138 protein-coding genes, 1 tRNA gene and 1 pseudogene are annotated in these 162,703 nt (G+C 71.3%); 73 read left to right on the forward strand and 67 right to left on the reverse strand.

Translation table 11 applies throughout. From position 1 onward, the window contains the following. Positions 1–76: 76 nt before the first annotated feature. The 8 genes from GA0115234_RS21095 to ligD all read right to left on the reverse strand — a co-directional run bounded on the left by GA0115234_RS21095 (position 77) and on the right by ligD (position 10,122). Positions 77–1,144, reverse strand: coding sequence for an amidase family protein (locus GA0115234_RS21095; protein ID WP_093543936.1), 1,068 nt, complete (start codon positions 1,142–1,144; stop codon positions 77–79). A 4-nt stretch (positions 1,145–1,148) separates the two neighbouring features. Further along, entirely contained in the window at positions 1,149–2,606 is a 1,458-nt protein-coding gene (locus GA0115234_RS21100; protein WP_093543938.1) for a penicillin-binding transpeptidase domain-containing protein, read from the reverse strand. After that, positions 2,603–3,982 (reverse strand): FtsW/RodA/SpoVE family cell cycle protein, encoded by a 1,380-nt coding sequence (locus tag GA0115234_RS21105; protein ID WP_093543940.1) that lies wholly within the window; start codon positions 3,980–3,982, stop codon positions 2,603–2,605. The genes GA0115234_RS21100 and GA0115234_RS21105 overlap by 4 nt, the downstream gene beginning before the upstream one ends. 154 nt (positions 3,983–4,136) lie before the next feature. Next, positions 4,137–5,444 carry an ATP-binding protein gene (locus tag GA0115234_RS21110; RefSeq protein WP_370804538.1) on the reverse strand — a complete coding sequence of 436 codons (1,308 nt, stop codon included), beginning with the start codon at positions 5,442–5,444 and terminating at the stop codon, positions 4,137–4,139. 44 nt (positions 5,445–5,488) lie between these two features. Next, complete coding sequence (locus tag GA0115234_RS21115) at positions 5,489–6,271, reverse strand: hypothetical protein (RefSeq protein ID WP_093543943.1); 783 nt, start codon at positions 6,269–6,271, stop codon at positions 5,489–5,491. Positions 6,272–6,505: 234 nt separating this feature from the next. After that, positions 6,506–6,829 carry a zinc-ribbon domain-containing protein gene (locus GA0115234_RS21125; RefSeq protein WP_093543947.1) on the reverse strand — a complete coding sequence of 108 codons (324 nt, stop codon included), beginning with the start codon at positions 6,827–6,829 and terminating at the stop codon, positions 6,506–6,508. Further along, a complete protein-coding gene (locus GA0115234_RS21130) occupies positions 6,826–9,000 on the reverse strand; it encodes a HEAT repeat domain-containing protein (RefSeq protein WP_093543949.1) in 2,175 nt (724 codons plus the stop codon). The genes GA0115234_RS21125 and GA0115234_RS21130 overlap by 4 nt, the downstream gene beginning before the upstream one ends. A gap of 225 nt (positions 9,001–9,225) precedes the next feature. Further along, positions 9,226–10,122 (reverse strand): non-homologous end-joining DNA ligase, encoded by an 897-nt coding sequence (gene ligD / locus GA0115234_RS21135; RefSeq protein ID WP_093543951.1) that lies wholly within the window; start codon positions 10,120–10,122, stop codon positions 9,226–9,228. 61 nt (positions 10,123–10,183) lie between these two features. Between ligD and GA0115234_RS21140 the strand changes: the two genes are divergently transcribed. Further along, positions 10,184–11,284, forward strand: coding sequence for a non-homologous end joining protein Ku (locus tag GA0115234_RS21140; RefSeq protein ID WP_093543953.1), 1,101 nt, complete (start codon positions 10,184–10,186; stop codon positions 11,282–11,284). 177 nt (positions 11,285–11,461) lie between these two features. Here GA0115234_RS21140 and GA0115234_RS21145 read toward each other — a convergent pair whose 3' ends face one another. Together GA0115234_RS21145 and GA0115234_RS21150 are read right to left on the reverse strand one after the other, a co-directional pair. Continuing rightward, on the reverse strand, positions 11,462–13,423 hold the full coding sequence (locus tag GA0115234_RS21145; RefSeq protein ID WP_093543955.1) for a S53 family peptidase: 1,962 nt from the start codon (positions 13,421–13,423) through the stop codon (positions 11,462–11,464). Between the two features lie 212 nt (positions 13,424–13,635). Then, positions 13,636–15,129 (reverse strand): hypothetical protein, encoded by a 1,494-nt coding sequence (locus GA0115234_RS21150; protein WP_202554007.1) that lies wholly within the window; start codon positions 15,127–15,129, stop codon positions 13,636–13,638. A 409-nt stretch (positions 15,130–15,538) separates the two neighbouring features. Here GA0115234_RS21150 and GA0115234_RS21155 point away from each other — a divergent pair, with 409 nt between their 5' ends. After that, positions 15,539–15,916, forward strand: a complete 378-nt coding sequence (locus GA0115234_RS21155) for a hypothetical protein (RefSeq protein WP_176729231.1) — start codon at positions 15,539–15,541, stop codon at positions 15,914–15,916. 91 nt (positions 15,917–16,007) lie between these two features. Here GA0115234_RS21155 and GA0115234_RS21160 read toward each other — a convergent pair whose 3' ends face one another. The 4 genes from GA0115234_RS21160 to GA0115234_RS21175 all read right to left on the reverse strand — a co-directional run bounded on the left by GA0115234_RS21160 (position 16,008) and on the right by GA0115234_RS21175 (position 19,736). Next, positions 16,008–17,408 carry an MFS transporter gene (locus GA0115234_RS21160; RefSeq protein ID WP_093543961.1) on the reverse strand — a complete coding sequence of 467 codons (1,401 nt, stop codon included), beginning with the start codon at positions 17,406–17,408 and terminating at the stop codon, positions 16,008–16,010. Positions 17,409–17,411: 3 nt separating this feature from the next. Further along, the gene (locus tag GA0115234_RS21165) at positions 17,412–18,215 is read right to left on the reverse strand and encodes an ABC transporter ATP-binding protein (RefSeq protein ID WP_256088758.1); all 804 of its coding nucleotides are present in this window, start codon (positions 18,213–18,215) and stop codon (positions 17,412–17,414) included. Between the two features lie 172 nt (positions 18,216–18,387). Then, positions 18,388–19,428, reverse strand: coding sequence for a helix-turn-helix domain-containing protein (locus tag GA0115234_RS21170; RefSeq protein WP_093543965.1), 1,041 nt, complete (start codon positions 19,426–19,428; stop codon positions 18,388–18,390). A 236-nt stretch (positions 19,429–19,664) separates the two neighbouring features. Further along, positions 19,665–19,736, reverse strand: a tRNA-Arg gene (locus GA0115234_RS21175). 239 nt (positions 19,737–19,975) lie between these two features. On the opposite strand from GA0115234_RS21175, the gene GA0115234_RS21180 reads away from it, so the two are divergent. The 25 genes from GA0115234_RS21180 (at position 19,976) to GA0115234_RS21300 (ending at position 45,854) form a co-directional block, all read left to right on the forward strand. Then, entirely contained in the window at positions 19,976–20,389 is a 414-nt protein-coding gene (locus tag GA0115234_RS21180; protein WP_093543967.1) for a response regulator, read from the forward strand. Between the two features lie 55 nt (positions 20,390–20,444). Then, a complete protein-coding gene (gene nrtL / locus GA0115234_RS21185; protein WP_093543969.1) occupies positions 20,445–21,443 on the forward strand; it encodes an ArgS-related anticodon-binding protein NrtL in 999 nt (332 codons plus the stop codon). Positions 21,444–21,469: 26 nt separating this feature from the next. Further along, the gene (lysA, locus tag GA0115234_RS21190; RefSeq protein WP_093543971.1) at positions 21,470–22,861 is read left to right on the forward strand and encodes a diaminopimelate decarboxylase; all 1,392 of its coding nucleotides are present in this window, start codon (positions 21,470–21,472) and stop codon (positions 22,859–22,861) included. A gap of 98 nt (positions 22,862–22,959) precedes the next feature. Continuing rightward, the gene (locus tag GA0115234_RS21195; RefSeq protein WP_093544184.1) at positions 22,960–24,249 is read left to right on the forward strand and encodes a homoserine dehydrogenase; all 1,290 of its coding nucleotides are present in this window, start codon (positions 22,960–22,962) and stop codon (positions 24,247–24,249) included. Positions 24,250–24,255: 6 nt separating this feature from the next. Then, entirely contained in the window at positions 24,256–25,326 is a 1,071-nt protein-coding gene (gene thrC, locus GA0115234_RS21200) for a threonine synthase (protein WP_093543973.1), read from the forward strand. 348 nt (positions 25,327–25,674) lie between these two features. Continuing rightward, a complete protein-coding gene (gene thrB / locus GA0115234_RS21205) occupies positions 25,675–26,592 on the forward strand; it encodes a homoserine kinase (protein WP_093543975.1) in 918 nt (305 codons plus the stop codon). Between the two features lie 385 nt (positions 26,593–26,977). Next, positions 26,978–29,008: a transcription termination factor Rho gene (gene rho / locus GA0115234_RS21210; protein WP_093544186.1), complete on the forward strand. Its 2,031-nt coding sequence runs from the start codon at positions 26,978–26,980 to the stop codon at positions 29,006–29,008. Positions 29,009–29,361: 353 nt separating this feature from the next. After that, positions 29,362–30,465: an LCP family protein gene (locus tag GA0115234_RS21215; RefSeq protein ID WP_093543977.1), complete on the forward strand. Its 1,104-nt coding sequence runs from the start codon at positions 29,362–29,364 to the stop codon at positions 30,463–30,465. A gap of 142 nt (positions 30,466–30,607) precedes the next feature. Then, the gene (gene rpmE / locus GA0115234_RS21220; protein WP_019764351.1) at positions 30,608–30,832 is read left to right on the forward strand and encodes a 50S ribosomal protein L31; all 225 of its coding nucleotides are present in this window, start codon (positions 30,608–30,610) and stop codon (positions 30,830–30,832) included. A gap of 156 nt (positions 30,833–30,988) precedes the next feature. Further along, positions 30,989–32,065 carry a peptide chain release factor 1 gene (gene prfA, locus GA0115234_RS21225; RefSeq protein WP_093543979.1) on the forward strand — a complete coding sequence of 359 codons (1,077 nt, stop codon included), beginning with the start codon at positions 30,989–30,991 and terminating at the stop codon, positions 32,063–32,065. A 40-nt stretch (positions 32,066–32,105) separates the two neighbouring features. Continuing rightward, the gene (gene prmC, locus GA0115234_RS21230; RefSeq protein ID WP_093543981.1) at positions 32,106–32,951 is read left to right on the forward strand and encodes a peptide chain release factor N(5)-glutamine methyltransferase; all 846 of its coding nucleotides are present in this window, start codon (positions 32,106–32,108) and stop codon (positions 32,949–32,951) included. 64 nt (positions 32,952–33,015) lie between these two features. Beyond that, a complete protein-coding gene (locus GA0115234_RS21235; protein ID WP_093543983.1) occupies positions 33,016–33,663 on the forward strand; it encodes an L-threonylcarbamoyladenylate synthase in 648 nt (215 codons plus the stop codon). Then, a complete protein-coding gene (locus GA0115234_RS21240; protein WP_093543985.1) occupies positions 33,660–34,301 on the forward strand; it encodes an arsenate reductase/protein-tyrosine-phosphatase family protein in 642 nt (213 codons plus the stop codon). Before GA0115234_RS21235 ends, GA0115234_RS21240 begins: the two co-directional genes overlap by 4 nt. Before the next feature lie 157 nt (positions 34,302–34,458). Beyond that, the gene (glyA, locus tag GA0115234_RS21245; protein WP_093543987.1) at positions 34,459–35,739 is read left to right on the forward strand and encodes a serine hydroxymethyltransferase; all 1,281 of its coding nucleotides are present in this window, start codon (positions 34,459–34,461) and stop codon (positions 35,737–35,739) included. Positions 35,740–35,879: 140 nt separating this feature from the next. Further along, positions 35,880–37,265 (forward strand): MraY family glycosyltransferase, encoded by a 1,386-nt coding sequence (locus GA0115234_RS21250; protein ID WP_093543989.1) that lies wholly within the window; start codon positions 35,880–35,882, stop codon positions 37,263–37,265. Positions 37,266–37,527: 262 nt separating this feature from the next. Continuing rightward, the gene (locus GA0115234_RS21255; protein ID WP_093543991.1) at positions 37,528–37,965 is read left to right on the forward strand and encodes a hypothetical protein; all 438 of its coding nucleotides are present in this window, start codon (positions 37,528–37,530) and stop codon (positions 37,963–37,965) included. A 210-nt stretch (positions 37,966–38,175) separates the two neighbouring features. After that, entirely contained in the window at positions 38,176–39,012 is an 837-nt protein-coding gene (gene atpB, locus GA0115234_RS21260) for a F0F1 ATP synthase subunit A (protein WP_161275629.1), read from the forward strand. 72 nt (positions 39,013–39,084) lie between these two features. After that, the gene (gene atpE, locus GA0115234_RS21265) at positions 39,085–39,312 is read left to right on the forward strand and encodes an ATP synthase F0 subunit C (protein WP_030386954.1); all 228 of its coding nucleotides are present in this window, start codon (positions 39,085–39,087) and stop codon (positions 39,310–39,312) included. Between the two features lie 38 nt (positions 39,313–39,350). Continuing rightward, the gene (locus GA0115234_RS21270; protein WP_093543995.1) at positions 39,351–39,899 is read left to right on the forward strand and encodes a F0F1 ATP synthase subunit B; all 549 of its coding nucleotides are present in this window, start codon (positions 39,351–39,353) and stop codon (positions 39,897–39,899) included. Further along, positions 39,896–40,711, forward strand: coding sequence for a F0F1 ATP synthase subunit delta (locus tag GA0115234_RS21275; protein ID WP_093543997.1), 816 nt, complete (start codon positions 39,896–39,898; stop codon positions 40,709–40,711). Before GA0115234_RS21270 ends, GA0115234_RS21275 begins: the two co-directional genes overlap by 4 nt. A 138-nt stretch (positions 40,712–40,849) precedes the next feature. Beyond that, entirely contained in the window at positions 40,850–42,421 is a 1,572-nt protein-coding gene (atpA, locus tag GA0115234_RS21280) for a F0F1 ATP synthase subunit alpha (protein WP_093543999.1), read from the forward strand. Between the two features lie 3 nt (positions 42,422–42,424). Next, positions 42,425–43,339, forward strand: a complete 915-nt coding sequence (locus GA0115234_RS21285; protein WP_093544001.1) for a F0F1 ATP synthase subunit gamma — start codon at positions 42,425–42,427, stop codon at positions 43,337–43,339. Then, positions 43,339–44,781 (forward strand): F0F1 ATP synthase subunit beta, encoded by a 1,443-nt coding sequence (atpD, locus tag GA0115234_RS21290; RefSeq protein ID WP_093544003.1) that lies wholly within the window; start codon positions 43,339–43,341, stop codon positions 44,779–44,781. Before GA0115234_RS21285 ends, atpD begins: the two co-directional genes overlap by 1 nt. A gap of 110 nt (positions 44,782–44,891) precedes the next feature. Further along, on the forward strand, positions 44,892–45,266 hold the full coding sequence (locus tag GA0115234_RS21295) for a F0F1 ATP synthase subunit epsilon (protein ID WP_093544005.1): 375 nt from the start codon (positions 44,892–44,894) through the stop codon (positions 45,264–45,266). Positions 45,267–45,407: 141 nt separating this feature from the next. Then, the gene (locus GA0115234_RS21300) at positions 45,408–45,854 is read left to right on the forward strand and encodes a DUF2550 domain-containing protein (RefSeq protein ID WP_093544006.1); all 447 of its coding nucleotides are present in this window, start codon (positions 45,408–45,410) and stop codon (positions 45,852–45,854) included. Positions 45,855–46,018: 164 nt separating this feature from the next. Here the strand turns inward: GA0115234_RS21300 and GA0115234_RS21305 are convergent, their stop codons facing one another. The 3 genes from GA0115234_RS21305 to GA0115234_RS21315 form a co-directional block, all read right to left on the reverse strand. Beyond that, positions 46,019–47,896, reverse strand: a complete 1,878-nt coding sequence (locus tag GA0115234_RS21305; protein ID WP_093544008.1) for a glycoside hydrolase family 18 chitinase — start codon at positions 47,894–47,896, stop codon at positions 46,019–46,021. A 169-nt stretch (positions 47,897–48,065) separates the two neighbouring features. Then, positions 48,066–48,716: a response regulator gene (locus tag GA0115234_RS21310; protein ID WP_093544010.1), complete on the reverse strand. Its 651-nt coding sequence runs from the start codon at positions 48,714–48,716 to the stop codon at positions 48,066–48,068. Beyond that, entirely contained in the window at positions 48,713–49,870 is a 1,158-nt protein-coding gene (locus tag GA0115234_RS21315; protein ID WP_237541588.1) for a sensor histidine kinase, read from the reverse strand. The genes GA0115234_RS21310 and GA0115234_RS21315 overlap by 4 nt, the downstream gene beginning before the upstream one ends. 199 nt (positions 49,871–50,069) lie before the next feature. On the opposite strand from GA0115234_RS21315, the gene GA0115234_RS21320 reads away from it, so the two are divergent. Next, the gene (locus tag GA0115234_RS21320; protein WP_093544014.1) at positions 50,070–50,612 is read left to right on the forward strand and encodes a hypothetical protein; all 543 of its coding nucleotides are present in this window, start codon (positions 50,070–50,072) and stop codon (positions 50,610–50,612) included. A gap of 45 nt (positions 50,613–50,657) precedes the next feature. Here GA0115234_RS21320 and GA0115234_RS21325 read toward each other — a convergent pair whose 3' ends face one another. From GA0115234_RS21325 to GA0115234_RS21335, 3 genes are read right to left on the reverse strand one after another with little or no spacing between them, the layout of a single operon-like run. After that, positions 50,658–51,230: a cob(I)yrinic acid a,c-diamide adenosyltransferase gene (locus tag GA0115234_RS21325; RefSeq protein WP_093544016.1), complete on the reverse strand. Its 573-nt coding sequence runs from the start codon at positions 51,228–51,230 to the stop codon at positions 50,658–50,660. Between the two features lie 49 nt (positions 51,231–51,279). Continuing rightward, on the reverse strand, positions 51,280–52,029 hold the full coding sequence (locus GA0115234_RS21330; RefSeq protein WP_093544018.1) for an ABC transporter permease: 750 nt from the start codon (positions 52,027–52,029) through the stop codon (positions 51,280–51,282). Next, positions 52,029–52,820: an ABC transporter ATP-binding protein gene (locus GA0115234_RS21335; protein ID WP_093544020.1), complete on the reverse strand. Its 792-nt coding sequence runs from the start codon at positions 52,818–52,820 to the stop codon at positions 52,029–52,031. Before GA0115234_RS21335 ends, GA0115234_RS21330 begins: the two co-directional genes overlap by 1 nt. A gap of 83 nt (positions 52,821–52,903) precedes the next feature. Between GA0115234_RS21335 and GA0115234_RS21340 the strand changes: the two genes are divergently transcribed. The 4 genes from GA0115234_RS21340 to GA0115234_RS21355 all read left to right on the forward strand — a co-directional run bounded on the left by GA0115234_RS21340 (position 52,904) and on the right by GA0115234_RS21355 (position 57,840). Then, on the forward strand, positions 52,904–53,545 hold the full coding sequence (locus GA0115234_RS21340) for a TetR/AcrR family transcriptional regulator (protein WP_093544022.1): 642 nt from the start codon (positions 52,904–52,906) through the stop codon (positions 53,543–53,545). 166 nt (positions 53,546–53,711) lie between these two features. Beyond that, positions 53,712–54,560, forward strand: coding sequence for a 3-hydroxyacyl-CoA dehydrogenase family protein (locus tag GA0115234_RS21345; RefSeq protein WP_093544024.1), 849 nt, complete (start codon positions 53,712–53,714; stop codon positions 54,558–54,560). Between the two features lie 235 nt (positions 54,561–54,795). Next, positions 54,796–55,119, forward strand: coding sequence for an STAS domain-containing protein (locus GA0115234_RS21350; RefSeq protein ID WP_093544026.1), 324 nt, complete (start codon positions 54,796–54,798; stop codon positions 55,117–55,119). Positions 55,120–55,356: 237 nt separating this feature from the next. Continuing rightward, positions 55,357–57,840, forward strand: coding sequence for an ATP-binding protein (locus tag GA0115234_RS21355; protein WP_093544028.1), 2,484 nt, complete (start codon positions 55,357–55,359; stop codon positions 57,838–57,840). 71 nt (positions 57,841–57,911) lie between these two features. Here the strand turns inward: GA0115234_RS21355 and nucS are convergent, their stop codons facing one another. Then, positions 57,912–58,583: an endonuclease NucS gene (nucS, locus tag GA0115234_RS21360; RefSeq protein ID WP_093544030.1), complete on the reverse strand. Its 672-nt coding sequence runs from the start codon at positions 58,581–58,583 to the stop codon at positions 57,912–57,914. A gap of 269 nt (positions 58,584–58,852) precedes the next feature. Between nucS and GA0115234_RS21365 the strand changes: the two genes are divergently transcribed. Further along, positions 58,853–59,245 carry an SCO5389 family protein gene (locus tag GA0115234_RS21365; RefSeq protein ID WP_072486734.1) on the forward strand — a complete coding sequence of 131 codons (393 nt, stop codon included), beginning with the start codon at positions 58,853–58,855 and terminating at the stop codon, positions 59,243–59,245. A gap of 113 nt (positions 59,246–59,358) precedes the next feature. Here GA0115234_RS21365 and GA0115234_RS21370 read toward each other — a convergent pair whose 3' ends face one another. Continuing rightward, positions 59,359–60,402 (reverse strand): LLM class flavin-dependent oxidoreductase, encoded by a 1,044-nt coding sequence (locus GA0115234_RS21370; RefSeq protein WP_093544032.1) that lies wholly within the window; start codon positions 60,400–60,402, stop codon positions 59,359–59,361. 211 nt (positions 60,403–60,613) lie between these two features. On the opposite strand from GA0115234_RS21370, the gene GA0115234_RS21375 reads away from it, so the two are divergent. Then, positions 60,614–60,943: an ATP/GTP-binding protein gene (locus GA0115234_RS21375; protein ID WP_093544034.1), complete on the forward strand. Its 330-nt coding sequence runs from the start codon at positions 60,614–60,616 to the stop codon at positions 60,941–60,943. Positions 60,944–60,964: 21 nt separating this feature from the next. Here the strand turns inward: GA0115234_RS21375 and GA0115234_RS21380 are convergent, their stop codons facing one another. The 7 genes from GA0115234_RS21380 to mce all read right to left on the reverse strand — a co-directional run bounded on the left by GA0115234_RS21380 (position 60,965) and on the right by mce (position 70,652). Next, positions 60,965–61,837 (reverse strand): ABC transporter permease subunit, encoded by an 873-nt coding sequence (locus GA0115234_RS21380; RefSeq protein ID WP_093544036.1) that lies wholly within the window; start codon positions 61,835–61,837, stop codon positions 60,965–60,967. After that, entirely contained in the window at positions 61,834–62,961 is a 1,128-nt protein-coding gene (locus GA0115234_RS21385; RefSeq protein ID WP_093544038.1) for an ABC transporter ATP-binding protein, read from the reverse strand. Before GA0115234_RS21385 ends, GA0115234_RS21380 begins: the two co-directional genes overlap by 4 nt. 202 nt (positions 62,962–63,163) lie before the next feature. After that, a complete protein-coding gene (locus GA0115234_RS21390; RefSeq protein ID WP_093544188.1) occupies positions 63,164–63,943 on the reverse strand; it encodes an ABC transporter permease in 780 nt (259 codons plus the stop codon). A gap of 5 nt (positions 63,944–63,948) precedes the next feature. Then, entirely contained in the window at positions 63,949–64,950 is a 1,002-nt protein-coding gene (locus tag GA0115234_RS21395) for an ABC transporter ATP-binding protein (RefSeq protein WP_093544040.1), read from the reverse strand. Positions 64,951–65,035: 85 nt separating this feature from the next. Next, positions 65,036–65,974: a cellulose-binding protein gene (locus GA0115234_RS21400; RefSeq protein WP_093544042.1), complete on the reverse strand. Its 939-nt coding sequence runs from the start codon at positions 65,972–65,974 to the stop codon at positions 65,036–65,038. 184 nt (positions 65,975–66,158) lie between these two features. After that, complete coding sequence (gene scy / locus GA0115234_RS21405; RefSeq protein WP_093544044.1) at positions 66,159–70,019, reverse strand: polarized growth protein Scy; 3,861 nt, start codon at positions 70,017–70,019, stop codon at positions 66,159–66,161. Positions 70,020–70,223: 204 nt separating this feature from the next. Then, positions 70,224–70,652 carry a methylmalonyl-CoA epimerase gene (mce, locus tag GA0115234_RS21410; RefSeq protein ID WP_093544046.1) on the reverse strand — a complete coding sequence of 143 codons (429 nt, stop codon included), beginning with the start codon at positions 70,650–70,652 and terminating at the stop codon, positions 70,224–70,226. 134 nt (positions 70,653–70,786) lie between these two features. Between mce and GA0115234_RS21415 the strand changes: the two genes are divergently transcribed. Next, positions 70,787–71,989: an acetyl-CoA C-acetyltransferase gene (locus GA0115234_RS21415; protein WP_093544048.1), complete on the forward strand. Its 1,203-nt coding sequence runs from the start codon at positions 70,787–70,789 to the stop codon at positions 71,987–71,989. A gap of 57 nt (positions 71,990–72,046) precedes the next feature. After that, the gene (meaB, locus tag GA0115234_RS21420; RefSeq protein WP_093544050.1) at positions 72,047–73,006 is read left to right on the forward strand and encodes a methylmalonyl Co-A mutase-associated GTPase MeaB; all 960 of its coding nucleotides are present in this window, start codon (positions 72,047–72,049) and stop codon (positions 73,004–73,006) included. Positions 73,007–73,150: 144 nt separating this feature from the next. On the opposite strand, the gene GA0115234_RS21425 is transcribed toward meaB, so the two are convergent. Beyond that, positions 73,151–73,756 carry a PepSY domain-containing protein gene (locus tag GA0115234_RS21425; protein ID WP_093544052.1) on the reverse strand — a complete coding sequence of 202 codons (606 nt, stop codon included), beginning with the start codon at positions 73,754–73,756 and terminating at the stop codon, positions 73,151–73,153. A 119-nt stretch (positions 73,757–73,875) separates the two neighbouring features. Here GA0115234_RS21425 and GA0115234_RS21430 point away from each other — a divergent pair, with 119 nt between their 5' ends. Together GA0115234_RS21430 and GA0115234_RS21435 are read left to right on the forward strand one after the other, a co-directional pair. After that, positions 73,876–74,538, forward strand: coding sequence for a response regulator transcription factor (locus GA0115234_RS21430; protein ID WP_093544054.1), 663 nt, complete (start codon positions 73,876–73,878; stop codon positions 74,536–74,538). Then, the gene (locus GA0115234_RS21435) at positions 74,535–76,004 is read left to right on the forward strand and encodes a sensor histidine kinase (protein WP_093544056.1); all 1,470 of its coding nucleotides are present in this window, start codon (positions 74,535–74,537) and stop codon (positions 76,002–76,004) included. Before GA0115234_RS21430 ends, GA0115234_RS21435 begins: the two co-directional genes overlap by 4 nt. A gap of 110 nt (positions 76,005–76,114) precedes the next feature. Here GA0115234_RS21435 and GA0115234_RS21440 read toward each other — a convergent pair whose 3' ends face one another. The 4 genes from GA0115234_RS21440 to GA0115234_RS21455 all read right to left on the reverse strand — a co-directional run bounded on the left by GA0115234_RS21440 (position 76,115) and on the right by GA0115234_RS21455 (position 78,760). Further along, positions 76,115–76,591, reverse strand: a complete 477-nt coding sequence (locus GA0115234_RS21440) for a MarR family winged helix-turn-helix transcriptional regulator (protein WP_093544058.1) — start codon at positions 76,589–76,591, stop codon at positions 76,115–76,117. A gap of 125 nt (positions 76,592–76,716) precedes the next feature. Beyond that, the gene (locus tag GA0115234_RS21445) at positions 76,717–77,481 is read right to left on the reverse strand and encodes an AIM24 family protein (protein ID WP_093544060.1); all 765 of its coding nucleotides are present in this window, start codon (positions 77,479–77,481) and stop codon (positions 76,717–76,719) included. Next, complete coding sequence (locus GA0115234_RS21450; RefSeq protein WP_093544062.1) at positions 77,478–78,128, reverse strand: AIM24 family protein; 651 nt, start codon at positions 78,126–78,128, stop codon at positions 77,478–77,480. Before GA0115234_RS21450 ends, GA0115234_RS21445 begins: the two co-directional genes overlap by 4 nt. Further along, positions 78,128–78,760 (reverse strand): AIM24 family protein, encoded by a 633-nt coding sequence (locus GA0115234_RS21455; RefSeq protein WP_093544064.1) that lies wholly within the window; start codon positions 78,758–78,760, stop codon positions 78,128–78,130. Before GA0115234_RS21455 ends, GA0115234_RS21450 begins: the two co-directional genes overlap by 1 nt. A gap of 246 nt (positions 78,761–79,006) precedes the next feature. Between GA0115234_RS21455 and GA0115234_RS21460 the strand changes: the two genes are divergently transcribed. Together GA0115234_RS21460 and GA0115234_RS21465 are read left to right on the forward strand one after the other, a co-directional pair. Further along, positions 79,007–79,357 (forward strand): DUF3817 domain-containing protein, encoded by a 351-nt coding sequence (locus GA0115234_RS21460; protein WP_093544066.1) that lies wholly within the window; start codon positions 79,007–79,009, stop codon positions 79,355–79,357. Then, positions 79,354–79,647 carry an MTH1187 family thiamine-binding protein gene (locus tag GA0115234_RS21465; protein WP_030916057.1) on the forward strand — a complete coding sequence of 98 codons (294 nt, stop codon included), beginning with the start codon at positions 79,354–79,356 and terminating at the stop codon, positions 79,645–79,647. The genes GA0115234_RS21460 and GA0115234_RS21465 overlap by 4 nt, the downstream gene beginning before the upstream one ends. 58 nt (positions 79,648–79,705) lie before the next feature. Here GA0115234_RS21465 and GA0115234_RS21470 read toward each other — a convergent pair whose 3' ends face one another. After that, positions 79,706–80,704 carry an ArsR/SmtB family transcription factor gene (locus tag GA0115234_RS21470; protein ID WP_093544068.1) on the reverse strand — a complete coding sequence of 333 codons (999 nt, stop codon included), beginning with the start codon at positions 80,702–80,704 and terminating at the stop codon, positions 79,706–79,708. A gap of 77 nt (positions 80,705–80,781) precedes the next feature. Between GA0115234_RS21470 and GA0115234_RS21475 the strand changes: the two genes are divergently transcribed. The 4 genes from GA0115234_RS21475 to GA0115234_RS21490 all read left to right on the forward strand — a co-directional run bounded on the left by GA0115234_RS21475 (position 80,782) and on the right by GA0115234_RS21490 (position 84,889). Further along, a complete protein-coding gene (locus tag GA0115234_RS21475) occupies positions 80,782–82,146 on the forward strand; it encodes an MFS transporter (RefSeq protein WP_093544070.1) in 1,365 nt (454 codons plus the stop codon). Between the two features lie 10 nt (positions 82,147–82,156). Beyond that, positions 82,157–82,666: a MarR family winged helix-turn-helix transcriptional regulator gene (locus GA0115234_RS21480; protein ID WP_093544190.1), complete on the forward strand. Its 510-nt coding sequence runs from the start codon at positions 82,157–82,159 to the stop codon at positions 82,664–82,666. 85 nt (positions 82,667–82,751) lie between these two features. Beyond that, the gene (locus GA0115234_RS21485) at positions 82,752–83,084 is read left to right on the forward strand and encodes a DUF3817 domain-containing protein (protein ID WP_093544072.1); all 333 of its coding nucleotides are present in this window, start codon (positions 82,752–82,754) and stop codon (positions 83,082–83,084) included. A 104-nt stretch (positions 83,085–83,188) separates the two neighbouring features. Then, a complete protein-coding gene (locus GA0115234_RS21490) occupies positions 83,189–84,889 on the forward strand; it encodes an acyl-CoA mutase large subunit family protein (protein WP_093544074.1) in 1,701 nt (566 codons plus the stop codon). 9 nt (positions 84,890–84,898) lie between these two features. Here GA0115234_RS21490 and GA0115234_RS21495 read toward each other — a convergent pair whose 3' ends face one another. Further along, positions 84,899–85,528 carry a TetR/AcrR family transcriptional regulator gene (locus GA0115234_RS21495; RefSeq protein ID WP_093544076.1) on the reverse strand — a complete coding sequence of 210 codons (630 nt, stop codon included), beginning with the start codon at positions 85,526–85,528 and terminating at the stop codon, positions 84,899–84,901. 317 nt (positions 85,529–85,845) lie between these two features. Between GA0115234_RS21495 and GA0115234_RS21500 the strand changes: the two genes are divergently transcribed. The 4 genes from GA0115234_RS21500 to GA0115234_RS21520 all read left to right on the forward strand — a co-directional run bounded on the left by GA0115234_RS21500 (position 85,846) and on the right by GA0115234_RS21520 (position 90,018). Then, on the forward strand, positions 85,846–86,814 hold the full coding sequence (locus GA0115234_RS21500; RefSeq protein WP_176729232.1) for a tetratricopeptide repeat protein: 969 nt from the start codon (positions 85,846–85,848) through the stop codon (positions 86,812–86,814). Positions 86,815–87,411: 597 nt separating this feature from the next. Next, positions 87,412–88,065: a DUF6230 family protein gene (locus GA0115234_RS21510; protein ID WP_093544082.1), complete on the forward strand. Its 654-nt coding sequence runs from the start codon at positions 87,412–87,414 to the stop codon at positions 88,063–88,065. A gap of 92 nt (positions 88,066–88,157) precedes the next feature. Further along, positions 88,158–88,724, forward strand: a complete 567-nt coding sequence (locus tag GA0115234_RS21515; RefSeq protein WP_093544084.1) for a DUF6114 domain-containing protein — start codon at positions 88,158–88,160, stop codon at positions 88,722–88,724. Continuing rightward, a complete protein-coding gene (locus GA0115234_RS21520) occupies positions 88,714–90,018 on the forward strand; it encodes a hypothetical protein (protein ID WP_093544086.1) in 1,305 nt (434 codons plus the stop codon). Before GA0115234_RS21515 ends, GA0115234_RS21520 begins: the two co-directional genes overlap by 11 nt. Before the next feature lie 85 nt (positions 90,019–90,103). On the opposite strand, the gene pyk is transcribed toward GA0115234_RS21520, so the two are convergent. The 3 genes from pyk to pta form a co-directional block, all read right to left on the reverse strand. Beyond that, positions 90,104–91,534, reverse strand: coding sequence for a pyruvate kinase (gene pyk, locus GA0115234_RS21525; RefSeq protein ID WP_093544088.1), 1,431 nt, complete (start codon positions 91,532–91,534; stop codon positions 90,104–90,106). A 74-nt stretch (positions 91,535–91,608) separates the two neighbouring features. Then, complete coding sequence (locus GA0115234_RS21530) at positions 91,609–92,880, reverse strand: acetate kinase (RefSeq protein WP_093544090.1); 1,272 nt, start codon at positions 92,878–92,880, stop codon at positions 91,609–91,611. A 4-nt stretch (positions 92,881–92,884) separates the two neighbouring features. Continuing rightward, on the reverse strand, positions 92,885–94,957 hold the full coding sequence (pta, locus tag GA0115234_RS21535; RefSeq protein WP_093544092.1) for a phosphate acetyltransferase: 2,073 nt from the start codon (positions 94,955–94,957) through the stop codon (positions 92,885–92,887). A gap of 298 nt (positions 94,958–95,255) precedes the next feature. On the opposite strand from pta, the gene GA0115234_RS21540 reads away from it, so the two are divergent. Beyond that, a complete protein-coding gene (locus GA0115234_RS21540; protein ID WP_093544094.1) occupies positions 95,256–96,281 on the forward strand; it encodes an ATP-dependent 6-phosphofructokinase in 1,026 nt (341 codons plus the stop codon). Between the two features lie 61 nt (positions 96,282–96,342). Here GA0115234_RS21540 and GA0115234_RS21545 read toward each other — a convergent pair whose 3' ends face one another. From GA0115234_RS21545 to GA0115234_RS21555, 3 genes are all read right to left on the reverse strand, one after another. Further along, entirely contained in the window at positions 96,343–96,981 is a 639-nt protein-coding gene (locus GA0115234_RS21545; protein WP_093544192.1) for a transcriptional regulator, read from the reverse strand. 225 nt (positions 96,982–97,206) lie between these two features. After that, complete coding sequence (locus tag GA0115234_RS21550; protein WP_093544096.1) at positions 97,207–97,881, reverse strand: response regulator; 675 nt, start codon at positions 97,879–97,881, stop codon at positions 97,207–97,209. After that, positions 97,878–99,569, reverse strand: a complete 1,692-nt coding sequence (locus GA0115234_RS21555; protein WP_093544098.1) for a sensor histidine kinase — start codon at positions 99,567–99,569, stop codon at positions 97,878–97,880. The genes GA0115234_RS21550 and GA0115234_RS21555 overlap by 4 nt, the downstream gene beginning before the upstream one ends. 178 nt (positions 99,570–99,747) lie before the next feature. On the opposite strand from GA0115234_RS21555, the gene GA0115234_RS21560 reads away from it, so the two are divergent. From GA0115234_RS21560 to GA0115234_RS21585, 6 genes are all read left to right on the forward strand, one after another. Beyond that, positions 99,748–101,100: a cation:dicarboxylate symporter family transporter gene (locus tag GA0115234_RS21560; protein WP_370804540.1), complete on the forward strand. Its 1,353-nt coding sequence runs from the start codon at positions 99,748–99,750 to the stop codon at positions 101,098–101,100. Positions 101,101–101,192: 92 nt separating this feature from the next. After that, the gene (locus tag GA0115234_RS21565; protein ID WP_093544102.1) at positions 101,193–101,597 is read left to right on the forward strand and encodes a MerR family transcriptional regulator; all 405 of its coding nucleotides are present in this window, start codon (positions 101,193–101,195) and stop codon (positions 101,595–101,597) included. Between the two features lie 3 nt (positions 101,598–101,600). Further along, the gene (trxA, locus tag GA0115234_RS21570) at positions 101,601–101,942 is read left to right on the forward strand and encodes a thioredoxin (RefSeq protein WP_093544104.1); all 342 of its coding nucleotides are present in this window, start codon (positions 101,601–101,603) and stop codon (positions 101,940–101,942) included. A 138-nt stretch (positions 101,943–102,080) separates the two neighbouring features. Further along, positions 102,081–103,328, forward strand: a complete 1,248-nt coding sequence (locus GA0115234_RS21575; protein ID WP_093544106.1) for a Clp protease N-terminal domain-containing protein — start codon at positions 102,081–102,083, stop codon at positions 103,326–103,328. 76 nt (positions 103,329–103,404) lie between these two features. Next, a complete protein-coding gene (locus GA0115234_RS21580; protein WP_093544108.1) occupies positions 103,405–104,910 on the forward strand; it encodes a sensor histidine kinase in 1,506 nt (501 codons plus the stop codon). A 51-nt stretch (positions 104,911–104,961) separates the two neighbouring features. Next, positions 104,962–105,615: a response regulator gene (locus tag GA0115234_RS21585; protein WP_093544110.1), complete on the forward strand. Its 654-nt coding sequence runs from the start codon at positions 104,962–104,964 to the stop codon at positions 105,613–105,615. A 27-nt stretch (positions 105,616–105,642) separates the two neighbouring features. Here GA0115234_RS21585 and glgB read toward each other — a convergent pair whose 3' ends face one another. The 4 genes from glgB to GA0115234_RS21605 all read right to left on the reverse strand — a co-directional run bounded on the left by glgB (position 105,643) and on the right by GA0115234_RS21605 (position 113,496). Then, positions 105,643–108,069 (reverse strand): 1,4-alpha-glucan branching enzyme, encoded by a 2,427-nt coding sequence (glgB, locus tag GA0115234_RS21590; protein ID WP_093544112.1) that lies wholly within the window; start codon positions 108,067–108,069, stop codon positions 105,643–105,645. 73 nt (positions 108,070–108,142) lie between these two features. Next, positions 108,143–109,543, reverse strand: coding sequence for a maltokinase N-terminal cap-like domain-containing protein (locus GA0115234_RS21595; protein WP_093544114.1), 1,401 nt, complete (start codon positions 109,541–109,543; stop codon positions 108,143–108,145). 228 nt (positions 109,544–109,771) lie between these two features. Then, positions 109,772–111,478 (reverse strand): maltose alpha-D-glucosyltransferase, encoded by a 1,707-nt coding sequence (gene treS, locus GA0115234_RS21600; RefSeq protein ID WP_093544116.1) that lies wholly within the window; start codon positions 111,476–111,478, stop codon positions 109,772–109,774. After that, positions 111,475–113,496 carry an alpha-1,4-glucan--maltose-1-phosphate maltosyltransferase gene (locus GA0115234_RS21605; RefSeq protein WP_093544118.1) on the reverse strand — a complete coding sequence of 674 codons (2,022 nt, stop codon included), beginning with the start codon at positions 113,494–113,496 and terminating at the stop codon, positions 111,475–111,477. Before GA0115234_RS21605 ends, treS begins: the two co-directional genes overlap by 4 nt. A 634-nt stretch (positions 113,497–114,130) precedes the next feature. Between GA0115234_RS21605 and glgP the strand changes: the two genes are divergently transcribed. Beyond that, positions 114,131–116,734, forward strand: coding sequence for an alpha-glucan family phosphorylase (glgP, locus tag GA0115234_RS21610; protein WP_176729233.1), 2,604 nt, complete (start codon positions 114,131–114,133; stop codon positions 116,732–116,734). Between the two features lie 92 nt (positions 116,735–116,826). On the opposite strand, the gene GA0115234_RS21615 is transcribed toward glgP, so the two are convergent. The 4 genes from GA0115234_RS21615 to GA0115234_RS21630 form a co-directional block, all read right to left on the reverse strand. Further along, on the reverse strand, positions 116,827–118,860 hold the full coding sequence (locus GA0115234_RS21615) for a M4 family metallopeptidase (protein WP_093544120.1): 2,034 nt from the start codon (positions 118,858–118,860) through the stop codon (positions 116,827–116,829). Positions 118,861–119,416: 556 nt separating this feature from the next. After that, the gene (locus tag GA0115234_RS21620) at positions 119,417–120,448 is read right to left on the reverse strand and encodes an alcohol dehydrogenase (protein ID WP_093544122.1); all 1,032 of its coding nucleotides are present in this window, start codon (positions 120,446–120,448) and stop codon (positions 119,417–119,419) included. A 107-nt stretch (positions 120,449–120,555) separates the two neighbouring features. Then, the gene (locus tag GA0115234_RS21625; RefSeq protein WP_093544124.1) at positions 120,556–120,915 is read right to left on the reverse strand and encodes a hypothetical protein; all 360 of its coding nucleotides are present in this window, start codon (positions 120,913–120,915) and stop codon (positions 120,556–120,558) included. Further along, entirely contained in the window at positions 120,912–121,172 is a 261-nt protein-coding gene (locus tag GA0115234_RS21630) for a hypothetical protein (protein ID WP_093544126.1), read from the reverse strand. The genes GA0115234_RS21625 and GA0115234_RS21630 overlap by 4 nt, the downstream gene beginning before the upstream one ends. Positions 121,173–121,279: 107 nt before the next feature. Between GA0115234_RS21630 and GA0115234_RS21635 the strand changes: the two genes are divergently transcribed. The 3 genes from GA0115234_RS21635 (at position 121,280) to GA0115234_RS21645 (ending at position 122,712) form a co-directional block, all read left to right on the forward strand. Next, positions 121,280–122,107 (forward strand): helix-turn-helix domain-containing protein, encoded by an 828-nt coding sequence (locus GA0115234_RS21635; protein ID WP_093544128.1) that lies wholly within the window; start codon positions 121,280–121,282, stop codon positions 122,105–122,107. Beyond that, positions 122,104–122,313 (forward strand): DUF397 domain-containing protein, encoded by a 210-nt coding sequence (locus GA0115234_RS21640; RefSeq protein WP_093544130.1) that lies wholly within the window; start codon positions 122,104–122,106, stop codon positions 122,311–122,313. Before GA0115234_RS21635 ends, GA0115234_RS21640 begins: the two co-directional genes overlap by 4 nt. A gap of 189 nt (positions 122,314–122,502) precedes the next feature. Continuing rightward, the gene (locus GA0115234_RS21645; RefSeq protein WP_093544132.1) at positions 122,503–122,712 is read left to right on the forward strand and encodes a DUF397 domain-containing protein; all 210 of its coding nucleotides are present in this window, start codon (positions 122,503–122,505) and stop codon (positions 122,710–122,712) included. Between the two features lie 107 nt (positions 122,713–122,819). On the opposite strand, the gene GA0115234_RS21650 is transcribed toward GA0115234_RS21645, so the two are convergent. Then, on the reverse strand, positions 122,820–123,161 hold the full coding sequence (locus GA0115234_RS21650) for a hypothetical protein (RefSeq protein ID WP_093544134.1): 342 nt from the start codon (positions 123,159–123,161) through the stop codon (positions 122,820–122,822). A gap of 221 nt (positions 123,162–123,382) precedes the next feature. Further along, on the reverse strand, positions 123,383–124,057 hold the full coding sequence (locus tag GA0115234_RS21655) for a GbsR/MarR family transcriptional regulator (RefSeq protein WP_176729234.1): 675 nt from the start codon (positions 124,055–124,057) through the stop codon (positions 123,383–123,385). Positions 124,058–124,241: 184 nt separating this feature from the next. On the opposite strand from GA0115234_RS21655, the gene GA0115234_RS21660 reads away from it, so the two are divergent. The 3 genes from GA0115234_RS21660 (at position 124,242) to GA0115234_RS21670 (ending at position 127,478) form a co-directional block, all read left to right on the forward strand. Continuing rightward, on the forward strand, positions 124,242–125,447 hold the full coding sequence (locus GA0115234_RS21660; protein ID WP_093544196.1) for a cytochrome P450: 1,206 nt from the start codon (positions 124,242–124,244) through the stop codon (positions 125,445–125,447). Positions 125,448–125,750: 303 nt separating this feature from the next. After that, a complete protein-coding gene (locus tag GA0115234_RS21665) occupies positions 125,751–126,557 on the forward strand; it encodes an SDR family oxidoreductase (RefSeq protein WP_093544138.1) in 807 nt (268 codons plus the stop codon). A 36-nt stretch (positions 126,558–126,593) separates the two neighbouring features. After that, positions 126,594–127,478, forward strand: coding sequence for a helix-turn-helix transcriptional regulator (locus GA0115234_RS21670; protein ID WP_202554013.1), 885 nt, complete (start codon positions 126,594–126,596; stop codon positions 127,476–127,478). Between the two features lie 124 nt (positions 127,479–127,602). Here the strand turns inward: GA0115234_RS21670 and GA0115234_RS21675 are convergent, their stop codons facing one another. Together GA0115234_RS21675 and GA0115234_RS21680 are read right to left on the reverse strand one after the other, a co-directional pair. Further along, positions 127,603–129,486, reverse strand: coding sequence for an ABC transporter ATP-binding protein (locus GA0115234_RS21675; protein ID WP_093544142.1), 1,884 nt, complete (start codon positions 129,484–129,486; stop codon positions 127,603–127,605). Then, the gene (locus tag GA0115234_RS21680) at positions 129,483–131,396 is read right to left on the reverse strand and encodes an ABC transporter ATP-binding protein (RefSeq protein WP_093544144.1); all 1,914 of its coding nucleotides are present in this window, start codon (positions 131,394–131,396) and stop codon (positions 129,483–129,485) included. Before GA0115234_RS21680 ends, GA0115234_RS21675 begins: the two co-directional genes overlap by 4 nt. 173 nt (positions 131,397–131,569) lie before the next feature. Between GA0115234_RS21680 and GA0115234_RS21685 the strand changes: the two genes are divergently transcribed. The 4 genes from GA0115234_RS21685 to GA0115234_RS21700 are packed head-to-tail and all read left to right on the forward strand — an operon-like array spanning position 131,570 to position 135,257. Next, positions 131,570–132,472, forward strand: coding sequence for an ABC transporter ATP-binding protein (locus GA0115234_RS21685; protein ID WP_093544198.1), 903 nt, complete (start codon positions 131,570–131,572; stop codon positions 132,470–132,472). Position 132,473: 1 nt separating this feature from the next. Next, positions 132,474–133,265: an ABC transporter permease gene (locus GA0115234_RS21690; RefSeq protein WP_093544146.1), complete on the forward strand. Its 792-nt coding sequence runs from the start codon at positions 132,474–132,476 to the stop codon at positions 133,263–133,265. A gap of 32 nt (positions 133,266–133,297) precedes the next feature. Next, on the forward strand, positions 133,298–134,587 hold the full coding sequence (locus tag GA0115234_RS21695) for a sensor histidine kinase (RefSeq protein WP_093544148.1): 1,290 nt from the start codon (positions 133,298–133,300) through the stop codon (positions 134,585–134,587). Positions 134,588–134,606: 19 nt separating this feature from the next. Next, positions 134,607–135,257 carry a response regulator gene (locus GA0115234_RS21700; RefSeq protein ID WP_093544150.1) on the forward strand — a complete coding sequence of 217 codons (651 nt, stop codon included), beginning with the start codon at positions 134,607–134,609 and terminating at the stop codon, positions 135,255–135,257. A 44-nt stretch (positions 135,258–135,301) separates the two neighbouring features. Here GA0115234_RS21700 and glgX read toward each other — a convergent pair whose 3' ends face one another. Further along, positions 135,302–137,533, reverse strand: a complete 2,232-nt coding sequence (gene glgX, locus GA0115234_RS21705; protein WP_161275628.1) for a glycogen debranching protein GlgX — start codon at positions 137,531–137,533, stop codon at positions 135,302–135,304. 389 nt (positions 137,534–137,922) lie between these two features. Between glgX and GA0115234_RS21710 the strand changes: the two genes are divergently transcribed. The 5 genes from GA0115234_RS21710 to GA0115234_RS21730 all read left to right on the forward strand — a co-directional run bounded on the left by GA0115234_RS21710 (position 137,923) and on the right by GA0115234_RS21730 (position 143,151). Continuing rightward, positions 137,923–139,164, forward strand: coding sequence for a L,D-transpeptidase (locus GA0115234_RS21710; protein ID WP_093544154.1), 1,242 nt, complete (start codon positions 137,923–137,925; stop codon positions 139,162–139,164). Positions 139,165–139,252: 88 nt separating this feature from the next. Then, positions 139,253–140,020 carry an enoyl-CoA hydratase/isomerase family protein gene (locus tag GA0115234_RS21715; RefSeq protein ID WP_093544156.1) on the forward strand — a complete coding sequence of 256 codons (768 nt, stop codon included), beginning with the start codon at positions 139,253–139,255 and terminating at the stop codon, positions 140,018–140,020. A 251-nt stretch (positions 140,021–140,271) separates the two neighbouring features. After that, entirely contained in the window at positions 140,272–140,787 is a 516-nt protein-coding gene (locus GA0115234_RS21720) for an ATP-binding protein (RefSeq protein ID WP_093544158.1), read from the forward strand. A 355-nt stretch (positions 140,788–141,142) separates the two neighbouring features. Then, positions 141,143–141,961: a polysaccharide deacetylase family protein gene (locus GA0115234_RS21725; protein WP_093544160.1), complete on the forward strand. Its 819-nt coding sequence runs from the start codon at positions 141,143–141,145 to the stop codon at positions 141,959–141,961. Beyond that, positions 141,961–143,151: a YncE family protein gene (locus GA0115234_RS21730; RefSeq protein WP_093544162.1), complete on the forward strand. Its 1,191-nt coding sequence runs from the start codon at positions 141,961–141,963 to the stop codon at positions 143,149–143,151. Before GA0115234_RS21725 ends, GA0115234_RS21730 begins: the two co-directional genes overlap by 1 nt. Before the next feature lie 37 nt (positions 143,152–143,188). On the opposite strand, the gene GA0115234_RS21735 is transcribed toward GA0115234_RS21730, so the two are convergent. After that, a complete protein-coding gene (locus GA0115234_RS21735; RefSeq protein ID WP_093544164.1) occupies positions 143,189–143,827 on the reverse strand; it encodes a GNAT family N-acetyltransferase in 639 nt (212 codons plus the stop codon). Positions 143,828–143,989: 162 nt separating this feature from the next. Here GA0115234_RS21735 and GA0115234_RS21740 point away from each other — a divergent pair, with 162 nt between their 5' ends. Beyond that, a complete protein-coding gene (locus GA0115234_RS21740; protein WP_093544166.1) occupies positions 143,990–144,205 on the forward strand; it encodes an EF-hand domain-containing protein in 216 nt (71 codons plus the stop codon). Positions 144,206–144,258: 53 nt separating this feature from the next. Here the strand turns inward: GA0115234_RS21740 and GA0115234_RS21745 are convergent, their stop codons facing one another. Next, positions 144,259–145,746, reverse strand: a complete 1,488-nt coding sequence (locus tag GA0115234_RS21745; protein ID WP_093544200.1) for a carboxylesterase/lipase family protein — start codon at positions 145,744–145,746, stop codon at positions 144,259–144,261. 190 nt (positions 145,747–145,936) lie between these two features. After that, complete coding sequence (locus tag GA0115234_RS21750) at positions 145,937–147,448, reverse strand: long-chain-fatty-acid--CoA ligase (protein WP_093544168.1); 1,512 nt, start codon at positions 147,446–147,448, stop codon at positions 145,937–145,939. Between the two features lie 223 nt (positions 147,449–147,671). Between GA0115234_RS21750 and GA0115234_RS21755 the strand changes: the two genes are divergently transcribed. Continuing rightward, positions 147,672–148,973 carry a PucR family transcriptional regulator gene (locus GA0115234_RS21755; RefSeq protein WP_093544170.1) on the forward strand — a complete coding sequence of 434 codons (1,302 nt, stop codon included), beginning with the start codon at positions 147,672–147,674 and terminating at the stop codon, positions 148,971–148,973. A gap of 72 nt (positions 148,974–149,045) precedes the next feature. On the opposite strand, the gene GA0115234_RS21760 is transcribed toward GA0115234_RS21755, so the two are convergent. The 9 genes and pseudogenes from GA0115234_RS21760 to GA0115234_RS21800 form a co-directional block, all read right to left on the reverse strand. Next, on the reverse strand, positions 149,046–150,023 hold the full coding sequence (locus GA0115234_RS21760) for a terpene synthase family protein (RefSeq protein ID WP_093544172.1): 978 nt from the start codon (positions 150,021–150,023) through the stop codon (positions 149,046–149,048). Positions 150,024–150,551: 528 nt separating this feature from the next. Then, a complete protein-coding gene (locus GA0115234_RS21765; RefSeq protein WP_093544174.1) occupies positions 150,552–151,970 on the reverse strand; it encodes a DUF6177 family protein in 1,419 nt (472 codons plus the stop codon). Between the two features lie 81 nt (positions 151,971–152,051). Next, a complete protein-coding gene (gene eccCa, locus GA0115234_RS21770) occupies positions 152,052–156,023 on the reverse strand; it encodes a type VII secretion protein EccCa (RefSeq protein ID WP_093544176.1) in 3,972 nt (1,323 codons plus the stop codon). Positions 156,024–156,072: 49 nt separating this feature from the next. Further along, the gene (locus tag GA0115234_RS43475) at positions 156,073–157,572 is read right to left on the reverse strand and encodes a MinD/ParA family ATP-binding protein (RefSeq protein ID WP_202554014.1); all 1,500 of its coding nucleotides are present in this window, start codon (positions 157,570–157,572) and stop codon (positions 156,073–156,075) included. Between the two features lie 53 nt (positions 157,573–157,625). Continuing rightward, a pseudogene (gene eccD / locus GA0115234_RS21780) lies at positions 157,626–159,000 on the reverse strand (type VII secretion integral membrane protein EccD). A gap of 103 nt (positions 159,001–159,103) precedes the next feature. Next, positions 159,104–159,415 (reverse strand): hypothetical protein, encoded by a 312-nt coding sequence (locus GA0115234_RS21785; protein ID WP_093544178.1) that lies wholly within the window; start codon positions 159,413–159,415, stop codon positions 159,104–159,106. A gap of 265 nt (positions 159,416–159,680) precedes the next feature. Next, positions 159,681–160,475, reverse strand: coding sequence for a DUF6508 domain-containing protein (locus GA0115234_RS21790; protein WP_093544179.1), 795 nt, complete (start codon positions 160,473–160,475; stop codon positions 159,681–159,683). A gap of 2 nt (positions 160,476–160,477) precedes the next feature. Further along, on the reverse strand, positions 160,478–160,879 hold the full coding sequence (locus GA0115234_RS21795; protein WP_093544180.1) for a hypothetical protein: 402 nt from the start codon (positions 160,877–160,879) through the stop codon (positions 160,478–160,480). Continuing rightward, positions 160,876–162,703: ADP-ribosyltransferase (locus tag GA0115234_RS21800; RefSeq protein WP_093544182.1), on the reverse strand; the 1,828-nt coding region annotated here is incomplete at its 5' end. The genes GA0115234_RS21800 and GA0115234_RS21795, both read right to left, overlap by 4 nt.

The raw sequence follows: 162,703 nt of genomic DNA on the forward strand, positions 1-162,703 counted from the left end.
GGGGCAGCCCCGCACCCGGCCCCAGCCGGCCCCGCGCCCGGCGCCGGTAGGCCCCCGCGCCCCGCACCGGCCGGGGTCACAGCCGCTCAGCGGGCAGCACGTCCTCCACCGCGCGGGCCATGGCGAGCAGCGGCGCATCGGCCCCGCGCTCCGCGACCAGCTGGAGCCCGACCGGGCAGCCGTCCGCCGTGAATCCGGCGGGCACACTGGCGGCGGGATGCCCGCTCAGGTTGAACGCCCAGGTCAGCGCGGTCGAGAACAGCTCGCCCGGACCGTCGTGGCCGTGCGGGCGGTTGGGGGTGGTCGGGGTGAGCAGCAGGGGGACACGGGCGAACAGCGCGTCGAGTGCGGTGTCGTTCGCGCGCCGGATCTCCTCGGCGCCCGGCGACGGCGATCCGCCCCGGACCGCCTGCCACGCCTCGCGCGGGTCGAGCAGCTCGCACATACGGTCCACGAGCCGCACCACCCCGGCCGCCACCAGCCGCCCCACCGCACACCGGACAACCGCCGCGACCTCCGGGTCGACCTCGGCGTACCCCAGATCGGGGGAGTAGACGGCCGACAGGGGAAGGGCGGGCGGCACCGGCTCGTACGCGTCCAGGACGGAGCGCAGATACGTTTCGGCGCCCGCGGCCGACCGGGTCAGCACCCCGGCGGACGCCAGCCCCGTGCGGTCGGGGGAGGGCAGCAGGCCGTTCGTCGTCTTCAGTCCGAACACCCCGCACCACGCCGCCGGAATCCGTACCGACCCCGCCCCGTCGCTGCCGGTCGCCAGCCCCACGAGATCCGCCGCGACGGCAGCCGCCGAGCCCGCGGAGGAGCCGCCCGGGGTGCGGTCGCGGCGCCACGGGTTGACCGTGGGGCCGTGCGCGCCCAGCCCCCAGGTCTGCCAGTACGTACCGGGGCCGGGCACCGAGGTCGCGCCGACCGGGACCCCGCCGGCCGCGATCAGCCGCCGGGCCGCGTAGGAACGGATTCCGGTGCGTCCCTTGACCGCGAACGGCATCCCGGCCAGCGGGAGTCCACCGGCCCGCCCGGCGTCGGCGAGCGCCCGCTCGGGCCACACCTCGACGAAGGCGCTCAGGCGGGGATCCTCCCGTCCGATGCGTTCCACTGCCCGGCCCACCCCGTCCGCTTCCGCCATCCGGTCAGCCTTTCAGAGCCGCCGCCATGACGGAACGGGCGATCGGGGCCGCGCTGCCGCCGCCGCTGATGTCCGCCCGGTTCGCCGCCGCGTCCTCGACGACCACGGCGACCGCGACGGCCGGCTCCGCCGAGCGGGGCGGCTGGGCCCAGGAGATGAACCAGGCGTACGGCCTGCCCGAGTTGTCGATGCCGTGCTGTGCGGTGCCGGTCTTGCCGCCGACCGTGACCCCGTCGATCGCGGCGTTGGAACCGGTGCCGTTCTCCACCACGTCGACCATCATCTTCCGCAGCTGCATCGCGGTGCGCGGGTTCATCGCCAGGTGGTAGCCGTGCGAGCCGTTCCGGCGGACGGTCGAGCCGCTGTGCGTGGTCGTACGGTCCACCAGGTACGGGTACTTGAGGTCACCGCCGTTGGCCACGGCGGACGCCACCATCGCCATCTGGAGCGGGGTCGCGGTCGTGTCGAACTGCCCGATCGACGACAGCGCCAGCTGGTCCTTGGTCATCGAGGTGTCGAAGTTGCTCTCCGCCACCCCCGAGGGGATCCTCAGCCCGGTGTCGTTGAAGCCGAACTTCCGCACCGCGTCCACCATGCCGTCGAGCCCGACCCGCACCCCCAGATCCGCCATCACGGTGTTGCAGGAGACCCGGATCGCCTCGGCGAGCGAGGCGTTCTCGCAGCCCTGTGCCTCATTGGGCAGCGTGGTCGTCGTGCCCGGCAGCACGTACGGGGACGGGGTGCCGGTGTCCTCGTCAGGATCGGTGACCACGTTCGCGTCGAGCGCCGCCGCCGCCGTCACGATCTTGAAGGTGGAGCCCGGCGGATAGGTCTGCCGGATCGCCCGGTTGAGCATCGGCTGGCTCTTCGACGCGTTCAGCCGCGCCCAGGCGTCGGTGACGGACGAACCGGTGCCCGAGAGCTGCCCGGGGTCGTACGAGGGGGCCGAGACCAGCGCCAGGATCTTCCCGGTGGACGGTTCGACGGCGGCGACCGCGCCGCGCCGGCCGCCGAGACCTTCATAGGCGGCGCGCTGCACCGAGTCCTTGACGGTCGTCACGACGTTGCCGCCGGGCTGCTGGCTGCGGGTGATCTCGTTCCACAGCGGGAACGGGGCGAGCATCGGGTCGGTGCCGGAGAGGACCCCGTCCTCGGCGTTCTCGATCAGGGTCGTGCCGTACGTCTGCGAGGCGTAGCCCGTCACCGGCGCGTACAGCGGTCCGTCGGTGTACGTCCGCTCGTACGCGAGCTGCTCGCCGGTGTCCTTGGAACCGGTCACGGAGGTGCCGCCGACCAGGATGTTGCCGCGCGGCTGGTCGTAACGGGCGATCGTGAGGCGGCGGTTGGCGGGATTGTTGTCCAGGCTGTCGGCCTCGAAGACCTGGACGCGGGCGGCGTTCAGCAGCAGCGCCACCAGCAGCACCAGACAGAGCGCGGCGGCCCTGCGGATGTAGCGGATCACCGTTCGTCCTCCACCATCGGCGCGATGATCCCGGTCTCCACCTGACCGGGCTGCGGTCTGCGGGCCTGGTCGCTGACCCGGATCAGCAGCGCCACGATGATCCAGTTGGTGACGACGGACGAGCCGCCCTGGGCCAGGAACGGCATCGCCATGCCGGTCAGCGGGATCAGCCCCATCACCCCTCCCGCGATCACGAAGACCTGGAGCGCCAGGATCGAGGCGAGGCCGATCGAGAGCAGCCGCCCGAAGGGGTCGCGCAGGGCGAGACCGGCCCGGTAGCCGCGGGCCACCAGCAGCGCGTACAGCAGGAAGATCGCGGTCAGCCCGGCCAGCCCGAGCTCCTCGCCGGCCGTCGCCAGGATGAAGTCCGACTTGGCGGCGAAGCCGATGAGGATGGAGTGGCCGAGGCCGAGCCCCGCGCCGAGCATCCCGCCCGCGGCGAACGCGAACAGCGACTGGGCCAGCTGGCCGGGGCCCTGACCGGCGTCGATGGAGGCGAACGGATCGAGCCAGTCCTGGACCCGGCTGTGCACATGCGGTTCGAAGGAGCCGACGACGAACGCGCCGACCGCGGCCAGCAGCAGACCGACCGCGATCCACCCGGTCCGGCCGGTCGCCACGTACAGCATGATCACGAAGAGTCCGAAGAAGAGCAGCGAGGTGCCCAGATCGCGCTCCAGTACCAGTACGCCGACGCTGAGCAGCCAGATCGCCACGATCGGACCGAGAACCCGGCCGGTGGGCAGCTGGAGCTTCCAGAACCGGCGGCCGGTGTAGGCGAGCGCGTTGCGGTTCGCGGCGAGATACGCGGCGAAGAACACGGCGAGCAGGATCTTGGCGAACTCGCCGGGCTGGAAGGAGAATCCGCCGACCCGGATCCAGATCTTGGCGCCGTTCACCGCCGGGAAGAAGATCGGCACGATCATCAGGACCAGCGCGGTGGCGACCGAGAGATAGGCGTACCGCTGGAGCACCCGGTGGTCGCGCAGCAGGATGACCACCGCGATGAACAGCGCGACGCCGAGCGTGGACCAGACCAGCTGGGTGGGGGCGGCCTGGTCCTTCGGCGTCTCCAGGTCGAGCCGGTAGATCAGCACCAGACCGAGCCCGTTGAGCAGGACGGCGATGGGCAGCAGCAGTGGATCGGCGTACGGGGCGCGGAAGCGGACCGCGAGATGGGCGAGGAGGGCGAGCAGCCCCAGGCCGGCCCCGTAGCCGGCCACATCGGGCGGGACCGCGTCGTTCTTGGCCAGGCCGACGGCGGCGTAGCCGTAGACGGAGATGAGGACGGCCCCGATGAGGAGCAGCAGCTCGACTCCGCGCCGCTTGGGCAGACGTAGATCGGGCGGGGGTGCGTCCGCCGTCGTTGCGGTCATGCCAGGCAACGTAGCAAGAGCTGGTGTGTATTTCCCTTATGTCGTAGCAGGTATGTCCGGGATGACGATGGTGGACGACCGGCCGGTGCCCACCCGGTATCCACCCGGTGTTCTCCCGCGCGCGGCGCCGGAGGGCGAGCGGATCGATGCTCCGTCACCCCTCGTGGCGGGGGCCGGATCCCGGGTCGGTCCGGGTGTCCGGCTCCTCGTCGTCCGGCTCCGGGTACTCGGGCAGCGTCACCCGGGCCACCGCCCCGCCGTCCGGGGCGTTGCGGAAGTCCAGGCCCGCGCCGATCACCGCGGCCTGCCCGGCGGCGATGGTCAGCCCGAGGCCGTGCCCCTTGCCGCTGCCCTCGGTGCGGAACCGCTGCGGGCCGTCGTCCAGCAGATAGTCGGGGAACCCCGGGCCGTGGTCGCGTACGGTCACCACCGGTCCGTCGACCGTCAGCACCACCGGGGGGCGGCCGTGTCTGTGCGCATTGGCGATCAGATTGCCCAGAACCCGCTCCAGGCGCCGCCGGTCGGTCTCGACGCGTACGCCCGCGGAACGCTCCGGCGGCCCGGTCCGGACCGTGGTCGGCGTCCCGGACATGAGCGCCACCCGCTCGACGAGCGGCACCAGTTCGTACACATCGAGATCGACCGTCTCGGTACGGGCGTCGAGCCGGGAGATCTCCAGCAGGTCCTCCGTCAGCGCCCGCATCGTCCGGACCCGGTCACGCACCAGCTCGGACGGACGCCCCGGCGGCAGCAGTTCGGCGGCGGCGGAGAGGCCGGTCAGCGGGGTGCGGAGCTCATGTGCCACATCGGCGGTGAACCGCTGCTCGGTCTGGAGTTTGCGCTGGAGCGTGGAGGCCATCGTGTCCAGCGCTCCGGCGACGATCGCGACCTCGTCCTGCGGGCGCGAGGGATCCGCCGTGCGCGGGTCGCGGACCCGGGCGTCGAGGTCACCGGCGCTGATCCGGCGGGCCACCCGGGCCGTCTGGTGCAGCCGCCGGGTGACCCGGGTGACCGCGAAGGCGCCGACCAGCAGGGTGGCGCTGCCGGCCAGCAGGGAGGAGCCGATGATCGCCCCGTCCAGGCTGTCGATGGTGCGGGCGCTCTGGCTGTAGTCCACCTGGGTGGCCAGTGCGTGGCCGTCCGCCGGGGCCGCCGCCCACATGGCCGGACGCCCGAAGTGGTCGGCGACGAGCGTGCCGCGCTCGCCGCTCGTGGCCAGGGTGCGCAGGGCGTCGGGCAGCCCCGGCGGGTCGATCCCGGAACCGGGCGGCAGCGCCTCGCCGGTCTCGTACGCGGCGGTGACGTCCGCCAGCCTGGCGAGGGCCTTCTCGCGGGCCTGGCCGACGGTCTGGCGGGTCACCTCGGTGTGGACCAGTACGCCCAGCAGCGCGGCGAGCGCGCAGCACATCACGGTGATGAAGACGGCCGACTTCCAGGTGAGCGTCGCGGCCCAGGCGGGCATCCGCGGCCACCGCCCCGTCCTGCTCCCGCGCCTGCCGGGCCGGCTCATCGGCGCTCCGCGGAGACGCCGGCGGACGGGGTCGCGGTGGGGCCGGTGGGCGCGGCGGTGGGCGTGGTGGTCGGCCGGACGGCCGGAGGCAGGGCGTACGGCGACCGGGACGGCGGAATCCGCTGGATCTCGTCCTGCGTCGGCAGCATCGCGCGCTGCCGGGCGTCCCAGCTCCAGGCGGTGCGGTACTCGTACCCCGTGATCGCCGACGGCACCCGCATGATCAGGTCCCGGCCGGCCAGCTCGACGCTGATCACGGCGTCCGAGGTGGACAGGATCCGGGTCAGCCCGCCCGCCTCCGGCATGTAGACCCGCACCGAGAGCTGGTGGTCGGCCAGCCGGATGCCAAGTACCAGATCGTCCCTGCCGTCGCCCGTCAGATCGCGGAAGTACGGGCGGAGCACGGGACAGGCGGCCGGCGCGCTCCGGCAGGCGTTGATCTTCCGTACGGTGTCGGCGGGGAGGTCGGCAGTGCCGCTGGACCGGTTGGGCCGGGCCCGCAGGCCCGCCCGCACCACCGCCACCGGATCCAGCCGGTGCACATCGCCGTCCGGCACCTCGATGCCCGGGATGCGCGCGGTCTCGCCCTCGCCGTAGTCGTACGGCGCGGCGGAGGCGGGCGGCAGCTCGGGCCAGAGCCGGGCGGGCCCGACGGCGACCGGGGTCGGTCCGGCGCTCCGCAGCCCGCCGCCGTTGCCGCAGCCGGTGAGCAGCACCGCGCCGACGACGGCCCCGAGGGCCGCCGCCGCGCGGCACCGCACCCGGCGAAGCGGACGCATGAATCCCTCCCTTCCGGAGGTCCAGGTCCCACGACCCTATTCGGAAGGAAGTCTGTTATGCCTATTTAGTGCTTATAGGGATGCTCATTTCGGTCGTCCGGGCTTCGGTCGTCCGGGCTTCGGTCGTCCGGGCTTCGGTCGTCCGGGCTTCGCCCGTCCGGGCTTCGCCCGTCCGGGCTTCGCCCGTCCGGGCTTCGCCCGTTCCGGCCTGGACGGGCCCGGTGCGGACGCCGCTCAGCTCTGGTAGGGGTTCTGTCCCTGTCCGTTCGGCGCGTACCCCGCCTGTCCCTGCGGCTCCCCGTACGGATTGCCGTGCTGCGCGGCCGCGTGCTGGGCCAGCAGCTGTTCGGCCTGCTCCTTCGGGATCTGCTGTTCCCCGCCGCAGAACGTGCACTGGGTCGCGAACTTCGTCGAGAACGGGAAGAGCGGCACGAAGAACAGCGTGAACTTCGTGACCCTCTTGCGCAGCGTGTGCGCGGCCGGGTTGCCGCACCAGCCGCAGACCAGCGTCAATATGGCCAGCTGGTACAGATAGCCCCGCGTACCGAAAATGATCATGTTCTGGGTCCCTTCCCCGTATTCCCCGGAAGCGCTCGCCGGCAGAGCGCCAGCAGCTTTTCGTCCTCGTAGGTGTCGTGGCTGCCGAACACGCCGTCCATCGCGTTGTGACGGCGTACGGAGGTGAGTTCGGCGCGCAGCACATGTGCCGCGTCCGACCCTGCACCAGCGGCACCCATCCGCGCCAGGCCTTCCGCCACCCGGACGCGCACATGGCGGCTCATCTCCCACTCCGCCAGGAGCGCCGGGACGGACTCGTCGGCCCGCCCGGACACCTCCCACAGCGCGATCGCGGCGTCCACCCGCAGCCACTGTTCCCCGTGCCCCAGCAGCGCGCGCAGCCGCGGCGCGACCACCGCCGCCCCCGCCCCGAGCCCGCCCAGCGCGTTCACCGCGGACCGCAGCTCATGGACGCGCTCCGCCCGCAGGCCCTCGATCAGCACCGGCAGCACGGCACCGGCGTCCCCCTCGACCGCCCACAGGGCCTTCGCGGCCTCGATCGCCGACGTGGCCCCGGGGCTCCGCAGCAGCGCCCGCAGCTCCGGTACCGCACCATGGGCCGCGGGCCCGAAGGAGCCGAGCGCCCGCAGCGCCGCGGTACGCACCCACTCGCCCCGGTACTCCGGCACGCCGCGCAGCACCCGCAGCACCTCCGGCAGCGCCTCGTCCGCCCGCAGCGCGGCCACCGAGGCGAGCAGCGGCCCCGCCCGGTCGTGCGCCCGCGCGTCGAGCGGCACCTCGCCGAGCCTGCGGCGCAGCACCCCGGCCAGCGGGGCCGCCGCCGCCCCCAGGAAGTCGATGGCGAAGCCCACGTCGTGCGGCACCTCGGGCCCCTCCAGCGCGGCGGCCAGCGCGGGCAGGACACGGACGTCGCCCAGCCTGGCCAGTGCCTTCACCGCACCGCCGAGCGCGGGCGGCCCGCTCGGCCAGCCCTGCACCCAGGCCCCCGGATCCGCCGTCACCCGCGCCGCCAGCGCGTCGGCGGCGGGCGCGGCGAGCCCGAACAGATCGTCCAGCACGTGCGAGGCGGCCTCGGCCAGCCCCGGATCGGGGGTGGCGAGCTGCTCGCCGACCAGCCGGACCAGCTCCTCGTACGAGCCCCGCCAGACCCGGATCAGCGCGCTGCTCATCCGGAGCGCGTCGATCCGCTGCCGGCGGTCCGGGCTGCGCAGCTGATCCGTCAGCAGCGCGGTCCGCTCGGCGACCCGGTCGTCGAGGCCCACGTGCAGCGTGCGCAGCAGGTCCGCCGTCCAGGGGGCGGTGGTCCCCGCGTCCCCCTCCTCGGACAGCGCCCGCAACTGGCCCAGCCGCGCCACCGGCGCGACCCGCTCCTCGACGGGCGGCTCACCGGCCGCCTCCGGGTACCCGTCGACGGCGGCGACCGCCTCGGCGGCACCGGTCTGGGCGTCGAGCGCCGGGGCGGCCCCGGACCGGCGGGCGGGCGCCGGGCGCAGCTGCCGCAGCAGCCCCGTCACCACCCGCACCACATCGCCGGGCAGCGCGTCCGGAGCGCACCGCGCCAGCTGGGCCAGCGCGGCCAGCCGCAGCCCCGGCGGGAACCCCTCGCCGGCCAGCCGGGTCAGCCACGCCGCCGCCTCCCCGGCCAGCAGCCGGTGGCGCAGGGCGACCCGCCCCGCGGCCTCGACCAGGGCGAGCCGCACCTCCTCGTCCGGCTCGACCGGCAGCCGTTCGCGCAGCAGCGCGAGCACCCGGTCCGGATGGTCGTGGAGCGCGGCGAGCGCCAGCGGCGCGCAGAGCCGTACCCCCGGGTCCTCGTCGGTCATCAGCTCGAAGAAGACCCCGGCGCCCGCGGTGACGGCGGTCGCCGCCATCGCGTAGTTGGCCGCGCCCTCGATCTCGTCCGCGTCGAACTCTTCCTCGTCGTCCTCGTCCAGATCGATACCGCCGATGCTGGTGAGCAGTTCGACGATGCTGCCCCGGTCCTGGATGCCCGGATCCACGACCAGCTCGAAGAGAAAAGGAATGCTGGCCAGCGTGCAGGCGTACACATCACCCTGGTGGTGAACCGCACCGTACATCCCGTCCAGCGCCGCCTCGCGCTCCGCCGCATCGGCGGACGCGAGACCCCGCAGCATCGCAGGCACATCACCGGCCGGCCCGTAGGCGTGCTCCATCGAGGCCCAGTCGACCTCGTCGATCCCTGCGAACACCCCATCGCCTCCCCACGCATTTCAACGAAGCAGTGTCTGCGAGGAGTCTGCACCACGGGTCGGACGATCCGCCCTCCACATGCGGTCTTTTCCTGGCGGGCATGACAAAAGTCCCTGTCATGCGCTATCGGTAGTCCCCGTCATGCGCTGCCGGTGGATCGACGTGAAACGGTCCGTCACGGGGACGGAGCGCCAACAGGGCTGCCGCGCGGACCTGTTGGCGGCCTATCGCCCGTCCGGCAGGCGTCCCGCCCGGTCGGGATCGGCCAGCGGCCCGAGCAGATCCCCGTACCGCTCCAGCCGCGCCCCCATCCCGCCCGCCAGGAAGACCAGCTCCCCGGGGGTCCGGCACTCCTCGATCTCCGCCCAGGTCACGGGTGCGGAGACGGTCGGTTCGGGCCGGGCGCGCAGGGTGTAGGGGGTGGCGGTGGTCTTCGCCGCCGCGTTCTGGCTGAAATCGACGAACACCTTCCCCGGCCGCAGCGCCCGCTTCATCCGGTGCACGACCAGGTCCGGAAGGTCCTGCTCCGCCTGGACGGCCAGCCCCTTCGCGTACGCGGACACCCGATCGGCCGGGGTCGGCTCCAGCGGCACGAGCAGATGCAGCCCCTTCGAGCCGGACGTCTTCCCATGGGCGCGCAGCCCGTCCGCCGCCAGCCGCTCGCGCAGCCACAGCGCCACCGCGCAGCACTCCACCACGGTCGCGGGCGCGCCCGGGTCCAGGTCGAACACCATCCGGTCGGCGATCCCGGGCGTACCGGCCCGCCACTGCGGGGTGTGGAACTCCACCACCAGATTGGCCGCCCACATCAGCGAGGCCAGATCCTGCACGACCACCTGCCTGGCCTTCTTGTCCTCCTGGTGCGGCACCGGGGTGGTCCGTACCCAGGACGGCGTACCCGGCGGCGGATTCTTGGTGAAGAAGCGCTGGCCGTCCGGACCGTCCGGGTAGCGCAGGAAGGACACCGGCCGGTCGTGCAGATGGGTGAGCAGTGGCCCCGCGACCGTGGCCGCGTAGTAGTGCAGCACCTCGCCCTTGGTGGTCCCGGTGGCCGGATACAGCACCTTGTCGAGATTGCTGAGCGCCAGCCGCCGCCCCTCCACCTCTGTGATCGGCGTCATACGATAAGAATCACATGAAGTGCGGATCTATAGGTGTATACACGGACACAAGGGGTGAACGGTGAGGTCCATATGGAACGGCGCCATCTCCTTCGGGCTGGTCAGCATCCCCATCAAGCTGGTCAACGCCACCGAGAACCACTCGATCTCCTTCCGTCAGATCCACCTCGCGGACGGTGGCCGGATCCGCTACCGCAAGGTCTGCGAGCTCGACGGCGAGGAGGTCACCGCCGCCGAGATCGGGAAGGCGTACGAGGAGGCCGACGGCTCGATGATCCCCATCACCGACGAGGACCTCGGCTCGCTCCCGCTGCCCACGGCCAAGACGATCGAGATCGTGGCCTTCGTGCCGGCCGCGTCGATCGACCCGCTCCAGATGGACGCGGCGTACTACCTCTCCGCCGACGGGGTCACCGCGGCCAAGCCGTACACCCTGCTCCGTGAGGCGCTGAAGCGGAGCCGGAAGGTCGCCGTGGCGAAGTACGCGCTGCGCGGCCGCGAGCGGCTCGGCATGCTGCGGGTGGTCGACGATGTGATCGCCATGCACGGCCTGCTGTGGCCGGACGAGATCCGCAGCCCCGAGGGCGTCGCCCCGGAGGCCGAGGTCACGGTACGCGACGCCGAACTCGACCTGGCCGACGCGCTGATGGACACCCTCGGCGAGGTCGACATGGATTCGCTCCACGACGACTACCGCGAGGCGGTCGAGGAACTCATCGCCGCGAAGGCGGAGGGCCGGACGCCGGAGCCGTCCCGGGCGGACGAATCCGGCGGCAAGGTCATCGATCTGATCGCGGCCCTGGAGAGCAGCGTCCGGGCGGCGAAGGAGGCCCGCGGCGAAGAGCCGGAGACCGGGGAGGAGCAGGCGGACCGGCCGGTGGCCAAGGTCACCTCCCTCGCCGGCCGCAAGAAGTCCGGCGGCACGGGGGCGAAGAAGAAGGCCACGGCGGCCGCCAAGAAGTCGGCCGCGGCCACCAAGAAGTCCGCGTCGGGCCGGGCGCCCGCCAAGAAGACCGCCGCGCGGTCGACGAAGGCGAAGAAGACGGCCGCTGGGACGGCCGCCGGGACCGGCGCCGGGACGACGGCGAAGAAGACCGCCGCGAAGGCGGATTCCAAGCAGCCGGCGAAGAAGACGGCCTCCCGCAAGCGGGCCTCGGCCTGAGGCGGGACGCCTTTTCCGCAGGCGCCCGCCCGGAAGGCGCGCACACGGCCGACGGGGCGATCGCGACGCGGGCCCCTGGCCGCGTCGGGTCCCCGGCGGTCGCGCGCACGGCCGACGGCCGCCCCGGGGGCAGGGCCCCGGGACGGCCGTCGGCAGCGGAGCGGTGGAACCGGTGGCTCAGTGCCTGCGGAACGGGAAGCGGTACGAGTCCACGTAACCGTTCGCCGGAGTCCCGACACCCGTCACGTCGTCGTACCCCTTGACCGCCTTGAGCGAGGCGTCCTTGCCGATGCTCCGCAGCGAGGTCAGCAGGCCGTCCGCCGCGTCCACGCCATTGGCGTAGTCGACCCGGACCACCGCGAGGTCGCGGTTCGGCCCCAGCGGGTGGTCGGTGACGTCGTGGTACGCCTTCGAGCCGTACCGGGAGTAGATCGCCGGGTTGGCGAATCCGATCGGCAGCCCGTGCCGGGCCTGCTGCGCGAGCGCCTGGACACCGGCGATGACCGGCGCGGCCAGCGACGTACCGCCGATGCGGTACTCGTCGTAACCGAGCGAACCGTCGGGCAGCGTCTGGGTCTGGCCGACCAGGAAGCCGGTGTTCGGGTCGGCGACGGCCGCGATGTCCGGGGCGGTGCGCATCCGCTGCTTGCCGTTGGCCCGCGCGAGCGAGTCGGGCACGATGCCGCGCTGGTAGAACGGCTGCTTCACGGACGAGCTGGTGCCGCCGCCCGCGCCGGAGGTGTACGCGCCCGGCAGGCCGTCCCAGCTCTTCCCGTCCTCGGAGAGGCTCGACTTGAGCGTGCCCCAGCCGGTCTCCCACTGGTACGTGTCGTGCTTGCCGACCGCCAGCGCGGTGCCGCCGACGGAGGTCACCCAGGCGGAGTTGGACGGAACGTCGATCTGCTTCGTGCCCGTCGACGCGACGTTGTCGCCGTCGTCGCCGGAGGAGAAGTAGAAGCCGATGCCCTCGATCGCACCCATCTTGAAGATCTGGTCGTACGCGGCCGCGATGTCCGGCGTCTCATTGGCCTCGACGTCGCCCCACGAGTTGGAGACGATGTCGGCGAGCCGGTGGTCGACGACCTTGTTCAGCGAGTCCAGCAGATCGGCGTCGTAGCAGGACGCGCCGCCCACGTACACGATGTCCGCGGCGGGGGCGACCGCGTGCACGGCCTCGACGTCGAGGGTCTCCTCGCCGTACCAGCCGGAGGCCCCGCACTCCTCGGTCCGCGTGTAGTCGTCCGGCAGCACCTGGCTGAGCTGCCCACGACGGTAGGGGGCGTCGCCGTTGCGCTTGGCGTACTCGGCGGCGTCCTTCGCGATGGTCGGCGAGGCGTACGCGTCGGTGATCGCGACGGTGACGCCCTTCCCGGTCCAGCGGCCCGCACCGTAGGCGGCGCGCAGCTGCTTGCCGGTGTACCCCTTGACGGCGTACGGCGCCTTCGCCCCGAAGGCGCTCGGCAGCGTCGAGGCGGTCTTCGACCCGTAGTACGAGGAGAAGGGGCCGGAGTTGCGGAACACCGCGTCCGGCGGCGGCAGCGTCTCGTCGTGGCTGGACTTGTGCGGCGCGTTGTCCAGGCCGGAGACGGCGAGGACGGCGTCGCTCAGCGCGGCGGGCACCGAGGCGGTGGTGGCGGGGGCGCGATAGGTACGGCTGCCCTTGCGGTAGTTGCGCAGCTGGGTGCCGAACGTCTTCTCGGCGGCGGCGACATCACCGGTGGCCGAGACGTAGTGCTGGTTGGTGCCGGTGACGGTCAGCCCGCTCGACTCCAGCCAGTGCGTGACCTGGTCGATCTGCTGCCGGGTCGCCCCGAACCGGGCCTGCGCCTGCGCGGCGCTCAGATACTTCCCGTACGAGGCGGACTGCGGGTCGGACACGGCGGCGGCGTAGGCGGCCAGCCCCTTCGCGTCCCGTCCGGCCAGATGGACCCGGACGCTGACCCTGCCGCTGTCGGACGTGGCCCCCCGGTCCGCCCCGGCGGTCGCCCAGGCGGGCTTGGTGCCCTGTAGCGCGTTCCGTCCGCTCGGCGCGGAGTCGGCGCTGGCGTTCGGTGTCCCGAGGGCGAGCGCCCCGGCCAGCAGTGGCAGCGTCGCCGCCATGCTCAGCGCGGCACGGCTTCTCGCGCGGCTGATTCTCATACAACCCCCTGCGATGTGGGTCTACGCGTGTGGACTACATGCACTGGATGATGTGCACATGTAATGCGCCACTCTGGCGAGGAACACCTCATGTAAGGGGCATGCACTGACCAAGAATCGACCAAGTGCGCGAGCCGACAGGGAGGTTCACGCCCTTTCCGTACGATTCCCCCTGCCGCCCCGCACTATTCCAGCAGTCTCCTGCCGAACCGTCAGGTGTGCGTGAGCGAGTCCGACGGCCCGACACCGAACGACGGTGAGCTGGTCACATACGTACAGCCGGTGTACCGGTACCCGGGCTGGATCCTCGACCCGTCCGCATAGCTGCTGACCACCATGCTGGACGAGCCGCCCCGGTGCTTGTACAGGAAGTGGTATTCGCCCGCGGGCAGCCACAGCGTCACGTGCGGATAGCTCTTCCCCGTGGCCTTGCAGGCGGACAGGGAGGCGGTCGGTCCGGAACGCGTCTCACAGCTGCCGCACCCCTTGATGGCGGTCTTGCCGGTGACCGGACCGGTGTAGAGGATCTCGACCCCGTCCGGGGCGTCGTTGCTGATGACGAGTTCCATCCGGACCCCGCCGGGGCCGACCGAGGGCGGCAGGTGCTTGCCGGCCGCCGCCCGGATGCCGGCGATCTCGGCGGCGATGGCGATGTCCCGGGCCCGCGCCCGGCGCCTGTCCTTCTTGTACGACGCGGCGAACTCCGCCAGCGTCAGCCGTGCCTGGTCGAACCTCTTGGCCTTGAACTGGGCGATCCCGCAGGCGTATCCGCCGTCCTGGATACCGCCGTCGGCCTTCGGGGCCAGCGCCGAGACGGACTTGTCCGGCAGCGCGAGGGCGGCCGTACGCAGCCGGCGCAGCGTGTCCCTGGCGGCGCAGGGGTCGCTTCCGCGCACGGCCCGGTTCTGCTCCGAGATCTTCCGGGAGACCGCGGGCCCCACCTTCCCGGCCTCCGCCGAGCCGGGGAACGTACGCAGCAACTCGGCGAGTTCGTCGCTCTCCCCGCCGTCCTTCGGCACGGCACCCAGCTTCGACACCCCGCACGCGTACAGCGAGGCGGCGAGCGGCCCGTCGGGATAGCCGGCCAGATCGCCCAGCAGCTTCCGGTCGATCGACCGGGGCACGGTCCGCAGATAGGTCAGCGGCTCGATGGCCTCGCAGAGCTCCTTGCGCCGGTACGGCGCCGAGACCGCCTCGTAGTACGCGTCGAGCCGCTTCGGCACCAGCTTCCCGGCGCGCGACCCGGCGTGCTCCTCCCCGAGGTCCCGGTAGACGGCGAGCGCCGCCTGATAGTCGCCCCGCGCCTCGGCGAAGGACTTGCCGGAGGCGGCCTCGACGCTCCGGTCGCCCCGGTCCAGCCGGTCGAGCAGCATCTGTTCCACGGCCTCGTCCCGCGCGGAGCCGTAGGCCACCACACCTCCCGCGGGCACCGCCAGCAGCACCAGCCCCGCCCCCGCCGCCACCACCGGCCGCCACGACCCGCCGACCGCCCGCCGCCGCGCGACCCGCGCCCCGTCCACGGCCGCCAGGACCAGCGCGACGAGATACGCGACGACCACCCCACCGGCGGCCCCCTCGGGCTCCGCAGGCAGCACGGCCCACAGCAGCGCACCGGTCGCGACCCAGCACAACGCCACCCGCACCCAGCTCCGCATCAGCGCATAGCCGAGCCCGAACCCGCTCAGATTGAGCAACGCCACGGCCACGGCCCGCAGCCCGCCACCGGGCGGTGGCGGCCCGACCACGGGCGGCTGCGCGGGTGGCGGCGGCGGAACGAAGCCGGGCGGCGGCGAAGCGGACCCGGGCGGTGGCTGCGAAGCGGACCCCGGCGGCGGTGAGGCGGAACCGGCCCCGCCATCAAAACTCTGATCGTCCCAACTCACGTCGGCCCCCCAACGATTGAGCAAACCGGGCCTCGGATCGAACCCGGCCGGAACACCATCCACGACACCCCGAACAGTGTCAATCCGGGCGCACTCCCGGGGCGCGGCGCCCCGCGCCCGAGACCGCGCGTGCTCCCCGGGCTCCCCCTCACGAACACCTGCCGGCACCTGCCGGGCGCCCCGAAACGCCGATTGATCACCGCCCGCACCGCTCCGCGCCTATGCTCGCCGGATGGAGCAGAGCGAAGTGGTGAAGCGCGTGGTGGGCATCCTCACGGAGGCGGGCGAGATCCGTCGGCTGCTCGAAGAGAATGTCGACCGCGAGGACCTGGAGACCGACCCCAGTGTGGTGACCGTACTCCTCAACGAGACGATGCCCCGGATCTCCGTCCCCGAGGACGCCTCGATCGAAGAGGTCGCGACGCTCGTCGGCCGGGAGGTCGGCGGTGCGGTGGAGCAGCTCGTCGGCGCGTTCACCCTGGCCTTCGCGATGCTGGCCCAGGTGCACGACTCCGGGCAGACGGATGTGACCTCCGCCGATGTGCTCCAGGACCTGGCACTGCGGGCCGAACAGATCGGCTCCGACGGGCCGGACGACGCGGGGGAGTAGTCCGTACGGAACGAGCCTCCCCGGGCCGGTGGCCGCCACGGGCCTCCCGCGCCGGTGGCCGCCCAGCGCTCCCCGGCCGGTGGCCACCGGCCTACGGCTCGGTGACACCCGGGCGGGAACCGGGGCCCGGCGCCCCCTTGTCCGCCCGCCGCAGCAGGACGACCGCCGCCACCGCCGCGGCGAGCGCGACCAGTGCCGCGACGGCGCCGACCTCGCCGACCGCTGTCGTGTACTCCCGGCGCCCGGGGGCGGAGAGGCCGATGAGCAGCCCGCCGCACACCGCGGTGCCCAGCGCGAGACCCACCTGGCGGGCGGTGTTGGCCACGGCCGCGGCCGTGCCCGCGCGGGGCGGGTCGGCGTCCCGCATGGCCGCGGACGGAAGCACCGGCGACACCATGCCCGCACCGATCCCGGTCAGCAGCAGTGACGGTACGAGCGCCGCCGGCCCGTAGGAGACGCCCAGCAGCGCGAAGCCCGCACACCCCGCGGCGCAGAGCGCGGTGCCGACGCCCAGCGGTATCCACAGCCGTACGCGCTGGAGCACCGCCCCGCACGTGGCGGAGACGACGAAGAAGACCGCGGGCTGGAGGGCCAGCAGCAGCGAGGTGTCTACCGCGTCCAGGCCCGCACCGTCCTGGAACCACGACGACATCACCGTCAGCGGCCCGAACGCGGCGAAGTAGTAGCCGAACGCCACCGCGACCACGGCCAGGAACCTGGGGTGGCGGAAGAGCGCCGGATCGATGACGGGCTCCGGCGTACGGCGCTCGTACGCGACGAAGGCGAGCACCGCCACGGCCGCCACGAGGGCGGCGAGTCCCGGGCCCGCCCCCGCCCCGTGCTCGCCGAAGAGGAGCGAGCCGACGACCAGGGCGGCGATGGCCGCACTCAGCAGGACCGACCCCGCCACGTCCATCCGTCCGGCCCCGCGCTTCGGATCACGGGGCAGGAACACGAAGGCGAGCACCAGCCCGGCCGCCCCCACCGGCACGGCGAGCAGGAAGATCCAGCGCCAGCCCAGCGCCTCGGCGAGCAGTCCGCCGCAGACATTGCCGACGGCGGCGGCCAGCCCGGCCACGGCGCCCCAGACGGCGAAGGCCCGGTGCTGTTCCCGGCCGTGGTACGACGCCCTGATGAGCGGCAGCGTGGTCGCGAACATGGCGGCCCCGCCGACCCCCTGCGCACCCCGGAACGCGATGAGCTCCCGCACCCCGGGCGCCAGCCCGCAGGCCAGCGAGGCCAGCGTGAAGAGCCCGAATCCGGCCAGGAAGACCTTGCGCCGGCCGAGCGCGTCGCCCACCGCGCCGCAGACGATGAGGAGCGCCGCGAGCGCGAGCGTGTAGAGGTCCACGACCCACTGCAACGCCGCGAAATCGGTGTGCAGATCAGTGGCGATCGCCGGGATGGCCACGGTCACGACCGTGGCGTACGCGAGCAGCAGAAAGGTGGCCGTGCAGGCGACGACCAGGGGAGCGAAGTGACGCGGTCTCACGGTTCAGTTCCTCCGGGTCGGCCGGTCGTACGCGGCCAGGCAGCGGTTGTGCTGATCGAGGTAGGCGATGGCGAGCCGGCCCGTCACCGGGTTCCCGTAGGTCTCGCACTCGACCTCGTACACCTCGTGGATGAGCTCTCGCGTGAGCACTTCGTCCGGTGGCCCGTGAGTCACCACGGCGCCTTCCTTGAGCACGTACAACTCGTCGCAGTAGCTCGCCGCCATCGGCAGATCGTGCAGCGCGGCGAGCACGCCGATGCCGAGCTCCTTGACGATCGAGAAGATCTCCAACTGGTGCTTGATGTCCAGGTGGTTGGTGGGTTCGTCGAGGATGAGGAAGGCCGGTTCCTGGGCGAGTGCCCGCGCGAGCACCACCCGCTGGCGCTCGCCGCCGGACAGGGTCCGGAAGGTCCGCCCCGCGTACTCGGCCATGTGCACCCGGCGCAGCGCCCGCCGGACGATCTCCCGGTCCCGTTCGCCGGTCGTCTCCAGCAGCCGCTTGTGCGGGGTGCGTCCCATCGCGACCATCTCCGCCACCGTGAAGTCGAAGCTCTGGTCGTTGAACTGGGCGACCACCGCGAGCCGGGTGAAGACCGCACCGGGGCGGCTCGCGAGCAGGTCCAGCCCGCCGAGCACCGCGGTCCCGGAGTCGGGGGCGACGACCTTGTAGATGCTCTTGAGGAACGCGGATTCGCCGCGCACGGCAGCGGGTTGCGCGGTGTTCGCACAGCCGGCGAGCAGGAGGGGCGAACCGGCGGCGAGGGCCGCGCGGACGCGTATCGGGATCCGGAGCGGGGAGGCGTTCACGATGTCCTTTCGGGGATGGCGTGGCATCGGCCACCCGGCCATCCTCGGAAGGAACGCGGCGGAACGTGTACGGAGAGCGGGACCGGGAAATGTGGAGCGGGCGCCCCTCCCGAAGAGTGCGGGCGCCCCTCCCGAGGAGGACGCCCGCCCCACACTCCGTTGCCCCGCGGAATCAGGAAACGGCCTCCCGGACACCGGCCACTGCCCGTCCCGCACGGTACTGCCGGGGCGTCCGCCCGTAGCGCTTCTTGAACGCGTGGCAGAAGTTGCTGGGACTGGAGTAACCGCTCCTGAGCGCGACGGCGGCGATGCTGAGATCGGTCTCGACGAGCAGCAGTGAGGCCCGGCGCAGACAGGCGTTGCGGTGGTGGTGGAAGACCGTGTCGCCGTAGAGCTGCTTGAACCCTTCGTTCAGCCGCTTGGGAGTCATCCCCAGCACCCGCGCGAGCGACTCCCCGGTGTGCTGCTCGTGGAGGTTCTCCATCAGCAGCTCCGGAACCTTCCGGATCCGCTCGATCTCGTACTCCGCCATGGGCGGCCGGACCGGGCCGCGCGGGGACTCGGTGCCCGCGACGATCCGGGCGAGGATCTCCATGACCTTCGACTCCAGATACAGCGCGCGGAACCGGGCCGGCAGCGCACAGGTGTACAAGTCGGCGAACGAGGCCGCGAGTTCGGGCGGTGCCTGACGGCCGAGGTAGTGCGCGTCGCGCAGCTCGGCCGGCATCCCCTCGACGCTCTCCTCCCAGGCCGCCGTCCCCAGGCTCCCGAAGAAGACACCGGTCGCCTCCCGGCGGGCCGCGATCGACACGCCCCGGTAGCGCTGCCCGGCCGGCCGGACGAGACGCCCCGCCGAGGCCCGCGAGTGCGATATCGACAGCCCGTTCGCCCCGAAGACCGTCGCTCCGGTCGCCCGCTCCTCCAGATGCATCAGCCCGTCGACGCAGTACTCCAGCTCGAAGTAGTCGCCGGCGAGCTTGAAGTCGAGGATCAGCTCGTCGTGGAACGTCAGGTCGTACAACGTGAGCGTGACCCCGTGGAGCAGCTCATGGACGGTGACGCTCCCGACCCCGGTCCCCGGCCGCAGGTCGTACACCCGGGCCCCCTCCACGCCACCACCGCGACAGGTCCCGATCGCCGCGTAGAACTCCCGGTACTGCCGCCCGAGATCCGCGTACCCGCGCGCGGACGTGAGAGAGAAGCGCCTGGTCACACCGCCTCCAGAGAAGTGGACATCGACTCCGGTACCCTTGCTTAGGGTAGCCTAAGTTCTTTTGTGGGGGCTGAGGCGAGGTCCGGAGTGCGCTGGGCGAAGTCGCCCGCGGTGGAGGGGAGGTGCGCGACGGGGCATGTCCATGCGTCCCGAGCGGTGCGCGACCGCACATGAAGAAGGCCCTCCGATCTGGCGTGAAGCCTGATCGAAGGGCCTGTTCGGCACCTTGTGCAAGGTGCCCTCGGCAGGATTCGAACCTGCGCACACGGCTCCGGAGGCCGATGCTCTATCCCCTGAGCTACGAGGGCGTATCGCTGTGTTGCTCGGCGACGGGTGAAACACTACCAGCTTCCGCGGGGTGTCCGTGAACAGGTATTTCCGGGTCGGCGGAGCCGCGGCGCGGGCCAGGTCACAGGGGGCGTGCGGTGCGTTCCGGATGCTTCCGGCCACCCCTCGCGCCACCCGTCCGGGGGCGGAAGTGGGTAAAACCCGGACGCAGCCACGGAGCCGGCCCTACTCTCGAAGGGTGTCAGGGGCGTGTGGCCGCGTGCTTGTTGTCGACGACAACAAGGTCATCCGGCATTTGATCAGGGTCAACCTCGAGCTTGAGGGCTTCGAGGTCGTGACCGCGGCCGATGGTGTCGAGTGTCTGGATCTGGTGCATCGGGTCCGTCCCGATGTGATCACGCTCGATGTCGTCATGCCCGGACTGGACGGTGTGCAGACCGCCGCCAGACTGCGTTCCGATCCACGGACCAGACATCTGCCCGTGGCGATCATCAGCGCCTGCACGCCGTACGAGGTGGACAGCGGGGTCGCCGCCGGGGTCGACGCGTTCCTCGCGAAGCCCTTCGAGCCGACCGAGCTGGTACGGCTCGTGCGGCAGCTGATGGAGCGGGGGAAGCCGCCGTCGCTCGACGGCAGACGGGGCGCCGGGACCGCGGAGCGCGCCGCGGGGTGACCGCATGGCGAAACCGGGTCGCGGGGTGCCCCCCTTCCTCCCATACGCTTGTCCTGTGACCCCCGCCGATCTCTCCAGGGCCGTGCTGCACGCCGTGCGCCGCGCGGTCGCCGAGGACGCCCTGCGCGCGCCCGTGCCCGCGCGCGTGCGAGTGGAGCGGACCAGGCCCGGCGGGCGCGGGGAGTACGCCTGTGCCGTCGCCCTCCAGCTGGCGGGGCCCGCCGCGCTGCCGGCCAGGGACGTGGCCGCGATCCTCCGGGAACGGGTGCTTCACGCGCCGGGGATCGGGGATGTCGAGATCACCGGGCCCGGATTCCTGAACTTCACGCTGCGCGCCGGTGCGCACGGCCTCGACACCCTGGTGCGGACCGTCGGCGCGCACGGCACGGCGTACGGGCAGGGGGACGCCCTCGCCGGTACGAAGGTCTCGTTCGTGCCCGTCGAGGAGCTTCGCGCCCGGGTCGTCACCGAGGCCGTCGAGCGCCTGCTCCGGTCCCAGGGGGCCACGGTCGGGGAGCGCGCGGCGGGCGGGGAGACGCTGCACGTGGTGCCGGTGCCGGCCGCCGACCGCGACCTCTTCGACCGTCTCGGGAACGACGCCGCGCGCTGGGCGCTGCTGCGGGCCGCACCGCACGACCGGCCCCGGGACACGGGGGACGGCGCGCTCCTCGTGCAGCAGGAGAGCAATCCGCTGTTCCGGGTGCGGTACGCACACGCCCGGATCCGCGCCCTGGGCCGCAACGCCCGACAGCTCGGGTTCGGCGCGGCGTACGAGGAGAGCGTGGACGCGCCCGCGCTCGCCGCGCTGCTCGCCGACCACCCCGGAGTGCTCGCCGCCGCCGCCCGGCACCGCGAGCCCGACCGGGTCGCCCGGCAGCTGGAAGCCCTCGCGCAGGCCTTCTTCGACTTCCACGACAGCGCTTCGCCGCTCCCCGTCGGTGACGAGAAACCCTCGGCCGCCCACCGTTCCCGGCTCGCTCTTGCCGAAGCCGCCGGGACGGTGCTGGCAGGCGGCCTGTCCCTGCTCGGCATCAGCGCACCCGAAGTCCTCTGAGAGATCCGAGAGAGCAGAGCAACACGATGAGCCGATCCGCACACCCCGCCGGGCCCCGTCACGCCGACGTGATGACGGAGGGGCACTACACCGCCCCGCCCGCCGACCTCAACGCCCTGGACGGGAAGGTCTGGGCCCGTACCGTCACCCGCGACGAGGACGGCACGGTCACCGTCGGCGGGATCGAAGTGACGCGGCTGGCCGAGGAGTTCGGCACCCCCGCCTACTTCCTCGACGAGAGCGACTTCCGGGCCCGCTGCCGCGCCTGGGCCGACGCCTTCGGACGCGACGCCGACGTCTTCTACGCGGGCAAGGCCTTCCTGTCGCGCGCCGTCGTGCGCTGGCTCCAGGAGGAGGGGCTCAACCTCGACGTCTGCTCCGGCGGCGAGCTGACCACCGCACTGGACGCCGGGATGCCCGCCGAGCGCATCGCCTTCCACGGCAACAACAAGACCGTCGCGGAGATCGAGCGCGCGGTCACCGTCGGCGTCGGGCGGATCGTGCTCGACTCCTTCCAGGAGATCGCCCGGGTCGCGCACATCGCGCAGCGGCTCGGCAAGCGACAGCGCGTACAGATCCGGGTGACCGTCGGCGTCGAGGCGCACACCCACGAGTTCATCGCCACCGCGCACGAGGACCAGAAGTTCGGGATCGCGCTGGCCGGAGGACAGGCCGCCGAGGCCGTGCGCCGGGCGCTCACCCTCGACGGCCTCGAACTCACCGGCATCCACTCGCACATCGGCTCGCAGATCTTCGACATGGCCGGCTTCGAGGTGTCCGCCCGGCGCGTGGTGCAGCTGCTCGCCGAGGTGCGCGACGAGCACGGGGTGGAGCTGCCCGAGATCGACCTGGGCGGCGGCCTCGGCATCGCGTACACCTCCGAGGACGACCCGCGCGAGCCGCACGAGATCGCCAAGGCGCTCGGCGACATCGTGACCCGCGAGTGCGAGGCCGCCGGGCTCGCCACCCCGCGGATCTCCGTCGAGCCGGGGCGCGCCATCGTCGGCCCGACCGCCTTCACGCTGTACGAGGTCGGCACCATCAAGCCCCTGGAGGGGCTGCGTACGTACGTCAGCGTCGACGGCGGCATGTCGGACAACATCCGCACCGCGCTGTACGACGCCGAGTACACCGTCGCGCTCGTCTCGCGCACCTCCGACGCCGAGCCGATGCTCGTCCGGGTCGTCGGCAAGCACTGCGAGAGCGGCGACATCGTGGTCAAGGACGCGTTCCTGCCGTCCGACCTCGCCCCCGGCGACCTGATCGCCGTGCCCGCCACCGGCGCGTACTGCCGCTCCATGGCGAGCAACTACAACCACGCCCTGCGCCCGCCGGTCGTCGCCGTGCGGGACGGTGGGGCGCGTGTCATCGTCAGGCGCGAGACGGAGGAAGATCTCCTGCGTCTCGATGTCGGCTGATGAAATACATATCTCAGGATCCGGACGAGTGGCAGAATCCCCCGTCCGGTGAGTGAGACTGGTCCACACATCAGATGTAAAGGAAACGAGGTCGGATGATGCGTACGCGTCCGCTGAAGGTGGCGCTGCTGGGCTGTGGAGTGGTCGGCTCAGAGGTGGCGCGCATCATGACGACGCACGCCGACGACCTCGCCGCGCGCATCGGCGCGCCGGTCGAGCTCGCCGGTGTCGCCGTGCGCCGGCCCTCCAAGGTGCGCGAGGGCATCGACCCCGCGCTGATCACCACCGATGCGACGGCCCTGGTCAAACGGGGCGACATCGACGTCGTCATCGAGGTCATCGGGGGCATCGAGCCCGCCCGCACGCTCATCACCACCGCCTTCGAGCACGGCGCGAGCGTCGTCTCCGCCAACAAGGCGCTGCTCGCCGAGGACGGCGCGGCACTGCACGCCGCCGCCGAGCAGCACGGCCGGGACCTCTACTACGAGGCCGCCGTGGCCGGTGCCATCCCGCTGGTACGGCCGCTGCGCGAGTCCCTCGCCGGTGACAAGGTCAACCGGGTCCTCGGCATCGTGAACGGCACGACCAACTTCATCCTCGACAAGATGGACACCAGCGGAGCCGGGTACTCCGAGGCGCTCGACGAGGCCACCGCCCTCGGGTACGCCGAGGCCGACCCGACCGCCGACGTCGAGGGCTTCGACGCCGCGGCCAAGGCCGCCATCCTCGCCGGCATCGCCTTCCACACCCGGGTGCGGATCGGCGATGTGCACCGTGAGGGCATCACCGAGGTCACCGCCGCCGACATCGCGTCCGCCCGCCGCATGGGCTGCACCGTCAAGCTCCTCGCCATCTGCGAGCGCGCCGCCGACGGGCGGTCGGTCACCGCCCGGGTGCACCCGGCGATGATCCCGCTGAGCCACCCGCTGGCCTCCGTCCGCGAGGCGTACAACGCGGTCTTCGTCGAGGCCGAGGCGGCCGGACAGCTCATGTTCTACGGCCCCGGCGCCGGTGGCTCGCCGACCGCGTCCGCGGTCCTCGGCGACCTGGTCGCGGTCTGCCGCAACAAACTCAACGGGGCCACCGGTCCCGGCGAGTCCGCGTACACGCGTCTGCCGGTCAGCCCCATGGGCGACGTGGTCACGCGGTACCACATCAGTCTCGACGTGGCCGACAAGCCTGGCGTACTCGCCCAGGTCGCGACGGTCTTCGCCGAGAAGGGCGTATCGATCGATACCGTCCGCCAGCAGGGCAAGGACGGCGAGGCATCGCTCGTCGTCGTCACCCACCGCGCGTCCGACGCCGCCCTCTCGGCGACCGTCGAGGCGCTGCGCAAGCTCGACACCGTGCGCGGTGTCGCCAGCATCATGCGTGTTGAAGGGGAGTAAGGACCCATGACCAGCAAGGGCACCCACCAGTGGCGCGGCATCATCGAGGAGTACCGGGACCGCCTTCCGGTCACGAGCACGACGCCGGTCGTCACGCTTCGTGAGGGCGGTACGCCGCTCGTCCCCGCTCAGGTCCTCTCCGAGCGCACGGGCTGCGAGGTGCACCTCAAGGTCGAGGGCGCCAACCCGACCGGTTCCTTCAAGGACCGCGGCATGACGATGGCCATCACCCGGGCCAAGGAGGAGGGTGCGAAGGCCGTCATCTGCGCCTCCACCGGCAACACCTCCGCCTCCGCCGCCGCGTACGCGGTGCGGGCCGGCATGGTCTGCGCCGTCCTCGTGCCGCAGGGCAAGATCGCGCTCGGCAAGATGGGCCAGGCGCTGGTGCACGGCGCCAAGATCCTCCAGGTCGACGGCAACTTCGACGACTGCCTGACGCTGGCCCGCTCGCTCTCGGACAACTACCCGGTGGCGCTGGTCAATTCGGTCAACCCGGCGCGTATCGAGGGCCAGAAGACCGCCGCGTTCGAGATCGTCGACGCGCTCGGCGACGCCCCGGACATCCATGTCCTCCCGGTCGGCAACGCGGGCAACATCACCGCGTACTGGAAGGGGTACAAGGAGTACGCGGGGGACAGCATGTCCACGCACACCCCGCGCATGTGGGGCTTCCAGGCCTCCGGCTCCGCGCCCATCGTGCGCGGCGAGATCGTCAAGGACCCGTCGACCATCGCCACCGCCATCCGGATCGGCAACCCGGCCTCCTGGCAGTACGCGCTGGACGCCCGGGACGAATCGGGCGGTTTCATCGATGAGGTGACGGACCGGCAGATCCTGTCCGCCTACCGGCTGTTGGCCTCCCAGGAGGGCGTCTTCGTCGAGCCCGCCTCGGCCGCCTCCGTCGCGGGCCTGCTGAAGGCCGCCGAGGAGGGCAAGGTCGACCCCGGCCAGAAGATCGTCTGTACGGTCACCGGCAATGGGCTCAAGGACCCCGACTGGGCCGTCGCGGGCGCACCGCAGCCGGTCACGGTCCCGGTCGACGCGGCCACCGCCGCGCAGAAGCTGGGCCTGGTCTGAGGCCCGTCCGGCGGATCGGCGCCGGACAGGCAGTGGTGCCTTCCCCGATCGACCGGACCGGTCCGGTCGATCGGGGAAGAACCCAGCTCAACCGCCCCATTCCGGGGCGGAGAGCGCATCGGCGGTGTGCGACACGCATCGTGCGCCTCCCGTGCGCCCTATGTCGCCACAGAACCTTCCTTCGATAAGCTGTACCCAACCCGCCCCGCCGCATCTGCCGCGGTGCATGGGCCGTTGTGGCCGTCGGGTTCCCCGGAATTCCACTCCCCGTCACCACGACCTCCCGCCACCACGGAGAAACCGCTTCACCACCCCCCCCGCTGCCACACAAGGAGAGTCGTCCAACCGATGGCCGGTCCCGCCTTCCGAGCCGCCGCCGTCCGGGTGCGCGTCCCTGCGACCAGCGCCAACCTGGGCCCGGGTTTCGACGCCTTCGGCCTGTCGCTGGGGCTGTACGACGACGTCGTCGTCCGCGTCGCCGACTCCGGACTGCACATCGACATCGCGGGTGAGGGCGCCGACACGCTGCCCCGCGACGAGAGCCACCTCCTCGTACGTTCCCTGCGCACGGCCTTCGACCTGCTCGGCGGACAGCCCCGGGGTCTGGAGATCGTCTGCGCCAACCGCATCCCGCACGGACGCGGCCTCGGCTCGTCCTCCGCCGCCATCTGTGCCGGCATCGTCGCCGCCCGCGCCGTGACGACCGGCGGTGACGCCCGGCTCGACGAGGCGGCGCTGCTGGAGCTGGCCACCGAGATCGAGGGCCACCCCGACAATGTCGCGGCCTGTCTGCTCGGCGGCTTCACTCTGGCGTGGATGGACGGCGGTTCCGCGCGCGCGATCAGGATGGACCCCGCACAGTCCATCGTTCCGGTGGTTTTCGTACCCGGCAAGCCGGTCCTCACCGAGACCGCGCGGGGACTGCTCCCGCGGTCGGTTCCGCATGTCGACGCCGCCTTCAACGCCGGCCGTGCCGCACTGCTCGTCGAGGCCCTGACCAGGCGTCCCGAGCTGCTGCTCACCGCCACCGAGGACCGGCTGCACCAGGAGTACCGCGGACCGGCGATGCCCGAGAGCGTGGAACTCGTCAACCGACTGCGCGCGGACGGCGTCCCCGCGGTCATCTCCGGTGCCGGGCCGACCGTGCTCGCACTGGCCGAGGACGGTGCGGCCGACAAGGTCGCACAGCTGGCGGGCGAGGGGTGGGCGGCCAATCGCCTCGCCCTCGACGCCCCGGGCGCGAGTGTGCTGCCGCTCGTCCCGTAGCCGAGAAGTGATTGCCGGTGAGTGAGAGGGGGAATGTTTGTTGGAGCCGGTAGTGTTAACCTCAAGTCTGCAACCGACGTCTATGTGGCGCGTTGCTTCGTGTCCCTTTCCGGGACCACCAATTCTTCCGGGAGCCTCCCCAACTGCCTGAGCAGCCTGCCTGAGCAGTTTCGTGCACGCTCCGGAACCGGCACGACACCCCTCGCTTGTCCAGGAGTGGGCCGAGCAGGGGGATGCTCGCGCCGGGCCCTTGCACACCTTCATCTCTCCGCCGTACCCGGCGGACCACCGCCCCGGCACGGTCCGCAAGAAAAAGACCGCAGTCGGACAGCACAACCGGTCGCCGAGCCAGAAGGCCGACGTCCGCTCCAGGGAAGGACCCTTCGTGAGCGACACCACCGATCTGATGGGCGTGACTGCCGACAAGAACGTCGACAGCGCCGCGCCCGCCGAAGGTGCTGCCACTGGCACCACCGCACGGCGCCGCCGCTCCGGCACCGGCCTTGACGGCATGGTCCTGGCCGAGCTGCAGCAGGTCGCGTCCGGCCTCGGCATCAAGGGCACTGCGCGGATGCGCAAGGGCCAGCTGATCGAGGTCATCAAGGAGGCGCAGGCCGGTAGCTCCGCCGCGCCCAAGGCCGCAGCGCCCGCCGCCACGGCCGAGACCAAGCCGAAGCGCCGCGCCACCTCCAAGGCCCGCACCGGGGACGAGACCGCGGCCGCCGCACCCGCCGAGAAGGCCGCGGCCCAGCAGCAGATCGACATTCCCGGCCAGCCGGCCAGCGACGACCAGCCCGCGGGCGAGCGCCGTCGGCGCCGTGCCACCGCGCAGGCGGGCAGCCCGGAGAGCAAGGCGGAGACCAAGCCCGCCGAGGCCAGGACGGAGACGCAGGCCGAGCCCAAGGGCGACGACCGCGCCGACGCCAAGGCCGAGGCCGCCGCCGATACGGCCGAGGGCCGCCGCGGCGACCGCCAGGACCGCGGTCAGCGCGGCGAGCGGGGCGACCGCCAGGAGCGCGGGGAGCGCCGCGACCGTCAGCGCGACCGCCGGGGCAAGGGCGACGAGCAGGGCGGTGGCCAGCGCCAGCAGCGCCAGGGCCAGGGTCAGGGCCAGGGTCAGGGGCAGAGCCAGGGCCAGCAGGGCGGCGGCCCGCAGGACGACGGGTACGACGACGAGGCGGGCGGCCGTCGCGGCCGTCGTGGCCGCTACCGCGACCGCCGTGGCCGCCGTGGCCGCGAGGACTTCGCCAGCGAGGTCCCGGTCTCCGACGACGACGTCCTGATCCCCGTCGCGGGCATCCTGGACATCCTCGACAACTACGCGTTCATCCGGACCTCCGGCTACCTGCCGGGCCCGAACGACGTGTACGTCTCGCTCGCCCAGGTCCGCAAGAACGGCCTGCGCAAGGGTGACCACGTCACCGGTGCGGTGCGCCAGCCCAAGGACGGCGAGCGCCGGGAGAAGTTCAACGCCCTGGTCCGCCTCGACTCGGTGAACGGCATGGCGCCCGAAACCGGCCGCGGCCGCCCGGAGTTCCAGAAGCTGACCCCGCTCTACCCCCAGGACCGGCTCCGCCTGGAGACCGACTCCAACGTCCTGACGACGCGGATCATCGACCTGGTCGCTCCCATCGGCAAGGGCCAGCGAGGCCTGATCGTGGCCCCGCCGAAGACCGGTAAGACCATGATCCTCCAGGCGATCGCCAACGCGATCACGGTCAACAGCCCCGAGTGCCACCTGATGGTCGTCCTGGTCGACGAGCGTCCGGAAGAGGTCACCGACATGCAGCGGTCGGTGAAGGGCGAGGTCATCTCCTCGACCTTCGACCGTCCCGCCGAGGACCACACCACCGTCGCCGAGCTGGCCATCGAGCGCGCCAAGCGTCTCGTCGAGCTGGGTCACGACGTGGTCGTCCTGCTGGACTCCATCACCCGCCTCGGCCGTGCGTACAACCTCGCGGCCCCCGCCTCCGGCCGCATCCTGTCCGGTGGTGTCGACTCGACCGCGCTGTACCCGCCGAAGCGCTTCTTCGGTGCCGCGCGCAACATCGAGGACGGCGGTTCGCTGACCATCCTGGCCACCGCGCTCGTCGAGACCGGCTCGCGCATGGACGAGGTGATCTTCGAGGAGTTCAAGGGCACCGGCAACATGGAGCTCAAGCTCGACCGGAAGCTCTCGGACAAGCGCATCTTCCCGGCGGTGGACGTCGACGCGTCCAGCACCCGCAAGGAGGAAATCCTCCTGGGCAGCGACGAGTTGGCGATCGTCTGGAAGCTGCGCCGAGTGCTGCACGCGCTCGACCAGCAGCAGGCGATCGAGCTCCTCCTGGACCGGATGAAGAAGACCCAGTCCAACGCGGAGTTCCTGCTCCAGATCCAGAAGACGACGCCGGCCCCGGGCAACGGCAACGACTGACGTCGCACCCGACCGGCTGGATCACAGGGCCGCCCCCGTCACTTCGGTGACGGGGGCGGCCCTGTGCGTGCACCCGGCGCGTACGGCGCGGCCGAACCGAGACCTTTGCCACATGCCGGACGTGCCGCCGATGGCCCGGTGATGCCTGTAACGGTCAAGAAACCGCAGGTGAGCGCCGGATCACCGGCTGTTCATCCGAGCTCGATGTCCGTTTCGTCCTCACGCGGAAACAACAGGTGGCTGTGCAACCCTTCTTGATGCCACGGCGTCGTACGCAGTACCGACAAGTCGACGTTCCAGTGCCCGAACACCGCTGGGGGTAGCCGGGGAAAGCCGACGACCGAAGGAGACCCATGACCGAGCAGAACGGGAGCGGCGGCCGAATACGCCCCACCGGCAAGCGCCGGAAGAAGCCCTCCCGTCGTCGCAGGGCGACGGTGATCGCGGCCTGGACCCTGGCCGGGGCCGTGGTCGTCGGCGGTGCCGGACTGGGATACGCCTACGTCAAGCTCAACGGCAATCTCAAGGCCGTCGACATCAACGCCGCGCTCGGCAAGAACCGCCCCGACAACGTCGACAACGGCTCCCAGGACATCCTCGTGCTCGGCTCGGACTCCCGGTCCGGCGCGAACTCCGCGTACGGCACCGACGACGGCGCGGCCCGCTCCGACACCGCGATGGTCCTGCACATCAACAAGGGCCACCGGACGGCCTCCGTCGTCTCCATCCCGCGCGACACCCTGGTCACCCGCCCCGAGTGCACCAGCGACACCACGGGGAAGCCCGTCGCCGCCGAGCAGCGCGCGATGTTCAACACGGCGTACGAGGTCGGCGGACCGGCCTGTGCGGTCAAGACCGTCGAGGCCATGTCGGGCATCCGCATGGACCACTACCTCGAAGTCGACTTCACCGGCTTCAAGAAGCTCATCGACGAGCTGGGCGGCGTGAAGATCACCACCACCCAGGCGATCGACGACCCCAAGAGCCATCTGAAGCTCGAACCCGGCACCCACACCCTCGACGGAGAGCAGTCGCTGGGCCTCGTCCGTACCCGCAAGAGCGTCGGCGACGGCAGTGACCTCGGCCGCATCCAGCTCCAGCAGGCGTTCATCAAGGCGCTGATGGAACAGGTCAAGCACGTCGGGGTGTTCTCGAACCCGAAGAAGCTGTACGACCTCGCGGACACGGCCACCAAGGCCGTCACCACCGACTCCGACCTCGGCTCGGTCACCGAACTCACCTCCTTCGCCAACGGCCTCAAGGGGCTCGGCTCGAAGAACGTCCACATGGTCACGCTCCCCGTGGAGTACGACCCCGCCGACCCGAACCGCGTCGTACCGCTGGAATCCGCAGCCCAGCAGGTGTGGAGCGCGCTCAAGCAGGACAAGGCGATCCCCGCCTCCGCCACCGAGAAGTCGGCGGGCGACAAGGGCGCCGCGGGCGGCGTCGTACGGTGACCGGACGGGCCGGGAATAGTTGCGGCCCGCCCCCGGTTTTGGGAGATACGGCCGGTCCTGGCAGACTGGTACGTCGGCCCCGGTTCACGGACGCGCAATCCGTGCGTACGACCCGGCGCCCTCCCGAACCTAGGAGAAACCCTTGAAGCGCGACATCCACCCCGAGTACGTCGAGACGCAGGTCAGCTGCACCTGTGGCGCGTCGTTCACGACCCGGAGCACCATCGACGGCGGCACCATCCGCGCCGACGTCTGCTCCGAGTGCCACCCGTTCTACACGGGCAAGCAGAAGATCCTCGACACCGGTGGCCGTGTGGCCCGCTTCGAGGCCCGCTTCGGCAAGGCTGCCGGCTCCGCCAGCAAGTAGCGAGCCACTGCGCCGGTTCCTGGCGCCCTCTTCCGGGGGCGTCGGGACCGGCGTTTTTTCCGGCCGGGGGTGCGCGGCCCCGTTTCCGTACCCCCGCCGGGCCGGCATCACGCCGTCCAGCAGGCACGCCCGAGTGAAGAAATCAGGAGCCCGAAGATGTTCGAGGCGGTCGAGGAACTGATCGGCGAACAGGCCGATCTGGAGAAGAAGCTCGCGGACCCGGCGGTCCACGCCGACCAGGCCAACGCGCGCAAGCTCAACAAGCGCTACGCCGAGCTGACCCCGATCGTCGCGACGTACCGCTCCTGGAAGCAGGCCGGGGACGACATCGGGACGGCCCGCGAGTTCGCCGCCGACGACCCCGACTTCGCCGCCGAGGTCAAGGAGCTGGAGAAGCAGCGCGAGGAGCTCACCGAGAAGCTCCGCCTGCTCCTGGTCCCGCGCGACCCCAGCGACGACAAGGACGTGCTCCTGGAGATCAAGGCGGGCGCGGGCGGCGACGAGTCGGCCCTGTTCGCCGGCGATCTGCTGCGCATGTACCTGCGCTACGCCGAGCGCGTCGGCTGGAAGACCGAGATCATCGACTCCACCGAGTCCGAGCTCGGCGGCTACAAGGACGTCCAGGTCGCCGTGAAGACCAAGGGCGGCAACGGCGCCACCGAGCCCGGCCAGGGCGTGTGGGCCCGGCTGAAGTACGAGGGCGGCGTGCACCGCGTGCAGCGGGTGCCGTCCACCGAGTCGCAGGGCCGCATCCACACCTCCGCCGCCGGTGTGCTCGTCACGCCCGAGGCCGAGGAGGTCGATGTCGAGATCCACGCCAACGACCTGCGCATCGACGTCTACCGCTCCTCGGGCCCCGGCGGCCAGTCCGTCAACACCACGGACTCGGCGGTCCGCATCACCCACCTGCCGACCGGCGTCGTCGCCTCCTGCCAGAACGAGAAGAGCCAGCTCCAGAACAAGGAACAGGCCATGCGCATCCTGCGTTCGCGGCTGCTCGCCGCCGCCCAGGAGGCCGCCGAGCAGGAGGCGTCGGACGTACGGCGCAGCCAGGTGCGCACCGTCGACCGTTCCGAGAAGATCCGTACCTACAACTTCCCGGAAAACCGCATCTCGGACCACCGCGTCGGCTTCAAGGCGTACAACTTGGACCAGGTGCTCGACGGCGACCTGGATTCCGTGATCCAGGCGTGCGTCGACGCCGACTCCGCCGCCAAGCTCGCCAACGCGTGAGCCAAGCCCGCCCCGCCCGTAAACCGTACGGAGAACCGCGATGAACCTGCTGCTCGCCGAGGTGGCCCAGGCCACCCAGCGGCTGGCCGACGCCGGTGTGCCCTCGCCGCGATTCGACGCGGAGGAACTCGCCGCGTTCGTGCACGGCGTCAAGCGGGGCGAGCTGCACCGGGTGCCGGACGCGGAGTTCGACGCCCGCTACTGGGAGGCCATCGCCCGCCGCGAGGCCCGCGAACCGCTCCAGCACATCACCGGCCGCGCCTTCTTCCGCTACCTGGAGCTCCAGGTCGGACCCGGTGTCTTCGTCCCCCGCCCGGAGACCGAGTCGGTCGTCGGCTGGGCGATAGACGCGGTGCGCGCGATGGACGTGGTCGAGCCGGTCGTCGTCGACCTGTGCAGCGGATCGGGCGCCATCGCGCTGGCCATGGCCCAGGAGGTGCCCCGCTCGCGGGTGCACGCCGTCGAGCTCTCCGACGACGCCATCGAGTGGACCCGGAAGAACGCCGACGGATCCAGGGTCACCGTCCACCAGGGAGACGCGCTGACCGCCCTCCCCGAGCTGGACGGCCAGGTCGACCTGGTCATCTCCAACCCCCCGTACATCCCGCTCACCGAGTGGGAGTACGTGGCACCCGAGGCCCGCGACCACGACCCGGAGATGGCCCTCTTCTCCGGCGAGGACGGCCTCGACACCATCCGCGGCATCGAACGCACCGCACACCGCCTGCTGCGCCCCGGTGGCCTCGTCGTCATCGAGCACGCCGACACCCAGGGCGGCCAGGTGCCGTGGATCTTCACCGAGGAGCGCGGCTGGGCGGACGCGGCCGACCACCCCGACCTGAACAACCGGCCGCGGTTCGCCACGGCCCGCAAGGCCATGCCGTGACCGGCGGCCACCACCCGCACGACCCGTACCCGCCATACCCGTACACGCTTGAGGAGGCCGGCTGATGGCACGGCGATACGACTGCAACGACGCGACCGACCGTACGACGGGTCTGCGTGAGGCCGCGTCGGCCGTCCGCCGCGGCGAACTGGTCGTGCTGCCCACCGACACCGTGTACGGCATCGGCGCGGACGCCTTCAGTTCCGAGGGCGTCGCCGATCTGCTGGCCGCCAAGGGCCGCGGCCGCAACATGCCGACGCCCGTGCTGATCGGCTCCCCGAACACCCTGCACGGCCTGGTCACCGACTTCTCCGAGCAGGCCTGGGAGCTCGTCGACGCCTTCTGGCCCGGCGCCCTCACGCTCGTCGCCAAGCACCAGCCGTCGCTCCAGTGGGACCTCGGGGACACTCGCGGCACCGTCGCCATCCGGATGCCGCTGCACCCGGTCGCCATCGAGCTGCTCACGGAGGTCGGCCCGATGGGCGTCTCCAGCGCCAACCTCACCGGGCACCCGGCCCCCGAGGACTGCGACGCGGCCCAGGAGATGCTCGGCGACTCCGTCTCCGTCTACCTGGACGGCGGCCCGACGCCCGGCATCGTGCCCTCGTCGATCGTCGACGTGACCGGCAAGGTCCCCGTGCTGCTGCGGGCCGGCGCGCTCTCCGCCGAGGAGCTCCGCAAGGTGGTACCCGACCTCGAGGTGGCCAATTGACCGCCCCTGAGGGGCGTGGCATAACGGGGCGGTCCGACTCCTTCCGCATCCTCCACGTCAGCACCGGCAATGTCTGCCGCTCGCCGATCACCGAGCGGCTGACCCGCCATGCCCTGGTGGACCGCCTCGGCGATCCGCTCAGCGGCGGGCTGATCGTGGAGAGCGCGGGCACCTGGGGCCACGAGGGCGCCCCCATGGAGGCCAACGCCGAGACCGTCCTCGCCGACTTCGGCGCCGACACCACCGGCTTCGTCGGCCGGGAGCTGCTCGACGAGCACGTGATCCGCGCCGACCTGGTGCTCACCGCCACCCGCGACCACCGCGCGCAGGTGATCTCGATGGGGCACTCGGCCGGTCTGCGGACGTTCACCCTCAAGGAGTTCACCCGGCTGGTCCGGGCGATAGACCCCGCCACGCTGCCCGACCCGCTCGACGAGGGCGTCGTCGAGCGCGCCCGCGCGCTGGTCCGGGCCGCGGCCGCGCTGCGCGGCTGGTTGCTGGCCCCCACCGCCGAGGCGGACGAGGTGTTCGACCCGTACGGCGCCCCGATCACGTTCTTCCGCTCCATCGGCGACGAGATCAACCAGGCCCTCGACCCGGTCGTCACGGCCCTGACGGGCGTGCCCGCGCCGCACTGACGCGCACGCCGCCCGCGCCACTCCGACGGGCGTACGCACCGCCTGGGCAGAGGGGCCCAACGGGTGCATGACGGCGCCGTACAGCGGGCAGGAGGCCCCTTGCGGGCCTACATTGGAGCTGACGCCAGCGCCCCCTTCCCAGGCCCGGAGCCCATCGATGCCGGTCACCACGCCAGCCGCGCCGTTCTCCGCCCCCGGGACCGCCCTGCCGCAGGACTTCGACGCCCTGCTCCGGGAGGACCCGGAGATCGCCGCCGTGCTGCTGGGGGAGCTGCACCGCCAGTCCAGCACCCTTCAGCTGACCGCCGCCGAGAACTTCACCTCGCCCGCGGTCCTCGCCGCCCTCGGCTCACCCCTCGCCAACAAGTACGCCGAGGGCTATCCCGGAGCCCGCCACCACGGCGGCTGCGAGCAGGCGGATGCCGCCGAACGCATCGCCTGCCGTCGCGCCACCGCGCTCTTCGGCGCCGAGCACGCCAACGTCCAGGCCCACTCCGGCTCCTCCGCGGTCCTCGCCGCGTACGCCGCCCTGCTCCGCCCCGGTGACACGGTGCTGGCGATGGGACTCCCGTACGGGGGACACCTCACGCATGGTTCGCCCGCCAACTTCTCCGGCCGCTGGTTCGAGTTCATCGGCTACGGGGTGGACTCCGAGAGCGGCCTGATCGACTACGAGCAGGTGCGCGCACTGGCCCGCGCCCACCGCCCCAAGGCGATCGTGAGCGGCTCCATCTCGTACCCCCGCCACCCCGATCACGAGCTGTTCCGGGAGATCGCCGACGAGGTGGGCGCGTATCTCATCGCCGACTCCGCGCACCCGATGGGGCTGATCGCCGGGGGAGCGGCGCCGAATCCGGTGCCGTACGCCGATGTGGTCTGCGCGACCACGCACAAGGTGCTGCGCGGTCCGCGCGGCGGGATGATCCTGTGCGGCGCGGAGCTGGCGGAGCGGATCGACCGGGCGGTCTTCCCGTTCACCCAGGGCGGTGCGCAGATGCACACCGTCGCCGCGAAGGCGGTCGCGTTCGGCGAGGCGGCCACCCCGGCGTTCGCGGCGTACGCGCACCGGGTGGTCACCCATGCCCGGGTGCTGGCGGCCGGTCTGGAGGCGGAGGGCTTCGAGGTCACCACGGGCGGCACGGACACCCATCTGATCGTCGCGGACCCGGCCCCGCTGGGCGTCGACGGGCCCACCGCCCGCGCCCGGCTGGCGGCGGCGGGCCTGGTGCTGGACACCTGCGCGCTGCCGTACGGGGAGGCCCGGGGCATCAGGCTCGGTACCGCGGCCGTCACCACCCAGGGCATGGACGACGCCGACATGGCACGGCTGGCCGTGCTCTTCGGAACGGCCGTGCGGGAGGAGGACGACATCCGCGCGGAGGTGCGGGAGCTGGCAGAACGGCATCCGCCGTATCCGGCACAGGCGGGCCCGGCCTGATCCGGACGGAAGACCCTGGACGTCCGGTGTGGAACCGTTCGGTCCGTTCGCTGTGTCCTCGGTCATGAGGCCCATGCAGCGCGGCCGTCGCGGATGGCCGGACGGTTTAGGGTGTGGGCTGAGATGGCCGGCGAAAATCTATGGGGCAGCCCGTGCGTGATTACCTGCTGACGCTCTGTGTCACGGCCGCGGTGACCTATCTGCTGACCGGTCCGGTGCGTAAGTTCGCCATCGCGATCGGGGCGATGCCCGCGATCCGTGCGCGTGACGTCCACCGAGAACCCACACCGAGGCTCGGCGGCATCGCCATGTTCGGCGGGCTGTGCGCGGGGCTGATCGTCGCGGCCCACCTCCACAACCTCGACTGGGTCTTCCAGCTCTCCACCGAGCCGCGGGCCCTGCTCTCCGGCGCCGCGCTGATCTGGCTGATCGGTGTCCTGGACGACAAGTTCGAGATCGACGCCCTGATCAAGCTCGGCGGGCAGATGATCGCCGCCGCGGTCATGGTCATCCAGGGTCTGACGATCCTGTGGCTGCCGATCCCGGGCATCGGCACCGTCGCGCTCACCCAGTGGCAGGGCACGCTGCTCACGGTCGCCCTGGTCGTCATCACCATCAACGCGGTCAACTTCGTCGACGGTCTGGACGGTCTGGCGGCGGGCATGGTGTGCATCGCCGCCGCCGCGTTCTTCCTCTACACCTACCGGCTCTGGTACGGGCACATGATCGAGGCGGCGGCCCCGGCGACGCTCTTCATGGCGATCCTGATGGGCATGTGCCTGGGCTTCCTGCCGCACAACATGCATCCCGCGCGGATCTTCATGGGCGACTCGGGCTCGATGCTGATCGGCCTGGTGCTGGCGGCCGGGGCGATCTCGGTGACCGGCCGGGTCGACCCGGACACGATGAAGCTCTTCGCCGGGAGCGAGCGCGAGGTCACCCACGCGATGCTGCCGGTCTTCATCCCGCTGCTGCTGCCGCTGACGATCATCGCGGTCCCGGCCGCGGACCTGGTGCTGGCGATCGTGCGGCGGACGTGGAACGGGCAGTCGCCGTTCGCGGCGGACCGCGGACATCTGCACCACCGCCTGCTGGAGATCGGCCACTCGCACAGCAGGTCCGTGCTGATCATGTACTTCTGGTCGGCCCTGATCGCCTTCGGGGCGGTCGGCTACTCCGTGCACTCGACGTCCCTGTGGATCGTGATGGTGATCGTGGGGATGAGCACGCTGGGTCTCGTACTGCTGCTGATGCCCCGCTTCACCCCACGGGCGCCGCACTGGGCGGAACGCTTCGTACCGCCCCGCTACCGCCGCGGGCGGGACGGGGGAGGGGCTCCCGGGACGGCGGATGCGTCGGAGCCCGAGGCCCAACAGGGCCCGCCCGGAAGCCCGATGGGGCGGACGGGGCCCGAGTCGCAGGAGCGCACCCCGGTCGTCGTGGGCGTCTCCGGCGTCAACGGGGCGACTGCCATCGGCCCTCGTTCGCGTTTTTCGGACAGAGATCCGGCTGAATCCGCACGTTGAGAATTCGGGCACCAAGGGGCAATACCAGACAACATATTGAGTTGTCTTGCTCACATGCGCGAATTCACTCTCACGTGTGACTGTAAGCACACTTTCTTGGTAAAGACCTCATCAAATAGTTTGTGATACCGTTCACGAAGCCCGGTGACGGAGTTGAAGGACCTGAGTAGCACGGTCCATCGGCCCGAGGCATCGACTCGGACCGGGCCTACGCTCGTCCATGACGACACACTGCCCACCCCCTGCAAGCGGAGCTGCCGCCATGCCGTCCAACGACGTCCGGACTCTCCTTCAAGCCGCCGTACCCACCGCTGTCGCCGGCGCCGTAGCCGTCGCCGTCAGCGCTGGAGTCGCGGGCGGCAAGGGAGCCCTCGGCGCGGGCGTTGCGACGATCGTGGTGATTCTCTTCATGGGGATCGGACTGCTGGTCCTGCAACGGACCGCGCGGTCCCTGCCCCACCTGTTCCAGGCGATGGGGCTGATGCTTTATACGGCTCAGCTTCTCCTTCTGTTCATCTTTGTCGCCGCGTTCAAGAACACGACGATGTTCAACCCGAAGGCCTTCGCGATCACGCTGGTCGCGATGACCCTCGTGTGGATCGGCGCACAGACGCGTGCGCACATGAAGGCCAAGATCCTTTACGTCGAGCCCGAGTCCGACAAGGCGGAAAAGCCCAGGAACACGGGATCGAAGTCGTGAAGGGTAGGGGCGGGATAAGTGCAGGTTCAAGACCCTGCTATCGTCCGGTTCCAACTGCGGCACTGCGGGCGCGGGCATGTGAGCTGACGCCTGCTCGATCGCGAGGCTCAATGCCTGACTGCCGCTCACACATCCGTAACACCAGTCCAGTGCCGAACCGCGGCTGCGCGCCGCGCCGACACAACGAGGTTGCCGTACCTATGCGCCACGCTGAAGGAGCCCGCGGTGAGTGCTGACCCGACACAGGTGCTCGCCTTCGAGACCGATTGCCACATCTTCTCCGGTTGTGGTTTCCCGGGTCCTGGCTTGCACTCTTTCCTGTTCGAGCCGATCTTCGGTGACGCGGACAGCAACATCTACTTCAACAAGACGATGCTGCTGGCGCTCCTCGGTACGGTCATCATCGTCGGCTTCTTCTGGGCCGCCTTCCGTAAGCCGAAGGTCGTTCCGGGCAAGCTGCAGATGGTCGCCGAGGCCGGATACGACTTCGTCCGCCGCGGGATCGTCTACGAGACGCTCGGCAAGCGCGAGGGCGAGAAGTACGTCCCGCTGATGGTCTCGATCTTCTTCTTCGTGTGGATGATGAACCTCTGGTCGATCATCCCGCTCGCCCAGTTCCCGGTGACGTCGATCATCGCGTACCCGGCCGCTCTGGCGCTGATCGTCTACGTCCTCTGGATGAGCATCACGTTCAAGCGCCACGGCTTCGTCGGCGGCTTCAAGAACCTGACGGGCTACGACAAGTCGCTCGGCCCGGTGCTCCCGATGGTCATGGTCATCGAGTTCTTCTCGAACGTGATCGTCCGCCCGTTCACGCACGCGGTCCGACTCTTCGCGAACATGTTCGCCGGTCACACGCTGCTGCTGCTCTTCACCATCGCCAGCTGGTACCTGCTCAACGGCATCGGTATCGCCTACGCGGGCGTCTCGTTCGTGATGGTCATCGTGATGACGGCCTTCGAGCTCTTCATCCAGGCTGTTCAGGCGTACGTCTTCGTGCTCCTGGCGTGCAGCTTCATCCAGGGCGCTGTCGCCGAGCACCACTGATCGCGCCTCCCATACCCCCAGTCGTCCGGTGGCCAACCCCCACCGGTCCGTGAAAGAGAAGGAAGAACTGGCATGTCCCAGACCCTTGCCGCCGTCACCGGTTCCCTCAGCTCCGTCGGATACGGCCTGGCTGCCATCGGCCCCGGCGTCGGCGTCGGCATCATCTTCGGTAACGGCACGCAGGCCCTCGCCCGTCAGCCCGAGGCTGCCGGTCTGATCCGCGCCAACCAGATTCTCGGCTTCGCCTTCTGTGAGGCGCTCGCCCTCATCGGTCTGGTCATGCCGTTCGTCTACAGCTGACGAACCGCGACTAGTCCGTTCCGACGAAAGGCACTGATGTGAACCCCCTGGTTCAGCTCGCGGCCGAAGCCGAGGTGGAAAACCCCCTCATTCCGCCGATCCCTGAGCTCGTCATCGGTCTGATCGCCTTCGTCATCGTCTTCGGCTTCCTCGCCAAGAAGCTCCTCCCGAACATCAACAAGGTTCTGGAAGAGCGCCGCGAGGCCATCGAAGGCGGTATCGAAAAGGCCGATGCGGCCCAGACCGAGGCCCAGAGCGTTCTTGAGCAGTACAAGGCTCAGCTCGCCGAGGCCCGTCACGAGGCCGCGCGCCTGCGCCAGGAGGCGCAGGAGCAGGGCGTTGTGATCCTGCAGGAGATGCGGGCGGAAGGCCAGAGGCAGCGCGAGGAGATCATCGCTGCCGGTCACGCCCAGATCGAGGCCGACCGCAAGGCCGCGGCCTCCGCGCTGCGTCAGGACGTGGGCAAGCTCGCCACCGACCTGGCCGGCAAGCTCGTCGGCGAGTCCCTGGAGGACCACGCCCGGCAGAGCGGCACCGTCGACCGTTTCCTCGACGAGCTCGAGGCGAAGGCCGAGGCTGTCCGATGAACGGCGCGAGCCGCGAGGCACTGGCTGCCGCACGTGAGTCCCTCGACGCGCTGACCGACAACACGTCGGTCGACGCGGCGAAGCTCGCCGAGGAGCTGGCCGCCGTCACGGCGCTGCTCCAGCGCGAGGTCTCACTGCGGCGGGTCCTGACCGACCCGTCGCAGCCCGGCGAGGCCAGGGCGGAACTGGCCGGACGACTGCTGCGCGGTCAGGTGGGCGGCGAGGCCGTCGACCTGATCTCCGGCATGGTCCGCTCCCGCTGGTCGCAGTCGCGCGACCTGGTCGACTCGGTCGAGGAACTGGCGAACACCGCGGACCTCACCGCCGCCCAGCACGGCGGAGACCTCGACGACGTCGAGGACGAGCTGTTCCGGTTCGGCCGGATCGTGGCTTCCGACCCGGAGCTGCGCGCCGCGCTCACCGACCGGTCCGCGTCCGCGTCCGCCAAGGCACAGCTGCTGAGCAGCCTGCTCGGCGGCAAGGCACGGCCCGCCACCGAGCGCCTCGTCACGCGGCTTGTCACCCAGCCCCGTGGACGTAGCCTGGAAGAGGGACTGGAGTCCCTCTCCAAGCTGGCCGCGGACCGCCGGGAGCGCATGGTCGCCGTGGTCACCTCGGCGGTTCCGCTGAGCGACCGGCAGAAGCAGCGCCTCGGCGCCGCACTGGCGAAGATCTACGGCCGCCCGATGCACCTGAACCTCGACGTGGACCCCACGGTCCTCGGCGGGATCGCGGTGCGGGTCGGCGACGAGGTCATCGACGGCACCATCTCGGAGCGCCTCGAAGAGGCGACCCGGCGCATGGCCGGCTGACCGGCGCAACGCAGCAACAGAACAGAGCAAGACCAGCGGCCCGGTTGGGCCGTGCAGAAATTGCAGAAGATTCCTGGGGGTCGGCCCCCAGACCCCCTTAAGAAACTTCGGGCCCAACAAGGAGAGCAGGGAACCCAGATGGCGGAGCTCACGATCCGGCCGGAGGAGATCCGGGACGCGCTGGAGAACTTTGTCCAGTCGTACAAGCCGGACGCGGCCTCGCGCGAGGAGGTCGGTACGGTCAGCGTTGCCGGCGACGGCATCGCGAAGGTCGAGGGTCTTCCCTCGGCCATGGCGAACGAGCTGCTGAAGTTCGAGGACGGCACCCTCGGTCTCGCCCTCAACCTCGAGGAGCGCGAGATCGGTGCGATCGTCCTCGGCGAGTTCAGCGGCATCGAAGAGGGCCAGCCGGTGCAGCGCACCGGTGAGGTGCTCTCCGTCGGCGTCGGCGAGGGTTACCTCGGCCGCGTCGTCGACCCGCTCGGCAACCCGATCGACGGTCTCGGCGAGATCGCGACCGACAGCCGCCGCGCCCTCGAGCTGCAGGCCCCTGGCGTCATGGTCCGTAAGTCGGTGCACGAGCCGATGCAGACCGGCTACAAGGCCGTCGACGCCATGGTGCCGATCGGCCGCGGCCAGCGTCAGCTGATCATTGGTGACCGTCAGACGGGTAAGACCGCTCTGGCCGTCGACACGATCATCAACCAGCGCGACAACTGGCGCTCGGGCGACGTGAACAAGCAGGTGCGCTGCATCTACGTCGCCATCGGTCAGAAGGGCTCCACCATCGCCTCCGTGCGCGGTGCCCTCGAAGAGGCCGGCGCGCTGGAGTACACGACCATCGTCGCCGCCCCGGCGTCCGACCCGGCCGGCTTCAAGTACCTGGCGCCGTACACCGGTTCGGCCATCGGCCAGCACTGGATGTACCAGGGCAAGCACGTCCTGATCATCTTCGACGACCTCTCGAAGCAGGCCGACGCCTACCGCGCCGTGTCGCTTCTGCTGCGCCGTCCGCCGGGCCGCGAGGCCTACCCGGGCGACGTCTTCTACCTCCACTCGCGTCTGCTGGAGCGCTGCGCCAAGCTCTCCGACGACATGGGTGCCGGTTCGATGACGGGCCTCCCGATCGTCGAGACCAAGGCGAACGACGTGTCGGCGTTCATCCCGACCAACGTCATCTCCATCACCGACGGCCAGTGCTTCCTGGAGTCCGACCTGTTCAACGCCGGCCAGCGCCCGGCCCTGAACGTCGGTATCTCGGTCTCCCGTGTCGGTGGCTCCGCCCAGCACAAGGCGATGCGCCAGGTCTCCGGCCGTCTCCGTGTCGACCTCGCCCAGTACCGCGAGCTGGAGGCGTTCGCCGCCTTCGGTTCCGACCTGGACGCGGCCTCGAAGGCGTCGCTGGAGCGCGGTAAGCGCATGGTCGAGCTCCTGAAGCAGCCGCAGTACTCCCCGTACCCGGTCGAGGAGCAGGTCGTCTCCATCTGGGCCGGCACCACCGGCAAGATGGACGACGTCCCGGTCGAGGACATCCGTCGCTTCGAGAGCGAGCTGCTGGAGTACCTGCGCCGTGAGCGCAAGGACCTCCTGACCAGCATCGCCGAGGGCGCCAAGATGTCCGACGACACGCTGCAGTCGGTCGCCGACGCGGTCGCCGCCTTCAAGCAGCAGTTCGAGACCTCGGACGGCAAGCTCCTGGGCGAGGGCTGATCGATGGGCGCTCAGCTTCGCGTTTACAAGCGCCGCATTCGCTCCGTCACCGCCACGAAGAAGATCACCAAGGCGATGGAGATGATCGCCGCCTCGCGCATCGTCAAGGCGCAGCGCCAGGTGGCGGCGTCGACGCCGTACGCGACCGAGCTCACCCGTGCGGTGACCGCGGTGGCGACCGGCTCCACCACCAAGCACCCGCTGACCACCGAGGCCGAGGCCCCGGCACGGGCCGCGATCCTGCTCATCACGAGCGACCGCGGTCTGGCCGGCGGTTACTCCTCCAACGCCATCAAGGCCGCGGAGAAGCTGACCGAGCGGCTCCGGGGCGAGGGCAAGGAGGTCGTCACCTATGTGATCGGCCGCAAGGGTGTCGCCTACTACGGCTTCCGTGAGCGCAAGCTCGCGGATTCGTGGACGGGCTTCACCGACAGCCCGACGTACGCGGATGCGAAGCGGGCTGCGGCCCCGCTGATCGAAGCGGTCACCCAGGAGACCGCCGAGGGCGGCGTGGACGAGCTGCACATCGTCTTCACGGAGTTCGTGTCGATGATGACGCAGAACCCGGTCGACGACCGGATGCTGCCGCTCAGTCTCGATGCCACGAAGGACGAGGACGGCAAGGGCGAGATCCTGCCGCTGTTCGACTTCGAGCCGTCGGCGGAGGACGTCCTCGACGCCCTGCTTCCGCGGTACGTCGAGAGCCGGATCTACAACGCGCTGCTGCAGGCCGCTGCTTCCGAGCACGCCGCCCGCCGCCGCGCGATGAAGTCGGCCACCGACAACGCCGGTGAGCTCATCAAGACGCTCTCCCGGCTTGCCAACGCGGCCCGCCAGGCCGAAATCACCCAGGAAATCAGCGAGATCGTCGGTGGAGCCAGTGCGCTGGCCGACGCGACCGCGGGGAGTGACAAGTAATGACGACCACAGTTGAGACGGCCGTTGCCACGGGCCGCGTCGCCCGGGTCATCGGCCCGGTCGTCGACGTGGAGTTCCCCGTCGACGCGATGCCGGAGATCTACAACGCGCTGACTGTCCAGGTGGCCGACCCGGCCGAGGACGGCAAGCTCAAGATGCTGACCCTCGAAGTCGCCCAGCACCTCGGCGACGGCGTGGTCCGCGCGATCTCGATGCAGCCCACCGACGGTCTGGTCCGCCAGGCCGCGGTGACCGACACGGGCACCGGCATCACGGTCCCCGTCGGTGACATCACCAAGGGCAAGGTGTTCAACACCCTCGGCGAGATCCTGAACAAGCCCGAGGCGAACGCCGAGGTCACCGAGCGCTGGCCGATCCACCGCAAGGCGCCCAACTTCGACCAGCTCGAGTCGAAGACCGAGATGTTCGAGACCGGCGTCAAGGTCATCGACCTTCTCACCCCGTACGTCAAGGGTGGAAAGATCGGTCTGTTCGGTGGTGCCGGTGTCGGCAAGACCGTTCTGATCCAGGAAATGATCTACCGCGTGGCCAACAACCACGACGGTGTGTCGGTGTTCGCCGGTGTCGGTGAGCGCACCCGTGAGGGCAACGACCTCATCGAGGAAATGGCCGACTCGGGCGTCATCGACAAGACGGCGCTCGTCTTCGGTCAGATGGACGAGCCGCCGGGCACGCGTCTCCGCGTCGCGCTGGCCGGTCTGACCATGGCGGAGTACTTCCGCGATGTGCAGAAGCAGGACGTCCTCTTCTTCATCGACAACATCTTCCGGTACACCCAGGCCGGCTCCGAGGTGTCCACCCTGCTCGGCCGTATGCCGTCCGCGGTGGGTTACCAGCCGAACCTGGCCGACGAGATGGGTCTGCTGCAGGAGCGCATCACGTCGACCCGCGGTCACTCGATCACCTCGATGCAGGCGATCTACGTCCCCGCGGACGACCTGACCGACCCGGCCCCGGCCACCACGTTCGCCCACCTCGACGCGACGACGGTTCTCTCCCGTCCGATCTCCGAGAAGGGCATCTACCCGGCCGTGGACCCGCTGGACTCCACGTCCCGCATCCTGGACCCCCGTTACATCGCGGAGGACCACTACGCGGCCGCCATGCGTGTCAAGGGGATCCTCCAGAAGTACAAGGACCTCCAGGACATCATCGCGATCCTCGGTATCGACGAGCTGGGCGAGGAGGACAAGCTCGTTGTCCACCGTGCCCGTCGTGTCGAGCGCTTCCTGTCGCAGAACACCCACGTCGCCAAGCAGTTCACCGGCGTGGACGGTTCGGACGTTCCGCTCGACGAGTCGATCGCCGCGTTCAACTCGATCTGCGACGGTGAGTACGACCACTTCCCGGAGCAGGCGTTCTTCATGTGCGGTGGCATCGAGGACCTCAAGGCCAACGCCAAGGAGCTCGGCGTCTCCTGAGCCCATGGCTCACCGAGGGGGGCGGGTGTGTCCCGTCCCCCTCACCACGCCCCGTAGAATTGACCCAACACCCGGCTCGAACGGCCGGGTGGTGACCCGAGGAGCCACCCTTGGCTGCTGAGCTGCACGTCGAGCTGGTCGCCGCGGACCGCAGTGTCTGGTCCGGCGAGGCCACCCTGGTCGTCGCGCGCACCACGTCCGGCGACATCGGCGTCATGCCCGGTCACCAGCCGCTTCTGGGTGTGCTGGAATCGGGCCCGGTGACGATCCGTACGAGCGACGGCGCGACCGTGGTCGCCGCTGTGCACGGCGGTTTCATCTCGTTCGCGGACGACAAGCTCTCGCTGCTCGCGGAGATCGCGGAGCTGGCGGACGAGATCGATGTCCAGCGCGCCGAGCGTGCGTTGGAGCGTGCGAAGTCGGACACGGACGCCGCCTCCGAGCGGCGCGCCGATGTGCGACTGCGTGCGGTGGCGGTGCGCTAGCGCCCCGCGACCACGTAGCTTTACCCTCAGCCGCGGCCCGAGCTGGAGACCTCTCCAGACCGTGTCGCGGCTGAGGCGATGCAGGTGCGGTTGTAGTTCTGGCGGTATCCGTTACTCGACGACGCGAGGAGGTCGGTGGAGATGTTCCTCGCGCTGTGGGTGGGCGGGCTGGTCGTCGCACTGATTCTGGTGGGACTCTTCGTCTTCGGTCTGCGCCGGCGGCTGATTCAGCGCTCCGGGGGGACCTTCGACTGCAGTCTGCGCTGGGACGTTCCCGAGGAGCCCGATCTCTCGGGCAAGGGCTGGGTGTACGGGGTGGCCCGGTACAACGAGGACCAGATCGACTGGTTCCGGGTCTTCTCCTACGCTCCTCGGCCCCGCAGGGTCCTGGAGCGTTCCGCGATCGAGGTGGTCGCCCGGCGGCTGCCCGAGGGCGAGGAGGAGCTGGCGCTCCTGTCCGACGCCGTGGTGCTCGGCTGTCTCCACCGGGAGACCCGCCTGGAGCTTGCCATGAGCGAGGACGCGTTGACCGGTTTCCTCGCGTGGCTGGAGGCGGCGCCGCCCGGCCAGCGGGTCAACGTGGCGTAGCGGGCGCGGCCCGGCGAGCGTGGCTTGGCGGCCGCGTCGTAGCAAGGCAAGGAAAAACCGGGGAGACGGGGGGCGGACCCGTCTCCCCGGTTGCTTTCCGGGGTGGAGCGCGGTGCTGGTGGGGGGTTGGCTTCAGACCGCGGTGCCGTTTCGGACCGCGGGGGTTACTTCAGCCCGTTGTTGATGGCGCCGACGAGTTCGCCGTTGGCGGTGTCGCCGCTGAACTCCCAGAAGAACGCGCCTCCCAGGCCCTGGCTCTTGGCCCAGGTCATCTTGGACCCGATGGTGGCGGGGGTGTCGTAGCTCCACCAGTTGGTGCCGCAGTGGGCGTAGGCGGTGCCCGCGACGGTGCCGGTGGCCGGGCAGCTGTTCTTGAGGACCTTGTAGTCCTCGATGCCGGTCTCGTAGGTGCCGGGGGCGGCTCCGGTGGCGGTGCCGCCGGGTGCGTCCTGGGTGACGCCGGTCCAGCCGCGGCCGTAGAAGCCGATGCCGAGGAGCAGCTTCGAGGCGGGGACGCCCTGGGCCTTGAGCTTGGCGATGGCGTCGGCGGAGTTGAAGCCGGCCTTCGGGATGCCGTTGTACGAGTTCAGCGGGGAGTGCGGGGCGGTCGGGCCCTTGGCGTCCCAGGCGCCGAAGAAGTCGTACGTCATCACGTTGTACCAGTCCAGGGACTGGGCGGCGCCCGCGTAGTCGGCGGCGTCGATCTTGCCGCCGTCGGAGGCGTCGGCGGTGATGGCGGCGGTCACCAGGTTGTTGCTGCCGAACTTGGCGCGGAGGGCCGAGGTGATGGCCTTCAGCGCGTTCGGGCCGCTGGTGTCACAGGTCAGACCGCAGGCGTTGGGGTACTCCCAGTCGACGTCGATGCCGTCGAAGACATCGGCCCAGCGCGGGTCCTCCACCAGCTTGTAGCAGGAGTCGGCGAACGCGGCCGGGTTCTTCGCGGCCTCACCGAAGCCGCCGGACCAGGTCCAGCCGCCGAACGACCACAGGACCTTGATGTGCGGGTACTTCGCCTTGAGCTTGCGCAGCTGGTTGAAGCTGCCGCGCAGCGGCTGGTCCCAGGTGTCGGCGACGCCGTCGACGGACTTGTCGGCGGTGTACGCCATGTCGTAGTCGGCGTAGGAGTCACCGATCGCGCACTTGCCGCCGGTGACGTTGCCGAAGGCGTAGTTGATGTGCGTGATCTTCGCGGCGGAACCCGAGGTGTCCAGGTTCTTGACGTGGTAGTTCCGGCCGTAGACGCCCCAGTCGGTGAAGTAACCGAGGTTGACCTTGCCGCCGGTGCCGGGGTCGGGGTTGCCGCCACCGCCGGTGGTGCGGACCTTGACCGCGCCGCTGACCGGACCGGTCTGGCCGGCGGTGTCACGGGCCTGCACGGTGTACGAGTAGTCGGTGCCGGCCTTGAGACCGGAGTCGGTGTACGTCGTACCGGTGACGGTCGAGACGACCGTGCCGTCCCGCAGCACGTCGTAGTTCTTGATGCCGTTGTCGTCGGTCGCGGCGGTCCAGCTCAGCTTGGCCGAGGTGTCGGTGACGGCGCTCGCGGTGGGGGTGCCCGGTGCCGAGGGGGCGTTGTCGCCGGGGACGCTGCCGCCGTCGCAGGAGGCGCCGTTCAGCTTGCAGCCGGCGGGGGCGCCGGGGCCGGTCCCGTTGAAGCCGAAGCTGACGGAGGCGCCGGGGGCGACCGAGCCGTTCCAGCCGAGGTTCTTGGCGGTCCAGTGGGTGCCGGAGCTGGTGACGGTGGCGTCCCAGGCGGAGCCGACCGCGGTGCCGGAGGGGAAGTCCCACTCGATGGTCCAGGAGGACAGGGCGGTGGCGCCGGTGTTCTTGACCGTCCACTGGCCCTCGAAGCCGCTGCCCCAGTCGGACTTCTTGACGAAGGAGGCGGTCGCCGAGGTGGCGGCCTCGGCGGGGGAGGCCAGGCCGACCATCGCGGCGAGGGGAAGCAGCAGCGCCGTGAGTCCGGCGACCGCTCTGGATCTGGTGGCTCTTCCGGACCCGAGTCTGAATCGGGTCCGGCGTAGGGGGGTTTCAGTGCTCAACGGTGCTCCTCGGGTGAGGTCCGGACAAACGGGGGTGGTCCGTGGACTGCAAACCCTGCGCCGCCCTGAGCACCCCTTGTCATGGCGTGCTCACCGCAGTGTGCTCGGTGAGATTAGGAAGGTCTGGACCAATCGTCAAGAGGTCTGGACCAAAGTTCGTGGCTAAACCTCAGATGCCCAACTCCTGTGCCAGTACGGCCGCCTGGACCCGGGAGCGCAGCCCCAGCTTGCCCAGCAGCCTGCTCACATGCGTCTTCACCGTCGCCTCGGCCATCGAGAGCCGGACCGCGGTCTCGGCGTTCGACAGCCCCTCGCCGAGACAGCCCAGAACCTCCCGCTCCCGCCGGGTGAGGGCGTCGAGCACCGAGGGGTCGGGTGCGTTCGACGGTCGCACGGGCGCGGCCCCGGCGAACTCGGCGATCAGCCGGCGCGTCACGGCCGGGGCGATCAGCCCCTCGCCGCGTGCCACCGTGCGGACGGCTTCGAGCAGATCGCGCGCCTCGGTGTTCTTCAGCAGGAAGCCCGAGGCCCCCGCCCGCAGCGCACCGAAGACGTACTCGTCGAGGTCGAACGTGGTCAGCACCAGTACGTCCGCGAGCCGCTCGGCCACCACCTGCCCGGTCGCCGACACCCCGTCCAGCCGCGGCATCTGCACATCCATCAGCACCAGATCCGGCCGTAGTTCACGGGCCAGGCGCACCGCCTCCTCGCCGTCCCCGGCCTCGCCCACGACCTCGATGTCGGGAGCGCTGCGCAGGATGAGCACCAGCCCCGCCCGGACGGCCGCCTGGTCCTCGGCGACCACAACCCGGATCGTCATGTCTTCGATACCCCTTCCTCCACGGGCAGTTCGGCCCGTACCCGCCAGATCTTCGTACCCGCTCCGGCGACCGAGGGACCGGCCTCGATCGTGCCGCCCAGCAGCTCCACCCGCTCCCGCATCCCCACCAGACCGGCCCCCGAGCCGGGTGCGCGCGGTCCGGGGCGGTCCCCGAACACACTGCTGACCTCCACCGTGAGCAGCTGCCCGGACCGCCCGAGCCGCACCCCGACCGGGCCGGGGGCGGCATGCTTGAGCGCATTGGTCAGGGACTCCTGGACGATCCGGTACGCGGCCAGCTCGACCGGCGCGGCCAGCGGGCCCCGTTCCTCCCGGGTGTCCTCGAAGGCGCAGGTCAGGCCGCTCGACGCGGCGTTGGTACGGGTCTGCTCGACCAGCGCGTCCAGTGAGGCGAGGGTGGGGGAGGCGGCCGGTTCCCGGTCCTTGCCGCCGGTGCGCAGCAGCCCGATCAGCCGGCGCATCTCGGCGAGACCGTCGACGCTGTTCTCCCGGATCACGCCGAGTGCCTGGCGCGAGGTGTCCGGCTCGTCGATGGAGAGCGCGGCGGTGGAGTGGATGGCGATCGCCGAGAGGTGGTTGGCGACCATGTCGTGCAGTTCGCGGGCCATCCGGGTGCGCTCGGCGGTCACCGCCTGGACCCGGTCCATCTCGGCGAGCAGCGCGGTCTGGTCGGCGCGCAGCCGGGCGGCCTCGGCGGCGTCCCGGTGGTTGCGGACGCTGACCCCGGTGATGGCGGGCAGGAACGAGACCATGCCGGTGACGACACCGATGAGCAGGGCCTGGGGGTTGCGGAACCAGGCCAGGAACCCGATGGTGATCCCGACCGTGATCAGGAACGTGGTGACCGGGATGCGGCGGGCGGCGGACGGTGTCCCGTACAGCACGGCCGCGTACATCAGGTCCGTGAACATCAGGACCGTCGCGAGGTTCCCGACCGTGAACTGGTCCGCGATCAGCGCGAGGGTGCCGATGACCAGGGCCGGCTGCGGGGCGGTCCTGCGGACCAGTTCGAGCACCGAGACGACGGCGAGCGGCAGCAGGGAGACCCAGGGGGCGAAGAAGGTCCGGTCGCCCTGTATCCGCAGGCCGAGCGCCCACAGGACGAGGCCGCCGAGGAGTCCGATGGCGGCCATGAGCACGTCGTGGCGGTGCGGCCGGGAGAGCCGGGGGAGGGAGAACACCCTTCCATCCAACACGGCGCTCCGCGCCCGGTCCTCCGTACCGGGGGTGAGGGGCGAGTACATCGAAGGATGCAGTCGCGGTTCGTCACCGCCGACGACGTTTCCGGGCGGCGCGGCCGGGAGGCTGGGGGCAACGGGAAGGGGAAGTGCCGTGATCGTCACGCTGATCGTGCTCTGCGAGGTCGCCTTCTGGGTGCTGCTGGCGGCGGGGCTCGCGCTGCGGTACCTGGCGAAGAAGCCGGGAATGGGTGCGGCCGTGCTGCTGTGCGAGCCGCTGCTGGAGGTCGTGCTGCTGGTGGTGACGGCCGTGGATCTGAAGAACGGGGCGCAGCCGGACTGGAAGCACGGGCTCGCCGCCGTCTACATCGGCTTCACGGTGGGGCTCGGCCACTCCACGATCCGCTGGGTCGACGCCCGGGTCGCCCACCGCTTCGCGGGCGGACCGCCGCCGGTGAAGCCGCCGAAGTACGGCCGGGCGCGCGCGGTGCACGAGTGGAAGGTCGCGGCGCGCTGGACGGTCGCGGCGGTGACCGCGCTGGCGCTGCTCCAGGCGGCCGTCTGGTACGTGGGCGGGGACGGCGACGTGTCGTCGCTCCGGTCGTGGCAGCAGACGATGCTGTTCGTCCTCGGGCTCAACCTGGTGATCGCGCTCAGCTACACGCTCTTCCCGAAGCGGGAGCCGGCCGGGGGCTGAGCGGCCGGCCGGACCCGGCCCGTCCGGCGCTCCCGGTACGCGTGGCTACCGCTCGCCGCCCGGCACCCACAGCACGTCGCCGACCTCCTTGTTCGCCGTCCTCGCGAGGATGAACAGCAGGTCGGAGAGGCGGTTGAGATACGTCGCGGTCAGTGCGTTCATCACCTCACCGTGCACCTCCAGCGCCGCCCAGGTGGACCGCTCCGCGCGCCGGACCACCGTGCACGCCTGGTGCAGCAGCGCGGCCCCGGGCGTACCGCCCGGCAGGATGAAGCTGCGCAGCTTCTCCAACTGCTCCAGGAAGTGGTCGCAGTCCGCCTCCAGCTTGTCGATGTAGCTCTGCTCCACCCGCAGCGGCGGATACTTCGGGTCCTCGACGACCGGGGTCGACAGATCGGCGCCCACGTCGAACAGGTCGTTCTGCACACGGACGAGGACCTTCACGACGTCCTCGGAGAGCTGCCCGAGCGCGATCGCGGTCCCGATGACGGCGTTGGCCTCATTGGCGTCGGCGTACGCGGAGATCCGCAGATCGGTCTTGGCGGTACGGCTCATGTCGCCGAGGGCGGTGGTGCCCTGATCACCGGTGCGCGTGTAGATACGTGTCAGATTGACCATGCCGCCAGGCTAGCGCCTCACCCGGCGGCGCCCGCCGGGTGAGGCACCGTCACGCTCCGGCCCGGTGGAAGACCCGGGAGCCCACCGCCACGGCCACGACGGCGAAGACGACCGCCACCAGCGTTCCGTACAGCATGTGCGCGGTGGCGTACGAGCCCACGTAGGCGTCCCGCACCGCGTCCACGAGGTAGCGCAGCGGTGTGAGGCGCGAGACGACGTCCAGCCACCCCGGGCCCAGGGTCATCGGCAGCATCAGGCCGGAGAGCAGCATCGCGGGCATGGTCACCGCGTTGATGACGGGGCCGAACTCCTGCGGTGTCGCGACCTTCACGGCCAGTGCGTAGGACAGCGAGGCCAGCGCGACCGTGAGCAGACCGACGAACACGAAGCCGATCAGTATTCCGGGCAGGGGCGCGCGCAGGCCCATGACCAGGGCGGCCAGCACCAGCAGCACCGCCTGGAACATGAAGAGCAGGGCGTCCCGCAGGACCCGGCCCAGCAGCAGCGCCAGTCTGCTGACCGGTGTCACCCGCATCCGCTCCATCACCCCGGTGGATTTCTCGACGATGACCGAGAATCCGGCGAACGAGGCTCCGAACAGGGCGAGTTGGAGCAGCAGGCCGGGGATCAGGACCTGCCAGGAGTCCCCGGCCGAGCCGAGTGGCAGATCGTCGAGGAGCGGGCCGAAGAAGAGCAGGTACAGCAGTGGCATCAGCGTGCCGAAGAGCATCTGGAAGCGGGAGCGCAGGGTCTGGCGGGCGTAGCGCCCGAAGATGAGCGCGATGTCGTGAAGCAGCATCAGAGCCCCTGTACGGAGAGGGGTGCGGCATCGGCGGGCGCGGCGGCGCGGCCGGTGATCGCGAGGAAGGTGTCCTGGAGCGAGGCGGCGGGGGAGCCCGCGTACTCGGCGCGCAGCGCGGCCGGGGTGCCCTCGGCCACGACCACGCCCCGGTCGATCACGATCAGCCGGTCGGCGAGCGCGTCCGCCTCGTCGAGGTAGTGGGTGGTGAGGACGACCGTCGTGCCGTGGTCGTCGCGCAGCCCGCGCACCAGGTCCCACAGGTCGGTGCGGCTGCCGGGGTCGAGGCCGGTCGTGGGCTCGTCGAGGAAGAGGACGAGTGGGTGGTGGACGAGGCCCATCGCGATGTCCAGGCGTCGGCGTTGCCCTCCCGAGAGGGTGACCGCCTTCCGGTCGAGCAGCTCGCCGAGGCCGAGGTCGCGGGCCAGCCGCGCGGCCCGCGCGGTCGCGTCCGCCCTGCTCAGCCGGTACAGCCGTCCCTGGGTGACCAGCTCCTCGCGCACGGTGAGGTACGGGTCGACCCCGCCGGACTGGGCGACGTATCCGCAGGCCGCGCGCACCCCGGCCGGATCGCCGGCCAGATCGTGCCCGGCGACGGTGGCGGCGCCGCCGGTGGGGGTGAGCAGCGTGGTCAGCATCCGCAGGGCGGTGGTCTTGCCTGCCCCGTTGGGGCCGAGCAGGCCGACGATCTCGCCCGCGGCGATCGTCAGGTCGACGGACCGCACGGCGTGCACCGGCCCGTTCCTGCTGTCGAAGGTCCGGGCGAGCCCGGACGTGCTGATGATTGACATAGGGACCACAAAAACAGAGTCACTTAAAAAATGCAATGGCCCCAATTTTTCACCGGTTCAGGCACCGGGCCTACGATGGGGGCATGGCCGAGGGACTCAGGGAACGCAAGAAGCGCCAAGTCAGGCAGCACATCTCGGACCTCGCGACCGGGCTGTTCCTGGAGCGCGGTTTCGTCGCGGTGACCGTCGCCGAGATCGCCGAGCTGGCGGACGTCTCCGTGAACACCGTCTACAACTACTTCCCGGCCAAGGAGGACCTCTTCCTCGACCGGATGACGGGCGTCACCCAGCGGGTGGCCCGCTTCGTCCGCGGCCGTGACAAGGGCGAGTCGGCGGCCGAGGCGGTCCTGCGGGAGCTGAGGTCCCTGGCCGTCTCGGTGTCGCCGGAGCTCGGACTGATGGACGGCTTCGCCGACTTCATGCGGGTCATCGAGGAGGCGCCCACGCTCCAGGCCCGTCTCGGCCGCCTTCAGCGGGAGCTCCTGGACGCCGTCGTCACGACCCTCCGCGAGGAGACGGGCGCACCGGCGGACGATCCGCTGCCGGACCTGGTGGGCGGTCAGCTCGCCTGGATCGAGGGCGCACTCGTCGGCCACATCAGTCAGGAGATGCTCGCCGGACGCAAGGCCGTGGAGGTCTCCCGCGACGCGCTGGTCCTGCTCGACGAGATCGAGGAACTCCTCGGCGAGAAGGTCCTCAACTACGCCCGGCGCGCCGCCGAATGACGGGTGCCGGTGTGATGTCCGTCATGTGAGACGTGACGCGCATCTCTTCACGGCCCCAGCGCCCCTCACGGGTACTAATCTCCGCCGGAGAGCATGTGAACAACCGTGGAGACCGGCCGTGCAGGGACCAGCTGCAGAGGCGAACACAGACCAAAGGGGTGCACACGTGGCCAGGAAGCTCGCCGTCATCGGAGCCGGACTCATGGGGTCCGGCATCGCGCAGGTCTCCGCCCAGGCGGGCTGGGACGTGGTGCTGCGCGACGTCACCGACGAGGCCCTGACCCGTGGGCGCGACGGCATCAAGGCCTCGTACGACAAGTTCGTCTCCAAGGGCAAGCTGGACGCGGCCGACGCCGAGGCCGCGCTCGCCCGCATCACGACCACCACCGACCTCGACGCGGTCGCCGACGCGGATGTCGTCGTCGAGGCCGTCTTCGAGAAGCTGGAGGTCAAGCACGAGATCTTCCGGGCCCTCGACAAGATCGTCCGGGACGACACCGTCCTCGCCTCCAACACCTCCGCCATCCCGATCACCAAGATCGCGGCCGTCACGGAGCGCCCCGAGCGCGTCGTCGGTGTGCACTTCTTCTCGCCGGTCCCGATGATGCAGCTCTGCGAACTCGTCCGCGGCTACAAGACCAGCGACGAAACCCTCGCCACCGCGCGGGAGTTCGCCGAGTCCGTCGGCAAGACCTGCATCGTCGTCAACCGCGACGTGGCCGGCTTCGTCACCACCCGGCTGATCTCGGCGCTCGTCGTCGAGGCCGCCAAGCTGTACGAGTCGGGCGTCGCCTCCGCCGAGGACATCGACACCGCCTGCAAGCTGGGCTTCGGCCACGCCATGGGCCCGCTGGCCACGGCGGACCTGACCGGCGTCGACATCCTGCTGCACGCCACGGGCAACATCTACACCGAGTCGCAGGACGAGAAGTTCGCCGCACCGGAGCTGATGCGCCGGATGGTGGATGCAGGTGACATCGGCCGCAAGAGCGGGCAGGGCTTCTACACGTACTGATCGTTTTCGGTCCTCCGGTCGCCCGATCCGCCGTCGGTCGGGCCCGGAGGTCCGGGGGGAGTCTCCCGGAAGCAGTGGATCCGAGCGGGCCCTCGCCGCACCTCGGTCACTCCACGGGGTGAATTCGGTATCGGTTCGCTTACAGACGGAAACTTCCCTGTCTCCGCCGGAGTCAGTTGTGGCAGAGACAGAACAGACAGACGAACCTTGCTACGGGCATTCCAGGGGAGCGCATATGCACATCAGGGGCGACCACGCCGAGCTGGTCGTCGGGGGCCGCCTCGACGTCCGAAGCGCGGCGGACGCCCGTACGGCCCTGCACTCGGCCCTCGACGACGGAGTCGGCGACCTGGTGCTCGACCTGACCGAGCTGGATTCCTGGGACGCCACCGGACTCGGCGTCATCATGGGCGCACACCGCCGGGCCGGACGGGGCGGGCGACGGCTGGTGCTCCGCGGCGTGCCGCCGCAGATGCAGCGCCTGCTGATCGCGACCCGGCTGCATCGCATTCTGGCCATCGAGGGCGGAATCGCCGCGGACTCGCTGCCGCGGGTGTGAGCCCGCCCGGCGGACGGCCACCGGCCCGCGGCACGGCCGAAAGACCACAATCCGCACGAGAACGTGCGCTTCGGACGGCGCGACCCCCCGGCTGTGCGGGGACACCGTGCGACGGTCTAGGGTTCGGGCCGTCCGCCGATTGACGAACCCACCAGCGGACACCGGACCAGAAGCGACAGCGGGGCGTGCGAGGCCGGGAGGGGAAAATCGTGCGCGACGCGTCTGGGGGCTTTGGCGATGGACCCGACACACCGGGGACCGGAACAGTACGGCCGGGACAAGGACGGCTTCGGTGAGGGGCCGGGCCGCAGACGGCCGGCCCGCGACCAGCTGACCCCCGACCCCGGTCAGCCGACACCGCCGCAGGCACGCGTCGTCCGGCTCATAGCGGGCGACTACCTCCTCACCGTCAACCCGGTCGACGGCAGCGAGGTCGAGCTCTGCCCGCCGGGGGAGCAGCCCGGTCCGCCCGCCCGGCGCACCGCGACCGGACGCACCGACCGCGAACGCGCCACCGCGCCGCCCGTACCGCCGGGTCCGCCCGCCCCCCAACTGCCGCTCCTGGAGCGCGCGCAGGAGCGCGAACGGCTGGCGCGCCTGCTGGCCCAGGGCCGCTCGGTGCGGCTCACGGGACCGGCCGGATCCGGCCGTACGGCACTGCTGGACGCCGTCGCGGCCGACTGCGCGGACCTCGCACCGGACGGAGTCGTACGCCTCAACGGCCACAAGCGCACCGCCACCGACCTGCTGTACGGGCTCTTCGAGGCCGTCCACGACTCGCCGCAGCACCGCCCCGACCGCGCCGGGCTGCTCGAAAAGGTCCGGGGCATCGGCGCCGTCGTCGTGCTCGACGACCTGGAGTTCGGCGGGGCCGCGCTGGAGGAGCTGCTCGACGCGACCCCGGAGTGCGCCTTCCTGTTCGCGACGGTCCCCGACGTCGCCGCGCCCACTACCGACTCGCACCTCGAAGAGGTCTTTCTCGCGGGCCTCGGCCGCAGCGCCGCCGTCGACCTGCTGGAACGGGCCGTCGAGCGTCCGCTCACCGACGAGGAGGCGAACTGGGCGGGAGACCTCTGGTTCGAGTCCGAGGGGCTGCCGCTGCGCTTCGTCCAGGCGGGCGCCCTCCTGCGCCAGCGCGATCTGCTGCGCACCGACCCCGAGGCGTACGGCGTGTTCGGCGGCGACGGCCGGCCCGCGGACGTCCCCTTCGGACACGACCAGGACGTCGACGGCGTCCACGTCCCGCTGCCCAGCCTCGGGGAGGGCGCGGCACCCGCCCCGCTGCTCGCCTCACGGCTGAGCGCGTCCGCCCGCGACACCCTCCGCTTCGCGGTGGCCCTCGGCGGCGAGGTGCCGCACCAGGCGCATCTGCCGGCGCTCATCGGGGACACCCACGCGGACGCCGCGCTCGGCGAGCTGGCCGGCTGCGGGCTGCTCTCCCCGGCCGGTCCCCGCTACCGGCTGGCCGCCGGTGTCGTGACCCAGCTGGAGGCCGCCGGGTACGGCGAGGGCCTCACCGACCGGGCGCGGACCGCGGCCCAGCACTACGCCTGGTGGGCAGGTCACCCCTCGGTCACCCCCGAACGGGTGACGGCCGAGGGCGACGCCGTCGTCGCGGCGATGGCACAGCTGGTGCCCGGCGACGGGGCCGGGCAGACCAGCGTGGCCGTGCTGCTGGCCCGCAGCGCCGCCCCCGCCTTCGCGGCGGGTCTGCACTGGGGAGCCTGGGAACGGGCGCTGCGGATCGGCCAGGAGGCGGCCAGGCTCGCCGGAGAGGTAGCCGAAGAGGCGTACTTCCACCACGAGCTGGGCGTCCTGGCACTCCTCACCGGCAATCCGGACCGGGCCAGGGCCGAGCTGGAGACCTCGGTCAGCATGCGCGGGGCGCTCGCCGACAAGTCCGGCGCGGTGGCCGGACGGCGGGCCCTCGCCCTGGTCGCGGACCGTACCGGTGGCCCGCTGCCCCTCGTCCTCACCCCGCCGGGAGACGAACTGCCGGTCCCGAGGGCCGAGGAGCCGCCTGTTCCGCCCACCCGGGCGACGCCCTCCGTGACCCAGACGCTGTCGAGGCCCTACGAGGCCGCCGCCACCGCGGTGATCTCGCGGCAGAACGCCCCCAAGGCCGCCGGGGGCGGCCGCTTCGCGCTGCTCGCCGGGGCCCGGCGCAACCTGGTCGCGACGGCCGCGGGCGTCCTCCTGACCGGTGTGCTCGGCACGGTGGTGGCCCTGGGGCTGACCTCCGGCGACGACGACGTCCAGGGCAACCAGGACGTCACGACCGAGCAGTCGCGGAGCCAGGACGACGGCGAGGACGAGGCCCCGGCCGACAGCCCGGCGGACGCGTCGACGCCCGGCGGCACGGACTCCGGCGACAGCGCGGCGACGCCCGGCCCGTCGGGCGGCGGGACCACACCGAGCAGCAGTGGTACGCCGGCCACGGACCCCACGGGACCGAGCGACGGCCCGTCGTCGGACGCGCCGTCCAGCAGCGAGCCGTCGTCGCACAAGCCGACGAAGTCGTCCACCCCGACGAAGTCGTCCACGCCGACCAAGTCGACCAGCCCGACCGCGACTCCGTCGGACACCGGCTCCCCGTCCCCGACGGACACGGCCACCGACCCCGAGCCGTCCTCGCCGGACACCTCCGACTCGGCGAGCGGGCCCTCCTCGTCCTCCCCGTCGGCGGCGGCGAGTGCGGACAGCGGCCCGACGGTGGCCTGAGCCCCCCCGGAACGGACGAACGCCGGACGTGACACACACGTCCGGCGTTCGCGAGCAGAGAGTACGGAGGGTCAGAACAGGCGCAGCTTGTCGTCCTCGATGCCGCGCATCGCGTCGTAGTCGAGCACGACACAGCCGATGCCGCGGTCCGTCGCCAGCACCCGCGCCTGCGGCTTGATCTCCTGGGCCGCGAAGATGCCCTTCACCGGGGCGAGATGGGGATCGCGGTTGAGCAGCTCCAGATAGCGGGTCAGCTGCTCCACGCCGTCGATGTCGCCGCGCCGCTTCAACTCCACGGCGACGGTCTGGCCGTCGGCGTCCCGGCACAGGATGTCGACCGGTCCGATGGCGGTGAAGTACTCGCGGCGGATCAGGGTGTAGCCCTCGCCGAGCGTCTCGATCCGGTCGGCGAGCAGTTCCTGGAGATGCGCTTCGACGCCGTCCTTGATGAGGCCCGGGTCGACACCCAGCTCGTGGGACGAGTCATGGAGGATCTCCTCCATCGTGATGATCAGTTTTTCGCCCGCTTTGTTCACCACGGTCCAGATACCCGCGGTGTCGTCGGTGCCCTCCTTGAGCGTGCAGGGCGGTGACATCCAGTTGAGGGGTTTGTACGCCCTGTCGTCGGCGTGGATCGACACGCTCCCGTCCGCCTTCACCAGGATCAGACGGGGAGCGGAGGGCAGGTGGGCCGTGAGCCGGCCGGCGTAGTCCACGGAGCAGCGGGCGATGACGAGACGCATGGTCGGCAACGCTACTCGACGAGAGGTGTTCCACGCGATTCTCCCCCGTCCCACCCGTCACCCACGTCGCTCCCGAGGGGTGCCTTTCGGTCTTGCCCCTCTTTGCGCCCCTTCGTTATTGGCCGGTTGTGTTCCCAATCTCCTGGTGCGGCCAGGACTGCACCCTTACCGTGGATGCAGGAGGTCGCCGTCTGTGCACGCTGCGTCGCCGTCCTCCTTCCCTGCCCGTAAGGCCCCGGCCCGGTGTCGGGGTCGCGAGAGGAGAACCCATGTCGCTCGACGTCTCACCGGCGCTGTTGGAACAGGCCGAGCGAGGCGAGGTCGACGAAGCCGACTTCGTCGACTGCGTCCGGACCTCCCTGCCCTACGCATGGGAGATGATCAGTTCGTTGGTGGCTCAGCTGAAGGTCGACGGCGGGGAGTTCGCCGACAACCAGACGCCGCCGCCCAACGAACAAGCACGTGGCCAGCTGCTGCGTGCGCTCGCGAGTGATGCGATCCGCGGCGCGTTGCAGCGGCATTTCGGGGTGCGCCTGGCATTCCAGAACTGCCACCGCGTCGCGGTGTTCCCGCTGGATGCCTCGGTCGACGAGCGGCTGGCCCGTTTCACCTCGGTGAGGGGCCAGTTGCTGAACCAGTCGCCCGAACTACGGGACTGCTAGGGCCTGTCCGGCGGATCAGGGCCGGAGAGGCCCTGAGCGCCTCTGCTGCCGTCCCGGGCCGCGAACGGTGCGACCGGCTCCGGGACGGCAGCCCCGTACGCCCTCACGATGTGTCAGGTGACCAGCGGGAGCACTTCGGTGCCCAGCCGCGCCACGTTCTCCTCCGTGGTCGCCAGATCGCCGGACCCCTCCACCAGGAGCGCGAAGCGGGTGATGCCCGTCCGCTCGGCGGTGGCGGCGAGCCGGTCGGCGGCGAGCCGGGGCGGGCCCACCGGATGCAGCCCGCACAGCAGCTCCGTGTACGCGACCGGGTCGCGCATCACCCGGTGCCGGCCGTCGACCGTCACATGGGCGTCCAGCCCTTGTCGCAGCCAGCCCGGCATCGCCTTCACGAGCGTCTCCAACGCGTCCTCGGGGCGGTCGGCGATCTGGGCCACGCCCGCGGAGACGTGCCCGGCGCCGTGGACGCTCTCCGGCGAGCGGCCCGCGGCGAGCGCGGTGGAGCGCCACAGGGCGACCATGTCGGCCTTCTCCTGGTCCCCGCAGTGCATCCCGAGCAGCATCGGCAGGCCGTTCTCGGCGGCGAGCCTCACCGTCCGGGGAGAGGTGCACGCGACGACCACCTCAGGGCCGCCGGAGCCCTCGCCGCCCTCCCCGTCGAGCAGCTCGTCGGCCCGGGGGACCACGGCGACCTCGCGGAAGCCGTACCGCTCCCCGCGCCCGGCCACCCGTGGCTCGCCCAGCCAGTCGAGCAGCAGCTCCAGGGACTCCGGGAAGCCCTTCTCGTACGCCTCCAGGCCCCCGCCGAAGACCTCCAGGTCCACCCACGGGCCGCCCCGGCCGACGCCGAGGGTGAACCGGCCGCCGCTGGTGAGGTGGAGCAGCGCGGCCTGTTCGCCCAGCGCCACCGGATGCTGGGTCGGCAGCACGCTCACCGCCGTGCCCACCCGGATTCTGCGGGTGCGGCCCAGCAGCAGCGCGGCCAGCGTGACGGCGGACGGACAGACCCCGTACGGCACGAAATGATGCTCTGCCAGCCAGACCGAGTCGAGCCCCGACTCCTCCGCGACCTCGGCGGTCCGGACCGATCGGTGCAGTGCCTCCGCCGCCCCCTGCCCCGGAAACTGGGCTGCCAGTACGAACGTTCCCACACGCATCGCCAATTGCCTCCTTGCGGCCGACGCGGCTCTCCCCTATGGAGCAACAACGCCTGACACGTGCCAAAGGCACGGTCCGGAGGCAGGTTGTTGCGATTTTCCGGTAACTCACCCCCTCCGGGGAGTCCGTCCGCGAGGCGCCGCACACCGGTGTCGGCCAGATGGCCCTACGCTGGACGGGAACTGCCCAGCCTGCCCCGTGAGGTGTCACGTGTCCCCGCGCCGCAACCGCCCCCGAGGCGGCGAGAGTCCCTACGACAGCACCACGGAGCCGGGGGGTCGGTACGGCGGCGGCGGGCGCGCCGAGGAGTGGCAGGGCGAGCAGTGGTCCGTACGGCCGGTCAGCGGCGCGAGCGCGGCGGGCAAGCGGTACCGCTGCCCCGGCTGCGACCAGGAGATCCCGTCCGGCGTCCCGCACCTGGTGGCCTGGTCCGAGTACGGCGGGATCGACGACCGCAGGCACTGGCACAAGGCGTGCTGGAACGCGAAGGACCGCCGCACCACACAGGTGCAGCGGTCCAGGAACGCGCCTCGCTACTGAGCGCCTCCGGCAGGGGGCGGCTCAGACGTCCCTGCGGTCCAGCGTGACGAACGCGCAGATCATGGCCACGGCCGTGGTGCCGAGCATGATCCACAACGGGTCCCAGCCGGACGGTCCCGATTCGGCGACCGAGGTGGAGTAGAAGGCGCTGAGCTGGCTGGGGATCGAGTACTGGAAGAGCGCCAGCCGCAGGCCGGCGAGCGAGTCCGTGAACATGAACATGGCCAGCACCAGCGGCAGCAGCACCACCCCGATCATGATCGTGATCGCGCCGGCGGAGTGCCGGATGAGAGCGCCGACCGAGAGGGAGAGCAGGCCCAGCGTCGCGATGTAGAGACCGACCCCGACCGTCGCCTGCAGCCACTCGCCGCCGCTGGGCGCCGCGCCGTCGATCATCGCCGTCTGCAACGCCGCGACCAGCGCGGTCGTCACGGTCGTGATCACGAAGGTGAGCAGGAAGAAGACGATCGCCTTCGCGCCCAGCACCCGGGCACGGCTGGGGCAGGCGGTCAGCGTCGTACGGGCCATGCCCGTGCCGTACTCCGACGCGATGGTCATCACGCCGAGCGTGATCACACAGATCGAGCCCAGCAGCACCCCGAAGAAGCCGAGGCTGAGCACCGGCGTCGAGCCGAGGTCGGAATCGACGGTGTTGACCGCGAGCGCGGCCAGCAGCCCGATTCCGATCAGCAGCACGATCATGACGCCGAGCGTCCACATCGTGGAGCGCACCGAACGGATCTTGGTCCATTCGGAGGCGATCGCATCGCCGAGGGTGGCCCGGCGCACCGGGATCGGCGAGGTGTACGGACCGGCCGGTGCGGTCTGCGGGCTGTGCTGCGGGGCCGGGGCCTGCCGTTGGGACGGCGCCTGCGGGGTCGGCGGCGTTGTCATCGGGCGTCCTCGCTGGTGTCGCGCTCGGTCGGGTCTGCGGTGGCCGCGGCGGGCTCGGCCGGTGCGGTCGCGTACGGGTTCTGTCCGGGGGGCGGCGGGGCGTACCAGTTCTGCTGCGGCGCCTCCAGGACCTGAGGCTGCGGCGCCCCGTGGTCCGGCTGCCCGTACCCGTGGCCCACCGGCTGCTGGAGCCCCGCCTTCTGGTCCGCCGTCGAGCGGTAGTCCACGGCGCCCTGGGTCATCCGCATGTACGCCTCCTCCAGCGAGGCCTGGTGCGGCGAGAGCTCCCACAGCCGGACGTCCGCCTCGTGTGCCACATCGCTGATCCTCGGCAGCGGCAGCCCGGTGATCCGCAGCGCCCCGTCCGGCTCGGACATGACCTGTCCGCCCGCCTCGGTGAGCGAGGCGGTCAGCTTCTCGCGCCGCTCCGGGACGCCCTCGGCGACCCGGACCCGGGCGAAGTCGGCGGAGTTGGCCGAGATGAAGTCCTTGACGTTCATGTCGGCGAGCAGCTGCCCCCGGCCGATCACGATCAGATGCTCGGCGGTCAGCGCCATCTCGCTCATCAGATGGCTGGAGACGAAGACCGTACGGCCCTCGGACGCCAGCATCTTCATCAGATTGCGGACCCAGAGGATGCCCTCGGGGTCCAGACCGTTGACCGGTTCGTCGAAGAGCAGCACCTGGGGGTCGCCGAGCAGCGCCGCCGCGATCCCGAGCCGCTGGCCCATGCCCAGCGAGAAGCCCTTGGACCGCTGCCGCGCGACGTCCTGGAGACCGACGACCCCGAGCACCTCGTCGACCCGGGCGGCCGGGATGCCGGCGAGCTGGGCGAGCGAGAGGAGGTGATTACGGGCGCTGCGCCCGCCGTGCACCGCCTTCGCGTCCAGCAGCGCACCCACCTGGCGCGGCGCGTTCGGCAGACTGCGGAAGGGATGGCCGCCGATCGTCACATGACCGGAGGTCGGCTGGTCCAGGCCCAGGATCATGCGCATGGTGGTGGACTTGCCCGACCCGTTGGGACCCAGGAACCCGGTGACGGTGCCCGGCCGCACCTGGAACGAAAGGTTGTACACGGCCGTCTTCGCGCCGTAGCGCTTTGTCAGGCCGACTGCCTCGATCATGCTTCAGCCCCATCGACTCACATCTGTCGTCGGGGTCGGACCGAGTGGCCGCACACCCCCGTAAGAGTTAGGAGGATATCCAGACCTTTACGGTTCCGGCCAAGCCGTTGCGGGGCGCGCCGCCCCCGGGTGGAGCGGACGGGAAGCTTCCGCGCGGGCCGGGCGCGCCGCCGGACGGCCGCGCGCCCCTTGCCCTGCGCCGTCACGCGTCCCGCTTCTTGAGGACCAGATAGCCGCCGAGCAGTGCGGCCGCCACCCAGGCGAGCAGGATGCCCAGCCCTCCCCATGGCCCGTACGGAGCAGTGCCGCTGTTCATGGCGTCGGGGACCACCTGCATGATCTTGGACCCGGCCTGGTCGGGGAAGTAGCGGGCGACCTTCTTCGCCCCCGGGACCGCCGACAGGATCTGGGAGACCAGGAAGAAGAACGGCATCAGGATGCCCAGCGACAGCATGGAGCTGCGCAGCATCGTCGCCGCGCCCATGGAGAAGATCCCGATCAGCCCCATGTAGATGCCACCGCCGACGACCGCGCGCAGAACATGCTCCGCGCCGATGTCCGTACGGTGGTCGCCGAGCAGGGCCTGGCCGAGGAAGAACGCGACGAAGCTGGTCACGATGCCGACCACCAGGGCCAGCACACCGGCCACCGCGACCTTGCTGAACAGGAACGAACCGCGCTGGGGCACGGCGGCCAGCGAGGTGCGGATCATGCCGGAGCTGTACTCCGTACCGACCACCAGCACCCCGAAGACGACCATGGCCAGCTGACCGAGGACCATGCCGGAGAAGCTGATGAAGGTCGGGTCGAAGGTGGCGCGCTGCGCCGGCGGGAGGTCGTCGAACTGGGAGTTCATCAGGGCGCAGAGCGCCGCGCCCATCGCGACGGTGACGACGAACGCGGAGATCAGCGTCCAGACGGTCGAGGAGACCGTACGGATCTTGGTCCACTCGGAGGTCAGGACCGCGGGTACGGATGCCATCGTCGTCACACCTCCCGGCCGGTGCCGGCCGGGCCGCCCCCGGTCCGCTCGTTCCACTGGTCGCCCCACTGCGGGCCCGCGGGCGGCGGCGCCGCGACGTGGTCCGAGTGCGCGTGGTACTCCACGGAGTCCGCCGTCATCTGCATGAACGCATCCTCCAGGGAGGCCCGCTGGGCACTGAGCTCGTGCAGCACGATCTGGTGCTGCGCGGCCAGCTCGCCCAGTGCCTCGGTCGTGGCGCCGTCGATCTCCAGGATGCCGCCGCCCGTCTCGACCACGATCAGGCCCGCCTCGTGCAGCACATCACGCAGCCGCTCCTGCTGCGGCGAGCGCAGCCGTACGTAGCTGCGGGAGTTCTGGTGGATGAAATCGGCCATCGACATGTCGGCGAGCAGCCTGCCCTGGCCGATCACGATCAAATGGTCGGCGGTGAGGGCCATTTCGCTCATCAGATGGCTGGAGACGAAGATCGTCCGGCCTTCCGCGGCGAGCGCCTTCATCAGATTGCGGATCCAGTGGATGCCCTCGGGGTCCAGACCGTTGACCGGTTCGTCGAAGAGCAGCACCTGGGGGTCGCCGAGCAGCGCCGCCGCGATCCCGAGCCGCTGGCCCATGCCGAGCGAGAAGCCCTTCGACTTCTTCTTCGCCACCGCGGTCAGACCGACGGTGTCCAGCACCTCCGCGACCCGGCTCTCCGGGATGCGGTTGCTCTGCGCGAGACAGAGCAGATTGTTGTACGCGCTGCGTCCGCCGTGCATCGACTTGGCGTCCAGCAGCGCCCCGATGTGCTTGAGGGGCTCGTCCAGATCGCGGTAGTGCTTGCCGTCGATGCGCACCGAACCGCTGGTCGGGTTGTCGAGATCGAGCATCATCCGCATCGTCGTGGACTTGCCCGCCCCGTTGGGCCCCAGAAAACCCGTCACCATCCCGGGCCTGACCCGGCAGGAGAGCCGGTCGACGGCAACCTTGTTGCCGAAGCGCTTGGTAAGACCATCGAGCTCGATCATGCGTTCACGCTAGAACGGCCGCGCGCCCGGCGCCACCACAAGGGCGGCACCGGGCGCGCAAGGGGTACGGCTGGGGTACCCGGGATCAGCGGCCCTGCTGGGCCGGGACACCACGGGTGACCGGCTCGTCGTCGGCCGGGGTGCCGGCGGCGGCGACCGCGGCACCGGTCAGCGTGGCCAGCATCTCGCGGACGTTGGTCAGCTGGGCGTTGATCGAGTCGCGGCGGTTGGTGAGCGCCGCCAGCTCGCGCTCCGATTCGCTGCGGATCCGGTCGGCCTTGGCGTTCGCGTCGGCCACGATGTCCTCGGACTGGCGCTGCGCGGTCTCCACCGTCTGGCGGGCCCGGCGCTCGGCGTCCGTGCGGAGCTTCTCGGCCTCCAGGCGGAGCTGCTCGGCGCGGTGCTCGATCTCGGCGAGACGCTTCTCGGCCTTGGCCTGACGGGACGCGAGGTCGCGCTCCGACTGGTCGCGGCGCTTGGCCAGGTTGGTCTCGAAGTCCGCGGCGGCCTGGGCGGCCTTGGCGCGGGTCTCCTCGAAGAGGGCGTCGGCCTCCTCACGCTTCTGCGCGGCGTCCTTCTGCGCCTCGGTCCGCAGCGAGCCGGCCTCACCCTTGGCCTTCTCGACGATCCGGACGCCCTCGTCCTCGGCCTTCGCCTTGCGCTCGGCGGCGAAGGACTCGGCGTCGTTGCGCACCTGCTGGGCGGCGGACTCGGCAAGCTCACGGTGCTGCTCGGCGGCGCGACGGGCCTCCTCGCGCAGGTCCTTCGCCTCCTCCTCGGCCAGACGGAGGATCTTCTCGACGCGGGCGCCGAGACCGGCGTACGACGGCTCCGCGTCGCTCACCTGGGCCTGTGCGTTCTGCGTTTCGAGGTGGAGCTCCTCGATGCGCTTTTCCAGGGACGTGATGCGGGTCAGGGCACTATCACGGTCGGCGACGAGCTTGGTAATGCGGTCATCCACCTGACCGCGGTCGTATCCACGTCGCACGAGCTCGAAGCCGAAGGGGGAGGAAGGGTCGCTCATGGGGTTCCTGTCGAATGAGACCGGTGAGGTGTTAGAGGGAATCCTAGGGGCCTTGGCGGCGTGTCATCGAGCGGATGCCCTTTTGATCTGGAGAATGACACCTCTTTCGAGTGGCTGACCCCCGCAACTCTTGCCACTCGGAGGGTGGAACGTTCCTGTCGAAGCACGGGACCTGGCAACGCGACTACCCCTCGGACGACTTGCCACTCGATCGAGTGCCTGCCGCCGCCCCGGCCTTGACGCCGCCGGAGGAGCTGCCCGAGCCCTTGCCGCCGCCGCCCGGCGTCTCGAAGGACTCCAAGGCCTCCAACACGTCCTGGACACGGGAGATCTCGGTGTTGATGTCCGCGCGCCGACGTACCAGCAGATCGAGCTCGCGCTTGCCCTCCTCGACCGTGTGCTTGGCCTCGGCCTCGGCGTCGGCCCGCAGCTTCTCGGCCTCGCGGACCAGGGTGGCCTTCTTCTGCTCGGCCTCCTTGAGCAGCGACTCGGCCCGCTTCACCGCGGCGATCCGGACCTTGCTCGCCTCCGAATTGGCGTCCGCCAGCAGCTCCTTGGCCTTGGCCGCCGCCTCCTCGCGCTGCTCCGTCGCCGCCTTCATCAGGTTGTCGACGCGCTCGCCCGCCGTCTTCATCTGCTCGGAGGTCTCCCGCCGGGCCCGGTCGTGCAGCTCCTCGATCTCGCTCTCGATCCGGGCCCGCAGCTCCTCGGCCCGCTCCCGGATCGCCGTGGCGTCCCGGCGCGCGCCGACCAGCAGCTCGTCCGCGTCCGTACGGGCCCGCTCCACCAGGGAGTTGCCCTCGACGGTTGCCTCGGAGGTGATCCGCACGGCCTCCTTGCGGGCCACGCCGACCATCGTGTCGGCCTGCTCCTCGGCCTCGGTGGCGGAGCGCAGCGCCTCCTCCTGGGCCTTGTTGACGAGCTGATCGGCCTGCTCGGCGGCGTCGGCCCGCCGCTTCGCCGCGGCCTCCCGCGCCTCGTCGAGCAGCCGGTCCGCCTCCTGGCGGGCCTCCGCGCGCATCTGCTCGGCCGCCGACTCCGCGTCGGCGCGCACCCGCTCCGCCTCCTCGCGGGTACGGGCCGCGTGCTCCTGCGCCGAGCCGACGGTGGCCGCCGCCTCCGCCCGCAGCCGCTCGGCCTCGTCCGCGGCCTCGCCCGACAGCCGGGCCGCCTGCTGCTTCGCCTCGTCGACCAGCGACGCGGCCTGCTGCGTCGCCTCCTCGACGAGCGCGGTGGCCCGCTGCGCCGACTCCGTACCGATCCGCTCGGCCTCGCTCGTCGCCTCGCCGACCAGCCGGTCGGCCTGGGTCGCGGCGTCGGAACGCATCCGGTTGGCGTCCTCGCGGGCCTCGGCGCGGCTGCGCGCCGCGTCCTGCTCGGCCGAGGCCAGCGCGTCGGAGGCCTCGGTACGCATCCGCTGGCTGTACTCGGCGGTGTCCGACCGCAGCCGCTCCGACTCGGCGATCGCGTCGGCGACGGTCCGCTCGGCCATCGCCTTCGCGGCCTCGGACTCCTCCTGCGCCTCCCGGCGGGTCCGGGAGGCGTCCTCGCCGGCCCGCTCCCGCTCGGCGTGCGCGTCGGCGCGGACCCGGTCCGCCTCCTCCTGCGCCTCGGACTTCGTCCGCTCCGCGACATGCTCGGCGGTCGAACGCAGCCCGGCGATCTCGGCCTCGGCCTGCTCCTGCAGCCCGCTGACCGCATCCCGTACCTGCTGGGCGGTCTGCTCGGCCGCGGAGACCAGCTCGGTCGCCCGGCCGTCCGCCTCCTCGACCAGCCGCTGGGCCTCGGCCTGCGCCTGCTCGACCCGCTTGCGGGCGGAGGCGAGCAGCTCCTCGCTCTGCTCGCGGGCCCGCTCCCGCTCCTGGTTCGCCTCGGTGCGCGCCGCGTCCAGGGTCTCCTCGGACTCCCGGCGGCGCCGGTTCGCCTCCTCCTGGGCGGCGGCCAGCGCCTCGGCGGCCTCCGTGCCCACCCGCTCCGCGGCGGCGGCGGCCTCGGACCGCACCCGGTCGGCGCTCTCCTGAGCCTCGGACTTGAGCCGCTCGGCCTCGGCGGCGGCCTCCGAGCGCAGCCGTACGGCGACGGACTCGCCCTCCGCGCGCGCCTGCGACGCATCCGCCGCGGCCTCGTCACGCAGCCGCTCGGCCTCGGTCTCCGCCTGCTCGCGCAGCGTCCGGATCCGCTCGGCGGCCTCCGTCCGCAGCCGCTCGGACTCCTCGTTCGTCTCGCGCCGGATGCGCTCCGCCTCGGCGCGCGCCTCCGTGAGCGCCTGCTCGGCGCCGGTGACCCTGGTCTCCGCCTCGGTGTGCAGCCGGGCCAGCTCCTCGGCCGCCTCCGCCTGCCGGGCCGCGACCGCGCGCTCGGTCTCCTCGCGCAGCTCCGCCGCCGCCTGTTCGGCGGCGGTGGTGGTCGAGGCTGCCTGCTCCTCGGCGTCGGCACGCAGCTGCTCGGCCTCGGCGTGGGCTCGCTCCAGGGCCTCCTCGGCCTGCTTGCGCAGCGAGGCGGAGCGCTCGGCCGCCTCGGTGCGGACCCGCTCGCTCTCGGTGCTCGCGGTGGAGCGCAGCTCCTCCGCGTCCGCCTTCGCCTTGGCCAGCAGCTCCTCGGCGGTCCTCGCGCCCTCCTCGATCTGCTGGACCGCCTCGCGGCGGGCCTCGCCTCGGATCCGCTCGCCCTCGGCGACCGCCTCGGAGCGCAGCTGCTCGGCCTCGCCGCGCAGCCTGCGCGCCTCCTCCTGGAGCTCGACCGTCTTGGCCCGGTACTCCTTGGTGTCGTCCTTGGCCGCGCCCTTGAGCTGATCGGCCTGTTCGGCGGCCTCGCCGCGCAGCCGTTCCGCCTCGGCCTCCGCCTCGCGGCGGATCCGGTCGGCCTCCTCGCTTGCCGCCCGGGTGGTGGACCGCGCGTCCTCGGACGCCTTGGTCAGCACCTCCTCGGCGCTCCGGGCGGCCTTGGCGAGCTGGGCCGCGGCGTCCTCGGCGGCGGCCGTGCGGGCCTTCTCGGACGCCTCGGACTTCAGCCGGTCCGCCTCGGCGCGGGCGTCGGCGAGCGCCTGCTCGGCCTCCGCCTTGAGGGACTCGGCGTCCTTGGTCGCCTCGCCGACCAGCCGGGCGATCTCCGACTTGGCCGTACGGGTGCGCTGCTCGTTCTGCGACTCGGCGGCGGCCAGCCGCTTGACCGCGGCCTCCTTCGCCTCGGCGGTGACCTTCTCGGCCTCCAGCCGGGCCTCGCGCAGCTGGGTCTCGGCCTCCTGGATGCGCTGCTCGGCGGCCCGGTTCAGCTCGGTGGTCCGCTGCCGGGTCTGCTCGGTCTCGGCCGTCGTGGACGTACGGAGCTGCTCGGCGTGGCTGGTGGCCTCCCGTGCCTGGCCGGCGGCGGCGTCCAGCAGCCGCTCGGCGTCCTTGCGGGCGCGCAGCAGGATCGCCTCGGCCTCGCTCCGGGCCGACTCCGCCTCGGAACCGAGCCGCTGCCGGGTCTCCTCCGCCAGCCGGTTCGCCTCGGCGCGCGCGGCCGCCAGGGACTGCTCGGCCTCGGCCCGCGACTCCTCCAGCAGCCGACGGGCCTGGGACTCCGTCCTGGCCCTGAGCTGCTCGGCCCAGGCGACGTTCTCGTTGACGTGGGACTCGACGGTCTGGCGGCGCTCCGCCAGCTCCTGGTCGAGCCGCTGGCGCCGCTGCACCGCCTCGTTGTGCAACTCGGCCTGGAGCCGGGCCTGGTGCTCGGCGTGCTCCTGAAGGATCCGCTGCGTCTGCGCGCGGGCCTCGCGGAGCTCCCGCTCGGCGTCGGTCCGCAGCTGTTCCGCCTGGATCTGGGCGTTACGGAGCAACTGCTCGGCCTGGTAGCCGATGTCCGCGCTGTCGTACGCGGGACGGGTCGCGAGATTGCGCCGAGCCTCGTGCAGCTTGGCGCGCAAGACCTCGACCTGGTAACCGAGGTCCTCGGCGTGCTGGACGGCCTTCTCCCGGTCGGTCTTCAGCCGGTCCATCTCGGCTTCGAACCGCGAGAGATGGTCGTCGTCAGCTCGGTGGCTCTCCTGGCGTTCGTAGCCCCGCACTGCGCGGTCCCATCCTTCCCCGAGCTCTCAACGTTGTTCGAGCAGGGGAGACCCCAACCCTGGTCGCAACTCTCCAACGAGTACCGTTCACCGGTGAACGGTCCCCCCGGGGAATGGTGACAGATCAACGGCTGAGGACGCGGCGCGGCCCCGACCCGGCCCCGGCCCGGAACAGCCCACTCTACCGGGCCAGGTATCCGGAGGTCAGTGCTCCGCTGCGGACGTGACCAGTTCGGTGAGGACTCCATGGCAGTCCTTGGGGTGCAGAAAGGTGATCCGGGACCCCATCGAACCGGTCCTGGGCTCCTCGTACAGCACCCTGACGCCCTTCTCCCGGATGTCCGCGGAATCGGCGTCGACGTCCGCCGTGCCGAAGGCGATGTGGTGGACACCCTCGCCGTTCTTCGCCAGCCACTTGCCCACGGCCGAGTCCTCCCGGGTGGGCTCCAGGAGCTGGAGGTAGGAGGCGCCGCCGTCGGACGTATCGTTGATCTTGAGCATGGCCTCCCGTACGCCCTGCTCCTCGTTGATCTCGGAATGGAAGACCTCGAACCCGTAGGTCGAGCGGTAGAACTCGACCGTCCGGTCGAGGTCGAAACAGGCGATCCCGATGTGATCGATTCGCGTCAGCATGGAACCAGTGCAGCGCCACACGGATGGTTACGCAACGTGCGCGCCGTCACACCCGCTGCCGGATGACGGGCGAGGTACCGCTCAGTACATTCAAGTAAACCCTCGTTCACTCCTCATCCCAAGGGGCGCCCCTCATGTCTGGAACGACCGGTACCACCTCAGTGATCGTCGCGGGCGCGCGTACGCCCATGGGCCGCCTCCTCGGCTCGCTGAAGAGCTTCTCCGGGGCCGACCTCGGCGGCATCGCCATCAAGGCCGCGCTGGACCGGGCCGGCATCGGCGGCGACCAGGTCGACTACGTGATCATGGGTCAGGTGCTCCAGGCCGGCGCGGGCCAGATCCCGGCCCGCCAGGCCGCGGTCAAGGCGGGCATCCCGATGAACGTGCCCGCGCTCACCGTGAACAAGGTGTGCCTGTCCGGGCTCGACGCGATCGCCCTGGCCGACCAGCTGATCCGCGCCGGTGAGTTCGACGTCGTCGTCGCCGGTGGCCAGGAGTCCATGACCAACGCCCCGCACCTGCTCCCGAAGTCCCGCGAGGGCCACAAGTACGGTGCGATCGAGATGCTCGACTCCATGGCGTACGACGGTCTGACCGACGCCTACGAGAACATCCCGATGGGCGAGTCCACCGAGAAGCACAACGCCCGTCTCGGGCTGAGCCGCGCCGACCAGGACGAGATCGGCGCCCTTTCGCACCAGCGCGCCGCCGCCGCCCAGAAGAACGGCGTCTTCGAGGCCGAGATCACCCCGGTCGAGATCCCGCAGCGCAAGGGCGACCCGGTCCTCTTCGCCAAGGACGAGGGCATCCGCCCGGAGACGACCGCGGAGTCCCTCGGACGGCTGCGCCCCGCGTTCGCCAAGGACGGCACGATCACCGCCGGTACCTCCTCGCAGATCTCCGACGGCGCCGCCGCGGTCGTCGTCATGAGCAAGGCCAAGGCCGAGGAGCTGGGCCTGGACTGGATCGCCGAGATCGGCGCACACGGCAATGTGGCGGGCCCGGACAACTCGCTCCAGTCGCAGCCGTCCAACGCCATCAAGCACGCTCTCAAGAAGGAGGGCCTGGAGGTGGCGGACCTCGACCTGATCGAGATCAACGAGGCCTTCGCCGCGGTCGCCGTCCAGTCGATGAAGGACCTCGGCGTCACTCCGGAGAAGGTGAACGTCAACGGCGGCGCCATCGCGCTCGGCCACCCGATCGGGATGTCCGGCGCCCGGGTGGTGCTGCACCTGGCGCTGGAGCTGAAGCGGCGCGGCGGCGGCACCGGCGCGGCGGCGCTGTGCGGCGGCGGCGGTCAGGGCGACGCGCTGATCATCCGCGTCCCCGGCAAGTAGGTCCCCGCAAGCAGTACGCGGTACACGTAGAGCACGCGGCGAGTGAACGGAGCGGTGATGGTGGACGTCCCCACCCTGGTCGAGCAGGCACGTGCGGGCCGGCCTCGGGCGGTGGCCCGGCTCATCTCCCTGGTGGAGGGGGCGTCGCCGCAGCTGCGCGAGGTGATGGCGGCGCTGGCGCCGCTGACCGGCAACGCGTACGTCGTCGGCCTCACCGGCTCGCCCGGTGTCGGCAAGTCGACATCGACGTCGGCGCTGGTCACGGCGTACCGGCGGGCCGGGAAGCGGGTCGGCGTGCTGGCCGTCGACCCGTCCTCGCCGTTCTCCGGCGGGGCGCTCCTCGGCGACCGGGTCCGGATGTCGGAGCACGCCTCCGACCCGGGCGTCTACATCCGCTCCATGGCCACCCGCGGTCATCTGGGCGGCCTCGCCTGGTCGGCACCGCAGGCGATCCGGGTGCTGGACGCGGCGGGCTGCGAGGTGATCCTGGTGGAGACGGTCGGTGTCGGCCAGTCGGAGGTGGAGATCGCCTCCCAGGCCGACACCTCCGTCGTGCTGCTGGCACCCGGCATGGGTGACGGCATCCAGGCGGCGAAGGCCGGGATCCTGGAGATCGGCGATGTGTACGTCGTCAACAAGGCCGACCGGGACGGTGCGGACGCCACCGCCCGCGAGCTCAACCACATGCTGGGCCTCGGCGAGGCGCGCGGCCCCGGCGACTGGCGCCCGCCGATCGTGAAGACGGTCGCCGCCCGGGGCGAGGGCATCGACGAGGTGGTCGAGGCCCTGGAGAAGCACCGGGCGTGGATGGAGGAGCACGGGGTGCTCGCCGAGCGGCGCGCGGCCCGCGCGGCCCGCGAGGTCGAGACCATCGCCGTCACCCGGCTGCGCGAGCGCATCGGCGACCTGCACGGCGACCGCCACCTCGGCGCGCTCGCCGAACGCATCGTCGCGGGCGGCCTCGACCCGTACGCGGCGGCGGACGAGCTGGTGGCGGGACTCACCGGCGAGGGCTGACCCGAGGGGCGACCGGGCGGGGCCGGGGGCGGCGTGCGGGCCGCCTTCCGGCCCCGCTCCGTCTGCGCGCCCCGAGCGAGCCCTCCCGGCCGGGTCCGGCCGGGCCGGGAGGACCCGGGGACCCGGCCCGATCCGGGCGGGCCCCTAGTCGTCGTCCCCGTCGCGGTCGTCGTCGTGGTCGTCGTCCGACCGGTCCACCGTCACCTTGCCCGTGCTCGCGTCGACGTTCAGCTCGTGCTTCTTGCCGTCCTTGCCCCGTACGTCGACCTCCCAGTGCGCCGCCCCGCCGCTCCGGCCGTCGTGGTCGTCCAGGTCGATCGACGTCACGGTCCCGGGGTACGCCTTCAGCGCGGCGTCGACCGCCGCGTCCGGCGACACCCGGACCGACCGGGGAGCGTGCCGGTCGCGGTCGTCGTCGTCATCGTCGGAGACGTGCTTGCCGAGCACCTTGCCGTTGCCCGGGTCCACCGTCACGTCGTGCCGGGCCTTGTCGGAGCCGTACACATCGAGCTCCCAGACCAGCCCGCCGTCCTCGTCGTCCAGCTCGGCCTCGGTGACCGTGCCGGGGACGGCCCGGACGGCGGCGGCGACCGCCTCCTTCACATCGACCCGGGCGGTGCCGCCGTCCGCCACACTGCTCCGGCTCCCGCGGTCGTGGCCGTCGTCGTCCGCGAAGGCGACTGCTGTGGCGGCTCCGCCGCCGACGAGCACGGCGGCGGTGACGGCGGCGATGACGATCTTGCGCTTCATGAGGGTTCCTCCCCGTTCGGGTGGCCGGTTTCGACGAGGACCACAGTGCCCGGGAGATGCTGAACGCAGCCTGAAGCCACCTGAAGCCGTCTTCAGGTTCGGTTTGCGACCCTGTGCGTATGCGCCTGTTGATCGTGGAGGACGAGAAGCGGCTCGCGACGGCCCTGGCCGCGGGGCTCACCGCCGAGGGCTTCGCCGTGGACGTGGTGCACGACGGCCTCGAAGGGCTGCACCGGGCCGCCGAGGGGGCGTACGACCTCCTCGTGCTCGACATCATGCTGCCCGGGATGAACGGCTACCGCGTCTGCGCCGCCCTGCGCGCCGCCGGACACGAGACGCCCATCCTGATGCTGACGGCGAAGGACGGCGAGTACGACGAGGCGGAGGGCCTGGACACCGGGGCCGACGACTACCTGACCAAGCCGTTCTCGTACGTCGTGCTGGTGGCCAGGATCAGGGCGCTGCTGCGGCGCCGAGGGGGCGGCTCCGGCTCCCCGGTGGTCACCGTCGGCGCCCTGCGGATGGACACCGCGGCCCGCCGCGTCCACCTCGGCGAGGTGGAGATCACCCTCACGGCCAAGGAGTTCGCGGTGCTGGAACAGCTCGCGCTGCGGGCCGGCCAGGTGGTGAGCAAGGCGGACGTCCTCGAACACGTCTGGGACTTCGCCTACGACGGCGACCCGAACATCGTCGAGGTGTACGTGAGCGCGCTGCGGCGCAAGCTCGGTGCGGCCGCCATCCGTACGGTGCGTGGCGCCGGGTACCGGCTGGAGGCGCTGTGAGGTCGGTCCGGGCCAGGGCCGCGCTCGGTGCCACCGTGGTGGTCGCCCTCGCGCTGACCGCCGCCGGGCTCGCCGTGCTCCTCGTCCTGCGCGCCAACCTCACCGACCAGGCGGGGCTCCAGGCCGAGGTGGTGGCCCGGGAGGTGGCCGGACAGCTGGCCCTCGACGTGCCGTACGACCGGCTGGAGATGCGCGACGAGGAGGACCACCCGGTCCAGGTGACCGACGAGGACGGGCGGGTGGTCGCCGTCTCCAAGGACCTCCGGGCGATCTCCGGTACCGGCACGGACCGGGTCACGCCGGACCCGCCACCGGCCGCCGGCGGCTCCGCCGATGGCGATGACGATGACGACGACAACGGAACGGACAACGACGACAGCGGTTCCGGCACCCCCGGCCGCGGCGAAGTCGACTCCGACGAACCGCACTTCGGCAACGGCACCGCCACCGTCGACGGCGACACGGCCGACTACCGCTTCGCGTCCGTCCGGGCGACTACCTCCACCGGAGTGACCCTGACCGTCCACGCGGGCGCCCCGCTGGCCGCCGAGCAGGAGGCCGTGGGCACCGTGCGCGGCGCGATGCTGATCGGGCTGCCTGCGCTGCTCCTCGTCGTCGCCGGGGTGACCTGGCTGGTGACCCGGCGGGCGCTGCGCCCGGTCGAGGGCATCCGGCGCGAGATGGCCGCGATCACCGCGTCCGAGGACCTGAGCCGACGGGTGCCGGAGCCCGGCTCGCGCGACGAGATCGCCCGGCTGGCCCGTACGACCAACGAGACGCTCACCGCTCTGGAGGCCTCCGTCGAGCGGCAGCGGCGCTTCGTCGCCGACGCCTCGCACGAACTGCGCAGCCCGATCGCCTCCCTGCGCACCCAGCTGGAGGTGGGGGCGGCCCATCCGGAGCTGCTGGACGTGCCGGGCGCGGTCGCCGACACCGTACGGCTCCAGGCGCTGGCGGCCGATCTCCTGCTGCTGGCCAGGCTGGACGCGGGGGAGCGGCCGGGCCGTACGGCGCTGGACCTGGGCGCGCTGGTGCGCGAGGAGGTCTCGCAGCGCACCGGCGACCGGATCGCGGTGACGGTGTCCGTGCCGGCCTCCGGGCCGGATGCCGGGCGGTTCGAAGTGGCCGGGTCGCGTGGGCAGTTGGCGCGGGTGCTCGGCAATCTGCTGGACAACGCGGAGCGTCATGCGCGCAGTGCGGTGACCGTCTCGGTGCGTGCGGCGGAGGGGGGTGGCGTGGCCGTCGCCGTCACCGACGACGGGGCGGGTGTGCCGCCCGAGGAGCGCGAGCGGATCTTTGAACGCTTCGTACGGCTCGATGACGCCCGTGCCCGGGACGACGGCGGCGCGGGCCTGGGCCTGGCCATCGCCCGGGATGTCGCCGCCCGGCACGGAGGCCGGCTGACGGTCGAGGCTGCGCGGGAGGGCGGCGCCCGGTTCGTGCTCTGGCTGCCCGGGGCCGGCTGAACGCGGCCCGTCCGGAGCCGGCTGAACGTCAACCGTCCGGGGCTGCTGATCCCCGCCCGCCCGGGGTGAGAGGACGGCGCCGGGGATTCCGGCCGCCGTCCCGCCGTGGGTCAGACCTTGCCGCGTCGTCCCCGGAGGTGATCGGCGACCGGGTTCAGCGCCGCTTGCAGGTTCGCCAGCGCCTCCGGCGTCAGCAGGTCCATGAAGTGCTTGCGGACCGACGCCACGTGGTGCGGCGCCACCTTGCGCATCGTCGTCGCGCCCTCGTCGGTGAGGACCGCGTACAGACCGCGCCGGTCGGACTCGCAGTTCTCCCTGCGGACCAGGCCGGCGCTCTCCATGCGGGTGATCTGGTGCGAGAGCCTGCTCTTGGACTGGAGCGTCGCGGCGGCGAGGTCGCTCATCCGCATCCGCTGGTCGTCCGACTCCGAGAGGTTGACCAGGATCTCGTAGTCGTTGTTGGTCAGGCCGAACGGCTGGAGATCCTTCTCCAGCTGGTGCATCAGCAGCCTGCTGACGTCCAGGTGGGTGCGCCAGGCGCACTGCTCCGCGTCGTTCAGCCAGCGGGTGGCCGTCTCGGTCTCCATATATGGATTCTACCTAAGAAGTTGAAAGCTGGACGAAGTGGGGGAGTCTGACGGTCGGCACCCGTCCGGAGGCGGGTCCGGGGGCGGGGTGCGGACGGTCGACGTCACACTCCGCAGACTACCGTTCACAACCCGAAGCGGCGCTGGAGGTCCCCGAGCTGGCCGGGCATACGGGGTGAGGCGCCAGGTTGACCCGCGCCGCCCGGCACCCCGGCCTGCCCCGGCACCGCGCCCGTCGGCTGTTCGGCCATCAGGATCTCGGTCGACTGGAGCAGCACCGTGCCCGCCCCGACGAACTCGAACTGGTGCTCCTCGCCCGAGGTGCCCCCGATGCCGGTCAGCGACCGCAGCCCGCCCAGTACGCCGGTCATGTAGCCGTGGTCGTAGTGGTGGCACGGCGAGGGGCAGTCCGCCCAGCCCACCAGGGCCTGCGGGTCGACCCGGAGCGGCGGCTCCATGAAGACCACCGGGCCGTTGGAGGCGGCCACGAACTTCCCCGTGCCGATCAGCGTGAGGAAACCCGGCACGATCGACTGCTTGAGTGCCAGCGAGGGCTGGTAGGCGAGGAGATTGCCCGACCGGATCGTCAGATTCCCCTCGTCCAGGTCGTACGAGTTCACGTCGAAGGCCCGGTCCGCGAGCAGCATCTTGCCGCTGCCCTCGGCCACCACCCAGTCGCTCGCGTGCAGCGGCGAGTGGAAGCTCGTACGGATCAGCCGCTCGAAGCGGCCGTGCCCGAGGCCGTTGAAATCGATCCGCCCGTAATAGGCGATCATCTTGCCCTTCTGCAGGAACCACTGGCTCCCCTTGAGCTCCACGCAGAAGGTGTACGCGTTGACGTTGTCGTCCGACGGCAGCGTCATCGGGTCGAAGACCACGGGCGTGCTCACAGCTTCTCCTCCGAGGCCTGGACGTACACCGCGCCACTGCCGCTCAGCTCCAGCTGGAACGCCTCGCCGGAGCCCCGCCCCACCATGTCGCGCCAGCCGAGCGCGGTCGAGAGCTTGTTCCGTACGTCGCCGTGGTGCGCGACATACGCCTGCGGGTCCACATGCACGGCGCGGCCGGGAGCGATCGGCAGCTCGATCACCCCGCCGTGGGCCATCACCGCGACCGCGCCGTGGCCCTTGAGCGTGGTGGTGAACAGGCCCTGCCCGGTCACCTGGCCGCGCACCATGCCCATCACGCCGCCCTGCGAGCCCATGAACATCGTGCCCTGCTGGAGCGTCCCGTCGAAGGCGAGCAGCCGGTCGGCCTCCACGTACAGGGTGTCACCGGCGAGATTGATCACCTGGATGTGATGGCCGCCGTGGCCGAACATCACCGTGCCGCTGCCCTCGACCGTCATCAGCGGGGTCGCCTCATTGGCCACCCGCCGCCCGATCATCGACATCACACCGCCCTGGCCGCCCTGGATGTTCGGCGTGAACGACACCTCGCCGCGGTAGGCGAGCATCGCGCCCCGCTGGCTGAACATCTTCTGGCCGGGGACCACCGTCGCCTCGACCATCTTCGAGTTGATCTCACGGAACGGCATCAGACATCGCCCCCGAGGGTGTTCCGCTCGCTCGGCTGGACGTAGACCACGCCCTCGCCCTCGAACCGGATCTGGAAGGACTCCCCGGAACCCTCGCCGATCAGCGTCCGGAAGTTCACCCCGGACTGGAAGTGCTGCTGGAGGCTGCCCTGGTGGGCGATGTAGGCGCCGGGGTCGACGAAGAGCGGGTACTGGGCCGAGACCCGCAGTGCCACCGCCGAGCCGTCCGACATGATCGCCACCTGGCCGGTGCCCTCGACGGTGGTGGTGAACAGGCCGTTGCCGCTCGCCCCGCCGCGCAGGCCGGTGAAGGTGGTGCCGGTGCGCAGCCCGGCGTCGGTGCACAGCAGGTTGCTCGCCTCGACGTAGAGCTTGTCGCCGCGCAGCGAGACGAGGTTGATCTCGCTCGCCCGGTCCGCGAAGTAACAGGTGCCCTGGCCGGTCACCTCCATCACGGACATCTGCTCGCCGGTCAGCCGCCGGGTCACCATGCCGCGCAGCCCGTCACCGCCGCCGGTCATCTTCTTGAACGTCATCCGGCCGTCGTACGCGACCATCGAGCCGTTCTTCGCCTTGACGGCGTCACCGGCCAGGTCGACGGCGAGCGTTCTGCTGCCTTGGAGTCGGAACATTGCCACGGAGCGACGTTAGCGGCAGACCCCCGGCCGGGACAGGGCCCGAAGGAGGATCCCTCGCCCCGAAAGGTCCCTGATACGCATCCGGTACCTGATGCGTACGCAACCGGGACGTATGACCCGTTGCGTACGGTCCCCGCTATCCGGCCCCCGGCGCCGGGGGCCGTCCGTGCCGATGTCACAATGGGGGCGCTTGTGCTCGTATTCACAAGCTGTCACCGTCCTCCCACCGAAGGTGCCCCCGTGGACATCAAGACCGCTACCGCCCTGCACCGGCTGCGCCTCATCTCGATTCCCGAGGCGCTCTCCTTCCCGGCGCTGATCATCTTCGGATCGGTCCTCAGCCGGGTCTCCGACATCGACTTCCTGATGATGCCGCTCGGCATCCTGCACGGCGTGCTGTTCGTGATCTACGCCGTCCTGCTGCTCGATGTCTGGGCGAAGACCAAGTGGCCGCTGAAGCGCGTCGCGCTGTTCTTCCTGCTCGCGCTGCTGCCGTTCGGCGGGCTGTACGGCGACAAGCTGCTCAAGCGCTACGAGGCCGACGGCGTCATCGCCGCCCGCGCTCGCCGCGAAGGTGTGGTCAGCGCATGATCGTCGCGTTCTCGGTCAGCCCGCTGGGTGTCGGTGAGGACGTCGGCGAGTATGTCGCCGACGCCGTCCGGGTCGTCCGCGAGTCCGGCCTGCCCAACCGCACCGATGCCATGTTCACCTCCATCGAGGGCGAGTGGGACGAGGTCATGGACGTCGTCAAGCGCGCGGTCGCGGCCGTCGAGGCGCGCGCCGGACGTGTCTCCCTCGTGCTGAAGGCCGATATCCGCCCGGGTGTCACCGACGGCCTGACCTCCAAGGTCGAGACGGTGGAGCGGTACCTGGCCGGCTGAGCCGGTCCGCCCACTACCCGACGAAGAGCCCCTGGCCCCACCCGGCCGGGGGCTCGTCTCATTCCTGCCCGCCATGCTCCGGCACCGCCAGCGCGATCCCGAGCGGCGTCCGTTCGTACAGCACCTGGTGCCCGTACCGGCGCGACGTCAGCAACCCCGCCGCGCGCAGCACCGACAGATGCTCCGACACGGAGGACACCGCGAGGCCCAGCCGGTGCGCGAGCGCGCTCGGGCCGGCCGGTTCGTCGAGCGCGCACAGGACATCGGCCCGGCCACGCCCCAGCAGCCGGGCGAGCGCCTGCGGGGTGCGGTCGGCGGGTTCGGTCCACAGCCCGCCGATGCCGCGCGCCGGATAGACGACCGCGGGCTGCCACGGCGGTTCGAAGCCGCTGACCGTGTCCGGCCAGCAGAAGACGCTGGGGATCAGGACCAGCCCCTGCCCGCCGAGCACCCGGCTGTGCCTGCCGTGCGTCCCGACGATGGTGAGGGTCGATCCCGACCAGCTCAGCTGGGGGCTCAGCTCGCCCAGCAGCCGCTCGAAACCGATCGCGGCGAGCCGCCGCGAGTGGTAGGCGATGTCCGCCTCCAGCAGGGCGCGCAGCCGGGGCCAGTGCGGTTCGACCAGCACCCGCCAGGCCTGTTCCAGCAGGTCGGCCAGGTCCCGGACGGTCCGGGCGGGATCGGCGAGCAGCGCCCGCCCGGTGGGGGAGTGCAGCAGCTCCGGACGGTTCGCCAGCGTCAGCGCGATGTCCCGGCGGGCGACCTCCGGATCGACGGACCGCACCCCCGCGATCTCCTCCTCGAAGGTGGGGACCGGGCCGGTCGGCGGCGGGCTGAAGAAGTCGGGGTTGTGCCCGCGCCGTGCCATCAGCAGCCACAGCGGTTCGAGGTCGAGGCCGTCGGCCGCGTCGCGGATCAGCCGGAGCCACGGCAGGTGGTACCCGTGCCGCTCCGGCCGGGCCAGGACGCGCACGGCCGCCTGGGTCTCGCCGAGCGGCGAGAGCGTGAACCGGCAGCGGACCAGATCGCTCTCGTCCAGGTACAGATGGGACGGCAAGGGCGGACCCTTCCTGCTGACTTTCGGCGTGGGCCGAAAGTCTACGGAGAGCCGCCGCCGCCCCGCAGGCTGCGACCATGCCCTCAGAGACCGGGACTCCCGCGGATCTTCCCGCCGACGCGACCGCCGACTCGACCGATGACGCGCCCGACGACGTGCTTCCTTCCGTCACGCCCCCGCCCGCTCCCGCCCCCGGCGGCTACCGCGCGGTCTTCGCCGTGCGGGAGTTCCGGGCGGTCTTCGCCGCGCATCTGCTCTCGCTGCTCGGCGTCGTCGTCAGCGAACTCGCGCTCACCGTGCTCGTCTACGACCTCACCGACTCGCCGCTGCTCAGTGCCCTCACCTTCGCGCTCGGCCTGCTGCCGTACCTCGTCGGCGGCACCCTCCTCGCCGGGGTCGCCGACCGCTACCCGGCCCGCCGGGTGCTGGTCACCTGCGACCTGGTCTGCGCCGGCTGCGTCGCCGTGATGGTGCTGCCGGGCACCCCGGTCGCCGGACTCCTCGTGCTGCGCTGCCTCGTCGCCGCCGTCTCGCCCGTCTTCACCGGGACCAGGACGGCCGCGCTCGCCGACATCCTCGGCGAGGGCGACCTGTACGTGCTGGGGCGCTCCCTGCTGCGGATCGTCTCGCAGAGCGCCCTGCTGGCCGGCTTCGGCGTGGGCGGGCTGCTGCTCGCCGTGGTCTCGCCGCGCGGCGCGATCACGATCACCGTCGCCACCTTCCTCTGCTCGGCCGCTCTGCTCCGCCTCGGCACCCGCGACCGGCCCGCCCGCCTCGGCGCCGGACGCGACGGCAGCCTGCTCCGGGAGTCGTTGTCCGGGGCCCGGCTGGTCCTCGGCCACCGCCGGATCCGCGCGCTGCTGCTGCTCTTCTGGCTGCCCCCGGCGTTCGTCGTCGCCCCGGAGGCGCTCGCCGCCCCGTACGCCGACGAGATCGGTGTGGGCAGTGCCGCGCTGGGGCTGCTGATGTGCGCGATGCCGGTCGGCCACATCGCCGCCGAGCTGTACGCGGGCGCCGCGCTCGGCCCCCGGGTCCGCTCCCTGATCGTGCTGCCGTTCGCCGCGGCCGGACTGCTGCCCCTCGCGCTGTACGGGCTCCGTCCCGGCGCGGTGCTGACCGCCGTCGCGCTGGTGCTGGCCGGTGCGGCGTCGGCGTACGTCATCGGCCTCGACCAGTGGTTCGTCGACGCCGTCCCCGACGAACTGCGCGGCCGGGCCATGACCCTGCTCACCGCCGGACTGATGACGCTCCAGGGCGTCGGCATGGCCCTGGCCGGTCTGGCCGCCGAGTTCTTCCCCGTGCACCAGGTGGTCGCCGGGGCCGGTGTCCTCGGCACCCTCTGTCTGCTGCCGCTCGTCGCCGAGGTCCGCAGAACCACACCCGCCCCAGGTATTCGGACCGAAGTTCGAGACGGGGCTGACCAGCATATGACCAGTGGGTAAGGTCGGTGCCGTGCCGAAGCCGCTCAGTCTCCCCTTCGACCCCATCGCCCGCGCCGACGAACTCTGGCAGCAGCGCTGGGGCCCCGTGCCCTCGATGGGGGCGATCACCTCGATCATGCGCGCCCAGCAGATCCTGCTGGCCGAGGTCGACGCGGTCGTCAAACCGTACGGACTGACCTTCGCGCGCTACGAGGCGCTGGTGCTGCTCACCTTCTCCAAGGCCGGTGAGCTGCCGATGTCCAAGATCGGTGAGCGGCTCATGGTCCACCCCACCTCCGTCACCAACACCGTGGACCGGCTGGTGCGCTCCGGCCTGGTCGCCAAGCGCCCCAACCCCAACGACGGCCGCGGCACCCTCGCCTCCATCACCGACAAGGGCCGCGAGGTCGTCGAGGCGGCGACCGAGGACCTGGTGGCCATGGAGTTCGGGCTCGGCGCGTACGACGCCGAGGAGTGCGCGGAGATCTTCGCCATGCTGCGCCCGCTGCGGATCGCCGCGCAGGATTTCGACGAGGCGTAGCGGAGGGGGCGCGGGGTGTAGAACGGCGTTTCGAGAGCCCGGCCCGCTGCAAGATCGCCCCGGTCGGCCGGTTACGCTCGATGCCATGAAACGCAGTGTGCTGACCCGGTACCGGGTGATGGCCTACGTCACCGCCGTCATGTTGCTGGTGCTCTGCACCTGCATGGTCTTCAAGTACGGCTTCGACAAGGGCGAGGATCTGACGCTCGTCGTCTCCCAGGTCCACGGTGTGCTCTACATCATCTACCTGATCTTCGCCTTCGACCTCGGCTCCAAGGCGAAGTGGCCGATGGGCAAGCTGCTCTGGGTGCTGGTCTCCGGCACCATCCCGACGGCCGCGTTCTTCGTCGAGCGCAAGGTCGTCCGCGAGGTCGAGCCGCTGATCGTCGACGGTTCCCCCGCGACCGCCAAGGCCTGAACCGGCCGGACCCCGGTCCGCACCCCCCCCGAAACCGCCCCGCGCCGAAGCGCCGGGCGGTTTGCCATCGACATTTACTAGGACGTCCTAGTAAATTTGAAGGCATGGACGCTGACGCGATCGAGGAAGGCCGCCGCCGCTGGCAGGCCCGTTACGACAAGGCCCGCAAGCGTGACGCGGACTTCACCACACTCTCCGGGGACCCGGTGGAGCCCGCGTACGGTCCCCGTCCGGGTGACACGTACGAGGGATTCGAGCGGATCGGCTGGCCCGGTGAGTACCCCTTCACCCGGGGGCTCTACCCCACCGGCTACCGAGGCCGGACCTGGACCATCCGCCAGTTCGCCGGCTTCGGCAACGCCGAGCAGACCAACGAGCGCTACAAGATGATCCTCGCCGCGGGCGGCGGCGGGCTCAGCGTCGCCTTCGACATGCCGACGCTGATGGGCCGCGACTCCGACGACCCCCGTTCACTCGGGGAGGTCGGGCACTGCGGCGTGGCCATCGACTCCGCCGCCGACATGGAGGTCCTCTTCAAGGACATCCCGCTCGGCGACGTCACGACGTCCATGACGATCAGCGGACCCGCCGTCCCGGTCTTCTGCATGTACCTGGTCGCCGCCGAGCGCCAGGGCATCGACCCGGGCGTGCTCAACGGCACGCTCCAGACCGACATCTTCAAGGAGTACATCGCGCAGAAGGAGTGGCTCTTCCAGCCCGAACCCCATCTGCGCCTCATCGGCGACCTGATGGAGCACTGCGCCCGCGACATCCCCGCCTACAAGCCGCTCTCCGTCTCCGGCTACCACATCCGCGAGGCCGGGGCGACGGCCGCGCAGGAGCTCGCGTACACCCTCGCCGACGGTTTCGGCTACGTGGAGCTCGGCCTCTCCCGCGGTCTCGATGTCGACACCTTCGCGCCCGGCCTCTCCTTCTTCTTCGACGCGCACCTCGACTTCTTCGAGGAGATCGCCAAGTTCCGCGCGGCCCGCCGGATCTGGGCCCGCTGGATGAAGGAGACCTACGGCGCGAAGACCGACAAGGCGCAGTGGCTCCGCTTCCACACCCAGACCGCCGGGGTCTCGCTCACCGCCCAGCAGCCGTACAACAACGTCGTGAGGACGGCCGTGGAGGCGCTCTCCGCGGTCCTCGGCGGCACCAACTCGCTGCACACCAACGCGCTCGACGAGACCCTCGCGCTCCCCTCCGAGCAGGCCGCCGAGATCGCCCTGCGCACCCAGCAGGTGCTGATGGAGGAGACCGGCGTCGCCAATGTGGCCGATCCGCTGGGCGGTTCCTGGTACGTGGAGCAGCTCACCGACCGGATCGAGGCCGACGCCGAGAAGATCTTCGAGCAGATCAAGGAGCGCGGCACCCGGGCCCACCCGGACGGGCAGCACCCCATCGGGCCGATCACCTCCGGCATCCTGCGCGGCATCGAGGACGGCTGGTTCACCGGCGAGATCGCCGAGTCCGCCTTCCGCTACCAGCAGTCCCTGGAGAAGGGCGACAAGCGGGTCGTCGGCGTCAACGTCCACCACGGCTCGGTCACCGGCGACCTGGAGATCCTGCGGGTCAGCCACGAGGTCGAGCGCGAGCAGGTCCGGGTGCTCGGCGGCCGGAAGGACGCCCGGGACGACGCCCGGGTGAAGTCGGCGCTGGACGCGATGCTGGCCGCCGCCCGCGACGGCTCCAACATGATCGCGCCGATGCTCGACGCGGTCCGGGCCGAGGCGACGCTCGGTGAGATCTGCGGGGTCCTGCGCGACGAATGGGGCACCTACACGGAGCCGCCCGGCTTCTGAGCGACGGCCCTACGCGGAGGCCGCCGCCCCCAGCCCCGCGAGCAGCAGCACGGTGAAGCGCCGGGCCCAGTCCGCGTCGACGGACTCGGCGCTCACCAGGACCCGGTGCACGACCGCGCCGGCGATCACGTCGAAGATCAGGTCGGCGGTGGTGGACGCCGTGCCCTCGTCCGGCTCGACGGGCAGTTCCCCGCGCTCCTGGGCCCGCCGGCGGCCCTGGAGCACCAGCCGTTTCTGCCGGTCCACGATCGAGTCGCGGATCCGGGTCCGCAGCGCCTCGTCGCGCGTCGACTCCGCGACCACCGCCATCAGCGCCGTCCGGGTCTCCGGCCGCTCCAGCAGCGCGGCGAACTGGAGCACCACCGCCTGCACATCGGCCGACAGACTGCCCAGATCGGGCAGCTCCAGTTCGTCGAAGAGGACCGCGACGGCGTCCACGACCAGCTCGTTCTTGCCCGCCCAGCGCCGGTACAGGGTCGTCTTGGCGACCCCGGCCCGCGTCGCCACATCGCCCATGGTCAGCTTCGACCAGCCGAGATCGACCAGGGACGCCCTGGTCGCCTCCAGGATCGCCTCGTCGGCAGCGGCGCTGCGCGGGCGTCCCGTTCGAGGGGGGCGGGGGTGGCTGCGGCTCAGCATGCGGCGACCATACCGGTCAGTAAGTAGAACGGACCGGTTCCGATCACCGTGAGACAGATCACCGGTCGCACCTGTGCGCGAGGGGTGCCCGCCAGTTACGCTACGGGTCGTAGCGTAAGGACGACGGCTCTGCCGTCGTGACGCCGCGACCGATTGACAGCCACAGGCACCGGGTGGGGACCCGGCGCCGAAACGGGTCTTTCAGGGGCCCTCGGACCGTGTCTGTCCGTGCACCCCGCACACCGGCGGGGGCAGCGGACGGGCGCGGTTCTCCCATCGCTTTCCGGATCGGTGCGCCAAGGGGGGAGGATGTACGCATGCAGCCTAGGAACATGTCCATGAGCGGCGTCGTCGACCTCGCCGCGGTGAAGGCGGCCGGCGAGGCCAAGGTGAAGGCGGAGCAGGCCCGTGCCGAGGCCGCCCGGCAGGGTGGCGTCGGTGCCGTGTCGCCGTCCGCCCTGGTGATCGATGTCGATGAGGCAGGCTTCGAGAACGATGTCCTGCAGCGTTCCGCCGAGGTCCCGGTCGTCATCGACTTCTGGGCCGAGTGGTGCGAGCCGTGCAAGCAGCTGGGTCCGCTCCTGGAGCGCCTGGCCCATGAGTACAACGGCCGCTTCGTGCTGGCCAAGGTCGATGTCGACGCCAACCAGATGCTGATGCAGCAGTTCGGCATCCAGGGCATTCCGGCGGTCTTCGCCGTCGTCGCCGGACAGGCCCTCCCGCTCTTCCAGGGCGCCGCGCCCGAGGCCCAGATCCGCCAGACGCTGGACCAGCTGATCCAGGTCGGCGAGGAGCGGTTCGGGCTCACCGGGATCGTGGTCGACCAGGACGCCGCCGAGAGCGCCGCTCCGGCCGAGGAGCCCGCGGGGCCGTACGACGCCCTGCTCGCCTCGGCCGTACAGGCCCTGGACGCCGACGACTTCGCCGGTGCCGTCCAGGCGTACAAGAACGTCCTGTCCGACGACCCCGCCAACGTGGAGGCCAAGCTCGGCCTGGCCCAGGCCGAACTGCTCTCCCGCGTCAAGGAGTTGGACGCGCAGCAGGTCCGCGCGGACGCCGCGGCGAATCCGGCCGATGTCACGGCGCAGCTCGCCGCCGCCGATCTGGATCTGGTCGGCGGTCATGTCGAGGACGCCTTCGGCCGGCTCGTCGAGACGGTGCGGCGCACCTTCGGTGACGACCGGGACACGGCGAGGGTGCGGCTGCTGGAGCTGTTCGAGGTGATCGGCCCCGATGACCCGCGGGTCGGCGCCGCGCGCACGGCGCTGGCACGGGTCTTGTTCTGATCTGACAAACGGCCGCGATGCCCTTCCGGGGATCGCGGCCGTTTTCGTGAAGAACGATAAGAGAAGCCTCTGCTTTACCAAATCTTGATAAAGCAGAGGCCTGTTACTCGCAGTAAATCGCGCTCCGGAATCTGTCCGGATTGACGCATGGATCCACCCTTTCGTCCTTCGGCTCGGCGCCACCCTGTGTGGCCGGGCGGTACCAGCCGGTCGCGCATCGGTTATCGGGCCGTTACTAGCGAGTAACGAACCCCCTTGTGTCACGGGCGGGAATGCACCACGATCGGCCACGCTCGGTCCAATAACGTCAGCCCGGCGGCCAGTCGGCGCGGCGGCCCTGTTGGGTCCCCACCGAGTGGGCCGGCGGCAGTGGCGCCGGTTCCGGACAGGGGGGTTCCTGTCGTCCGGCAGGGCCTGTCCGAACAGGTTGCGCGCATGCGTGGCCAGTGGTTGTCGCTCGGGGGTGATCGCCGGTGATTCGGACGCGGTTCATGCCTCCGTCGCGGGCGCTCTCCTTGCCGAGGACGTAGCACTTCTCCCATCCCAGGACGGGCCCAGGCCCGGACCGGAGATGTACGTCCGAGAAGGAGGAAAATTATGAGTTCCCAGGTTCGTGGCGGCACCAGATGGAAGCGTTTCGCTCTGGTCATGGTGCCGAGTGTCGTCGCGACCGCGGCGGTGGGTGTCGGTCTCGCGCAGGGCGCCCTCGCGGCGTCGTTCAGCGTGTCCGGCCAGAGCTTCAAGGTGAGTGCGGACAAGCTCGTCGGCCACAACTTCGTGCAGTACGGCAGTGTGGCCACCGGTACGAACCCCGAGGGCAAGAACGGGGCGCACGCGGTAGCCGTGTCCGGCTTCAGTGACGCCAAGATCACCAACATGTGCCAGTCGGTGGTCACGCCGAACCTTCCGTTCGGCCTCGGCACCGTCACGCTGGTGCTGAACGCGGGTACGAACCCGAAGAAGCCCGTCAAGGCGACCAATCTGTACCTGGACGTCTCCGAGCTCGACGCGGATGCCCAGTTCAAGAACATCGACATCGGTGTTGCCGCGGGTTCCCTCAAGGACCCGAACAACCCTGATTCGATCGGCATCCAGCCCCGCACCCAGGCCAACCCGGACGGCTTCTCGCAGCGTGCCGAGGAAGCCAAGCTGACCGGTGTGAAGCAGACGGCGTGGGCCACCACCGCCGGTACCTTCAAGCTCAGCAACCTGAGCCTGCGGCTGAAGTCGGGCACCAAGGAGTGCTACTAGCACTCGCCCGGGTGGCCGGAGCGCCCTCGGGATCTCCGGCCGCCCACCTTGTCCCTTCTCACAGCAGTACCGGTTCCAGGGAGCTGTTTTCCATGAGCCCCGAGTCCACAGGGCAGAACGAGCACTACCTCCGCGTCTTCTGGCGGGGATTCCGCACCTGGCGGGGTAACCGGCCGTTCTGGGCGGGCCTGTTCACCATGGTGGGTGGTCTACCCATCGCGTATTTCCCGTACGCCAACATGCACCTCGGCAACGTCACGCTGGCGATGTCCACGACCGCCGGCGCGGGGTCGCTGATCATCGGGATCCTGCTGATCACGCTGGGCCTGACGATGTGGTTCCACCACATCGTCAGAGTGTTCGCCGGAGTCGCCGCGATTCTGCTGGCGCTGATCTCCATACCGGTCGCCAACATCGGCGGATTCCTGATCGGCTTCCTCTGCGCCCTGCTCGGTGGCGCGCTCTCCATCTCCTGGGCCCCGGGCGAGCCGAAGCCCGACCCCGGACCGGCCGGTGCGGCGGGGGAGAAGTCCGAGGGGACCGGCCCCGGGACGCAGGAGCCCGGACCCGGGTTCCACGGCACGGCGGCGGTGCCACAGCAGCCGGAGCAGTACGACACGACAGTCGAGGTCGACGGCGGGAGGCATCGTGCGGGGTGACGAGAGGCAACTGGACCCGGCCCGGGAGGACTCCGGGACGAGAAACGGACCGCGTCACGCGGCCCCCAGGAAGTCGTTGCTGACGAAGCTGCACATTCCGGCGGGCAAGGCGTTCGCCCTCGCCGCGATGCCGACGGCCGTCCTCGTGGGCATGGGGCTCACCCCCAAGCTCGCGCTGGCCGACGACAGTTCGGACATCCCCTTCGCGCCCGGCCCCTGTGTGACCCGCTCCGACGAGCCGAGCGAGGAACCCTCGCCGTCCGCGTCGAAGTCGTCGTCCCCGACCCCGTCCGCCACTGCCACCGGCTCCGGCGATCAGGACGACACGGCGACCCCGAAGCCCTCGACGACCCCGTCCGCGAGCGACAAGGCCGAGCCGAGGACGAAGGCCGCGGGGGCCGACGCCCCCGCCGCCGCGCCGAGCGCCTCGCCCACTCCCACGAAGACGAGGAACCCGCTCGACCCGCTGGGTGTCGGCGACGCGCTCAGGGACCTCTTCGACGGACCGGACAAGGAGACGGCGAGCCCGTCCCCGAGCGCGAGCACGGCGTCCCCGAAGCCGTCACGGACCGACACCGCGAAGAAGTCCGACGAGAAGTCCGACGAGAAGTCCGACGAGAAGTCCGACGAGAAGCCCGTCGAGAAGTCCGCGGACGCCGCGAAGGAGACGGCCGACAAGACGGCCGACGCCATCCGCGAAGCCGCGGGCCGGGCGGGCAGGACGGTCGAGGAGCTCGACGACAGCGCCAAGGGACTCGACGCCAAGAAGGACGAGGACATCCCGGACGGCGCCAAGGAGCGCTTCCCCTGTCCGACCCCCGACCCCGAGGCGCTGGCCGCGGCCGATCTGGAGACCGGCGTCCCGCTGCTCCCGACCGACCCGTGGATCCTGGAGAGCTCGATGCTCACCCTCAACGGGCTCGACTACAAGGGCATCGTCGAGGTGAAGACGTACAACGGCACCGTCAAGAAGGTGCTGAAGTTCACCGCCAGCTCCATCGACATCGACAACCTCCATCAGAAGACGGTCGGTCCGGCCGGTACGACGGCCCATGTCGAGGCGCGGAAGGGATCCAAGTCCACCATCCGCGACGGCACGGTGACCATGTACACGGAAGAGCTGAAGGGCAATCTCTTCGGCCTCATCCCGGTCACGTTCAGCCCGCGGACCCCGCCTCCGCTGAACGTACCCTTCGCCTTCTTCACCAAGGTCAAGGTGACCCAGGCCGGCCAGTTCGGCGGCACGCTCACGGTCCCCGGACTGCACAACTACTTCACCGGCGGCAACAGCTAGAGCCTGTCCGGGAGCCGCACAGCACCGTGGGCCGCACTCCTCGAAGGAGTGCGGCCCACGGTCGTGTCCACGGGTGCCAAAGGCGTCAGTCGCGCGCGCCGCCGCCGACGTGGTGCACCCGGACCATGTTGGTCGTGCCCGGGACACCGGGGGGCGAGCCGGCCGTGATGACCATGGTGTCGCCCTCGTTGTAGCGGCCCAGCTTCAGCAGCTCGCCGTCGACCAGGTCGACCATCGCGTCCGTGGTGTCCACGTGCGGCACGACATGGGCCTCGACGCCCCAGCTCAGCGCGAGCTGGTTGCGGGTGGACTCGTCCGTGGTGAAGGCCAGGATCGGCTGCGCCGCGCGGTAGCGGGAGAGCCGGCGGGCCGTGTCACCGGACTTGGTGAAGGCGACCAGCGCCTTGCCGTTCAGGAAGTCCGCGATCTCGCAGGCCGCACGGGCCACCGAACCGCCCTGGGTACGCGGCTTCTTGCCCGGCACCAGCGGCTGGAGGCCCTTGGAGAGCAGCTCCTCCTCGGCGGCGACGACGATCTTCGACATCGTCTTGACCGTCTCGATCGGGTACGCGCCCACGCTGGACTCGGCCGACAGCATGACCGCGTCCGCGCCGTCCAGGATCGCGTTGGCGACGTCGGACGCCTCGGCGCGGGTCGGCCGCGAGTTGGTGATCATCGACTCCATCATCTGGGTCGCGACGATCACCGGCTTGGCGTTCCGCCGGCAGAGCTCCACCAGGCGCTTCTGCACCATCGGGACCTTCTCCAGCGGGTACTCGACGGCCAGGTCGCCACGGGCGACCATCACACCGTCGAACGCCATGACGACGCCCTCCATGTGCTCGACGGCCTGCGGCTTCTCGACCTTGGCGATGACGGGGACCCGGCGGCCCTCCTCGTCCATCACCTTGTGGACGTCCTTGACGTCCTCGGCGTCCCGCACGAAGGAGAGCGCCACCAGGTCGCAGCCCATCCGCAGGGCGAACCGCAGGTCGTCCACGTCCTTCTCGGACAGGGCGGGAACGTTGACCGCCGCGCCGGGCAGGTTGATGCCCTTGTGGTCGGAGATGACACCGCCCTCGATGACGATGGTCTTCACCCGGGGACCCTCGACCGCGACGACCTTCAGCTCGACGTTGCCGTCGTTGATCAGGATCGGGTCGCCCTTGGCGACGTCGCCGGGCAGACCCTTGTAGGTCGTGCCGCAGATCGACTTGTCGCCCGGGACGTCCTCGGCGGTGATGGTGAACTCGTCCCCGCGGACCAGCTCGACGGGGCCCTCGGCGAACTTCGCCAGGCGGATCTTGGGGCCCTGGAGGTCGGCGAGTACGCCGATCGCACGGCCGGTCTCGGCGGCGGCCTTGCGGACCCGGTCGTAACGACCCTGGTGCTCCTCGTGGCTGCCGTGACTGAAGTTGAAGCGGGCCACGCTCATGCCGGCCTCGATCAGAGCGACGAGCTGCTCGTGGGAGTCGACGGCGGGACCGAGTGTGCAGACGATTTTGGAACGGCGCATGAGGCGGATCCTATCGGTTTGTTTCGCTACGGAATATTCCGTCTGGTGGAAGGTACAAAGGGGCGCGGGGGCGCTCAGTTGTGGGCCTGTACGACGGGGCCGCGGTCCCGTCCGACGAGCGCGAAGGTCTGGTCGGCGATCTCCAGCTCCTCGTCCGTCGGCACCACGGCGACCGCCACCCGCGCGTAGTTCGGCGAGATCAGCCGGGGCTCGTCGGACCGTACGGCGTTCAGGTCCGCGTCCACCGCCAGGCCGAGCTCTTCGAGTCCGGCGACGGCAGCCTCCCGCACCGGTGCGGAGTTCTCCCCGACCCCCGCCGTGAACACCACGGCGTCCACCCGGCCGAGGACCGCCGAATAGGCGCCGATGTACTTCTTCAGCCGGTGCACATAGATGTCGAACGCCAGCGCCGCACGCGCGTCGCCCTCGTCGATCCGGCGCCGGATCTCCCGCATGTCGTTGTCGCCGCAGAGACCGACCAGCCCGCTCTTCTTGTTGAGCAGCGCGTCGATCTCGTCCGCCGACATCCCCGCGACGCGCATGAGGTGGAAGGTGACGGCCGGATCGACGTCCCCGGAGCGGGTGCCCATCACCAGCCCCTCCAGCGGGGTCAGCCCCATCGAGGTCTCCACGCACCGGCCACCGGCCACCGCCGACGCCGAGGCGCCGTTGCCCAGGTGCAGCACGATGACATTGACCTCCTCGGGGGTGCGTCCCAGCAGCTCGGCGGCCTTGCGGGAGACGTACGCGTGCGAGGTGCCGTGGAATCCGTAGCGCCGGATGCGGTGCGCGTCGGCGGTCTCGGTGTCGATCGCGTACCGCGCCGCGTACTCCGGCATCGTCGTGTGGAAGGCGGTGTCGAAGACCGCCACCTGCGGCAGGTCCGGACGCAGGGCGCGGGCGGTACGGATGCCGGTGATGTTCGCCGGATTGTGCAGCGGGGCCACCGGGACCAGGCGCTCGATCTCCTTCAGCACCTCGTCGTCGATCACCACGGGCTCGGTGAAGCGCAGCCCGCCGTGCACCACCCGGTGGCCGATCGCCGCGAGCTGCGGGGAGTCCAGGCCGAGGCCGTCGGCCGCCAGCTCCTGTGCCGCCGCCTTCAGCGCCGCCTCGTGGTCGGCGATCGGGCCGGTCCGCTCGCGCCGTTCGGCGCCCCCGCCGACCAGCGGGGTGTGCACCAGGCGGGAGGTCTTCTCGCCGATCCGCTCGACCAGGCCCACCGCGAGCCGGGTGCGGTCGCTCATGTCCAGCAGCTGGTACTTCACGGACGAGGAGCCGGAGTTGAGGACCAGCACGCGGTACGCGCCCGCCGCGGCGGAGTCCTCGGTGGTCGGGATGGTCATCCGTTCACTCCTTGCCCTGCGCCTGGATCGCCGTGATGGCCACGGTATTGACGATGTCCTGGACGAGCGCGCCGCGGGACAGGTCGTTGACGGGCTTCCGCAGCCCCTGGAGGACCGGTCCGACGGCCACCGCTCCCGCCGAGCGCTGCACGGCCTTGTAGGTGTTGTTGCCGGTGTTCAGGTCCGGGAAGATCAGCACCGTCGCCCGGCCCGCCACCTCGGACCCGGGCAGCTTCGTCGCGGCGACGCTCGGCTCCACCGCGGCGTCGTACTGGATCGGGCCCTCGACGCTGAGGTCCGGCCTGCTCGCCCGGACCAGGTCCGTCGCCTCGCGCACCTTGTCGACGTCGGCGCCCGAACCGGAGGTGCCCGTCGAGTACGACAGCATCGCGATCCGCGGCTCCACGCCGAAGCGGGCGGCGGTGGCGGCCGACTGCACGGCGATGTCGGCGAGCTGTTCCGCGTCCGGGTCCGGATTGACCGCGCAGTCGCCGTACACCAGCACCTTGTCGGCGAGGCACATGAAGAAGACGGAGGAGACGATCGAGGCGCCCGGCTCCGTCTTGATGATCTCGAACGCCGGGCGGACCGTCGCCGCGGTGGAGTGCACGGCTCCGGAGACCATGCCGTCCGCGAGCCCCTCCTGGACCATCAGGGTGCCGAAGTAGTTGACGTCCGCGACGACGTCGTACGCCAGTTCCGCCGTGACCCCGCGGTGGGCCCGCAGCTGCGCGTAGCGCTCGGCGAAGGTCTGGCGCAGCTCGGAGGTCTGCGGGTCGATGAGCCGGGTGTCGGCGAGGTCGATGCCGAGGTCGGCGGCCTTCTTGCGGATGGTGTCGGGGTCGCCGAGCAGGGTGAGGTCGCAGACGTCGCGGCGCATCAGTACGTCGGTGGCGCGCAGCACCCGTTCCTCGGTGCCCTCCGGCAGGACGACCCGGCGCCGGTCCGCGCGGGCCTGCTCCAGCAGCTCGTGTTCGAACATCATGGGGGTGATCCGGCCGCTGCGGGCCACCGAGATCCGCTCCAGCAGGGCGCCGGTGTCCACATGGCGCTCGAAGAGGCCCAGCGCGGTCTCCGCCTTGCGGGGGGTCGCGGCGTTCAGCTTGCCCTCCAGGGCGAAGAGCCGGGCCGCGGTGGGGAAGGATCCGTCGGCCACCGACACGACCGGGGTGCCCGGTGCGAGTCGCGCGGCCAGCCTGAGTATCTCTTCGCCGGGGTGCTCGTCCAGGGTCAGCAGCACCCCCGCGATGGGCGGGGTCCCGGCGCTGTGCGCGGCCAGCGAGCCGACCACCAGGTCCGCCCGGTCCCCCGGAGTGACCACCAGGCAGCCCGGCGTCAGCGCGTTCAGCATGTTCGGCAGCATCGCACCGCCGAAGACGAAGTCCAGGGCGTCCCTCGCCAGCCCGGAGTCGTCGCCGAGCAGCACCGTGCCGCCGAGCGCCGCGGTGATCTGGGCGACGGTCGGCGCGGAGAGCGCCGCGTCGTCGGGCAGGACCGAACAGGGGACGGGCAGCGTGGCCGTCAGCCGCTCCGCGATGCCGTCACGGTCCTCGGCCGCCACCCGGTTCACGATCACCGCGACGACGTCGCAGCCCAGTCCGGCGTAGGCGCGGTAGGCGTTGCGGGTCTCGGCCCGTACCGACTCCGCGGTCTGGCCCTTGCCGCCGACCACCGTGATCACCGAGGCGCCGAACTCATTGGCCAGGCGTGCGTTGAGCGCCAGCTCGTCGGGCAGCTGGGTGGCGGCGAAGTCGGTGCCGAGCACCAGCACCACCTCGTACCTCTGGGCCACCTGGTGGAACCGGTCGACGAGCAGGGAGACCAGCTCGTCGGTGCCCCGTTCCGCCTGGAGCGCGGCCGCCTCGGGGTAGTCCAGCCCGTAGGCCGACTCGGGGTCCTGGGAGAGGCGGTAGCGGGAGCGCAGCAGCTCGAAGAGCCGATCGGGCCCGTCATGGACGAGCGGGCGGAACACCCCGACCCGGTCCACCTGACGCGTCAGGAGCTCCATGACTCCCAGATCGACGACCTGCCGGCCGTCTCCCCGGTCGATCCCGGTCACGTACACGCTGCGCGTCACGCGTGCTCTCCCGTCCACTTGCGGTTTGGGATGGTATTGCCAAGTTGACGATACCCGCGGGGGCCGAGGCGCCGCCCGCCGGGCGGAGCACCCCGTCCCGGGGGCCGCGAGGCCGTCCCGGGCCCCGTGTCAGACCCTTCCCCGCACCCCGGGGAAGGGCCCGCGCGGTCGCCCCGGAGAGACGGGGGAGCGCGGGGCCCGGACCCGGCGTGGGACAATCGTCGTGGCTCACGGTACGGGGGGCTTCTGTGGACATCCCCCGGAATGCACGGCACTAGCGAGCAGGAGACACAGCACGATGCGCATCGGAATTCTCACCGCAGGCGGCGACTGCCCAGGCCTGAACGCAGTGATCCGGTCGGTCGTGCACCGCGCCGTGGTGGGGCACGGCGATGAAGTCATCGGCTTCGAGGACGGGTTCAAGGGACTCCTCGACGGCCACTTCCGCCCCCTCGACCTCAACGCGGTCAGCGGCATCCTCGCCCGCGGCGGCACCATTCTCGGTTCGGCCCGGCTGGAGCGCGACCGGCTGCGCGAGGCCGCCGAGAACTGCGCCGAGCTGAGCCGCCGTTACGGCATGGACGCCCTCATCCCGATCGGAGGCGAAGGCACCCTCACCGCCGCCCGGATGCTGTCGGACGCCGGGATGCCCGTGGTCGGCGTCCCCAAGACCATCGACAACGACATCTCCGCCACCGACCGGACCTTCGGCTTCGACACCGCGGTGGGCGTCGCCACCGACGCCATAGACCGTCTCAAGACCACCGCCGAGTCGCATCAGCGGGTCATGGTCGTCGAGGTGATGGGCAGGCACGCGGGCTGGATCGCGCTGGAGTCCGGAATGGCGGGCGGCGCGCACGGCATCTGCCTCCCCGAGCGCCGCTTCCAGGTCGACGACCTGGTGAAGATGGTCGAGGAGCGCTTCGCGCGCGGCAAGAAGTTCGCGGTCATCTGCGTGGCCGAGGGCGCGCACCCGGCCGAGGGCTCCATGCCGTACGCCAAGGGCGAGATCGACCAGTACGGCCACGAGCGCTTCCAGGGCATCGGCAACCGGCTGGCCATCGAGCTGGAGACCCGGCTCGGCAAGGAGGCCCGGCCGGTCATTCTCGGGCATGTGCAGCGGGGCGGCACGCCGACCGCGTACGACCGGGTGCTCGCCACCCGCTTCGGCTGGCACGCGGTCGAGGCGGCGCACCGGGGCGACTTCGGCCGGATGACGGCGCTGCGGGGCACGGACATCGAGATGGTTCCGCTCGCCGACGCGATCACGCGGCTCAAGACCGTTCCCAAAAACCGGATGGACGAGGCCGAGTCGGTCTTCTGACGCCGACCGGGCCGGTCTTCCGGCCCCGGCCCCGACCGGGTGCCGGACGGGGCTGGGCGGCTCACCCGTCCGGCCCCGGCACCCCCGCCGTCCGCCAGAACCGTTCCAGGATCCGCGCCAGGAACTCCCGGCCCGCGTCGCCGGTCGCCCCGGCCCGCTCCGTACCCGTGCTGCTCCAGCTCAGCGTCGACACCATCAGCGACTGGTAGTCGGCGTGCAGCTGTTCCAGTACGTCCTGGAGGAACCCGCGCTCCAGCGGCACCAGCTTCGCCACCGCCCGCAGCTGGGCCTGCCAGCGGGTGGTCACCGCGCCGCGCAGCAGCTCCGCGAGCTCCTCGTCCCGGCCGGACACCGTCACGAACCCGGCGGCCGTCAGCCCCAGCACCTCGGTGAGCGCAGCGGACTGGCGTTCATTGCCGCGCCAGCGCCCCGACTCCTCCATCCGCAGATACGCGGAGACGGTCAGTCCCAGCAGCTGCGCCAGCTCCGCAACGGCCAGCTGCCTGGCCACCCGGTGTTCCCTCAGGGTGCGCGCGGCGGTGAGGAGTTCACCCGGTGAGCACCACAACACCCCTGCCAGCGCCGTGAGTTCGTACTCGCTCGGCGCGGCGATCCCGCGCTCCCAGGCGACCACCGTCTCGGTGCTGATCCGGAGCCCGTACTGGGCCCCGAGACCGTAGGCGACATGGCCGGGAAGCATCCCCAGGGCCTCGCGCAGTCGGCGCGCGGCGGGGGCGTTGAACGGCGGGGAGGGGTACACGGCCCCACCGTAGGATTCGAGGAACGGAATGACTACGGTGTGTTCCGCCGATATCCACAGCTCGTAGGAACGTCCTAGAACGGGTGGGTTCGGAATCGACGGGTGAGGCATGAGCCGTCCGGTGAGGCACGAGCCGTCAGGCGGGGCCGGAGTCGACGGGTGGGGTCAGAGTTTCTCGGACACCCACCGGTAGTACAGCTCCGGGCGCCCGATCTGCCCGTACTGCGGACTGCGCACCGCGCGTCCCACCGTCACCAGATGCTCCAGATAGCGGCGGGCGGTGATCCGCGAGATGCCCAGCTCCTCCCCGGCCGCCGACGCCGTCACCCCGTCCGGGGCGGCCCGCAGGGTGCGGGTGACGGCCTCCAGCGTCGGACCGCTCAGCCCCTTCGGCAGCCGGGCCGGCTGCGGGGCGCGCAGGGCGCCGAGCGCCCGGTCCACCTCGTCCTGGCCGCTCGCCTCACCGGCCGCCGCGCGGAACTCCGCATAGCGCACGAGCCGGTCGCGCAGGGTGGCGAAGGTGAACGGCTTCAGCACGTACTGCACCACACCGAGCGACACCCCCTCCCGGACCACCGCCAGATCGCGCGCCGAGGTCACCGCGATGACATCCGCCGAGTGCCCGGCCGCGCGCAGCGAGCGCAGCAGATGCAGCCCGTGCCCGTCGGGCAGGTACAGATCCAGGAGCAGCAGATCGACCTGGGTGCGGTCCAGCGCCCGCACCGCCTCCGCACGCGAACGCGCGACGGCCGCCACCGCGAATCCGGGGACCCGGCCCACGTAGAGCCGATGGGCGTCCGCGGCGACGGGATCATCCTCGACGACCAGTACCTGGATCACGCCGTGGCCTCCTTCGTGGTGTGTGCCGGGCGGCCGGCGACCGCCAGCGGCAGCCGTACCGTGAACCGGGCGCCGCCGTCCGGGCCGCCGTCCAGCGTGACCGTCCCGCCGTTGCGGCGCACCGCCTGCTGGACGAGCGCCAGGCCGATGCCCCGGCCGGTGCCGTGCGTCGACCAGCCGCGGTCGAACACCTCGGCGGCGTCCCGCGGATCGATCCCGGCCCCCGTGTCGGCGACCCGCAGCAGCAGTTCGCCCTCCCCGGCGAGCGCGGTGACGGTGACCCGGGCGCGGGCGGACCGGCCGCCGCCCGTGCTCCGCTGGGCGGGCACGGCCCCGGGGTCCGGCCCGCCGGTCGCCGCCTCCGAGGCCGCGTCCACCGCGTTGTCGATCAGATTGCCGAGGATCGTCACCAGGTCCCGCTGCGGCAGCGTGGTGGGCAGGGCCCCGTCGTCGATCAGGCTGTCGTCCGCGAGCACCAGCTCCACCCCCCGTTCGTTCGCCTGCGCCGCCTTGCCGAGCAGCAGGGCGGCCAGTACCGGTTCGGCGACCGCGTCCACCACCCGGTCCGTGAGGGCCTGGGCCAGCTCCAACTCGGCGGTGGCGAAGCCCACCGCCTCCTCGGCCCGGCCCAGCTCGATCAGCGAGACGACGGTGTGCAGCCGGTTCGCCGCCTCGTGCGCCTGCGAGCGCAGCGCCTGGGTGAACCCCCGCTCGGAGTCCAACTCGCCGGACAGCGCCTGGAGTTCCGTGTGATCGCGCAGGGTCACGACCGTGCCGCGCTGCTCCCCGCCCACCACCGGACGGGTGTTGACCACGATCACCCGGTCCGCCGTCAGATGCAGCTCGTCGACCCGCTCCTCGGAGGCGAGCAGCGCTCCCGTCAGCGGCGCCGGAAGATCCAGTTCGGCGACCCTGCGCCCGACCGCGCCCGGCCCCAGGCCGAGCAGCTCCCGGCCCGCGTCGTTGATCAGCGCGATCCGCCGCCGCCCGTCGAGCATCAGGAGCCCCTCGCGCACCGCGTGCAGCGTGGCCTGGTGGTAGTCGTGCAGCCGGCTCAGCTCGGCGGCGTTCATGCCGTGGGTGTGCCGCCGCAGCCGGGCGTTGATCACATACGTGCCGATGCCGCCGAGCGCGAGCGCCCCGCCTGCCGCCAGCCCCAGCGCCCCGAGCTGCGCCCGCACCTGCGAGGAGACCCGCTCGACCGTGATGCCCGCACTGACCAGACCGGTGATCCGGCCGCCGTCCCGGATCGGGGTGACGACCCGGATCGAGGGGCCGAGCGTGCCGGTGTACGTCTCGGAGAACGTCTCGCCGCGCAGCGCCCGCGCGGTGTGCCCGAGGAACTCCTCGCCGATCCGCTGGGAGTCCGGGTGCGTCCAGCGGACCCGCTGCGGGGACATGATCGTCACGAAGGCGATCCCGGTGTCCCTGCGGACCTTCTCCGCGTACGGCTGGAGCACGGCGGACGGGTCCGGGGTGCGGATCGCCTCCCGTACGGACGGCGAGTCGGCGATCGCCAGCGCGGCCGCCCTGACCTGCCGGGCCGCGGTCTCCTTCGCCTGCTCGCTGCCGGAGGCGTAGGCGAAGAACGCGCACCCCGCGACCACCGCCGCCACCAGCACCACCTGCATGGCGAAGAGCTGACCGGCCAGGCTGCGCGGGCGGGTCCGGGGGCGGGGGAGACGCATGGGCCCAGTCTGCCTGGCCGAAAACACATGAACGAAATGCACGTAACGGTGACCGGCGTCACAGGGAGCGAGATATTCGCCAAGGGTTTTTTCGTCCGACGGCTCCGATCCGCCGGACAGCCCTTGCGCCCCCAGGGACGGGGAGCGACCCGGACGAGCCGAGGAGTACCCCGTGGGAGTGGCAGTCGCCAAGCGGGACCGCACGCACTATCTGTATCTGGCCGTGATCGCGGCGGTGGCGCTCGGCATTCTCGTGGGCTTCGCCGCCCCGGGCTTCGCCGTCGAGCTCAAGCCGATCGGCACCGGCTTCGTGAACCTGATCAAGATGATGATCTCGCCCATCATCTTCTGCACGATCGTGCTGGGCGTCGGATCGGTGCGCAAGGCCGCCAAGGTCGGCGCGGTCGGCGGTCTCGCCCTCGGCTACTTCCTGGTGATGTCGACCGTCGCGCTCGCCATCGGCCTGCTCGTCGGCAACCTCCTGGAGCCCGGCCAGGGCCTCCACCTCACCGAGGCCGTGCGCGCCGCGGGCGAGAAGCAGGCGGCCGGGGCGAGCGAGTCCACCGCCGACTTCCTGCTCGGCATCATCCCGACGACGATCGTCTCCGCCTTCACCCAGGGCGAGGTGCTCCAGACCCTGCTCATCGCCCTGCTCGCGGGCTTCGCACTCCAGGCCATGGGCACGGCGGGCGAACCGGTGCTGCGCGGCATCGGCCACATCCAGCGCCTCGTCTTCCGGATCCTCGCCATGATCATGTGGGCGGCCCCGGTCGGAGCGTTCGGCGCGATGGCGGCGGTGGTCGGCGAGACCGGCGTCGACGCGCTGAAGTCCCTGGCGATCATCATGATCGGCTTCTACCTCACCTGCGCGATCTTCGTCTTCGTGGTGCTCGGCACCATCCTGCGGCTGGTCGCCGGGGTCAATCTGATCGCCCTGCTGAAGTACCTGGGCCGTGAGTTCCTGCTGATCCTCTCCACCTCCTCCTCCGAGTCCGCGCTGCCGCGGCTCATCGCGAAGATGGAGCACCTCGGGGTCAGCCGCCCGGTCGTCGGCATCACCGTGCCGACCGGCTACTCCTTCAACCTCGACGGCACCGCGATCTACCTCACGATGTCCTCGCTCTTCATCGCCAACGCGATGGGCGACCCGCTGAGCGCCGGTGAGCAGGTCTCGCTGCTGCTCTTCATGATCGTCGCCTCGAAGGGCGCCGCCGGGGTCACCGGCGCGGGCCTGGCCACCCTCGCGGGCGGCCTCCAGTCGCACCGCCCCGGACTGGTCGACGGCGTCGGCCTGATCGTCGGCATCGACCGCTTCATGAGCGAGGCCCGCGCCATGACCAACTTCGCGGGCAACGCGGTGGCCACCGTCCTGGTCGGCACCTGGACCAAGGAGATCGACAAGGAGCGGGTGGACAAGGTCCTCTCGGGCGCGCTCCCGTGGACCGAGCAGATGCTCAACCAGGACGCCGAGGGCGCGGACGTCCCGGAGCCGCGCGACGGCGACGGGAAGCCCGTCCTGACGAAGGCGTAGACGTACCGGGAACACCGCTGAGGGGCCGTCGCGGAAGCGGCGGCCCCTCAGCGCTTGCCTTGACGTCCGCGTCAAGGTCTACCGTCGAAGACATGCGAATCGGGGAGCTGGCCGAACAGGCCGGGACGACCACGCGGACTCTGCGGTACTACGAGTCACGCGGGCTGCTGCCCGCGCGGCGGGCCGACAACGGCTACCGCGCGTACGACGAGGACGATCTGCGGCTCGTCCAGCAGATCCGGACCCTTCAGGACTTCGGGTTCGAGCTGGAGGAGACCCGGCCGTTCGTCGAGTGCCTGCGCGCCGGTCACCCGGCCGGTGACGCCTGCCCCGCCTCGCTCGTCGTATACCGGCGCAAGCTCGACGAGCTCGACTCGCTCATCGAGCAGCTCCGGGCGGTCCGCGCCCAGGTGGGCGCGGAGCTCGCCAGGGCCGAACTGGAGGCCGGGGCGGCGCTGCCCGGCGGTCCGGAACCACGTTGTGAACTGGGAGGATGACAGATGATTCATGCAGAGGGTGTGGCCGAGGTCACCGACGCCACCTTCGACACGGAGGTGCTCGCGGCACAAGGCCCCGTCCTGGTCGAGTTCACCGCCGACTGGTGCGGCCCGTGCCGCCAGCTCGCCCCCGTGCTCAGCGCCGTCGCCACCGAGCTGGCCGGGCGCATGGAGGTCGTCCAGCTGGACATCGACACCAACCCGGCCATCGCCAGCCGGTACGCGGTGCTCTCGGCGCCGACCCTGATGGTCTTCCGCTCCGGCGAGCCCGTGAAGTCGATGGTCGGCGCCCGCCCCAAGCGCCGCCTGCTCCAGGAACTGGAGGACGTCTTCGCGACGGTGTGAGGCGGGGCGCCGCCCCACGGTGTCCTGCCTCCGGTCCGCCGATCGGACGGGGAACGTGGCCGATCGGCAGACGCGGCGGCGTGGTCGGTGCGCCTAGCGTCGTCCGGACCAGGCCACCACGCTTTGAGAGGAACGCCGATGGGGCAGCGAGGGACGACCGGAGCGGCCGACGGCACGGCCGTGACCGGGGCGACCAAGGAGTTCGAGCCGGACGTCATGGACCTGTTCGTGAAGACGCTGCGCCGTGCGGTCGGGCGGGAGTTGTCGTCCGTGGGGACGGACACACTGCTGGCGGAGCTCGTGTCGGGGGACACGGACGCCGGTGAGACGATCGCCCCGGGCATACGGAAGGCCGGTTCGCTCAGCGGATCGATCGCCGGCCGGGCGGGCCGGGGCTGGGCGAGCGACGACGAAGCACCCGGTGCGCCGACCGGCGCCGGTGCGGAAGCCGGTCCGGACGCTGCCGACGCGCGAGAGGTGGACGCCGCCTGGCGTGAGGCACGGTGGCGCCTCGGACTGGGCTCGCGCGGACCGGCCGCGGACAGCGGCTCGGCGCTGCCCGGGATGAGCGGGGCGATGCGGGCGTGCCTGCTGCTCGCGCTCCGGTCGGCCCGCGCCGAGGGGACGGTCTCCGCGCGCTGCCGCCATGTGGCCCGCGCCCTGCTGGAGCTGCCGGACACCCGGGCGCGGGAAGCCCTGCTGCTGCAACGGCTGGACATCGCTGCCGCGTCGAGCGCGCTCGACCGACTGGACGCGCGCGCCGCGGCGGAGACCGAAGGGCCGGAATCCCGCGGCGTCACCCTTCTCCGCCGGGCCGGAACGCTGGGCAGGAGCGGCAACATCCTCTCCCGCGCCCTGACTTCATGGACCTCCGGGAGCAGCGTGAACGGCTCACCGGTTCTGTTCGCGGTGTCCGTCGAGGCCACGCGGCAGGCGGTACGGTGCGGGCGCGCCGCGGTCGAACCGGTGGATCTTCTGCTGGGGACGCCGGCGCTGGACCGGGCACTGTTCGTCTCCGGCCGCTCGCTGCCCGCGAGTCTGGCGGAGGCCAACTCCGCCGCAGCCCTGATGCGCCGACACGGCCTACGGCAGGACTCCCTGGTCTCAGCGGCGTCGGCGTCGGCGGGCCCGTACGCCGCCGCGCCCGACAGCGGCGGCGTACGGCCGTCCGCCGCCGCCGAGCGGACCATGGCGAGGGCCCGGCTGACCGCCGCCGAGCAGGGATCGCCCACGGTCGGCACGGTCCACCTGCTGTCCGCGCTGCTCGACGAGACGGCGACGGACGCGGACGCCGGGGCCGGTGGCCAGGTCGTCGCGCTGCTCACCGAGGCCGGGGTGGACGTGGCCGCGCTGCGGGCGGAGCCGAGCCTCCGGCCGGGCGCATGACACCCGGGCCCGCCGGACGGCGCCCCCCTCGGCTACCGTTCCTCCCGGCACACCCGGAGGCGGGGCGGGGAAGATCATGAGTCAGGCGCCCGAGCGCACACGGCTGTCGAGCCCGGCCCGACGACCGGGGCGCGGACCGGCCGGTGTGCCGCGGTGGTTGCACCGCGAGGCGGTGGAGTGCTGGTCCGCGGTGCGTGCCGCCGAGCGCCGTACGGTCGTCACCGAGGGGCTGCTCTGCGCCCTGGTGGCGGCCATCGGTCTGCTGCCGCTGCCGCTGGTGCCCCCGGACCGGCTCGTACCGGCCGTCGTGGAGGCGCTGTGGGCGGCGATGCTCGTCCCCGCACGGCGCGCCCGGCCGGGCGCCGCGGTCCTGGGTTCCGCCGTGCTGGTCGTGGGGGACAACGTGTGGACCCTGGCGGTGGCGCCGCTCATCGTGCTGTCCGCCACCCGCCGCATCGCACCGGCACGGCGCGTGTGGCAGCTCGTCGGGGTGGCCTGTGCCGTCGTCGGTGTCCTGGCCCTCGCCCGTGGCGCGCTGGTCCGGACCGAGGCCCTGCTGCCGGAGCTGGCCGGGAACGCGGTCTCGTGCGTGCTGCTCCTTCTCCTTCCGGCCCTGTCCGGCACCCTGTTGGGGCGGCGGCGCCCCCTGGTCAGCCTGTTGCGGGAACGCAACGCCTACCTGGAGCAGGCCCGCGCGCTCACCGCCGCGACGGCCCGGCTGGAGGAACGCACCCGGATCGCGGGGGAGATGCACGACCTCCTGGGACACCGGCTGAGCCTGATCTCGGTGCACGCCGGGGCGCTCGAACTCGGTGCCGCGCGCCAGGCACCCGCCCTCGCCGGGCAGGCCGAACTGCTCCGTGCGACAGCGGGCACCGCCATGGAGGAACTGCGCGAGATCCTCGGCGTCCTGCGGCACGAGGACAGCCCCCGCGCGGCGGACGGAACCGGGGAGGAGACGGGTACGCGCGCGGACATCGCCGCCCTCGTGGAGGAGTCCCGGCGGACCGGCGGCAGCGTCGGGCTGGACTGGTCCGTGCCCGACACGGCCGAGATGGATCCGCGTACGCGTCAGGCGATCCACCGAGTGGTCCGCGAAGGACTGACGAACGTACTGAAACACGCGTCCGGTGCGCCCACCGGGGTGGTGGTGCGAAGCACGGACCGGGGCGTCGACGTGTCCGTGACCAACGAGGCGCCCCCTGCGTCCGGCCGCTCCCACGGGGGTAGCCGCAGCGGGCTGGCCGGCTGCCAGGAACGGGTCTCGCTGCTCGGCGGCACGTTCCGCGCGGGTCCCCTGACGAACGGTGGATTCCGTGTGACGGCCTGGCTCCCCACGCAAGGGAACGACCCCCTGGGATCCGCCGCGTCGCAGGAGGCCCTCGCCGGACCGGCTCCGGACGCGGCCCGCGTCCCACCCCACGGCACCGGACAGAGAGGAGCGCGCGCTCCGCTGCCGGACGAGATCCTGACCTGGCCGCGCGTCCTGGGATCGGGCTGCCTCGCCCTCCTGGTGACCCTGCCCACGACCGTCTTCCTCGCCGTACTGCTGGTCTACCAGGTCCTGAGTGCCGTCCCGTAACCCCTGGCGGGCGCACGACGACCGCGATGGCACCTCGCCTAGGATGGGCCGATGATCCGAGCCCTGGTCGCCGACGACGAGGCGCTGATGCGCACGGGAATCCGGCTGATCCTGGAGAACGCCGACGACATCGACGTGGTCGCCGAGGCGGGCAACGGCCGTGAGGCCGCCGAGGCATGCCGCGCCCAGGACATCGATGTCGCCCTGCTCGACATCAAGATGCCGGGAGGGGACGGCATCGCCGCCGCCGAGGACATCGCGCGCCTCTCGCCCCGCACCTCCGTCGTGATGCTGACCGCGTTCGGCGAGGAAGCGAGCGTGACGCGCGCCCTGCGGGCCGGTGCCGGCGGATTCCTCCTCAAGGACACCGGCCCCGCCGAACTGATCCACGCGGTACGACTCGCGGCCCGGGGCGAACCGGTACTGGCCCCCCGGATCACCCGGCGGCTGCTGGAACGGCACGTGACGTCCGGCCGGGACACCGAGGCCGCGCTGCGCCGGACCGAAGAGCTGACCCCGGCCGAACGGGACGTCCTGCGGCTGCTGGGAACGGGCCTGTCCAACGCGGAGATCGCCGATCGGCTGTATCTGAGCGCCGGCACGGTCAAGGCGCACATCAGCCGGATCCTCACCCGCACCGGCTGCGCCAACCGCGTACAGGCCGCGGTCCTCGCCCACGACGCCGGCCTGCTCACCGGTCGTTGAGCCGTTCTCCGCGGCCCCGCGCCCCGCTCAGACCGGCCGGAACCAGACCGTCGCCAGCGGCGGCAGCGTCAGCAGCAGGCTGCCGGGCCTGCCGTGCGCGGCCACCGGCTGCGGCTTCAGCGGATCGGGATGGCCCACACCGCTGCCCCCGTACCGCTCGGCGTCGGTGTTGAGGACCTCCGCCCAGGCGACCCGGTCCCCGAGCGGTTTCGGCACCCCCACCCGGTAGTCGTGCCGCACCACCGGGGAGAAGTTGCTGACGGCCAGCAGCGGCGCGCCGTGCGCGTCGTAGCGCAGGAAGGCGAAGACATTGTCCTCGGCCGCGCCGCCGTCCACCCAGTCGAAGCCCTCGGGGACGGTGTCGCGCTGCCAGAGCGCGGGGGTCTCGGCGTACACCGCGTTCAGCTCGGCGACCAGGGTGCGCACGCCCCGGTGATCGCTCTCCGCCGCGTACGAGGGATCGAGCAGCCACCAGTCAGGGCCGTGCCCCTCCGACCACTCCGCCCCCTGGGCGAACTCCTGTCCCATGAAGAGGAGTTGCTTGCCCGGATGGGCCCACATGAACCCGAGGTAGGCCCGGTGGTTGGCGCGCTGCTGCCACCAGTCGCCGGGCATCTTGGAGACCAGCGACCGCTTGCCGTGCACCACCTCGTCGTGTGAGATCGGCAGGACGTAGTTCTCGCTGTACGCGTACACCATCGAGAAGGTCATCTCGTTGTGGTGGTACTTGCGGTGCACCGGCTCCTTCGACACGTACTCCAGGGAGTCGTGCATCCAGCCCATGTTCCACTTCAGCCCGAAGCCGAGGCCCCCGAAGCCGCCGGGGCCGACATGGTGGGTGGCGCGGGTGACCCCGTCCCAGGCGGTGGACTCCTCGGCGATGGTCACCACGCCCGGATTGCGGCGGTAGACGGTGGCGTTCATCTCCTGGAGGAAGGCGACGGCGTCCAGATTCTCCCGTCCGCCGTGCTCGTTCGGGGACCACTCGCCCTCCTCGCGCGAGTAGTCGAGATAGAGCATCGAGGCGACGGCGTCGACCCGCAGCCCGTCGATGTGGAACTCCTCGCACCAGTAAGTGGCGTTGGCCACCAGGAAGTTGCGCACCTCGGTACGCCCGAAGTCGAACTCCAGCGTGCCCCAGTCCGGATGCGCCGCCCGCGACGGATCGGAGTGCTCGTACAGCGGCCGGCCGTCGAACTCCGCCAGTGCCCAGTCGTCGCGCGGGAAGTGTGCGGGCACCCAGTCGACGATCACCCCGATCCCGGCCCGGTGCAGGCAATCGACGAGGAAACGGAAGTCGTCGGGTGTCCCCATGCGTGACGTGGGGGCGTAGAAACCGGTGACCTGATACCCCCAGGAACCGCCGAAGGGGTGCTCCGAGACCGGCATCAGCTCCACATGGGTGAACCCGAGATCCCTTACATAGGAGGGGAGTTGGTCGGCCAGCTGTCGGTAGGTGAGCCCCGGGCGCCAGGACGGCAGATGCACCTCGTACACCGACAGCGGCGCCTCGTGCACCGGGACGTCCCCGCGGTGAGCCATCCACTCCTGGTCCCGCCACTCGTGGTGCGAGGCCGTCACGATCGAGGCGTTGGCGGGTGGCACCTCGGTGTACCGGGCCATCGGGTCGGCGCGCAGCGTGTGCGAGCCGTCCGGGCGGCAGACATCGAACTTGTACAGCGCGCCCTCCCCGATCCCGGGCAGGAAGAGTTCCCACACCCCGGAGGAGCCGAGCGAACGCATCGGGAAGCCGGTGCCGTCCCAGTAGTTGAAGTCCCCGGCGACCCGCACCCCGCGGGCGTCCGGGGCCCAGACGGTGAACCGGGTGCCCGCCACTCCCTGGTGCTCCATGGGCTGCGCGCCGAGGGCGGTCCACAGCTCCTCGTGCCGTCCCTCGCCGATCAGATGCAGATCGAGATCGCCGAGCGCGGGCAGGAAGCGGTACGGGTCCTCCACCTCGGACTCGGTGTCCCGGTAGGAGACCAGCAGCCGGTACTCCGGCGGCGCGGGCATCGGCAGCAGCCCGGAGAAGAAGCCGTCGCCGTCGTCGTGCAGCCGCGTCCGCACCCCCTCGGCGAGCACGGTCACCGACCGGGCGTACGGGCGCAGCACCCGGAGGGTCACACCGCCCCGGACCGGGTGGGCGCCGAGGAGGTCGTGCGGGGCGTGGTGTTCACCGGCGAGCAGCCGGCCCCGGTCGGCGTCGTCGAGCGGGGGCGCCTGCCGTACGCCCTGGCCGGCGGCGCTCCGGCGGGGGCGCGGGGACGGGGCGCCGGTCCGCTTGGCCGCCGGTTTCCTCCGTCCGGTCGGGGCGGCCGGTTCCGGCGACGGCGCCGCCACCGCCTCGGCCGGTTCCGGTGGCGTGGAGGCCGTCGAGGCCCCGGGTGCCGGTGGCGGGGTCCGGGGGGCCTCGGTGGGGGCGGGTGTGCGGCGGGACGGCTTGCGGGCGGTCACGGGGACGGCCTCCTCGGAGGGGGTTGAGGGGGAGCGAAGGGAGGGCGGGGGTGGGGCGGTACGTGCCGGGCCGTCAGTCGTCGGCGGCGGCCAGGCGGTGGATCGCGGCCATCGGGACCGGGAGCCAGTCGGGCCGGTGCCGTGCCTCGTACAGCACCTCGTACACCGCCTTGTCGGTCTCATGGGCGCGCAGCAGCTCCGGTTCGCTGCGCGGGTCGACGCCCGCGGCCTCGGCGTACCCCTCGCAGTAGGCGGTCCGGCAGCGGGCCGCCCAGTCGGCGTTCCACGGGCGGTGCGAGCGGGCCGCGTAGTCGAAGGAGCGGAGCATTCCGGCGACATCGCGCACCGGGAGCTGCGGCCGACGGCGTTCGGGCAGGGGCCGGGCCGGTTCGCCCTCGAAGTCGATCAGTGACCAGAAACCGTCGGCCGCGCGCAGCGTCTGGCCGAGATGGAGATCGCCGTGTACCCGCTGGGCCGCCCAGTCGCGTCCCCGGTGTCCCAGCGCGGCCACCGCGTCGAAGGCGGTACGCAGCCCGGGGACGTACGGCACGAGCTCCGGCACCGCCTCGGCGGCGGCCTCCAGCCGGCGCAGCATCGAGGCGGCGAGGCGCTCGGTCTGGGCGCTTCGCAGGGCGGGCGTCGGCAGCGCGGCGGCGAGCGCGGTGTGGACCTCGGCGGTGGCCCGGCCCAGGGCGTGGGCCTCGGCGGTGAAGTCCAGGCCCCCGGCCAGGGCGCGCAGGGCGAGCCGCCAGCCGTCCTCGGCGCCGCTCAGGAACGGCTGGAGCACACCGAGGGTGAGCGGCCGGGGGGTGGTGGCCTCGAACCAGGCGACCGGGGCGGGCACCCGGCCGCAGCCCTCCCGCGCGAGCGCCAGCGGCAGCTCCAGATCGGGGTTGGTGCCGGGGAAGATCCGGCGGAAGATCTTGAGGATGTAGGCGTTGCCGTAGACGAGCGAGGTGTTGGACTGCTCGGTGTCGAGCAGCCGCGGTGCGAGTTCCGCGGCGATGGTCCGGCCGCCCCGGCCGAAGCGCAGGGCGCCGAGGGTGCCGGGGGTACGGAATCGTTCCAGCAGGAGCCCGGCCAGGTGCGGGTCGTGCAGCCCCTCGTAGACGGTGCGGCCGGCGAGCGGCCCTTCGGTCACCCGGCCGATGAGCGCGGGCGCCAGCCGGGGCGGCAGCACGGCCCGTACGCCGAGCAGCAGCTGGTAGCAGTCGTCCGGCGACTGCGCGGGCGTGGCCGGCTGGTGCGCCCGGACCAGCAGATGGAGCAGTCCGGTGCCGGTTCCCGCGGCGACGGAACCGGTGCCCACCGGCAGTATCTCGGTCGCCGACACCAGCGAGAACGCGGTGACGGGCCGCCCCTTGCCCGCGAACCACCGCTGCCGGGGCAGCCATTCGTGCAGCAGGGGGGCGAGAGACGGGAGCAGAGCTGTGCTGTCGGTCAGGGCGACCCGAGTGGATGCAGCCTCCGACATGGCATCGCGTCCTTTCCCCGGGCACACCACAGGATGCGAAGAGTGTCCCGGATTGCGGCAATAGCTGTCCGGCTGTGCGGGACGTGTCGGGTCAGGATGGTCCGTACGGACTCGACTCGATGGGATCGAAACGCCAGAGGGGGCCCGGAAGGGGCCGTACGTGTGCGGTGTGGAGGAAGGTGCCCCGTGCGGGGCGGCGGAAACCGCCCCGCGGTGGGTGGTGCGCGGTCAGCTCGGTGGCGCGTCCTTGCGCATCCGGAACCAGTAGAAGCCGTGCCCCGCGAGGGTCAGCAGGTAGGGCCACTGGCCGACGGAGGGGAAGCGCACCCCGCCGATCAGCTCCACCGGATGGCGCCCGGCGAACGACCGCAGATCGAGTTCCGTCGGCTGCGCGAACCGCGAGAAGTTGTGCACGCACAGCACGAGATCGTCGCCGTGCTCACGGGTGAAGGCGAGCACGGCCGGGTTGGACGACGGCAGCTCGTTGTACGAGCCGAGGCCGAAGGCGGGGTTCTGCTTGCGGATCTCGATCATCCGCCGCGTCCAGTGCAGCAGCGACGACGGGGACGCCATCGACGCCTCGACATTGGTGACCTGGTAGCCGTAGACCGGATCCATGATCGTGGGGAGGTAGAGCCGCCCCGGGTCGCTGGAGGAGAACCCGGCGTTCCGGTCGGGCGTCCACTGCATCGGGGTGCGTACGGCGTCCCGGTCACCGAGCCAGATGTTGTCGCCCATCCCGATCTCGTCCCCGTAGTACAGGATCGGGGAGCCGGGCAGGGACAGCAGCAGCGCGGTGAACAGCTCGATCTGGTTGCGGTCGTTGTCCAGCAGCGGTGCGAGCCGCCGCCGGATGCCGATGTTGGCCCGCATCCGCGGATCCTTGGCGTACTCCGCGTACATGTAGTCCCGCTCTTCGTCCGTGACCATTTCGAGGGTGAGCTCGTCGTGGTTGCGCAGGAAGATGCCCCACTGGCAGTTCTGCGGGATCGCCGGAGTCTTGGCCAGGATCTCGGAGACCGGGTAGCGGCTCTCGCGCCGCACGGCCATGAAGATCCGCGGCATCACGGGGAAGTGGAACGCCATGTGGCACTCGTCGCCGCCCGCCTGGTAGTCGCCGAAGTAGTCGACGACGTCCTCCGGCCACTGGTTGGCCTCGGCGAGCAGCACGGTGTCCGGGTAGTGCGCGTCGATCTCCTTGCGGACCCGCTTGAGGAAGTCGTGCGTCTCCGGGAGGTTCTCGCAGTTGGTGCCCTCGCGCTGGTAGAGGTACGGCACGGCGTCCACCCGGAAGCCGTCGATGCCGAGGTCCAGCCAGAAGCGGAGCGCGGAGATGATCTCCTCCTGCACCGCCGGGTTCTCGTAGTTGAGATCGGGCTGGTGGGAGAAGAACCGGTGCCAGTAGTACTGCTTGCGCACCGGGTCGAAGGTCCAGTTGGACGTCTCCGTGTCCACGAAGATGATCCGGGCGTCCGGGAACTGCTTGTCGTCGTCGGCCCAGACGTAGTAGTCGCCGTACGGTCCCTCCGGGTCCGTGCGGGACTGCTGGAACCAGTCGTGCTGATCGCTCGTGTGGTTCATGACGAAGTCGATGATCACGCGCATCCCGCGCTGGTGCGCGGCGTCGACGAACTCCACGAAGTCGGCCAGATCACCGAACTCCGGCAGCACGGCGGTGTAGTCGGAGACGTCGTAACCGCCGTCGCGCAGCGGTGACTTGAAGAACGGCGGCAGCCAGAGGCAGTCGACGCCCAGCCACTGCAGATAGTCCAGTTTGGCGGTGATGCCCTTGAGGTCGCCGATGCCGTCGCCGTTGGAGTCCTGGAAGGACCTGACGAGGACCTCGTAGAAGACGGCGCGCTTGAACCAGTCGGGATCGCGGTCCTTGGCCGGGGTGTCCTCGAAGGTGTCGTGGACGGGCTCATTGACGATCATGGTGTGGGTGACCCTCCGGTCGGCGGGGACGGTCGCAGGACGACGATGTGCGCGGGCGTGACGCCCGGCTCTAGGCGCACATAGAAGGTCCTGCCCCAGTGATAGGTGTCGCCGGTGAGCTCGTCGCGCACCGGCATGCGCTCGTGCCGGTCGAGGCCGAGTCGCGGCATGTCCAACGAGACCGTGGCCTCGTGGGTGTGGTGCGGGTCGAGGTTGACGACCACCAGAACGATGTTCGAACCCGAACGCTTGCTGTACGCGATCAACGCGTCGTCGTCGGTGGAGTGGAAGTGCACGTCACGCAGCTGCTGCAGAGCGGGGTTGCGGCGCCTGACGCGGTTGAGCGCGGTGATGAGCGGGGCCAGTGAACGGCCCTCGCGCTCCGCCGACTCCCAGTCCCTGGGGCGGATCTCGTACTTCTCCGAGTCGAGGTACTCCTCACTGCCGGGCCGGACCGGGGTGTTCTCGCACAGCTCGTAGCCCGCGTACACACCCCAGGAGGGGGAGAGCGTCGCGGCGAGGACGGCCCGCGTCTCGAAGGCCGGGCGGCCTCCGTCCTGGAGATAGCCGGACAGGATGTCCGGCGTGTTCACGAAGAAATTGGGCCGCATGTAGGAAGCGGTGTCGCCCGACAACTCCGTGACATATTCGGTGATTTCCTGCCGGGTGTTGCGCCAGGTGAAATACGTGTAGGACTGCTGGAATCCGATGGCGGCGAGTGTCTTCATCATCGCCGGCCGGGTGAATGCCTCGGCCAGGAAGATCACATCGGGATCGGTCCGGTTGATGTCCGTGATCACCCGCTCCCAGAAGATCACCGGTTTGGTGTGCGGATTGTCGACGCGGAAGATCCGGATCCCGTGGTCCATCCAGAACCGCAGAATACGCACGGTCTCGGCGACCAGTCCGTCCAGATCCTTGTCGAAGGCGATCGGGTAGATGTCCTGGTATTTCTTCGGGGGATTCTCGGCATAGGCGATCGTGCCGTCCGCGCGATGGTGGAACCACTCCGGGTGTTTCTCCACCCAGGGATGGTCGGGAGAGCACTGGAGCGCGAAATCGAGTGCGATCTCCATGCGCAGTTTCCGGGCCGCCGCGACGAAATGATCGAAGTCGTCGAGGGTGCCGAGATCGGGATGGACGGCGTCGTGGCCGCCCTCGGGCGAGCCGATCGCCCAGGGCACCCCCACGTCGTGGGGGGCGGGGGAGAGCGAGTTGTTGGGGCCCTTGCGGTGGGTGGTGCCGATGGGGTGGACGGGCGGGAGGTAGACCACGTCGAAGCCCATCGCGGCGACCGCGGGCAGCCGCTCGGCCGCCGTGCGGAAGGTGCCGCCGACGACCCTCGCCGGCTTCCGGGCCCTGCCCTTCTGCGCCCGCCTCGCCGGTTCGACCCGGGCGCCCTCCGAGCGCGGGAACAGCTCGTACCAGGAGCCGAACAGGGCCCGCCGCCGCTCGACCACCAGCGGCAGCGGCGGGGACGCGCTGACCAGTTCGCGCAGCGGATGACGGGCGAGCGCGGCCTCCGCCTCGGGGGTGAGGGCCGCGGCCAGCCGCGCGGCGGCCGGGCGGGAGGCGTCGCGCAGCGCGTCGACGGCGGCCAGCACCGCCTCCCGCCCGTCCCGCTTCGGTACGCCCTCGGCGGCCCGCTCGTACAGCTCGGCACCCTCCGCCAGCACCAGCGCGGTGTCGATCCCCGCCGGAATCTTGATCCGGGCGTGCTGCCGCCAGGTGGTGACCGGATCGCTCCAGCCCTCGACCGTGTACGTCCAGCGGCCCTCGGAGTCCGGGGTGACGTCGGCGCCCCAGCGGTCGGTGCCGGGGGCGAGCTCGCGCATCGGAGTCCACGGGCCGGGCCGCCCGCTCGGGTCCGCCAGGACGACATTGGCGGCGACGGCCTCGTGCCCCTCGCGGAAGACGGTCGCGGTGACCTGGAAGGTCTCACCGGCGACGGCCTTGGCGGGCCTCCTGCCGCAGTCGACGAGAGGGCGGACGTCGAGGACGGGAATGCGACCGATCATGGAATCACCTGGGGACTGGGGTTCGGGCCGAACCGGGCGCGGCACAGTGGCGGAGGGCGAAAAGCGCACACCGCTACCGATGGGGTCCGTCCTTTCTAGCTGCTCCGTCGACGACTGATGGGGTCTGGGCATGGCCGCTCCTGTCCGCATTCACTCGAATGGCAGTCGAATGAGCTGAGCACGGGTATGTTGCGCGGATGTGAACCGGATGAACTCCACGCCCGCGGATGTCTCGAATTCGTGCTGCATTCGGGCGGCATTCATCTGGTGCCCGGCGCGCACTCGGGCTGTGTACCGAAGGGGCTCCGCCGCGATTCCGGTGGGCCGATCCGGTGATTCTGTCAACTGCTCGGTCGTATTCATGACGACCTGTTCGCACCGGGTTCCGACCCGTGTGCGCGGGCTCGTCGGCGGCCTTTCGGACGCCACTGGGCAGCTTTCCCCTTGGTGCGGAGCGCCACAAGACCGGACGGGGGAGGGGAATCGGCCATTACCTGTGTGGTCCATGGGCCCGGAGGGGCCGTGCGGTAATCCGGTTACGCATGGGGCGGGGCCCGCCGCCGACGGCGACGGAGCGCCGCGCACCGCGGTGCGTCCCCTCGGATCCGTACACCCCCCTGTAAAGGTGGAACACGTGAAGGCCATTCGTCGGTTCACCGTGCGCCCCGTCCTCCCCGAACCCCTCCGACCGCTCAGCGACCTCGCCCACAATCTGCGCTGGTCCTGGCACACCGAGACCCGTGAGCTGTTCCAGGCCGTCGACCCGGAGGTCCGGCGGACGGCGGATTGCGATCCCGTGCGGCTGCTCGGTGCCGTGTCCGCCGGACGCCTCGCCGAGCTGGCCCGGGACCAGCGGTTCCTGCACCGTCTGGCCGAGGTCTCCCAGGACCTCCGGGACTATCTGGACGGACCCAGGTGGTACCAGGAACAGCAGGCGCGGGGAGCCGAACTCCCCTCCGCCGTCGCCTACTTCTCGCCCGAGTTCGGCGTGACCGCCGCCCTTCCCCAGTACTCCGGGGGGCTCGGCATCCTCGCCGGTGACCATCTCAAGGCCGCCAGCGATCTCGGCGTCCCCCTCGTCGGGGTCGGCCTGCTCTACCGGCACGGCTACTTCCGCCAGAGCCTTTCGCGCGACGGCTGGCAGCAGGAGCACTACCCGGTGCTCGACCCCAACGAGCTCCCCCTCGACCTGCTTCGCGAGGCCGACGGCACCCCGAGCAGGGTGGTGCTGGCGCTCCCCGGCGGACGCTCGTTGCACGCCCACATCTGGCAGGCCCGGGTCGGCCGCGTACCGCTGCTGATGCTCGACTCCGACGTGGAGGAGAACGCGCCGGGCGAACGCGAGGTGACCGACCGGCTGTACGGCGGCGGCAGCGAGCACCGGTTCCTCCAGGAGATGCTCCTCGGCATCGGCGGCGTACGGGCGGTACGGACGTACTGCCGCCTCACCGGACACCCGGACCCCGAGGTGTTCCACACCAACGAGGGGCACGCCGGCTTCCTCGGACTCGAACGCATCCGGGAACTCTCCGGCACCGGACTCGACTTCGACTCCGCGATGGAGTCCGTACGGGCCGGCACGGTCTTCACCACCCACACCCCCGTGCCCGCCGGGATCGACCGCTTCGACCGGGAGCTCGTCGCCCGGCACTTCGGCGACGACGGCGAACTCCCGGGCGTGTCCGCCGAACGCATCCTGCAACTGGGCACGGAGACCTACCCCGGCGGCGAGCCCGGACTCTTCAACATGGCGGTGATGGGACTGCGGCTCGCCCAGCGGGCCAACGGGGTCTCCACCCTCCACGGCTCGGTCAGCCGCGAGATGTTCGCCGGGCTGTGGCCGGGCTTCGACGCGGCCGAGGTGCCGATCACCTCGGTGACCAACGGGGTCCACGCCCCCACCTGGGTCGCGCCCGAGGTCCTCGCGCTGCGCGACCGCTACGGCGCCACACCCGGACGCTGGGACTCCGCCGCCGAGGTCCCGGACCGGGAGCTGTGGGAGCTGCGCGGCACCCTGCGCGGGCAGCTGGTCACCGAGGTGCGCGAGCGGCTGCACGCCTCCTGGCGCGCCCGGGGCGCCGAGCCGGCCGAGCTCGGCTGGATCGACGGCGTGCTCGACCCGGACGTGCTGACGATCGGCTTCGCCCGGCGCGTCCCCTCGTACAAGCGGCTGACGCTGATGCTGCGCGACCGCGACCGGCTGCGGGAGCTGCTGCTCCACCCGACCCGCCCGGTCCAGATCGTCGTCGCGGGCAAGGCCCACCCCGCCGACGACGGCGGGAAGCGCCTGGTGCAGGAACTGGTGCGGTTCTCCGACGATCCCCGGGTGCGCCACCGCATCGTGTTCCTGCCGGACTACGGGATGGCCATGGCGCGGAAGCTCTACCCGGGCTGCGACGTATGGCTGAACAACCCGCTGCGCCCGCTGGAGGCCTGCGGTACGAGCGGGATGAAGGCCGCGCTCAACGGCTGCCTCAACCTCTCGGTGCTCGACGGCTGGTGGGACGAGTGGTTCGAGCCGGACTTCGGCTGGGCGATCCCGACCGCCGACGGTCTGGCCCTGGACGAGGACCGCCGGGACGACCTGGAGGCGGCCGCCCTCTACGAGCTGATCGAGGACCGGATCGCGCCGCGCTTCTACGACCGGGGCGCCGAGGGGCTGCCGGAGCGCTGGACCGAGATGGTCCGCCGCACCCTGGGCACGCTCGGTCCCAAGGTGCTGGCCGGGCGGATGGTGTGCGAGTACGTGGAGCGGCTGTACGCGCCCGCCGCGCTCGCCCGGCGTGCGCTGGATCCCGGGACGGCGCGCGGGCTCGCCGACTGGAAGGCCAGGATCCGTGCCGCCTGGCCGCGGGTGGCCGTCGACCATGTGGAGGCCGTGGCGCTCACGGCGGCGGACGGCTCGGCCGAGCTGGGGGCGGCGCCGACGCTCCGGGTCAGGGTCGGCCTCGGGGCGCTGGAGCCGGGCGATGTGGAGGTGCAGGCGGTGGCCGGCCGGGTGGACGCCGCCGACGGGATCTCGGACGCCCAGGTCTTCCCGCTGAAACCGGCGGGCGGCCAGGACCTGGAGGGCCGCTGGCTCTACGAGGGTCCGCTCGTCCTCGACCGCACCGGGCCGTACGGCTACACGGTGCGGGTGCTTCCGGCCCATCCGCTGCTGGCGTCCGGGGCGGAACTCGGCCTGGTGGCGCTGCCCGCGGAGGCGGCGGGGGACGGCGCGGGCGTGCTGATGCGCTGAGGGGCCGCCCGGTGGGCTCCGACACGGAACCGCCCGGCAGGGGCGTGAGCTCCTGCCGGGCGGTGGTCACCGGTTCATGACCGGTGGGGGGTTCAGAAGGTGAGCTTGAAGCTGTTGATCTTGCCCGTGTCACCCGAGTACACGTCCTGGACCTTGAGCTTCCAGGTGCCGTTGGCCGTCTCGGAGGAGGCGTTGACGGTGTACGTGCCGCGCACGTCGTCCGCCGGGTCGCCCGCCGAGGAGTTCTTCAGCCGGTACGAGGTGCCGCTCGGGCCGACCAGGTCGACGACCAGGTCACCGCGGTAGGTGTGGGTGATGTCCACGTCGACCTTGAGGGTGCTGGGCGCGTTGCCGGTGACACCGGTGACGTTGACCGAGCTGGTGACGGCCGAGCCGTGGTCCGGAATGGCGACGCCGGTGGTGTTCTCGAAGACCTTGCCACCCGGGTCGGTGCCGCCGCCGGGCCGCGCGCCGACGTTGATGCCGGCCCAGGCGTCCGCGACGGACTTGTACTCGGCGCTGGTCGTGCCGTACAGCTCACCGGCCGCGGCGAGGGTCCCGGTGCGGGCCGACGCGTAGTTGGTGGTGGAGGTGAACTTGGTGGTGAGCGCCTTGAACCAGATCAGCGCGGCCTTGTCCCGGCCGATGCCGGTCACCGGCAGACCGTCGGAGGTCGGCGAGTTGTAGGAGACGCCGTTGATGACCTTGGCGCCGCTGCCCTCGGAGAGCAGGTAGAAGAAGTGGTTCGCCGGGCCCGAGGAGTAGTGGACGTCGACGTTGCCGATGCCGGAGTACCAGGAGTCCTTGGACGCGCCGTCCTTGCTCGGCTTGTCCTGGTAACGCAGCGGGGTGCCGTCACCGTTGATGTTGATCTTCTCGCCGATGAGGTAGTCGCCCGGGTCGCTGGCGGTGTTGGAGTAGAACTCGACCGCGGTGGCGAAGATGTCGCTGGTCGCCTCGTTGAGGCCACCGGACTCCCCGCTGTAGACCAGGTTGGCGGTGGCCGAGGTGACACCGTGCGTCATCTCGTGCGCGGCCACGTCGAGGGCGGTCAGCGGGTTCGCGTTGCCGCTGCCGTCCCCGTAGGTCATGCAGAAGCAGCTGTCGTCCCAGAAGGCGTTGACGTAGCTGTTGCCGTAGTGGACGCGGGAGTACGCGCCGACGCCGTCGCCCCGGATACCGGTGCGGCCGTGCACGTTCTTGTAGTAGTCCCAGGTCTCGGCCGCGCCGTAGTGGGCGTCCGCGGCCGCCGTCTCGGCGTTCGACGGGCTGCCGTTGCCCCACACGTCGGTGGAGTTGGTGAACAGCGTCCCGGTGCCGGAGCTGCCGTGGTTCAGGTTGTACGTCTTGTGGTTGCCGCGGCCCGTGTCCGTCAGCGTGTACGACGGGGCGGTGCCGAGGGTCACCTGGCCGCTGTACTCCGTGTTGCCGACGCCGTTCTCGATGCCCTGCCACTCGTACAGCTTGGCGCCGGTGGTGGCGTCGGTGATGACGTGCAGCTGGTTCGGGGTGCCGTCCTCCTGGAAGCCGCCGACGACGGTCTCGTAGGCGAGCTGCGGCTTGCCCTGCGCCATCCAGACGACCTTGCGGGGCGCCCGGTCGGCCTCGGTCTTCTTGGATCCGTCGGCCTTGGCGAGGCCGAGTGCCTGCTTCTCGGCCTTGGCGGGCGCGACGTCCGCCTTCAGGTCCACGGTCTTCAGCTGCGCGCTGGAGACCTTGGAGGCCTTGGTGACGCTCTGCGTGGTGCCGGCCTTGGTCTCCTGGACGACCAGGTCGCCACCGAGCACCGGGAGCCCGGCGAAGGTGCGCTCGTAACGCGTGTGCGTGGTGCCGTCGTTGTCCTGGATGACGTCCTTGACGACAAGCTTCTCCTGCGAGCCGAGACCGAGGTCCTTGGCCGTCGCCGCCTTGCCGGCGTCGGCCTGGCGGATCAGCTCCGCGCGCTGGGACGGAGAGAGCTGCTTGGCCAGGGCACCGTGGTCGGCGCCGGCCGTCGCCGCGTTCGCCGCGGTGGCGCTGCTGGGGGTGGCAGTGGCCGATCCGGTCTGGACGCCGACGGCGAGGAGGGCTGCTGCGGCTATCAGAGCGCCGGTCGCGGTGGCACGACGGCTGGGCGTGGATCTCACGCGGACTCCTTCTGCGAGGGGGGTACCGGCGGCCCGGTGAGCCGTCCGGGGTGTGCAAGGAAGTGCGCAGAACGGGGTGAAGAGTGTCAGCAGGAGGCCGTCCCTGTCAGGAGCGCGTCAACAACTTGGCCGGAACTCGTCCGTTGCCGGAAAGGTCATGTTCGTTAAGCGGACGTTTCACGGATCATCACCGTGATGTTGTAAGGCGTCGTCCGCGCCCGGAATCCGAGGAGAGTACCGAGGCAGGGCTCCAAGCCTTCGTGTTCGAACAGCGGTCGGGGGAGCGGGTGTTCGGTACTGGCCGAGATGGCGTCGGGATGTGGCTGATTTCCTACCGTTGGCTTCCGTGCCGACCGTGGTTGTCCGCGCCGCGTCCGCCCGGCCGGAGACGTGCCGGGGTGCCGGGCCGTGCCGTCCCCGCCACGAGCAACGCCCGCCGGGACCGCCGTCCACGGCGGTCCCGGCGGGCGCGAGTGCGTCGGCCTGGTTCAACTCCCTTACTGCCTGCGGGAATCAACACTCTTCTTGGCTTCGGGGCCAGGCAGGGCCCCGGGCGTCAGCCGGTGGTGAGCACCATCCGGAAGCGGGCCGCGCCGGACATCATCTTCTGGTACGCGGCCTCGGCGTCGTCCAGCGGTACGGGCTCGGTCATCGGGCGGATCCCGTGCAGGGCGCTGAACGCCAGGGCGTCCTCCACGTCCTGCGCGGTGCCGGACGGGTGACCCCGGACGACCTTGCCCGACATCAGCAACTGGTTCGGGCTGATGCCCAGCGGCTCCGGGTCCGCGCCGATGACCACCAGTTCGCCGCGCGGTGCCAGCCCCTCCACGGTCGCCGTGATGGCCGCGGAGTTGGCGGCGGTGGCCAGGACGACCCGGGCGCCGCCCAGGGCCTGGAGCGCGTCCGACACGGTGGTGCCCGCGGTGCTGTCGATGTAGTGGTGCGCGCCGAGCTCCCTCGCGAAGTCGGCCTTGGCCGCGCCCCGGGCGATCGCCACCGTCTCGAAGCCCATCGCGGCCGCGTACTGCACCCCCAGGTGGCCGAGGCCGCCGATGCCCAGCACGGCGACCAGATCCCCGGGCCGGGCGGCGCTGCGCCGCAGTCCGTTGTACGTGGTCACCCCCGCACAGCCGATCGGCGCCGCGTCGACCGCGTCCATCGTGTCGGGGATCCGGGCCAGGGCGTCCGCCGGGACGGTCACGCTCTCGGCGTAGCCGCCGTCGTACGCCCACCCGGGCACCTTCAGGTTCACGCAGACCACGAAGTCGCCCCGCCGGCATGGTGTGCAGTGGCCGCAGCTGCCGCCGAACCAGCCCACCGCCACCCGGTCGCCCACCTGCCAGGTGTCCTGTGTGCCGTCACCCAGCTCGGCGATCCGGCCCGCGATCTCGTGCCCCGGGACCACCGGGAACCGTACGCCCGGCACCATGGCGTCCACGAAGAGCGCGTCGCTGTGGCAGATCCCGCAGGCGTCCACGGCCACCCGGATGTGCCCCGGGCCCGGCCGCGCCACCGCGCGCTCGACGATCTCGAAGGGGCCGCCCGCTGCGGCGGTCTGCGCGGCGCGGTAGACGCTGGGGACGCTCATCTGGATCTCTCCGGGGTACGGGTACGGACGGCCCCCCGGACCAGCAGACCAGCTCCGCCCCGGTCGCGCGCGCCGGGTGGAGCGGACGGGGGGTGGGCGGCACCGGCTCAGGTGGCGGGTACCGATTCGGTCCGTACGGAGAGCGTGTACGTGCAGTCCGTGTCCGGGAGGACGACGAGCAGCTCGGCACCGCGCTTGAGGTGGGCGTGGGCGGCGCGCTGGCTCGCGCGGTCCTCGTACCAGGCGAGGAGTTCCGCAGGGTGGCCGAGGCGCGGGTCGAGGCCGAGCCGGTCCACGATCCACAGCGCCTGCCCGCCGAGCCACCGCAGGGCGAGGACGGGGGAGATGGTCCGGAAGGTGCCCAGGACGTACCGCGCCGTTCCGTCGGCGCCGCACACGAGCCCTTCCGCGACCGCCTCGCACAGGTAACCCGCCTGCTCGGGCGCCCCGTTGGCCTCGCCGGTCACAGGATCCGCCCCGCGCTACGGGCGTTGCACCGCGCGTTCTCGGCCCGCAACCGCTCTATGGGACTCGGCTCCCGCACGTTCCCGGGCTCGACGTCCCACTCCGCGCCCCCGCAGACCGGCCGCAAGGACCAGTACGGGCCGGCCGTGCCCCGGTACTCCCCCACCTGGTCGCGACGGCTGGTGTCCACCAACAGCGTTCCTCGGTCGGGTACTTGCGGGGTGCGCTGCTCGTTCGGTGGGCTGTCTTCGACGGACATGGGCCGCTCCTCTCCGTAACGGTTCCGCTACCAAGGGGGATCAGAGTGGCTTAGAGTCGGGGGGTCTTCAACTTGCACAAGTTGTTTGGGTAATTAGGTGGTAGCCGTTGAATCGCAAAGAGTTAGACCCCGAAGAATCGCCGAGTGCGCAGTTCGGGCAACGCCTGCGCACGCTGAGGGATGAACGAGGTTGGACGCAGGATGAGCTGGCCGCGCGTATCGGATGCTCGGGAACGCATATTTCGGCCGTGGAAACTGGCCGCCGCTCTCCAACTCGCCGCTTTGCTTCAAATGTTGACAGGGTATTCGGCACGGGGGACAGGTTCGAGCGCCAGAGTCTGGCTGTGCGGCAAACCGCCCTCATTGAAGGGTTCCCGGAGTACGTCGCGCACGAAGCGCGAGCGTCGGAGATCAGGCTGTACGAGGTGGGTGTCATCCCTGGCCTGCTCCAGACGCCGGAGTATGCGGCGGCGCTCGAAGCAGACGCAGTGCGGCGGGAAGCGATCACTCCCGAGCAAGCCGACGAGCGCGTCGGACTGGTGGCAAGGCGCCAAGCCTCCTTTGTGCGGTCGCCATCGCCGTTGATCCTCGCGGTACTTGACGAAGGATGTATTCGCCGCCCGATGGGATCTCCCGCTGTCATGGACGCACAGTTCGCGCGCTTGCTTGAGTTTGCCGAGATGCCGAACACCGTCTTGCAGATCGCGCCGTTCGTCATGGGGGAGCGGAGGCCGTTCAGCCTGCCCATCACCGTGCTCACGATGCCGGACCGCTCGCTGATGTCCTATGCCGAGTCCACTCACCGGGGTCATCTCGAACGGGAAAGTACGTTCGTGCTGCCGATACTGACGGCCTACCATCAGCTACAGGCCGAGGCCCTCTCCCAGGCGGCATCCGTGGCCATGATCGAACAGGTACGAAAGGGCACCCCGTGACTCCCGAATCCCCCCGTTGGTTCACGTCCTCCTACAGCGGCAACGGCGGCCAGTGCATCGAGGTCGCTGACAACCTCGTCGGCTCTCTCGGCGTGGTCCCCGTCCGTGACTCGAAGAACCCGGGCGGCCCGGTGCTGCGCGCCTCCGCCGCGTCGTTCGCTTCCTTCGTGGCGGGCGTCAAGGCCGGAGAGTTCGGCGCCGTCTGACCGTCAGGTTCACCGAGCACTGATCCCGGACGCAACGAGAGCCCCGCCACGCCCCTGGTGAACCGCCATGGGCATGGCGGGGCTTCGGTCGTTGACAGGCTGTCGCTGTTTTGCTGCGTTGGTACGGGGGCATCTGGGACGCGATACGCACTTCCTGCTTCCCTGCTGGCGGCAACGAAAGGGCATCCCGTGACGGCCGAGTCCCCCTGTTGGTTCAAGTCCTCATTCAGCGAGAACGGCGGCCAGTGCATCGAGGTCGCTGACAACCTCGTCGGCTCTCTCGGCGTGGTCCCCGTCCGTGACTCGAAGAACCCGGGCGGCCCGGTGCTGCGCGCCTCCGCCGCGTCGTTCGCCTCCTTCGTGGCGGGCGTCAAGGCCGGAGAGTTCGGCGCGTACTGATCCCGGACGCGAGATAGGCCCCGCCGCGACCACGGAAGCCGTGGGGATCGTGGCGGGGCTTTCGTCATGGGTGCGGGCTGCTGCCGCAGCAGAGGGTGCCGCGCCGGTCAGCGCGGGACGTCCGCCGGGGCTGTGTGCGCTCGAAGGTCAGCCAGCTTCCTTCGGTACAACGGACCGGACACGTATGCCGCCCGTGCCTCGCTGGGGGCGGCCTGCTCGATGACGTGGTGTGCCGCGGCTTTCAAGTGAGCCGCCCATGCCGGCACGTGCTGCTGGGCGCTCCGCCCGCATTCCTGGGGTTCACCAGGAAGGCACAGCGGCAGCGTCGGGCCGATCTTGTTCGCCGCGTGGCGGACGTGACCGGCAATCGCGGTCCACTCGTCCTCGGTCCGTTGCACTGCGCTTGCCTCGGTGTCCCACTGACCGAAGTCGTCCCCGTGATCGTCCATTTGTGTGCTCCTGGTGATCTCGGCGTGCTCAACGGGTGCACCGATCGTATCCGCGCCGGCGCTGCCGTCCGTTCCTTCGGGTCGCAGTGGTCCACCGAGGGAACGCAAGGCCACACATCGCCGGTCGGGCCGACGGGCGCTTCTCGTGGGCACAGTGCCCGCACGGATTCCCGATGGCCGGGGCGGCGCTCCCCGCCCGACCGAACGCCGTCCGGGGCCCCTCACCTCAGGAGGCCGCGCCAGCGGTCGGCCGACTCCATCATGTCCAGGCAGACCCGCTCCAGGAATGCCCCCGCCTTGGCCATCCGCTGCCCCACGGGGCTGTCCGGCCCGGACGCCTCCGACATGGCCATCGCGGACCGTGCCGTTTCGAGTGTCTGCCGCGTGCTGAGCACGACGGACTGGTACCAGGCCTCGTCGTCGATCACGTAGACGTCGCGAGGCCGTTGCGGATCGCGCTCCCGCCGGACGTAGCCGTGCTGGACGAGGTAGTTCACGGCCAGGGAGACGGAGGCGGGGCTGACCTTCAGTCTTCGGGTCAGCTCGGCCGCGGTGCGCCTGCCCTCCTCGGACAGCAGCAGGTCCATGTGGACGCGTGCCGTCATCCTCGGCAGCCCCGCCCGGACCGCCGCCTCGATGATCTCCTCTTCCGCTCTGTCACCCGATGGCCCGGCCGCGCGCTGGGGTGCCGGTGTGCCGCGCCGCGCTCGTAGGTTCGTCGCCCGGTGCGCCAGCTGGGGCTGGTAGCCGCCGGGGCCGCCGTTGCGTCCGACCTCCCGGCTGATCGTCGAGGTCGGCCGGTCGAGCCGTCTCGCGATCTCGGAGTAGGAGAGGCCATCGGCGATTCCGGCCGCGATGCGCTGGCGGTCCTGCTGGGTCAACCGGTCTCCTGGCATGTCGTCAGTATTGCTTTCGCCGTCATTCATTGCAACGCGATATTGCATTCGACCGCATCGTCATTGCATCAATTTATGGCCTCTGGCCTGGGAGGATGTGTTTCTGTCGATTGACAGGGATTCTGGATGCAACGTAGCTTTCGAGCATCGTCAAACGCGTACTATCGCGAGATCGGGAATGATCATGGGTGAATTACTGCACACCGTCACGACGATGCCGACGGCCCGTCAGGCCGGCTGTCCCTTCGACCCGCCGGCGGAACTGCTCGACGCCCGACGGCACGGCCCCATCAGCCACTACACCTTCCCCGGCGGAGAACCCGGCTGGCTGATCACCGGATACGACCTGGTCAGGTCGGTCCTGGCCGATTCGCGGTTCAGCTCGCGCAAGGAGCTCATGCTCCACCCGACCATCGACTACGGAGACATGAAGGCGCCCCCGGCGCCGCCCGGAGAGTTCCTTCTCATGGACGAGCCCCGGCACAGCCGCTATCGAAAGCCGCTGATGGGCAAGTTCACCGTACGGCGGATGCGGCTGCTCACCGAGCGCATCGCACAGATCGCCACCGACCACCTGGACGCCATGGAGGAGGCCGGGCCGCCGGTGGACCTGGTGACCGCGTTCGCCAAGCCCATCCCCGCCATCGTGATCTGTGAACTGCTGGGAGTGCCGTACCAGGACCGGGAGTCCTTCCAGGAGCAGGTCGACTCGTTCATGAACGGGGAAACGAGCGACGAGGATCTGATCGCGGCCTATACCGCGACCCAGAACTACCTCGCGGAGCTGGTGGCCGCCAAGCGCGCGAACCCCACCGACGACGTGCTCAGCGACCTCACCGACAGCGACCTGACCGACGAGGAACTGAGGGGGATGGCCCTGCTCCTGCTGGCGGCCGGGCTCGACACCACCGCGAACATGCTGTCCCTCGGCACCTTCGCGCTGCTGTGCAACCCCGAGCAACTGGCCGCGCTGCGCGCCGATCCCGCACTCGCCGACCGGGCCGTGGAGGAACTGCTGCGGTACCTCGGTGTCGCCAAGACGTTCATGCGGACGGCGCTGGAGGACGTCGAGGTGGGCGGCCGGACCATCGAGGCCGGATCGCGGGTGATCCTGTCGTACAACACCGCCAACCGCGACCCCGAGCGCTTCACCGATCCCCACGTGCTCGACCTCCAACGGCAGGAGGGCGGGCACCTGGCCTTCGGCCACGGCATCCATCAGTGCCTGGGGCAGCAGCTGGCCCGGGTGGAGATGAAGGTCGCGTTTCCCGCGCTGTTCGACCGCTTTCCCACGCTGCGCCTGGCCGTACCGCCCGAAGAGGTCGCCCTGCGCCCGGAGACCGCGGACATCTACGGGGTGAAGAGCCTCCCGGTCACCTGGGAGGCCTGAGTGATGGGGGGCAACGGGTGGGTGGCGGCGGCCCTTGGACGGCAAGGCCAAGGGAACGAATGACGGGGAATGAAGCAGGTGGATCCGGGGTGAGTCGGCGCACCAGGCAAGGGGGGCTCTGCCAGTACCTGTATCACCAGGGTCTCCCAGACGTGCAAAGCGCCTGTCAACCTGGTTGAGTCGAAAGTGCCGACCACGCTCCGTGGAAACGCGCTGCGGCTTTACCCCCATCAGTTCAATTCAGCTGCCCCGAATGCGCGACCGTGTCGGCGCATTCTTCCACGGCAGAAAGGGCGGAGGCCAATGGCGGGCAACCAATTCACCACTCACACAGAACTTTTCGATCTGAGTGGGAAGTGCGCCCTTGTCACTGGTGGCACCAGGGGCATTGGGATGATGATGGCGCGCGGCCTTCTCCAGGCGGGCGCCCGCGTCGTCATCAGCTCACGCAAGGCAGACGCGTGCGAGGAGGCACAGCATCTACTGTCCGAATTCGGCGACGTTCGAGCGATCCCCGCCGACCTGTCCAGGCACGACGAGTGTCAGCGCCTCGCTGATCTTGTCATGGCCGACTCGGAACGCCTGGACATCCTTGTCAACAACGCGGGAGCGATGTGGCGCGAGCCGCTGGCGACGTTCCCGGACGAGGCCTGGGACGCAGTGATCGACCTCAACCTCAAGTCGCCGTTCTGGCTGGTGCAGGCGCTGCTCCCCGCACTTCGCAGGGCGGGCACCGCCGATGATCCCGCGCGGATCATCAACATCGGCAGTATCGCCGCCATCCACGTCGCCCAGTCGCCCAACTACTCGTACGCCAGCAGCAAAGCGGCACTCCATCAACTCACCAGAGTGCTAGCCAGAGAGCTGGGCCCACAGCACGTCACGGTGAACGCGGTAGCACCGGGAGTGTTCCCGTCGCAGATGATGGCGTCCACGCTCGATGCCATCGGCGACACGATCGCGGCGGCGGCCCCACTGCGCCGGCTCGGCCGCGACGACGATATGGCGGGTATCGCCGTGTTTCTCGCCAGCCGGGCAGGGTCTTACCTCACGGGCACCATCATCCCGGTAGACGGCGGCATCGCGACGACCGCATCGGGTACTCCTTAGACCGCGGGACGGGCTTACGGTGAGGGGATGGCCACAATGGATCCACGCACCGAGATCCGGGAGTTTCTCAGCTCGCGTCGCGCCCGCATCACGCCCGAGCAGGCGGGCCTGCCCGCCTACGGCGGCAACCGTCGGGTCAAGGGCCTGCGCCGCGAGGAGGTGGCGCTACTGGCGGGGGTATCGGTCGACTACTACGTACGCATGGAGCGCGGAAGCCTCGCCGGTGCCTCCGACGGCGTGCTCGACGCGTTGGCCTCTGCCTTGCAATTCGACGAGGCCGAGCGCGACCACCTGTTCCACCTCGCGCGCCGATCCGGGGCGCCCAGCGGCCCACGCCGGCGTAGGCCTGCCGTGACGGTGCGCTCGACGCTTCAGCAGGTGCTCGACGCGATCTCCGATGCGCCGGCCTGGATCGGTAGCGGCCGTTATGACGTGCTCGCCATGAACCAACTCGCTCGCGCGCTGTATTCACCGGTGCTGGCAGACCCGCGACGGCCTGCGAACACAGCGCGGTTCGTCTATCTGAGCCCCGAGGCGGCCAGAGATTTCTTTGTCGACTACGACCGAATCGCCGGTGACGTGGCCGCGAAGCTACGCATGGAGGCCGGCCGCAATCCGCACGACGAGGAGCTGATCGCCCTAGTCGGCGAACTGTCGACGTGCAGTGAGCTATTTCGGCGGCGGTGGGCATCTCAGGACGTGCGGCTGCACCGGTCCGGCCGCAAGCGTGTGCGCCATCCGATCGTGGGCCGGCTCGACTTGGACGTCGAGTCCCTGGAACTGCCCGCCGAACCCGGCCTGCGCCTCAACATCTACACCGCACCCGCGGGCACACCGACCGCTGACAATTTGGCGCTCCTGGCGTCGTGGGCGGCCACCCAACAGACGCTGGCGACCGAGCTCGAAGCGCACAACGGATAGTCCAACCCCTTCAGCCGTGCTGAGTTACCGTGCGGAGTCAGTGCGCACAGATCCTTGGAATCGCGCATTCGGTGCGCATCTCACGGGTACGGTGCGCACCGAATCGCGGAACCTGCACGCGCGCTTACGTCAGGCTCTCCCGCCACGCCCGGTGCAGTCCCGCGAAGCGGCCCGTGCCGGCGATGAGTTCGGACGGGGTGCCGTCCTCCACGATGCGGCCGTGCTCCATCACCAGGACCCGGTCCGCGATCTCCACCGTGGAGAGGCGGTGGGCGATCACCACCGCGGTGCGGCCGTGCAGCACCGTGTCCATGGCCCGCTGCACCGCCCGTTCGCCGGGGACGTCCAGTGAGCTCGTCGCCTCGTCGAGGATCAGTACCGCCGGGTTGGCGAGCAGGGCGCGGGCGAAGCCGACCAGCTGGCGCTGACCGGCGGAGATCCGGCCGCCCCGCTTGCGTACGTCCGTGTCGTAGCCGTCCGGCAGGCCGGAGATGAAGTCGTGCGCGCCGATCGCCTCGGCGGCCCGCTCGATCTCCTCGCGGGTCGCGTCCGGGTCGCCGATCGCGATGTTCTCGGCGACCGTCCCGGAGAACAGGAACGCCTCCTGGGTCACCATCACCACACCCCGCCGCAGCTCCGGCACGGCCAGGTCCCGCAGGTCCGTGCCGTCGAGCAGCACCCGGCCGTCGGTCGGGTCGTAGAACCGGGCCAGCAGCTTGGCCAGCGTCGACTTGCCCGCACCCGTCGACCCGACCACGGCGACGGTCTGCCCGGCCGGGATCGTCAGATCGAAGCGGGGCAGCACCTCGCCGCCCGTGCGGTAGGCGAAGCGCACCCCGTCGAAGACGACCTCGCGGCCCGGGGCCTCGCCCGTGCGGGCCGGCAGCTCCTTCGGGCTCGGCGTCTCCGGGACGGACGGGGTCTGGGCCAGCAGGCCCGCGATCTTCCCCAGCGAGGCCGCGGCCGACTGGTAGGAGTTGAGGAACATGCCGAGCCGGTCGATCGGGTCGTACAGCCGGCGGAGGTAGAGCACGGCCGCGGCCAGCACTCCGAGCGCCAGGGTGCCGGAGGCCACCCGGTAGGCGCCCCACAGCACGATTCCGGCGACCGCCGCGTTGGCGACCAGCCGGGAGCCGACGACATAGCGGGCCATCTCCAGCATCGCGCTGCCGTTGGCCCACCGGTGCGTGGCGTTGAGGCTCTCGAAGTGCGCGTCGTTGACGGGCTCGCGGCGGAAGGCCTGGACGGGACGGATGCCGTTCATCGTCTCCGCGAACTTGACGATGACCGCCGCGATCGCCGAGGACCGCTCGCCGTAGAGTGCTCCGGCCCGTCGCTGGAAGCGCCGGACCAGCAGATACAGCGGGACGAAGGAGAGCACGGCGAGCGAGCCCAGGCCGAGGTCCAGCCAGAGCAGCATCACCGCGATGGAGACGAAGGACAGGAAGACGCCGATCAGCTCCTGGAGCCCCTCACCGAGCAGCTCCCGCAGCGACTCCACGTCCGTGGTGGACCGGGAGATCAGCCGGCCCGAGGTGTAGCGCTCGTGGAAGTCGACGCTCAGCGCCTGCGCGTGACGGAAGATCCGCCCGCGCAGATCGAGCAGCGCGTCCTGGCTGACCAGGGCGGCGACCCGGACGAACGCGAACTGCATGGCCCCGGCCGCCGCCGAGCACAGCGCGTACCCGACCCCCACCGCGATCAGCGGCCCGTAGTCCGCGTCCCGGAACGCGGGCACCCCGCTGTCGATGGCGTACGCGACGAGCAGCGGTCCCGCCTGGATCGCGGCCTGCTGGACCAGCAGCAGCAGCGCGATCAGTGCCACCCGGGCCTTCATCGGGCGCAGCAGCGACCTGAGCAGGGACCCGGTCGCGCCGGGCGGAGTGGGCAGATCGTCCCGGTCGAACCGGTCGTCGGCGGCCTCGGGGCCCGTCGGGGCCGGGGCCGTGGTCGTGCCGGTGCCCGGCGGGTCCTCGGCGGGGACCGTGTCCGTCGTCGTGCTGGTCATCGGGTGCCCTTCTCGGCGAGGAGGTCCTCGGCGGACAGATCGGGGAAGGCGTCCTCGGCGGGCGCATCCGGCGCATCCGGCGCATCCGGAACTTCCGGCGCTTCCGGCGCTTCCGGCACGCCGGGCGCTTCCGGCACTCCCTCGGCGCCCGACATCAGCCAGGCGTACTCGGCGCTGCCGCGCAGCAGTTCCTGATGGGTGCCCACGGCGGCGATCCGCCCCTGCGAGAGCAGCGCCACCCGGTCCGCGAGCATCACCGTGGACGGCCGGTGCGCGACCACGATCGCCGTGGTCTCCGCCAGTACCTGGCGCAGGGCGGCCTCCACCAGCGCCTCCGTGTGCACGTCCAGCGCGGAGAGCGGATCGTCCAGGACCAGGAAGCGCGGCCGGCCGACCACGGCGCGGGCCAGCGCGAGCCGTTGCCGCTGTCCGCCGGAGAGGCTGAGCCCCTGCTCGCCGACCTGGGTCCCGACGCCCTGGGGGAGCCCGTGCGCGAAGTCGGCCTGGGCGATGGCGAGCGCCCGGCGCAACTCGTCCTCCCCGGCGCCCTCGGCCCCCATCAGTACGTTCTCCCCGACGCCCGCCGAGAAGAGCGTCGGCTCCTCGAAGGCCACCGACACCAGCTCGCGCAGCCGCTCCCGGGGCATGGCGGTGATGTCCGTACCGTCCAGGGTGATCCGTCCCGCGGTGGCGTCGTGCAGCCGCGGCACCAGGGCGGTGAGCGTCGTCTTCCCGGAACCCGTGGCCCCGACCAGGGCCATCGTCTCGCCGGGCCGGATCCGCAGATCGATCCGGGCCAGCACGGGCTCCGAGCCGGGCTCCGCGTCGGGATAGCGGAACTCCACGCCCTCGAAGACCATTTCGCCCCGCGTCGGCCCCTCGTCCGGCGCCTGCCCGGCCACGCCGGACGCCTCCGCCTCCTCGGCCACGTCCATCACCTCGAAGAACCGCTGGGTCGCCGTCGCCGACTCCTGGCTCATCGCCAGCAGGAAGCCGATCGACTCGATCGGCCAGCGCAGCGCGAGCGCGGTGGAGAGGAAGGCGACCAGGGTGCCCGCGGAGAGGTCGCCGTCCGCCACTTGGACCGTGCCGATCACCAGCGCCGCACCGATGGCCAGTTCGGGAAGCAGGGTGATGGAGGCCCAGATGCCCGCGAGGAGCCGGGCTTTGGCCAGCTCCGTGGTGCGCAGCCGCTCGGTGAGGGTGCGGAAGGCGAGGGCCTGGCTGCGGTGCCGGCCGAAGCCCTTGATGATGCGGATCCCGAGCACGCTCTCCTCGACGACCGTCGTCAGATCGCCGACCTGGTCCTGGGCCCGGCGTGCCACGGCCGAGAACTTCGTCTCGAAGACCAGGCAGAGGATCATCAGCGGCGCCGCCGGAGCGAGCAGCACCAGCCCCAGCGTCCACTGCTGCATCAGCAGAATGACGAAACCGATCAGGACCGTCGCCCCGTTGACCAGGAGGAAGGTCAGCGGGAAGGCCAGGAACTGCCGCAGCAGCATCAGGTCCGTGGTCGCGCGCGAGAGCAACTGGCCCGAGGGCCAGCGGTCGTGGAACGCCACCGGCAGCCGTTGCAGATGCCGGTACAGATCGGCCCGCATCGACGCCTCGACCCCGGCCAGCGGCCGCGCCACCATCCACCGCCGCACCCCGAACAGCGCCGCCTCGCCGATGCCCAGCAGCAGCAGATACAGCGCGCCGAGCCAGACCCCGCCGGGGTCGCGGTCCGCCACGGGGCCGTCCACCATCCACTTCAGCACGAGGGGGATGACCAGGCCGACGCAGGACGCGGCGATCGCGACCAGAGCGGCGCCGAACAGGCGCTTGCGCACCGGCTTCACATAAGGCCACAACCGCATCAGGGACTGAACGGTGGACCGATCCTTGGGCTCTACACGTTTTTCGGGCATCACAGTCGAGCCTACGGTTCACCCCTGACATCGCTCATGTGGTTTTCCGTCCGACCGGCCGCGTACGACCCCCGGTGAGCGCAGGTCGTAGCCCGTATCAACCGATCGGCTGATGCCGCTTCGAGCGCGATGGACGATGGTGCGCCCCGCCCCGCGCCACGATGCTCTGGGGCATGGCAATCATCGAAGCGAACGGGGTGCGGAAGGCGTACGCCGGGCGCACCGTGGTCGACGGAGTGAGCTTCACCGTCGACGAGGGGGAGATCTTCGGGATCCTCGGCCCCAACGGCGCGGGCAAGACCACCACCGTCGAGTGCATCGGGGGACTGCGGGTCCCCGACGCCGGTACGGTCCGCGTCGCCGGACTCGACCCCGTCGCCGACCACGACCGGGTCACCCGGCTGCTCGGCGCCCAGCTCCAGGAGAGCGAACTCCAGCCCAAGATCACCGTGGCCGAGGCGCTGGAGCTCTACAGCGCCTTCTACCCGGACCCCGCCGACTGGCGGGAGCTCGCCGAACGGCTGGGCCTGCACACCGCGTTCGGCACCCGCTTCGCGAAGCTGTCCGGCGGTCAGAAGCAGCGGCTCTCCATCGCGCTGGCCCTGGTCGGCAACCCGCGCGTGGTGGTGCTCGACGAGCTGACCACCGGACTGGACCCACGGGCCCGCCGGGACACCTGGAAGCTGATCGAGGACGTACGCGACAGCGGCGTCACCGTCCTGCTGGTCACCCACTTCATGGAGGAGGCCAGACAGCTCTGCGACCGGATCGCCGTGATCGACAAGGGGAAGGTCGTCGCCCTCGACACCCCCTCCGGGCTGATCGGCAAGGCGGACAGCTCCACCGTCATCTCCTTCACCCCGTCCCGTCCGCTCGCCGACACCGAGCTGGGGCAGCTGCCCGGCGCGGCCTCCGTCGAGCGCAAGGGCGACCGCATCGTCATCAGCGGCACCGACGAGACGGTCAACGCGGTGATCTCCCTGCTGGCCCGGCACAGCGTCACCGCACACCGGCTCCGCGTCTCCGAGGCGACGCTCGACGACGCCTTCCTCGACCTCACAGAACAGGCTTCCTGAGATGACCACGGCGCACCCGGCCCCGGCGACGGCCACCACGACACCCGCACCGGCGTCCGCGCACAGGGCGGTGCTCAGGACCGAGGCCCGGCTCTTCCTGCGCGAACCCGGCGCCCTGTTCTGGATCGTCGTCTTCCCGACCGCGCTCCTGTCGATCCTCGGCCTCATCCCCTCCTTCGGGGAGCACAAGGACGAACTCGGCGGCCGACGCGTCATCGACCTGTACGTACCGGTGGCGGTCCTGCTCGCCATGATCATGTCCGGGCTCCAGGCCATGCCACCCGTCCTCACCGGCTACCGCGAACGCGGCATCCTGCGCCGGATGTCCACCACCCCGGTACGCCCCTCCGCGCTGCTCACCGCGCAGATCGCGCTGCACGGCGCCGCCGCCCTCGCCTCCGCCGCACTGGCGATGACCGTCGGCCGGACCGTCTTCGGTGTCGCGCTGCCCCGGCAGGCGGCCGGCTACCTGGTGGCGCTGCTGCTGGCCGTGGCGAGCGTGCTGGCGCTCGGCTCGCTGCTCTGCGCCCTCGCCCGTACGGCCAAGGGGTCCGCCGCCATCAGCTCGGTCGTCTACCTCCTGATGATGTTCACCGCCGGGGTCTGGATCCCGGTGCAGGGCATGCCCGAGACCCTGCGGAACATCGTCCGGTTCACCCCGTTCGGCGCGGCCTCCGAAGCGCTGGACCGGGCGGCCTCCGGCGGCTGGCCCGGCCTCGCGCAGCTCGGCGCGATGGCGCTGTGGACGGCGCTGCTGACGTATCTCGCGACCCGTCTGTTCCGGTGGGAGTGACCGGCGACGCGGAGTAGGGGCAGACTGCGCCCATGAACGCGTGGGACACGGCGACGGCGCACCGGAGCAACACCGTGAACGCCGAGCACGGATGGGAACGGTTCTTCAGGTACGGGCCCTACGGGTTCCTCGGCGCGAGCATCGTCGTATCCGCCGTGAGCGCCCCGCTCATCATGGATCGCGCCGACGTGTACACCGCCGTGGTGCTGGTGCCCGTCGCTCTCGCCCTCCAGCTCTGGTGGGGGCGGGCCGGGCCGGCCGTCGCCCCCAAGTCGCGGGCGCCGCAGTTCTACTACGTCGCCCGCACGCTGATCGCCTTCGCGCTGACCTGGTGCAACCCGTTCTTCTCCGTGTACGCGATTCTCGGGTACTTCGACACCGGGCGGCTGCTCCCGGCCCGCGCCGTCCGTCCCGGGCTCCTGACCACCGCCGTCATCATGGCGGGAGCGCAGTGCGGCAGCGGCCTGCCGCCGGTCTCCCTGATGAACTGGGCCGCCTTCGGCGCCCTGCTCTGCCTGCACGTGACCCTCACCATGGTCTTCGCCAGGATCGGCGACCGCGAGGCCGACCACGCCCGTACCCAGGTCGACACCATCACCGAACTAGAGTCGGCCAACGCCCGCCTCGAACAGGCCCTCGCGGAGAACGCCGGGCTGCACGCCCAACTCCTGGTCCAGGCCCGCGAGGCGGGCGTCGCCGACGAACGACGGCGGCTCGCCGCCGAGATCCACGACACCCTGGCCCAGGGCCTGACCGGCATCATCGCCCAGCTCCAGGTGGTGACCTCGGTCGGCGACACCCGGCCGGAACTGGCCCGGGAGCACCTGGACCGCGCCGCCGCCCTCGCCCGGCACAGCCTCGGCGAGGCCCGCCGCTCGGTCCACGACCTGGTCCCCGCCGCCCTGGAACACGACGACCTGCCGGGCGCCCTGAAGCGCACGGTCACCGACTGGGGGGAACGTAACGGGGTCCGGGCCGAGTTCACCGTCACCGGCACCGTCGAGCCGGTCCACGACGAGATAGCCGCGACCCTCCTGAGGATCGCCGAGGAGGCCCTCGCCAACGTCGGCCGCCACGCCGGGGCCTCCCGGGCCGGGGTCACGCTGTCGTTCATGGGCGTCGAACTCACCCTGGACGTACGGGACGACGGCCGCGGCTTCGACCCGGCCGCCCTGCCCCCGCGCAGCGGTGCGGGCGGCTTCGGGCTCGGCGGGATGCGGGCCCGCGCCGAACGCATCGCGGGCACCGTCGAGGTGGAGACGGAGCCGGGGGGCGGCACGGCGGTCTGCGCCCGGGTGCCCCTGGTCCGCAACAGCCGATGACCAGTACGGTTGACCCGCCATGGCTCAGGAAACCGCACGCGTCATCACGCTCGTCGTCGTCGACGACCACCCCGTCGTACGGGACGGTCTGCGCGGCATGTTCGATTCGGCCCCCGGCTTCGAGGTCCTCGGAGAGGCGTCGAACGGGGTGGAGGGCGTCGAGCTGGCGCTCCGCCTGGACCCCGACGTCGTCCTGATGGACCTGCGGATGCCGGGCGGCGGCGGGGTCGCCGCCATCACCGAACTGACCGGGCGCGGCGCCCGCTCCAAGGTGCTGGTCCTCACCACGTACGACACCGACTCCGACACCCTGCCCGCGATCGAGGCCGGGGCGACCGGCTATCTGCTCAAGGACGCGCCCCGCGACGAGCTGTTCACCGCCGTCCGCGCCGCCGCCGACGGCCGCACCGTGCTCTCGCCCGCCGTCGCCTCCCGGCTCATCTCACGGGTGCGCACCCCGGCGGCGCCGGGCGGCGAGTCGCTCTCGGCCCGCGAACGCGAGGTGCTCGAACTGGTCGCGAAGGGCACGTCGAACCGTGAGATCGCCGCCGAGCTGTTCATCAGCGAGGCCACCGTGAAGACCCATCTCACCCATGTCTTCGCCAAGCTGGGCGCCAAGGACCGGGCCGCCGCCGTCGCGATCGGCTACGAGCGGGGCATCCTCGGCTGACCCGGGCCGTGCGCCCGTGTGCCCACCCGCCCCGCTCGTCCCGCTCATCCCGTGACGCGCAGCAGCTGCACCGACCTGGCCGGTACGGTCAGCGTCCGGTCGCCCGGGTGGGCGGTGCCGGGGGCCGCCGCCTGGTCCTCCCGCGAGGTGTCCAGGACCAGTTCGTAGCCGCGCGCCCACGGGGACCCGGGGAGCCGGAAGCCGGCCGGGCGGTGACCGGCGTGCAGGATCGCCAGGAAGCTGTCGTCCGTGACCGGTTCGCCGCGCGCGTCCAGGCCGGGGATGTCGCGCCCGGAGAGATAGAGCCCGACCGTGGCGGCCGGCGCGTACCAGTCCGCCTCCGTCATCTCCGTACCCTGCGGGGTGAACCAGGCCAGGTCCCGCAGCCCGTCCGCCGCCTGCGGCAGCCCGGAGAAGAAGGCCCGGCGGCGCAGCACCGGATGGGTGCGGCGCAGCCGCAGCACCCGTGCCGTCAGCTCGGTCAGCTCCCGCCACCGCGGCTGTTCGAGCAGGGACCAGTCCAGCCAGCCGATCTCGTTGTCCTGGCAGTAGGCGTTGTTGTTGCCGCCCTGCGTACGGCCCATCTCGTCGCCCGCGACCAGCATCGGCACCCCCGTCGACAGCAGCAGCGTGGCCAGCAGGTTGCGCAGCTGACGGCGGCGCAGCGCGTTGACCCCGGTGTCCTCGCTCTCGCCCTCGGCGCCGCAGTTCCAGGCCCGGTTGTCCGACGTGCCGTCCCGGTTGCCCTCGCCGTTGGCCTCGTTGTGCTTCTGTTCGTAGCTGACGAGATCGCGCAGGGTGAAGCCGTCGTGCGCGGTGACGAAGTTGACCGAGGCGTACGGGCGCCGGCCGCCCCACGCGTAGAGGTCGCTGGATCCGGTCAGCCGGTAGCCGAGGTCCCGTACGTCGGGCAGGGCCCCGCGCCAGAAGTCCCGTACGGCGTCGCGGTAGCGGTCGTTCCACTCGGTCCACAGCGGTGGGAAGGCCCCCACCTGGTAGCCGCCGTTGCCGACGTCCCACGGCTCCGCGATCAGCTTCACCCGGCGCAGCACCGGGTCCTGGGCGATCACCGCGAGGAACGGCGAGAGCATGTCGACGTCGTGCAGGGAACGGGCCAGCGCGGCCGCCAGGTCGAAGCGGAAGCCGTCGACGCCCATCTCCGTCACCCAGTAGCGCAGCGAGTCCGTGATCAGCCGCAGCACCTGCGGCTGGACCACGTGCAGGGTGTTGCCGCAGCCGGTGTAGTCGGCGTATCTGCGGGCGTCGGACTGGAGGCGGTAGTAGCCGCGGTTGTCGATGCCGCGCAGCGACAGCATCGGACCGAGCTCGCCCGCCTCCGCCGTGTGGTTGTAGACCACGTCGAGGATCACCTCGATCCCGGCGTCGTGCAGCGCCCGCACCATCCGCTTGAACTCGCCGACCTGCTGGCCCGCGGTGCCGCTCGCCGAGTAGCCGGCGTGCGGGGCGAAGTAGCCGATGGAGTTGTAGCCCCAGTAGTTGTGCAGCCCGCGCCGCAGCAGATGGTCCTCGTGGGCGAACTGGTGCACCGGCAGCAGCTCCACCGCCGTCACCCCGAGCCGCAGCAGATGACCGACGGCCGCCGGATGGGCGAGACCGGCGTACGTGCCGCGCAGCTCCTCGGGGATCCCGGGGTGGAGTCGGGTGAAGCCGCGCACATGCAGTTCGTAGATGACGGAGTCCGCCCAGGGGGTCTTGGGGCGGCGGTCCTCGGCCCAGTCGTCGTCGTCATGGACCACGACGCCCTTGGGGACGCACGGAGCGGAGTCCCGTTCGTCGCGGACCGTGTCGGCGACATGCTGCTGCGGCCAGTCCCGCACATGGCCGTACACCTCGGGCGGAAGCGTGAACGAGCCGTCCACCGCCCGTGCGTACGGGTCGAGGAGCAGCTTCGCCGGGTTCCAACGGGCCCCCGTCCAGGGATCCCAGCGGCCGTGCACCCGGTAGCCGTAGCGCTGCCCCGGCCGGACGCCCGGTACGAAGCCGTGCCGGATCTCATGGGTCAGCTCGGTCAGCACGAGGCGCCGCTCGGTGCCGTCCTCGTCGAAGAGGCAGAGCTCGACGGCCTCCGCGCCGCCCGCCCAGAGCGCGAAGTTGGTGCCCGCGACCCCGTCGGGACCCACCCGGAAACGGGCCCCGAGCGGCGTCGGGGCACCGGGCCACACGGCCGGCCCCGGTCCCGGCACGGCCTCCCGCCGCTGCCGTCCGGTCGCCGTTCCGTTCTGCTGGACCGCCTCCTGCTCGGCTGCGCTCGACACCTGCTCGCCTCCCGCGGCTCGTGGGGACCTGCACCGGTGAGGGGCGCACGGCGTCCCGGCCGCGGCTCTCCGAGTGCCGTCCTCCCCTGGTTCTTCCCACCCCGGCGGCCGCACTCACGTCTTTCCCGGCCGGCCCCGCCGGAAGACAGGCTCCGCGCTCGGCTGACGCCCCGTCGGCGCCCCGCGACAGCCCCGGCCCGGCGGGTCCGTGACACCTGGAACAGTGCCGGGACAACTTGGGACTGAACGGTGACATCCCGGGGGCCATTTCCCCCTAGCCGGTGTGATTATCTTTCGCTGAGCGTGCATGTGCAGCGCGCGGGGGAGGGAGCCTTTCGGGCTCCCGGGGGCCTTGGCGGGGCCAGGCCGTGTGAGGGGAGAGAACCACATTGAACGGGCAGCCGATATCGGGGACGTCGGCCGGGGCTGACGGCGTACGGCGCGGGCGAGGGTCCAAGGGACCGCTGGCTCTGGTAGCGGGTGCGCTGCTGTTGCTGGTGACGGCGTGCGGCGGCGGAGACGACACGGGCAGCGGCAAGGGCGGCGGGAAGGTCGGCGACACCGCCGCCTCGGCGGCCGTGGTGACCGTCGCGCCCAAGGACGGCGCGGACTCGGTCGCGACCAGCGGGGCGCTGAAGGTCTCGGCCGCGCAGGGGAAGCTGACCACGGTCAAGGTCTCCGACCCCAAGGGCGCCGAGGTCGAGGGGAAGATCGCGACGGACGGCGCGAGCTGGACGCCGGACCAGCACCTCGCGGCGGCCACCAAGTACAAGGTCCACGCGATCGCCAAGGACTCCAAGGGCCGTGAGTCGGCGAAGGACACCAGCTTCACCACGCTGGTTCCGCAGAACACCTTCATCGGGCAGTACACCCCGGAGGACGGCTCCACCGTCGGCGTCGGGATGCCCGTCTCGATCCACTTCACCCGCGGCATCACCGACCCGGCCGCGGTCGAGAACGCGATCAAGGTGACGGCCGAGCCGTCCGTCCCGATCGAGGGCCACTGGTTCGGCAACGACCGGCTGGACTTCCGCCCCGAGGAGTACTGGGCCGCGGGCACCAAGGTGACCGTGAAGCTCAACCTCGACGGCGTCGAGGGACGGCCCGGGGTCTACGGCAAGCAGGCCAAGACGGTCTCCTTCACCATCGGCCGCAAGCAGGTCAGCACGGTCGACGCGAGCACCCACCGGATGAAGGTCGTCCGCGACGGTCAGCAGATCAAGGACATCCCGATCTCGGCGGGCGCCCCGGCGACCACCACGTACAACGGCCAGATGGTCATCAGCGAGAAGCTCAAGGTGACCCGGATGAACGGTGACACCGTCGGCTTCGGCGGCGAGTACGACATCAAGGACGTGCCGCACGCGATGCGTCTGTCCACCTCGGGCACCTTCATCCACGGCAACTACTGGGGCGCCTCCAGCATCTTCGGTTCGACCAACACCAGCCACGGCTGCGTCGGTCTGCAGGACGTGCGCGGCGCCTGGAGCAGCAAGACCTCGGCCGCCTGGCTCTTCGACAACTCGCTCATCGGCGACGTCGTGATCGTGAAGAACTCGCACGACAAGACGATCGCCCCGGACAACGGCCTCAACGGCTGGAACATGTCCTGGTCGGAGTGGACCAAGTAGCCCTTCGCACGAGGAACACGGAGCGGGCCCGGTGCTGTGACCAACAGCACCGGGCCCGCCGCCGTTAGCGACCGCTAACCTGCCTCCCATGACCGCACATCTCGAAGTACGCGACGGCGTCGGCACCATCCGGCTGGACCGTCCGCCCATGAACGCCCTGGACGTAGCCACCCAGGACCGGCTGCGTGAACTCGCCGAGGAGGCGACCCGGCGCGACGACGTGCGCGCCGTCGTCCTCTACGGCGGCGAGAAGGTGTTCGCGGCGGGCGCGGACATCAAGGAGATGCAGGCGATGGACCACCCGGCGATGGTCGTACGGTCCAAGGCGCTGCAGGACTCGTTCACCGCGGTGGCCCGGATCCCCAAGCCCGTCGTCGCCGCCGTCACCGGCTACGCGCTGGGCGGCGGCTGCGAGCTGGCGCTCTGCGCCGACTTCCGTATCGCCGCCGACAACGCCAAGCTGGGCCAGCCCGAGATCCTGCTCGGACTGATCCCGGGCGCGGGCGGCACCCAGCGCCTGGCCCGGCAGATCGGCCCCTCCAAGGCCAAGGACCTGATCTTCACGGGGCGCCACGTCAGGGCCGAAGAGGCCCTGACGATCGGTCTGGTGGACCGGGTGGCGCCCGCCGCCGAGGTGTACGAGCAGGCGCACGCCTGGGCCGCCGCGCTGGCGAAGGGGCCGGCTCTGGCGCTGCGCGCCGCCAAGGAGTCCATCGACGCCGGGCTGGAGACGGACATCGACACCGGGCTCACGATCGAGCGGAACTGGTTCGCCGGACTGTTCGCCACCGAGGACCGGGAACGCGGAATGCGCAGCTTCGTGGAGGACGGACCGGGCAAGGCCAAGTTCCTCTGACCGAACGCCAGTTGGGCACAGAATGACACGGGTTCATCCGTGTGGGCGGATTATCCGGGCCTGGGGACAGCCACGGGTCCCGGCTCCCGGATGGGCCCGTACGGCTGGCTCGAATGGGGTATCCGTGCAGGTCGGAGGGGGTGTGGTGGCTCGCGTTCTGCCGCTGGCATATGCCCTCCGGCCGTCCTGGAATGATGTGTTCCGGGGTGCGGATTCCTTCGGAACGGCCCCGGGGCGCCCGCCTTGCGGCCATGATGGTGTCCATGGCGGGCCTGGAGGGTGTGGAACAGCCGCGACCGCACAGCGGTGCGACAGCGGCACGCTGGATGTCGGCCGGCGATGACGAACAGGCGTTCAAGGCGCTGGAGTTGTTCGGAAATCCGGCGGAGGGCGAAGTCCGGCTGCCCTCCCGTCCGGAGTCCGCGGCCACCGCCCGGCGGCTCACCTCGTGCGTGGTCCTGCGGCAGTGGGCCCTCTCCCCGCAGACCGCCGAGTACGCCGTGCTGCTCGTCTCGGAGCTGGTCGGCAACGCGGTGCGGCACACGGGTGCCCGGGTCTTCGGGCTGCGGATGCTGCGCCGCCGCGGCTGGGTCCGGATCGAGGTGCGCGACCCCTCGCGCGGGCTGCCGTGCCTGATGCCCGTCCAGGAGATGGATGTCAGCGGACGGGGCCTCTTCCTCGTCGACAAGCTCTCCGACCGCTGGGGGGTGGATCTGCTGCCGCGCGGCAAGACCACCTGGTTCGAGATGCGGATCTCCGACCGCTGAACCCGGCGGGTCGTACCCGGAACCACAGCAGCCCCCGGTTCACCGTGATGCGGTGCTTCGGGGGCTGCTGTGTGGGGGCCGTGAAATGGGGGGTGTGTTCACGGCCGCTTGTGACGACCGGGCTCGGGTCATGCGGTCGTGTCACCGACTATGGCAGATGGGCGACCTCCTCGCCAAAAGTGCAAGCGGTACATTCGCTGACATACATGGACAACCGCAGGAAGAATCGCAGGTGTGATGGGTCACTTGCCTGCAAAAGCGCGCATATTTATGGGATTCGATGAGTGATTCATTCGCTTCGCCCATATGACTAAATTGTTATCTTCTTCTCATTTCGCCCCTACTGTGTCTGTACATGAACGCCTCCGACACTCCGGTGCACCGCCGCAGCGCCCTGCGCGCGGGAGCAGGGGCCGCCCTCGCCGGTGTCCTCACCGCCGGATGCGCGGACCGCGACACCGCCGGTACCCCCGCCGGGACCGTCACGAACGCGGTGAGCCCGAAGAACCCCGCCGCCGCGACCACCCGGCCCCCGTCCCCGGAGCCCGCGCCGGGACCGCGCCGCTTCCCCGGGCAGCCGGTCCAGATCGACCACGGCCCCCGCGACCGCGCCCGCGTCGCCCTCACCTTCCACGGCCAGGGCGACCCCGCCATCGCCCGGACCCTGCTCGCCGAGGCCGAACGGGCCCACGCCCGGGTCACCGTCCTCGCCGTCGGCACATGGCTCGACGAACACCCCGAAATGGCCCGGCGCATCCTCGACGGCGGCCACGAACTCGGCAACCACACCCAGCACCACGTCGACATCTCCTCGATGGGCGAGGCCGAGGCGTACGCGGAGATCGACGACTGCGCCCAGCGGCTGCGCAGGCTCACCGGCTCCATCGGCACCTGGTTCCGGCCCTCGCGCACCCGGTACGCCACCCCGCTCGTCCAGCGGCTGGCCGCCAGGGCGGGCTACCCGCACGTCCTCTCGTACGACGTGGACTCCCTCGACTTCACCTCACCCGGCGCCGCGGCCGTCACCCGCAAGGTGGCCGGGGAGATCCGCAACGGATCGGTGGTGAGCCTGCACTTCGGCTACGCGGACACGGTCGCCGCGCTGCCCCTCCTCCTCACCGAAATCGACCGCCGCCACCTGCGCGCGGTGACGACCACGGAGCTGCTGACCTGATGCCTCCCACCACCAAGCACACCGCGGCCCTGCTCGGGGGTGTCCTGCTGGCCGTACTCACCGGCTGCGGCACCTCCGCCGAGAAGACGAACGTCCAGGCCGTCGGCAGCGAGGCCGCCCGGCCCGCCGAGCCCGACCGCGTCGCACCGCCCGCACCGCCGGGGCTCCCCGGGATGCCGCCGGTGCTCGACGCCAAGGACGTCTACGCGGCCGACCGGGTCGGGAAACTCTCCCCGGTGGTCAAGGACTTCCCGTCCCGGGTGTACGTCCCCAACACCAACTCCGACACCGTGTCCGTGATCGACCCCGCGACGTACAAGGTCATCAAGACCATCAAGGTCGGCCGCCAGCCGCAGCACGTCGTGCCGTCCTGGGACCTGAAGACCCTCTGGGTCAACAACGACATCGGCGACAGCCTCACGGCCCTCGACCCGGCCACCGGGAAGACCGGCCGCACGGTGCCGGTCTCCGACCCGTACAACCTCTACTTCACCCCGGACGGCAAGTACGCCGTGGTGATGGCCTCGATGGACCGTCAGCTGGTCTTCCGCGACGCCCACACCATGAAGACGGCCAAGACCGTCCCGGTCGACTGCGCGGGCGTCAACCACGCCGACTTCTCCACCGACGGCCGGTACTTCATCGTCTCCTGCGAGTTCTCCGGCGAGCTCCTCAAGGTCGACACGGCGAGGATGAAGGTCGTCGCCCAGCAGAAGCTGCCGCTCAAGGGCGCGATGCCGCAGGACGTGAAGCTGTCGCCCGACGGCGGGACGTTCTACATCGCGGACATGATCGCCGACGGGATGTGGGTGCTGGACGGGAAGAAGTTCACCACCCCGAAGCTGCTGCGCACCGGCAAGGGCGCCCACGGCCTCTACGTCAGCCGCGACTCCAAGGAGATGTACGTCTCCAACCGGGGCGAGGGCTCCATCTCCGTCTTCGACTTCGCCCAGCGCAAGCTGGTCAAGAAGTGGCGGCTGCCCGGCGGCGGCAGCCCCGACATGGGCGGGGTCTCGGCGGACGGCAAGGTCCTCTGGCTGAGCGGGCGTTACAACTCCGAGGTGTACGCGATCGACACCGCCACCGGCAAACAGCTCGCCCGCATCCCGGTGGGCAGCGGCCCGCACGGACTGGCCGTCTACCCGCAGCCGGGCCGCTACTCGCTCGGCCACACCGGCGTCTTCCGCTGACCGCCGACCCGCACCGCTCGGAGGCCCTGCCGACCGCTCACCCCGCGATCAGCAGGGCCTCCGAGCCCACCGGCCGGTAACCCGCCGCCTGGAACGTCCGCACGCTGCGGGCGTTCCCCGGCGACTGCTGGGCCCACACCACCGCGTCCGGCACCAGCTGCCGGGCCGCCCGCGCCAGCCGTACGCCGAGCCCCCGGCCACGCGCCTCCTCGGCCACCTCGATCGCGGTCTCCCAGCGCCCGGCGACGCCCCGGCCGAGGATCACCACACCGCCCTCGGCGGCCCAGACCCGCACCTCGTCGCGGTACTCCATCGCCCGTGCCACCCGAGGATGCTCCGGGTCCTCGATCTCCCGCAGCGCGATCTCCGGTTCGCCGGGCAGCGCGTGTGCGACCGTCAGCAGGTCGATGGTGTTCATGTGACGGCCGCTCCGGGCCATCAGCGCGCTCAGGAAGTACGGATTCATCGTCGCGGCGAGCTCGTCGCCCGGGGCGCGGGCCAGCACGGACCGCACCCAGTCGGGATCCTCGTCGGTGAAGACCACCGAGTGCGCGGTGAACGCCAGCACGCCCGCGTCCCGGGCACCGGGCTGCCCCACCACCGTCGTGGCCCCGTCCGGCGAGGGAAACCGCCCCTGCGCCGCGGCCGTCAGAATCCGTGCCAGTGCGTCATCCATGGTGCTCCGCTCCCCGTCCGGGCCGTGGTCCGCCCGGCGGCGGACCCCCGTCCATGATCGACGACCGGCCGCCGCGAAGGCCATCGGCCGAGACCGTTAATCTGACCATCGCCGGTCAGACATGGGCCGGGCATCGATCAGGTATGACGAAGGGGCGGAACCGTGGCGGACATCGAGGCTGCGCGCAAGGCATTCGAGCGGTTCGATCTGAACGGCGACGGGCTGATCTCGGCCGCCGAGTACAAGAGCGTGATGGCTCAGCTCGGCGACCCCTACGTCACCGAGCCGGTGGCCCAGGCCGTCATCAACTCGCACGACGGCAACGGCGACGGGCTGCTCACGTTCGACGAGTTCTGGGCGGCGCAGAACAAGGGCTGAACCCGCCGGAGGACCCCCGGCCGTCGGGCCGGGGGCCGCCGTCGGTGCCGTCGTCAGGACTTCGTCCGGTACGGCGCCCAGCCGCGCAGCTCCTCGTCGCGCGGGGCCCGCACCACGGCGGGCTTCCCGGGGCCGAAGCCCATCACCGGGCGCGAGGCGTCCCAGCCCGGCCATCCCGGATCGCCGGAGGCGGCGAACGCCACCCACGCCGCGTGCATCGCGTCGGCCAGCGCCTGCGGCGCGTCCGCACCGGTCAGCGCCACCGCGTCGGGCTTCTCCAGCGTGTCGAAGACGAAGCCGATCTCCAGCGCGTGACAGGCGCCCAGCCGCAGCACCGGGGACGGCCAGCCGAACTCGTAGAGATGGGTGGTTCCCGGGGCCTGCGCACGGGCGTCGGCCACCCGGTTCAGCGGGATCCGCAGCAGCAGATCGGTGGCGAGCGCCCCGAGCAGCTCACCCGGTGTGGCACCCGGCCGGTTCGCCCGGTACGTACGCGTCGTGGCGCCCGGTACCCCGAACTTCAGCAGGGCCAGCCGGAGCTTGAACGCCGAGAGACGCTCCGTCAGACCGCTGGGCACGAACCAGAGCCGGTACTCCTCGCTGTTCGACCCCATCAGCAGATCGACGTCGGCGGCGGCGCCGTCCAGCAGCGCTTCGAGCGGATCGCGGGGCAGCAGATCGCCGTCCACCACGATCTGGAAGGAGTTCCCGCCGGTCAGCGGGGAGCCGCCGGCCGTCACCTCGGTCTGCGCGGCCAGCAGCGCGGCCGGATCCACCGCGGCCAGCGCCCCGGCCGTCGCCGCGACCCCGAGCCGCTTGGCGACCAGCTCCGTGGTGCGGCGGGCCGCCGCGTCCAGCGGCAGCGCGGTCGGCGCACCGCTCTGCAACACCGCCCGCCGGAACAGGCCCCTCGCCCGAGGGGCGGCCAGCAGGGCGCCGATGCTGATCGCCCCCGCCGACTCGCCGCACACCGTGACCCGGTCCGGATCGCCGCCGAACGCCGCGATGTTCTCCCGCACCCAGGTCAGCGCCGCGATCTGGTCGAGCAGCCCCCGGTTGGCGGGCGCGTCCGGGAACACCCCGAACCCCTCCATGCCGAGCCGGTAGTTGACCGACACCAGGACCACACCGTCGCGGGCGAACGCCGTCCCGTCGTAGAGCGGAACGGCCGACGAGCCGTGCAGCAGCGAACCGCCGTGGATCCAGACGAGCACCGGCAACCCGGCGCGGGCCGGGTCCGGCGTCCACACATTGAGGTTGAGACAGTCGTCGCCCGGCACATCGGGGTCGGGCAGCAGCCGGTCCAGCGGCGGGCTGTACGGCCGCTTGGGCGCGGTCGGCCCGAACGCCACCGCGTCCCGCACCCCCGCCCACGGCTCGGGCGGCTCGGGCGCCCGGAACCGCCGGGCGCCGACCGGCGCGGCGGCGTACGGGATGCCCCGGAAGACGGCGACCCCTCGCTCCAGGGTGCCGCGCACCGTCCCGTGGACCGTGCTGACCCGGGGCGGTGTCCCGGATATCGGAGGGGGTACGACAGCCATGAGGTCCAGCCCTTCTGCGGCGCGATCACGGACGGTGCCGGCGCGGACGGCGACCGGCGATCCGGACGGGACGGCCGGCACCGTCCGGGTGCGGCGGGCGCCCCGGCGGTACCGGTCACTCGATACGTACCCGGTCCGGGGCCGCGCGGACCCGGACCGGCCGGTGTCGCCGGGGGCGACCGGGGCGGGATCAGGGCGCGGACGGCGCCGTCAGGGCTCGTTTGAGGACCTTGCCGGTCGGTCCCAGCGGCAGCGACTCGGTGAACCGCACGATCCGCGGATACTTGTGCCGCCCCAGCCGCTCCCTGGACCAGGCGATCAGCTCCCGCTCCGTCACCGCCTCCGCCCCGGCGCGCACCACGACCACCGCGCAGATCTCCTCGCCGCGCACCTCGTCGGGCACGCCGATCACCGCGACCTCGGAGACCGCCGGATGGCGGACCAGCACCTCCTCCACCTCACGCGGATAGATGTTGAAGCCGCCCCGGATGACCAGGTCCTTCTTCCGGTCGACGATGCTCAGGAAGCCGTCCTCGTCCAGGACCCCGAGGTCCCCGGTCCGGAACCAGCCGTCGACCAGCGCCGCGGCCGTCGCCGCCGGATCGTCGAGGTACCCGGCGAACACGTTGTGGCCGCGCACCACCACCTCGCCGACCCCGCCGTCCGGGAGCAGCACCACGGCGTCCTCCACCGCCGCGTCCGCCACCCCGACCTCCACGCCCCAGACCGGGTGGCCGACCGTGCCGGGGCGCCGGCCGAGCTGGGGCTGGTTGAAGGTGGCGACCGGGGAGGTCTCGGTCAGCCCGTAGCCCTCCAGGACCTGCGTCGCGAAGGTCTCCTCGAAGCGTTCGAGCACGGCGACGGGGAGGGCCGCGCCGCCCGAGACGGCCGCGCGCAGGGTGAGCCGGGGCGCCGTGTCGTCCCGGGCCGCGGCGCCCAGCGCCGCCGCCTCGACGAGGGCGTGGTACATCGTCGGCACGCCCATGAAGACGCTCACCCCTTCGGCGGCCAGCAGCTCCAGCGCGCCCGCCCCGCTGAAGCGAGGCATCAGGACGAGCGTGGCCCCGGCCCGGAGCGTCGCGTTCATCGCACAGGTCTGCCCGTAGGTGTGGAACAGGGGCAGACAGCCGAGGACCACGTCGTCGACGTCAAGACCCAGCAGGTCGTGGGCGATCACGGAGGCGTTCATCACGACGTTGAGATGGGTGAGCAGGGCGCCCTTGGGCCGCCCGGTCGTGCCGCTGGTGTAGAGGATCACCGCGATGTCGTCCGGGGCCGCCGGCTCCGGCGCGGGCAGCGGCTCGCCGCCCGCCGGCAGGCCGTGCACGGCCCGGACCCCGGTGGCGCGCGCCGCCTCCTCGGCGACCGGCCACATCGGACCCCCGCCGATCAGCGCGACGGCACCGCTGTGCCGCAGCACGTACGCCACCTCGTTGGCCACCAGCAGCCCGTGCACCGGCACCACCGTCGCCCCGGCGGCCAGCGCGCCGTAGTACGCGTACAGGAAGTCCACCGAATTGGGCAGCAGCACCGCGACCCGGTCGCCCGGCCGGACCCCGGAGGCCCGCAGCGCGCCCGCACAGCGCAGGGCCCCCGCCCAGAGCTCGCGGTAGCCGGTCCGGTCACCCGAATCGACCACGGCGACACGGTCGGGATGCCTGCGGGCCGACTCGCCCAGGACGGTTGCGACGCTGAGAAACATGACACGCTCCAGGACACATGGCGTTCACACGGCTGCTCCTGCTCAGAATCGGCCGTTCCCCGCCTCCGCGCCATGTGCAGGTGCCCACCATGCGCGCCGCCCACCTGGGCAGGAGCCACGCGCATCCGTGCACGGCAAGGCATTCGCCTAACGCGCGGGTGCCAGGAGCTGTCCCTCGGGGCCTGTCCGGCGGATCAGGCCGGACAGCCCTTAGCCTTCGGTCATGGCGCAGAATCCGGGTGCCCGAGCCCCGCGCACCGAAGGCCCCCGCCCCGGCGACGACGGCGAGCTGCGGGGTGCCCTGGCCCGTGCCCTCCTGCCGAGGATCGACGAGCTGACCCGGCGGGTCGTCGACGACATCCACGCGCACAGCGGTACGTACGCCTCCGGCTCGCCCGTCAGCCGGGACGACCTGGGGGAGATCTGCCGCGTCAACCTGCTGCGCGCGCTGGAGGACTTCGGCGGGCTGCCGTCCGGCGCGGGCGACTTCGAGCACGCGGCGCGCGAGACGGGACGGCGCCGCGCGGAGCAGGGCGTGGCGCTGGACACCGTGCTCCAGGCCTACCGGCGCGGCGGCCGGGTGATGTGGCAGATGATGGCCGAGCATCTGCGCGTGACGCGCGGGACACCGCGGGCCGTGGGACCGGTCGCGGGCGACCCGGACACCGAGCTGGACATGGCGGGCGCCGTCTGGGAGACCATCGACCGCTACTCCCTGGTGATGGCGGAGTCGTACCGGCTGACCCAGCTGGAGATGCAGGGCCGCCAGGAGACCCGCCGCGTCGCCCTCTTCGAGGCCCTGCTCGACGGGCGGGGCGATGATCCGGCGGTCGCGGCGGCCGCCGCCGCCGCGCTGGGCGTGCCGCTCCACGACCGGTACGCCGTCGTCGTCGCCGCCCAGGACCCGGCCGCGCCGCCCAACCCGGCACCCGTCCTCGACGACCACGGCATCTGGTCCTTCTGGCGGCCCCGCTCGGGCCGGTACGCGGGCATCGTGCGGCTGGCCGCGGGGGAGTCCGGCGTCCTGCTCGACCTGCTGCGGCACCGCACGGGCGCCACCGCGGGCGTGTCGCCGGAGTTCGACCGGCTCGCCCAGGCGGGCAGGGCGCTGCGCCTGGCCGAGCAGGCGCTCCGCACGCTGCCCGCCGGAAGCGGCGAGGCGGCGGCCTTCGACGACCGGCTCGCGGAGGTGCTCCTGGTCGGCCGGCCGGAGATCGCCGGGCGCATCGTCACCACGCGGCTGGGCGGGGTCCTGGACGCGTCGGCCGAACGCGAGGTGCTGCTCGGCACCCTCCGGGTCTGGCTCGACAGCGGCTGCTCGGCGGCGCGGGCGGCCGAACTCCTCTACTGCCACCGCAACACGGTCCTCAACCGGATCGGCCGGATCGCCGAACTCACCGGCTGCTCCGCGGAGTCGGGCGAGGTGCGGCTGGGGTGGGCGCTGGCCCTCAGGGCGCTGCCGCTGATCGGCGCCGACGGCGAGCGGGCGGCGGTGGACGGCGACCTGGGCCGGGCCGGGCCGTGAGGGCCGCCGCGCGGGACCGGGGGACGTCGCCCGGCCCCCGGTCGTCGGCTCCCGCGCCGTGCTGATGGATGGTCAGGCCGCGAAGTACGTGGACAGGGAGTCCCGTTCGTCGACCTCGACGAGATCCGGGCGGGTGTAGCGCTCCGCGCGGGCGTGGTAGTCGAAGTCGCCCCGGACCAGCCCGCGGTAGTCCCGTACGCACTGTTCCAGCGCGGCCCGGGTGCGGCCCTGGATGCCGGCCGCCTCGATCTCCTCGATCAGTTCCTTCTCGGCGCGCTGCACCCGCTGCGCGATCCCCGCGAGCTGGGCCCCGGCCTCGTCGACGGCCTCCTGGAGCGTGCATCCGCGATCGCGCTGGATGAGGTGGACCGCATTGTGCTCGTACCCGAGCAGCGCCTCCTTCTCGAAGGAGCAGATGTCGTTGCAGAGCCCCGAGTGATCGGTGACGGCATTGCGCAGCGCGATGTACGCGGGAAGGCTCCGGGCCGATTCCGGGAGGTCGATCCCCGTGGTGATCTCATGGAGGTCCAGGAAGGGCTGCATGGCCACCGAGTCCCGGCGGTGCTTCACGAATTCGGACCGGCTCGGCGCCTGCCCGGCGGCCCGCTCCACGGCCTCGGCGTAGTAGGTCCACAGCCAGGCGACGGTGTCCCGCCGGAACTGCCGGATCCAGCGCGCCGAGCGGTTCCGGTAGGTCCGGGTCCGCAGTCCCACGAGCGCCCGCTCCATGGCGCCGCTCGGCGAGCCGCCGTCCAGGACGGTGACCAGCCGGTCGATCGCGGCCTCGCACATGCGCGGATCGCGACCGGCGGGTCCGTCGTCGAACTCGTCGTCGACGAGGAAGGCCCAGAAGAGCCATTGGCAGAAGAGATCGAGATGCTGCTGCGAGGCGGTGGGAAAAATGAGGGAGATCCAGAGTTCGGGCCTGGTCCGGATCATCTTCTTCCGGGCCACCGGGGAGAGCGCGAGATCATTGGATTCGGCCCATTCCCACGCTGCCTCCCTGGTTCTGTCGATCCCGGGATTGCATCCGGTGCTCTGGAACGGCATATGAAACGCTGGCAGCACAATCTGGCTCATTGGTGCCCCTCGTCGAAACGATTCGGATGAACGATACGAACGGGTAACCGGTCGGACGCAGGCGTCGGCGCCGGGTACGCAGCGGGGGACGGGCCGTCCGCACCCACCGACCCTGGCCAGAGGCTCACCGTGCGGGACGAGGCAGTCATTCCTGCTCACTCTCCTCTGCCAGGGGTCGGGGCATCGGGGCCGGGCCCGTGGGCCCGTGGTGGCAATCGCCCTCGGTGCAGGACGGCGGCATCACCATGCGTGATCCCCAGTCAACCCCTTGTGGGGGTAAGAAGGAAGCCATTTGTGACCGAAATTGCTTGATCGACAAAAACGAGTGAACATCTCTGAGTGGTTAATGGCCCCTTGTGGTGATCGCCTCTCCGCGGCGCATATGCCCAAGTGGATTGCCACGCCGTCGATTTCGCGCCGTCCCGGAATGGTGACGGCCCCGCCCGGCTTTCCGGGGGCGAGGCCGTACCGTGCTGTCGAAGGTCACCCGACAGGATCTCAGGCGCCTTTCAGGTGTCGCATCAGCCGTTCGAAGTCCTGCCAGCCCGACAGGTCCGAGGGGTCGCCCGGCAGCGGGTAGTACAGCGCCGGGCGGGACCTCGGGCCGAGTTGGACCGGCGGCTCGGAGAGCGGGGTGCGCCGGGCCCGGTCGCCGGGCATCTCGCGCACCTCCTCCGCGCCGAGCACGAAGGCCAGCGGGACCCCCGGCCCCTCGAAGCGCGGCGGTACGGCCAAGTCGCGCCGCGCCTTGCGGAGTTGGACCAGCATCGACTGGAGGTGATGACGGGTGGCGAGCACCTCGGCCACCCGGGGCAGGGCGTCCAGCGGGGGCTCCTCGCCGGGACCGTAGCCGAACGCCAGGGTGACGTCCTCCTCCACACCCGCCTTCGTACGGCTGATGCGCACCGTGGCCAGACCCGGCCGGTCCGGGCCGCCGACCACCACGAGCCAGGTCGGCGCGGGCGCCCGGTCGAAGGCGACATCGGTCAGCCGACGCAGCGACCACGGCAGATTGGCGGGCTCGGCGGTGCCCCACCCCGCCGGAGGCTGCCCCGTCAGCTCCTGCCACACCGCTTCCAGCGCCCCGCCCAGCACCAGCCGGTCGTCCGCCGGGTGGACCGTGCGGTACGAGATCGCCAACTGCCGCTCACCGGTCTCCCTGACCTCCTGATAGGCGGCGGCCACCGGCGTGCGCGGGTCCTCCGGGGTGGCGTCGGCCGACTCGACTGTCGCGAACAGCCCGTTCTGCCAGCGCAGCACGGCACCGGACAGCCCGTCGTAGTAGCCGTCCTTCTCGTCCTGCACCACCCAGCGCGACGGCCACCCGCTCAGGCTGTTGCGTACGGCGGGGGAGAGCGTGGCACCCGGCGAGGTGACGATCTGGAGCCCCAGCTCGGCGTTGGCCGCGGCCCGGAACGCGTCCGAGAGCCAGGCCGTCATGGCGATCACCGGGCGGTCCTGGATGATGACGGCCACCTTGTCGGTGAGCGCGTCGACGGCGGGCTGCGCGGCGGCGGGCGTGGGCGCGACGCTCACCCCGTCGGTCTTCACCACCGCGAGGGAGCGCGCGGCCTCCGGCGGCCAGGCCGAGCCCCCGGCCAGGGTGGCGATCCGGGCCGCGAAGGTGCCCGCGAGCAGCTCGGCCTCCTCGACACCGGTGGTGGCACGGGCCTCCGTCCACCAGAACGGGACCGGCGGCGCGGTGGCGCCGAGCAGCCGCTCCGCCTCGCCCGCGACCTGCACCAGCAGCGGCGCCTCGATCGAGACGAGCGGCCGGCCCTGTTCGTCGCAGAGCTGCACGACGGCATCCTCGCCCGTCGTCCCCACCAGCTTCTCCGGGCCGCCCGCGAGCAGCCCCGCGAGCACCGTCAACGGGTCGGGCATGCGCGTGGTGAGGGCGATGACGTCCTTGGTCATGTGGTCGGCCGTTCCTTCTTCGTCCGGGGTGCGGATGTGCGGTGGGGGCGGCCCGCGGACGCGGGACCGCTCCCCGGCGCGTCACTCCGCGGTGTACACGGTCTGGATCAGACGGTTGGGCTGGCCCCTGCGGATGAACACACCGCGCCCCGGCGGCTGCTGGGTCGCGTACACACCGGGGAACAGCTGGCCCTCGCTGCGGTCGCCCGCCATCAGGAGCGCCGAGGCCCCCGACTCGCGCAGACCCAGCACCATCGGGTCGTACATGCCCCGCGAGGCGCCCGCGACCCGGCGCGTCAGCACGAAGTGGAGCCCGATGTCGACGGCGGACGGGATGTACGGCAGGAACGGGTCCAGCGGCGACTGTCCGGCCGTGGTCAGCACGTCGTAGTCGTCGACGAGGATCACGATCCGCGGACCGCTGCCCCAGCTGCCGGGCTCCAGATCCTCGGTGTCCGCCCGGTCGTCCGGCAGCCGCTTCTCCAGCTCGGTGGCGATACCGGCGGCCAGACCCGCGCACATCTTGGGGTTGTACGCGTAGCCGCCGCGGAACTCCTCCGGGATCGCGCCGCGCAGACCGCGCCGCGGGTCCATGACCGCGAAGACCAGCTCCTCCTCGCCGTAGCGCTCGATCAGCCCGCGGGCGACGGTCTTCAGCAGATTCGTCTTGCCGCACTCGCTGTCGCCCAGGATCAGCAGATGCTGGTCGTGGTGGAACAGGTCGAGCATGGCGGGCGCGAGCGCCGTCTGGTCCAGGCCGATCGGCACCCGCTTGGGCTCGGCGACCGGGCCGGGCAACAGCTGCGGCTCCAGCACGTGCGGCAGGATCCGCACCGGCTGGGCGACCTCGCCGCTCCAGGTGGCGCGGACCGTGCGGGCGGTGTGCTCCAGGACCGCGCCCAGGTCCGAGACGTCGGCGAGACCGTCCGTGCGCGGCAGCGCGACCTGCGCGAAGAGCTTGCCGTCGGTGAGGATGCGGCCCGGCTCGTCGGGCGACAGGGTCTGCGCCAGCTTGCGGTCGATGCTGGACTCGCTGGGGTCGTTGAGCCGCAGCTCGACCCGGGTGCCGAAGTTCGACTGGGTGGCGATGCGCACGTCGTTCCAGCGGAGCATGCCCGCGACGACGTGGATGCCGTAGCCGCCACCGCGCTTGAGGATGTCGACGACGGCGTCGTCCAGCTCGTCGAAGTCGTCGCGCAGCGCACCGAAACCGTCGATGATCAGCACGATCTCGGCCGAGGCCAGCTGCGGCAGCCGGCCCGCCGCGTGCAGCGAACGCAACTGCTCCACGGAGTCGATGCTGTGCTCGCGGAAGAGCTCCTCGCGGACCGCGAGCATGCCCCGCACCTCTTCGACGGTGCGCCCCGCGCGCTCCCGGTCCGCCCGCCCGGCGACGCCGCCGACGTGCGGCAGCCCCGACACGGCCTGGAGACCGCCGCCCACCAGGTCGAGGCCGTAGACGCCGACCTCCTGCGGGGTGTGGGTCAGCGCGATGGCGAGCGCCAGCGTACGCAGCAGGGTCGTCTTGCCGGCCTGCGGACCGCCGATGACCGCGGCGTGACCGCCCGCCACCGTGAGGTCCAGATACCACTGGCCCTGCCACTGCTTGGTCGGGTCGTCGAGCAGACCGAGCGGCACCTGGAGCGGACCGCGCCGCTTGGCCAGCTGCATCCCGCGCGGACCCACGTCCAGCGGCCCCGCGACCTTGTCCAGGGCGACGGCACCGGGCAGCGGCGGCAGCCAGATGCGGCGCACCGGACCGGCGGCCTCGCGCAGCTGGTCGACGACGACGCCCATCTCGGTCGGCCCGGTCTCCCGGCGCCGGATCTTCGGCTCCTCGCCCGAACTCTCGGGCTCGGCCAGGGTGTTGAACGCCTCGTACTCCAGGGCGAGCGGACCGGCGTCCTCCTCCTGGGTGCGCTGCACCGGGCCCCGGTACCCGCCCGAGACATAGCTCGCCTTGAAGCGCTCGTAGTGGCTGGTGTCGACCTTCAGATAGCCGAAACCGGGCAGCGGCGGCAGATGGAAGGCGTCCGTGGTGTCCAGGACCGTACGCGACTCGTCGGCGGAGAAGGTGCGCAGACCGAGCCGGTACGAGAGATAGGTGTCCAGGCCCTTGAGCTTGCCGCCCTCGATGCGCTGGCTGGACAGCAGCAGATGCACCCCGATGGAGCGGCCGATCCGGCCGATGGACAGGAACAGGTCGATGAAGTCCGGCTTCGCGGTGAGCAGTTCACCGAACTCGTCGATCACGACGAACAGATGCGGCAGCGGCTCCAGATCGGGCCGCCGCTCCGCGCGCAGCGCCGCGTAGTCACCGATGTCGGCGACATTGCCCGCGTCCTTGAGCACCTGCTGACGGCGTTTGACCTCACCGGCGAGCGAGGCGTGGACCCGCTCCACGAGGCCCGCCTGGTTCTCCAGGTTGGTGATGACACCGGCCACGTGCGGCAGCTCCGCGAACGGGGCGAAGGTCGCACCGCCCTTGTAGTCGACCAGGACCAGCGCGAGGTCCTCCGGCGGATGCGTGGCCACCAGGGCGAGGACCAGGGTCCGCAGCAGCTCCGACTTGCCGGAACCGGTCGCCCCGACACAGAGCCCGTGCGGACCCATGCCCAGTTCGGAGGACTCCTTCAGGTCCAGGAGCACCGGCTGATGGGAGTCGCTGATCCCGATCGGCACCCGCAGGAAGGCGCGTTCGCCGCGCGGCGCCCACAGACGCGAGAGGTCGAGCCGCGCCACGTCGTCGATCCCGAGCAGATCGGCGAAGTCGACGGGCCCGGACAGCGGGGCGTCCACCAGCGACTCGGCGGAGAGCCGCATCGGCGCCAGCATCCGGGCCAGGCCCTCGGCGAACGGGATGCTGACCTCGTCCACGGTGCCGTGGGCGCTGATCGGCTCCTGCTCCCGCAGGTCCTCGATGACCACTCCGTCGCCGTCGACGGTGATCCGGACGCTGACGTGGCCCGGCTCCTGGACCCGGTGTTCGAGCAGGTGCAGCACGCTGACGCCCATCTCGCGCAGTCCGACCGCGTCGTCCGGGCGCGGCAGGTCGACGGCGTCCTCGCCGTGCCCGTCGGTGACGACGAGCAGCCGGGATGTCATGGACAGGGCGTCCTTGCCGGACAGGCCGCGCCGCACCTCGGCCGCGTACGAGGCGCGACGGCGCAGCTCCGGACCGATCTGACGGGCCAGTTGGGGCGCGGACGGGGCGATCCGGCGGGCGGCGACCGGACCGTCGAACTGCTCGGTGTCGAGCAGGTGCGGCATCCACTTGGCCCACTCCCAGTCGGCCAGCCGTTCACCCGGCACGGCGAGCGCCATCGCGACGTCGTCGGGGGCGTGCGTGGCGGCGGTCTGGACGAGCAGGGCGCGCGCGACGCGCAGGCAGTCCTCGCGGGGGCCGATGACACTGATGTTGCCGACCCGGTCGAGCGGGACGGTGAGCGGGAGTTCGGTGCCGGTACGGAAGCGGTCCATCAGCGCGGACGCCTCGTTGAGCATGAAGGTGTCCGGCGGCGAGAGGACGGACGAGCCCTGCTGGGCGACCGTCAGATCGCGTACCGGCATCTCACCGGTGCCGACGCGCACCCGCAGGAAGTCGCCGTCGAGACGGCGCCGCTCCCACACCCGCGCCGGGTCGCGCACGATGTCGTACAGGGCGTGCGGCGGCGGATTGAGGACATCGGCCCGCTCGGCCCGCCGGCGCTCCTCGACGGAGAGCTCCTCGCGCAGGTCCTCCAGATAGGCGAGGTAGGCCTCGCGCTGGGTACGGCGGGTGCGCTGGGCCTTGCCGCGCTGCGAGAAGACGAGCGCCACGGAGCCGATGACGGTGACGACGAGGATGATCGCACCGAGGCCCGCGAACTGACTGTTGCGTACGACCGTCATCATCACGACGGAGGACATCACACCGGCGACGGGCAACAACGACATCGCGATGTTGCCCGACTTGCCCTCGGGGAGGTTCGGCGGGGCCTCGATGGTGCGTGCCTCGGAGGCGGCCGGCGGCCGGGTGGTCCTGGCCGGGCGGTGGATCAGTCGGGTACTCATCGTCGTCCGTCACTCGGGGTCGGGATCAGTGGGTGCTGCCGATCGGTGATCAGTGGTGCTGCTGGGAGAGCCGGAACACGTCCGCGGCCAGCCGGGTGGCGGCCTCCCGGGTCGCGTGCGCCAGGAGGTCGGTACGGATCTCGCCGCCTGCCGCCAGATGCCGGTCGTACGGCAGCACCTGGACGCTCGCGCCGGTGGCCTTCAGCCGCTCCGCCGCCTCGTCGAGATCAAGTCCGGGGTGCGGCACCAGTTCGCTGAGCACGACGACCGTGCCGGCGATGACCTGCCGGGGCAGCGACTGCATCCAGGTCAGGACCGCGTACGTGCTGGTGACGCCCTCCAATGTGGCGGGGGCGGCCAGCACCCGGGCCTGGGCGGCGGAGAGCGCGACCCGGGCGACCTCGGCGGGCAGCGTCTCGCAGTCGACGACGGTGACGCCGAAGTAGCGGCGCAGCGAGACCATGACCCGCTCGTACGCCCGGCTGTCGAGCATCGCGCCGATCTGGCCCTGACTGCCGGGCAGCAGCCAGGCGTTGCCGGGCAGCTGGACGAGATAGCCGGTGATGTCCAGCAGCGACATCTGCGGCTCGATGATGCCCGCCAGGTCACCGGTGGTCCAGCGCAGCGACTCGGCGCCGAGCCGCAGCGGCAGCGAGCCGAGCGCAGGGTCGGCCTCGACGAAGAGGACCGGGTCCTGGCGGTAGTGCGCGTACGTGGTGCCGAGCAGCGCGGCGACCGTCGACTTGCCCGCGCCGCCCCGGATGGAGGTGACGGCGATCTGCCGGCCGGTCGTCACCGGCTGCTGGAGCATCTCGGCGGTGGCGGTGGTCCGGGCCACCTCGCGCGCGGCCGACGAGGAGACGCTCACCCGCAGGGCCCGCGCGGCCCGCGTGGCGAACGGCTCGCCGCGCCGTGCCTTGCGGCCGACGGCGGCCAGCGCCCGGTCCACCACGGGCCGGGATTCGGGGGCGTGGTGGGGCCGGGTGCCCGGGGTGTACGCGGCCTGCTCCTGGGGCCGCGGCTGCCGCGCCTGCCGGGGCTGGGACTGCGGCTGGGGCTGGGCGACGGGGGGCGTGACGGGGGGCGTGACCACGCCCTGCTGTCCCTGGTGGCCGGGGTACTGCTGGTGCGGCTGGTGCTGTTCCTCGTGACCGGCGTACTGCTGCTGCGCGGCCTGCTGCTCCGGGTACCCGGTGTACTGCTGCTGTCCCTGGTGGCCGGGGTGCTGCTGGACCGGCTGCTGTCCCTGATAGCCCTGTTGCTGCTGAGGGGGCTGCTGTTCCTGATAACCGGCGTACTGCTGGGACTGGTCGGGCTGAGAGGGCTGCTGATAGCCGGGGTGCTGCTGGGGCGCCCCGTAGGCGTGGGCGTTCTGTGCGGGCAGGCCGGGGCCCGGTGCGGCGGCACCGTACGGCTGACCGTCCTGACCGCCCTGACCCTGCGCGGGGGCGCCGTACCCCTGGCCGTCGGGGCCCTGGGCGTTCTCCTGGGAGGCGCCGCTCCGCATGGCGCGCAGCACATCGCCCTGCCAGTTGTCTTCGTTCGGCATGTCTGCCCTTCTTTTTCGCCCTGCTGCCCCGCCCGGAGCACCTGCGCGTCGACTCAGAACTTGTTGAGCAGCTGTCCGTACACGCCGAACACACCGACGGCGAGCGGGAAGAGCCCCACCACGCCGATGGATTCGACCAGATCGGCCATGCGCCGCAGCCGGACCTGCACATGCTCGGGCGGCTGCACCGCCAGGACGAGCAGCGGCAGCACCGCGGCCACGACCAGCAGGGCGAGCGGCCCGGCACCCCCGGCGTGCTGCATCCACAGCATGACGAGACGCACGACCAGGACCGCGGCGGCGGCGAAGAGCGCCACCACCTCGGCGACCAGCGGGAAGGCCCGCGCCCGGGAGAGCAGCACGAGAGCCACCAGCGAGGGGAGCGCCACGGTCCACACGGACGGCTCGTCGGCCAGCGTGAGCAGCCAGCCGCCGGCCGCCGCGGAGACCGCGGTGACCACCGTCGCCAGGGCGAGGCCGCGGTGGGTGGCCGCCAGCGCGTTGCCCACCTGGTGGCGGCTGACGGAGGCGCCGCCGGAGCGGCGGTCGTCGAGCGCGGTGAGCCCGGAGGCCGCCAGCGCCAGCCGGGGGAGCAGACCGAGCAGTACGACGGAGAAGACGGCCATGACGGCGCCGAGCCGGGCCAGGTCGTCCTGGACGGCGGCGACGGCCTCCCACACCAGGGTGACCGCGGTGGTGGCGACGGCGCCGATGAGGCCACCGCGGCCGAGCGGCGAGAAGTAGCCGAGCAGCACCAGCGTCAGGACCAGAGCGGCGGCCACGGCGGCGAGCCGCGCGGTCCCCGACCAGTCGTAGGCGTCCGCGGCGGTCCAGGCGGTGAGGATGCCGAGGCTGCCGGAGGCGAGCAGCAGCGCGGTCGCCAGACCCCGGTTGCCCTGCCCGATCTTCGCGATGAGCGCACCGGCCGCCAGCAGGACGAGCGTCGCGGCCGCGAGGGCGCCGGTCAGCGAATCCAGGGCGAACTCGCGCCGGGCGAGCAGCGCGGCGACCACCGCGAAGGCCACGGACGCCACACCCGCACTCGTGCGGCGCGCGGCGGGACGCCAGCGCCAGGCCTGCAGATCGAGATCGTCGGCCACCAGATCGGTGACATCGTGCACGACCGGGGCGGGGGGCGCGGAGTGGGCCCGGACGAGCCTGAGCACCGCCCCGTCCGCGATCCCCGCCGAGGACAGCGTGCTGTCGTGCGGGAGCGCGGAGCCGTCCGACGTGATCAGCTGCCGGGTCATCGGGCGTGCCGCCGCCCGGTCGTCCAGCAACTGCAGAATGTCCGGCAGCAGCTGCCCGATCGGGGTGTCGGACGGCAGGACGATGTCGGCCCGGCGTCCGCTCACCGACCAGAGTCACCCGGCTGAGCTGCGCTCGGGAAGTCGTTGCTGTGCTCACCACTTTACGGGAACCTATCATCGCGACGTTGTGAGGAGTCGGGCAGCTTTGCGTGCCCATGCTACTGGCGCCTTCTCAGTCCCCTTTGCGGGGAACTCTTTCTGAATTCGCCGGAGTTACCGAGTTATTGGGGATTCTTCGTCGATTCCCCGGTTTTATCCGGTTGCGCCGTTTCCGCCGGCTGTTGGTACTGCTGTTCCTGGCGCTGCTGCTTCTGCTGTTCGGCCTTCTGCTTCTCCAGCATGTTCTGGACAAAGGACCACCCCACGCATCCCGCGCACAGCACGGCGGCGATGGCGATCCCCGCGAAAACCTTCCCGAGCCGCTCGTCCGCCGTGCGCCGCGCCCGCTGCGCACCAAACAGCAGTGCGTCACGCATTCTGCGACGGCGTACCGCCACCGACTCCAGAAGCTGGCTGTCGTAATCCCGTGCCATTCGTCTCGTCGTCCGTTGCCTCAGTCGTACGTTGCGTCGGTCATGGTCGCTGCGTCATCGCCGGTCGGCGCGAGGAACGGCGGCCGGGGCCGGGTCACTCCCGCGCACTTCGGGGGAGCGGCGTACAGCGGCATATTCCGCATCAGCCGGCGGGCACCGCAGAGGAATCCCCCGATTCACTCCTGCAACATAAGGCATGGGCGAGCGGGCAGTACAGCCCAGGTCGCGGCAGGAGCGAGTATGGCGGACGCGCATTCCGCAGGCGTCAGGGATCCTCCCGCGACCGGCCGTCCATGGTCTCGTGCCAGGCGCACAGCGACTCGGCCACGGCATCGAGAAGACCGGCCCCCACCGCCTGCGCGATCGTCCCGTCGCAGAACCGTTCCCCGCGCACCACGGCCGTGGCCGCGCGCACCGCGTCGGCCGGACCCAGCCGTCCACCGGCGGGCACGGCCGGCGGCGGATTGTCCTGCCACAGGTACGCGGGCGTCACCGCACCGACGGCGGCCAGCGCACCCACCAGTCGCCGGAGCGGCTTGCTGTGGATCGGGTAACCCATCAGCCAGGTGCCGTCGGGCTGCCGCCCGCTCGCGGACCACCGCACGTCGCGGTCCTCGTCCGTGAGCGCGGCGAGCGCCTCCTTCAACTCGTGCCATGCGTCGGTGTTCCCGTGGTCGAGCTGGACCAGCAGACGGCGGTCGTCGGCCTCGGTGACGACCTGGGCCAGCGCGGTGAGCGCGCCCAGGGACGGCGTCGTGGCCAGGGAGCCCGGAGTGACATGGCTGACGCACCTCGGGTCCGAGCCCCGGGCCAGCTCCGCGAGCGCGGCCGTGGGCACGAGCCCGCGCGCCTTGGCGGCGTCGAGCCTTGCGGACCACCCAAGCCCTTCGCTGATCCCGGCCCGGTCACCGGCGGGCCGCAGACACCAACCGGCGGCGTCGTCCTCGTCGTTGGCCCACAGATAGCCCATCGCCTCGCCACGGGCATTGGCGACGGTGAGGTGATGGACCGGGCCGGTGGTCTCGGCGCGGTAGCGCGGTGCGTCGGGGGCGTGGGCCATGGTCAGCTCGCGGCGGCGAGACTCCTGACCACTTCGACGTTCGGAGCCTCGGTCAGGGAGCCGGGTACGACATGGCTGCTCTTCGAAGGATCCGATTCCTTGATCATCTCTGCCAGGGCGGCCGTCGGGGCGATCCCCCGGGCCTTCGCGTCATGGAGCTTCCGGGCCCACCGCGCACCCTTGTTGAACGCCTCGTCACCGCCCGCCTTGCGGACCAGCCACCCGGCGGCGTCGTCCTCGTCGTTCGCCCACACGTAGCCGATCGCCTCGCCGCCCCTGTCTGCCACCGTCAGGTACTGGACGGGCTTGTGGGACTGGGAGCTGTAGCGCGGCGGCCCGCCGGGCGCCTCGTTGAACAACAGATCCTCGTTCAGCCGCGGATTGGGCCGCTGCTCGCTGCTCATTCGTGTACCACTCCCTTATTCGGCGGCAGGACTTCTCCGTAGACCTGGACCTGGCCATTCTCCATAAAGACGCGGGTCACCTTGAACTCGGAACCGCGGGCCAGGAGCAGCTCACGCTCCTCCACATCGAATTTGGAGACCTTCTCCAGCCACAGGGCGGGCGTGCCCTTCGGCACACGGAGGTGCAGGATTGCTTCCTTGCCGGCGAAGCTGGACACCGGGTGGTTGCCGAGAGAGGTCGAGGTGTACCCCTTGTCCGGGTAGGTCTGGCCCAGCATGTCGAGCGGAGAGTCCAGCTTGAGGTGGCCCAGCCCCGTACCCCGGACGACCATGATGTCGTCGGGTACGGGACGCGTCGACATGACCCTGTCCATCTCGGCGATGTCGTGCAGCACCGCCGGCTCCGGGCCGAATCCCGCAGTGCCACGCAGATGACCGTTCATGTCGTGGTACGACGGGAACGTCTCACCGGTGTAGTCCCAGAGGGCCTGCTTCGCGGACGGGTCCAGATTGTCCACGTAGTCGTTCCAGTAGTCCCGGCCGTAGTCGATCGCCGCGGTGTCGTCGGCGAATGGGACTGTGCCGTCCGTGAGTTCGGCGGCGGCGACCCGGTGCTTCTCGGCCGTCGTGAGGTCGTCGAAGTCGTCGGCGGAGACGTGCGGGGTGTACTTGAAACCGTCACCCGTACCGCCGTTCCCCACACCGTCCGCACCGGGATGACCGGGCGTCGTCGCGTCGTCCGCGCCGTGCGCGAGGTCGTCGGCGGCGCCGTGCGGGTCGACATGGCCGCCGTGGCCGCCGTGGTCACCGGTGTGCGCCGCGTCATCGGCGTGCCCGGCCGCGTCGTCCGCGTGCCCGCCGTGTGAGGTGTCGTGGCCGCCGTGTGAACTGTCGTGGCCGCCACCGTGCGAACCGTCGTGTTCGGGCGTGCCCGGTCCGTCGTGGCCCGGGGCGTGCGGAGGGGTGGGATCCGGGGTGTGCGGATTGCCGCCGGGGATGTCGTGGCCCGTTCCGGCGGGGAAGTGGTCGGTGGGAACGTGAGCGCCGACGTTGCCCGGGACATGGCCGGGTGCTCCGCCCGGCAGGTGGCTTGCCGGGTCGAAGTGTGCCGGGGCGGGACCGAACGATCCGTTGGGAACGTGGCTTGCCGGGTCGAAGTGCGCGGGGGCGGGTCCGAACGATCCGTTCGGTACGTGATTGGGAACTCCGCCCGGCACATGGTCGAAGCCGCCGCCGGGGGTGTGCGCCGCCATGTCTGGGAAGCCGCTTCCCGCGTGGACGCCCACCGGCACCGGCTGCTGAATCTGCCAGGACGTCGGCAGGCCCGAGGTGCCGGGGACCGTGTCGTGCGGGATCGGGGTCGTCTCGACCACGCCGTTCGGGGCGACCAGGTTCCCGTTGGGCTCCAGGAAGCGACCGTCGGGCAACTGCACCGAACCGTCGGGGAGTTTGGGGATCTCGATGTTGCCGATGCCCTTGAGGCCCTTGGTGATGTCGCCGATCTTGGAGAGTCCTGCGCCCGCGCCCTTGGCGATGTAGGTCATGGGGTCGATGACCTTGCCGGCCTTGCCCGCGACGGAGAGTACCTTCGCGACGGCTCCGGCTTTGCCGGCTCCTGCGGCGGCTCCGCCGGCGCCTCCGGTGAACACGGTCGTCAGGACGTTGAAGGTGACGGCTCCGGCGGCCCGGCCGGGGTTCTTGCCCCATTCGTCCCAGGCGACGAGTGCTTTGCCGGTCTCCTTCATCGCGGTGCGTGAGTCACGCAGCCAGGAGGGGAGTTTGTCGTCCGGGAGTGCCCAGAAGAGGGTTCCGGCGCCGGGGAGG

The organism is Streptomyces sp. DvalAA-43 (genome assembly GCF_900091725.1).
In the GTDB taxonomy this organism is placed as follows: domain Bacteria; phylum Actinomycetota; class Actinomycetes; order Streptomycetales; family Streptomycetaceae; genus Streptomyces; species Streptomyces pulveraceus.

What these genes read in the sequence shown, in the direction of transcription:
- GA0115234_RS21755 (WP_093544170.1), top strand. Translation starts at nt 147,672, where the DNA reads ATGGCGCAGAATCCGGGTGCCCGAGCCCCGCGCACCGAAGGCCCCCGC.
- GA0115234_RS21650 (WP_093544134.1), bottom strand. Translation starts at nt 123,161, where the DNA reads ATGGACGATCACGGGGACGACTTCGGTCAGTGGGACACCGAGGCAAGC.
- GA0115234_RS21310 (WP_093544010.1), bottom strand. Translation starts at nt 48,716, where the DNA reads ATGACGATCCGGGTTGTGGTCGCCGAGGACCAGGCGGCCGTCCGGGCG.
- GA0115234_RS21115 (WP_093543943.1), bottom strand. Translation starts at nt 6,271, where the DNA reads ATGCGTCCGCTTCGCCGGGTGCGGTGCCGCGCGGCGGCGGCCCTCGGG.
- prmC (WP_093543981.1), top strand. Translation starts at nt 32,106, where the DNA reads ATGAACCTGCTGCTCGCCGAGGTGGCCCAGGCCACCCAGCGGCTGGCC.
- GA0115234_RS21325 (WP_093544016.1), bottom strand. Translation starts at nt 51,230, where the DNA reads ATGGTCAATCTGACACGTATCTACACGCGCACCGGTGATCAGGGCACC.
- GA0115234_RS21675 (WP_093544142.1), bottom strand. Translation starts at nt 129,486, where the DNA reads ATGACCAGCACGACGACGGACACGGTCCCCGCCGAGGACCCGCCGGGC.
- GA0115234_RS21510 (WP_093544082.1), top strand. Translation starts at nt 87,412, where the DNA reads ATGAGTTCCCAGGTTCGTGGCGGCACCAGATGGAAGCGTTTCGCTCTG.
- ligD (WP_093543951.1), bottom strand. Translation starts at nt 10,122, where the DNA reads ATGACGCCGATCACAGAGGTGGAGGGGCGGCGGCTGGCGCTCAGCAAT.
- GA0115234_RS21145 (WP_093543955.1), bottom strand. Translation starts at nt 13,423, where the DNA reads ATGAGAATCAGCCGCGCGAGAAGCCGTGCCGCGCTGAGCATGGCGGCG.
- GA0115234_RS21680 (WP_093544144.1), bottom strand. Translation starts at nt 131,396, where the DNA reads ATGCCCGAAAAACGTGTAGAGCCCAAGGATCGGTCCACCGTTCAGTCC.
- pyk (WP_093544088.1), bottom strand. Translation starts at nt 91,534, where the DNA reads ATGCGCCGTTCCAAAATCGTCTGCACACTCGGTCCCGCCGTCGACTCC.
- GA0115234_RS21655 (WP_176729234.1), bottom strand. Translation starts at nt 124,057, where the DNA reads ATGCCAGGAGACCGGTTGACCCAGCAGGACCGCCAGCGCATCGCGGCC.
- GA0115234_RS21370 (WP_093544032.1), bottom strand. Translation starts at nt 60,402, where the DNA reads ATGCGTGTGGGAACGTTCGTACTGGCAGCCCAGTTTCCGGGGCAGGGG.
- GA0115234_RS21790 (WP_093544179.1), bottom strand. Translation starts at nt 160,475, where the DNA reads ATGGCCCACGCCCCCGACGCACCGCGCTACCGCGCCGAGACCACCGGC.
- GA0115234_RS21250 (WP_093543989.1), top strand. Translation starts at nt 35,880, where the DNA reads ATGGGGCAGCCCGTGCGTGATTACCTGCTGACGCTCTGTGTCACGGCC.
- GA0115234_RS21095 (WP_093543936.1), bottom strand. Translation starts at nt 1,144, where the DNA reads ATGGCGGAAGCGGACGGGGTGGGCCGGGCAGTGGAACGCATCGGACGG.
- GA0115234_RS21515 (WP_093544084.1), top strand. Translation starts at nt 88,158, where the DNA reads ATGAGCCCCGAGTCCACAGGGCAGAACGAGCACTACCTCCGCGTCTTC.
- GA0115234_RS21380 (WP_093544036.1), bottom strand. Translation starts at nt 61,837, where the DNA reads ATGACAACGCCGCCGACCCCGCAGGCGCCGTCCCAACGGCAGGCCCCG.
- GA0115234_RS21530 (WP_093544090.1), bottom strand. Translation starts at nt 92,880, where the DNA reads ATGACCATCCCGACCACCGAGGACTCCGCCGCGGCGGGCGCGTACCGC.
- GA0115234_RS21430 (WP_093544054.1), top strand. Translation starts at nt 73,876, where the DNA reads ATGCGCCTGTTGATCGTGGAGGACGAGAAGCGGCTCGCGACGGCCCTG.
- GA0115234_RS21455 (WP_093544064.1), bottom strand. Translation starts at nt 78,760, where the DNA reads ATGTTCCGACTCCAAGGCAGCAGAACGCTCGCCGTCGACCTGGCCGGT.
- nucS (WP_093544030.1), bottom strand. Translation starts at nt 58,583, where the DNA reads ATGCGTCTCGTCATCGCCCGCTGCTCCGTGGACTACGCCGGCCGGCTC.
- GA0115234_RS21400 (WP_093544042.1), bottom strand. Translation starts at nt 65,974, where the DNA reads ATGAGCGACCCTTCCTCCCCCTTCGGCTTCGAGCTCGTGCGACGTGGA.
- GA0115234_RS21315 (WP_237541588.1), bottom strand. Translation starts at nt 49,870, where the DNA reads ATGGCCGCCATCGGACTCCTCGGCGGCCTCGTCCTGTGGGCGCTCGGC.
- GA0115234_RS21485 (WP_093544072.1), top strand. Translation starts at nt 82,752, where the DNA reads ATGAAACGCAGTGTGCTGACCCGGTACCGGGTGATGGCCTACGTCACC.
- GA0115234_RS21110 (WP_370804538.1), bottom strand. Translation starts at nt 5,444, where the DNA reads ATGCCCGCCTGGGCCGCGACGCTCACCTGGAAGTCGGCCGTCTTCATC.
- GA0115234_RS21585 (WP_093544110.1), top strand. Translation starts at nt 104,962, where the DNA reads ATGATCCGAGCCCTGGTCGCCGACGACGAGGCGCTGATGCGCACGGGA.
- GA0115234_RS21685 (WP_093544198.1), top strand. Translation starts at nt 131,570, where the DNA reads ATGGCAATCATCGAAGCGAACGGGGTGCGGAAGGCGTACGCCGGGCGC.
- prfA (WP_093543979.1), top strand. Translation starts at nt 30,989, where the DNA reads ATGTTCGAGGCGGTCGAGGAACTGATCGGCGAACAGGCCGATCTGGAG.
- GA0115234_RS21760 (WP_093544172.1), bottom strand. Translation starts at nt 150,023, where the DNA reads ATGCCGTTCCAGAGCACCGGATGCAATCCCGGGATCGACAGAACCAGG.
- glyA (WP_093543987.1), top strand. Translation starts at nt 34,459, where the DNA reads ATGCCGGTCACCACGCCAGCCGCGCCGTTCTCCGCCCCCGGGACCGCC.
- GA0115234_RS21475 (WP_093544070.1), top strand. Translation starts at nt 80,782, where the DNA reads ATGCCCTCAGAGACCGGGACTCCCGCGGATCTTCCCGCCGACGCGACC.
- GA0115234_RS21595 (WP_093544114.1), bottom strand. Translation starts at nt 109,543, where the DNA reads ATGTCGGAGGCTGCATCCACTCGGGTCGCCCTGACCGACAGCACAGCT.
- GA0115234_RS21440 (WP_093544058.1), bottom strand. Translation starts at nt 76,591, where the DNA reads ATGGAGACCGAGACGGCCACCCGCTGGCTGAACGACGCGGAGCAGTGC.
- GA0115234_RS21350 (WP_093544026.1), top strand. Translation starts at nt 54,796, where the DNA reads ATGCACATCAGGGGCGACCACGCCGAGCTGGTCGTCGGGGGCCGCCTC.
- lysA (WP_093543971.1), top strand. Translation starts at nt 21,470, where the DNA reads ATGAGCCGATCCGCACACCCCGCCGGGCCCCGTCACGCCGACGTGATG.
- GA0115234_RS21745 (WP_093544200.1), bottom strand. Translation starts at nt 145,746, where the DNA reads ATGGCTGTCGTACCCCCTCCGATATCCGGGACACCGCCCCGGGTCAGC.
- GA0115234_RS21605 (WP_093544118.1), bottom strand. Translation starts at nt 113,496, where the DNA reads ATGATCGGTCGCATTCCCGTCCTCGACGTCCGCCCTCTCGTCGACTGC.
- GA0115234_RS21735 (WP_093544164.1), bottom strand. Translation starts at nt 143,827, where the DNA reads ATGGATGACGCACTGGCACGGATTCTGACGGCCGCGGCGCAGGGGCGG.
- GA0115234_RS21715 (WP_093544156.1), top strand. Translation starts at nt 139,253, where the DNA reads ATGACCGCACATCTCGAAGTACGCGACGGCGTCGGCACCATCCGGCTG.
- GA0115234_RS21335 (WP_093544020.1), bottom strand. Translation starts at nt 52,820, where the DNA reads ATGTCAATCATCAGCACGTCCGGGCTCGCCCGGACCTTCGACAGCAGG.
- GA0115234_RS21700 (WP_093544150.1), top strand. Translation starts at nt 134,607, where the DNA reads ATGGCTCAGGAAACCGCACGCGTCATCACGCTCGTCGTCGTCGACGAC.
- GA0115234_RS21765 (WP_093544174.1), bottom strand. Translation starts at nt 151,970, where the DNA reads ATGACCAAGGACGTCATCGCCCTCACCACGCGCATGCCCGACCCGTTG.
- treS (WP_093544116.1), bottom strand. Translation starts at nt 111,478, where the DNA reads ATGATCGTCAATGAGCCCGTCCACGACACCTTCGAGGACACCCCGGCC.
- GA0115234_RS21580 (WP_093544108.1), top strand. Translation starts at nt 103,405, where the DNA reads ATGAGTCAGGCGCCCGAGCGCACACGGCTGTCGAGCCCGGCCCGACGA.
- GA0115234_RS21565 (WP_093544102.1), top strand. Translation starts at nt 101,193, where the DNA reads ATGCGAATCGGGGAGCTGGCCGAACAGGCCGGGACGACCACGCGGACT.
- GA0115234_RS21730 (WP_093544162.1), top strand. Translation starts at nt 141,961, where the DNA reads ATGCCTCCCACCACCAAGCACACCGCGGCCCTGCTCGGGGGTGTCCTG.
- GA0115234_RS21255 (WP_093543991.1), top strand. Translation starts at nt 37,528, where the DNA reads ATGCCGTCCAACGACGTCCGGACTCTCCTTCAAGCCGCCGTACCCACC.
- GA0115234_RS21235 (WP_093543983.1), top strand. Translation starts at nt 33,016, where the DNA reads ATGGCACGGCGATACGACTGCAACGACGCGACCGACCGTACGACGGGT.
- GA0115234_RS21490 (WP_093544074.1), top strand. Translation starts at nt 83,189, where the DNA reads ATGGACGCTGACGCGATCGAGGAAGGCCGCCGCCGCTGGCAGGCCCGT.
- GA0115234_RS21540 (WP_093544094.1), top strand. Translation starts at nt 95,256, where the DNA reads ATGCGCATCGGAATTCTCACCGCAGGCGGCGACTGCCCAGGCCTGAAC.
- GA0115234_RS21545 (WP_093544192.1), bottom strand. Translation starts at nt 96,981, where the DNA reads ATGCTTCCCGGCCATGTCGCCTACGGTCTCGGGGCCCAGTACGGGCTC.
- GA0115234_RS21340 (WP_093544022.1), top strand. Translation starts at nt 52,904, where the DNA reads ATGGCCGAGGGACTCAGGGAACGCAAGAAGCGCCAAGTCAGGCAGCAC.
- GA0115234_RS43475 (WP_202554014.1), bottom strand. Translation starts at nt 157,572, where the DNA reads ATGCCGAACGAAGACAACTGGCAGGGCGATGTGCTGCGCGCCATGCGG.
- GA0115234_RS21215 (WP_093543977.1), top strand. Translation starts at nt 29,362, where the DNA reads ATGACCGAGCAGAACGGGAGCGGCGGCCGAATACGCCCCACCGGCAAG.
- GA0115234_RS21450 (WP_093544062.1), bottom strand. Translation starts at nt 78,128, where the DNA reads ATGCCGTTCCGTGAGATCAACTCGAAGATGGTCGAGGCGACGGTGGTC.
- GA0115234_RS21630 (WP_093544126.1), bottom strand. Translation starts at nt 121,172, where the DNA reads ATGTCCGTCGAAGACAGCCCACCGAACGAGCAGCGCACCCCGCAAGTA.
- GA0115234_RS21275 (WP_093543997.1), top strand. Translation starts at nt 39,896, where the DNA reads ATGAACGGCGCGAGCCGCGAGGCACTGGCTGCCGCACGTGAGTCCCTC.
- GA0115234_RS21575 (WP_093544106.1), top strand. Translation starts at nt 102,081, where the DNA reads ATGGGGCAGCGAGGGACGACCGGAGCGGCCGACGGCACGGCCGTGACC.
- GA0115234_RS21500 (WP_176729232.1), top strand. Translation starts at nt 85,846, where the DNA reads ATGCAGCCTAGGAACATGTCCATGAGCGGCGTCGTCGACCTCGCCGCG.
- GA0115234_RS21365 (WP_072486734.1), top strand. Translation starts at nt 58,853, where the DNA reads ATGTCGCTCGACGTCTCACCGGCGCTGTTGGAACAGGCCGAGCGAGGC.
- GA0115234_RS21425 (WP_093544052.1), bottom strand. Translation starts at nt 73,756, where the DNA reads ATGAAGCGCAAGATCGTCATCGCCGCCGTCACCGCCGCCGTGCTCGTC.
- GA0115234_RS21690 (WP_093544146.1), top strand. Translation starts at nt 132,474, where the DNA reads ATGACCACGGCGCACCCGGCCCCGGCGACGGCCACCACGACACCCGCA.
- meaB (WP_093544050.1), top strand. Translation starts at nt 72,047, where the DNA reads ATGGTGGACGTCCCCACCCTGGTCGAGCAGGCACGTGCGGGCCGGCCT.
- GA0115234_RS21465 (WP_030916057.1), top strand. Translation starts at nt 79,354, where the DNA reads ATGATCGTCGCGTTCTCGGTCAGCCCGCTGGGTGTCGGTGAGGACGTC.
- thrC (WP_093543973.1), top strand. Translation starts at nt 24,256, where the DNA reads ATGACCAGCAAGGGCACCCACCAGTGGCGCGGCATCATCGAGGAGTAC.
- GA0115234_RS21495 (WP_093544076.1), bottom strand. Translation starts at nt 85,528, where the DNA reads ATGCTGAGCCGCAGCCACCCCCGCCCCCCTCGAACGGGACGCCCGCGC.
- GA0115234_RS21795 (WP_093544180.1), bottom strand. Translation starts at nt 160,879, where the DNA reads ATGAGCAGCGAGCAGCGGCCCAATCCGCGGCTGAACGAGGATCTGTTG.
- GA0115234_RS21355 (WP_093544028.1), top strand. Translation starts at nt 55,357, where the DNA reads ATGGACCCGACACACCGGGGACCGGAACAGTACGGCCGGGACAAGGAC.
- GA0115234_RS21555 (WP_093544098.1), bottom strand. Translation starts at nt 99,569, where the DNA reads ATGCGTCTCCCCCGCCCCCGGACCCGCCCGCGCAGCCTGGCCGGTCAG.
- GA0115234_RS21750 (WP_093544168.1), bottom strand. Translation starts at nt 147,448, where the DNA reads ATGTTTCTCAGCGTCGCAACCGTCCTGGGCGAGTCGGCCCGCAGGCAT.
- GA0115234_RS21390 (WP_093544188.1), bottom strand. Translation starts at nt 63,943, where the DNA reads ATGGCATCCGTACCCGCGGTCCTGACCTCCGAGTGGACCAAGATCCGT.
- GA0115234_RS21665 (WP_093544138.1), top strand. Translation starts at nt 125,751, where the DNA reads ATGGCGGGCAACCAATTCACCACTCACACAGAACTTTTCGATCTGAGT.
- mce (WP_093544046.1), bottom strand. Translation starts at nt 70,652, where the DNA reads ATGCTGACGCGAATCGATCACATCGGGATCGCCTGTTTCGACCTCGAC.
- GA0115234_RS21125 (WP_093543947.1), bottom strand. Translation starts at nt 6,829, where the DNA reads ATGATCATTTTCGGTACGCGGGGCTATCTGTACCAGCTGGCCATATTG.
- GA0115234_RS21725 (WP_093544160.1), top strand. Translation starts at nt 141,143, where the DNA reads ATGAACGCCTCCGACACTCCGGTGCACCGCCGCAGCGCCCTGCGCGCG.
- eccCa (WP_093544176.1), bottom strand. Translation starts at nt 156,023, where the DNA reads ATGAGTACCCGACTGATCCACCGCCCGGCCAGGACCACCCGGCCGCCG.
- GA0115234_RS21105 (WP_093543940.1), bottom strand. Translation starts at nt 3,982, where the DNA reads ATGACCGCAACGACGGCGGACGCACCCCCGCCCGATCTACGTCTGCCC.
- GA0115234_RS21285 (WP_093544001.1), top strand. Translation starts at nt 42,425, where the DNA reads ATGGGCGCTCAGCTTCGCGTTTACAAGCGCCGCATTCGCTCCGTCACC.
- GA0115234_RS21330 (WP_093544018.1), bottom strand. Translation starts at nt 52,029, where the DNA reads ATGCTGCTTCACGACATCGCGCTCATCTTCGGGCGCTACGCCCGCCAG.
- GA0115234_RS21395 (WP_093544040.1), bottom strand. Translation starts at nt 64,950, where the DNA reads ATGATCGAGCTCGATGGTCTTACCAAGCGCTTCGGCAACAAGGTTGCC.
- atpD (WP_093544003.1), top strand. Translation starts at nt 43,339, where the DNA reads ATGACGACCACAGTTGAGACGGCCGTTGCCACGGGCCGCGTCGCCCGG.
- GA0115234_RS21720 (WP_093544158.1), top strand. Translation starts at nt 140,272, where the DNA reads ATGATGGTGTCCATGGCGGGCCTGGAGGGTGTGGAACAGCCGCGACCG.
- GA0115234_RS21155 (WP_176729231.1), top strand. Translation starts at nt 15,539, where the DNA reads ATGGAGCAGAGCGAAGTGGTGAAGCGCGTGGTGGGCATCCTCACGGAG.
- thrB (WP_093543975.1), top strand. Translation starts at nt 25,675, where the DNA reads ATGGCCGGTCCCGCCTTCCGAGCCGCCGCCGTCCGGGTGCGCGTCCCT.
- trxA (WP_093544104.1), top strand. Translation starts at nt 101,601, where the DNA reads ATGATTCATGCAGAGGGTGTGGCCGAGGTCACCGACGCCACCTTCGAC.
- GA0115234_RS21660 (WP_093544196.1), top strand. Translation starts at nt 124,242, where the DNA reads ATGGGTGAATTACTGCACACCGTCACGACGATGCCGACGGCCCGTCAG.
- GA0115234_RS21695 (WP_093544148.1), top strand. Translation starts at nt 133,298, where the DNA reads ATGAACGCGTGGGACACGGCGACGGCGCACCGGAGCAACACCGTGAAC.
- GA0115234_RS21620 (WP_093544122.1), bottom strand. Translation starts at nt 120,448, where the DNA reads ATGAGCGTCCCCAGCGTCTACCGCGCCGCGCAGACCGCCGCAGCGGGC.
- GA0115234_RS21785 (WP_093544178.1), bottom strand. Translation starts at nt 159,415, where the DNA reads ATGGCACGGGATTACGACAGCCAGCTTCTGGAGTCGGTGGCGGTACGC.
- GA0115234_RS21195 (WP_093544184.1), top strand. Translation starts at nt 22,960, where the DNA reads ATGCGTACGCGTCCGCTGAAGGTGGCGCTGCTGGGCTGTGGAGTGGTC.
- GA0115234_RS21385 (WP_093544038.1), bottom strand. Translation starts at nt 62,961, where the DNA reads ATGATCGAGGCAGTCGGCCTGACAAAGCGCTACGGCGCGAAGACGGCC.
- atpA (WP_093543999.1), top strand. Translation starts at nt 40,850, where the DNA reads ATGGCGGAGCTCACGATCCGGCCGGAGGAGATCCGGGACGCGCTGGAG.
- GA0115234_RS21670 (WP_202554013.1), top strand. Translation starts at nt 126,594, where the DNA reads ATGGATCCACGCACCGAGATCCGGGAGTTTCTCAGCTCGCGTCGCGCC.
- GA0115234_RS21415 (WP_093544048.1), top strand. Translation starts at nt 70,787, where the DNA reads ATGTCTGGAACGACCGGTACCACCTCAGTGATCGTCGCGGGCGCGCGT.
- GA0115234_RS21300 (WP_093544006.1), top strand. Translation starts at nt 45,408, where the DNA reads ATGTTCCTCGCGCTGTGGGTGGGCGGGCTGGTCGTCGCACTGATTCTG.
- atpE (WP_030386954.1), top strand. Translation starts at nt 39,085, where the DNA reads ATGTCCCAGACCCTTGCCGCCGTCACCGGTTCCCTCAGCTCCGTCGGA.